Origin of the sequence: Kribbella pittospori, assembly GCF_004331465.1 — a bacterium.
Taxonomy (GTDB): Bacteria; Actinomycetota; Actinomycetes; order Propionibacteriales; family Kribbellaceae; genus Kribbella; species Kribbella pittospori.
In genome coordinates, this window is record NZ_SJKB01000006.1 from 168,272 (window position 1) to 394,910 (window position 226,639).

The following is a 226,639-nucleotide window of genomic DNA, read 5'->3' on the forward strand; positions in this document are numbered from 1 at the left end:
CACCGCCCGGTGTGATCAGCGGCGGCTCGGTCGTCTACCACCCGCCGAACGGTGATGCGTACGACGTGATGGCGCTGACCGACCCCGAACTGCGGGCCTTCCGCTGGGCCGAGACGTCGATCGTGTTCCAGGGCGCGATGAACTCGCTCAACCCGGTGCACAAGGTCTCGACCCAGATGCTCGACGTGATCAAGGCGCACGAGCCCGGCCTGTCGCCGGCCGCGCGGACCAGCCGCGCGCACGAGATGCTGAAGCTGGTCGGCATCTCATCGGACCGGATGGACGCCTACCCGCACCAACTGTCCGGTGGTATGCGGCAGCGCGTGATGATCGGGATGGCGCTCGTCCTCGAACCGCAGATCGTCATCATGGACGAGCCGACCACCGCGCTCGACGTGGTGATGCAGCGGCAGATCCTGGCCCAGTTGGTCGAACTGCGCGAGCGGCTCGGGTTCTCGGTCCTGTTCATCACCCACGACCTGTCGCTGCTGGTCGAGTTCTCCGACCGGATCGCGATCATGTACGGCGGCCGCATCGTCGAGGAGGCCCGCTCCGCCGACCTGTACACCGATTCCTTGCATCCGTACAGCGAGGGACTGCTGAAGTCCTTCCCGGCACTGCGCGGTCCGCGCCGTGACCTGGCCGGGATCCCGGGCTCACCTCCCGACCTGCGCGGGATGCCGTCGGGCTGTTCGTTCCATCCGCGTTGCCCGCACGCGTTCGACCGTTGCTCGGCGGAGATCCCGGTCCTCGGGGTCCCGTCGTCGCGCAACGATCCCAGCCGTTCCGTTGCCTGTTGGCTCCCCGGCCGCGTGCCGGTCGCCTGATCTCTCCGACATCCGAAAGGCCACAATGAGCACAACTTCTGTCTCGGGGGACGCCGACCTGATCGCGGGACTTCCGGCCGGCTTCCGGTGGGGTGTCGCGACGTCGGCGTACCAGATCGAGGGTGCGGTGAACGTCGACGGCCGGACGCCCTCGATCTGGGACACGTACTGCCGGGTGCACGGTGCCATCGACAACGACGACACCGGTGACATCGCCTGCGACCACTACCACCGGATGCCGGCGGACGTTGCCCTGATCAAGGATCTCGGGCTGGACACGTACCGGTTCTCGGTGGCGTGGCCGCGGGTCCAGCCGCGCGGCAAGGGGCCGGTGAACCGGGCCGGGCTCTCCTTCTACGACCGGCTCGTCGATGAGCTGCTGACTCAGGGCATCGATCCGTGGGTGACCTTGTACCACTGGGATCTGCCGCAGGAGCTCGAGGACGCGGGCGGCTGGCCGGTGCGCGACACGGCGTACCGGTTCGCCGACTACGCGATGCTGGTGTTCGAGGCCTTGAGCGACCGGGTGAACACGTGGACCACGCTGAACGAGCCGTGGTGCTCGGCGATGCTGGGCTACGCGTACGGCGCTCATGCACCGGGGCGGCGCGAATACCCGGCCGCGTTGGCTGCTGTGCATCATTTGCTGCTCGCGCATGGCCTGGCTACGGGCCGGATGCGTGAGGCGTCACCACGCAAGCTGGACATCGGCATCACGTTGAACGTGGCGACGGCGTACCCGGCTTCGGACGCCCAGCCCGATGTGGACGCGGCACGACGGGCGGACGGGATGGGTCGGCGGATCTACCTCGATCCTTTGGTGCACGGTCGCTACCCGGCGGACGTGGTGGCTGACCTGGCTGCTGAGGGCGTCGAGCTGCCGGTCGAGGATGGTGACCTCGAGATCATTGCGGCGCCGATCGACGTACTCGGGGTGAACTACTACTTCAGCCAGAAGTTCACCGGGTACGCCGAGGACGGCAGCACGGTCGACTCCAGCGGCATGCCGGTCAGCCGGACGCTTCCTTTGAACAAGCCGCGCACCGCGATGGACTGGGAGATCGTGCCCGAGGGCTTCACCGATCTGCTGGTCGGTATCAGCCGCGACTACCCGGGTCTGCCGATGGTCGTCACCGAGAACGGTTCCGCCTTCGACGACGTACCCGACTCCACGGGCTTCGTCGCCGACGCCGACCGTACGGCGTACTTCACGTCCCACCTGGCCGCCGTCGCTGCCGCGATCAATCAGGGCGCCGACATCCGCGGCTACCTGGCCTGGTCCCTGATGGACAACTTCGAATGGGCCTACGGCTACGCCAAACGCTTCGGCATCGTCCGGGTCGACTACGAAACCCAAGCTCGAACCCCGAAGCAAAGCGCCCTCTACCTGAAGTCCCTCGCCCGGCAGCACCGCGACAGGTAAGTCCCCCGCGCGTCCGGCGGCACCTTGTCAGGTGCCGCCGGATCAGGTCACAGCGCATGCATCTTCTTGTTACGGATGAGTTGACGGGCTCCTCAGCCCTTCTGCGTAACGCGGGTCAGCGGTGCGGGCGTCAACGTCCGGTGGGCCTTGAGGTACGCCGCGAAGGTTTCGTGGTCGGTGTTGTTGCGGACCGGGTCGGTGTAGCTCTTGAACGCTGCGTACCCGTCGGCGCCGATCACGGTGTAGGCGAGTGCGGCCACCCGGTAGGTCTTGGCCGGGTCGAGTGCGGCGCCGTCGATCTTCACGTCGGCGGGTTCGACGCGGTCACCGACCGGCCGGTTCGAGTCGAACGAGTAGCTGACGTTGCCCGACACCGCGAGCGGCGCCAACTTCACCGTGCCGTCGGTCTGCGTCTGCCACTGCTGCTCGAGTACGGCGTCCAGTTGCGTACCGGTGAGGCTCACGGTCAGGACCGGGTTGCCGTACCCGTACGCGTCCCACGACTCACCGAGCATCACCCGGCCGTCGGCATCGCCCGGCTTGTTGCTGTTGGCAACCAGGAGGTCGGCGCGCAACGCCGTACTGCCGATCGCGGGCTTGGCGGCGATGATGCCGAGGTCGGCCGGGCCGTTCTGCCGGGCGGTCCACAGGTGGACGTCGGCGCCCAGGTCGGCCAGGGTGCTCTCGCCGGCAGCGTTGGCGGTGCGGGTGAAGTCGCCGGTGACGGTCGCGACCGGTTCGGCGTACTTGCGATCACCGGCGGCGGCCCAGTAGTCGACGATCTTCTGGATCGTCGGGTCGGGCGTGACATCGCGGGTGACGGCGTGGTTGGTCGACGTGGTCTGGTCGCGGAGTACCTCACCGGTGCGGCCGTCGAGCTGGAGGTTGATCTCGTTGATCAGCCGGCCGTGGTTCGCGGCCTCGACGACCGGGCGCGGGTTGCCGTCCGGGTCCGGGATGCTGCAGTTGAAGCCGGTATGCCAGTGGCCGGTGACGATCGCGTCGATCTGCGGCGTCACCTTGCGCGCGAGGTCGATCGCGGGACCGGTCGGGTTCACACAGTCGTTGTACGTCGCGGACGCGTCGGTACCGCCGTCGTGCATGTTGAGCACGATCGCCTTCACGCCCTTGCGGGTCAGCTCCGCCGCGGCACGGTTCGTCGACTCGACCGGGTCGAGCGCGGTCAGGTCCGGCTGGTACGACGTCGAGCCGACGGGAGTGTCCGGGACAGTCATCCCGATGAAGCCGATCGGGTAGCTGCGGCCGTGGTCGCGCACCCAGCGGATCGTGTACGGCGCGACGATCGTGCGGCCGTTGGCGTCGACGATGTTGTCCGACTGGAACTCGAAGTCCGCCCCGTGGAACCGGCGGCCGGTGGAGTCGGTGAAGCAACTGTCGCCGCCGACCTTCCCGAAGCACTTGCCTTTGGTCATGTGGTCGACCAGGAAGCTCTTCGAGATGTCGAGTTCGTGGTTGCCGACGGCTGAGAACTGGACGCCGAGCGCGTTCAGCATCTCGATCGTCGGCTCGTCCGCGTGCGCGTCCACCTCGAACGGCCAGCCGGAGAAGTTGTCCCCGGTGGCGAAGAAGATCGAGTTCGGGTGACCGGCCCGGATGCTCTTCAGATGCGTGGCCAGGTACGCCGCTCCGCCGACGACCTGAGTGGTCCCGCCGGGGCCGGCGATCGTCCCGCCGTCCGCGGGGGAAGGCGGCCGGAGGTAGCCGTGGAAATCGGTGATCGAGACCAGTTGCACCGGTACCGATGTGGTAACGGCCTCGGCGGCCGGCGGGGCCAGACCGGCGGCCAGCAGGACCGCTAGTCCGGCGGCAAGGGCGCGTGGGCGGCGTACTCTGCGCACAATTGTCTCCTCAAATGTCGAAACGAGCACTTCCCGACAGAAGGAGACTGCCTCACCATGAACAAGATGTCACCATCAAACGGCGAGTCTCCGAACCTCGAAGGAATCCACCCTGCCCGCCGAGACACCCCCTGCACGCCGCCCAGAAGATCTGATCAAATACCAACGTGGTGGCCGGTGGTCCCGCGAAGCCTCCGGCCACCACCTTGCCCGTCAGGAGCCTGATGAATCTCCCGCTGATCCCCGCCCCTGCCGCGACCACCACCTCTGACGGGACGCTCGTCATCGGCGACGGTCTGGGCATCGCCGTACCGCCCGAGCTTGCCGATCTCGCTGCGCGATTCGTCGAGGACGTTCGGATCGACGCCGGCATCGCGCTCTCCGTCGCCGCCTCGCCCGGTGTCACCGTGCTCATCGACAGCGCCGGCATCGACGACGTCGCACCCGCTTCAGGTCTGCGGGCCGACGGCAAGGACCTCGCCGACGAACGGTACGGACTCGAGATCACCAGCGCAGGCGTGCGCGTCTGGGGTCCGACAGCTGAGGGAGTGCACCGCGGGCTCACCTCGCTCCGGCAGCTGATCACGGCGTACGCGCAGGATGGCAGTGCAACGTTGCCGGCGGCCCGTGTCATCGACGGGCCGCGGTTCGCGTGGCGCGGACTCTCCCTCGACGTCGCCCGAACCTTCCACCCGCCGGCGGTGGTCCGCCGCGTGGTCGACATGTGCTCGCTGTACAAGCTCAACGTGCTGCACCTCCACGTGACCGACGACCAGGGCTGGCGGATCGAGGTCCCGTCCCGGCCGGCGCTCACCGAGATCGGCGCCTGCGGCGCGATTGGTGACCGTCCGGGCGGTTACTACACCCAAGCCGAGGTGGCCGAGCTGGTGGCGTACGCCGCCGAACGCTTCGTGACGGTGGTCCCGGAGATCGAGATGCCCGGTCATATCGCGGCAGTGTTCCGCGCGTACCCCGAGCTGGCGCCGGGCGAGATCCGCTCCATCGATCTCGGCAACGGGGCCAGCCTCCAGCTCAGCACCCTCGACCCCGACCGCGCGGAGACCTGGGAGTTCGTCGAGGACGTCCTGGATGCCGTCATTCCGCAGTTCCCACAGAGCGCGTACGTGCACATCGGCGGAGACGAGGCGTTCGGCATGCCCGACGAGGCCCACGCCGCCTTCGTCGAACGTGCCGTCGAACTCGTCCGCGCCCGCGGGAAGCGGGTCGTCGGGTGGCAGGAGATCGCCCGCGCCTCGATCAGCGCCGACGTAGCAGTGCAGTACTGGATGGACGTCCACGAGGTCGAGTCGATGGACTACGACGCCGTGAGCTCGATGGTCCCGGCAGAACTGCTGCCGATCCTGGCCGAGGGCTTGAAGAAGGCAGCGCAGGATGCCCCGAGGGCACTCGCCCAGGGTGCGCGGCTGCTTGTCTCACCAACCAGTTGGCTGTACTTCGACCGACCGCATGCCGATGCATCGTCGGACGCCGCGCAGGAAGAGATGCGTAAGCGCGTCGGACTGCCGGTGTATCCGGCGGCATCCATCCGGGACAGCGTTGAGTGGGACCCGGTCGAGAACACGCCCGGCGTTGAGTCGGACGCACAGGTAGCCGGCGTCGAGGGGGCCGTTTGGTGCGAGACCATCGCGACCGCTGACGAACTGGAGTTCATGCTGCTGCCTCGTCTCAGTGGCGCGGCAGAGAAGGCATGGTCACGCCAGACCTCCACCGACTGGCCCGAGTACGCCGCCCGCCTCAGCCACCAATCCAAAGCCTGGCAACAACGCGAGTGGACCTGGTTCCACTCAGTGGAAGTCGACTGGGCCTAGCGGCTGGTGGTTGGTAGGCCCCACGCGTTCCTTGCGTGCGAGCGCTGGTTGTCCGGGGTGAGATGGGCCAGACTCGCGTTTGTGGGGATGGCCCACCGGACTGTTGGGGGACAGGATGGATCAGCGGGAAGCGTCGGATGCGATCAAGGGACAGCAGGCCGAGCTGCTTGCGCGTCTCCCGTTCGGTGACGAGGGTGACTTCGCTGCGGCGGAGCGAGGGTTCATCGGGACGCTCGACGATCCGGCGATTCGCAACGCCGCGGGCGACGTCGTATGGGATGCGTCCAGCTATGACTTCTTGACCGGCGATGCTCCGGACACGGTGAATCCGAGCCCTGTGGCGACAGAGCAAGCTGGCCGCAAAGCACGGGTTGTTCGAGGTCGTGCCTGGCCTGTATCAGATCCGCGGTCTCGACCTGTCGGTGATGTCGTTCGTCGAGGGCGACACCGGGGTCGTCGTGATCGATCCGCTGATCTCACGGGAGACGGCCGCTGCCGCCATGGCGCTCTACCGCACTCATCGTGGCGACCGGCCGATCACCGCCGTGATCCATACGCACTCGCACATCGATCACTTCGGGGGCGTTCAGGGCATCCTCACGCAGGAGCAGGTCGACGCCGGAGTCGAGATCATCGTGCCCGAGGGGATGGTCGAACACGCAGTCGCCGAGAACGTGTACGCCGGCACCGCCATGGGCCGCCGGGCGGGGTACATGTACGGCGCAGCGCTCGCCCGCGGTTCGCACGGCGCGGTCGGTGCGGGACTCGGCCAGACGACCTCGACCGGTGAAGCCACTCTGCTTCCGCCGACCCGGGAGATCACCACAACCGGGCAGACGCACACCGTCGACGGGCTCGAAATCGAGTTCCAGATGGCCCCCAACACGGAGGCGCCGTCGGAGATGCACTTCTACTTCCCGCGGTACAAGGCGCTGTGCATGGCCGAGAACGCAACGCACACGCTGCACAACCTGCTCACCCTGCGCGGCGCGGTCGTGCGCGACCCGCACGTCTGGTCGCAGTACCTCACCGAGGCGATCGAGCGGTACGGCTCCCAAGCCGAAGTCGTCTTCACGTCGCATCACTGGCCCACGTGGGGCAACGCCGAGATCGTCGAGTTCCTCAGCCTGCAACGCGACCTGTACGGCTACCTGCACGACCAGACGCTGCGGATGCTCAACCAGGGTCTGCAGGGCGCCGAGATCGCCGAGGCGATGCAGCTACCGCCGGCGTTGGAGAACGCGTGGCATGCCCGCGGCTACTACGGATCGGTCAGTCACAACGTGAAGGCGATCTACCAGCGGTACATGGGCTGGTTCGACGGCAACCCGGCCAGGCTCTGGCCACACCCGCCGAAGGAGCAAGCGACCCGCTACGTCGACGCGATCGGCGGCATCGACCGCGTGATCGAACTGGCGCAGGCCGCCTTCGACGCCGGTGACTTCCGCTGGGCCGCGACGCTGCTCGACCACGCGACATTCACAGACCCGACTCACACAGCCGCGAAGGCGCTGTACGCCGACACCCTCGAGCAGCTCGGGTACGGCGCCGAGAACGGCACCTGGCGCAACTTCTACCTCTCCGGCGCGACCGAACTCCGTGAAGGGAACTTCGGCACGCCGACGGTGACGAACGCACCTGCGATCCTCGCGCAACTCACCCCCGAGCAACTGTTCGACGCGGTCGCGATCACGGTGGACGGCCCCAAGGCCTGGGATCTCGAGCTCGCGTTCGACCTCACGATCAGCGACCTCGCCCGCAGCTTCCACCTCACACTCCGCAACGGCGTACTCGTCTACGTCGAACGCGCCCCAGCCCCCGATGCCGACCTGCACCTGACCGTCACCAAGCCCCGGCTCCTCCGCCTCGCCGCCGGCGACCTCAACTCCGACGGCCTCGACGTCCGCGGCGACCTGAACGTCCTCAAGCAACTCCTCGAAGTCCTCAGCCCCGGAGACCACGCCTTCAACATCGTCCTCCCCTGACCGGCGATCACGTCAGGTCCGACCCTCTGTCGACGCCTGCCCACGAGAGGAGCGCCATGCAACGACCGTTGGCCGGGCTGACACGAGGCAATCTCGTCACGGAACTGCTGGCGGGCGTCACGCTGCTGGCGATCGCAATTCCGCTGAACATCGGCTACGCACAGATCGCCGGGCTGCCGGCGACCGCCGGCCTGTACGCGCTCGTCGTACCGACGATCGTCTACGCGCTGGTCGTGTCGTCGCGGCAGGTCGTCGCATCGCCGGATGCCGCGGCCGCGGCGCTGGTCGCATCGTCCATCGGCGGCCTCGCGACCGCCGGCAGCGCCGACTACGCCAGGCTCGCCCTCGCGCAGGCGATCATCTGCGGCATCCTGTTCGCCCTTCTCGCGGTGTTCAAGCTGGGATTTCTCGCGAACTTCCTCTCCAAGCCCATCCTGATCGGGTTCGTCGGCGGCCTGGCGCTGGACATCATGGTCAGCCAGGTCGCCAAGATGCTGGGCGTGAAGATCGACTCGGGCGGGGAGTTCACGGACAAGCTCGTCGACCTGGTGACGAACCTCGGCACTGTGAACGGCTGGGCCGTGCTCATCAGTGCCGTCTCGGTCGCGGCGCTGCTGCTCGGCCGGCGGTTCGCGCACGCCGTGCCCTGGGCATTGATCCTGCTCGTGGCCGCGACCATCGTCGTGGTCGTCGGCCACCTCGACGAGCGGGGAGTGTCGGTGCTCGGCGACGTACCCGCCGGCCCACCGACGCTGACCTGGCCGGTCATCGGCTGGAACAAGTGGCTCCTTCTCGTCCCCTCCGCCATCGCGCTGACGCTGGTCACCACAGCGGAGGGGTTGCTCGTGTCCCGGGCGTACTCCGAGAGGCGCCACTACCCGTTCCACGCGAACCGGGACCTGTTCGCGTTCGGACTCGCGAACGTCGCCGCAGGGACGCAGGGCAGCTTCAGCGTCGGCTCATCCACCTCGCGTACCGCGGCAATGGACCAGGCGGGTTCGCGCACCCAACTGCCGGCCCTCGTGCTCGCCGCGGGCACCCTGCTGCTCCTGCTGTTCGGCACCGCCCTGCTCGAGGACATCCCCTCCCCGGCCATCGGGGCGATCGTCGGAGTCGCGATCGTCCCACTCCTGGGGATCCGGGACTTCACCGAGCTCTGGCACAAGGACCGGTTCGAGTTCGCCGTCGGTGCCGTCTGCTTTCTCGTCACCCTGTTCATCGGCGCGATCCCCGGCATCCTCGTCGCGTTCGCGCTGGCCCTGATCAACCTCGCCAAGCGCGCCGCCAACCCCGCCATCGACGTCCTCGAGGCGACCGGTGACCCCGGCGAGTCGCTCCTCGAAGGCGCGACCGAGGGCCGCATGACGGCGCCCGGCGTGGTCGTCGTACGCATCGCGGCGCCGCTCTTCTTCGCGAACGGATCGGTCTTCGCCGACGCCGTCAAACACGCCGTCACCGCACCAGGCGCGAACGCGGTACACCACGTCGTCATCGACATGGAAGCAGTCAACGACATCGACGTCACAGGCGCCGAGGCCTTCGCATCCCTGCAGGACTGGCTGGTGACACGCGACGTCACCCTCGCGTTCAGCCGTGTCCGAGCACCAATCCTCACCCGCCTCACCGAACTCGAACTACTGACCGACCAGACCGTCTACCCAACGAACCGCGAAGCGATCGCCGAACTCGCCCCGGACCAACCCACGATTCCTTAGGGCGCGTGGGGGAAACACCTGAGGGGCAGACCGCGCACCGGCCCGCCCCTCAAGTAAGGAGAACTCAGCAGGTTGCGGTTGGGGCTGCCCAGTCGGCTCGGTCGTTGTAGCCGCCGTCTCCTGCGTCACCGACGAAGAGGTCGAGAACGCGGACTCCGGTCAGGTCGACGTCGATCGGCTTCGGGTTGTCACGGTCGACTACACCGCTGTCATACAGAACCTTGCCGTCGCCAATCACCTGGAACGTCGCAGTACCACCCTCCGGCCCGACGTTGCGTACCGCGTCATCGATACCAACCGTCGCGGTCAACCGAGAGCACGACTTGCCCAGGTAGTAGCGAACCGTCGACGGCGTCGCCACGCCAATCCCAGTCGGGTACGTCGTACTCACCAGACTGATCGGTGATCCGCCACCAACACTCTCGTCAACGGTCGGCGACATCCACCCGCTGGTCGCGCTGATCCACTCGTGATGCGACAGCGGAACCGTCCCCGTCGGCGGCACCGGAGCAACGACCACCGGCGACACAGTCGACTGCCGCTGTACGCCGTACCCGATCGTGTCGTACGACGTCGACGCCGTGAGACTCGCAGATCCAGGTGCCGCACTCGCAGGTAGCTTCACGGTGAACCGGTACGTCGCTTGCTGACCACCAGCCAACAGAATCGGAGCCTTGGTCAACGACTTCACCGTCCACCCGGTGCCACCGGCAACCGTCACGGCCGGCTTGAGCACCGGCAGCAGGCCGTCGTTGCGGACGGCAACCTGCACCGTCAGCTCGTCGCCGCCGGCAACAACCGGAGCGACTCCGTCGGGCTGTACGTCGGTGCCGACGTTCGTCACCTGCGGAATACCGGCAGTTACATGCGGGATCCCCGGCACACCACTGGCCGGTTCGACCCGGAAGAGCGCCGTACCGTGCGCCGGAACCGCCGCGCTGATCGTGCCCGCGCTCTCGGTGACCTTGTTGGTCCACGCGTTCTTCAGGGTGAACCGCGCACCCTGCAGACCGACCGCCGAAGCCGTCGTCGTGATCGTCTTCGCGCTGTCACCACGGTTCAGCAGCACCACGGCGCGACTGCCGTCAGCGAGTCGCTTGACCCACGTCTCCGCCGTCCCCGCGGCACCGACCCGAACGGCCTGGACCGCGGCCTTGTCCTGGTTGATCGCGAGTACGTCGGGATCGGTCAGCATCGAGATCGTCGTCGGGCTCAGCTTGCGGATGTCGCTGCCGACCACGAGCGGCGCCGCGGCCACGGTCCACAGCGTGAGCTGGCTGCGGAACTCCTCGTCCGTCATGCCGAGTTCGGGCGCGAGGTAGTCGGGGTCGCTGAACGCGCCCGGCTTGACCACCTCAGGGTGCCGCGCGTTCGCGTCGTAGTTGCGCAGTACGTCCTTGAACTTGATGTCGCCCTGGAAGCCGACGTCGGTGTACGTCCGCCACGACTGGGCGATCCCCGGCGCGTACGACCAGGAGAAGATCGACTGCTGCGACTCGGGATAGTTGCCCCAGTCCGGCGAGGTGACCGGGTTGCAGAGGTTGAAGATCATCGGCCGGTGGCTGGCGTTGTTGCGCAGCGCCTGGGCGAACTCGGTGAAAACCGTCTTCGGATCCAGGTTCGCCGCGATACCGCACAGGTAGTCGACCTTGACCGCGTCGAAGCCCCACGCGGCGAACTGATCCGCGTCGCGCTGGTAGTAGCCGCCGCTACCCAGCCCACACTTGCCCGGGATGTAAGGACCGGCGTCGGTGTAGATGCCGGCCTTGAGGCCCTTGCTGTGGATGTAGTCGACGAGCGGCTTCAGTCCGTTCGGGAACTTGGCCGGGTTCGGGACCAGGTCGCCGGCGTCGCTGCGCGACTGGTCGGCCTGCCAACCGCCGTCCAGCCAGACGATGTCGTAGCCGGCCTTCGCCAGCCCGCGACTCACCAGCGAGTCGGCGACCGACTTGATCGTGTCCTCGGTGAAGTCGCCACCGAGTCCGTAGTACGTGTTCCAGCCCATGTACGGCGTCGGGCTGAGCACCGCAGCTGGGGCCTGAGCTGTGGCCTGAGCCGCCACAGCCTGGGTTGTCGTGGTGGTCGCGAACGCGCCGGCCACCAGTGCCGCCGCGATCACCCCACCAAGTAGTCGCTTCATCTGTTGTCCTTTGCTGCCGTTGAGCGGAACGGTCAGTCGAGGGCTTCGACGACCAGGCAGTTCGAGTCGGTCGCGCCGTCCCAGCGGACGCCGACCTGCAGCAGATAGCTGCCCGGGTGAACCTCGTCGCCCACCCGGTAGTTCTTCGCGGGATCCAGGCCGGCCAGCGGCGCTCGCCGCGGCCGGGTCGGCAGGGTGCCGCGCACGTTGCCGTCGCCGGTCTCCCACAGAAACACCACGGACCGCGTCACACCGACGTACTGCACGCCGGCCGACAGTCCGTAGACATTGCTGTCGGCAATCAGATCGCGGATACCCTTGTACTGCTCGATGTGTCGTGCCGCGGTGGACAGTTGCTCGTCGTTCCATCGTGACAGGTCGGCGCCGATCCCGAGTACGCCGGCCATGGCGACGTGGAACCGGAAGTCGAGGGATCGTTCGCGTCCGTCATGGGTGCCGACGGCATCGGTCACCCACGAGCTCATCAGATGCGGCGCGAAGCCGGTGCGGAAGCCTTGCTGGATCCTGAGCCGATCCAGCGGGGCGGTGTTGTCACTCGGCCAGAGCGTGTCGACACGCGCGGCCATCCCGAGGTCGACGCGGGCGCCGCCGCCCGCGCATCCCTCGACGGACACCTCAGGGTGCTCGACGCGCAGGCGGTCGAGGATCGCGTACAGGTTGGTGACGACGCGACCGTCGAGGTCCCGCCGCTGGTCGCCGGAGTCGAGCCGCGGACGGTTGGCGTCCCACTTCAGATATTTGATCTGGTACGTCGACAGCAGCCGGTCGAGCGTGGTCCAGATGAAGTCGGCGACGTCGTCCCGGCTCAGATCGAGGAGAAGTTGATTGCGGATCAGGACCGGGTCGCGGCCGGGGGTGCGGAGGATCCACTCGGGGTGTTTCGCGGCGAGCTCGGACTTCGGACTGACCGATTCGGGCTCGACCCACAAGCCGAAGTCGAGGCCGAGGTCGTTCAGGTCGGTGATGAATCCGTCGAGTCCGTTCGGGAACTTGGCCGGGTCGACCTCCCAGTCGCCGAGGCCGCCGGTGTCGTCGGAGCGGCCGACGAACCAGCCGTCGTCGACCACGAATGTCTCGACGCCGATGCTCTTGGCGCGTCGGGCGAGCTCGAGCTGGTGGTCGGCGCGGATGTCGAACTCGGTCGCGAACCAGGAGTTGTACAGCACCTTCGGGGTGAGCCTTCTCGACAGCGACCGCTCGTAGGCATGGAAGACGCGAGCCAGTCCGTCGGCACCTTCCGCACTACACGCCCCGACCGCCTTTGGCGACACCCACGTCTCCCCCGGCCCCAGCGTGATCCCGAGGCTCGGCGACACTCGTCCGGCCTGGATCCGCAACTGCCCGGTGGTGTCGACGTCGGCACTCATCTCCCACGACCCACTCCACGCGAGCTGGACGCCGTACGCCGTACCTCCGTCCTCGACGGACAGGAACGGCGAGTAGGAGTGCCCGGTGATCCCCTGCGCACTGCCGATCGTGAACCGGCCGCGCTCGAGGGTGACCTCGGCCTGCTGGAACTCGCTGTTCCACTCACCCCACAAGTACTTCACCGTCGCATCACCGGACGTAGGCACGGTGAACCCCGCCGAGTCATGCCGATGCAACCGCAGCTCGCCGGTGCCGTCGTTGCGGATCGAAACCCAGCGCTCAACCAAGTCCCCGACTACGCGGTAGTGCAAGGCGACACTCACCGCCCGTACCTCATCCACGAACTCCAACTCCAGGGTGTTCTCTCCTGTAGTTGCTTGAGTGAAGGCAGGGCGGAGCTCGTCGGAGCCGTCTGGGCCGGAGACCACCAAGTCCACAGGGGATGCGTAGCGGACTCCGCGGACGCCGTACTCGAGGGGTTCTACGTCGGCTCGTGGGAGGAAGTGTTCGGTGCCTTCCGGGGCTACAACCGACGGGCCTTCTGTCACTGCGTGGGGACCCCAGGCAATGAGTTGGGCCCACTGGTTGTGGTCGGGGACGCCGACGACGTACGACGTGGTTGTGCCGCGCAACGTCCACGTTTTCACTTGACGGCTCCGATGGCGAGGCCGCCGACGAAGTGCTTCTGGAAGCGGAGGAACACCGCGACCGTGGGAACCGCGGCGATCACGGTGCCGGCCGCGATCACGTTCCAGGACGAGACGAACAGACCCTGGAGACCGAGCAGCGCCGGCGTGACCGGCATCTTCTCGCCGGACCGGATCACAGTGATCGACCACAGCAGGTCGTTGAAGATCCAGGTGAACGACAGCGCTCCAAGCGCCGCGAGCGCAGGCCGGGTCAGCGGCAGGATCACACTCGCGTAGATCTTCCCCGGCCCGGCCCCGTCGATCGTCGCCGCTTCCTGGATCTCCCGCGGTAGATCCCGCATGAACCCGTGCAGCACGAACGTGTAGAACCCGAGCCCGAACCCGACATGAACGGCGATCAGCGCGATCAGCGTGTCGTAGTACCCGATCAACTCCACGAACCGCGAGATCGGGATCAGCAGGATCTGCGGCGGCAGCAGGTTACCCATCAGCATGAGCAACAGGATCGTCCGCCGGAACGGGATGCTGTACCGCGCCAGCCCGTACGCCGCGATCGACGCCAGCCCGAGACTCAGCAGCACCGCCGGGATCGTCACCAGGAGACTGTTGATCAAGGCCCGGAACTCGTCCGCATCCTCCCACGCCGACTTGTACGTCGAGAACGTGAACGAATGCGGCAGCGACCCCAGCCCGTTCGCCGCCACGTCGTCGAAGCTGCGGAACGAGATCACGATCACCCAGAGAATCGGCGCAACCCACAGGATGGAGACAAGCCCCATCGCCACGTGGTAGCCCGAGGTCTTCAGGCGGTTCATGTCTCCTCCCGGAAGGCACGGATCAGGTAGCCGAGGATGACGGCCAGGGCGAGCAAGAAGATGACCACGGCCAGGGCGGACGCGTAGCCGAGCTGGGTCGACTGGAAGGCGGTCGAGTACATGTACGTGCTGAGCAACTCGGACGAGTGGTACGGGCCGCCCTTGGTCATCGACCAGACGATGTCGAACGATCTCAGTGAGTCGATCACGATCACCGACAACACGACTGAGTTCACGCCCTTGAGCTGTGGGATGGTCACGAATCGGGTCCGCTGCCAGGCCGATGCGCCGTCCACCTTCGCCGCTTCGTACAGCGCCGGGTCGACGGCCTTCAGACCAGCCAGGTACAGCACCATCACGTACCCGATCTGCCGCCACAGCGCCGGCACGATCACGGCGTACAGGGCGGTGTCCGGATCAGCCAGCCACGGCCGGACGAAGTTGCCCAGGCCAACAGACCGGAACACAGTGTCGACCAAGCCATCAGGCTGGTAGAACACTCGCCAGATCAGTGCGGTGACGACCAGCGAGAAGACCACCGGGGTGAACAGCGCGGCGCGGTAGATGCCGACGCCACGACGTTCGCGCTGCAGCAGCAACGCCATCCCGAAGCCACCGATCACACTGAGCCCACCGAACAGCACCAACCAGATCGCGGTGTTCTTCAGCGCGGTCCGGAAGATCGGGTCCGACACCATGTCGCTGAAGTTGCCGAATCCGACGAACGAGGGCGCCGACAACCCGTCCCAGTTGGTCAACGCCAACCAGAACCCTTGCAGCGCGGGCCAGAACACCCACACCGCCTCGATCGCGAACGGCACCAGCACGAACGCCAGGATCAACGGCGACACCCGCCGGGGACCGGAGCGTTTGGTACGTCGTGACGCTCCCCCGCCGGCCCGTGGCGCGGGCCGGCCGGGAGCTGTCTGGGTCAAGGTGGAAGTCACGCCTTGAAGACCTTCTCAGCCGCGGTCTGCCAGGTCTTGAGGATCTGGTCGATCTGATCCGGCTTGTCCAGGAACTTGGTCAGGGCGGCGTCGGCAGTTGGCTGGAGTGCGTCACTAGAGTCGCGGTTGAAGAACTGGGTCAGCTCCGCCGCGCCCTCGATCATCGCCTTGCCCTTCTTCACCAGCGCCGTGTCCGCGGACTTGCCGTCCGGGTTGGCGGGGATCGCCGTACCGGAGGAGCTCTGGACGTAGATCTCCTGCGCCTCGGCCGTCGCCAGCCAGGTCATCAGCTTCTTCACGCCCTCGGGATCCTTCGCCTTCTTCGAGGCGAAGTACCCGTCCGTAGGTGCCTCTTCGGCCACCGGTACGGCGGGATCGATGATCGGGAACTGGAAGAAGTCGATGTCGTCCAGCGCATCCTTCGGCGCTGAGTCCGCGAAGAAGGTGCCGATCAGGAACATCCCGGTCTTGCCGGCCAGCAGCGCCGACGTCGCCTCCTGGAACGGGAACGACTTGCCCTTCGGGTCGAAGTACGGCAGCACCTCGCGCCACTTGGTGAAGACCGCCTTCACCTTCGGGTCGGTGAAGTCGCCCTGGCCGGCCAGCAGCTGGCGGTGGAACGGCGCGCCGTTGATCCGGATGTTCAGGTAGTCGAACCAGGCCGACGCGACCCACGGGGTGTCGCCGAGTCCGATGCCGATCGGCGGGATGCCCTTGCTCTGGATCGTCTTGCAGACCTGGACGAACTCCTCCCAGGTCTTCGGCGGCGTGACGCCCCACTTCGCGAAGTTCGACTTGCGGTAGAACATGCCCCACCAGTAGTAACTGGTCGGCACGAAGATCTTCTGGCCCGCGCTGCTGGTGGACAGCGTCTGCATCGACTTCGGGTAGTTCTTCATGCTGTCCCACACGCTCGACACGTCGAGCAGCAGGTCCTTCTTCGCGTACGAGTCCGCGACCGACCCGGCGTACCAGGTGTAGACGTCCGGCGGGTTGGCCGAGGTCAGGTACGTCGGCAACTGGGTCCGGAAGATCTCCGCCGCGACCGTGTTCAGCTTGACCTGGGACCCACCGGTTTTGTTGTACGCGGCAACGAGCTTCTCCATCGCGGCCTTGGCCTGCTCGCTGGAGAGGTTCGACTGCAGCGAAAGCTCACCAGTGGCCGCGCTGCCGCTACCCGGACTGCTCGTCGAGGTCGCGCACCCGGGCACCAGGGCAGCGGCCCCGAGCAGTCCGAGTCCCTTGAGGAAAGTCCGTCGATCTGCTGCCAGACCCGTCATACCCAAACTCCTGAGATCTGCTCGACCAGCGTGCCAGTCGAGTGAGTGGTGTGTTGCGGACGATCTTGCGGCGGACGGTCGCAGGTGTCAATATTAATTCGTAAATTACGAGCAAATCACTTGACCTGGCATCGGCGTCACGGTCAACTGGTTGTGCCTCGTGGTGGTGAGTCTCCGAGTGATTGCGGTGTTCAGGTGCGTGCATCGCGGTGCTTGGGTAGTGGCCTCGATGCAGAGCATCGTGGGCGCTGGCCAAGTGCCGCGAGGTGCGTGCCTGGGCGCCGCAAGCGCCGGAGAATCACCACCACGAGGTACATAACTCGTTCATCGTTGGAAAGCTCTGCCCGGCATGCTTGGGTGGGGCTGGGGTGTGGAGGAGGCGCACGTGCGGCTGGGTGGGCGGGTGATCGTGGTGACCGGTGCCGCGTCCGGGATCGGTGCGGCCTGCGTGGAGCGATTCCTCGCCGAGGGCGCGTCCGTGGTCCAGGTCGACGTACAACCGTGCAAGGAGGTCCCCGGCCGGGCGATCGCCGTACTCGGTGATGTCTCGTCGCCGGACACCTGGGCGGAGGTTCGATCCCGCGGCCGCGACGAGCTCGGCCCGATCGACGGCCTCGTCAGCAACGCCGTCTTCCTCGACGTGAAGCCGGCCCACGAACTGTCGCCGCTGTCCTGGCAACGACAGCTCGATGTGAACCTGACCGCCACCTTCCTCGGCTTCCAGACCTTGTACGACGACCTCGCGGCCCACCGCGGATCCGTCGTACTGATGTCTTCGGTGCACGCACTCGCCGGGCTCCCCGGCCATCCCGCGTACGCGGCGACGAAAGGGGCCCTGGTTGCACTCGGACGCCAGCTCGCGGTCGAGTACGGCGGTTCGATCCGCGTGAACACCGTGCTTCCCGGCCCGGTCGAGACCGCGATGTGGGACCGTGTCGACGCCGAGAGCCGCGAACGCAGCGCGCAGGCGACGGCGGTCGGCCGGCTCGGGCAACCGGACGAAGTGGCTCAGGCAGTCGCGTTCCTGCTGTCGTCGGAGGCGTCGTACGTGACCGCCACCACGCTGGTGGTCGACGGTGGCTGGTCCGCGGTGAAGGACTCGGCGTGAGGGAGAACGGTGTGACGGGGATTCAGCGCGGCGTGACGCGGGGACTGCACGGCCAGATCGTCGAGGTGATGGCGCAGCGCATCCTGTCCGGGCAGATCCCGGAGGGCTCGACCATCAACGTGCCGGACCTGCAGGCCGATCTCGGGGTCAGCCTGACCGCGGTCCGCGAGGCGCTGAAGGTGCTGACCGCGAAGGGCCTCGTCGACGCGCGGCAGAAGCGCGGCACGTTCGTCCGGCCGCGATCGGACTGGAACCTGCTCGACGCTGACATGATCCGCTGGCACTTCGACGACGACGTACGACCGGAACTGCTGGAAGAACTGCACGAGGTGCGCGGCATCGTCGAACCGGCCGCCGCCCGGCTCGCGGCACTGCGGGCCGACGACTCACACCTGACCGCCCTGGACGCCGCGCTCGAGGAGATGGCGTCGGCGACCGACGACGTCGCCGCGGCGATCGCCGACCTCGCATTCCACCGGGCGCTGCTGGCGGCGACGGGGAACGAACTGCTGACCAAGATGGAAGTGATCATGGAGACCGGCCTGGCTGACCGCGACCGGTTGGTGCACAAGGTGAAACCGTCGGACGATCCGTTGCCGAGCCACCGCCGCGTGGTCGACGCCGTCCGGGCGCATGACCCGGTCGCCGCCGAGCAGGCGATGCGCGAACTGCTGGCGAAGGCGGCCGAGGACCTCACCGAAGTGCGCGGATCTGGGTCGAAGCCGCGTGGGCGGCGCGCGTGAAGATCGAGAGGATCGAGACCTTCCTGGTCCCCCCGCGCTGGCTGTTCTGCCGGATCGAGACGAGCGACGGCGTGGTCGGCTGGGGCGAGCCCGTGGTCGAGGGACGCGCCGAGGTCGTCCGGACCGCGATCGAGACACTGTCGGAGTACCTGATCGGACAGGATCCGCTGCAGATCGAGCGGCACTGGCAGGTGCTGACCAAGGGCGGCTTCTACCGCGGCGGTCCGGTGCTGAGCAGCGCGGTCGCCGGCATCGACCACGCGCTGTGGGACATTGCCGGCAAGGTGTACGGCGCTCCGGTCGCAGCGCTGCTCGGTGGACGGGTGCGCGATCGGGTCCGGGTGTATGCCTGGGTCGGTGGCGACGAGCCGTCCGCGATTGCCGATCAGATCGGCGAGCAGGTCGCGGCCGGCATGACCGCCGTGAAGATGAACGGCAGCGGGCAGATCCAGCCGTCGCCGTCGGTTGCCGAGATCAACGGCATTGTCACTCGGTTGGCTGCTGCCCGGGAGGCGCTGGGCGACTCGCGTGATGTCGCGATCGACCTACACGGTCGCGTCGGCGTGGCCGGGGCCCGGCGGATTCTGCACGCGGTCGAGGGACTACAGCCGATGTTCGTCGAGGAGCCGGTGCTGCCGGAGCACATGGTGCATCTGGCCGAGATCGTCGGCAGTTCGACGGTCCCGGTGGCTCTGGGCGAGCGGCTGTACCACCGGTCCGAATTCGTCGCGCCGCTGAACGCCGGGATCGCGGTCGTACAGCCGGACGTTTCCCATGCGGGTGGGATCTCCGAACTGCGCCGGATCGCGGTGCTGGCCGACGCGCATGGCGCTCTCCTAGCGCCGCACTGTCCGCTCGGGCCGATCTCCCTGGCGGCGAGCCTGCAGGTGTCGTTCGCTACTCCGAACTTCTTGATCCAGGAGCAGAGTCGGGGCATCCATTACAACGTTGCGAGCGATCTCACCTCGTACGTCGTGGACCCTGCACCGTTCACCTGGGTCAACGGTCACGCAGAGTGGAATCCCCTGCCGGGCTTGGGAATCACGGTCGACGAGGCCGCCGTCCGTGCCGCTGATCAGACCGGCCACACCTGGCGCAACCCCGTCTGGACCCACCCAGACGGCTCCTTCGCCGAATGGTGAGCGAGCACCCCGAGTCCGTCGGTCCGGTGTCGGTCGAGCCCGTCGGTCCGGCGTCGGCCGAGCCCGTCGGTCCGGCGTCGGCCGAGCCCGTCGGTCCGGCGTCGGTCGAGTCCGTCGGTTCGGTGTCGGTCGACCCAGCCGACGGCGGCCGCTGGACCTCGCTCCGGCTCGCCGGCCGCGAGTGGCTCTGGTCCGGCCCCGGCCTCCTGACCGGCCCCCGCGAAGGGCACGAGGCCTTCACGGACGCAGGCGGACTCGACGAGTGCTTCCCCACCGTCCGCGGAACCCCTGACCACGGCGGCCTGTGGAATCAGCCCTGGGAATCCTCCGTCACCTACGCCGACACCACCCTGACTCGAACGTTCACGGGTGACGCGGAGACTGTTGCCGTCGACTACAGATTGCAAGCCCCACCTGGCTTCCGCTTCATCTGGGCGGCACACGCACTCCTCGACTGCGCCGTCGGCGCCACCATCTCAGCGCCCTCCGGCACAAACTGTCGCCTCTACCCCGAGGCAGCCGACCTGTTGCCAAACCCCTGGCCGGCCAACGCACCATGGATCACCGAGACCTGGCCGCAGCCGGGTGGGATCGATCTCGGCACCTACGGACCATCGGACGGAACTGCCGTCGGTGCCATCCTCATCGACTGCCCGACCGTCAACGTTGTGGACCGCGACGCCGAGCTCACCTGGACGTTGAGTTGCCCCGGGCAACCAGTCTCGACCGCGTTGTGGCGCAACCTCGCCGGCTTCCCGGACGAAGCGCCGTACCGGAGTCTGGGGGTGGAGCCGATGCTGGGTCGTGTCTTCGACCTGGCCGAGGCCGGCCCCGACGACGCTGCCGTCGTACCCGCGAGTGGTGAACTGGCCTGGCGGTTGACCGCCTCCGCCAGGCCAGTCTGATGTCACCCGAGCGGCAGATCGAGTACGGCGTTCGGCACCGACGTGCTGTTCGTCGTGCGGATGCTGTTGAGCTCGGTCGCGGTGAGAGCACGCTTGTAGATACGAACCTCGTCCAGCGAGCCGTCGAAGTGGTGCGCGCCGTCGAGCCGCTGGCCGACGTACATCTTGAATGGGCGCCCCGGGCTGACCGACCCGGCCGGGGCCGTGACCGACGCGGCCTGGGTTCCGTCGACCCAGATGGACAGCGTGCCGGCCATGCGTTGCAGGGCGACGTGGTGCCAGGCGTTGTCGTTGTAGGACTTGGTCGTCGCGGCGGACGCGGTCTGGCCGCCGGTTGTGATCAAACCGCGGATCCGGCTGTCCGCCGGTTCGGCGCGCAGCCAGAACTGGGAGAACTCGTTGATCCCGTAGCCCCAGAAGATCGCCTGGTTCGCCGTACTGGCGCCGTACTTGATCCATGCCATCGCGGTGAAGTCGCCGGCGCCGACCGCGAGCGATTCGGCGAACGGGAGCTGGATGGCGTCGTCGACGCCGTCGAGGTCACGGGCCTGGCCGAACTTGCCGGCGACCGAGGTGGTGCCGCCGCGCAGGTAGCTGTTGTTGCCGAGACCCGAGACGTCCGCAGTGGTCGTGCCGAGCGGCGCGTCCGGGTGACCGATGTCGTTCTCGGTGAAGCGCGCGAAGCGGATCTGATCACGGGCGTCGACCGTGCCGCCCTCGTACAGCAGGCCGATCTCGCCGGTGTCGAGGATCGCCATGTCGGAGTACCCGGACCAGTCGCTGGTGATCCTGGTGCCATCGGCAACGGACTGCCAGGTCTTGCCCTCGTCGAAGCTGGACCGGATCGTCATGTAGCGACGGCGTTCCGGATCAGCCGGTGCGGCGAACAGGATGCGGTTGTACTTGTCACCGCGATCGACCGCCCGCAACCGTTGCAGCGAACCCTGCACCGTCGGCGTCGTCAGGCCGGGAATCGTCGCGTACGGGGCCGCGTAGGTCTGACCACCGTCGTTGCTGACCGCAAACATCCGGCTGGCTCCGGCGCTACCGGCGTTGTTCCGGGCACCGGCATAGATGCCGCCGTCAACCTTCTCGACGACGCTGATCTCCTGCGGCGTGGCGTCGGTGCGCAGATCGGTTGCACCCTTGTGCCAGGTGTCGCCGTGGTCGTCGCTGTAGACCAACTGACCTGCGTTCTTGCCGGCTCCGTTGTCGTAGTTGGTGCCGGCGACCAGGCGTCCGGCGTGCGCACCACGGGTCAGCTGGATCCCGTGCACCGGCCCGGTCGCGTACCAGCCCCAGGCCGGATCATCGATTTGATCACCGATATTTCTGGCCTTGCTCCACGTTCTCCCGTCGTCGTCACTGAACTGCAGGTACGGCGTCCGCGGGCGGGTCGTCGTACCGGGGTCCATCGTGGTGAGCAGGACGACGCGGCCGGTCTCGTAGTCGACGATCGGCGCCGGGTTGCCGCGGGTGGCGACCGCGTTCGGGTCGGAGTCGGTGCCGGACAGAACGGTCTGTGGCGCCGACCAGGTGTGGCCGTCGTCCTCGGACCGGCGCATCACCAGGTCGATCTCCTGGGAGTCGGCGCAGTACGACCTGCGGGCCTCGGCGAAGGCGAGCAGCGTGCCTGCCTTGGTCTTCACAATCGTGGGGATGCGATAGCAGCCGTAGCCGGCGTCGCCTTTGTCGAAGAGCACGGTCTGGGTGACGGCCGCCTGCGCGGGCGCGGTGGGTACGGTCAACCCGGCGGCGGCGAAGCCGATCGCCGCGGCGGAACTGATCAGGGCTCGGAATCTGGGCATGGGCGGATGCCTCCAGCTGAGCTGCTTGGCATTTCACGGTGCAGTGTTGCGAGGATATAGGACGTCCTATGTCTGGCGTGATCCCCTAGCGTGGACTTTCGAGGAGGAACCATGGATCTGCTGACCGAACTCCGGCACCGCAAGGTGCTGGCCATCATCCGCGCCGACGGACCGGACCGCGCTCTCGACTGCGTCCGCACGCTGATCGACGCCGGGATCACCGCTCTGGAGGTCTCCCTGACCACCCCGGGCGGCGCCGACGCGATCGCCAAGGCGCGCTCGGAGTACGACCCGAGCATCCTGATCGGCGCCGGCACCGTCGTCACGGCCGCACAGGCCGACGAGGTCGCGGCCGCCGGGGCGGGCTTCGTCGTCACCCCCGCGATCACCCGCGGCGCGCATCGCAGCGTGGACCTCGGTCTGCCCCTCCTGTGCGGAGCTCTCACCCCGACCGAGGTTGTCGCCGCACTGGATCTCGGCGCCACCGCGGTCAAGATCTTCCCGGCCAAGGTCTACGGGCCTTCGTACTTCCGCGAGCTCCGCGCACCGTTGCCCGACGCTCCGCTCCTCGCCGTGGGCGGGGTCGATGCGCAGACCGCACCGGAGTACCTGGCTGCCGGGGCGCTGGCCGTCGGTGTCGGGTCGCCACTACTCGGGGACGCGGGCACCGGCGGATCCCTCGCTGCTCTCGGCGACCGCGCCGCCGGATTCCGCGCCGCCCTCGACGTCTGAACCACTCGGAGTTGTGAGATGACCGACCTCCTGACGATCGGCGAGACCATGGTCTCGTTGCGGACCGCTCGCCCGATGCGGCTGGGCGGTGACGCGCACCTGTCGATCGCCGGCTCGGAGAGCAATGTGGCGATCGGAGTGGCCCGGCTCGGGCACCAGGCCGCGTGGGTAGGTGCTGTAGGCAACGATGAACCGGGGCGATTGATCCAGCGGACTCTCCGGGCCGAGGGTGTCGACACGAGCCGGGTGCGATTCTCGGACGAGTCGTTCACCGGGTTCATCGCGTTCGATCAGCCGTCGCACGACATCACCCGGGTCAGCTACCACCGCCGTGGCTCGGCCGGTTCGACGGTCACCGCCGACGAATGCATCGCCGCTCTCGAGGCGACCCGACCACGCCTGCTCCACGTCACCGGCATCACCCCGGCGCTGTCCGCGACCACTCGCGCCGCGACGCTGGCCGTCGTACAGAATGCCTTCGCTGCGGGCGTGCAGGTGTCACTCGACGTCAACTACCGCGCTCGGCTCTGGTCCCGCTCCGACGCGGCGACTGCACTGCGCGAGCTTCTCCCGCACGTCCACACCGTCTTCTCCTCGGATGACGAACTCGACATCCTGACCGATGCACCCGATGCGGTCGCCGACCTCCTCGATGCAGGCAGCGTCGACCAGGTGGTCGTGACCGCCGGCGGCAAGGGCGCCTGGGCTCACACCGCCTCCGGCACCATCCATCGACCAGCCTTCCCGGTCACCGTCGTCGACAGCATCGGCGCGGGCGACGCCTTCGTCTCCGGCTATCTCTCCGCCACCCTCGACAATCTCTCCGCTGACTCCCGTCTCGACCGAGCCACCACCTCCGGCGCCTTCTGCGTCACCGCCACCGGCGACTGGGAATCCCTCCCCACCCGCCCCGACCTGACCCTCCTCACCCACACCCAAGGCACCGCCCTCCGCTGATTTCCGCATCCGAGCATTGCGCGTACGCTCAACCCAGGGGGCGGGATGAGCGACAAGGCAGCTTCTGGATCGCAGCGGTTCTCGGTGGCCGAGTATCCGACGAACAGTGCGCTGTACGCCGACTCTTCGCTGACGGAAGGGGTCGACTACGCGCGTCGGTTCCGCCGGCATCCGGGCTTCGACGACGATCTCGTCGCGAGGCACGCCATACCGCTGACGACGATCCTCGCGCCCCACGGTGGTGGGATCGAAGGCGGTACGTCGGAGTTGTGTCTGGCGATCGCGGGGTACCACCCGGCCGATCTCCAGCCGACACCTGCCGACGGGCCGTTCCACGACTACTGGATGTTCGAAGGACTGCGCGCGACCGGGAACGCCGAGCTGCACGTCACGTCGACCGGCTGCGACGACCACGTAGCCCGGGCGCTGGCCGCCGGATCGCTCAATGCCCTTGGATTGCACGGCTGTACGACGGCTCAGGCCGAACTACCCGACGGAACCCAAGCGGTCCTCGTGGGCGGACTCGGCACCGCACTCAAGGAGCTCATCATCCTGCGCCTGACCGAGACCGGAGTCCGCGCCCTCGACGCCGACACAGTCCCGGATCTCAACGGCGACGAGCCCACCAACATCGCCAACCGCACGCTGCTCGGCGCCGGCGCTCAGCTCGAGCTCACCACTCCGCTGCGCCGGGCCATGTTCCGCATCAACACCCGCGAAGACCGCAAGAACACCACTCTGCCGATCTTCTGGACCTTCTCCACAGCCGTCCGTCTCGCCATCGCCGACATGGAAGCCACCCAGCCCATCCCCTGATGGCTCACCGCTCTTCGACGAGCTCGCCGTTCAGGGCGGAGGACGTGGTGGCCAGCGCCCAAGCAGCGGCGGCTTCGGGCGACTGCGCCATCGGGAAGGCTGCGGCCATGGCCTGCATCGACGACCACTGCCACGTGTCGGAGTAGGTGCCGTCCTCGAGGTGGACCAGACGGGTCGCGACCAGCCCGGGGTGGGCGGCGCGGATCGTGTCGATCACAGTCGCGCGGGCCTTCAGGAACTCCGCGACATTCTCCGGATCGACGCTGTAAACGTGCACTCGTACGACGGCCTGCTCAATGGTTGACATCAGTCTCTCCTTCTCCTTGGGGTACGTCGTTCTGACGTTCCCCGGCAGGGGAATGTGACTGCTCTTCGACCGGGAACAGGATCGGGCTGAGGAGGTAGCGGGCACGGTCCGGCGCCGCCTCGTTGGACAGCACAGGAAGGATCGCGGCGCGCATGCCCTCGATCAACTGCAGCAGTTCCTCGCGGCTCAGCCAGACCGCATGCTGCCGATAACCGGCCAGGTCGGCGATCGGATCGGCGCCGTCACGATCGAGATAGGCGTTGAACTCGGCCACCAAGGCGGCCACCGCCACCCCGAACCCCTGGCGATGATCGTCGACCGTCACCTGCTCGGCCAGCTCCGGCGTGATCGACGCACGATCGAGCCGCAGTCGGTACCGCCGCTCGACCGCCCCGCGCACCCGTCGTTCCTCGGCGACCTCGAGAATCCCGCCGCCGGCCAGCAGGTCGACGTGGCGGTAGAGCGTCGCCTTCGAGATGTCCGGGACGAGCTCGCCGAGCTCCGCCGTGGTCAGCATCCGTCCGCCGCGCAGTGCGTGCACGATGCGCAGCCGGACGGGGTGACCGAGCAATTCCAGCGGGCCCATGTCGAAACGATCTCATGTCATGCTACCTTTCTCAAACTATGAGAAAGGTAAAGCGATGACCGTCTGGACCACTCCGCCGTACGCCGATCCGACGCGCTTCGAAGAGCACGACGTCACCATTGGCACCGGCGACCGCGCCGTCCCCGGGACGCTGACCCGGCTTGCGACCCGCAGCAAGGTCGGCGTCGTCCTGCTGTCCGGCAGCGGTCCGTTCGACCGCGACGAGACCAGCGGACCGAACAAACCGCTCAAGGATCTCGCCTGGGGACTCGCCAGCGCCGGCATCGCCGTACTGCGCTTCGACAAGATCACCCACACCCGCCCGGACGTGATGAACGAACCCGGCTTCACGCCGCACGACGAGTATGGGCCACACACGATCGCCGCCGTACAGATGCTCCGCGAGCATGCGGACCAGGTCTTCTTGGTGGGTCACAGCATGGGCGGCAAGGCCGCGCCGAGGATCGCGGCCGAGGATCCGTCGATCGCCGGCATTGTGATCATGGCCGGGGACGCCCAGCCCATGCACGAAGCCGCCGTACGCGTCATGAACTACCTCGCGACAACGAATCCGGAGGCCATCCCGCCCGGCACCGTCGAGTTGTTCCAACGCCAAGCTGCCACCGTCGCCAGCCCGGACCTGTCAGCGGACACTCCCGCAACCGAACTGCCATTCGGGATGCCCGGCGCCTACTGGCTCGACATCCGCGACTACGATCCGGTCGTCACCGCGGCGAAGCTCGACCTACCCATCCTCGTCTTGCAAGGCGGGCGCGACTACCAGGTCACCGTCACCGACGACCTCCGCGGCTGGCGACAAGGGCTCCCCGACGCCACTATCAAGGTCATCGACGCCGACAACCACCTGTTCTTCCCCGGCACCGGACCCTCCACGCTGAACGACTACGCGACCGCGCAGCACGTGGATCCGGCAGCCATCGCCGCCATCCTCGACTGGTTGCCCTGAGCAAACGTTAGGACAACAGCGAGGCCTCGGTCTCGACTTCCTCCTCGGGATCGAGCGGCAGGATGATCTTGAAGCGGGTGTTGCCGGGCTCGGACTCGACGCGGAGATCGCCGTGGTGCTTCTTCACCACGATGCGCCAGGAGATGTCGAGGCCGAGGCCGGTGCCCTCGCCGATCGGCTTGGTGGTGAAGAACGGCTCGAAGATGCGGCGACGGATCTCCGGCGGGATGCCGGGGCCGGTGTCGCCGATCTCGACGAGCGCGTAGGCGCCGTCCCGCTTGGTCCGGATCGTCAGGGTGCCGTGCCCGCCCATCGCGCTGACCGCGTTGTCGATGATGTTCGTCCACACCTGGTTCAGCTCGGCGGCGTACGCCGGGATCGGCGGCAGGTCCGGGTCGAAGTCCTTGACGACGTCGTACCCCTGCAGCTTGCCCGACATCATCACCAGCGTGCTCTTCAGCAACTCGCGCAGATCAACGGTCTGGTACGGCGCCCTGTCGATCTGGGAGTACTGCTTCGCCGCCCCGACCAGCGTCGAGATGCGGGTCACGGAGTCGTCGATCTCGTTCATCAGCGACTCTGTGTCGATCGTGTACATGAGCCAGCGGACCGCGCCTTCGAGGTACGTCGGGCCGACCGCGGTCAGCACCTCCTCCATCCACGGCACGTCAAGACCGGCCGCGGCCAGCACCGGCGCGACATCCCAGCTTGCCTGCACGCCGTGGTCGTCGAGCCAGTCGGTCAGTGAGTCCTCGGCGTCGGACAGGTCCATCGGCGAGATGTCCTTGTCCTTGTTCTTCTCCAGCCGCTCGACCGCGTCGTCCTGCAAAGCGACGATCTGGTGCAGCTTGGTCGCGTCCAGGGTGCCGTCGGCGAGCATCGCCAGCTTGGATCGCATCCCCGAGACCCGCTGACGCAACGTCGCCGCGGCCCGGACCGCAGCGGCGGCGGGGTTGTTCAGCTCGTGCGTGAGGCCGGCCGACAAGGAGCCGAGGGCAAGCAACCGCTCGCGCTCCCCCAGCGTCTCGTTGGTCCGGCGCATGCCCATCACGAAGCCCTCGATCAGGTGCACCGCCATCGGGAACCAGGTGTTCATCATCGTCGCCATCGTGTCGGCGCCGATGACGTAGAACTCCGACGTCTCGGTCACCCGCATGGTCGCGGTGTAGGCCTTGCGGTCGGGGGCGCCGAAGAACGCGTTGAACGCACCGGCGTAGACCCCGCGCTGCCTGGTCCGGTTGATCTCGACCTCTTCGCCGTGCGACAGCTTGCACAGCCGGATCTCACCGGAGAGCAGGACGTAGCAGCAGGTGGCCGGGTCGCCCTCGTTGAACACGAAGCCCTCGGGGTAGGTCTCGACGTACCCGGCCTCGGACAGCCACTGCAACTGCTCGTCGTTGAGGCTCTCGAACAGGAAGAGCGTGCGCAGTTCGTCCGGGCTCAGCCGGCGCGCCTCGGTCTCGGCAGTCATCAGAGCATCTCCAGGTATCGGTGCACCAGTGTCACGGCCATCGCTCCGTCGCCGACCGCGGAGGCGACCCGCTTCACCGACTCCGCCCGTACGTCGCCGGCGGCGAACACGCCAGGCATGCTCGTCTCCAGGTGGTACGGCTCCCGGTCCAGCGCCCAGCCCGGCGGCTTGCCGCGCAGGTCAGGACCGGTGAGTACGAAACCGCGCTCGTCGCGGAGCAGGTCGCCGGGCAGCCAGTCCGTCCGCGGGGCCGCGCCGATGAACACGAACATCCACTCCGTGTCCACCTCGCGGCTCTCGCCGGTCGCACTGTTCTGCAGGGTGACGCGCTCGAGATGCTCCGAGCCCTTGCAGGACACCACCTGCGTACAGGTGTGGACCTCGATGTTGTCGATGTCGTCGATCTGATTGATCAGGTACGACGACATCGTCGCCGTGAGCGATGGTCCTCTCACCAGCATATGCACGGTCTTGGCGTGTTTCGAGAAATACACCGCGGCCTGCCCGGCAGAGTTCGCCCCGCCGATGATGTAGACCTCCTGGCCGGCGCAGCTCGGGCCCTCGGTGGTCGCGGATCCGTAGTAGATCCCGCGGCCGCAGAGGTCGTCGACGCCCGGCGCGTCCAGGTGCCGGTAGGCCACCCCGGTCGCCAGGATCACCGAGTGGGACGAGATCTCGCTGCCGTCGGAGAACATCAGCTTGCGGGCGGACCCGAGCGTCTCGAGGCCGACCACCTGGCGCGCGGTCAGCAACTCGGCGCCGAACCGGACCGCCTGCCGCCGAGCCCGATCGGTCAACTGTGCCCCGGACACTCCATCCGGGAAGCCCAGGTAGTTCTCGATCCGGCTCGACTGGCCGGCCTGGCCGCCGGTCGCCAACTGCTCGACCAGTACGGTCCGCAGTCCCTCGCTGGCGCCGTACACCGCGGCGCCAAGACCGGCCGGGCCGCCGCCGACCACGACCAGGTCATAGAAGTCCTTCGTCGGTGAGGTGGAGAGCCCGACCTTGTCGGCGAGCTCCGCCTCGCTCGGGGCGACCATCACCGTGCCATCCGGGGTGATCACCACGGGCAGCGTCGACCCGTCGATCCCGGCCGCGTCGAGGAGGCGCTTGCTCTCCTCGTCGTCGACACTCAGCCAGCGGTACGGCACCGCGTTGCGGGCGAGGAAGTCGCGAGCCGTGAACGACGGCGCCGACCAGCGGTGACCGATCACCCGGGTCTCGTCGCTGGACGGCTCCGGGGTCGTCTTCCACAGGTCGAGCATTGCGTCGACCACCGGATAGAGCTTCTCCTCCGGCGGATTCCACGGCTTGAGCAGGTAGTGGTCGAGGTCGACCACGTTGATCGCCTGGATCGCGGCGTCGGTGTCGGCGTACGCCGTCAGCAGGACCCGGCGGGCGAGCGGGAACAGGTCCATCGCGGCCTCGAGGAACTCGATGCCGGACATCTGGGGCATCCGGTAGTCGGCGAGCAGCAGGGCCACCGGTCCGCCGCGCAGCTTGAGCTCGCGCAGGGCCTCCAGCGCCTGGGACGGGTGCTCGGCCCGGACGATGCGATTCTCCTCGCCGTACCGACGGCGAAGGTCACGGGCGATAGACCGGGAAACACCCGGATCGTCGTCCACGGTGAGGATCACCGGGCGGGTCGTCGACGCTGTCATGCCTCCTTCATACCAGCGCGAACCCACAAAGCGGGATCGGTAATCCACAGGCGCTGGCCCGGTTCGCGGGGCTGGTCACGAACCGGGCCGGCCTGGGCGGGCCTCAGGGCAGGGCCGCGAGGTACGGCGCGTGGCTGTTCCGGAACTCCCAGTTGTAGTAGCGGTCCCAGTTGATCGACCACGTCATCAGCCCGCGGAAGGCCGGTGAAGCACCGCCGCGAAGGCTGTATCCGCCGCAGTTCTGGCCCTTCACCAGGCAGTCCAGCGCTTGATGAACGGCTGCCGGGGCGGTGTAGCCGTTGCCTGCGCTGACCGCCGCCGGAAGCCCGAACCCGATCTGGTCCTCCCGCAGTCCGGGGAAGGTCTGACCGGTGCGGCGCCGCCGTAGAACTGGTAGCCCACCTGCACGAAGAACGTCTCCGGCGCCATCGTCAGCACGAAGTTCGCGCCGTACCTCGACTTCAGGGTCTTCAGCGCCGAGATCAGGTTGACAATCACCGGTGTGGTCGGGTTGCGGAAGTCGGTGTCACCGGAGTTGAGGTACAGCGAGTGGCCTTCGAAGTCGATGTCCAGCCCGTCCAGGCCGTACCGGTCGATGATCGCGCTGACCGAACTGACGAACGCGTCCCGGGCCGCTGTGCTGGTGAGCTGCACCTGCCCGTTCGCGCCGCCGATCGAGATCAGCACCTTCTTCCCGGCCGCCTGCTTTGCCCGGATCGCCGCGATGAACTCCGGCTCGCTCTCGACGTTCGGGCACTCACTCGCCGGGCAGCGGTTGAACCGGATGTCCCCGGACGTGACCGACGTCGGTTCACCGAAGGACAGGTTGATGATGTTCCACTCACTCGGTACGTCGGCCATCCGCACGTACCCGGAGCCGTTGGCGAAGCTCGCGTGCAGGTAGCCGATCAGCGCATGCTTCGGTAATCCGGTGCTCGCGCAGCCGCCCGTCGTACCTGTCGTCGCTGCTGACTTGGCCGACTCACCAACGCTGTTGTACGCCGCCACGGCGTACGTGTGACTGCTGCACGTGTACGTCGCACTCGGCTGCACGGACACGGTCTGGCTGCACTGCGCGAAGTCGGAACTCGTCACCGCTCCGTTCAGCGCGTGGCTGCCGCTGCGGACCGGATTGGTGACGACCGATCCGCGCGAGCAGGTCCAGCCGCTCAGCGAACCGGTCTCGAAGCCGGGATTGGACAGGATGTTCGCGGCCTGGGCCGGCGCCGTGATGCCGGCCAGCAGGACCCCGACGACAACCGCAAGCCAAGGTGCACGCATCGGACCTCCTCGAAGGTCCATTTAGTAGAGACGCTCCATAACTAGAGGTCAATGCGTCACCGGATCGGCTTCCCGACGTTGTCGGGAAGCCGCCTGCTGTTTGGCAGGTTTTCGCCAGCGGCCAGTTGAAGCCAAAACAGTGTGGTCAGCGCCGTGGATTGGCAGGCTCTTCCGCGTCCGGGCTCGGGGGCGGGCGGCCGAGGCGACAGCCGCGGTCAGGACATGAGGGACGCACATCCGCCCGTCCCTCCAGCACCTGGAGGAATTGCGTGAACCACCTGTCCCTGCGTCGACGGACCGCGTTGATCGCGGCCGCCGTCCTGAGCACCGCCGCCTTCGCGGCCCCGGCCGGGAACGCCGTCAGCACGGCTGCCGCGCCCGGCTCGCCGCCACCGGACGATCTCGCCACCTCGATGCGACTGCCCCACTTCGCCCCCGGCCGGTACGTCGTGACCCTGGCCGACAAGCCACTGGCGACGTACTCCGGTGGTGTGGCCGGGCTGAAGGCCACCAAGCCGGCCAAGGGACACAAGGTCGACACCGCGAACCCCGACTCGAAGCGCTACAGCAACTGGCTCGACAGCCGCCACAACACGGTGGCCGCCGCGGTCGGTGCGAAGGCGACCCGGCACTACTCGACCGCGATCAACGCGTTCGCCGCCAACCTGAGCAGCCAGCAGGTCAGCGAGCTCAGCAAGACACCGGGCGTCGTCGCGGTCACTCCGGACCAGTTGCACCAGGCGCTGGACGACAAGAAGCCCACCGACTTCCTCAAACTGTCCGGCAAGAACGGCGTCTGGTCCGCACTCGGCGGCAACGCCGAAGCCGGCAAGGGCGTCGTGGTCGGCGTCGTCGACACCGGCATCTGGCCGGAGAGCGCCTCACTGTCCGGACCGAAGCTGGGCACCAAGCCCGCCACCGAGGCCGACCCGTACCGGCCGTACCGCTCCGGCGACACCATCGTCATGCACAAGGCCGACGGCAACGACTTCACCGGCTCCTGCGAGGCCGGCGAGGACTTCACCGCCGACCTGTGCAACACCAAGCTCATCAGCGCCAAGTACTTCGGCGACGCCTGGCTGGGCGCCACTCCGCCCGAGGCCCGGGCCGACTACGCCTCCCCGCGCGACGGTGAAGGCCACGGCACTCACACTGCGACCACTGCGGCCGGCCGCGCCGGTGTGGACGTTGCGGAGAGCGGCATCAACTTCGGCACGATCTCCGGCGTTGCTCCGGCCGCCAAGATCGCCGTGTACAAGGCGTTGTGGACCGGCAAGGGCGGCGTCGGCTCGGGCGGCTACACGTCCGACATCCTCGCCGCGATCGACCAGGCCGTCGCCGACGGCGTCGACGTGATCAACTACTCGGTCGGCTCGATCTTCGAGTCCGCGCACACGGACCCGGTGCAACTCGCTTTCCTGTCCGCGGCGTCCGCCGGCATCTTCGTCTCCGCAGCCGGCGGCAACTCCGGTCCGGTGCCGTCGTCGCTCGACAACACCTCTCCGTGGGTGACCACGGTCGGCGCGAGCACAGTGGCGCCGTACGACGCGACTGTGGTCCTCGGCAACGGCGAGAAGTACTCCGGGCTGAGCACCTCCATCGCTACCGCGGTCGGTCCCCTGTCGCTGGTCACCGGTGCTGCCGCTCGGGTAGAGAGTGCAGCCGAGTACGACGGATCGCAGTGTCTGCCGGGCACGCTCGACTCGGCCAAGGCTGCCGGGAAGATCGTCGTGTGCGACCGGGGCGTCGGAGCCCGGGTCGACAAGTCGGCCGAGGTCAAGCGCGCAGGTGGCGTCGGCATGGTGCTGCTGAACCTGACCGACCAGGACACGGTGGCCGACTCGCACGCAGTACCGACCGTGCACCTCAACACGCCGGGATCGCTGTCTGTGAAGGCGTACGCCGGCACTGCCGGAGCCACTGCACAGCTTGTGCCCGGCAACCTGACCGCACAGACCACGCCGTACCCGCAGATGGCGGACTTCTCCTCGCGTGGCCCGTCGCTGTCGAGCCACGGCGACCTGCTGAAGCCGGACATCGCTGCACCGGGTGTGAACGTCCTGGCCGCGGTGGCTCCGCCCAGCAACGGCGGACACAGCTACGCGTTCCTCTCCGGTACGTCGATGGCCGCGCCGCACATCGCCGGCCTGGCTGCTCTCTACCTGGCGAAGCACCCTGACTGGACTCCGATGATGGTGAAGTCGGCGCTCATGACGACCACCAGCGACGTCAAGACCGCCAGCGGCGCTGTCGACAACGATCCGTTCGCGCGGGGCGCCGGTGAGGTCCAGCCGTCGCGGATGCTCGACCCCGGTCTCGTCTACGACTCCGGTGACGTCGACTGGCTCGGCTATCTGGAGGGCAGCGGTGTCAACACCGGCACCGGCGTACCCGCGATCGACCCCAGCAACTACAACGCACCGTCGATCGCGGTCGGCGAGCTGGTCGGCACGCAGACTGTCACCCGCCGCGTCACCGCGGTGAAGGGCGGTCTGTACCGCGCGACCGTGTCCGTGCCCGGCATGAAGGCCGTCGTCATCCCGTCGATCTTGAGCCTGCAGGCCGGCCAGACGAAATCCTTCACCGTCAAACTCACCCAGGACACGGCCCCGTCGCACGAAACCACCAGCGGCTGGCTGACCTGGCAGGGCGCTGGTACGTCGGTCCGTAGCCCGATCGCGGTCGTCCCGACGTCGGTTATCGCACCGACCAACGTCACCGGCTCCGGTGCGGCCGGCTCGGTCTCCTTCGACGCCACGGTCGGCAAGGCCGGTACGCCGATCCACGCCTACGGCTTCACGTCGGCACCGCAGATCCCGGGTGAGGTTCCGGCGGGAGCCGCTGACGCAGACCTGCCGAACTACCCGGTCACCGTGACCGCCGGCACCAAGGCTGTGCAGTGGAACATCAAGACGGTCGACCCGGCCGGCAGCATCTGGATGGTGCTCTACAAGGTCGTGAACGGCCAGATGCAGCTGCTCTCCTTCGAAGGCACCGGGGCGAACCAGGCCTCCGCGACGGTGGCCGCTCCCTCGCCCGGCGTCTGGGGTGTGCTCGCCATCACCCTGTCGAACCCGCCGGGTGCCGACACCACGAAGTACACGATGCAGACCAACGTCGTGACCGGTGGCAACGCGCTCAAGGTGACGCCGTCGGTGGCACCGGCCGCGGGCAAGCCGTTCCAGGTCACCGCGTCCTGGTCGGGAGTCCGCACTGATCAGCGCTCCACCGGATTCGTCGAGTTCCCGAACCGGGCCGGCACTGTCGTGACCGTCAACTAGATCCAGCGACGCCGGGCGGCTTGAACACCCGCCTGGAACCGGGTCTGCGCGCCGAGGGATTCCATCAGCGCGCGGACCCGGCGCTGGGTCGTCCGGGGACTGATCCGCAACCGCCGACTGATCATGTCGTCGGTCGCACCACCCGCGAGCAACAGCAAGATGTCCCGGTCCGGCGCCCGCAAGGCGGGCGCCTCACCATTCGCCAGCAGCGCCGGCATCGGGATCGCCAAGGCCCACAACATCTCGAACGTCGCGATCAACCCGTCCAGCAGACCCGACGACCGGATCAGCAGGTTGGACTCGGCAGGCGCCCGCTTGGTCAGGCCGATCAGTGCAGTGTGGTCGTCACCGACCGCCATCTTCATCGGAACCTGCGCCAGCACCCGGCCGACCTCGCCCGCCGCCTGTAACTCCGGCAGAACGCCCATGATGTCCTCGGACTCGAACACCTCGGTCCCGTAGATCGCCCGGTACTCGATCCCATCGGCGAGCCGCTCCAGCTCCAGCCTCTGCTGGGTGGACGGCGGCGTCGCGTACGGCGGCCGGTCCAGCACTCGGACCTGGCGGGTGGAGTTCCTCTGCAGATCCTCGTAGGCCCGCAGCAGCGTCGGACCGTCCTCGATCAGCTCGATCTGATTGCCCTCCAGCACCGGAGTCCCTCGGGCACCACGCAGTTCGTCGGCGACACCCCGCAGCCGCGCCAACTGGGCATCCAACTCGTCCAGCGGATCAACAACCTCGTCCGCCACCATCGCCATCCCTCCACCCGACCGAACCCAAACGAACCAACACTAAACCGGATCAGCACGTGGGCACCCCGTCAGGGACCGCAGCTGAGACAAGGCCACAGCTGACCGCAGCGCGAACACAGGCCGTCCAGCCCCGGCGCCGGCAACCACACAGTCTCCACCGAGTCCTCATGCCGGACCGCTCGAGCCGTGGCTGTGGCCGACGTGGCACTGGCCTGTGCCGTGGCCGTGGCCCGGGCCGGCTTGGCCGGGAACCAGTGGACCTGGGTGCGTCCACCGGCACCGTGAACCGCCAGCAGAGCCTCGATCCCACCGTCCCAGGTGGACGTTCCGGGCCAGCGGCCGCGCCACCGGAGGGCGACGGTGCCGTCGGACCACTCCACACCTTCGGCCAGGGTGCCTGTGCCGCGCACGCCGGAGACGTCGGTGTGGCGTACCAACCGGAAGAGGCGAGCCTGCCGCTGCATCGTGTTCACCTCTGCAGCCTCGCCCAGCACGCGCTGCCCACAACAGGTGTGGTCTGTGGGCTGTGAGAACAGCCCACACCCCCTCACAACCGGCCGAACTGCTGGGACTGGTTTGTCGGTGGGGGCTTGTACTTTCTGGACACGCACCGCAACCACCAGGTGTGGCAGTGAGCGGACGGGGGTGATCCTGTGGCTGAGGCAGCGTCTGTATCAGGGTTCGGCCGGGAGTTGCGGCAGTGCAGGCAGGCGGCCGGCTTGAGTCTGCGGCAGCTGGCAGCGCGGGTCGGCTACGACCACAGCTACTTGTCGCAGGTGGAGCGTGGCCGGAGACCAGGCTCTGCCGACCTGGCCCGCCTCTGCGATCGCGAGCTCGGCACCGGCGGCCGGCTGATCGGGACCTATCTGCGGGCGCACCCCAAGCGGCCTGCAGCAGTGCGCCCGGTCGTCTCCGGTCTACCGGCCGCTTCATTGGCGGCGGTGTGGGACGGGCTGACCAGCACCCTCACCGGTGTGGACCGCGTGGAGGCGACTGGCGACGTTCGCACTGTTCCGCCGGCTCGGCTGCTGCCGGAGCTCCTGGCGGACCTTCAGCTACTGCAGGCACAGGGACCGGACGGCTCCGGAGTGCGGGCGGCTGAGCTGAGCGTCCTAGTCGCCGAGACACTGACCGGGCTCGGCGAGCTGCGCGCGGCCAGGCGTTGGTGGTCGGCGGGCCGAGCGTTCGCGGACAGCTCCGGCGAGGTGTCCGTTCGGAGCTTGGTGCGTGCGAGGGAGGCGGTCAGTGGGCTCGCGGAGCGGCGACCGCTGCCGCAGTTGCTGGAGCTGGCGGAGGAGTCATTGGCGCTCGCACAGCAGATCCCGGCCAGCGGCGTACAGGCTCATGCAGTGCGGGCGCGGGTGCTGGCACAGCTGGGCCGACGGCTTGACGCACACCGCGCTCTGCAGGAACTGCTGAGCTGTTCTGACGCGTTGCCCCCGGCAACCACGAGCCCTCTGGGCGACCTCGCGCCGTACGAGGTGCATGCCGCGGAGGGCAGGGTCTGCGCGAGCCTGGGGTACGGGACTGCGGGCTGCCTGATGCTGGGGCGCGCACTGGAGCTGTGCCCCGACCAGAGGGTCGGAGAGCGGGCGCAGTTGGAGATGGCGCTGGCCGAGTGCCTGGCCTTGGAGGATGAGGTCGCGGCTGGTCTGGCGCTGGCCATGCGGCTGCTGATCGAGCTCCCGGCCGAGTGGCACACCTATTACGTGTACGACGAGGCCGGCCGGGTGCTGGCCGCCGCGCGGGACCGGGAGCCGGGGCTGGCAGCCGTGCGGGATCTGGAGGTGCTGGTGGAGCGGCGTACGTACGCGACCGGCCGCAGTGTGGGCAGCGGGTCGTGGTGAGGCATGACCCGGGAGTAGCGTGCTGCGGGTGACGAGTGAAATGCAGAGCACGACGGTGACCAGCGGGTGGGACTTCGCGGTCGAGTTGCGGAGTGATCCGGCGAGTGCGGAAGCGCGCTCGGCGATCCTGGCCAAGCCTGCCTTCGGGCAGTCGTTCACGGACCACATGGTGGTGGCCAACTGGACGGACGACCGGGGCTGGCACGACCCGAAGGTTACGGCGTTCGCACCGCTCAGTGTGAGCCCGGCTGCCGCCGTACTGCATTACACACAGGAGATCTTCGAGGGTCTGAAGGCGTACCGGCACGCCGACGGGTCGGTGTGGGCGTTCCGGCCGGATCGCAACGCGACTCGGTTCCTGCAGAGTGCTGAGCGACTCGCATTGCCGCAGGTGCCGGAGGACGCGTTCATCTCCGCGCTACGTGCGCTGGTGACGGTCGACGAGGCGTGGGTGCCGTCGGCAGAGCACGGCGAGACCAGTCTGTACTTGCGCCCGTACATGATCGCCACGGAGGCGGCGCTGAGCGTGCGACCGGCTCGGGAAGTGCTGTTCGGAGTCATCGCGTCGCCGGCCGGCCCGTACTTCGACACCGGCCCCAAGCCAGTCTCGATCTGGCTGACCACCTCGACCATCCGTGCGACACCCGGTGGCACCGGCGCGGCCAAGTGCGGCGGCAACTACGCAGCCAGCCTAGCCGGTCTGGCCGAGGCTGTCGCCAACGGTTGCGAGCAGGTCGCGTTCGTCGACGCCGCCGAGCACAAGTGGCTCGAGGAGATCGGCAGCATGAACATGTTCTTCGTATACGCCGATGGCCGGATCGCGACGCCCGAGCTGAACGGCTCGATCCTCGAAGGAGTCACCCGCGCCTCAGTGCTCGAGCTGGCTGCCGACCTCGGGCACAAGGTCGAGGAGCGCCGGATCTCCGCCGACGAGTGGAAAGACGGCGTACGCACCGGTGAGATTACCGAGGTCTTCGCCTCCGGCACCGCCGCGGTGATCACCCCGATCGGCCGCCTCGCCTGGCCCGACGGCGACCTCACCATCGGCGACCATTCCATCGACCACGGCGTAGGCCCAGTCACCAAGTCGATCCGCACCACCCTCCTCGACCTCCAGTACGGCCGGACCCCCGACACCCGAGGCTGGCTCACGCGTCTGGCGTGATCTGCCGGCCTAGAGCTTCGGCCACCGCCAGGACGTTCACGTAGTCCTTGAAGTGCACGATCCGGCCGTCCCGGACCGTCAGCACGACGATGTTGGGCAGAGCGAACTCGCGGCCGGTCGTGCTGACCGTACCGGTCGCGTCCTGCTCGACGACGATCACGTTCGGGTCGGCGGTCTCGTGCACGACGACGTTGCAGTAGGCCTGGTAGCGCAGGGGGCTAGCCGTCCAGTTCGCCTCCAGGAATGCGCGGATCTCCGCACGTCCCTCCAGCCGCGACGGCACACCTGGCCGGGTGAACGGGAACTCGTGGACGGCGTCCTCGGCGTACAGGTCGAGCATCTCGTCGATCGACTTGTCGATCGCCGTCTGCTGGTAGCGCTCCAGCACCTGACGTGGGTTGAGCACCTGACATCCTCTCGGTCGGGTTGATGCGGGTTGTCGGCACGGGCAGTTAGGTTGAGGCTATGGCTGAGTCCAAGGGGAAGGCGAAGTCTCCGGCGATCGAGCTGGAGGTGGGTGAGCGGACGGTGCGGATCTCGAATCCGGACCGGGTGTACTTTCCTGCTCGCGGGGAGACGAAGCTCGATCTGGTGAAGTACTACCTGTCCGTGGGTGACGGGATCGTGCGCGCGCTGCGGGAGCGGCCGTGCATGCTGCACCGGTTCCCGGACGGTGTCGCCGGCGAGAAGGTGCACCAGAAGCGGCTGCCGCACGGCGCGCCGCCGTGGATGGAGACCGTTCGGGTGAAGTTCCCGCGGTACAACCGGACCGCCGACGAGCTGTGCGTCACCGAGATCGCGCACGTCGCCTGGGCGGTGCAGATGTCCACCGTCGAGTTCCACCCGTGGAACTCCCGCCGCGCCGACACCGAGAAGCCGGACGAATGGCGGATCGACCTCGACCCGATGCCGGAGTGCCCCTTCGACCGGGTTCGCCGGGTCGCGCACGTCGCGCACGAGGTCCTCGACGACCTCGGTGCCGTTGGCTATCCGAAGACCTCAGGCGGTTCGGGGATCCACATCTACGTCCGGGTCGAGCCGGCGTACGGATTCTCCGACGTACGCCGGGCCGCGCTGGCGTTCGCGCGAGAGGTCGAGCGGCGCGCACCGGACGACGTCACGACGACGTGGTGGCGCAAGGACCGCGACCCGAAGAAGCTGTTCGTCGACTTCAACCAGAACGCGCGGGACCACACGATCGCGGCCGCGTACTCGGTCCGCGGCAACCCTGAGGGCACCGTCTCCACCCCGATCCGCTGGGACGAGGTCGACGACGTCGACCCGAAGGCCTTCACCATCCAGACCGTCCCAGCCCGCTTCGCCGAGCTGGGCGACCTGCACGAAACCATCGACGACAACGTCTACTCCCTGGACACCCTCCTCGAGTGGGCCGCCCGCGACGAACGCGAAGGCGCCGAAGAACCACCTCCCCCGGACGAGTAACCACCAGCACGCCGTCTCCGGGCCGCCGGTGCGCTCGACCGCGAGGATCTGAGCTGCGGCGGCCGGCCGTCTGGTGGAGAGCAGACACCGGTGGTCGCCGCCGCGCCCGCCGGTGTCCGGTGGACAGTCGTCGATCCAGCCCGCCGTGGAGCGGTGGCAGGAGTCCGGAGGCCAGTCGCCGGTTCAGCGCGCCGTGTAGAGCGGTCGCCGGGGCCTGGTCGGCGGTCCAGCGCGCCGTGTGGAGTGGTCGCCGAAGCCGTCGCCAGGATCTTCCGGCCCCGAGCGCGGACCTGCCCCACTCACCAACGTCCTCGGACCGGCCACGTCAGCTCACGGCTGAGCCTCACCGCCGCGGAACGGACGCACTTGGTGAGTGCCACAGGTCCGCCCCGCACCCGACCGCAGCATGTGCTTCGGTCGGAGAGCCGGACCTCCAGGCCATCACAAATCGCGGCTCCCGGACGCGACTCCGCGGAGGTGTCTCGGCTCACGCTCATTGTGATGGCGTGACGGTCCGCAGACGCGAGCGGCTAGGCGGAAGCTGGCGGCTCGGCGGAGCCGGTCAGGCCGTGGTGGAGGAGGTTGGTGAGGGTGTCTATGGCGGTTTCGTCCGGGATGGTTTCGCCGTTGGCGGGGTTGACGACCAGCCAGGTGTAAGCGAAGCCCTCCATCAGCGCGTTCATCGCGGAGATCTGCACGAGCGGTTCGGCCGGTGGGTTCGGCAGGTGGGCGAAGTGCTCGATCATGTGCGCGTCGTCGTCGGCCATGATCTGCTGCAGCCGCCGGCCGAGCTCCGGGTCGACCATCGCGGCCTGTTTCACCGCGATCATCTCCGGCAGGTGCTGCTGGTAGAACCGCCAGAACGCGGCCACGTGCCAGCGGATCGCCGAGATCTTGCTGAAGTCGGCGTCATGGCCGGCGACGTCGACGATCGTCTCGTCGGCCTCCGCGAGCATGTCCCTCAGCAGCGCCTCGAGCAGTTCCTCCTTGCCCGCGAAGTGGTTGTAGAAGGATCCCGTCGCCCGGCCCGCGGCCGCGGTGATGTCGGTGATCTTCGTGTTCAGGTATCCGCGCTCGGCGAACACCTCCCGGGCCGCCTGCTTCAGCGCCGCCCCGGTCCCGGCCGCCCGTTCCCGGCGGCTCACCGTGTCGGTCACGACAACCTCCTTGACACCGAACCCTAGTCAGATTCATAGTGAATCTGAATTCAGTGAACCACAATTCAGTCAAGGAGACCAGATCATGACAGTTCTGATCGCAGGGGCGGGCCCGACCGGATTGACACTGGCGATCGACCTTTCCCGGCGCGGCATCGCCGTCCGGCTGATCGACAAGGCGACCGAGTTCTTCAACGGCTCGCGCGGCGACGGCCTGCAGCCGCGGACCCTCGAGGTGTTCGACGACCTCGGTGTCGTCGACGAAGTACTGCGGCAGGGCCGGTCGATGCCGCTGATGAAGATCTACATGAGTGGTGAACTGGTCGGCGAGCGCCGGATGGCCGAGATCACCGAGCCGACTCCGGACATCCCGTACCCGAACGCCTGGATGCTCGGCCAGTCGCGCACCGAGAAGATCCTGCGCGACAAGCTCGCCGAGTACGGCGTTCAGGTCGAACTGGACACCGCGATCGTCGGATTCACCCAGGACGCCGACTCCGTGATCGCCGAGCTCTCCACCGGCGAGACCCTCGAGGTGGACTACCTGGTCGGCGCGGACGGCGGGCGGAGCTTGGTCCGCAAGCACCTCGGGATCGCGTTCGAGGGAACCACTGACGAGTCGATCCGGACCCTGCTCGGGGACGTCGCGGCCGACGGTCTGGACCACGACTCCGGCTACTGGTTCGCCGGCAAGGACAACCCGATGTCGGGGATCGCCCTGACCCCGCTGGCCGGCGGGGACCAGTTCCAGTTCGGCGCTCCGCTCGACTCCGACGACGCCGACACCTCGCTGGAAGGCCTGCAGGCGCTGGTCGATCGGTACGCCGGTCCCGGCGTCGCGAAGCTCCGGGACCTGACCTGGTCGACCGTGTGGCGGCCGAACGTTCGGCTGGCCGAGCGGTTCCGGGTCGGCCGGGTGTTCATCGCCGGCGACGCCGCGCACGTGCACCCGCCGACCGGTGGTCAGGGCCTCAACACCGGCGTCCAGGACGCGTACAACCTCGGCTGGAAGCTGGCCGACGGCCGCGAAGAGGTGCTGGCGACCTACGAGACCGAGCGCCGGACCAACGCGATGCGGGTGCTCGGCATCAGCGAGGACCTGATGCACGAGCACGTCGAGGGCGACGAGTCGGCGATGGAGCGCGGCGAGAACACACGCCAGCTCGACGTCTCCTACCGCGACCCCTCGGACACTCGCGCCATCACCTCCGGCGACCGCGCGCCGGACGCCCCGCTGGTAGATGCCTCAGGCAACAAGACCAGATTGTTCGATCTGTTCCGCGGACCGCATCAGACCCTGTTGCGCTTCTCCCCCACCACCCCATCGACCGACAATCGCACCGTCGACATCGGTCGCGACGGAAGCGCGGCGTACACCAGCCCGGAGGCTTTCGCCCACTACCACGCCCAGGACGGCGACGAGATCCTGATCCGCTCAGACGGTTACCTCGCCTAGGATCGGCGAATGCGCACCCTGGATCCGGCCGCCGCCTATGACCGCGCCGTCGCGTTGGCGACGCGGGGGCGGCGGCAGATCCTGGGGATCACCGGGCCCCCCGCGGCCGGCAAGTCGACGTACGCCGAGCAGCTCACCGCGAAGCTGGTCGGTGACGGCCACCGGGTCGCACTGGTGCCGATGGACGGCTACCACCTCGCGCAGTCGGTCCTGGACGAGCTTGGGCTGGCCGAGGTGAAGGGTGCGCCGCATACCTTCGACGGGTACGGATTCGTTGCCTTGCTCAAGAGGTTGAAGGAGTCACCGGACGAGCAGATCTGGGCGCCGCGCTTCGACCGCGGGCTGGAGGATTCGATTGCGGCCAGCATCGGAATCGCGCCCGACATCACGCTGATCGTGACCGAAGGCAACTACCTGCTTTTCGACGAACAACCCTGGGGGACCCTCCGCACGCTGCTCGACCAGTGCTGGTACGTCGAGGTGCCCGAACAACTGCGGCACGAACGGCTCGAGGCGCGGCACCGTCGTTACGGCAGGTCGGCCGAGGAAGCGCACGAACGCACGTACGGCACCGACGAACGCAACGCGCGACTGATCGCGGCGACCGCACCGGCGGCCGACGCGGTCATTCACTTGGCCTGACAGACCCGGTCGATGAAGGCCGCCGCACCGTCCAGGTAGAGCTGCAGACCGAAATCGAAGTCCTGCTCGCTCTCGTCCTCGAAATCGCCGACCTCGTCGAAGACGCCGGCATCGACCAACCGGGCGACAGCCGGGTACTGCCGCGGGTCGGCCACCTGCCTGAGAGTGGCGCCGAACTGCTGGAATGCCGCCGGATTCTGGTCATAGCCCGCGGCCAGGTCGAAGGCCATCCGGACCTCGCCCTGGACGTAGGTGATCAGGCCCATCACCACACCGACCTTCGCCTCCTCCGGCAGACCGGTGTCGTTCAGTACGCCGAGCGCGGCGTCGAACCAGGCGAGGTTGTTCGGGCCGGCCGGCGGTCCGGAGATCGGGATCTTCGCGTACCACCGGTGTTTGCGGATTGCGGTCAGCACGTTGTCCGCCCAGAACGTCAGCCCGGTCCGCCAGTCGACCCCCTCGGGCATCGGGTCCGGGCGCTCGATCGCCGCGTCCGACATCAGCACGAGCAGATCGTCCTTGCTCTTCACATGCCGGTAGAGCGCCATCGTCGAGTTGCCCAGCCGCTCGGCGACCCGCGCCATCGAGACCGCGTTCAGATCGTTCTCCGCGTCGGCGACCTCGATCGCCGCCCGGACGATGTCGTCGAGGGACAGCGACGGCTTCGGTCCCCGCCGCGGCGTCTCCCGCAGCCGCCACATCAGCGCCACGTCCGGGGGCAACTCGTTCTTCTCCACCGCCTCAGTTTAGGGCCTGCCGAGCGATATAGCGTATCTGCTACGCTATTTAGCGTATTCGATACGCAGTAAGGAGGGGACGATGATCGTCGAGGCAACCGGGCTGCGGAAGTCCTACGGCGCGACCGAGGTGCTCAGCGGGGTCGACCTGCGGGTGCCGGAGGGGTCCGTGCAGGCGCTGCTCGGGCCGAACGGCGCGGGCAAGACCACGATCGTGCGGATCTTGACCACGCTGACCAGGCCGGACGTCGGCCGGGCGACCATCGCCGGGTACGACGTACTGCGCGAGCCGGCCCAGGTCCGCGGTGTGATCAGCCTGACCGGGCAGTACGCCGCGGTGGACGAGAACCAGACCGGCCGGGAGAACTTCGTCATGGTCGGCCGATTGATGCATCTCGGTCGGCCCGCCGCACGTCGGCGTACCGGTGAACTGCTGGAGCGATTCGGGCTGACCGACGCGATGGACCGGCGGGTGAAGACGTACTCCGGCGGGATGCGGCGGCGACTCGATTTGGCCATGAGCCTGATCGCGCGGCCGCGGGTGATCTTCCTGGACGAGCCGACCACCGGGCTCGACCCGGCCAGCCGGTCGACGATGTGGGACGTGATCGGTGAACTGGTCCGGGACGGGACCACGATCCTGCTCACCACGCAGTACCTCGAGGAGGCGGACCGGCTGGCCGACCGGATCGTGCTGCTCGACCACGGCCGGATCGTTGCCACCGGCACCGCCGACGAGCTCAAGACCCAGATCGGCGGCGAACGCATCGAGCTCCGCTTCTCCGACGAGGTGCAGTTGCTCAAGGCAACCGGATTACTGGACGGCGTCGCCGACGATCTCGTGCTCAATATTCCGTCCGACGGTACGGCGGCGCACCTGCACCACGTGCTCGACGTACTCCGGGACAACGGCCTGCAGCCTGAGCGCGTCTCGTCGCACCGGCCGACCCTCGACGACGTCTTCCTCGCCCTCACCGCCTAGGAGCCCGCCATGTCCCACCACGGAGTCGCCGCCGCGTTCTCGGACACAGTGACGATGATCGACCGCAGTGTCCGACTGTCCCGGCGCAACGTCGAGACGCTGTTCGTCTCGATCCTGCTCCCGCTGCTGATGATGTGCCTGTTCGTGTACGTGTTCGGCGGCGCGATCAGCACCGGCACGGAGTACATCAACTATGTCGTCCCGGGCATCCTGCTGTTGACCACCGGGTACGGCGCTTCGTCGACGGCGATGGTGGTCGCGGACGACATGCACAGCGGGATGATCGATCGCCTGCGCTCGTTGCCGATCCGCAGCTTCGCCGTGCTGACCGGGCACGTTACCGCGAGTGTCGCCCGTAACTCCGTGTCGACGGCGATCGTCGTACTCGCGTCACTGGCGATGGGATTCCGCCCTTCGGCGAACGCCGGCGAATGGCTGGCCGCGATCGGCTTGCTGCTTCTCTACGTACTCGCGTTGTCGTGGCTCGCGGCCGGTCTAGGGGTGATCGCCAAGTCGGTGGAGTCGGCCAGCACACTGAGCTTCTTCATGTTGTTCCTGCCGTACCTGAGCAGTGCGTTCGTCCAGCCGGAGACGATGCCATCATGGTTGCGGCCGATCAGTGAACACCAGCCGATCACACCGGTGATCGAGACCGTGCGCAGCTTTCTGATCGGCGCACCACTGGGGAACAACGGCTGGATCGCACTCGCGTGGTGTTGTGGTCTACTCCTGTTCTCGTTCACGTTGGCGACCTCGTTGTACCGGCGCCGGACGAGCCGCTGATCGCAAGTTACATCCCGTTGACCGAAACGTATTCGAATGGATTCGGACGTGACCCCTCACTCGGGTTACTGTCAAGGTCCCCCCCAACGTGTGGTGGTCCCACTCCCCCCGGGACCCACACGGACAAGCGCCCCGGTCATTGACCGGGGCGCTTCGTTTTGTCAGGAAACGAGGCAGTGTTTTCAGCACATGACTGGCAACTCGAGTAGGCCGCGGGTGCGGATCGAGTCCCGCCAGCGCAGCTCACTCCGCGGTACGCCGAGGTGCAGACCGGGCACGTGATCCAGCAGCGCCTCGAGTGCGATCGCGATCTCCAACCGCGCCAACGGCGCACCGAGGCAGTAGTGAATCCCGTGCCCTAGAGCGAGGTGTCCGCCGACCGCGCGATCGAGGTCGACGCGGTCCGGATCCGGGAAGCGCTCCGGGTCCCGGTTCGCCGAAGAGATCCCGAGCAGGACCGTCTCCCCCGCCGGAATCATCGCGCCATCGATCTCCACGTCCTCGATCGGAAACCGCCTGATCGCCAGCGGCGCCGGGCCGTCGTACCGCATCAACTCCTCGACCGCGCCCGGGAGTTGCGACCGGTCCGACCGCACCCGCTCCCACAAGGCCGGCTCGTCGAGCAGTGCGAGCGTCGCGTTCCCGATCAGGTGGACGACATTCTCGTATCCGGCGAACAGGATCAGGAAGACGAGCGACGTCAGTTCGTCGTCGCTGAGTCGATCGTCGTCGTCCCGCGCCGCGATCAGGTCACTGACCAAGTCATCACCGGGGAGCGACCGCTTGCCCTCGATCAGCCCGGCGAAGAACCGCAGCATCGCCCCGATCGCAGCCCGCGCCTCGTCCGGCCCCGGCGGCGCGAGCATCGTGTCCGTCCACGCGCGGAAGTCGGTCCGTGCCTCCTCCGGTACGCCGAGCAGATCGCAGATCACCGTGATCGGCAGCGGCGCGGCGTACTCCGCGACCAGGTCAGCCCGTCCGCGCCGTACGACGGGAGTCAGAAGTTCGTCCGCAGTACGGCGGATGGCCGCGGCAAGCGACTCGATCCGGCCGGGAGTGAAGGCGCGGGTGACGAGCGAGCGGATCCGGGTGTGGTCCGGCGGGTCCAGGTTGAGCAGGTTGGCGTCGAGGGCGGGCGGCAGGTTGAGACCGCGGTAGTTGCCGGGGACGGCGTTGCGCTTGTCGACGGACAGTCGCGGATCCGCGAGGGCCCGGCGGACGTCGTCGTACCGGGTGACGAGCCAGGAAGGGCTGCCGTCGGGGCCGGCGATGCGGTGGACGGGTCCGGATCGGCGGAGGGCGGAGTAGGCGGCGTACGGATCGCTCGGAGTGATCGTCACCGGCCCAAAAATACCGGCAGAAAAGTTTGTCGAGGTGTGTCGAATCCAGGCCCTCTTCTCCGACGTATCAGTGAGAGCGACCAAAAGGAGAGGGTCAGAATGAACACCACCGCCACCACCACCGACAGCACCGTCCGCACCATGATCGTCACCATGCTGGCCGAGGGGAACCCGGTCTGGTACGTCGCCGGCATGGTCAACATGCGAAGCCACGACGTGTACGTGATCGGCCGCGAGGCCGGCTACCCGGACAAGGCCAAACTCCGCCGGGCCGTGTGGGCCTCGAAGAACCGCACCCGCGTGCCGCAAGCCGCCTGACTCCCGCTCAGGTCGCTCCACAAACACCGTCGGCCGCTGCTGTCCCCGGACAGCAGCGGCCGACGTCTGTTCTCACGCATGGCCAGGCATGTAGCTGGCCGCACGGTTGGGTGGGGCTAGCCCTACTTCCACTCGGATCGGGCCGATTCCACGGTTGCGGTGGTGCACAGTGGCAGGACCAAGCCGTAGTGAGAAAGAGGATTCAGATGTCGTGGGTTGCGAGTGCCTGCGTAGGGTTCGTCCGGTCGTGCATCGTCCTGGTCATCACCATGCTGGTGCCTGCCGTCTGGGCTGCCGGGGTGGCGGTGGCGATCTGGTGGCGGAGCCCCTGGACGTGGATCGTGCCGTTCATCTGGGCGAGCCTAGGCACTCTCCTGCTGATCCGGCCGGTCGCCGGGATGGTCCGGTCGTTGCTGGCCCGGTGGACGGGCACGGTGATCCCGGGCGGATACCGAGAGCTGGGAGCGGTGACGCAGCTGTCCACCGGCTTCTGGTGGAACGGGCACTCGTACGAGAAGACGCGGCGGGATGCCGAGAAGGACCTGCGGATGCGTGTGCGGTGGACCGATCCGGCGAACTGGCGTGATCTGAGGTGCTTGGCGATCCTCGCGGTCACCGCCGCCCTGGCTGCGGCGGTTCCGCCCGCTGGGATCGTGGCAGCTGTCATCGGGTTCGCCCAGTCGATGCCAGTGCTCGGAGTGGCCGGACTGGTCGTGGCGGTCGCCAGTTCGCCGTACGCCTGGCGCCCGTTCGAGCCGATCGCCGTACGCTTCCTGCGCCCGACGCCGTCGATGGCTCTGGCGAACCGGGTCGACGAACTGACCGTGCAGCGCGCCGACGCGACGGTTGCCCAGGCCGCGGAGATCCGCCGGATCGAGCGGGACCTGCATGACGGAGCGCAGGCACGCCTGGTATCGCTCGGGCTGTCGCTGGCGACCGCGGAGAAGCTGATGGAGACCGACCCGCGTGCGGCGAAGGCTCTGCTGAAGGACGCCCGGGTCGGCGCAGCCACATCGCTGTCCGAGCTCCGCGAACTGGTCCGCGGCATCAACCCACCGGTGCTGAACGAGCGCGGACTGGTCGATGCCGTACGCGCCCTGGCGATGGACACCCCGCTGGAAACGACCGTCAGCGCAGGCGGCGAACTGCGGCTGGATCCGCCGATCGAGTCCGCTCTGTACTTCGGGATCGCCGAGCTACTGACCAACGCGGTCAAGCACGCGCAGGCGGATCACGCGGAGATCGCTATCTCCCATGACGGGACCGGCATCGTCGTACTGATCGAGGACGACGGCCGCGGCGGTGCCCGGATCGAGGATGCGGGCGGCCTGGCAGGACTGCGCCGGCGGCTCGCGGCGTTCGACGGCACCCTGGAGCTGACCAGCCCGGACGGCGGCCCGACTCGTGCGAGGATGACGGTGCCATGCGAATCCTTGTAGCCGAAGACCTCTACCTGCTGCGGGACGGGATGGTCCGTCTGCTCGAGGCCTACGGGCACGAGGTGGTGGCGACCGCGACCACCGGACCCGAGACCCTCGATGGTCTGCGGAAGTGGAAGCCGGACGTCTCCGTCATCGACGTACGGATGCCACCAACGCAGACGGACGAGGGCCTGAAGGCCGCACTGGCCGCCCGCCGCGAGGTCGCAGGGCTGCCGGTCCTGATCCTGTCGCAGCATGTCGAGCAGCTCTATGCGCGTGAGCTCCTGACCGACGGCGCCAGCGGTGTCGGGTACCTGCTCAAGGAGAGCGTGTTCGAGGCCGATCAGTTCATCGACGCCCTCGAACGGGTCGCGGCCGGAGGGACGGCCCTGGATCCGGCCGTCGTCGCCAAGCTGCTGTCCAGCGGTACGTCGAGCAAGCGCCTCGACCGGCTCACGGAGCGCGAGCTGTCCGTGCTCGGTCTGATGGCTGAGGGCTCGTCCAACCAGGCGATCTGTCAACGCCTGTTCATCAGCGAGAGCGCCGTCAGCAAGTACACGACCTCGCTGTTCGGCAAGCTGGGCCTCGCCGACGACGACACCAGCAACCGCCGCGTGATGGCCGTCCTCGCCTACCTCGGACTCACCGGCTCCTGAGCCGGGTCTTCAGCTGACCCGCGAAGAAGCGTTCGACGGTGGGCAGGATCTTGCGGCCGGAGTGGGCTGCGCCCTCGACCATGTCGAAGGTGATGTCGAGGCCGTGCGAGCGATAGTTCCGCTCCAGGGTGCGCAGGCGCTCGATCCGGGTGGTGCCGGTCAGTTCGGCGCCGTCCATCCAGTTGGACTCCCCTGGGTTCATGATCTCCCAGCTCTCCACGTCCTCGGAGCCGACGACAAGCTGGATCGGCACCCGGCGGAGCGCGTCGAAGTCGATCGGCTGGCCGAACTTCTCCTCGAACCCCTTCGTCCCGAGCCACCACGGCAGCGTGTCGTCCAGCTGCGTGATCCGGCCGGGCGCACCGATCGACGCGGCGGCCAGGCGCTCCGGGTGCAGGTAGAGGAACCGGTGCGTGAACTGCCCGCCACCGGAGAAGCCGTGCAGGTAGAACTGCTCGGCCGCCACCGGGAACCGGTCCGTCACCTCGTCCACGATCGCCAGCAGCATCCGGTCGAACCGGATCCCCTGGTACTCGATGAACTTGAAGTTGTGCAGGTCGTCCGGGTCGACCAGACCGGCCGGGAAGATCGGTGTCAGCACCACGACGCCCTGCTCTTCGGCGAAGTCCTCGAGCAGGTTGCGGTACGTCGCCGCGGACCGGGCGGTACCGTGCTGGACCACCACCAGCGGTGCGCGGTCGTCGTTGGTCAGCCGCTTCGGCACGTACAGGCAGTAGTGCAGCCGCGGGTCCACCTGGGACGCGAAGATCGGGGTCTTGCCACGCTGGTAGACGGTCGAGGTGTTCGCCATGGACTTCCTTCGGTGAGTCTACGATGTGTTACAGAACTTAGAGTCTTGGATGATTCGTTACAGTCGCTACGGGATCGGATAATACACAGATGGCCGATGAGGTAACAGGGGTTACACGGAATCCGGCGCTGGCCGAGCTGCGCCGCCGGATCCGGGACCACTGGGACGAGTTCACGCCGGCGTCCCGCGCGGTCTGCCGGTCGCTGTCGGAGATCTCGCCGGAACGGCTGCTCTACTTGTCCGCGCAGGAGCTCGGCCAGGCGAGCAAGACCAGCAACGCCACGGTGATCCGCACCCTGCAGTCCCTCGGGTACGCCGGCCTGGCCGAACTCAAGGATCAGGTGGCCACGCCGTTCCGATCGACGACTCGGCGAGAGGAACGCCTGCGGGACCGGATGGAGGCCACCGGCGGCGACCCCAAGCACGTGTGGGACCGGGTCGTCACCGAGTCGCTCGAGCGGATCGAGTTCCTGAACCAGCACATGGCGATGGACAAGTACCAGGAAGCGGTCCGGCTGATGCTGGACGCGCGCGAGTTGGTGATCTACGGGTTCGGCGCGAACTACGTGGCGGCGGAGTACCTGATGCTGAAGCTGCGGCGGTTCGGTCTGCGCAGCCGGTGCATCCGGACAGCCGGGTTCCAGCTCGCCGACGATCTGCTCGGCATCGGGTCCGAGGACGTGGTGATCGTGATCGCGCCGGGCCGGCTCATCGTCGACGGCGAGGTCGTGATCGACCGGGCCCGGGCGGTCGGCGCCGGCATCATCCTGCTCAGCGAGGAGCACGTGGCCGAGCGGCTGGCGAACGACGTGACGGTGGCGATCCACGTGCCGAACACGGTCACCGGGATCACCGCGGAGATGCTGACGACGATCGTGACCGCGGACGCCCTGGCGCAGGCGGTGGCCGCGGCGGACGCGGAACGCACGCTGGAGACGTCACACACGTTGGAGTCCCTGCGGCAGCAACTAGGTTTCTGACGGCGTTTGTTGCTTGAGGCTTGCGACTCTTCGGCGATCTCAGATTGCGACGATCGGACCGGTGCGGTCACCGATAGCATCGACCCGGACCCATTCGACCCTGCGGAGGATTACCTGATGATCTTCATCACCGCCAAGTTCCGGGTGAAGCCGGAGCACGCCGAGAACTGGCCCTCGATCACCGCCGACTTCACCGCCGCGACGCGCGCCGAGCCGGGCTGCCTCTGGTTCGACTGGTCCCGCTCACTGGACGACGCGAACGAGTACGTCCTGGTCGAAGCCTTCGCCGACGACGACGGCGCCACCGCACACGTCACCTCCGACCACTTCAAGGCTGCCCAGCAGCACCTCCCGCCGCACCTGGTCGAGACCCCGCGGATCGTGAACTTCAAGCTCCCGCAGAACGACTGGTCAGAGCTCGGCGAACTCGCCGTCAAATAGTCAGTCCGCCTCGACGACGACGGTGTTCTGGGCGGCGGCGATCTCCCAATCGCTGCCGTCCCTGGCCAGGAAGTACACCGGGCTCCCGTACGAACCCGTCGTACCGCCACGCTCGACGTAGGTCTGATTCACGTTCACGACGGCGATGTCCGGCCGCACGAACAGTAGATGGTCGGGCTCGTACGTCGCGGACGAGTCCTTCATCGCGCCGGGGAGCACCTCCCGGGTGAACGCCTCGATCGTGTCGCGCCCGTAGAGCCGCTTCCCGTGCCCCGTCACCCACACCGCATCTTTGCGGAACAACGAAATGAAACCGTCGACGTCCTCGTTGCCCTGCACCTCCTGCACCTTGGCCACCAGCGCCACGATCGCGTCGACATCGGCCTGACTCGGAACCGCACCCTCGATCCTCATCCAACGATCCTGCAAGCTGAACCAGACTTGAGGTCAAGCAAGCCCGGCATCGCGGGAAATCGTTCGCCGAGTGGGCCGGACTCACCTACCGTGCACCAGTTGGCGAGGCGGAAGGCGGACGCATGGCACCGAGACACGTGACACGGGATCAATTGGCCGGGGCGGCGCGGGCTGCGCTCGGTGGTGGGCGTCGGCTGGAGGTGGTCGAGCGGCTCACCGGCGGCACGACGAAGGGCGTGTACCGGCTGACGATGGACGACGCGACGACAGCGATCGCCTATCTGTGGAACGAGGCCGAGAACTACTGGCCGGCGACCGACTGGGACGGCGACCTCGCCAATCCCTTCTCCCCCGGACGCGGGCTCGACCTGTACGAGACAGTGCACGCGCGACTGGACGCGCTGGGTCTCCGCGTCCCGATCGTCTATCTGACCGACCGCGACCGCACCCACTACCCGGCCGACATCGCCATCGTCGAGGACTTCCCCGGCGACGACCTGGAGGAACGGTTCGTCAAGGACCCTCGTGCTGTGGAGTCGACCATGGACCGACTCCGCGAAGCCCTGGAGACGATGCGGGTCTACCGCGCACCGACGTACGGCAAGATCGCGCACATCGACCGGGGCGGAACGCCGCGCGGCTCGTCGTGCGAGGGAGTCGTCCTCGAGTTCGCCCTGCGCTGCGTCGGACAGGCGGCCGAGCGTGATCCGAGGGTGGCCAAGGCCCGCGACCGTCTGGAGGAAAGGCTCCGGGAGCTCGCCGCGGCGGTGCAGCCGCGGACCGAGTACTCCGTCGTACACGGTGAGCTGGGACTGGGCCACGTGATGGTGGACCGCGACGGCGTACCCGTCCTGATCGACGTCGAGGAGATGATGTACTTCGACGTCGAGTGGGAGCACGCGTTCATGCGCAACATTCTCGGCGACGACTACCCGCAGGTGGCGGTCCCCGACCTGGACGAGGACCGCCTCGCGCTCTACACGCTGGCCGAGCACATCTCGCTGACCGCGGGGCCGCTACGCCTGCTCGACGGGGACTACCCCAACCGCGCCTTCATGCAGCGGATCATCGAGTACAACCTCGGCCAAGCCCTGCTGCTGGCGCAAGCTCAGCCGTAGAGGGTGTTGAAGTTGTCGCGCATGACAAGGTCGGCCAGCTCACCGTCGCCGGCAGCCTCGCGCATACGGGCGACCTCGCCGACGTAGTCGCCCCACGGCTCGTCGCTGGCGAACAGCACCCGGTCCTGGCCGATCCCGCGCCGCTCGATCTCGCGGACCAGCCAGCGCGGCGCGAAGCCGATCGCCCAACTGGTGTCGGTGTAGACCTGCTTGCCGGCCTCGATCCACTTGAAGAACCGCTCGTTGATCAGCTTGATGTGGCCGCTCATGCCACCGCCGAAGTGCACGAGATGGATCTTGACGTCGTCTCCGTAGCGGTCGACCAGCTTGCCGATCTGGTCGATGTCGGACGCCGCACCGGGCGAGGTGTGAACGTGTACGACGAGGCCGCGCTCGCGTGCGGTGCTGAAGATCTGCTCGAGCTGAGGAGCGCACTCCGGATCCTCGACAGCCCCGCCTAGCAGGAAGCTGGTCTTCAACGCGACCACGCCCGGCTCCCCGGCCAGAGCGAGCGCCGCGGTGGTGAGCTCGGCGTCCTGCCGCCGCGGCGAGACCCACAACCCGCAGCGGATCCGATCGTCCTTGGCCGCCGCCTCGATCACCAGCGGGTTGAAACCGAAGGACACCGAGGCGTCCGGCACCCCGTAGTTGGGCAGCACGAGCGCGCGCTCGGCACCCTCCCGGTCGAGATCCTCGATCAGCTCGGCAACCGTGGCCCGGGCCAGAATGTCCGGATTGGCCGGCGGCCCGCCGTAGAACGGGAACGCAGGCATGATGCCCAGGTGGCGATGCGCGTCATTCGTCAGCTTCGCGGTCATCCTCAGACGGTAACCGCAGAACATTTCCTATGCAAGAGTATGCTTCTACTATCCGACACATCCCGGTCCGGTAGCGCCTACAGGCTGAAGGCGATCGAGCGCAGGATCAGCGCCGCGACGAACACCACGGTGAACGCGAGGTCGATCGCCAGCCCGCCGGCCCGCAGCGGCGGCAGCCTCCGCCGTACCGGCGCGATCACCGGCTCCGTCCAGGCGTGAGTCACCGAACGCACCCGGCCGGCCCGCTGACCGCCGCTCGCCAGCAAACCCGTCCAGTCCAGCACCATCCGCACGATCAACAGCAGAATGAACGCCGTCAAGGCGTACCCGACCAGGGCTCCGATGATGCTCATGACCAATCTCCTCCGTGAGGGCCGCACCGGCCATCTCACCAGTATCAACGCCGCCGACCACGTCGAAGTGTCCCCGTGCGCAGGTTCTTAGCTGACTATCAGGCACAAGAAGGCCCGGACCTCATGGTCCGGGCCTTCTTCGGTTCGCTTACTGCTGGGGTTCTGATGGTGCCTTGCGGGGCATCAGGGCGACGATCGGGAGGCTGAGCGCCGTAATGGCCAGAACGACGATCAGCGTGACCTTCATCGCGTGGGCCAGCCCGGACGTTGCGGCGTGGAAGAAGACCGACGTGACCGCGGCCGAGCCGATCGCTGACGCGAGTTGCTGGATCGAGCTGAGCGAGCCGCTGGCGCTGCCGGCTTCGTCAGGCGTCGCGTCGCCGAGAGCAACGGTGGGGATCGTGGTGAAGCTGAGTCCGGTGCCGATGCCGACGACGATGAACGCCGGCGCCAGCGCCGAGATGCTGAGGTTCGTGCCGAAGTGCTCGACGAGGACGAGGACCCAGCCGCAACCAACCAGGGCAACGGCGAGGCCGATGACGACAAGCCTGCGGCCGAACTTGGTGACCAGGCCACCCATGGCGGCGAACGCGGCGGCGATGAGCCCCACGGTGAGCGGCACCAGGCCGAGCGCGGCCTCCCGCGGGCTGGCATGCAGGCCCTCCTGCAGGAACAGCGACAGTACGAAGATCAGTCCGGTGCCGGCGGCGAAGACGGCCAGGCCCACGAGCATCGCGGAAGTGAAACCCCGGTTCTTCAGCAGCGAGGGCATGATCAGCGGGTGGGCCGCGGTGCGTTGGCGGTAGGCGAAGGCGGCGAAGAACAGGACGCCGACGGTGATCGAGGTGACGGGGACGGCGCTCCAGCCGTTGGTCGAGCCCTCGATCAGGCCGTACAGCAGCCCGATCATGGCGACCGCGAGGAGGCCGGAGCCCCAACCGTCGACAACGGTGGAGCGGTCGCCGTCGTCTCGCGGCAGGATCTTGGCGGCCATGACCAGCCCGATGCTGCCGAGGACGAGGTTGATGAGGAAGATCGGGCGCCAGGACAGACCGAACAGGTCGGCGCTGATGATGAATCCGGCCAGGACCGGGCCGGCGACACTGGACAGGCCGAGCACCGGGCCGAACAGCCCGAACGCCTTGGCGAGCATGTCGCGGCTGAACGCCTTCGTCATGATCGCCATGCCTTGCGGGATGAGGAGAGCCCCGAACGCTCCCTGCGCGATCCGGGCGGCGATGAGCAGGGTCGGGTCCGGTGAGAACCCGGCGACCGCCGAGGCCAGGGTGAACCCACCCATGCCGATCAGGAAGAGCCTGCGTTGGCCGAACTTGTCACCCAGCCGTCCGCCGACCAGCAGTAGGACACCCATGGCGAGCATGTACGCCGGTCCCACCCACTTGATCAGACTCACCCCGCCGTGGAGCTCGTCGGCGATGGTGGGAGCCGCGATGTTCGTGACGGTCGCATCGATGACATCAAGGGCGTCGGCAAGCAAAACCAGCCCCAGGATGGCCCACACCCGGCGACTGGACCGCTGTGTGACGACTGTGCGCGGCTCCGTCAAGACAGTCATGAGGAACGTCCTTCCCTACCCAGCGGCGCCCCTCCTGGGCGGCCTCTCACCACCACTACGAACGCCCCTGACGGGATCCGACATCGCCCAGATAATTTGTGCCCGTCACTTACTGGAACGGACGTACCTCGATCTTCCGGTCGCAGACCTTCGACGCCTCGGCGGCGAGCTTGAGCACCACATCCAGATCGGGGGCCTCCCACACCCAGATGCCGGCGAGGTACTCCTTCGACTCGATGAAAGGCCCGTCGCTGAACACCGCCTGCTCGCCCCGGTTGTCGATGACCGTGGCCTCGTCGGTGTCCGCCAGTCCGCCCGCGAAGACCCAGTAGCCCTCGGCGATCAGCCGCTCGTTGAACACGCTGATGGCCGGCCGCCGGTCCGTGCTGCCCGGATTGCTCTTGTCATCGATCACGGAAACCAGATAGCGCATCTGAAGATCCTCCTGTGGTGTCAAGACAACGTGGTTCGGTGGTCTACCCCTACTACGAACACAACCACCCCCATCCGACACCCTTCCCGGGTCCTTCGAACGATCTTGGTGCCTCGGGATCGGTACGACGGCCGGTGGGTGCTCGCAGCAACCACCGGGATGCCAAACAAAACGAAGGCCCGGACCTGATGGTCCGGGCCTTCTTCCGTAGCGGGGGCAGGATTTGAACCTGCGACCTCTGGGTTATGAGCCCAGCGAGCTACCGAGCTGCTCCACCCCGCGTCGTTGTGTCTTTAGTTTAGGGGATCGGGGCTGAGCAACCAAATCGGCTCCCAGTGTGGCTCCTCGCGGCCGAAAATCCGTGTCAGGGGCGGGTGGTGCGGCGTACCGTCCGGGTATGTCCCGACACGTCATCCGCCCGTTCCGGGAGGCGGACCTGCCTGCGGCCGCCGGACTGCTCGCGGAGCGGCACAAAGAGCATCGCAAGCGTCACCCTCTGCTGCCTGCAGACTACGAGAGCGAGCGGCTGGCGTTGGTCGAGGTGACTGCGCTGTGGGAGAGCGAGAGCGCGTCCGGCGCCGTCATCCTCGACGACGGCGAGCTGACCGGCTATCTGCTGGGTGCACCCAAGCAGTCCACCATGTGGGGCCCGAACATCTGGGTCGAGGCCGCCGGCCACGCCGTACGTGAGCCCGAACACATCCGCGACCTGTACGCCGCCGCTGCCACGAAGTGGGTGGACGACGGCCGGATCGCGCAGTATGCACTGGTCCCGGACGATCCGGAGCTGCTCGATGCATGGTTCCGGCTGGCGTTCGGCTCTCAGCACGTGCATGCGATCCGTCCGGCGCCGACGACTCCGCCACCGGAGTACCCGGGCCTCACCGTACGACGTGCTGTTCGTGACGACATCGCCGTACTCGCACAGCTGGACCTGGTGCTGCCGCAGCACCAGGGACTCTCGCCCGTGTTCTCCGCCGGGGAGATGCCCACGATGCAGGAGGCGCTGGACGATTGGGAGGAGTCGATCGACGACCCCGACTATGCGACCTTCGTGGCCGAGTACGACGGGCGCGTGATCGGCTCGTCGATCGGATGTGCCCTGGACAAGTCGAGCTCGCACAGCGGGTTGGCGCGGCCGGACAACGCCGGCTTCCTGGGGTTCGCCGCCGTACTGCCTGAGGCCCGCGGTCGCGGAGCCGGCCGTGCGCTCGGTGAGGCCGTCCTGCAGTGGTCGGCTGACACCGGGTACACGTCGGTGGTGACCGACTGGCGGGTCACGAACCTGCTGTCGTCACGGGCCTGGCCGAAGCTCGGGTTCGAGCAGACGTTCCACCGGCTGCACCGGCTGATCGGGTACTGACCGCCCGTTGTCCACAGGTTCGAAATCGCGCGTCGGGAAGGGCCGCGATCGCTGCATCTTCTTGGGCAGGAACGCCTTGCAGCAAGCGAGGCGTCGAGGTCCAGGAGGTAGTCATGTCGTGTTCGTCCCGTCGTTCCCGATTCGTGCCGTCGACCCGTCGTATCGTGATCGGGAGCGCCGTCATTCTGGCCTCATTCGGCGCCTGGACCACCACGGCCACGGCGAGCAGCTTCGAACCGCGCCCGGGGTATTGCGTGACTCCCCCATCGACCGAGCAGAGGGCGGACATCTTGGACGGCTTCGTGATCGAGAACCTCCCCGACGGTCTCGGGACGCCGAGCGATTTCGAGTACGAGTGGGAGGACGTGCGGTTCCACAGCCGGGTCTGGGAGACCGGCCCGGATCCCGAGGGTGCGTACCGGGTCGACCTGACCGCAAAGACGCTACGCGGTGAGAAGCTCACCGACCTCGAGGCCCTGAAGACCTTCCTGATCGAGTACGAGGAGAAGGATCCGAACAGCTGGGAGCTCCGCGCGATCAAGGTCGGCGAGTACGACGGTCTGGCCGCTGGGGACGAGGTGTTCTACTTCGTCTCGCCGGGTGTCGCGGCCGAGGTGTCGATCGACAACGACCGGTTCACCGAGGACGACCTGCTCAGCACTGCCACCGGCTTCCACCCGGAGACCACGACCTGAGTCAGTGGCCTCGGGCAACGAACCGGGGCGGCGACCCGACGGTTGTCGGTGTCGCCGCCCCGGTAGCAGCCCTGTGGATCAGCCGGTCGGTGACGTCGGTGGACTCGATGGAGTCGGTGTCGACGGTGTCCCACTCGGCGTGGGAGTGGGCGGTGTGACTACTGCACCGGCCGCTACGGCCTTGTCGATCGCCTGCTTCATCTTGTTGACCTGAGCCTGGTAACCGGCCAGATCACCCTTCGTCAGAGCAGCCTGTGCGGCCGTGTACGCGGCCTGCGCGTCGGCGAGCGCTTGCTTGACCGTCTGGTTCTGCGTCGACGCTGGTGGCGGCTTCGAGCCTGGCGGCTCTTCACCGGTATCGACGCTGGTGTTGAAGACCTTGGTCAGCGCCTCCTGCAGCGTCCCGCCGTAGGCGACCCGATCACCGAAGGAGACCAGCACGTACCGGAGCACCGGATAGCTACCTGCTCCACTCGTCCGGACCGAGTAGACCGGCTGGACGTAGAGCAGACCACCACCGAGTGGAAGCGTCAGCAGGTTGCCGAACTGCGCTCTCGCGCCACTGCTCGGTTGGTTGATCGGGAGTAGCGCCTGTCTGATCCCTTCGTCGGTCTGGAACTTGTTGAAGACCTGTCCTGGACCGGGGATCTGCACGTTGCCGGGCAATCGGAGTATTCGGAACTTGCCGTAGTCCGGTGAGGTCGCTTCCGAATCGACAGCCATGAATGCGGTCAGGTTCTCCCGTTCCGCGTTCGGCACGTACACCGACGTCAGGGAGAACTTGGGCTCGGTCTGACCGGGCATCCGCAGCGAGAGATAGAACGGAGGCTGGTTGCTTTGCACCGACGAGTCACTGCCGGACGACACCGCGGTCGGGTCGGCCGGGACGCGCCACAGGTCGCTGTTCTGGTACCAGGTGCCGGAGTCCGTCACGTGGTACTTGGCCAGCAGGTCGCGCTGGACCTTGAACATGTCCTCCGGGTAGCGGAGGTGGGACATCAGCGACGGCGAGATGTCGGAGCGCGGCTTGACCGTGTTCGGGAAGGCCTTCATCCACGTCTTCAGCACCGGGTCGTTCTCGTCCCAGGCGTACAGCTCGACCGAGCCGTCGTACGCGTTGACGACCGCCTTGACCGAGTTGCGGATGTAGTTGATCTCCTCGCTCGGCTGCTGCGCGATGGTGCCGCGACCTGTCGTGGTGTCCCGGGTGCTGTCGTCCAGCGCGACCTTCTCCGCGTACGGGTAGTTCGCCGAGGTCGTGTAGCCGTCGACGATCCAGACCACCTGGTTGTCGACGATGGCCGGGTACGGGTCGCCGTCCGGTGTCAGCCAGGGCGCGGCCTTCTCCACCCGCTCGCGCGGGTTGCGGTCGTAGAGAATCTTCGAGTCGGGGTTCACCCGGCTGGACAGCAGGATGTTCGCGTCCCGGAACTTGGTTGCGTACAGCAATCGGTTGAAGAAGTTCCCGACCTCGACGCCGCCCTTGCCCTGGTAGGTGTTCAGCGTCGGGTCGCCGCCGCTCTTGCCTTCCGGAGTGTCGAGCTCGACCGGCGAGCCACCCTGTGGGCCTCCGACGATCGAGTAGTCCGGGGACTGCTCACCGAAGTAGATCCGGGGCTCGTAGTCGCCGAGCTGACCGGTCGGCGGCAGGTCCTTCTCCGACCACACCGGCGTACCGTCCTGGGCGCGCTGGTTGCCGTTGGCGGCGACCACGCCGTAGCCGTGGGTGTAGACGGTGTGGTCGTTGTTCCAGTTGCGCTGGCCGGCCGGGAGCCGGTCGACCTGCACCTCGCGAACCGCGATGACGGTGTCGCTGACCTTGTCCCCGATCTTGTACCGGTCGACGTCGAGGTCGGTCGGGAACGAGTAGAAGCCACGCACCTGCTGCAACTGCTCGAAGGTCGGGCCGACCACGCTCGGGTCGATCAGCCGGATACCGGGAAGCACCTCGGCGTCCTGCGTCAGCTCCGACGGGGTCGCGGTCTGCTTGGCCTGGTAGTTGATCACCTCGGCGCCCTCGAGGCCGTAGGCCTGGCGCGTCGACTCGATGTTCTTGGTGATGTACGGCGCCTCACGCACCGGCTCACTCGGGCGTACTCGCAACTGCTGCAACGCTGCCGGCCACAACGCGCCGAGCAGGATCGCCGACAGGATCAGTACGACGGTGCCGACACCAGGCAGCAGCCAGGTCCGACGCACTACGTTGGCGAAGAACAGACCGGCACACAGGACGGCGATGACCGCCAGGATCTCCTTGCTGGGCAGGACCGCGTGGTCACCCGTATAGGAGATCCCTGTGAACAGCTTGGCGTCCGACGTCGTCAGGCCGAAACGGTCCAGCCAGTAGCTGAAGGCCTTCAGCAGGACGAGCAGACCCAGCAGTACCGAGAACTGCACCTGCGCGGCCCCGGAAGCCTTCTGTCCCTTCGCGGACGGCCGGAATCCGCCGTACAGATAGTGCGTGATGATCGCCGCGACGAGCGACAGCAGCACGATCGAGTAGCCGAAGCCGAGCAGGACGCGCAGCCACGGGTAGTCGAAGACGAAGAACGCGATGTCCTTGTTGAAGTGCTTGTCGGTGACGCCGAACGGGGTCCGGTTCCGCCAGGCGAGGAAGACCTTCCACTCGCCCGATGCAGCCGAGCCGCCGAAGACCAGCATCAGGGTGGCGACCACACCGATGGCGATCTTGCCGCGCTGCTGGAGCAGATCGCCGTACCGCTCGAAGCCCGGGCTGGGCGCCGGCGCGAGCGCAACCCGCGGCCGGGTGCGGAAGGCGATGACGATGTTCGCGACGACGGCGGCCGCCATCAGCAGACCGACCACGAAGAAGAGCAGTACCCGGGTCCCGAGCACCGTGCCGAACACGGAACCGAGGTCCACCGAGCGGTACCACAACCGCTGAGTCCAGATGTCGGTGAAGACGCTGAAGAGGATCAGCAGCACGATCAGTGTCGCGATCGTCGGCAGCAGGGCCCGGGGCCGACCACCACCTGTTCGCCGCGGCCGCCGCGGCTCCTCCGGCATGTCGTAGACGCCGTCGCTCATGGTCGGTTCTCCTCGTTGTCATTCATGCCATCGACCCCAGGACCTCGGCCAGGCCGGCTGCCGACCGAAGGCTCGAATGTCAATGACAGTACTTCGCACAGCGTGGGGACCAAGTCCGCGCCGGTCAGTACGGCGCTGTCCTCGTCGTGGGAGCGGAGCCGGACCGCACCGAAGCGGCTGCCCTCGCGCAGGACCGCCGCGACCATCCGCACCTCGTGGCGGCGGGGGTCGCTACCGGCCATCCGCGCGACCTCAGCGTCCGAGTCGGCGCTGGACAGGCCGGCTTCGGCCGTGGCCGGCAGGACGATCCGTTCGATCGCGAGCGCGCAGCCGCTGACCCCTTCGGGCCACTCGATCCGGCCTAGCGCATCGGCCAGGTGCTCGTCCTCGAGACTGCCGGGCAGCTCTCCCTGGGCGACCGGGGTCAGCGGCTGGGAGGCGTCGTCGGTACCGAGCTCCGCGGCCAACTGTGGTTCGGCGCGCAGTAGTTCGTCGGTGGGGACCAGCGCGAACAGCTGCGCGGGCTGGTCCCAGCCCGCGCTGCTCACGTGCTTCTCGATCTCGATCACCGCGCGACTGAGCGCGTCGGGAGGCAGAGCGCCTACGGAATCCATGCCGTCAGCTCTCCCTTTCGGCCGGCCGGTACGTCCAGGTGGCTCACGATGCGCACGCCGGGACCTCCCCCTGCCCGCTGACCGCTGCCTTGATGGCGGCGATCGCCTCGGTCAGTGTGGTGATCTTCACCAGTCGGATGCCCTTCACGCCGGCGTGCATTGCCGCCTCGCAGTTGTCGGCGGGCACCAAGAAGATGGTGGCACCGTCGTTCTTGGCACCGGCGATCTTCTGCTGGATGCCGCCGATCGGGCCGACCTGGCCGAGCGCGTCGATCGTGCCGGTGCCTGCGATGTGCTTACCGTCCAGCAGCGGACCCGGTGTCAGTTTGTCGTAGATGGCCAGCGCGAACGCCGTGCCGGCGCTCGGACCGCCGATGTCCTGGCCGAGGTTGACCGTCACCTTGACCGGGGAGTCGACCCCGATGGTGATGCCGACCATCGGCCGGGTCTCGTCGCCAGGTGTGGCGGCGGTCTTCACCTGAATGGTCTGCTCGGCCCCGCCGCGCCGGACGAGGAACGCAACGTTCTCGCCGACCTTGTGCTTGCGGACGTACTCGCCGACCTGCGGGACCTGCGACATCGCGACGCCGTCGACAGCCAGGACGACGTCGCCCGGCTTCAGCTTGCCCTCGGCCGGGGTGTCCTTGGCAACCGTCGAGACCTTGGGGTGGTACGGGACCTGTGCCGCCTGCAGGGCGGCCGCGACCGCGCTGTCCTGCGAGCCGGTCATCTCGGCGGTGTTCTGCTCCTCGACCTGGTCGGCGCTCTGGTCCGGCGGGTAGATGATGTCGCGCGGGAACAGGTCGTTGTGCGGGTCGAGCCAGTTGCGCATCGCCTGCGGGAGCGTGAGTTCACGCCCGGGCGAGGTGACGGACACGGTGGTCAGGTCCAGTTGGCCGCTGGTCGGGAAGGTGTCGTGCCCGGTGATCTCGATGACCGGCTTGTTGTTGCTCGACGTACCGAGGGTGTCCTTGACCGGCCCCGGGCTGAACGAGACGAACGGCACCGAGAAGACGGTGACCAGCCCGAGCGAAACGACCAGCACGATGATCGAAGTGACCAGTGTTGCGGTACGACGTGTCACGAACCCTGCCCTGCGATCTCGGTGGAACCGAACATCTCGGCGGTGCCGAGCTTCCTGATGGCGTGTGGCTTTGCTGAACCCAACGTCCCACCGGCCCGAAGTGTCCCCGCCGGCCCGAGCCGGTCCGCCGTACGCGACTCTCCTGCTGCGTCCTGGCCGTCAGGAGAGGGGTTTCCGACGTGATCGGACTCGTCAGCCTTGCTTACGTCCGTCTTGTCCGAGTCGGTCTTGTGCGCGCGGTTCAGGCCGCGGCGGCGGCGTTCCGGGGTGGCGCGGGGACCGGGAGCGGCGAGTGCGTCGTTGAAGCGACGGAAGTCCTCGACCGAGTCGAAGGCGCCACCGGACCGGCGTGGACCGCGACTCCGCCCGCGCCAAGCCGCCCAGCACATCGCCAGCAGCGTGGCGACCACCGGGAACGCCAGCCACGCCAAAACCTTCATCCGGCCACCTTCATGCGCCCAGAGTACGTGTCAGTGAGCGCCGACCCACTCGCTGGCACCGTCGGTGAAGTGCTGGTGTTTCCAAATCGGGACCTCCGCCTTGAGGTCGTCGATCAGCCGCCGGCAAGCGGCGAAGGCGACATCCCGATGCGCGGCGGCCACCGCCACGATCACGGCGGTGTCCCCGATCTTCAGGTCACCGGTCCGGTGTACGGCGGCCAGCGCGGTCACCGCGGCGTCGGCACAGACACGCTCCGCCACTGTCCGCAGGTGGTCCAGGGCGTCCGGGTGGGCCTCGTAGCTGAGCTGGTCAACCGGCTTCTCGTGATCGTGATTCCGCACGGTGCCGATGAACAGAGCCGTCCCGCCGGCGGTCGGATCAGCCACAGCGGCCAGCACCTCGTCGGTGGACAGGACGTCCTCCCGGATGTCCAGCAGCCTGATCGCGTCGCTCATCCATTCCTCATTCCCGCTGGGAACCACCCCGAACACGTACCACGAACCATCCCCCACACCCCCGATTCTCCCCCACGCAGCCCCCAACTCCCACCACCGCACCCCCGAGACCTTCCGCCGTACGTCGAATCACCGCGCTGAGCCATCTCCTGCGCACGCTCCGCACATGCACCGGTGCAGGTCCCGCGGCGCGTCCAGCCTGGCCGACTGTTGCCTCCGCCCCACAATTCCGGCCCGCTGAGGCGTCGGCACGCTGGGGGCCCGATCTGCCGGCGGCGAACAGGAGCAGTAATGCGTTCGCCGGGGGAGGAACGGGTCGGTGGAACCAGTACGTTGGAGTAGTACGCCCCACCCGCACAGGAAGGCCCACTCCGATGAGCGACGAACCGGACAACCCGTTCAAGGGAACTCCGTTCGAGGCCATGTTCCAGCAGTTCTCCGGTGCGGCCGGCGCGGGCGGCGCTCCCGACCTGAACGCGATCTTCGCGCAGGTCCAGCAGCTGCTCAGCGGTTCCGGCGACGGCAGGCCGGTGAACTGGGATCTGGCCAAGGACATCGCACGCAAGACGGTTTCCGCCGCCGGAGACCGCTCGGTCACCCCCACGGACACCGACCGAGTAGCGGACGCGGTCCGGCTGGCCGAGCACTGGCTGGACGAGGCAACGACGCTGCCCGAAGCATCCACCACGTCCGCGGCCTGGAGCCGGGCGGAGTGGGTCGAGAACACGCTGCCCGTGTGGCAGACCGTGGTCGACCCCGTCGCCGAGCACGTCGCCGGCGCGATGGGTAACGCCCTTCCCGCCGAAGCACAGCAGCTCGCCGGACCGATGGCCGGAATGCTCCGTCAGCTGGGCGGCTCGATCTTCGGCGCCCAGGTCGGGCAGGCACTCGGCGAGCTGGCCGGCGAGGTCGTGAGCTCGTCCGACATCGGACTGCCGCTCGGACCGACCGGCCAGGCTGTATTACTACCGGACAACGTCGCCAAGTTCGCTGAGGGCCTCGGACTGACCGACGAGGACGTCCGGCTGTACCTGGCGCTCCGCGAGGTCGCACACCAGCGGCTGTACGCCGGCGTCCCGTGGCTGCGGCAGCATCTGCTGGCCGCGGTGGCGGATTACGCCGCCGGTATCGAGGTGGACACCGGCAAGATCGAGCGAGCCATGGCGGACATCGACCCGCAGAACCCCGAGGCCATGCAGGAAGCGCTTGCGGGCGGCCTGTTCGAGCCGGAGGACTCCGAGCAGCAGAAGGCCGCGCTCGTCCGGCTCGAGACTGCGCTCGCGCTCGTCGAGGGCTGGGTGGACGACGTCGTACGGCAGGCGACCAAGGAGCGGATGCCGGCTGCGGTGCAGCTCTCGGAGACGGTACGCCGGCGTCGGGCGGCCGGTGGACCGGCGGAGCAGACGTTCGCCACGCTGGTCGGTCTCCAGCTTCGTCCGCGGCGACTTCGCGACGCGGCCAACCTGTGGGCCGCTGTGCGTGACGCCCGCGGCGTCGCCGGCCGTGACGAGCTCTGGTCGCACCCGGACCTCCTCCCGAGTGCCGGCGACCTGGACGACCCGATCGGGTTCGCTCAGCACGCGGGCGAGCTGGCCGACATCGACATCACCGATTTCCTCCCCGATGACGACTCGTCGGACACTCCGAAGCAAGAAGGTGACGACGGCAACGACCCCGGCACCGCCAAGTAGTCCGCACCGACCTGGTACGACAGCACGACCCCGCGGGACGAAGCCACTCGGCAGGCTCCAGCGGGGTCGCGTTGTGTCTGGCCGTCCGCGCAGGGCGCATTGGTGATCTGCAGCAGTGATGGGTTTGGGGGGTGGCGTCGTGGAGACTGACCGGGTGCTTCATGACGATGCAGTGATGACGTTGGACGGGTGGAGTGCGCCCGACGGTGTGCAGGCAGAGCTCCGGGAGCATTACCTGCGCTGGTTGGCAGAGCATCGGGACGCGATGTGGCGCAGTTGCCGGCCGGAGCATCTGACGGCGAGCGCGCTGGTGTTGGACGCGACGGGCAGCCGGGCGCTGCTCACGCTGCACAAGACTGTCGGGCGATGGCTGCAACTCGGCGGACACTGCGAGAACGGCGACGTGACACTTGCCGGAGCCGCTCTGCGCGAGGCTACGGAGGAATCCGGGCTGACGGACCTGTCGATCGATCCGTCACCGCTGCAACTGTCCCGTCACGAGATCCTCGCCGGCGGGTGTGCCGGGACGTTCCACCTGGATGTGCAGTTCCTCGTGACGGTGACCGCTCGTACTGACTACGTGGTCAGCGAGGAGTCTCATGACCTCGCGTGGTTCCCGATCGACGCGCTTCCCGAGAGCGCGGATCACGTGGTCGAAGAGCTCGCAGCGAGAGCGACGCGGCGACTTGCTCAGAGCGCCGGGAGCGTTTCTTCCGGGTGACTTCTCGAAGTGTCTGGGGAGCGCGAATCGGGCGCCTCCGACGGGTGGCGTGAATGGCAGGACGCTGCTGGGCAACTTGATGGCGGACTGTCGGACGCGAGTCGTACGCTCGTTGTCATTCGTCGGATCGCGGCCATCCGGTCGCCCGAGTGTGCCGAAGGATGTCCGTGAGCTTCGACATCGATCACTACGCCCAGACTTCGACCCGCATCCGCTGGGACGACCTCGACATGTCCACGTTCGAGACCCAGCCACTGTCCGATGACGCGCTGCGTTGCCTCAGCTATATGAGCGATGTGGAGACGCACACTGTCTGCTATCTGCGCGATCTGCTCGTCACACCGTCGCACGCCGATCCCGAGGTCACCGTCTTCCTGACGATGTGGAACCTCGAGGAGTACTGGCACGGCGAAGTCCTCGACGAGGTGCTCGAGCGGCACGGCATCCCGACCGGTCCCGATCACACTCGCGCGGTCCGTTCCCGGCTCGGTTGGCGTGACCGGCTCGCGCCGATTCGGCAGTCGTTGCTGGCCAACATCATCGGCGAGGACTTCATCGCCACCCACATGGCGTGGGGCGCGATCAACGAGTGGTGCGCGCACTCGGCGTACACGCGACTGATCCAGTCCGAGGATCACCCGGTCCTGACCGAGATCCTCAAACGGATCGCGAAGCAGGAGACCCGGCACGTAGCGTTCTACAACAGCCAGGCCCGCGACCGCCTGCTCCGCAGCAAGAAAGCGCAGAAGATCGCCCGCTTCGCACTCTCCAAAGGCTGGGGCATCGTCGGCTCGACGATCATGCCGCCGGCCGAGGTGAAGCACATGCTCACCTACCTGTACGGCGGCGAACACGGCCTGGCCGAAGTCCGCAAAATAGACGCCAAAATCGACGCCCTCCCCGGCCAGCATTCCCTCCACCTAGTAGAAAAAGAACTAACCAAATACAACATCCACCCCGGCTAACCCACCCGATCCCGCCCTACCGCGAGTTCCTCGGTGCGATCCGAGGCCCAGTACTGCGATCGACCGGTCACGCGCCCGGAATCTGACGTACGTACTGCGCGACCAATGAACGACAGTTGGTCTGCGTCGATAGCTCGTCAGCCGGGAGCACCCGAGGTACCCGCACGCATCCGGGCTACGCACCTCGTCATTCTGCGAGCCATTGCCCACCTCGGCTGCCTATGGGCCGACTAACTAGCTCAGCCCACCCACACTGAACGAGTTGCCCCCACAGCCCTCGTACTCCACTTTCCCTTGCGATCCCAATTCCTGCCTTCCGCGTACGTCGGTCGCACCCCGCGATCCCCATGGTCCCGTGTGCGTGCAGTTCCCGACGCCGCGCACCCCCCGTGCAGTCCCCCGCCTGCATTCCCTGGGGAAGCCCCGCTCCTGCTGACCCGTGCGATTCCCGTTGCTCTAGCTTGGGTGCAGGTTCCTCGTACAGCGCCTGTTATCGTTGCTTGCCCGTGGGATCCCTCGCTGTTGGGCGCCCTGGTTCGGTCCTGCCCCCGTGTAGGACCTGCGTCCCCCGTGATCCCCCTGCTTCCTGCGTTCATCGGTTGTGCTCACAAGTGGCGCACGTGGGGACCTTCGCGGCTGGGCCGCCTGGTCCCCGGTTCCCCGTGTTGCGATGTGTTGGCCGCATCCCCCGGTGCGGTGTGGTGGTGCGTCACTTGCTGGTGGTCGATTACCGCCCCTGAACGGCATCGGCGGGGCCAGCGGGTGACGGCTGGGCTTCCCCCAGAAGCCCTGCTGCATGGTGAACGAGTCGGGAGCGAGAAGGTGACGGGTCAGGCGTGACGAAGTAGGGAACGAGTTGCATCCCAGCCCTCGAGGCCCGGATCCAGTCGCGCAATGTCAGCACTCGATCGCAGACGGTGCCATCCAGGGCCGATCCCGACAGCGTGCCGACGGGGCTTCACCGCCTCGAGCTCGGACAGAGGGGTGTCGAACGTCGGAGCGGCCGTCGAGACCCAATCGGCGGTTGGCAGACGTACGCCGATCGCCGCGAGCGTGCCGTCCTCGGAGGGAGTGACGGCGATGTCCGCGGTGCTGAGGGATCGGAAGAGCTTGCCGATCAGCAGACCGGGCAGATCGGGTACGTCGTGGCTCACGGCGACAACCGCAGCGGCCGGACCGGCGAGCTCGACCGCATCGAGCACCGGTCGTGCGGCGTCGACGGCGTACACCGGTGTGCCGGGCCAGGTCAGCACACTCACCGACTCCAGAGCGGACTCGTCAGCACCGACGACCGCAACAGCAACGTCGACCCGGTCGAGAGCGGCCAGGACCTCGTAGGTGTCCTCAGCTAACGCCAAGCGCCACGCCTCGGGGTCACGGCCCGGCGGAGCCCAGGTGCCAGTCCCAGGTACGACGAGAACCACCACGCGCCGGTCGGTCATGCGGAGGCGCTCACGTTGTCGTACCGGGATCGGGCGGCGTTGACCTCGGTCATGTGGGTCTCGGCCCATCCCTTGATGGACGCGATGAGCGGCATCAGCGTCTCGCCGAGCGTGGTGAGCTCATAGTCGACGCGGACCGGTACGGACGGAGTCACCGAGCGGCTGAGCAGACCGTCGCGTTCCAGCGAGCGCAGCGTCTGCGTGAGCATCTTCTGGCTGACGCCGGCAATGCGACGGGACAGGTCCGAGTACCGCAGCGGGCCGTCGGCCAGCGCGGACAGGATGAGGGTCACCCACTTGTCGCTGATGCGGTCCAGCAGTTGCCGCGCCGGACAGGTCGCCAGGAACGCGTCGTACTTGCGGGCGGCTTCTTCGCGGAGCTGAGCGGCGGTGCGGGTCGGCATGGCTCTCCTAGTCGTGCGATACGCACTGCGAAGTGCGTACTTCCCGGCAGAGAGTAACTCTCCGAAAGTGGTATTCGCCAACGAAAAACTCAGCACCACAAGGAGAGAGACGATATGCGCGCATTGGTCGCCCGGCGGCTCGACGGGCCGGATGCAGTCGAGCTGATCGAGACCCCGATTCCGGAACCGGGCCACGGTCAGGTTCGGATCAAGGTCGCCGCGGCCGCGGTCAACCCGGTCGATCTCGCGGTCAGCTCTGGAGGAGCCGTGCAGTGGGGCGTCACCGCGGCGCGGGAACGGTTCGGACTCGGCTGGGACGTTGCCGGGACGATCGACGCGGCGGGACCGGGGGTGGATCTGGCTGTCGGAACGCCGGTGATCGGGCTGGCTGATCTGCTTGGGCGGCCGCTCAAGACGCATGCGGAGTACGTCGTACTCAACGCCGACGCGGTCGCACCCGCGCCGAAGGATCTGGACCTGATCGCCGCGTCCACGGTCGGCTTGAACGCGCTGACTGCGTTGCAGGCGTTGAAGGCCATGCAACTCACTCCCGGTAAGTTGGTCCTCGTCACCGGCGCGGCGGGTGGGGTCGGCGGGTATGCCGTTGAGATCGCCAAGCACGTCGGGCTGACAGTTATCGCCAGTGCTGCCGCTGAGGACGAGGAGCTGGTACGACGGCTCGGCGCGGATCACTTTGTGTCGCGGGCGGAGGATCTGACGGCCGCGGTGCAGGCGATCGTTCCGGCCGGGGTTGATGGTCTGGTGGATGCGGCGGTTATTGGCATTGGGGCGCAGGAGGCGGTTCGCAACGGGGGTCAGCATGCGCACGTTCAGGCTGGTCCGACGCCGCCGCATCTCCGCGACATCACCGTGCATCAGATCTTCGTTCACGCGAACCGCGCGGAACTGACGGAGGTCGTCCAACTGGTCGAGGCCGGGGCCATCTCCACCAGGGTCGCCGGCACGTATCCGCTCCAGGACGCGGCTGCGGCGTACCAGCGCTTGGGTAAGGGAGGGGTGCGCGGGCGTCTGATCCTCGTGCCGTGAGCGGCTAGGCGATTGCGGGGAGCTCCGCGGTGATCAGGCCGAGGCGGAGGGCGGTCATGATCGCGTTGGCCCGGTTCGTGGCGCCCAGCTTGTCGTACAGGCGGGAGACGTAGGTCTTGGCAGTCGACAGGCTGACGAACATCGTGCTCGCGATGGCCGGGACCGACTGGCCCTCGGCCAGCAGCGCGAGCACCTCACGCTCCCGAGGGCTGAGTGCCAGCAGGACGGCCTTCTCGGCGGCCTGGCCGCGACGCGACAGGGCCGCCGCGAGTCCGGTCGCGGTGAAGGACGACGCGGCCACAGCGGCGTGGCGGATCGCCCCCAGCAGTTCGCTGTTCGGGGCGGTCTTGCCCACGAACGCCGACGCACCGCTGTCGAGGGCCCGGAACAGTACGTCATCCTGGTTGTCCCACGTGAGCACCACGATCCCCAGCGCCGGGTGGCGCTCACGCAACTCCCGGGCCAGCAGGAGACCGTCCGCATCGGGCAGCACAGCCTCGAGTACGACGACATCCGGACGATGCGACGCGATCACAGCCTCGGCCTCCGAACCCAGACCGCATTCGCCGACGACACTGATCTCCGCATCCGCGCCGACCAGCCCGATCAAGCCGTACCGGGTCAGCGTGTGGCCGTCGACGATGGCGACGGTGATCGAACTTGTCATGCTGGCCCCCGTGAATTCCCCCTCAACACAGAGTGACGAATGCCACCTGCTGTAACTGAAATCGTGAGACTCAGGAGTTCCGTTACGGGATTCAAGCGGGTGCTTTCCACCCAGTTGGTTGAACGCTTGGTTACCTGTTTTCCGGGTCACAAGCGTTGGAAAGCAGGGTCTTCAGTTCGGCAAGACCAGGCGGTACCAGTCGGCGACCGGGGCAGCGGCGAAGACCGCCAGCAGCACCCCCGCGACCATGAACGGCCCGAACGGCAGAGCGCTCTTCCGTTCGGCCCGGCCCCCGGCGATCAGCGCGATCCCGGTCAGTGCACCCAGCACGAAGGCAGCGAAGGCGCCGATCAGCAACGCCGGCCAGGACAGGTAGGCCAGCACGAAGCCGGTCAGGCCGGCGAGCTTGACGTCGCCCCAACCCATCCCAGCCGGGTAGGCCAGCACCAGCAGCAGGTAGAAGCCGAGCAGAGCCGCCGCACCGATGACCGCCCGCCCGAGCGCCCACCAGTCGTGCTCCCACGCCGCAGCGCAGGCCAGCAGCGCCACGAGCACCGGGTACGACGGGAGCACGATCGCGTTCGGCAGTCGTCGTACGTCGAGGTCGATCAGGGCCAGCGCGATCCCCGCACCCGTGAACCACAGGTACGCCGGTAGCGCAGCGCTCGCGCCGAACCGCCAGGCAACCGCGGCGAACAGCAGTGCGGTCGCCAACTCGACGAGTGGATAGCGGATGCTGATCGGCAGCCGACAGTCCGCGCAGCGACCGCGCAGCAACAGCCAGCCCGCCACCGGAACGTTGTGACGTCCCCGCACCGGCCGGCTGCACCGCGGACAGTGCGACGGAGGGCTCACTACCGACTCGCCTCGTGGAACCCGGTACACCACGAGGTTCAGGAACGATCCGACGGCCAGGCCGAGCAGTCCCGCGATCAGCACGAGCGCTGGCGTCATCGTCGTACGCTCCAGCTCAGGACCGTCATCTGGCGGGCGCCGGCCACCGGTGAGCCGGTCGGGTCCGTGATCTGCACCCGCGCGGTCAACTGCAGCCGCTTCGACGCAGCCGACGAACAGGACGACGTGGTGACGCCGGGACAGACATAGACCGTCAGGTCCACGATCGTGCTGGCCGTGCCGTAGCCGAGCGAGTCGTCCGGCAGCGAGATCAGCGGCTCCGTGGTGGCGCTCCCGGTCGTTGTCAGTGTCAGTCGCCGGGTGACGATCCCGAAGTTGAAGTACGGCTGCGCGGTGTTGTTGACCGCGATGTTGATGCTGGCCTTCGGCGCGTAGGCGAAGCCCTCGAAGTAGAAGCTCGGTTTCGTCCCGTTGCCGCCGTCGGAGATCAGGTCGCAGCCGCCGGTCGTGATGACACAGCCGGACTGCCTGCGCACGGTGATGGCGCCGTTGACCACATCCGACTTGAGCCCGTACACCGCGGTCGGGATCGAGTTGGCGTGGTACGTCGCGCAGATCTCGGCCTGCGAGTCCTTCGCAAACGCGAGCTGGGTGTCGCCGCCGAACACGAAGGTCACGCCCACGGCGGAGACGGACTCGATCGGGTTCACACAAGTACCCGGCACGGACGGCGCCGATGCACCGGCAGGCACGCTGCCCGGGGTCAGGCCGGGGACCGTGCCGCCGACCATCGTGCCGTTGACCGTCCAGACGTGCGACGCACCGAGGGTGAAGTCGAAGTAGTAGGTCCCGGGGTCGAACAGCATCCAGGACGCCTGGCAGTTGTTGAAGAGGTCTGCGTTGTTGTAGAAGCCCGGACGGAACTCGGCGACTTTGTTCTTGTTGTTGCAGGCAGGGACGCTCGCCGGCGTGACCGGTGGGTCGGCCGACAACGAGTAGTTCGGGTCGCTGACCGGTGTGGTGATCTTAGTGCAGGAAGGTGTGATCGGGCCGGTACAGCTGCCGACGGCCCGGATTGGAATGCCGCCTGTCGCGGTGAGCTGAGCCTGCGAGCTGTCGATGCCGGCGTTGGAGATCACGCCACCGTGGATAGTGATCTTCTTGTTGCTCTGCCCGTAGACCTGACCGTCGGAGCTGGCCGTCCCCAACGTCAGGATGGCGTTGCCCGGCTTGTTGTCGGAGCTGATCGGCACCGGTGCGCCCTGCTGCCCGGTGCCCGCTTCGCCCTTGCAGACCACAGATGCCGACGACTTCGCGGCTCCGGACTGGCCGTTGGTCGCCGGATAGAAGCCCGGCAACGCCAGCGTGTCCGAGCCGCCGAAGCACTGGCTGCCGACGTCGTTGGCGAAGGTCGAGCGGCGCAGTTGGTTGATCGCAGCCTGTGCGGCACCGTCGGCGTCGTACACCGACCCGGCCTGATCGCGCAGACCGATCGTCGCTCGCTGGCTGGTGTCCGCCTTCGACAGGACGGCACCGGTGGCCAGCCCCACCACGGTGATGATGATCATCACGATCACCAGAGCGGCGCCGCGTTCGTCTCGTGGGCGCTTCATGACTGCCTCCGTTGTCCAGCGAGGGTCAGCGAGTAGGGCTGCCCTTTGCCGGACGGGTCACTGATGTCGAACGTGAGTGTGATCGTCTGCGGTACGGCGCTGCCGCTGCCGGTGCACGACGTACTGCAGGTGACCGCGGGCGCGCCATTGAGGTTGTGGGCGAGCGTCGCCGTCGACGTCAGCGATCCGCCGTCACAGCGCAGTCGCACGAGGTCGGTGCCAGTACGCACGTACGCGACCCGGACCGCGCTCGGGGTGCCGGCGGCGTCCAACTCGTCCCAGCCCAGCGTCACCACGGTGGACGAACCAGCCGGAGTCGAGCAGGGAAAGCTCACGTTGACCGACTGCGCCAGCGGAAACGTCTTTGTACCAAGGTCATACGGCTGACGGATCCCGATACTGGCTACGTCCTGTGCCCAGTACGTCGCGGCGATCTGGGCGTCATGCGATTCGTCGAGCCGAGCGGACGCCGTACCGTCCGTGCGCAGGAAGCCGATCAGCACGTTGCTCAACGGCACCATCACGATGCCGATGATCACGATCGCGACCAGCATCTCGATCAGTGTGAAGCCCTGCTCCTGCTCGGCCCGCTTCATGCGCAGACTCCGTCGGCGGCTCGGCAGGGCTTGCGCAGGATCACGTCCAGGCGCTCGGTCGCCCGGGTGCCGTTCGAGACCGTCAACGTCACCTTCTGCAGCCCGTTGTCGGCGCCACACGCTCCCCAGCTCGACCCGCTCCAGCTCTGTGCGGCTGTCGCTGTGGCCACATACCCGGCCGGTACGGCGAGGCCGATGGCAGCCGGTGAGTACGCCGACGCGCCCGCACACGGCGTGTAGCCCGACCCGGCGACGTAGCTCTCCACCGCCTCGGCGTACGTGCGGACGGTCGCGGCCGCGACCGTCTGCTTGCGGTGAATGTCGGACATCATGATCGAGGTCGTCAGGCCGGCCATGATCGCGACCACCGCGATGCCCATGATCGCGACCGCGATCATGATCTCCAGCAGCGACTCGCCGCGCTCGGACGGCCGCCGGCTCATGACTGGACCTGGCGGAAGATGCCGTACATCGCGGACACCAGGGCGATCGCGACGAATCCGACGATGATGCCCATGACAACGATCACGAGCGGCTCGATCAGGCCGATCAGCTTCTTCAGCTTGTAGTCCAGCTCGCCCTCGTAGTAGCCGGCGGTGACCTCGAGCTGGGTGTCCAGCGTCCCGGTGTCCTCGCCGACCCGCATCATCTGGGCCGCCGTCTTCGGGAACAGCTTGGTGGCCGCGAGCGGCCCGGCCAGACCCTCTCCCTCCAGCAGGGCCTCTCCTGCCCCGGCAAGGGAGCGCCTGAACACCAGGTTCGGCAGCGAACCCGTCGCCACCCGGAGCGCCTCCGGCAGCTGGACGCCAGCGCTCACCATCGACGACAGGATCCGGCAGAACCGTTCGACCAGAGCGAACTGGATCGTGTCGCCGACCACCGGCAACGCCAGGAAGAATCTGTCCCGCAGATAGCGGCCGCCATGGGTCTGCACGACGCCGAAGAACAGCAGGGCCAGTACGGCGACGCCACCACCAACAGCCCACCACCATCCGGTCAGGAAGTCCGTGACGGCGAGCAGCATCCGGGTCGGCAGCGGCAGGGTGGCGTGCAGACCGGCGAAGAAGTCCTTGAACCGCGGCAGCACGAACGCCGACAGCACCACCACGGTGACGACCGACATCACGGCCACGATCGACGGGTAGATCATCGCCTGCTTGATCTTGCGCCGCGCCTCGAGGTCACGCTCCAGGTACTTGGCCAACTGCTCCAGCACCGAGTCCAGCTGTCCGCTGAGCTCGGCGGAGCGGAGGATGCCGCGGTAGAACTCGGGGAAGATCTTCGGGTGCCGGTCGAAGCAATCCGACAACTTCTCGCCGCCGCGCAGGCCGTCCTCGACCCCGGCCATCATCCGCCGCACCGACGCGTTGCCGGACTCCTCGCCCAGCGAGTGCACGGCGTCGATCAGCGGCAGCCCTGCCTTGATGAAGGCACCGAGCTGGCGGGACAGGTGCATGACCTCTTCCCGCTTCACCTTGCGGGCGGTGATCTCGAGTTGCAGGATGCTGCGCTTCTCGGAGACCCGGATGTCGCGCAGTTCCCGTTCGTACAAAGCCAGCTCGGCGTCCTCGCGGCTCTGCGCCCGGGTGGTGCCCTTGGCGACCTGGCCGCCCGGCGCAGTCGCGACGTACGCGTATCTGGTCATCGGTCAGCTCCCGACCATGTAGATGGAACGCATGACCTCGCCGACCGTGGTGATACCCGACTCAGCCAGCCGGACGCCCTCCTCGGTCAGGGTGCGCATGCCGTCGTACCGGGCCGCCTTGCGGATCTCGTCGTGCGAGGCACGGTCGACGATCAGTTCGCGGATCGTGTCCGTCACCGGCATCAGCTCGTACACGCCGGTCCGCTCCAGGAACCCTGTCTGTGCGCAGAAGTTGCAGCCTGCGCCGCGGACGAAGCCGTCCGGCGGCGGCGTGCCGCCGGCACTGGCGAGGAACGCGAGCTCCTCGGTCTTCGGTTGGTAGTACTCGCGGCAGTTCATGCAGATCCGGCGTACCAGCCGCTGTGAGACCACGGCGGTCACGGACGACGCCACCAGGAAGTTCTCGATCCCCATGTCCAGCAGGCGATGCAGAGCGGTGGCGGCGTCGGTCGCGTGCAGCGACGAGAGCACCAGGTGACCGGTCAGTGCGGACTGTACGGCGATCCGCGCGGTGTCCACGTCCCGCACCTCGCCGACCAGGATCACATCCGGGTCCTGCCGCAGGATCGACCGCAGACCGCCGGCGAAGGTGATACCGGCCGCCTCGTTGATCTGGATCTGGTTGATCGAGTCAAAGGTGTACTCCACCGGGTCCTCGATCGTCATGACGTTCCGCTCCGGGCTGTTGATCTCCCCCAGCGATCCGTACAGCGTGGTGGTCTTGCCACTGCCGGTGGGCCCGGCGCAGATGACCATGCCGTACGGCGCCCGCAGCAGCCGCGCGTACGTCGTGGCCAGGTGCTCCGGCATCCCGAGCTGGCCGAGCTCGAACAGCGGTCGGCTCTTGTCCAGCAATCGCAGTACGACCTTCTCGCCGCCGACCACCGCGGTGGTGGCGACGCGGATGTCGACCGGGCGACCCTCGACATCCATGCTGATCTGGCCGTCCTGCGGCCGCCGGCGTTCGACGATGTTGAGGTCGGCCAGGATCTTGATCCGGCTGACCACGGCCGGTCCGATCGAACCGGGCAGCTCGAGTACGTCGTGCAGCGCGCCGTCGATCCGGTACCGCACTCGGACCCGGTCACCGTGCGGCTCGATGTGCACGTCCGACGCACGGTCGCGCAGCGCCTGAGTGATCACCAGTTGCACGACCTGGACCACCGGCGCGTCCTCGCTGGCACCCGGTGCGTCGTCGCGGACATCCTTGCGGACGGCGTCGCGCGCCGCGAAGACCTTCACCCGGTCGTCGATCCCGGTCAGCGCGCGGTACGCGGTGCCGATGGCATGCAGGACATCGGTCGGCGCGGCCAGCATCAGCGCGACCCGCCGGCCGAGCGCGGCCTGCAACTCGTCGCCGACGGTCGGGTCGGCGACCGCGACCACGACGACCTCGTCGCGGAGCTCCAGCGGTACGGCGACCAGGTTGCGCGCTGTGAACTCGTCGAGCAGCGCAGCTGCGGCCGGGTCCGGGCTCACAGTGCGCAGGTCGACCAGTTCCAGGTGATGCTGCTCGGCCAGGTGACTCGCTCGGGTCCGCTCGATCCGCAGGTCCTGCTCGGTGGTGGCCGGACGCACCTCGGGACGCGGAGTGGACGCGGCGTGCCGGGCCTCGGGCCGGCCGCTCCTCCGGAGCTTCATGCCAGCACCCCCGCCCGCAGCCGCGGACGTGCCTCGACGTCCTTCGGGTAGAGGCTGCGCGCGACGGCGTCGTCGTACGAGACGAAGCCGTTCTGGACCAGGGCGGACAGCGACTGCTCCAAGGTGAGCATGCCGTCGCGCTGACCGGTGACGACCGAGTTGCGCAGCTGGTGCGTCTTGCCTTCCTTGATCAGGTTCCGGACCGCGGCATCGGCGACCATCACCTCGTACGCCGCGATCAGGCCGCCCCCGATCCGGGGGATCAACCGCTGGTAGACGACCCCGGTGAGCGCGGCCGCGAGCTGGATCCGAACCTGCGCCTGCTGCTCGGCTGGGAAGACGTCGATGATGCGGGCGAGTGACTGCGCGCTGTCGTTGGTGTGCAGGGTCGCGAAGACCAGGTGCCCGGTCTCCGCGATGGTCAGAGCGAACCGGATCGACTCCAGGTCGCGCATCTCACCGACCAGCAAGACATCGGGATCCTCGCGGAGCGCGGAGCGCAGCGCGTCCGGGAAGCTCGCCGTGTCGCTGCCGACCTCGCGCTGGTTCACGGCCGACAACTTGTGGTCGTGCACGTACTCGATCGGGTCCTCGACGGTGATGATGTGGCACGCGCGGTCGGTATTGATCCGGTCGATCATCGCGGCGAGCGTGGTCGACTTGCCCGACCCGGTCGGGCCGGTGACCAGGACCAGCCCCTGGTGCTTGCGGGTGAACTCGTACAGCACCGGCGGCAGACCGAGTTCGTCCATCGTCGGGATCTGGCGCGGGATCATCCGCAGCGCCACCGCGACGTCACCGCGCTGGGTGAACGCGTTGCCGCGGATCCGGGCCTCGTCGCGCCAGGAGAACGAGAAGTCGTGTTCGTGCTTGGTGTTCCACTCCGCGGACTGCTCGGCGGTGAGCACCTCGTCGAGCAGGCGGCCGGTGTCGTCACGGGTCAGCACCTCGGTGCTGCTGACGGAGTACAGGCTGCCGTGCACGCGGATCTGCGGTGGCATGCCCGCGGTCAGCAGCAGGTCCGTGCCGCCCGCGTTCCAGAGCTCTTCGAGCAGCAGGTCGACCCGGCTGCCACGAGCAAGACTGATCATGGTGATCTCCAGGTGGTGGAAGAAGTCGGTGGAAGCCGGTGGAGAGAGGCATTTCAGGGATGCCCCTCCCCACCGGAACCTCAGACGATCAGCCCGCGGTGCAGCCGGCCGGCGGGGCGGTCAGGGTCAACGAGCCGTCGGTCGTGCTGGCGCCGGTCACGTACTTGGGCGTGCCGGGCCGCAGGAATCCGTTGGTCACCAGACCCGCCAGGTCGGTGTAGGTGCCCTTCTGTGCGTAGTTGGCCTCTTCGGCCACGGCGATGGTCTTGACCTCGGCCTTGCAGGCCGAGAGCGCACCGCGGTCGGTGATGCCGTTGACGGCGAAGACGACGATGCCGGCCAGGACGCCGAGGATGACGATGACCATCAGGAGTTCGATCAGGGTGAAGCCGGACTCGTTGCGGCGGGCTTCGCGAATGCGGTCGAGCATGATGTTTTCTCTTTCTGACAAAGGATTTGATGGATGTGTGCGGTACGGCTACCCGCGCGGCGGATCGCGGCTGCACCTCCCGTGGCCGGTGGCCACCGACTCGGCGAGGCGCTGTACGCCTTGGCTGAGCGGATGGTCGGGATAGCCCAGGGCGAGTGGTTCGCCGCGGTTGATCGAGGCCGGTACGCCGTCCCAGACCGGGAGGTGACCGGCGACCGGGCTTCTGATCAACCGGTCGACGTCGCTCGCGGTCAGCCCGGACCGTTCGTCGGACCGGTTCACCACGACCGAGCGGTCCGCGGCGTAGTAGAGGAGGTCCAGAACGTCCAGCGTGTGCCGGAGGTGCTTCAGTGCGGGGCGTTCGGGCGCCGTCACGACGACCTGATGATGCGCGGCGTCGAGCGCCGTGACCACGATCGCGTTGAACACGGCCGGGCAGTCGATGACGACGTAGTCGTAAAGCATCGGCAGCACGGACAGCACCTCGGCGACCAGCCTGGCGGTGATCTGCGCGGCCGCGCCTGGACCGGTCGGTGCCAGCAGGCAGTCCAGTCCCGGCCGGTACGGCGTCAACAGTTCGACCGTCTGGCCGACCGTCAGCTCGCTCTCGCACTGCACGACGTCGCAGAGACTGTGCTCGGCAGTGAGACCGAGCACGCCGGCGAGGTCACCGAAGTACAGGTCCAGATCGACAAGGCAGACCTGCTGCGTACCACCTGCGTTCAGGGTGACGGCGAGGTTCGTGGCGACGGTCGTCTTGCCGCAGCCGCCTTTGGCCGCGAACACCGTGATGATCTGGCCACCCGACATCCCGATCACCCCCGGCGCCACTCTGTGTCACCGCACTCCGCGCTGACTCCGCCTAAAGAGTGATCGACCGCCAAGATTCGTCACAGCGGGTGAAAGGATGACAAGGGAGATCGTTCGGTTGACACGCGTCAGCCGAACAGCCGACAGACAGGATCAGGCCAGGGCGGACCGCAACCGGAGTGCTACCTGGATGTCGAGGGCGCGCTCCGGGGCTTGCCAACCGTCGCCTAGCAACGCGCCGATCCGGTCGAGCCGCTGCTGGACGGTGTTCGGGTGGATGTGGAGGGCGGTGGCGGCTCGGGTTGGGCTTTGGCCTGAGGCGAAGTACGCCTGGAGCGTGCCGATCAGGTCGGTGCCGCGTTGGGCGTCGTACTCGAGTACGGCGCCGAGGACGTGCTGCACGTGTGCGTGTACGTCGACGTCCGCGGCACCGACCAAGCCGGCGACACCGAGGTCGTCCGGAGTCGCGGACTCACCAGTGCGGCCGAGCCGCAGCATTGTCCCCACCAGACGGACCGCCTGGCGATGTGAGTCGACCAGCGGCTCGCCCCACGCTGCCGGACCGGTCACCCCGATCGTGGCGCCGGTCCGCTTCGCGACCTCAGCCAACTCGCGCGCAGCAGCCGAAGCGTCCGCACGAGCCAACAGCAGCACCAAGTCACCGCCATACGGACCAGACAGCACCAGCTTGTCCTCAAGCGGCGCCGACAGCCGTGCACGTACGGCGGCCTGGTCGCCACGGCAGACTGCCACCACCAGCCGGTCGTGCCGGCGATTCGGTGCGAGCAATCGGAGTCGATCGGTCAGCGTCCTCGGGTCGGCAGCGCCACTGAGCACATCGGCCAGCAGATCGGCCTGAGCACGCTGCGACTGCTCTGCAGCCTGCCGGCGGAAGAGTAGAACGAGAGCAGTGACAACAGCTGCCCGCTCCACGATCCGCTGGTCCGCACCTGACAGCTCATCGACGCCGCCGATCACCAGCGCACCGAGCCGCTCCCCTTTCGCCGTTGCCGCAACAACCCAGCAGTCACCGACGCGAGTGAGCCGCCCGGACTCGGACTCCTGCCACCGCACGACTGCGCCGCGCGTGTCACCGGCCACGGCCAACTCATTGCCCACGGCATCGACCAGGACGACCCACACGTCCAGCAGCTCAGCCAGGGCAGCCGCGATCGCATCCACATCGCCACCAGACAACACGATCCCGGCGAACCGGTCGTGCGCCGCGGCAGCATGCTCAGTGCCGGCGTGCGCGGCAGACAGCTGATCCAGAGCAGCCGCAGTCTCGGCCGCTGCCCGCACCTGCACGATGGTGACGGCCGCCAGCGCCGCGAGCGATCCCAGCAACGACACCTCGTCCTGGCTGAACGGCCGCCGCGTCCGGTTGGAGGCGAACAGCACTCCGACAAACGCTCCGTCGACGATGAGCGGCGTACCGCAGATGGCGACCAGTCCCTCCTCTCCGACCGCGTGGTCGATCGAAGAGGTGTGCCGGAAACGCCGGTCGGACGGGTAGTCGGCAGCCCAGTACGGCTTGTAGGTTTTGGCGACCAGACCGCCGAGTCCCGCGCCCAGAGGAAGCCGGAGCTGTTGGAAGGCCGCCGACACGGATCCGTCGGTCGCCCGCATGTACGTGTCGCCGCGGGCGTCGTCGTACAAGGTCAGATAGGCGACGTCCGTGCCGAGGAGGGTGCGCGCACGGTGCACGATGGTGTCGAGTACGCCGCCCGGGTCGCGGGCCGAGGCTAGTTCGCGGGCGACGTCGACCAGGGCGGACAGTTCGGCCTCACGCTTCTTGCTGGCGTCCATGCCGGCCCGGATGCGCAGGGCGAGGTCACGCGCTACCGCGTCCTCGCCCGCCGCCCGGGCCAACTCACTCCCGGACGCATCCTCGGCCAACAGCCGCAGAAGCTCCTCCATCCTTGCGATCATGCCACCTCCAGCTGCCTGCAGGGTCCTGTCGCGGATGGTCCTGAAGGAGTTAGAGAGCGGTGAGGTCCCGCTTGCGGGTTTCGGAGTACGACGTGACGGCGACGATCGAGATGACCGCGCACACTGCGACGTACACGGCGATCGCGTAGCCGGAGTCGTACGCCTTCAGCAGTGCCACCGCGATGAACGGCGCCAGCCCACCCGCGATGATCGACGCCAACTGATACCCCACCGACACCCCGGAGTACCGGACCCGAGTCCCGAACAGCTCAGTGAAGAAGGATGCCTGCGGCCCATACATCGCCCCGTGCAACACCAGCCCGACAGTCACCGCCAGCGTCGCCAGCGCAAAGTTCTTGGTATCAACCATCGCCACGAACAGGAAGCCCCAGATGCCAACCCCAACCGCACCGACCAGATACACCGGCTTGCGGCCGACACGGTCGGACAGCGCGCCCCACATCGGGATGGCGAAGAAGTGCACCGCGGCACCGATCAGTACGGCGTTCAGCGCGAACGACTTGTCCATCCCCAGGTGTTCCTTGGCGTACGTCGCGATCACGATCGTGAAGATGTAGTAGCTGACGTTCTCCGCCATCCGCGCACCCATCGCGGTCAGCACCTCCCGCGGATAGCGGGTCAGCACCTCGATCAGCGGCAGCTTGTCCTCCGGCTGCTGCTTGGCCCGCGCCTCCTTGAACACCGGCGACTCCTCGATCCGCAGCCGCACCCACAGTCCGACGAGCACCAGTACGGCGGACAGCAGGAACGGAATGCGCCAGCCCCACGAGTCGAACGCCGCGTCCGACTGGAACGCCGCCAGCCCGGCCAGTACGCCGTTCGCGATCAGCTGACCCGCCGGAGCACCCGCCTGCGGCCAGGAGGCCCAGAAGCCACGCCGCGCGGGGTCACCGTGCTCGGACACGATCAGTACGGCGCCGCCCCACTCACCACCGAGTGCGAAGCCCTGGATGAGCCGCAGCACGGTCAGCAGGATCGGAGCGAGCGCACCGACCTGTGCGTAGGTCGGCAGCAGGCCGATGGCGAAGGTGGCCAGGCCCATCATCAGCAGCGACAGCACCAGCAGGTTCTTGCGGCCCAAGCGGTCGCCGTAGTGGCCGAACACCACTCCGCCGATCGGGCGGGCGAAGAACCCGACGGCGAAGGTGGCGAAGCTCAGCAGCGTTCCGGTGAGTTCCTCACCCTTGGGGAAGAACAGATCGCCGAACACCACCGACGCGGCCACGCCGTAGAGGAAGAAGTCGTACCACTCGACGGTGGTGCCGACGAGGCTCGCGCCGACCACCCGGGCGATCGGCGTCCGGGTGCGGACCGGTTCTGTTGCTGTCATGGCGGGCTCCAACACTGCTAGTGGGCGGTCCTGAACACTGCTAGTGGGCGGTCCAGCCGCCGTCGAGTACGAATGAGCTCCCCGTGATGGAGGCGGAGGCCGGACCGCACAGCAGCGCGACCAACTCCGCCACTTCGGCCGGCTCGATCAGCCGCTTCACCGCGACCGGCTCGAGCATGACCTTCTCCAGCACCTCTGCCTCGGACAGTCCGTGGGTGGCCGCCTGGTCCGCGAGCTGCGCGGTGACAAGCGGCGTACGCACATAGGCCGGGTTCACGCAGTTGCTGGTGACTCCGTGCGCCGCACCCTCCAGTGCCACGACCTTGCTGAGTCCTTCCAGTCCGTGCTTGGCGGCGACGTACGCCGCCTTGAACGGGCTGGCCCGGAGTCCGTGCACCGAGCTGATGTTGATGACCCGCCCCCAGCCGGCGCCGTACATGTGCGGAAGGGTCTGGCGGATCAGGCGGAACGGCGACTCGAGCATGAGCCGCAGGATGTAGCTGAACCGCTCCGGTGGGAACTGCTCCACCGGTGCGACCTGCTGGACCCCGGCGTTGTTGACCAGGATGTCCACGTCCGTCGGGAGGTCGGCCAGACGGTCCAGATCGGCCAGATCGGCCACCACCGGCTCCACACCGTCGGCGGCGAGCTTGTCCAGCGCGCTAGCGTCGTAGTCGACAGCCAGCACGTGTACGCCGTCGGCCGCGAGCCGCCGCGCACAGGCGGCGCCGATGCCGGACGCAGCTCCGGTGATCAGGGCTCGACGGGTCTCCATGGCCGATGACTGTAGGAATCCGCCCCCGGCCGCACTATGGGATCGGGTCACACAACGTTGCGGATCGATGTGGATTCAGGCGCCACTTGTCCACAGTCACACCTATCAAACCTGCCGATAGTGATAGATCGAACTATCGTGGAAGGCATGGTCGACATCGAACATCCGAAGAAGAAGGCGGCCGGCGTCCCCGCGGTGCTGTCCTCGTTCAAGTTCGGCTTCCGCGAGATGGGCCCGGCCCGGACCGGCAAGGTCTTCCTGAAGATGAATCAGGACGGCGGCTTCGACTGTCCTTCCTGCGCCTGGCCCGATCCCGACCACAAACGCAAGCACGCGGCCGAGTTCTGCGAGAACGGCGCCAAGGCGGTCGCGTGGGAGGCGACCCGCAAGCGGGTGCCGCGCAGCTTCTTCGCCGAGCACACGATCGAGGCGTTGAACGAGATCTCCGAGTTCGACCTCGGCAAGCTCGGCCGGATCACCGAGCCGATGCTGCTGCGGGCCGGCGCCACGCACTACGAGCCGGTCGGCTGGGACGAGGCGTTCCAGGTCGTCGCGCGGCATCTGAAGGCCCTCGTCGACCCGAACGACGCCGTCTTCTACACCTCCGGCCGGACCAGCAACGAGGCCGCGTTCCTCTACCAACTGCTGGTCCGTGCCTACGGCACCAACAACCTCCCCGACTGCTCGAACATGTGCCACGAGTCCTCCGGTACGGCGCTGTCCCGGGTGATCGGCAGCGGCAAGGGCGCGGTCACGCTCGAGATGCTCGAAGAGGCCGAGCTGATCGTCGTCGTCGGGCAGAACCCGGGCACCAACGCACCGCGGATGCTCAGCCACCTGGAGGTCGCCAAGCGCAACGGCGGGTCGATCGTCTCGGTCAACCCCCTGCCCGAGCCCGGGCTGATGAACTTCAAGAACCCGCAGCGCCCCCGCGGCTGGGTCGGCAAGGGTACGACGCTGGCCGACCAGCACCTGCAGATCCGGCTCGGCGGCGACCAGGCCCTGTTCCTTGCCGTTGGCCACCTTCTCATCGAGGCCGAGGCGGCCAACCCCGGCACGGTGCTGGACAAGTCCTTCATCGAAAGCCACACCAGCGGCTACGAGCTGTACTCCAAGCACAACGCCGAGCTGGACTGGGCCGCGGTCGAGCAGGCCACCGGCCTGCGCCGCGCCGAGATCGAGGAGTTCACCCAGCGCTTCATCGCCTCCAAGGCGACCGTGATCTGCTGGGCGATGGGCCTGACCCAGCAGCGCGAGGCGGTCGCCACGATCAGCGAGATCGTCAACGTCCTGCTCCTGCAGGGAAACATCGGCAAGCCCGGCGCGGGACCGTGCCCGGTTCGCGGTCACTCGAACGTCCAGGGCGACCGCAGCATGGGCATCTGGGAGAAGATGCCGGACGCGTTCCTGGACAAGCTCGACGCCGAGTTCTCGTTCACCTCGCCGCGTGAGCACGGCATCGACGCGGCCGACACGGTGAAACGGCTGCGCGAAGGCACGGTCCGGGTCTTCTTCGCGATGGGCGGCAACTTCGCGTCCGCGACCCCCGACACCGAGGTCGTCCACCGCGGCCTGCGGCAATGCGATCTGACCGTGCACGTGTCCACGAAGCTGAACCGGTCGCACACGATCACGGGCCGTGAGGCGCTGATCCTGCCGACCCTCGGCCGGACCGACCACGACCACACCGCGGCCGGCCCGCAGTCGGTGACCGTGGAGGACTCGCAGGGCGCCGTACACCTGTCCACCGGGAACCTGATCCCACCGGGTCCGGAGCTGAAGTCGGAGATCGGCATCGTCGCCGGGCTGGCGCAGGCCCTGGTTCCTGACGTGGGGGAGATCCCATGGCGGGACTTCGCCGACGACTACAGCCTGATCCGGCAACGGATCGGCCGGGTCGCGGACGGGTACGAGGACTTCGAGGCGCGGTTGCGAGCCAACGAGGGCGGCTTCCTGCTGGCCCACGCGGCGCGCGACCGGCGCGAGTTCCACACCTCCGACGCGAAGGCCCAGTTCACCGCGAACGACCTGAGTTGGTTGCCGACGGCACCGGGTCGGCTGCTGCTGCAGACGCTGCGCAGCCACGACCAGTTCAACACCACGATCTACGGGCTGCAGGACCGCTACCGCGGCGTGGACGGCACCCGCGAGGTGGTCTTCGTGAACCCGGACGACCTGGCCGCGCTGGGCCTGGAGGACGGCGCGTACGTCGACATCGTCAGCGAGTTCCAGGGTGTCGAGCGGCGGGCGAACGGGTTCCGTCTCGTCTCATACCCGACCGCGCGAGGCTGCGTGGCGGCGTACTACCCGGAGACCAACGTGCTGATGGCCGCCGACGACGTGGCCAAGGGCAGCAACACCCCGGTCGCCAAGGGCCTCACGGTGCGACTGGAGCCAACCTCTTCCTGAACCAAGGCTGCAGCGCAGCCAGTACGGCGGCCACCGCGGCGCTGGACAGCCACAGCCCCTCGGGCCCGGCGGACTCGAGAAGCTGGGTCACCGTCAGCGGCGCGATCGCGGTCGCGATGCCCCAGCTCAGACCGAACACGGCCAGATACCGGCCGCGGGCGTGGTCAGGCGCGAGCCCGGACGCCTGCGTGAGGTAGCGGGTCAGGAGGAACAGGTCACCCACGCTCCAGAGCACGGTGGCAAGCAGGAAGACGGCGAGCGTCTGAGCGAAGGCGCAGATGACGAGCCCGACAGCAAGCAGGACGTAGCCGACGGCGATCGACCGGAAGTCGTCGAGCTTCTGCACGCGGAGCAGCCGTTGGGCGACGATCAGGGTGACCGCCGAGACGGCCAGGATGAAGCCGGTGCCAGACTCCGGCAGTCCTTGCTCGAGCAGGGTGAGCGGCACGCCGATGACCAACTGCATGTAGATCGTGGCGAAGACCGTGCCGCTGACCAGCAGCAACACCAGCCGGCGATCCCGCCACACCGCCACCGCAGTCGCCGGCACGTGTTCCCGCCGTACGTCGGCCGGAAGCGCGAGCGCGACGAGTACGGCGCACGCCAGGCAGGTGATCGCGTCAGCGACGAACAGCCAGCGCAGATCCCAGTGACTGACCGCCGCTGCGAGCAGACCGGCCAGGACACCGGCCGCGGCCATCGCCGCGCCGAGCAACCCGTACGCCGCTGGGCGGTCGGACGGATCGGTGACGTCGGCGATCGTCGCCTGACTGGGCGGTTCGTAGATCTCGAAGGCGAGGCCGAGCAGGATCGCGGCAAGTACTGCGGACCAAAGCGTGGTGCTGAGCGCGATCCACAGCTGGGCGACAGCGCAACCGGTCAGGCCGACCACGATCGTGCGGCGGCGGCCGAGGCGGTCGGCCAACTGCCCGCCGAGCAGCCGGGACGGGATGGTGGCGACGCCGAAGACGGCCAGGATCAGGCCGGTCTCGCCCAGCGACGCGCCGAACTCGACCGTGAGCACCACGCCCAGGAACGGGAGCGTGAACGCGCCGATCCGGTTGACCGCCCGAGCCACCACCAAGATCCAGACCACGCGGGACAACCCACGCCAGGGCGCGGTCAGGGTCGCAGCAGCACTCATCGCGCACTCCATGACTATCTAAGTGGATATGATCGGTCACGCAACCCCGAGCCTACGGAGAACTGTCGTGACTGGTCAAGTGTCTTTTGATAGTCATACCCGGAACGTGCTGGCGGCGTCTGTCGAGTACGTGAACCGGCTGACCCCCGGGTTCTCCGGCGGTACGGCGTTCCCCGGGCCGGCCGATGCCGCGCAGGCGGTGAATGACGCGTTGGTCGCGATCGGATACCCGCAGCCTTCCGTCAGGCAGGACGATGCGCGCCGGCTCACAGAGTTGGCCGGACGGATGCGAATCGTCTTCGAGTCGGCGCACAAGGGCGATCTCGACCGGGCTGCCGACGAGGTCAACGCGCTCCTGCTGGACACCAACGCTCGCCCCCAGCTGGACCGCAGGGAGAAGGGCTGGAGCCTGCACTTCCATGGTCCGGACGACGGCCTGGTCAACGGTTGGGCAGCAGGCTGCGCGGCCGGCCTCGCGCTCGCGCTCGGCAGCGACTTGGCCGGCCGCCTCGGAGTCTGCGCGGCGCCTCAGTGCGACCGCGTCTTCGTCGACGTCTCCCGCAACGGCCAACGCCGCTTCTGCTCACCGCAGTGCCAGAGCCGCGTGAAGGCGGCCGCTCACCGAGCCCGGTCCGCCTCGCCTAGTTGACGATCACCCTCGGGTTCGCCGGATCCTCGTTGTCCACGACAACCTGGGCTCGCGAGCGCGGCCGGATCTGCTCGACGTACATACGCTCGCCGGGGATGTACCTGGTCAGGTAGCGATGTTCCGCCGCCGCGGCGGAGTCCATCCACGCCTGGTCGCGCTCGGTACCGCGACGCAGAACCGTGTCGAAGCTGACGTACACGTAGATCCGCAGGTCCCAGCAGCCGTCGAGCGCCGGCACCTGCAGGAATCCGCCGTCGGCCACCAGCACCGCATCCGGCGTGGCGGTCCGAACCGGCATGTCGGGCAAGGCCTGCCCGCCAGGGTCCCTGATCTCAGCGTCGTAGCGGCGATCGCCGCCCGGACCGAGCGGCAGCAGGAGCCGTTCGCGGATCGCGTCGTGGTCCCAGGTGTCGAGGTAGTAGCTCTCCGGTGATTCGATCGGGTACGCCGTACGCAGCTCGGGAGCACGTTTGAAGTAGTCGATCCCCACACGGATGATCTCGCGCTCGGTGCGGTCGGCCAGCACCTGCGCCAGTTCGTCCGCGAGCGTCGTCTTCCCCGCCGCGGAGCAGCCGTCGATCGCGACGCGCACCGGATGCGGACGCTCGACGGCCAGGACGATCTCGGCCAGTTCGGTCAGAGCCTCGGCACGCATTGCGCCATCCTTGCGCACAGACGGACGACGCCCCACCCGATTTCCGGGTGGGGCGTCGTACCGCCTTGATCAGCCGACCGGGGTCAGCTCGCGCTCCTCCTCCGGAGCCGCCGGCGGCTGGATCGCGTGCTTGCCGGGCTTGCGGCGCAGCCACTTCGGCGCCCACCAGTTCGCGTCGCCGAGCAGGATCATCACGCTCGGCAGAACGACCGCCCGGATGATCGTGGCGTCGAGCAGGATCGCGACGGCCAGGCCGACGCCGAGCTGCTTCATGTCCAGCGTGCTCAGCGTCGCGAAGACCGCGAACACCCCGATCATCACGGCCGCCGCGCTGGTGACCACACCCGCCGATCCGGTGATGCCGTCCGCCACGGCCTTCTTGGTCGGTACGCCGCGCAGCACCGCCTCACGGATCCGGCTGACGACGAACACGTGGTAGTCCATCGACAGACCGAACAGCACCACGAAGAGGAACAGCGGCAACCAGGACACGACCGCACCGTTCGAGCGGAAGTCGAGAATCCCCTCGGCCCAGGTGTTCTGGAAGACCGCGGTCACCACGCCGTACGCCGCGGCCGCGCTCAGCAGGTTCAGCCCGATCGCGGTCACCGCGACCACCACGGACCGGAACGTCACCATCATCACGATCATCGTCAGCAGCAGCACGAACCCGATCACCAGCGGCAGTTTGGCCCGGGTGTGTGCCGCGTAGTCGACGTCCGCGGCGACGAACCCACCGACGGCGTACTCCGCTCCTGGCACCTTGCCGACCGTTTCCGGCATCAGTTCCTTGCGCAGCTTGGTCAGCGAGTCACGCGCCTCCTGGCTGCCACCCTCGTACGGCGTGGCGACCTCGAGCGTGGTCACCGTGCCGTCCTTGGAGACCCGCGGCTCCTCGAGACCGTCCTGCGCGAACAGCTTGTCGTCCTGCGTGCGCTTCACCAGGTCGGCCAGTGCGGCCTTGACCGCGGGCGCCTGGTTGGCCGGCGCGCGAACGGCGACCTCGTGGCTCGTCCCGGTGCTCGGGAAGGCCGCGGTGAGCCGGTCGTACGCCTTCATCACCGCGGTGTCGCGCGGCAGATCCTCGGTGCCGGGGAACTTCAGCGTCATCCCCAGCGCCGGCGACGCGACCGCGAGCAGTGCGACGACAGCGATCATCAGCGTGGCCACCGGGTGCTTCAGCGCCGGCTTCAGCACGGTCGGCCAGAAGCGCGGCTTGCCCTTGCTCGCGGTCAACCGCCACACGAACGGGATCCGTGGCCGGTCCACCCAGCGACCGAGCTTCGCCAGTACGGCGGGCAGCACGGTCAGCGAACCGACGACGGCCACCGCGACGACCAGGATCGAGCCGACCGCGAAGGACGAGAACACCGCGTCCCGGGCCAGGAACAGCCCAGCCATCGAGATGATGACCGCCGTACCGGACACGACGACGGCGTGGCCTGACGTCGCTGCCGCGATCTCGACCGCGTCGACATGGCCGCGGCCCTTCGCGCGTTCCTCACGTTCGCGACGCAGGTAGAAGAGCGAGTAGTCGACGCCGACCGCCATACCGATCAGCAGGATGACGCTGTTCACCGCGTCGACGGCCGGGATCAGCTGGGATGCGGCCGCGGACAAGCCGATCGCGGCTGCGACGGCCGACAGCGCCAGCAGGAGCGGGACGGACGCCGCGATCAGTGCGCCGAACGCGATCAACAGGATCGCGAGTGTCACCGGCAGGCTGAACATCTCGGCCCGCTTGAAGTCCTTGCCGAGCGTCTCGTTCAACGCCTTGTCGATCGACAGTCCGCCGACCTCTTCGATCCGCAGCGTCGGGTACTGCTGCTGGATCTGGGCGGTGGTGTCCTGCAGCGGCAGGACCCGGTCGTCCCCGTCGCCGTCCTTCAGGGTCACCTGGACGATCAGCGCGTCCTTCTTCGGCGACGGCATCGGCTGAGCGACCTCCGCGACTCCACCGAGGGCGCGCATCCGCTGGATCACCACGCCGGCGGCCTTGGTGGCCTCCGCCTGGTCGAGCGATCCGGACGGCGAGGTGATCAGCACGCTCTCCACGTCCGGGTCGGCGAAGTTGCCGGACTTGACGATGTTCTCGGCCCGGGTCACCTCGCCGATGTCGCCCTCGTTCTCGGACTCCTTGGTCCCGGTCATCGAGCCGACGGCGAAACAGGCGATCACGACGACCACCCACATCGCCATCGCCCGCCACGGATGGGTGGCGCTCCATCGCGCCGCCCGAACCGTGATCTGTCCCCTGGCCATAGCTTCCCTGCCCCTCTGCGCCCCCTCCGGCGCCCGGCCCCAGCGCTCCCTGGCGTGGGCGCTGGCTACAGGTCAAAAGCCTGGCTGGGACACAGGGGTCACCACTATGGAGGAAGCCACCGAGTGCACCCTGAAGCCAGCCCCACCCCGGCCCCTGAGTGCCCCTTGGGGGGCTGCCGGGGCGTGATCGGACGGGTGCGGGCCGCAGTCAGAATTCGTCGAGATTGAGCGAGGAAGCGGCCGAAACGCCCTCCAGATACCCCTCCGCACGCTCAGCCTTGGGGTAGCGGTGGACCAGCTCCCAGAAGGCCGCGTTGTGGGCCGGTTCGACCAGATGGGCCAGCTCGTGGATGAGGACGTAGTCGACCACCCAGGCGGGCATCGCCTGCAGCCGGGTGGACAAACGGATCGATCTGTCCGCCGGGGTGCAGGAGCCCCACCGTCTGTTTTGGTTCGAAACCCACCTCACAGACGCAGGTTCGGGCACTTCTGGAAGATGCCGACACGCGAGTTCGTGTGCTCTGGACAACAATTTTTCGTCCGACACGCGGGATCGGCTGCGCTGCTTGTCCAGCCGCGCCAGCATGGTCTCGACCCAGCGCGCCTCCTCCGTGGCGGACAGTCGGTCGGGCATCAGCACGACCACCCGCTCCCCGTCCCGGTAGGCGCTGACGGTCCGCTTGCGCCGCTTGCTGCGGCGGATGTCGACGTACGGCGGGATCGGGCCTGGGGTCGAGCGCGGTGGAGAGTCGGCCATGGGTCAAAACGTACCCCCAGAATCCGACAACTTTCTTCCGTCCACATCCTGTGCATCAGCGTTTTCGCAGGTCAGGCGCCAGATCTTGGGCCGGCCGATTCCGGTTGTTCACACCCTGTTCCCCCGCTCGTCCACAGCGCCCGGCGGCGCGTCCCACAGGTTGCGCACAGAGTTATCCACAGGCGTGGACAACCGGGGCTTGCCTGCGCGGCGCCTGCCTCTTAGCGTCATGGTCAACAGGCTCCCGGACCGCATCCGGGGCCGTTCGGAGGGGAAGCCGAGCGGTTCCGGAGGCGGACCACCGGGAGCCTGTTCCGTTGCTGTCAGACGGCTTGGAAAAGGCTTTCCTCGGGGCTTCCAGGCGGCACGCGGGCCGGCAGGTGCGCTTGAGCCTGCTCCCGCCTGCCGTAGGGTGAATCCCGACTGGGCCGAACGGCCTACGGCAGGACGGTCTGCCGTTAGCATCCACGACGGCCTGGGGCGAGAGCCCCGGCTGGTATTCAGAGCAAGGAGAGGGCCCTCATGGCAGAGACCTGGAGCGGCGAGTTCTACTGCGTCAAGTGCAAGGCCAAGCGCACCGCCGACGGCGAGGTCAAGGTCAACGACAAGGGCACGCGCATGGCCAAGGCCAAGTGCCCCGAGTGCGGTACGAACCTGAACCGGATCCTCGGCAAGGCCTGACGCACCAAGTCGTAGGGGCGGTGGACGACACGCAACGTGTCGTCCACCGCCCCTCCGTCGTCCCGGCTTGGGTGACCCGACAGAATGGGTACGTGTCGGACCTCCCCCGCAAGGCGCTGAGCCGGACCGCGAAGCTCGCCAGCCTGCCACTCGGTGCCGCCGGCCGGGCCACGGTCGGACTCGGCAAGCGGATCGGCGGCGCGCCGGCCGAGGCCGTGTACGCCGAGTTCCAGCGCCGGACCGCAGACCAGTTGTTCTCCGTCCTGGGTGAGCTCAAGGGCGGCGCGATGAAGTTCGGGCAGATGCTGAGCCTGATGGAGTCGGCGATGCCGGAGGAGCTCGCAGCGCCGTACCGGGCCACTCTGACCAAGCTGCAGGACTCCGCCCCGCCGATGCCGGCCTCGACCGTGCACACGATCCTGTCGCGGGAGCTGGGCAGGCGCTGGCGGGACCGGTTCGAAGAGTTCGACGACCTGCCCGCGGCGGCCGCGTCGATCGGCCAGGTGCACCGCGGCATCCTCAAAGACGGCCGCGAGGTCGCGGTCAAGCTGCAGTACCCAGGCGCCGCCGAGGCTCTGCGCGCGGACCTGCGCCAGCTCGGCCGGTTCGCCCGCACCTTCGGCACGCTCGTCCCCGGCCTCGACATGAAGCCGCTCGTCACCGAGTTGCAGGAGCGGATCGGCGAGGAGCTCGACTACGACCGCGAGGCCCAGGCCCAGCAGCAGTACGCCGACGCGTTCAAGGACCACGACGAGTTCGTCGTACCCCGGGTCATCAAGCACTCCCCCTCGGTCATCGTGTCCGAGTGGCTCGAGGGCCGGCCGCTGTCGTCGATCATCAGCGACGGCACCAAGAAGGAGCGCAACGCGATCGGGCTGAAGTACGTCCGGTTCATGTTCAGCGGTCCCAAGTACGCCGGTCTGCTGCACTCCGACCCGCATCCGGGGAACTTCCGGGTGATGCCGGACGGTCGGCTCGGCGTGGTCGATTTCGGGCTGTGCGCGCGGCTGCCGGACGGCCTGCCGCCGGCGATCGGGCGCCTGCTGCGGATCTCGCTCGACGGCGACGGGATCGCCGTACGGGACGGGCTGCGGGCCGAGGGGTTCATCAAGCCGCGGATGGAGATCGACCCGGACCTGCTGATGGACTACCTGGCGCCGTTCGCGGAGCCGGCCCGGGAGGAGACGTTCCAGTTCAGCCGGGCGTGGATGCGCGCGCAGGCGAACCGGACCGGGGACTTCCGGTCGCCCAGCGCGTCGCTGGCCCTCAAGCTGAACATGCCGCCGTCGTACCTGCTCATCCACCGGGTCTGGATCGGCGGCATGGCCGTCCTGTCCCAGCTCGAGGCGAAGGCCCCGTTTCGCGCCGTTCTGGAGGAGCTTCTCCCCGGCTTCACCGAGGACTGACTCAGTGGTCGTCGTGGCTCAGGACCGGCACCGACCGCAGCGTGATCGCCAGCGCGGTGGCGACCAGCGTCAGGACGACCGCGGTGATGCCGGCGGCCAGGTGCAGTCCCCCGGTGAACGCGTCCTGCGCCTGGGCCAGTACGTCGCCAGGCACGCCCTGAGCGATCGCCTCGGCCAATGAGTTGCCGCCGCGGCCGTTCATCTGGCTCCGGTACGCCGCGGTGACCACGCTGCCCAGGATCGCGATACCCAGCGCGTAGCCGAACTCGTTACCGGTCTGAGTCAGCGCGCCGGCGGATCCGGCCTTCTCGGGCGGGACGGAGCCGATCACCAGGTTCGTGCCCAGCGTGACCAGCGGCGCGGGACCAACGCACTGGACGGCGAAGGCGATGACCAGGACGGCCGTCGATGTCGCCTGGGTCATGACGGCCATTCCGACCACCGTGAACGCGATGCCGGCCGGGATCAGCACGCCGGGGCGGATCCGCTGCGCCAGCCGCGGCGCCACCTGGAAGGCGACGGTCGTGGTGACCATGCCCGGGACCAGCGCGACCCCGGCGGCCAGCGGCGTCATGCCCTGGACCAGCTGGAAGTACTGCGCGACGAACACCATCACGCCACCGGAGAGCATCGAGAAGCACAGCATGCTGCCGAGCGTCACCGTGAAGGTCTTCCGGGTGAACAGCCGTACGTCGACCAGCGGGTCGGCCAGCCGCTGCTGGCGTCGTACGAAGATCCAGCCGAAGACCCCGCCCGCCACCAGAGAACCGGCTGCCGTCGCGCTCGCACCGTGGGAGGCCAGCTGCTTCAGGCCGTGGATGGCCGGCAGGATCGCGGCCAGCGACAGCAGCACGCTCGGGAGATCGATCCGGCCCGCGTTCTCGTCGCGGTACTCGGGCAGCAGGAACGGCCCGACCGCGACCAGCACCGCCATCGCCGGTACGCCGATCAGGAACGCCGAGCCCCACCAGAAGTGGTTCAGCAGGACACCGCCGACGATCGGGCCGATCACGGCACCGACGGTGAAGCAGCCGGCCCAGATCCCCAGGGCCTTGGCCCGCTGCTGCGCGTTCGGGAACAGGGTGCTGATCAGCGACAGCGTGCACGGAGCGATGGCCGCACCGGCGATGCCGAGCACCGCGCGGGTCACGATCAGCATCTCCGGGCTCGTCGAGTACGCCGCAGCCACCGAGGCGACACCGAACAGCGCGGCGGACGCCAGCAGCAGCCGCCGACGGCCGATCCGGTCACCGATGTTGCCCATCGTGATCATCAGGCCGGCCACCATGAACCCGTACACGTCCAGGATCCACAGCTGCTGGCTGCTGGAGGCGCCGAGCGCCTCAGTCACCGCAGGCACCGCCAGCAGCATCACGAACAGGTCCAGTGACACCAGTAGCGTCGCGAGCGACAGAACTCCCAGGCCGATCCACTGCCGCCGGCTGGTCGTCGCTGGCGCGCTCTCGGTGAGGGTCATGATCCGGTTCCTTCCGCTGGAGTGCTTTCACCCCTGCGTCGGGCGGATCAGGCCGGATTCGACACCCGGTTCAGAACTTTCTCACCAGTAGACGGTGTCCAGCTTCCCCTCGATGCTGCGGACGTTCTCCCGGGCGCACCGGTCGCAGTACACCAGCTTGCGCCCGTCCTCGACCGAGGTCATCCAGGTCAGCGGCACGCCTTCCGACTCTGCCTGCTGACCACACAACGCACAACTCACTCTCACCATGCGCTCAGTCTGCACCTTCCCGCGTCCCGGGCATGGCCGAGGGGCGGCATCCGGTGGATGCCGCCCCTCGGTGATTCAGCTGGTCAGGCTTGGGTGCCTGCCGGCCGGTCCTCCCTTTCGGACCGGCCCGCGGGCGGGTGTGTTCTTTTCTGGTGGTCAGACCAGGCGTGCGAGTGCGAGGCGCGCCCTTGCGCTGGCCCTCTCAGCTCGCCGGCCGGCCCGCTCGGCTCGCTTCTGCGCCCGCTCGATCTTCCGAGCAAGGTGGAAGCGCCGGTTCTGCTCTGCGTCCTTCAATGTAGAACGACAATGAGCACGAGCAAGATCTTCGTTCATTAGATGCATTTCCATTCTCCTGCGTGAAGTCTGTGTCGTCATGGCTCGGTTTCTCGATTCGGATTGGTTCGTCAGGCTGCGGTTACGGTGTCACTCTTGCGGGGACGCCCACGGGGCCGCTTGCGCGGAACCACCACTCCCTGGACGAACAGTTCGCCGCCCCACACTCCCCACGGCTCGGAACGCTCGAGCGCTCCGGCCAGGCACTCGGCCTTCAGCGGGCAGGTGGTGCACAGCGACTTTGCGTACTCGACGTCCGCCGGCGATTCGGCGAAGAAGAGTTCTGGCGCGTAGGACCGACAGGGCAGGTCCTGCGACGTTGCCACCTCGGTGAAGACATCGAGGAAGCTCACGCTCATTCCGGTCACCTCCCAGTGACTTGATGCTGATCTCTTGTCGTCGGTGACGACCTCCGGTCGAAGGCCGCCAAATCTGTGGACAAACACTGGCTGATCAAACAGAAAGGCCGCGGGACCCTATTCGGGTTCCGCGGCCTTGGAGGTGCCGGGCTGACGTCTGTCAGACCGGTGGACTCCATGCTCGAGAACCCGAACCGCCGTACTTCGCATCGCCGACAGCTCCGCCCTGAATCGGGGCAGCGCCGGAAGCCATGACCACAACGGACGCGAGATGCGTGCGCGGGAAGGCACCCAGGATCTGGGCGCACGGCAGCGCTACAGCGTCGCTGAACGGCTTCTTGGCGATGTTGATCGTGATCATTTCCAGGGCACCTCCTCTCGTTGTGGCGAAGCGGGCGGTTAGCTCGATCGCTATGGTTGTTTGAAGTTTTCGGCCAGGCTTCGACCGCAGAAAGAACAGTACGCCGTCCCCGACGGAGCCCGCAAACTATTTATCGCCAGTTCGCGAAGTTGGCCGGAAGTTGCCGCCTCGGCGTCCGAATCTGGCTGCCTCGACGCTCTTCCGGCACGCTCCGGGACGTCATCCGCACGCTCCGGGATCGTTGCCTGTGTCACCTAATTGCCACGTCTGCCAGGAGCAGAACACGGCCTGTCCTCCAGAGTGCGCCCCACTCCCCCTGCCTGGCAACACATTTCCGGCCGGTAGCCATGGATTGCCCGGAAGGGCAAGTCATTGAGCGGACGAGGTCAGCGCGTGCAGAGGGTCAGGATGTGGGCGCCGTACTTGGTGAGTTTGGTGTGGCCGATACCCGGGATCCGGCGGAGGGACTGTTCGTCGGCGGGGCGGGTCTCGGCGATCGCGGTCAGGGTCGCGTCGGTGAGGATGACGAAGGCGGGCATGCTTTCCGATTCCGCCTGCTCGGTGCGCCAGGCGACCAGGGCGTCGTACAGGTCCTGGTCGATGGTGGACGGACAGTCCTCGCAGCGACCGAGCTTGCGGGCGCCGGGATCGAGCAGGCCGCGACCGCAGACGCGGCACTTCGGGATCGGCCGGCCGGACCGGGCCGCACGCTCGGTGCGGTCCGGGGAGGGCTCCCACGCGGTCGGCCGCGACGTACGGACGCCGATGGGGTCGAGGAACCGGGTCGGACCCCGCTGACCGCGACCACCCGGCGAGCGTGACGTCGACCAACTGATGAAGAGCTGGTCCTTAGCCCGCGTGACCCCCACGTAGAACAGCCTCCGCTCCTCCTCCACCTGCGCCGGCGTCTGGGCGTAGCTGATCGGCAGCGTCCCCTCGTGCGCGCCCACGATGAAGACGCACTTCCACTCCAGGCCCTTGGCCGCGTGCAGCGTGGCCAGCGTGGCGCCCTCGGCCAGCGGCGCGTGCTGGATCGAGGCCCGCCGGTCGAGCTCCGCCATCAGATCCAGCAACTTCGCCGACGGATTCTCGGCGGCGAAGTCCGAAGTCATCGTCACCAGCGCGCTCAGCGACTCCCACCGGTCCCGGACCGCGCCGGTCCCGGTCGGCGGCTCCGGCGTCCACCCGGCCCCGCCGAGCACCCCGGTCACCACCTCGACCAGGTCGTCCGACACGTCCCCGGCCTTGGCCTGCCCTCGCAGCAGTACGGCGGCCTGCCGGATCTCGGCGCGCTCGAAGAACCGCTCGGCACCCTTCAGCACCGCCGGGATCTTCCGCTCCGCCAGCGCCTGCTCGAAGTTCTCCGACTGGGCGTTGGTCCGGAACAGTACGGCGATGTCCCGCAGTTGAATCCCCTCGTCGCGGAGCCGGGCGATCGCCCGCGCCACCGCATCGGCCTCGGCGACCTCGTCGGAGTACTCGCGGTAGATCGGCACCGGACCGGCGTCGCGCTGGGACCGCAGCGTCACCCGACCGGGCAGGCCGGACGGTCCGGCCGCGTCGAGGATCTTGTTCGCCACGTCCACGATCTGCGGAGTGGACCGGTAGTCGCGAACCAGCTTGATCACGTTCGCCGACGGGTGCCGCGAGGCGAAGCGCACCAGGTTCTCCGGCTCGGCGCCGGCCCAGGAGTAGATCGTCTGCGCCGGGTCGCCGACCACGCAGACGTCCTCGCGGCCGCCGAGCCACAGGTCGAGCAGGCTCTGCTGCAGCGGGCTGACGTCCTGATACTCGTCGACCACGAACGTCCGGTATTGCCGGCGGATCTCCGCTGCCACCCGCTCGTCCTCCGCGAGCAGCGCGACCGCACAGAGCAGCACGTCCTCCAGATCGATCCGGCCGCGCTCGAGCTTCACGTCCTCGTACGCCGCGAAGATCCGCGCGATCGTCGCCGGGTCGAAGGCGGCCAGCGTCCGGCCCGAGCGGGGCGCCAGCTTCGCGTAGTCGTCCGGCCGGACGTTGCTCACCTTGGCCCACTCGACCTCTCCGGCCAGGTCGCGCAGTGCAGGCGTGTCCACCCGGACCCGGCAGCGCGACGCGGCCTCGGTCAGCAGCGGGAACTTGCGATCCGCGATCATCGGCAGCTCACCGCCGTACACCTTGGGCCAGAACCATCTGGCCTGCCGCAGCGCGGCGGAGTGGAACGTGCGCGCCTGCACACCCTCGACGCCGAGCTGAGCGAGCCGACCGCGCATCTCTCCCGCAGCGCGCTGGGTGAACGTCACCGCGAGCACCCGTAATGGGTCGAACGTCCCGGTCCGCACGCCGTACGCGATCCGGTGGGTGATCGCCCGCGTCTTCCCGGTGCCTGCGCCGGCCATCACCACAACCGGTCCATGCAGCGAGGTCGCGACCGCTCGCTGCTCGGGATCAAGCGCCTCGAGCAGCGAATCCGCGGAACCCACGGCAACGGATTGTGTGAGATCGCTCACGGGCTGGGACATGCGGGAAGAGCACCACCTGCGGCGTCGTTCGGGTAGGACGAGAGCAACCCTAGACGGGCCGCCGGACAGAATCCGCGCCCACTTGCAGAAGGAGACAGCCGATGGCGGCTTTCACGATGTACTCGACTCCCTGGTGTGGCTACTGCCACCGGCTCAAGGGCCAGCTGAAGCGGGCCGGGATCGAGTTCACCGAGGTCGACATCGAGCAGGTCCCGGAGGCCGCGCTGATCGTCGAGAAGGTCAACAACGGCAACCAGACGGTGCCGACCGTGGTGTTCCCGGACGGGACCGCGATGACGAACCCGTCGCTCGCCCAGGTCGCCGAGAAGCTGGCCGCCTGACCCAGCACCACCAGTACGGCGCACGCGGCGCCGATCCTCAGGGGTCGGCGCCGCGAGTCATAGTGCGCGAGTTATGGACTTTACGGTCATGACCGTTATACCGTCGCGGGAACCACGTCGCAGGGAGCCCGCCCATGATTCCGCGCCGTTCGATCCGCCATGCCCTCTCCCGTATCGCACTGGTCCTGGCTGTCGTGCTGGGACTGCTCGTCACCGGCGGTCCACCCGCCACCGCAGATCCCCATCGGCCGCAGCCTGACCTCTTCCCGTCCGAGAACGGCCCGCTCGCCCCGGACCACAACCGGACCGGCAGGGCCGCCGACGTCATCCAGGATCTCGGCGCACCGATCAGCTCCCTCACGATCATGGAGGGCGCCGTCGGCCGCACACCGGACGGCCGCGACGTCGTGTACGCCGTACCTGCCGGTGAGAACGCGCTCCTCAACGTCGTCGACCTGCACTCCCGCCAGCTGCTCAACACCGTGACGCTCAACGGAGCCGCCGGCGCGTGGGCGATCGTGGTGGCATCCGACGGCCGCGTGTACGTCGGCACGTACCCGAACGCGCACCTGTACCGCTATGACCCGGCCGACAGCACGGTCAGCGACCTCGGCCAGCCAATACCCGGCGAGTCACAGATCTACGGCCTCACCGCCGACCAGAATGGCAACGTGTACGCGGGCACCTACCCGACCGCACACGCCTTCAAGTACGACGGCAGCACCGGACAGGTCACCGACTACGGCTCACTCGACCCGGTGCAGCAGTACGCGCGGTCGACGGTGTACGACCCGGACCACAACGCACTGTTCGTCGGCATCTCCACTCCGAACGCGAGACTGCTCCGCATCGACCTGGCGACCAGTGCGGTCGAGGACATCACCCCACCGGGCCTGCTGGCCAAGGACTTCATCGACCTGGACTACGCAGGCGGTCGGGTCTTCGCCAACGCCAGCAGCCGGCTGATCGTGGTCGACGCGGTCACCGGTGAGCAGCTCGAGTTCACCGACTCCGAGACCGGCAGTCAGGTCAAGGACTACGCGATCGCCGCACGCGGTGTGTCCGCAGCCGGTCCAGGCGGCGTGTACTTCACCACCAGCACGCTGAACCTGACCCACTACGACCTCGACACCAACACCATCGGCCCGGTGTCACCCACGGTGCGGCTGACCCGTGGCGCCTCGATCGGCTACGGCTGGGTCACCGAGAACGGCGTACCCGTCCTCTATGGTCTGGCCGGCAACTACTCCGGTGGAACGTTCCGGTACGACCCGCAGGCCGGAACGCTCGCACAGTGGAGCTCACCGTTCCAGTACGTCCCGGTGCCACTCATGCACGCGCTCTCAGACCCGTCCAACGGCAAGGTCTTTGTCAGCGCCTACTTGAACGGCTCCACGTCGGTCTACGACCCACCGACCGGCAAGTCCACCGTCACCACGCGACTGGGCCAGGTCGAAGGCTGGGGCTGGGACACCACCGGCAAGATGTACGTCGGCATCTACCCGTACGGCCGCCTGTCGCTCTGGGACCCGCACGCACCCGAGAGCCCGACGAACCCTCGTGAGCTGTTCAGTCTGGTCGACAGCCACCACCAGAACAGGCCCCTCGCGGTAGTCCCGTCCGGCGACCACGTCTACGTCGGCACCACTCCCGGGTACGGCGAGTACGGCGGAGCCATCACGGTGTACGACGTACCGACCGGTGCGTTCACCGTCTACCGCGACGTGGTGGTGGACCAGACGATCGCCTCCATCCTGCCGATGGGGACAACCCTCTGGGCAGGCTCCGGCATCGAAGGCGGCCAGGGCACCGAACCGCGGGCAACCGAGGCCCACCTGGTCAAGGTCGACCCGGCCACAGGCACCGTCAGCACAGACGTCGTACCCGTGCCCGGCGCGGCCAGCATCAACGAACTCAGCATCGGACCGGACGGCAACCTGTGGGGCCTCGCCGACGGCACAGTCTTCGTCGCCAACCCGACCACAGGCCAGGTACTGCGGACCATCCCGGTGTTCGCCGGCCGGACCGGAGCCAACGACGGAGCGATGTCTTGGCGCGACGGCTACCTGTACGGCGTGACCGGCGGCCGCCTGTTCCTCGTGGACAGCCTCAACGGCCAGGCGACAGTACTGCGCGACCACGGCCTCAACCGGCTCACGCAGACACCGGACGGCACCTACTACACGTTGCTGCGCCCGGACGGCTGGACCAACCCGACCAATCTGGCTTCCTACACCCCACCGGTCGACCCGTGTCCGCAGTCGGACCTCCGGACCAACGTGTGGACCGGGAACGTCAACAGCTACGTGACCAACCGCAACCTGCGCTACGGCTGCACGCTGACCGACGAGCTACCCGACGCATCAGCCGACTGGCCGGATCACGCCGCCTACGTTCGCGCCGTGGACAAGACAGTCAGGCAACTGGAGTCCGACGGCACGGTGGAGCGCTGGGAAGGAGGCCTCATCCGAGTCGCCGCCTCCCGCTCCGACGTGGGCCGGTGATCACCAACTGCCGGTGAGGTCCTCTCCGAACCAGCCCTCGATCAGGCGGCGGGAGATGGAGATGCTGCCGGGGAGGGCCATCGTTCCGGCTTCGACCAGTGCACGGAGGTCCTCCCTGGTGAACCACTTGGCCTCGGCGATCTCGTCGGCGTCCACCTCGATGTCGGTGCTCGCCGCCTTCGCGTAGAACCCGAGCATCAGGCTGGACGGCAGCGGCCACGGCTGACTACCGGCGTACTCGATCTCCGGCCCCACGATCACACCGGTCTCCTCGAGGACCTCACGCCGTACGGCAGCCTCCAGCGACTCACCGGGCTCGACGAAGCCGGCCAGGGTGGAGTACCGGCCCTCGGGCCAAGCGCCGTTGCGGCCGAGCAGTGCGCGGTCCTGGTCGTCGGTGACCAGCACGATGATCGCCGGGTCGCTCCGGGGGAAGTGGTGCGCGCCGCAGGCGGGGCAGTCCCGCACGTGGCCGGCCTCGACCACAACGGTGTGCTCACCGCAGTTCGCGCAGTGCGTGTGGACGGCGTGCCAGTTGGCCAGACCGATCAGGTTCACGGCGATGCCGGCCTCACGGTCGTTCAGGACCGCACCCAGTTCGCGCAGACCGGCGTACGACTCGTCCGCCTCGCCGTCGGCGAGGACGCCGAACACCGCGCGGCCGTCGGCGGTCTGACCGGCACCCGACTCGCGGTCGATGCCGAGGAAGATCCGAGTACCCTCCGGCGCCTCCGCGGGAGAGACCAGCCGCAGGGCGGTCCGGTCGGAGTTCGCCAGCAGCTTGTCGCCGATCGCCACCGCCACCTGCGTGTCCGGAGCGGCCCAGGCCTTGTCCAGCCAGTCGTCGTCACGTCTGCGGTCGGCCGCACGGTCCAACACGGACCGGGACAGGGCTAGGGAACCAGGAGCGATGGAGTAGGCCACATGCCTCAACATATCCCGGCAGCGTGAGAGCATCCCTCGCATGAGTATTCACATCGCCGCCGAGAAGGGGCAGATCGCGCCGCGGGTGCTGTTCCCCGGCGACCCACTGCGGGCCAAGTGGATCGCGGAGACCTACCTGTCCGACGTGACCTGCTACACCGAGATCCGGAACATGTTCGGATTCACCGGCACCTACAAGGGTGAGCGCGTCTCTGTGCAGGGCTCCGGCATGGGCCAGCCGTCGGCGGCCATCTACGCCAACGAGCTGTTCGCGGAGTACGACGTCCAGACCCTCATCCGGGTCGGGACCTGTGGTGCGCTGACCGAGGCGGTCCGGGTCCGGGACGTCATCGTGGCGATGTCCGCCAGCACCGACTCGCAGATGAACCGGCTGCGCTTCCATGGCATCGAGTACGCACCGACCGCGGACTACAAACTGCTCCGCGCGGCCGTGGACGCAGCTGAGGCGGCCGGTCTGAACGTGCACGTCGGCCAGGTGTTCTCCGGCGACCTGTTTTACAACGACCGCCCCGATCTGGTGGCGCGGACAGCGGAGTACGGCGTACTCGGCATCGAGATGGAGGCCGCCGCGCTCTACACGCTGGCGGCGAAGTTCGGCCGCCGGGCGCTCGGCATCATGACGGTGTCGGACCACCTGATCACCAAGGAGGAGACGAGCGCCGAGGAGCGGCAGACCACGTTCTCCGAGATGATCACGATCGCCCTCGACGCGGCGATCGAGGTGCCGGTCTGAACCGCGTCGCCACCGCCCTGGCCGCCCTGCTCCTGCTGACCGCCTGCTCGTCCGGCGCCTCCGGCTCCTCCGAGGACAAGCCCGAAGCAGGCAGCAGCACCGGTGCGACGCCGACCGGAGCGGCGACCGGGGCGGCGACCAGCGCCGCGAACGTGCCCGTGTTGCCGGCTCTCACGGCGACCCAGGTGGTCGCCGGCCTGGCCGGCGCCCGCTACAAGTGCAGCAACGACGCCGCCTACGCGACCTGTACGTCGGGTGCGGTGTCGGTGTGGGTGCTCGCTGGGGACCAGCGTCGCCCGCCGGTGATCTCGCTGTACTCCGCCGGACCTGCGGACGTCGCGTCGGGCGAGATCGACAAGGTCCTGTCGCAGGCACTCGAGATCGCGCATGTCAGCGAGCACGCACAGATCGCGGAGTGGTTCGGGCAGCAGCAGGGCAAGACCTCGGCGAAGCTCACCGCTGGCGACTGGCTGGTGGAGTACTCGGTCGAGGTCGACACCGAGGAACCGGGCGCGCATCTCACGTTCACCGACAAGCTCTGCAAGTCGAACTGCCAAGCAGAGTAGGGACCGGCTACGCCGCGATCAGCTTGGGCAGGACCTGGCGGACCCGGTCGGCCAGCAGGTCCGGGACCTTCTCCGGGTCCGCGGCGTAGCCGACCACCGCCTGCTCGAAGAGTCCGTCGACGAGCGCGTACGCGGTGGGTGAGTCGACGGTCGGGCTGCCACCGACCAGATCGGCGTACCGGGTGAGGATGCGCCAGATCATCTGCTCCAGCAGCTCGTCGATCGCGGTGACGTCCGCGCGCAGCTGCTCCTCGAACATGCTCTGGGCGCGCAGGTCGTACCAGAGCCGGTGCATCGCGGTCTCCTCGACCAGCGTCTGCGTCATCTTGGCGAGGAAGCCGACGGCCAGGTCGTCCGCGGACTCCGCCGTCTCCACGACCTCGTCGTACCGCTGTGCGCACTTGGTCTTGTAGTAGCGCACGCAGTAGCTGATCAGGTCGATCTTGTCGCGGAAGTAGTAGTGCACGACGCCGTGGGTGAACTCGGAGTTGTTCGCGATCTCGCGCAGGCTGGTCCGGGCGTACCCGAGCTCGCCGAGCGTCTTCAGCGCCGACTCCGCCAGCGCGATCCGGCGGCGCTCGACCTTGTCGATCCCGGACACGCGGGCGGACCGGGTCGGCTCCGCGGCATCGGCCGTCACGCTCATCGCCACTCCCATCCGTAGCCGGATCGTCGGCGTCAGAGTACCCCGCCACGGGCCAGGCGCGTCCCGTGGCGGGGAGATTTCTTGACAAGTGTCAAACAAAGTCTTGACGACTGTCAAAAGGCTGGCCAGAGTGTGAACCGACCACGGTGCGCTTCGAGCAAAGGAGCTTCAGATGGGCGGACTCGATCTCTCCGGCCGCAAGGCCCTCGTGACCGGCGGGGCCCAGGGGCTCGGCGAAGGGATGGCGAAGGCCCTGGCGGCGGCCGGCGCCAAGGTCGTGATCAGCGATCTCCAGAAGGACCTCGGCGAGTCCGTCGCCGACGCGCTCGACAGCGAGTACGGCGGCGGCCACGGCTTCGTCGCGCACGACATCACCGACGAGGGCGACTGGGAGAACGCGGTCGTCGCCGCGAACGACATCCTCGGCGGCCTGGACATCCTGGTGAACAACGCGGGGATCGAGATCACCAGCCTGCTCACCGAGGTGACCGCGGATCAGATCCGCAAGATGCTCGAGGTCAACGTGCTCGGCACCACGCTCGGGGTCAAGTGGGGCCTGCGGACGATGCGGCCGGAAGGCCTGGCCGGCAACGGCGGCGCGATCATCAACGTCGCCTCGGTCGCCGCCACCATCGCCTTCCCCGGTATCGCGGTGTACTCCGCGACCAAGTCCGCGGTCGACCGGCTCACCCGGGTCGCCGCGATGGAGTCCGGCAAGCTCGGGTACGGCGTACGCGTCAACTGCATCTACCCCGGACTGGTGCCGACTGCGATGGGTGCGGGCCTGGCCAACGACTGCGCTGAGCTCGGACTGTTCGAGTCCCCCGAGGCTGCGGTCGCCGCAGTGATCGGTCTGACCCCGGCGGGCCGGCTCGGTGAGGTCGCCGACATCGCCGACGCGGTCGTCTTCCTCGCCTCGGACGAGTCACGGTTCATCACCGGCATCGGACTGCCGGTCGACGGCGGCATGGGGATGTGATCGCGGATGACCACGAAGCCCGTCGTCGTGTACGGCGCCTCCGGCTACACCGGCCGGCTGGTGTGTGAGTACCTGCGCCAGTACCACGTCCCGTTCGTGGCCGCGGGCCGTGACGAGGGCAAGCTCAAGAAGTCGATGGACTCGCACGTGGCCGGTATCGAGACCGCCGACTACGAGATCGCCGCCGTCGGGCACGACGTCACCGCACTGACCGAGCTGTTCAAGGGCGCGTCGGTCGTACTCAACACGGTCGGTCCGTTCAGTGAGCTCGGTCCTGCGGCCGTCGAGGCAGCTCTCGCCGCTGGTGCGCACTACACCGACACCACCGGTGAGCAGGACTGGTTGATGACCTGCGACGAGCAGTACGGCAAGAAGTTCGCCGATGCCGGCCTGGTGCTGGCTCCCGGGATTGCCCAGATGTACACCACCAGTGAGATCGCCGCGCAGTTGTGCCTCGAGGAGCCCGGCCTGGACACCTTGGACATCGCGGTGTTCTGGGGCGGCAGTCCGACCATCGCGTCCACCCGGACGATCCTGGTCAACGCGGCCACCTCCAAGGCGCACTACCTGGAGCGAAACGAGTACACCGAGTTCCCCGAACAGGGCCTCGTACCCCTGGTGGTGCCTGGGCAGCACGAGCTGGCGCTCTCGCTGCCGTGGGGTGGTATGTCGCACCCGGTCTGGTTCAAGCGCGATCCGCGGGTTGCGAACTGCAAGTCGCAGGGTGGTGTCTTCAACGTCGCGCTGATGAACGGCGTACCGCAGATCGTTGCCGGCGCACTCGAAGCCACCAAGGACATGGCTCCGGACGAGCGGGACGTGGTGCTGACCGAGACCGCACGCCAGGTGATGAACCAGATGCCACCTCGCGAGAATCCGCGGGTGAACAAGACCCTGGACTCCGTGCACGCCTCCGGGCCGCTCGGCCGGGCGCACTGTGTCATCCACGGCAACAGCAACTACCAGCAAACCGGTCTGTTGCAGGCGTATGCGGCGTACTCGCTGCTGCAGATGCCGCCGAAGCGGGTCGGGTTCGCCAGTGGTTGCCAGGCATTCGGTCACCGCGAGCTGCTCGGCGTACTGCGCAGCTTCGGACTGGTGTCCGAGCCACAACTCACGGTGCTGCGATAGGGGGTTGCAGTGCGACTGGTCGACTACCTCGACAAGGGCGCCTCGCTCGGTCCGGACGCACCCTGCCTGACCACGGACGGCGAGACACTCTCGTACGCCGAGGTCCAGCAGCTGTCCTACCGGATCGCGGCGGGCCTCGCGGCGAGTGGTGTCGAGCCGGGCGGCAAGGTGGCGATCCTGTCGGCGAACGATCCGATCGCGTTCAGTTGCGTGTTCGGGATCAGCCGCGCCGGTGCCGTCTGGTGCCCGATCAACCCGCGCAACGAGGCGGCGGAGAACCGCGAGTTGCTCGACCAGTTCGACTGTGAAGTGCTGATCTACCAGGCCGCGTTCGCGCCGCTGGTAGATCGGATCCGGGACGCGCTGCCGAAGATCCGTACCTTCGTCTGCGTGGACCAGGATCCAGGCTCCGGTCAAGACCCCCACCTCATCGGCCGGAGCCGAACCGTCGGCTGGGACGCGTTCTGCGGGGGCGTGTCCCAGCCGGCACCTGATCTCACCGGTCCCGACGATCTGGCGTTGATCGTCGGTACCGGTGGGACCACAGGTCGCCCGAAGGGGGTGATGCTGACCAACGGCAACCTCGAGACGATGACGGCGCTGACCCTGATGGGCTATCCGTTCGGCGAACGGCCCGTGTACCTCGCGCTCGCGCCGTTGACGCACGCGGCCGGCGTCCTGTGCTTCCCCGTCCTGGCGTCCGGCGGCGAGATCGTCATCATGCGGACGCCCGACGTCCACGCCTTCCTCCGGCTGATCCCGCAGCATCGCGTCACCCACACGTTCCTGCCGCCGACGCTGATCTACATGGTGCTCGCCGCGGAGGAACTCGACACCATGGACCTTTCGTCGCTGCGCTGCTTCTGGTACGGCGCCGCGCCGATGTCGGCCGCACGACTCGAAGAAGCGCTGTGGCGGATCGGCCCGGTGATGGCCCAGCTGTTCGGCCAGACCGAGGCGCCGATGATGATCTCGATCATGCCGCCGTCCGCGCACTTCGATGCCGACGGCAACATCGCACGGCACCGGCTGTCGTCGGCCGGGCAGCCGTCGCCGCTGGTCACCACCGCCATCATGGCCCCGGACGGGACGCTGGTCCCGCGCGGCGAACGTGGCGAGATCGTGGTCCGCGGTTCGCTGGTGATGAAGGGGTACTACCGCAATCCCGAGGCGACCGCGGCCGCGTCGCAGTACGGCTGGCACCACACCGGCGACATCGGCTATCTGGACGAGGACAACTACCTCTACATCGTCGACCGGGCCAAGGACATGATCATCACCGGCGGCTTCAACGTGTACTCGACCGAGGTTGAGCAGGCGCTGATGGCCCACCCCGCGGTCCAGGACTGCGCCGTGATCGGCCGGCCGGATGACAAGTGGGGCGAGCGGGTCGTGGCTGTAGTCCAACTCCAGTCAGGCACCACGATCGATCCCGCCGAACTGATTGCCTTCGCCAAGCAACGCATCGGCAGCGTCAAGGCCCCCAAGGAGATCCTCCTCTGGCCCGACCTCCCCCGCTCCAAGGTCGGCAAGGTCCTCAAACCCGACATCAAGGCCCGCCTCAACGCCGCCGAGGTCAGCTAGCTGGCGGTCGCCGCGGTCGAGGCGACGATGATCGCGGTGGTGACCGCGGCCTGCATCTCGCTGACCGCCTTCTTCACCGCGTCCGAGGCCCAGTCCGACTCGGCCAACTGCTTCGCCCGCTGCTTGAGCGCCTTCTTGTCCACAGCGTCCGTGACGACCTTCGGTACGACGTTCAGCGCGCTCAGCAACGCGATCAGGGCACCGGTCCGCTCGTCGGGCGTCGTACCGACCTTGAGCACGCTCTCCAGGGCGGCACGCACCTGGGCCTCGTGTCTGGCGTCCTTGGCCGGCCAGCGGGTTACCGGGAACAGGCCGAGCACCTTGCCCTCGTCCGCCTCGAGCACGCCGCGGGGCGCAAGCTGCGCGAGCAGCTGATCCCGCAGCTTCTTCGACAGGCGACCGATCTGGTCCTTCGGCCGCTTGCCCGGCTTGTCCGCGATGAATGCGAGCCGCTCGTCGAGAACGGCGTCGCCGGTCGGACTCGAATCCAGCACCTTCAGCCGGCCGGGCTTGTCCCCGTCACCCGCAACGGTGATGTCGATCTTCCCGAGCAGGGTCAGTTCGATCAGCACCGCACCGGCCAGCGAGTAGTCCAGACCGGGTGATCCAGTGATCGGCTTCCCGGTCTCGTCGTCGTACAGCAGCAACAAGAGATCCTCGGCAATCAACATGCCTCCAACCTAGGCACGCCGATCGGCTACCCACATCCGCCGCGCGGGCTACCTGCTGTGTCCGTCTTTAGTAGTGGTGACCATTGAGGACGACCGGCTCGCCCAGTTCGGCGGCGAGCTCCGTGAGGAAGTCGGGCGAGAAGTAGTACCAGTGGATCGAGCGCACCTTGCCGTCCTCGGTGCTGATGCGCATCAGGTCGTTCACCGCGGTGTTGCCGTCCCGGACGATGCGGACGACCACCACGGTCTCGCCCCAGAGCTCCCGGACCTCCGCGGTGTAGCGGTACGGCTTGGACAGATCGAGGGTGTGCTCGATGGACCCGTCGCGCATCTGGTCGGCGCCGTACTCCGTGAGGACGCCCATGATCTCGCTGTGCGCGTCAGCCAGGAGCAGTGCAGTCAGCCGGGGTACGTCGTACGCGTTGAACGCCTCGGCGACAGCGTCGAGCAGCCGGCGGTCCGGCGCCTCACGCACCTTGAGGGACTGCTCCCGCTCCGGTGAGTCCAGTCGGCCGCGTCCACGGTGCAGTGCGGCCTTGACTGCGCCCACGGAGGTCCGCAGTACGTCGGCCACCTCGGCGAGCGTGAAGCCGAACAGGTCCTTCAACGCGAGTGCCGCCCGCTCCTGCGGCGGCAGCAGGGTCACGAGCTCAGCCCATGCGTCCCGGACCTCAGCGGGATCCGCTGCGGTCGGCGCGACCTGCTCCACGGCATCGACCAGGACTGGCTTCTGCCTGCGGTAGCTGTCGACGTACGCGTTGGTCGCGACGCGAAACAGCCAGGCCCGCGGGTTCTCGATCGGGCTGTGCGCCTGCGCAGCCTGGGTGAACGCCCGAGCCAGCGACTCCTGGACCAGGTCTTCGGCGTCGAAGGCGTTGCCGGTCAGCCGGCGGCAGTAGGCGTACAGGTCGGAGCGCAGCGGCTCCAGCCGGTCGAGGAATTCTCGGCGCGCCTGCCGCGCGGCTCGGAGCTCGGGCAGGTCGAGTGCGTCAGTCATGGTCATACCAGTCTGGACGGCTGCGGGCGCCGCCAGGATACGGGCCGGTTTCGATGCACAGTCAGCAATCAAGTAAGGTAAGCCTTAGCTAAGCAGGTTCGCCCACCTCGAAAGCAGATCCGCCATGACCAGAGCACTGCCCGAGCCGACGTACCGGCGCTTCGTCGCCGGGATCGGCACCCTCAGCCTCCGGCCGTTCGACCTGACCGAGGACGTCACCACTCTGCACGGCTGGGTCACGCAGCCGTACGCCCGCTACTGGGGTCTGCTGACCGCGTCGCGCGAGGACGTGCACGCGGAGTACCTCCGGATCGAACAGTCCGGCCATCACCGCGCGTTCCTCGGCGAGCACGACGGCCGGCCCGCGTTCCTGATGGAGCGCTACAGCCGGCGTACGACGTGGTCGGCGGGACGTACAACCTGGCGCCGGGCGACATCGGCATGCATGTACTGGTCGCGCCGCCGGTCGCACGGATCCCGGGCTTCACCGGCGCCGTCTTCGAGACGATCCTGGACAGCCTGTTCAGCGATCCGCTGGTCGACCGGATCGTGGTCGAGCCGGATGTCGGGAACCTCAAGATCCAGGCGCTCAACGAGCGGATGGGGTTCCGCAAGCACAGCATCGTGGACCTGCCGGACAAGCAAGCCTGGCTGAGCTTCTGCAGCCGCGACCAGTACGCCGAGGCGACCCGGATGAACGAGGCGGGCTGACATGACCGATCACCTGAACCCTGAGGTCTGGGCCGTCGTCAACCGTGCGCTGGTGCGTAAGGCTCTGGCAGAGTTCATCCATGAGCGGATTCTCGAACCCGTTGCTACGGACAACGGTTATGCGGTCGGGCGGTATGAGTTCTCGGCTCAGCTTTATCCGTTGAACCACTGGGAGATCGACGCTCTTTCGCTCTCCGATGGGGGTGCGGTTGACGCGCTCGACTTCATCACGGAGTTCCACCAGCAGCTCGGCATCGGCGCCGACATGTTGCCGGTGTATCTCGAGGAGATCAGCAGCACACTCGCGAGTGCGGCGTACAAGCTGTCCAAGCCGGAACTGACCGCGGCCGACCTGGTCACGGCGGACTTCCAGACGGTCGAGGCCGCGATGACCGAGGGGCACCCGTGCTTCGTCGCGAACAACGGGCGGCTCGGGTTCGGCGTCACCGACTATCTGGCGTTCGCTCCGGAGACCGGTGCGGCGGTGCGGCTGACGTGGATCGCCGTACGCAAGGATCGGACGACGGTCTCGCACAGCAGTTCCATCACGTACGACGAGTTGTTGCGCGAGGAGCTCGGGGAGGATCTGCTGGCGGAGTTTGCGGCGCGGATCGTGGCGGCGGGGTGTGCGCCGGAGGACTACGTCTACCTGCCGGTGCATCCGTGGCAGTGGGAGAACAAGACGTCGATCACGTTCGCGGCCGACATCGCGCAGCGGCACATCATCCTGGTCGGGTCGAGTGCGGACGAGTACCAGCCACAGCAGTCGATCCGGACGTTCTTCAACCGGTCGCAGCCGTCGCGGCACTACGTGAAGACGGCATTGTCGGTGCTGAACATGGGCTTCATGCGCGGGCTGTCCCCGACGTACATGGCTGCGACGCCGGCAATCAACGACTGGGTGTTCGACCTGGTCGAGAACGACCTTGTCCTGAAGCGGTACGGCTTCTCGGTGTTGCGCGAGATCGCGGCCGCCGGGTATCACAACCGGTACTACGAGGCCGCGACGCAGCGGACGTCGCCGTACCGGAAGATGCTGTCGGCGCTGTGGCGGGAGAGCCCGGTGCCGGCGCTCGAGCCGGGCGAACGGCCGGCCACGATGGCGAGTCTGCTGCACGTCGACCGGCATGGTTCGTCGCTGGCGGCGGCTCTGATCCGCGCGTCGGGGCTGGCGCCGGCGGACTGGCTGCGGGCGTACGTCGATGCGTACCTGATCCCTTTGGTGCACAGCTTCTACGCGTACGAACTGGTGTTCATGCCGCACGGCGAGAACCTGATCCTGGTACTGCGGGACGCGGTGCCGATCCGGGTCATCATGAAGGACATCGCCGAGGAGATCGCGGTGATGGACCCGGAGACCCCGCTGCCGGCCGACGCCGAACGTGTCCGCGCCGAGGTCCCCGACGACGAGAAGCTCCTGTCGATCTTCACCGACATCTTCGACTGCATCTTCCGGTTCCTGTCCCCGCTCCTGGACCGCGGGGGTCTGCTGACGCCGGCCGAGTTCTGGTCCGTGGTCGGCGACTCCATCCGCGACTACCAGGCCGCGACCCCCGAGTTGGCTGCGGCGTTCGCGAAGTACGACATCTTCGCTCCGACCTTCGCTCTGTCCTGCCTGAACCGGCTCCAACTCCGCAACAACCAGCAAATGGTCGACCTCACCGACGTCGCCGGCTCCCTCCAGTTCGTCGGCACCCTCGACAACCCGATCAGCTGACAGCCGGACCCCAGCCACTCACCAACGGAAGCCATCGGCGCGAGTCCACGCTCACGCGGACGACGCCTACCCGTCCCGGCTCACGTTGGTGAGTGCTGGCGGTCCGCGGGCCTTGCTGTGGATAACTTCCGCGGCGGTACGGCGGAATCCGTCACGCTGGTGGGGTGATCAGCGAACAGCTAACCGAGACGCCTCGGGACGGGAGGCGCTACGAGATCGTCGCTGGGCGCCTGCTGACCACCGGCGCCCAACCGCCCGCCCACCACGCCGCGGTAACCGCCCTGATGGTCCACCTCAAGACGTCGTGCCCACCCGACCTGATGGTCGCCGTCGGCTCCCTCACCTTCCGCCCCACCCCGACCACCACCCTCCGCCCCGACGTCCTCGTGGGTCCCCGCGACTACACCGGCGTACACCCACCCCTCCTAGCCGTCGAAGTCATCTCCCCCTCCACCCGAACCACTGACGTAGTCCTCAAACGCGCCCTCTACGAAACCCACCAAGTCCCGTCCTACTGGCTCCTAGACCCCACCCACCAAGAGCTCACCATCCTCACCCTCACCCCCACCGGCTACACCTGCCAAACAGTCCTCCAATCCGAAGAAACCTTCCACACCACAAACCCGTTCCCCATCACCCTCACCCCAGCCCAACTACTCGGATAACAGGGCATTCCAGGGCAGATGCCCATCTGCCCTTACCCAACCTTCCTCCCGCCGCCGGGCTGTCGTTGCTTCCGGACATTCTCGTGTGTCGTCGCGATGACATCGGTGAGCGGCACGTCGAGCGGCTGTTGCTGGCGGTTGCGATCATGTCGCGCAGCACGCGAGAGCTGGACACCGGCTACAGGCAGGCTCTGTACGACCTGTCGAAGGTGCCGTCGTACTGGATGTTCGACCCGGCCAGGCGTTCGCTGACTGTCCGGGAGTTGGTGGACGGTGAGTACGCCGAGAGAACGGTCGTCGGTGACGACGTGTTCGAGGCGACGGTGCCGTTCTCGGTGCGGGTTGTGCCGGCGGAGTTGGTCAGCCGTTCAGGAGGTTGATCAGTTGTTGTTTGGTGGGGAGGTTCGGGGGGCGGACGACGTCGGCTTGGCGGACGTAGTAGAAGGCGGCGGTGACCTGGTCGAGGGGGATGTTCATGAGTTCGGACCAGGCGATTCGGTAGATGGCGAGTTGGAGGGGGTCGGCGGTCTCGTTGCGGGTGGTCTTCCAGTCGATGACGTCGTACCCGCGGGATCCGTCCGGCCGGACCACCTGGTAGACGGCGTCGATGCGCCCGCGGACGACCCGGCCGCCGATGGCCAGTGCGAACGGCGCCTCGATCTCGTACGGCGTGGTCTCGCCGTACGGCCCGACGCGGAACGCATCCATCAGCTCGGTCAGATCGGTGTCGTCGACGATGTCCTCGTCCGCAGCGCCGGGCAGGTCGTCGGGGTCGAGCAGGAGTTGCTGCCCGAAGTAGCTCTCGACCCACGCATGGAAGCGAGTGCCGAAACGCGCCGCCCGGTTAGGTTTGCGCGGCATCGGCCGAGCCAGCTCCGACGCCAGCCCGTCCGGGTCCTTCGCCAGCCGCATCACCTGCGTCGCCGACAGCGCGGCCGGCAGCTCGACGTCGTACGCCTTCCGGCTCCGGCTCTCCCTTGCCTCTGACAACAATCGCTCGATCTCGGAGTCCCACCGCGCGACGGTCGCCTGCTCGTCCAGCAGCAGCGACTCCTCCGCCTCGACCGACGGTCCCTCCGCACGCGAACGCTGCACCAACTCCACCGCATCCAGACGGCGTTGGTACGACTCCGTGTCGTACGGCGTCGGCCACGGCGCCTGCGTCTGCTCGGCGAGCTCCGGGTTCTCCTCCGTCAGCTCAGGCTGCTCGGCCCACGAAATGACCCGGTCACCCGCGTGCTTCTTCAGAGTCTCCAGGTACGACGAAGGCCCGCGCGGGCGCTTCTGCGTCGGCCCCCACCAGTGCCCGGTGGCGACGAGGATCTCCTTCGCACGGGTGAAGGCGACGTACCCGAGACGCCTCTCCTCCAGCGCGTTCACGCCCTTGCACTCGTCGGTGAACGCCTTCAGACCGGCGTTGGACAGGTCGTGGATGTCGGGCAACGTGTCAGCGTCACCGCGCAACGGCCACGGCAGCACCTTCGCGTTGGTCGTCCACTTGTCCCGGCCGCGGTCCGACGGGAACACCTTCTGCACCAGCGTGGGCACGAACACGATCGGCCACTCGAGGCCCTTCGACCGGTGCGTGGTGAGCAGCTTCACCGAGTCGGCCTCACTCGGTACGGCGAGGTCGAGGCCGGCGGCGTACTCCTCCTCGGCGGCGAGATACGCCAGCAGACCGTCCAGCGAACCGTCCGACTCGGTCGACACGAAGTTGCCGACGGCATCCAAGAACGCGGCGAGGTGATCGCGGCGGCCCGAGTCGACGTGGTCGGGCGTCGCGGTCAGCTCGACGTCGAGGCCGATGGTGCTGATCACGCGACGTACCAAGTCGAGCAGCGGCTCTCCGGCGTGGTTGCGTAGCTCGCGCAACTCGGTGGACAGTTCCTTGAAGCGGACCATCGCCTCCGGCGAGTATCCCCAGGCATCCGGTCCTGGATCGTCGACCGCCTCGGCCAGCGAGATGACCTCGGTCGAGTCCATCCCGGCGACGGCCGCGTCGAGTGCGGCGAGCAGGTCGTCCGCGTCCGGGCGGTCGCCGGTGTCGGCGAGGGCGCGCGAGCGATTCGCCAGCAGGGCAAGGTCGCGGTGACCGATCCGGTAGCGCGGGCCGGTCAGGATCCGGAGCATCGCGGCGTTCGCGGTCAGGTCGTTGACCGCCTGCAGGGTGGCGACGACGTCGACGACCTCGGGCAGCGCGAGGAGTCCGCCGAGACCGACGACCTCGACCGGGACCTTGCGTGCGATCAGCGCTTCGTGCACCGCACTGAGGTCGACGTTCGTCCGCATCAGGATGCCGATGTCCTTCCACCGGCGGTTCGGGGTGCGGTGCGCGGCGACGATCGCGTCGGCGACCCACTCGATCTCCTGCGAGCGCGTCTCGAAGAGGCCGACGGTGATCGCGCCCTCAGGCGCGTTCTCCGGGGCTTCGAGCGGGATGACGCCGGGGTGCTGTTCGTACAGCTCGGTGGCATGCTGGTTCGCGGCGGCGAGGATGCGACTGCCGCAGCGACGGTTGACGCTGAGGACATACCGACGTGCTGGTGTGCCATCGGCCTGAGGGAAGTGCTCGGGGAACTCGTCCAGGTTGGCGACGGACGCGCCGCGCCAGCCGTAGATCGCCTGGCACGGGTCGCCGACCGCGGTGACAGGGTGACCGCGGCCGTGCTCGACATCACGTCCGGCGAACAACGCGGTGAGCATCCGGCGCTGCGACACGGAGGTGTCCTGGTACTCGTCGAGCAGGACGACCTTGTACCGCGAGCGCTCGGCGACCGCGACCTCCGGGCATTCCTCGGCCAGCCGCGCGCCGAGCGCCATCTGATCGGCGAAGTCGACGACGCCGCGCTCACCCTTGTAGGCCTGATACTCCTCGACCAACTGCAGGATCTCGCCACGCTTTAACGCGGTCTCCGCGAGCTTCCGAACCTCGACCGTCTGCTTCCGTGCCGCCGCGACCTCTTGCCGTACTGCCTCGTCATGCTCGCGTACGTCGTCCGCCCGGAGCAGGTGGTCCGCGAGCTCACCGTCGAGCGCGAGCAGGCTGTTGACGAGCGTGGGCACGTGGTGCGACGCGAACCGGATCGGTCCGGCAGACCGTCGTACGACCCGGCCCGCGAGCTGGAACCGGGTCGCGTCGGCGAGGACTCGGGCGTCGGGCTCGAGTCCGAGACGGAGGCCGTGCTCGGCGATGAGCGTGCCGGCGAAGGCGTGGTACGTCGAGACGACCGGCTCGCCGGGCTCCTCGGGCTCCCAGTTCGGGATGTTGCTGCGGAGGTGGGCGGCGAGGATCGGGGGCTGGTCCTTCGGCAGGGTCGATCCGAGCACGCCGGCCTTGGTCAGGTCGTCGCGGATCTTCACGTCGAGCTCGTTCGCCGCCTTCTTGGTGAACGTCAGCCCGAGCACTTCCTCCGGCAGCACCTGCCCGGTGCAGATCAACCACACCACCCGAGCCGCCATCGCCGTCGTCTTCCCGGACCCGGCGCCCGCCACGATCACCCCGGGCGCCAGCGGCGCCGTAATAGCCGCCAACTGCTGATCACTGAACGGAATCCCCAGCAGCTCACACAACTCAGCCGTCGAGTTCAGGTGAGCGCGCATCAGCAGACCCGCTCGTCGGAGCAGGTGGAGTCAGCAGGGTCGGGATGGGCGCGCATCAGACGATCTCTCGGCCTTCGGGTTGGATGGGGCAGAGCGGGCGAGCTTCGCAGCGACTGCAGCCGTCGTTGCGTTTGGCAATGAATTCTTCGGAGCGGACCATGGCTTCGGCGTCTTCGACCGCCTCGTCGAGCCAGGTCTTGCCGTCGTCGTCAGCCTCGAGCGGGCCCTGGTGCTGCACCTTCGGGAAGCCGCTGTCGTCGTGGCGGAGCTGGACGAGCTCGGCGCCGCCCGCGACCGGCTCCTCGCCAAGATCCTTCAGCTGACGGGACGCGATCGCGCGCTGGTAGATCGCCAGCTGCACATGCCGTGCCAGCGCCGGCTTGGTCGGCATCGAGCGGCCGGTCTTCAGGTCGACCACCCGGATCGTCCCCTCACCGTCCTGCTCGATGCGGTCCATCCGGCCCTTCACCCGCACCGCCGGCTTGTCGGTATCCGGCAGCAGTACGTCGAAGTCCACCTCGGTGCCCACCAGCGTGCGATCCGGCCGCCCTTGGTGCCACGCGACGAACCGCCGCAGCGCGTCCTCCGCCTCAACCCGCTCCCGGTCCGAGATCCACGTCGACTCGAAATCGAGCTGCGTCCACACCTTGTCGAGCCAGCCGGTCAGCTCGTCCACCGACGGCGGCAGCGTCCCCGTCGCGACCGCATCCGCGAGCGTGTGCAACACCATGCCGAACCCGATGGCCGACGTACTGGGCGTCTCTCCACCGGCACGCCGCTGCAGGAACCACCGCAGCGGACAATCCACGATCGTCGTCAGCGCACTCCCTGACAACGGCACCGGCAGATCCGGATCCGCGATCGGCCGCTCCGACCGGGTCCGCTCCCGGACCCCCCACCATCGGGACGGATCAGCCGTCGGCACCAGCGAGTACTCCCGGTCGTCCACGGCATCGGCCAGCATCGCCAGGCGATCGGCCGCAACCCGCTTCAACGCCGGCGACGAAGAGGGATCCGACAGTACACAGCGCAGATCGGCGACCAGGCCGTGCAACGACAACGGCCGCCGCGGCCGCCCTGCGACCAGTTTCAAAGGAATGTCGAGCTCGGCAAGAAATCTGGAGGGTTGGTCCCCGTCCGCCTCGGGCGCCTGGACCGCCGTCACGATCAACCGCTCCCGAGCCCGGGTGATCGCGACGTAGAACAGCCGTCTCTCCTCGGCCAGCAACGCACCCGCCGACAACGGATCGATGAGCCCGTCAGGCCCGAGCCGATCCGGCTCCAGCAGTGAACCGCGCCGCCGTAGATCCGGCCATTGCCCTTCCTGCACGCTCGCGACAACGACGAGCCGCCACTGCAGCCCCTTCGACCGGTGCGCCGTCATCAGCTGTACGCCTGCCTCGCGGTACGTCGCGTCGAACCGGTTGTCGCCCGCGATGTCCAACGATTCGAGCTCCGACAGGAACGCCGACACGCCCTTGAACCCGACCTGCTCCTCGGCCCGGCTCGCCGCATCGAACAACGCACACAAGGAATCCAAATCCCGGTTCGCCGCCCGGGCCGGCTCTCCGCCTGAGTTTGCTTGACCGCGCAGGCGTCGCAACCACGGCGACTCCGACCACAGCGACCACATCACCTCGTCCGGAGCGGCGCCGGCGGTCACGATGTTCCTTGCCTTGAGCAACCTCTCCCCCAGCGCGACGAACCGGGCCTCGGCCGGCGACGCCTCCTGGTCGAGGAGCAACGGGTTCATCAGGGCCTCGCGCAGCAGCTCGTCCGACGACCGCGGCAGCCGCTGGCCGCCCGCGGCCTCCCGGTCCCGCCGCCGCAACACCCGCGCCAGCCGCCGCAACTGCCCCGCGTCCATCGCGCCCAACGGTGACAACGCCAACGCCCGTACGACGTCGACCGTCAACGTCGACGGGTCCGCGACCGCACGCAACGCCAGCAGCATCGGACGTACGGCGGGCTCCCGGGACAACGGGAGCTCGTCACCGGCCACGTCGACCGGGATCCCCGCGGCCGCGAGCGCGCGCCGCAACGGTGGGATCGAACGACTGCCGGACCGGACCAGCACCGCCATCTCGTGCCAGCCGACGCCGTCCTGAACATGCGCCCGACGCAGCAGGTCGGCGATGTGCTCGAGCTCGGCGCCGCTGGTGGAGTAGAGGTTTGCCTCGACCTTGCCGGCGCCGTAGACACAGCTGCTCGCATCCGGGTTCCGGAAGCGGTCGAACGTGTCGCGGTCCAGCGTCCCCGGCACACCGAGGCGGCTGACGACATTGCGAGACACGCGCTGCAGCGTCGTGCCGAACCGGCGCGTCGTGCCGAGCGCGATCTGGGCCGCCTCCGCGCCGTCCGCCGCGCGGAACTCGTCGGTGAACCGCAGGAGGCCGCGAACGTCGGCGCCGCGGAACGTGTAGATGGACTGGTCCGGGTCACCGACGACGACCAGGTCGCGGCCGTCGCCGGCGATCGCCTGGAGTAGCTTGGTCTGACCGGGATCGGTGTCCTGGTACTCGTCGACGAAAACGGCCTTGAACTCGGTGCGGAGCTTGGCCTGGACCTGCGGCTGCTGGGCCAGGATCACCGCGCGGTGGATGAGCTCGGAGTAGTCCAGCACCTGCTCGTGGTCGAGGATCTGCAGGTACTCCTCGAAGAAGTCGCCGACCGCGACCCACTCGGCGCGCTCTGCGGACTGCCCGATCGCGGACAGGTCCTCCGGGTCGAGACCGAGCTGCCGCGCCTTGCCGATCACGGCCTGCACCTCGTCGGTGAACCCGCGCGTCTTCAGCGCCGGATGCAGACTGCTCGGCCACTGCACCGCACCGACCTCACGACTGCCGGACAACGCCTCGGTCAGCCGCAGCGACTGCTCCGGTCCGGACGGAAGCCGGAGCGGTACGTCGAACGCGTCGGCCGGGGTGAAGCGTCGCAGCAACGCGTAGCAGAAGGAATGGAACGTCATCGACGGCATGACTCGCGTAGTCCGCCCGAGCCGGCCGGTGATCCGGTCTCTCAGCTCGGTCGCCGCCTTGCGTCCGAACGTGAGCACCAGCACCTCGTCTGGGCTCAGACCGCGGTTGCGGACCCGATCGACGACGGCCTCGACCAGGGTCGTCGTCTTCCCGGTCCCCGGGCCGGCGAGCACCAGCAGAGGTCCTGCGCGGTGATCCACGACTGCTTGCTGATCCGCGTCCAGAACAGGGGATTCAGCGCTCCGCCCCGCGGCCCGGATCAACCGATACCGGGACCCCTGTCTGCTGACCATCGCACCATCCCAGCAGACCCCACCGACAAATCCTCACGCCCACCCCGGCCACTTCCCGAATAGCCGGAAACCGGACGCGCCAAACTTTCCACCCACCCCCGGCATCAACCAAACACCGGCGGCGCGAAGGCTCGGGGCGGAGCAGTCGCGCCGCCGGCATGTACTTGCTCCGGTGCGGGCGATCAACCGTCTATGGCTCGGCGTGCGAAGTCTCGGCGCCGCTGCGGTCGTTCGCGCCGCCGCGTCTAGTGCTCGGTGTGCGAAGGCTCGGGGTCCCAGCGAACGTCGCGCAGGTTCACCCGGCCGTTGGTGACGCGGACGCCGTCGGACCGCAGGTTGTGCAACTGCTCGTCCCCCACCTCATCAGCAGGCACCCCAGAAGCACGAATCACCCGCCACCACGGCACACTCCCGCCGTACTCCCGCATGATCGCCCCAACCTGCCGAGGCCCACCCTGCCCGACGTACTCAGCAATATCCCCGTACGTCGCCACGCTGCCGGCCGGAATCGACTCAACCGCCCGCAACACCGCCTCGATGTACTCCTCCCGATCCACAACCCCAACCTAACCGTCACCACAGACACCCGAGCGCCATCACATCCAACACAGGTGCGAATCGCCGCCAACGCAGTGGTCTCCAACCCCCGGGGGACGCAGGAGCACGGCGCACTCAAGGCTGGGCGGGCGGGAGCGGCCGCGAGCACGCGACGGCAGGAGCGCGCGTAGCGGCGCGTTGGGGGTATCAGGCGAGTGGGGCTAGCGCCTTGGCTAGGGGTTCTAGGACTGAGGGTGGGGCGTCGAGCGGGAGGTTTACCACGACCAGGTCGACGCCGGCTTCGGCGTACGCGGCGGAGGCGGCTACCACGTTGTCGAGGGGTTGGTCGGGGTCGACTCGGACGTTGACCGAGCAGGTGATTTCGTTGACGTCGCGGCCGACGTCCTCGCAGTGCTTGACGAGGATGTCCTTGAGGGGCTTCCACTCCTCCGGGTTCGCCACTATGACGTTCCAGTGCTGGGCCCAGCGGGCGACCGCGCGCAGGGTGCGCTTCGGGCCCTTGCCACCGATGGCGATCGGCGGGTGTGGGGTCTGCACGCCCTTCGGCTCGCAGTACGCGTCGGTGAGCTTGATGTACTTGCCGTCGAAGTTCGCGACCTTCTCGGTGAGCAGCGCGACGATCGCCTGCATGCCTTCGTCGAACCGGTCGAAGCGCTCCTTCAACCCGTACAGCTCGATGCCGTACGCCGTGGTCTCCATCTCGTTCCAGCCCGCGCCGAGGCCGAGTTCGAGCCGGCCGCCGGAGATGATGTCGGTGGTCGCGGCCATGTTCGCCGTGACGGCGGGGTGCCGGTAGATCATGCCGTTGACCTGGCAACCGATCCGGATCCGCTTGGTCGCCTGCGCCAGTGCGGCGAGCGTGGTCCAGGCCTCGAGGTTCGGGCCGGCCATGTCACCGCTGAGCGGGTAGAAGTGGTCCCAGTGCCAGGCCGACTCGAAGATCTCGAACTCGTCCGCGGCGATCCACACGTCCCGCAGCTGCTGCCACGTGGTGTGCTCCGGCCTGGTCTTGATCGCAAACCGCATGTGCGTCCTCCCTAGGCGACCGTTTCCCAGGTGGGACATTACCCGCGATCCCGGCACTCAGCCGCAGCTGGGCTAACCCTCGCACATCGGATAGACCGGGCGACCCTCCTGGAACGCGGTGACGAGCACGAGGATCTCGAAGATGACGGCGGCTGACGCTGTCACCAGCAGAACGACGGCGAGTGGTTCACGGCGGAACCAGCGAATCAGCAGCACCAGCGCGATCGCACCGGCCAGCAATCCGCCGAAGGCCAGCAGATACGCGCCGACAGGGAGCGGGAGCGATCCGTCGCACGACTCGCCGCGCCGGTGCACCAACTCGGTCTGCGCATTGGTGTTCGCCAGCGAGAGCAGCACGCCGACAACCAGGAGCGCGTAGACCAGCACCTGCCGACGGCGGTCGGCCAGGACCTCTTTGTCGCAAGACAGGCTTAGTCGAGGCCGAGTCTGGCGCGCACCTCAGGACGGCGCAGTGGCGGGACGGTCTGTGGTGGGTTGCGGCGCTCGGGCATCTCCGCCAGCAACTGCAGGGTGATCTTGGCGACCTCGGTCGCGGCCCGCTCGATCGGGCCGCGGGTGGTCGAGCTCAGCGAGCCGACGCCGGACACCTTGCGCGCGTACTGCAGTGCGGCCGCGTAGATCTCCTCAGAGGTCGCGGCCGGCTCGAGTCCCCGGAGGACGGTGATGTTTCTGCACATGCCACGACAGTAGTCGGCGACAGGGACAAACCAACGGAATTCCTATGGGGTATTGACTTCCCTAATGGTCTTAGGTTTTCCTCAGCATATGAGCACAGCTGGTCTGGATCGCCGTACCCGCCGTCGTCAGGCGACCATCGAGGAGATCCTCGACGTCGCCATCGAACTGATGGAGGCCGAGGGTGTCGCGGCGCTCAGCCTGTCCGCGGTGGCCCGCCGGCTCGGCATGCAACCGCCGTCGCTCTACCAGTACTTCCCGTCCAAGATGGCCATCTACGACGCACTGTTCCAGCGCGGGGCCGAGCTCTTCCTGGCCGCTCAGCGCGATGCCATCGCCGCGGCGACCACCGACGATGTCGTCGAGCTCCATCTGATCGGCTCGACTGCGTGGGCCCGGTGGTGCCTGGAGCACCGGGTCTACTCACAGTTGCTGTTCTGGCGGACGATCCCCGGGTTCGAGCCGAGCCCGGAGGCTTACGCGCCGGCCCAGGAGGCGCTGCTGGAGGTCCGTCGGCATCTGCAGGCAGGTGTCGATGCCGGCCGGCTGCACCCGGACGCGGCCGGCGAGGACGGGATCGCGTTGTTCACGTCGATCACAGCCGGGTTGCTCTCGCAGCAGATCGCCAACGAGCCGGACGCTTCGTTGGAGGAAGGGCGGTTCAGCCGGCTGCTGCCCGTCGTACTCGAGATGTTCTACCAGCACTACGCACCGACCAGGGGGAAGTGATGACTGCAGTACTCGCGGAACAGATCGGACGAGCCGACCGAGCGCAATGCCGGCTCCACCGGGATGCGGAGATCCAGGCGTGGCACGAGCTGCTCGCGTCGATCGAGGGGACCGAGTGGAAGCGCCGTACGGTGTGCGACGAGTGGGATGTCGCGGACATCGCCGGGCATCTGATCGGCCAGGCGGAGGACGTGATCACGCCGTGGTCGTTCCCGCGGCGCTTCCGGAAAGGGAAGCGGGTCTACCCGGGAATACCCCGGTTCGACGCGCACATGATGGTGCAGGCCGACGAGCACCGCGGTACGCCGCCGGCCGAACTCCGGGCGTTGTTCGACACCCGGTGGGGCAAGGCGACCCGCAAGATCTCACGCAATCCGGAGCTGTTCCGGCGGATCACGATGCAGGCGGACGGCTTCCCGCGGATGTCCCTCGGCTACGTCCACGACGTTCTGCTGGCGCGGGACCTGTGGATGCATCGGGACGACATCTGCCAGGCGCTCGGGCGGTCCTTCGACGCCGGACCGTACGCCGAGGAGATCGTCGGACAGGTGATGTACGACGTGGTCGACGGACCGTACTGGGATGACCGGCCGACCGTCGTACTGGAACTCACAGGCCAGGGCGGCGGGACGTACCGGCTCGGGAGGGATGAGCCGGTCGGTCGCGCCGCCGTGGACGCGGTCGGCTACATGCGAACGCTGTCGGGTCGCGACGACGCACCTGTGGTGTCAGGTGACGCCGCCGCGGTCGACGCGGTCAGTTCGTGCCGGATGCCGTTCTAGTACGACGGCTGGCTGGGGTCTCTAGTACGCCGGCTGGCTCGGGTCGATCTGGTCGACCCAGGCAACCACTCCGCCACCGACGTGGACGGCGTCGGAGAAGCCGGCGCCCTTCGCGATCGCGAGCACCTCGGCAGACCGGACGCCGGACTTGCAGTGGAACACCAACTGCTTGTCCTGCGGCAGCTTCTCCAGCGCCACACCCGTCTGGAAGTCCGCCTTCGGGATCAGCACCGAGCCCGGGATCTTGTTGATCTCGTACTCGTTCGGCTCGCGGACGTCGATCAGGACGAAGTCCTTCTCGCCGTTGTCCTTGAGCTTGATCCACTCGCTCAACTGCTTCACCGAGATGGTCGAGCCGACGGCCGCGTCGGCCGCCTCCTCGGTCAGCGCGCCGCAGAAGCTCTCGTAGTCGATCAGCTCGGTGACGGTCGGGTTCTCACCGCAGATGGCGCAGTTCGGGTCCTTGCGGACCTTCAGCGAACGCCAGTTGAGGTCGAGCGCCTCGTAGATGTTCAGCCGGCCGAGCGACGGGTCGCCGATACCGGTGAGCAGCTTGATCGCCTCGGTGACCTGGGCTGCGCCGACGGACGCGCAGAGCACGCCGAGTACGCCGCCTTCCGCACAGGACGGAACCATGCCGGGGGGCGGCGGCTCCGGGTAGAGGCAGCGGTAGCACGGGCCGTGCTCGGCCCAGAACACGCTGATCTGGCCGTCGAAGCGGAAGATCGAGCCCCAGACGTACGGCTTGCCGAGCAGCACCGCGGCGTCGTTCACCAGGTACCGGGTGGCGAAGTTGTCGGTGCCGTCGACGATCAGGTCGTACTGCTCGAAGATCTCGAAGACGTTGTCGTTGTCCAGCCGGGTCTCGTGCAGGACGACGTTCGTGTTCGGGTTGGTCTCGAGAATCGACTCCTTGGCCGACTGGGCCTTGGACTTGCCGACGTCGGACTGGCCGTGGATGATCTGGCGCTGCAGGTTCGACTCGTCGACGGTGTCGAACTCGACGATGCCGAGGGTGCCGACGCCGGCCGCGGCCAGATAGAGCAGCGCCGGGCTGCCCAGGCCGCCGGCGCCGATCACCAGCACCTTGGAGTTCTTCAGCCGCTTCTGTCCGGCCATCCCGACCTCGGGGATGATCAGGTGCCGCGAATACCGGCGCACCTCGTCGATGGTCAGCTCGTCGGCTGGTTCGACCAGCGGTGGCAGTGACACGTGTCGGCTCCTCGTGAAGATGTCGGACGGGATCTCCGGTTTTCAACCATCCGTCCCACCTCCATGTTCCCGCACAACCAAACCCACCCCCGCCCAAGTCCGCATCCCGGACCCCGCGTCTCACCCCCACCACACCCCGTGAGCATCCGCCCCGCCCATCCACCGACCTTGAGCACCGGTCAACCATCCCCAGCCCGCTCAGGTGGATGACCCGTGCACAAAGTCGCATCAGCAGGGGGTCTGGTCGCGGCGGACCGCCGCTCCGGCGACCACCTGACGGGGCTGAGTGAAGTTCGCCGGTCCGGGCGCCCCCAGGGCGCCCGGACCGGCTGCTCTTCTAGTCGTTGTCGGTGATCGTGGCCCGCAGCGTCTTCGGGAGCTTGACCTCCGCGCCGTCGACCGCCCCGACGACAACGGAGAACGTCTCGCCCGGCTCCTTCACTGTGTCGTCGACAAGGGTCACCGTGACCTCCCCGGCCGCCTTCCCCGGCTCCACATACCCGTCCACCGAGCGGTTCGCCGGGTCGGACCCGTCGTCGTACGCCCCCTTGTAGTCCTTCCGGAGTACCGCGGTCCCGTCCTTCAATTCGCCGGAGATGGTGACGATCTTGTCGCTCGGCGCGGACAGCTTGACCGGGAACTTCACCTCTCCGGCCTTCTCCGACGCCTGCGCGTTCCCAAGCGTGAGCGTCGGCGTCGGGTCGTCGTCGATCACCAGACCGTGCCCGAACGACTGATCCAGCAGCCCATCCCGCGGCACCGACAGCACCAGGTCGAACGGAAGGTCGTAGCTGTCCCAGGTGTTCGAGTGGATCGACACGCTCACCTTCTGCCGCACCTGCCCCGGCTTGAACACGAGCTTCCGCGTGACATCCCCCACGGTCTCGCCCAGCTCGCCGCTCGTCTCGGCGTACACAGTCACGGGCCGGATGCTCGGCCGCGCCATCGTCACCCAGAAGTCCGCCGAGTTGATGCCCTTGTCACCCTCCTTGACCTTCACGTTCGACGCAGACAGCTTCGGCAGCAGGACAGCCGGCGCAGACGACCCCACTCCAGGCGACGAGAACGCCAGATCGCTCACGTACGCCGACCCACCCGCCACCCGGTCCGTCCGCAACTCCACGGCCCGTACGTCGCGCAGGTCCACACCCTTGAGCGACCCGACCGGGATGCGCACGGTCCGCAGCAAGTTCTTCGGCAGCCCGTTCGCGTTGCTCCCCGGCATCCGCACCAGCGCGTCGCTCACAGTGGACACCGGTACGACGGCTGCCCGTCCGTGCCCATCGACGACCCGCACACTCAGATCGGTCTTCGGCGTACCAGCCGGGTCCGGCGCTGCCCGGAACGACAGTGCGGCAAAGCGCCGTACGTCGCGCTGCCAGGCAGGCAGGTTGAGCCGCAGTACGCCGTCCGTCCCGGTCCACGTCAGTTTGGTGACCGCAGTGGTCGGTGTCCTGGCCGCAAACCACGCAGTACTCCAGTGCGGCGTGTTGCCGAAGTCAGCCGTCGACATACAGGTCGGAGTCGCGGCACGAGCCAGACGGGAGTTCAACTCCTCAACTCCCGCACACACTGTCGCGGTTGCCTTCCCACTGACCGCTCCGGCGGGGAGCGGCTGGTCCAGATGATTCACATCCCGTCGCGATGCCAACGGCGCCTGAGCCACCACCCGTACGACGGCCCGCCCAGCCGAAGCAGCCCGACTGTCAGATCCGTCCAGCAGCGGCAGGAACTTCGTCTCATGCCCCAACTGCACCCGGAAGAACCCCGCGATGTACGCCGTACCGACGGCCTGCTGCTCCTTCGCCGTCAGCCGGCCCGCGTACTTCGCTCCGCACGGCGACTCCTTCTCCTCACCGAACCAGTCGTCGCCCGACGGCGCCTCGGACTGCCCCGGAGTCCACTCGGTGTTGAAGAAGTTGTGGTTCGCACCGAGCACGGTGATCGTCGACCGCGGCGCGGTGTCGCCGGTGACCGAGTAGCGGGTGTCGTCGTAGAACTTCTGCCCTTGCAGGTCGGACACATCGCCATCGCAGTACGGCAGCACCACACTCATCGCGACACCCGGCACGGTCGTCCGGGCGAAGTCGGTCGGTGCGAGCGGCAGGACCGCGCGGATCCCGAACTGCCCACCGCGGTCGGCGTTCAGCACCGCGGCCCGCGCGACGCCGTCGCCGCCACGGGAGTGCCCCATCAGGCCGACGTTGCGCAGATCGATCTTGCCGACGAACTTGCGGCCGAACGGGCCGCCACCGAGCGTCGACCATTTCTTCCACAGCGCCAGATGATCAAGTGTCAACTCGGCCCGCGCCTGCGCACCGGCGTCGTACACATCACCGTCGTAGGCGTTGACCGCGTTCGCGCTGATCGACACGACCTGGTACCCGTTGCTGGCCAGCGCTGTCGCGGGACCGTCGTACCCGCGGAAGCTCCGCACCGGCTTCATCGTGCCGGAGCACGGCCACGGCTTGTCGGTCGGTTGATCGTCGCCCTCGCCGTAGCAGTACTGGTGGCGACCATGCAGGAAGACCACCAGCGGCCGCGGCCCAACGGCACCGCGCGGCGTGTACACCTTGCCGCGGATCTCCGACCGTTGCCCGAGGCCCGGAAGGAAGACCGCCTCGTCACCGAGGTTGTACTCCGACGTCTCGACCTGATACTGGCCGACGGCACCGGGATCGTCGTTCAGCTCCGGTCCACGCCGGGCCTTCAGCCAGTCCGCGTCGGTCGGCCCGGCACCCTGGCTCCGTTCCTGGCCCTTGCCGGCCTCCTTGCCGAGATCACCCGACCAGATCAGCCGTACGTCGCGCGCCTTCAGCACAGCCGGATTCGTGGTGATCAACGTCAGAGTGCGCTGATCTGGCGACTGCTTCGCCACTCCCAGCGGCACGCCATTGACGGCCAGTAACGGCAGCGACGCGCGCATCGGCGCCGGCGCGTCCAGCCGGAGGGTGAGCTGATAGCCGGAGGCGACCGGCTCGACTTCCCAGTTGTTGCCTTGAGCAAGCGATGGCGGTGCTTGCGGTGTGGCGGTTGCCGGCAGTGCCGGCAGGACCCCCACTCCCAGTAGTGCGACCATCCCCAGCGACAGGCTCTTTCTGAATCTGCCGATTACCCGCACAGTGGTCCTCTCGTTCGACGAACCTTCGACATCGGTCCGACTTCGTGGGCGAGAGGAAAGTTGATCTGACCGGCTGCTCAGCCGTGTCTCAGTCCTGCGACAGCTTCGACTCGATCAGCCGCGGCTCGTCCAGGCGCGGCGGCCAAGAATCAGGCGATCAGCTGACGGAACGCCCGGGCGACCTGGTCCGGGTGCTCCATCTGCGCGACATGGCCGGACTTCGGCAGGTAGAGCAGACGCGCGTTGCGGAAGGCACGCTGGGCCTTGGTCCGGATCCGCGCGTCGACCAGCTTGTCCTTCCCGCCGTAGATCAACAGGACCGGACACTCCAGCTTCGCCGCGTCCGCCCACAGCGACCGCCGCGGCATCGCCAGCGACGACCGCAGGATGCTCCGGGCGCCGTCGACCGTTGCCTGCCGCACCCACGGGTCGCCGTCGCGCCGCCGCAGTTCCGCCTCGTACGCCGCCCGCACCTCGGGTGCCAGCGATCGCGGATCGCCGAACACCATGGCCAGCGACGCCTCGAACCGCCGGTCGAACGGCAACCGACGCGTCCGCTCCAGTACGGCGGGACCCAGCCGGGGCGTCGCGATCGCGGTGAACCAGAGCGCACTGGCCGACACCCGCGGATGAGGGAGCGCGGGCGAGATCAGGGTGAGTGACGCGACCAAGTCGGGACGCTTCCCGGCGATGGCCACCGCGGTCGCACCGCCCATCGAGTTCCCGAACAGGTGCAGCGGCCGGTCGAACTCACGCTCCACCAGTTCGATCAGGAGGTCGGCCTGCTCGTAGATCCCGGCAGCGCCGGACAGCGGCGTACGTCCGAAGCCTGGGAGGTCGGGGGCGATGCCACGGACGGTGTCGTTGAGCATCAGGCCCAGAGCGGTCCAGTTCAGCGAGGAGCCGTTCAGACCGTGCACGAACAGCGCGGGCGGCAGCTCCGGCGCCGCATCCGGCACGTCCCGCACCAGCAGATCCGCGCTTCCGACCGACACCTGCCGCGTCGGCCACTCCCGTACTTCCAGCGGGCCCTCAGCCCCGGTTACTCCCGCGTAACTCTCCACCTGACCCATGGTAGGACGCTCTCGTGCTGCTGCCGGCAAACCACCGTTAGAGACTCGGCTGGGTGGAGACTGGGAGGCATGGCAGCGCCGCAGCAACTGACGACCGAGGTCGATGGGCAGACGATGAAGCTCACGAACCTCGGCAAGGTGCTCTACCCGCAGACCGGCTTCACCAAGGCCGAGGTGATCGACTACTACCACCAGGTCGCCGAACTGCTGCTCCCGCACCTGTCCGACCGTCCACTCACCCGCAAGCGCTGGCCCGATGGCACAGGGGCGCAGTACTTCTTCGAGAAGAACGCACCGCGCGGTACGCCGGCCTGGGTGCGGACCGTGACCCTGCCAACGCCCGGGAGCTCGACCGGACGAGACGAGGCCGACTTCGTGGTCGCAGACGACATCCAGACCGTGGTGTGGCTGGCGAACCTCGCCGCACTTGAGCTGCACATCCCGCAATGGCGGATCGGTCTGTCGGACACGGGCAAGGACCCGCAGGCCGACCTGATCGTGTTCGACCTCGACCCAGGACCAGGAGCGAGCATCGTCGAGTGCTGCGACGTTGCTCTGGCGCTACGCGAGCTGCTGGGGCACTACGGACTGGAGGGGTGGCCGAAGACGTCCGGCAACAAGGGCATGCATCTGTACGTCCCGATCGAGCCGGCGTCGTCCCGGAGTACCAGCGCCTTCGCCAAGCTCCTGGCCGAGCAACTGGCCGAGGCGCTGCCGGAGAACGTGACCGCGAACATGACCAAGGCACTGCGTCCCGGCAAGGTCTTCATCGACTGGAGCCAGAACGCCAGCGCCAAGACCACACTGGCGCCGTACTCCCTGCGCGGAGCCGAAGAACCACGGGTCTCCACCCCGATCGACTGGGACGAGGTGGCCTCGGCAACCGACGCCGAGGAGCTCCGCTTCCTGCCCCACGAGGTGCTGGCCCGGATCGAGGAGTACGGCGACGTCCTCGAGGGGCTGTACGACGACCCGCAGCCGCTACCGTCGATACCGTCGTAACTGTCCGTCGCCGAGCGAAGGAGCAGTCGCATGACCAGTGAGACCGACTACGAGGGTCCCGGCTTCGACAGCGTCCCCGACGACGCACCGGAGGCCGACGTGATCGAGCAGCGGGAGGACTCCACCGAGGTGGACGACTTCACCCCGGACGACGGCGTACCCAGCGAGGCCGACCCCGCCGACGTGGAGGAGCAGCGCCGCGTGGTGGGCGACTCCGGCGAGGACGACTATCGCTGACCGCTACCACGATGGAACGCCGACCGGCGGGGAAGCTACTGGCCGGGAGGACTGCTGGGTAGGATTCGGGGAACGACCCGGCGGTCGAGCCCGAGCTGCCGGTGCCGCACCATCGAAGGAGCCGACGTGTCGACGACACCCGAGACCGCGCCCAAGCGTGGCAGCCGCCTGCCGCGGCTGGCCCGCCGCGCGCAACTGCTCGAGGCGGCGCAGGAGGTCTTCGTCGCGAACGGGTACCACGCCGCCGCGATGGACGACATCGCGGACCGCGCCGGCGTCTCCAAGCCGGTCCTCTACCAGCACTTCCCCGGCAAGCTCGAGCTGTATCTGGCACTGCTGGACAGCTCCTGCGACGCGATCATCGCCTCGGTCCGGGACGCGCTGAAGTCGACCGAGGACAACAAGCTACGAGTCGCCGCCACCATGCACGCGTTCTACGACTACGTGGCGAACGCGCAGGGTGCCTTCCGGCTGGTGTTCGAGTCGGACCTCACCAACGAGACGGCGGTCCGGGAGCGGGTCGACCGGGTCACGCACACCTGCGCCGAGGCGGTGTCGGAGGTGATCAGTGCGGACGCCGGGCTGAACCGTGAGCAGTCCATGGTGCTGGCTGTCAGCCTGGTCGGCATGGCCCAGGTCAGTGCCCGCTACTGGCTGGCCTCCGACGACCCGACGCTGGCTCAGCAGCAGGCGGCCGACCTGGTCGCCTCGCTGGCCTGGCGCGGCATCCGCGGTTTCCCCCGCACCGACTCCTGACCAGCGCCACCACGGTACGACGTACCTCCCACCCGCCCCTTTCCAACGCGAGGGGGGCGTGGCTCGCGGGGCAGGCACCGGCGTACCCGGGGGTTCTGCTCTGGGCGGACGGGTGAGAGCTGGGGGTCGGTAGCGGATAGGCTCGAACCGTCACCGGCGAGAGCCGCCGGTCGGAACGTGCCCGGAGGGTTTCGTGGAGGTCAAGATCGGCGTACAGCACGCCAATCGTGAGTTGGTGCTCGAGAGCGAGCAGAGCCCGGACGAGGTCCAGGAGGCGGTCGCGGCGGCGCTCAGCGGCAAGTCCAACCTGCTGCAGCTCACCGACGACAAGGGCCGCCGGGTGATCATTCCGGCCGACCGGCTGGCGTACGTCGAGATCGGCGAGGTGTCGATTCGCAAGGTCGGGTTCGGCGCGATCTGATCGCGGTCCGGACACAGTCGCGCGTGTCCTGGTTGCGGAGTGCCACCCAGGGGGCACGATGGCGGTAAGACCTGCGTTGCGGTGGTCTGGTAGCACGGGGCGCCAGGCCGGGGCGCGGGTCAGCCATCCCTCATAAGGAGGAACCGTGTACTGGGTCTGGATGCTCATCGTCAGTCTCATCGCGGGCATCATCTTCGGGCCGCTGGCCCGGCTGGTGCTCCCCGGCAAGCAGAACATCAGCCTCGGCTGGACCATCCTGGGAGGCGGCATCGGCGCCTTCATCGGCGGTCTGATCGCGAAAGCCTTCGGAGTCAAGGACACCCCCGGCCTGGACTGGACGCAGTACCTGATCCAGATCATCTGCGCCGTGATCGTCGTCGGCGTCATCGCCGGCTACCAGAGCAGATCGAAAGCCTCAGCCTGACTACCTCACCTCAGCGGCCGCCACCCCGATCCGGGGCAGGCGGCCGCTCTGCTTCTAGGGGGTCAGGCCTGCAGGCCGAGCGCGGTCATCCGGGCGGTGTGCGCCTCGGTCAGACGGGTGAACATCCGGCCGATCGCGGCCAGGTCCAGTCCGGGCCGGTCGACGCTGCCGGCCAGCAGCGCGGCCAGCGAGTCCCGGTCGGCGGCGATCCGCTGCGCCTGGCTGAGCGCCTCACCGACCAGCCGACGGCCCCACAGCGCCAGCCGGCCGCCCAGCTTCGGGTCCTCCTCGATCGCGGCCCGGACCCGGTCCACCACGAACTCGGCCTGACCGGAGTCGGCGAACACCTCGAGCACCAGGGCCCGCGTCTCCGCGTCCACGAACGACGCGATCTCGCGGTAGAAGTCGTTGGCCAGACCGTCCCCGACGTACGCCTTGACCAGGCCCTCCAGCCAGTCCGACGGCGCGGTGTGGTCGTGGAACGCGTCCAGCGGCGTCACGAACGGCCGCATCGCTTCCATCGGGTCCACGCCGAGCGCGACCAGCCGGTCCCGCAGCTGCCGGAAGTGCCCGAACTCGGTGGTCGCCAGCGCCGCCAGCTCCGCCTTGTCGTTCAGGGTCGGTGCCAGTTTCGCGTCCTCGGCGATCCGCTCGAACGCGGTCAGCTCGCCGTACGCGAGAACTCCCAGCAGATCCACCGCCGCGGCCCGGTAGGCGGGATCATCAAAGGCCGTCTGCTCCATGCCCGGCACCCTATCTGTCCACCGGCGGGAGTGGCGCAAACCACACGAAGCGGCGTTGACAGCTCATGCGGTTACACTGGTGGGCGATTCGCCGGTGACGCGCCCAGATGGGCAAGCTGGTGCGAGGTGCTTGCACAGTGTCCCCGCGCCTCACAGACGAGGCTGACAAGCCTCTGGCGCCCGGCCACAGAGCACCTGTCCGTATCAAGCATGTTGAGAGGCGATCAGCCTGACCACCTTCCGAGAGCTCGGGGTGTTACCCGAGATCTGTGACGCGCTCGATCGCGTCAACATCGTCGAGCCGTTTCCGATCCAGGAAATGACGCTCCCGGTCGCCCTGATGGGCACTGACCTGATCGGTCAGGCCCGCACCGGCACCGGTAAGACGCTGGGCTTCGGCATTCCGTTGCTGCAGCGCACCATCTCCCCCGGCGAGGCCGACTACGAGGAACTGGCCGCGCCCGGCAAGCCGCAGGCGCTGGTCGTCACCCCGACCCGTGAGCTGACCATCCAGGTCGCCAAGGACCTCGAGACCGCGTCCACCGTTCGCACCGTCCGGATCCTCACCGTGTACGGCGGGGTCGCCTACGAGCCGCAACTGGACGCGCTGAAGAAGGGCGTCGACGTCGTCGTCGGTACGCCGGGACGCCTGCTGGACCTGGCGAACCGGGGCGTGCTCGACCTCAGCCACATCAAGGTTCTGGTGCTGGACGAGGCCGACGAGATGCTCGACCTGGGCTTCCTGCCCGACGTGGAACGCATTCTGCGCAAGACTCCCGAGCTGCGGCAGACGATGTTGTTCTCGGCAACGATGCCGTCGGCCGTGATCGCGCTGGCCCGGACCCACATGCGGCACCCGCTGAACATCCGCGCCGAGTCGCACGAAGACACCGAGATGGTGCCGACGACCGCGCAGTTCGTCTACCGGGCGCACGACCTCGACAAGCCCGAGGTGGTTGCGCGGATCCTGCAGGCCGAGGACCGCGGCCGGGTGATGATCTTCTGCCGGACCAAGCGGGAGGCGTCCCGCCTCACCGACGACCTGCAGGACCGCGGGTTCAAGGCCGCCGCGATCCACGGCGACCTGAACCAGCAGGCTCGCGAGCGGGCGCTGACCCGGTTCCGCGGCGACAAGATCGACGTACTGATCTGCACCGACGTCGCTGCCCGCGGCATCGATGTCGAGGGTGTCACGCACGTCATCAACAACACCTGCCCCGAGGACGAGAAGGCCTACATCCACCGGATCGGCCGGACCGGCCGGGCGGGTGCGAGCGGGATCGCGGTGACGTTCGTCGACTGGCCGGACGTGACGCGGTGGAAGACCATCAACAAGGCGCTCGACCTGCCGTACGACGAGCCGCAGGAGATCTACTCGACGTCGCCGGAGCTGTACCACGACCTCGGCATCCCGACCGATGCGAAGGGCCGGATCAAGCCGGCTCGGGAGCAGCGCGAGGAGAAGCCGGCCCGGGAGCCGCGGCGCAGCGAGGACCGCGCCGAGGACGGCGAGCGTCCGGCCCGGAAGCGGAACCGGACCCGCAAGCGCACGCGCTCGGGGCAGCCGCTCGAGGAGAACGCCGACGTCACGACCAAGACCGAGGTCCCGCCCTCCACGGAGTCCGCGACGGAGGCCGCCGAGGCTCCGGCCGAGCGGAAGCCGCGCAAGCGGGCCCGCACTCGCAAGAGCGCGCAGAAGCCTGTCGACAAGGCCGTTGAGACGGCCGCCGCCGAGCCTGCCAACGCAGAGCCTGTCGCTGCCGAGCCTGCTCAGAAGGCCGCGCCGGAGCCGGGCACGAGCCCGACCGTCCCGCTGTTCACCGCTCCGGAGTGACCTGCCCGTCGCCCGACCGTGGCTGAACAGTGACCTCAGCCTGCAACACCCAGCCTCTCGTGGGCCGTCCTAGGACGGAAACCACGAGAGAGGGGCTGGGTGATGAGGCGGATCAGGGGTGCCGTGGTTGGAATGGCGGCGCTGGGGATCGTGTTGCTGGCGGGTTGCGGGGGCAGCAGCAACGACAGTAGTGCCGAAGGCATGTCCGCTCCCGCGCAACGGCAGGACGGCGGCAGCGGCGCCGGCGACAGTGCGAAAGAGGCCGAGGGTACGTCGGGGAGCGGCGCACCGAAGGCGGCGGGGAAGCCGCAAGAGCAGCCGAGCGTGACCCGCGCGATCATCAAGACCGGCTCGCTCACGGTCGAGGCCGATGACGTGAACGGCCAACGACAGAAGGCGATCACAGTCGTCACCTCGCTCCGCGGCCAGGTCGCGTCCGAGGACACCGGCAATAATGCCGACGGCAAGATCACTCAGGCGAACCTGGTGCTCAAGGTCCCGACCGCGTCGTACGAGACCGCTATCCAGCGCCTGTCCGAGCTCGGCAAGCGGACCCAGATCCACCAGGAGTCCGCCGACGTCACCGAGCAGGTGGTCGACGTGGAGAGCCGGATCAACTCCCAGCGCGCGAGCCTGGAGCGGATGCGCACCCTGCTCGCGAAGGCGAACACGATCGGCGAGATCGTCTCGGTCGAGACCGAACTGACCCGGCGTGAGGCGGACCTTGAGTCCCTGCTGGCCAAGCAGAAGAACCTCTCCCTCCAGACCGAACTCGCCACGCTGACGCTGACCCTGACCGAGACGGGCAAGCCTCCCGTCGCGGAGGACCCGGATCGTGGCTTCCTGGCCGGGCTGAAGGGTGGCTGGAGCGCATTCGTCGCGACGTTCTCCGCACTGGCGACCGCACTCGGCGCGGTTCTCCCGTTCCTGGTGCTGATCGCGCTGATCGGCTTACCGCTGTGGCGTAACCGGCACCGTCTGCGCCGTCAGCCTGCCCTTCCGCAGACTCCGGACGGCGGGCAGTAGGTCAGAGCAGCGCGCCGGCCAGAGCCCGGTAGGCCTTCGCACCGGGCGAGGCCGGCGCGGTGCTGAGCACGGTCTCCCCGATCGCGGGCGCCTCCGCGAACCGGATCGACTTCGGGATCGACGGCTCCAGCACCTCCAGGGAGTACGTGTCAGCGATCGTCTCCAGCACCGCCCGAGCGTGCGTCGTACGGCCGTCGTACAGCGTCGGCAGGACGCCGAGCACGTGCAGGCCCGGATTGCTCAGCCGCTGTACGTCGTGAATCGTGTCAAGTAGTTGCCCTACGCCACGATGCGCGAGAGTCTCGCACTGCAAGGGAATCAGGACCTCGGACGCCGCCGACAGCCCGTTCACGGTCAGCAGCCCGAGGGTCGGCGGGCAGTCGACGATGATCCAGTCGTACGACGCCCGCAGCGGGCGCAGGGCGGTCCGCAGCATCTGCTCCGGGCTGGTCTCCTGCGCGATCCGCACCTCCGCGGTGGCCAGCTCGATCGTGGCCGGAAGCAGGTCCGCTCCGTCCTCGAGCTTGACCAGCACGTCCCGCGCCTTCACGCCGCCGAGCAGCACCTGGTAGATCGACGTCTCCAGATCCTCGGGGTCGATGCCGACCGAGAATGTCAGGCACGCCTGCGGGTCCAGATCCACAAGCAGCACGCGCTGGCCCAACTCCGTCAGGGCAGCGCCGAGCGTCGCGACGGTGGTCGTCTTGGCCACCCCGCCTTTCTGGTTGGCAACTGCCATGGTGCGAGGCACCCGGCCATTGTGCCGTACCGGCGACTACCCTCTTGACTTGTGAGTACGCCGCGCACGTTGACGCTGCCCGACGGGGTCCACCCCGCGACCCTCGACACCGATCGGGGCTCCTTCGCCACGCTCATGGCGGTGCCGAAGTACGGTACGCCGCTCGGCACCGTGCTGCTCGTGCCCGGGTGGACCGGCAGCAAGGAGGACTTCACTCCGCTGGTCGACCACCTGTGCCGGTACGGATGGCGCACGGTGGCGGTCGACCAACGCGGTCAGTACGAGACCCCCGGGCCCACCGAGCGGTCGGCGTACACGCTGGAGGAGTTCGGCGCCGATGTGGTGGCGATGAGCAAGGCGCTCGGCGGGTACAGCCAGTTGGTCGGGCATTCGTTCGGTGGACTGGTCGCGCGGGAGGCCGTGCTGACCGATCCGTCGGTGTTCTCGACGATCACGCTGCTGTGCACGGGTCCGGCGGCGTTCACGGACGAGCAGAAGGTGCAGGGGCTGCAGATGCTCGCGTTCGGGCTGGACAACCTGCCGATCGAGCAGGTGTACGACCTGAAGCTGGAGCACGACAGCAAGGTGCCCGGGTACGTGACGCCGCCGGACGAGATCGCGGCGTTCCTGCGCAAGCGGTTCACCAGCAACAACCCGGCCGGCCTCGCCGAGATCACCCGCCGCCTGATGGACTCCGAGGACAAGACCGACCGGCTGGCCAAGTCCGGCGTTCGCACGCAGGTCGCGTACGGCGCCTCCGACGACGGCTGGCCGATCACGGTCCAGGCCGACGTCGCGGAACGCCTCGGCATTCAGGCCGAGATCATCCCTGACGCCGGCCACTCCCCTGCGATCGAACAGCCCGCCGCGACCGCACGGCTCCTGGTCGACTTCTTCCATGACCGGACCTTCATCGACTGACGCCGGTCAGGCTATTGGTTGGACCGCCGGCTTGACCGTCAGCAGGTTGAGGCCGACGGGGGTCAGCGCGGCCTTCACTGCCTCGGTGTAGACGACGACCTCGACCTCAGCGCGACCTCCGCCCGGAGTCGACGCCGACGTCATCTGGATGCCGAGCTCCTGGCCGGCCGTCAGGTTGGTCAGGGTCTGGTAGATGCGGTTGACATCGCCGCGGCTGAGCAGCGCCCGGGAGATGCAGAGGTTGCCGTCGAACACCTTGTCCAGGGAGCTCCGGAACACGGCGAGGTCACCGTGGGCGACACCGACCTGTACGACGATCGGCTTGCCCCGGCCGTGGCCGTCCGGATACTGGACCAGTGGTTCCGCGATCTGGGCGCTGTGCGCGTCGAGGAAGGCCAGGACCGCGGGTGCGTTGAGGTTGTTCGGCTTCGACACCCAGCCGCCCTGCGGCGCCTTGCACGGCAATGGCGGGATCTGGGTGGCGGGCGGCACGACGTACGCCTTCTGCTCCTGGACGTCGATGGATCGGTTGCCCCAGATCCCGATCAGCGTCGCGGTCCCCCGGCGTACGTTCTTGATCGTCTTCGCGTCGCCGAGCCGGTCGAGGTCGACGCCCTTGAGCTTGACGGCGATGTTGGCCGGGCAGCTGGGCGCGGGCTCCTGACCGGGCGGATAACCGATCAGGTCCGTCGGGTGCGACGGGCAGAACACAGGCTCCTGACCTGGTACGGCGATGACCTCGCCGCTGGCCTGGACCTTGTCACCGGCGCCGACCAGTAGCTTGTCGTTCACCGGATCCGGTTGGGTGACGCCGGCCATCGGCGTCTGTTGGTTGCCCTGGGCAAAGGATTGCTGGGTGTCACTGGTCGCCGGCGGGACGGCTGCCGGGTCCTGGCCGCCGTCCGGGAGGACGGTGAGCGCGGCGGCGGCGATCGCGGCGACGCTGGCGGCGGCCAGCGCCGGCACCCAGCGACGGGGACGGCGGCGACCGCCGAGAATATGGTCCAAGTCTGGCTCGGGCGCCGACGGCTGGTCCGCGCGCCACCGCGCGCCGGCCCGCGTCAGCAGGTCGTCGACCTCGTCGGTCGGGTTCATTCGCTGACCTCCAGCAGGGTGCGCAGGCGGGACCGCGCATCGGACAGGGTGGACTTGACGGTGCCTTCGGAGCAGCCCATCACCGCGGCCGTGTCGGCGATCGACAAGTCGGCGAAGTAATAGCAGTCGACTGCGAGGCGCTGTCGTGCCGACAACGAGGTGAGCGCGTGGTCCACATCCATCCGGGCATCCAGATCCGGCCGCGACACCGGCCGGTCGTGCTCGTCGAACTCCCCGGCCGGCCGCAACCGCCGCGCCGCCTTCCGGGCCTGGTCCGCGGTGATCGCGAGCAGCCACGCGGACGGCGTACCGCGGCTCGCGTCGTACTGACTCCGCTTGGACCACGCCCGCGCCAGTGAATCCTGCACGATGTCGTCCCGGTCGGCCCCCACCGCGAGCCGCCCCGCCAGCCGGGCCATCGCGGGCAGATGCGGGCGCACCCACTCGACGAACCCAGCCCCGTCCGCCGGCGGACCCACCACCACAGCAGGCTCATCCGTCATCGTCGGCATACCCTGTCTACCCCCGAATCCCACTTCCGGTTGGGTCCCTACCCGCAGTTCAACGACCCCACCACCCCCAAGTCACCCTCCCACCCCACTTCGTAACCTGCCCGAGTTATCCACAATTCGCTCGAACCCGCCCCACAGCCCCTCCCTCGGTCACTACCGTCGAAGAACCACGACCTGGGGAGATCAGATGCCATCCGAGCCGTCCGAGTTGCACCGAGCCTTCGCTGCGCACGGCGAGCTCGATTGGGGCCAGAGCCTGGTGTCAGTGGCCGACATGGCCAGGATGCACGGCCGGCCCGCGGCGGAGAAGAGCATGCGGCTGCTCGCCGAGGTGACGGCGATCGAGCCTCAGGTGACCGCGGACTTCCTCGACTCGCTGCCCGCGTCGGCAGCGCCGTACCAGCTGAGCCGGCGCGTCAAGTCGCCGGAGTCCCTCGCCCGAAAGATCCAACTCTGGGAGGAGCTCGACCGTCGGTTCCCGATCGACGACGTGCTGCGATACACCGCGCTGACTCGGACACCCGACGAGCTGGTCCGTGCGGCTCGACAGACTGTTGACGAGCTCAACCGCCGCGGTTGGCAGGTCACCTACGCCATGCACTCGTACAGCGAAGGCTCCCGGTACAAAGGCATCCACGCATACCTCGCACCACCGCACGGTCCGCGTGTCGAGGTGCAGTTCCATTCGGCTGCGTCGGCGAAGGTCAAGGAGGCAACGACACGCTGGTACGAGATCGATCGCAGCGACACCGCCACGCTCGCAGAGCGGACCGCCGCGCGACAGCGGTGCGTCGACCTGTCAGCCACACTCCAGCCTCCGACGGGGATCGACGGGCTGACACGGCTCGGCGGACGAAAGGTCGCAGTCAATAACTACAGTGACTCCCGGCAACCTCCGCGGTATCAGGCTGGTCCGGCGCCGGACCACGAGCTACCTGTGGCGCAATCCAGGACACTAGACAGGAACGACGGGATCACGCGATGAAGCTCTATCTGGTGAAGGAAGAGGGGCGGCGGGTGTGGGTTGCCGCGTTGGCGCACGAGATGATGTATTCGTACGTCGCCAATACGGGCAAGTTCCATGCGAACAATGCCCTGCGCAACGACTTCTACGCGGAGCGGTGGTTCACGTACGAGGACATCGGCCCGGCTGAAGCCCGCCGGCTGATTCAGGCAGGCGTCGGCACCCTCGACGAGACGGACCATGCCACTGCGCTGCAGAAGTGGCGCTCCGACCCGGACCCCCAGGACCCCTCGGACGTTCTCTCGATGGCTGCGGGGCATAACCCCTGATCAGTGGCGGGTGGGGGTGTAGAGCTGGGTTATGACGGATTCGATGGTGGGTTCGGCTACGGAGAGGTCTACGAGGGGGTAGTTGGCGGCTATTTGGGAGAGGAGGGGCGCGGCGCTCGTGGTGGTGGGGAAGGTGAGGTGCTGGCGGGGGCCGTCGACCTTTACGACGGTGGCGCCTTGGATTTCGATGGGTGGGAGGGACGTGGCCAGGTCGACGACGAGGGTGCGAGGCGCGGACTGGCTGGCGCGGAGGCCGGTGAGGGTGCCGTCGTAGATCTGGTGGCCGTGGTCGATCACCATGACGCGGCTGCACAGGGCTTCGATGTCGTCGAGGTCGTGGGTGGTGAGGATGACGGTGGTACGCCGTTCTGCGTTGACCTGGGCAAGGAACTCGCGCAGCCGCGCCTTGCTGATCACGTCCAGCCCGATCGTCGGCTCGTCGAGGTACACGATCTCCGGGTCGTGCAGCAACGCGGCTGCGATATCACCGCGCATCCGCTGACCCAATGACAGTTGACGAACCGGTACGTCGAGCAGTTCGCCGAGGTCCAGCAGTTCGACGAACGTCGCGAGGTTCTCCCGGTGCCGCGCCATCGGAACGTCGTACATCTTCTGCAGTACGGCGAACGAGTCCTTCAACGGCAGGTCCCACCACAGCGTCGTACGCTGCCCGAACACGACCCCGATCCGCTTGGCCAGCTTCAGCCGGTGGCGGGACGGGTCCACCCCGGCGACGCGGATCGTGCCGCTGCTCGGGACCAGGATGCCGGTCAGCATCTTGATCGTCGTGGACTTCCCGGCGCCGTTCGGCCCGATGTAGCCCATCACCTCCCCCGGCTCGACGCTGAACGACATCCCGTCGACGGCCCGCACTTCCCGGCGAGTACGACGGAATCCGGACCGCGATGTCACGGTGAAGGCGCGGGACACGTTCGACAACTCGATGACTGCCACTGCTCAGCTCCCTGTACTGCGGTAACGACGGAGACCGCCCCGCCACGCCAGTGACGCCAGCGCGACCATCGCGACGGCGACCAGCGGGGACAGCAGGCCGATCCAGGACGGCAGGCCCAGCGGGGCCGGCTTACCCAGCACGTACAGCACCGGGTAGTAGTTGACGAAGGCAAGCGGTATGACGAACGTGACGGCCCGGACGATCTCCTTGCCGAAGACCGACAACGGGTACTGCGTCAGCGTCTGACCGCCGTACGTGAACGAGTTGGCCAGTTCGGCGGAGTCGATCGCAAGAAACTGGAACGCGGCGCCGAGCACGAAGATCGCCGCGAAGATGATCGACCCGGTGATCACCGACAGCACCAGCACGACGACCTTGGCCGCCGTCCAGTCGAGCTGAAGGTTGCTGAGGGCAAACGCCAGTACGACGCCGGCCTGCAGCGGCCGCCCGATCCGGCGCAGCGCGAACCCGTCCGAGGCGGTCTGCAGGAACGCCGGCACGGGCCGGATCAGGTAGACGTCGAGCGTGCCCGTGCGGATCCGCTCGCCGACGCGCTCGATCGACCCGGTGAACAGGTCCGCCACCCCGAGCGTCATCGAGGCCGTTGCGTAGAGCAACGCCATCTCCCCGAGGGTGAATCCGCCGAACGCCTCGATGTGGCTGAACATCAAGACGATCGCGACGAAGTCCATCACCGTGATCAGCATCGAACTGACCAGCATCAGCACGAACGACGCCGGATAGGCCAGCGACGATCGGATCCACATCAGGACCAGCATCCAGTACTGCGCAGGAGCCCGGCGGAGCCGCTCAACCACCTTGGATCACCACCTTCCGGGTTGCCAACGACGTGGTGAGCTGGCCGGCCAGCATCAGCACGAGGAGCCAGCCGAGCTGGAACAGCAGTGCCGAGCCGATGCCGTCGGGACTGCGGCCGAGCCAGATGTCGATCGGCACCTGCAGGGTCGCGGCCCACGGCGTCGCCCGGGCGAACTCGCCGATCCAGCCGGGGAACACGACCAGCGGCAGGATCGTCCCCGAGAAGAAGCAGGACAGCACCAACGCGAGCTGTTCCATGCCGCGCGTGTCGGTGATCCAGAACCCGGACAGCGCGACCAGATAGCGGATCGTGAAGCTCACCAGAATCCCCAGCACCAGCCCCACCGCGACGGCCAGCCAGGTGATCGGGTTGCTCGGAAACTTCAGGTCGAACACCAGCGCACCGACCAGCAACGGCGCACCGCCGCGGACGACCAACTGGAACATCGCGCGACCGAGATCGACCGACAGCCACCACAGCAGCAGATGCGTCGGCCGGTACAGGTCGACCGCGATCTCACCGCTGCGAACCCGCTCGCCCAGCTCGACCGTGGTGGTCGCGCCGAAGATCCCGATCGGCATCAGCAGCCCCTGCTGCAACCACACGAACGTCAGCGCATCGGACACGTCGTACCCGCCGAGCCCGGGCCGCTCGTGCCACAGGGTCAGGTAGATACCGCACAGGATGAACCCGAACACGGTATTGGTGAACGCGCCGGACGCGGTCGCGATCCGGTACGTCGAGAAGCGCCGGAACGACCGTACGCCGATCGCCCAGTAGACGCCCACGGCAACCTCCTCTCCAACTTCGAGGTGGTATCCGGACCCAGCGGCACGCAGAACTACCCCGAATCCGACAGGACCGGGGGGTTCGGACACCACTGTGACGGCATGGCTGAACCACACCATTTTCAAGGCAAGGATCGGACAGTACGCCGGACTTCGGGCAACCGTCAACCGGATTCTTCGGGTGGTGTTCCCGCAGGCGCGTGTGTCCCCCACGCGCCGCTACGCGTGCTCCTGCGTCGAGCGCTTCGCTGGCCCTCCTACCCGCCCGACCTTCCTACGGGTGCTGCCGCCCCCTTCACGTGCGCGGCTGCCGCCGCTCCTGCTGCGCGCTGCCGCACGGTTAGGCGGTGGGCGTTGATCGGGCGCGGAGATGCGGCTGCAGGTGGTCGGTCGGGACAGGGCGCAAGCCGTGGCGGTAGCACGCGGACTCGAACGGACGGCGGTAGTAGGCGCGACCGCGCGGCAGCAGCACACGGCACCACACCACGCGGCGGGCGGCAGCACACACGACCACGCGGTAGCCGCGAGGTGGGAGGCGGCGGCAGCCGCGCACGGAAAGCAGGAGGCGGCGGCAGCCGCGCACGCAAAGCAGGAAGCGGCGGCAGCCGCGCAATTGAAGGGGGCGGTAGCACGCGTGGGCTGGGCAGGAGCGCCGGGGTAGCGGGCGACGGAGGAGCTCGCCAGCGGTGCGTGGGGAACAAACCTACCGGTCCGGGCGGGGACCCCTCAGACCTCGCCCGGACCGGGATTGGGGGTTAGCTGATTTCGGCTTCGAGGACTCGGTTCAGGAGGGAGGCGAACGGGGCCGGGTGGCTCGAGTAGCCGGCGTGGCCGCCGGGGAAGGTTACTACGGGCCAGCCGAGGCGTTCTGCGATGAGTTGGATGGGGCGGCCGGGGAGGAGTTCGAGCGAGTGTAGGCCGGCGGCGGGGACGATTCGGTCGGCGACGGTTTTCAGGGCGTCCAGGTCTGGCTGGTAGCGGGTGAACGGCAGGAGTTTGTGCTGGTAGAAGTTGCTCGCGTTGGCTTGCATCCGTTCGGCCAGTTCGCGGTACTCCGGCAGCAGGTCTTCCAGCGGCGGCATTGCGTCGTCGTCCATCCCGGTGCCCATCATGAACAGCACATCGGCCGCCGCGACCCCGTCGGATTTGTGGGTGTCGTGCACGTCCTCGAAGAACGCGCGCGCGTCCTCGGCGTCTGGCAGCACCTCGACGCACGGCGGTTCGTGGGCGACCAGCATCCGTACCCGGTCCGGGTGGCGGGCGATCAGCTCAAGTCCGGTGATCGCGCCGGAACTGCTGCCGAAGACGAACGCCGGTTCGTCGCCGGAGACCGCGTCGATCAACGCCAGCGCGTCCTCGGCCGACTGGTCGACGCACTCGTCGGCCGGCTGACCGTCGTACGGGCTCCGCGAGTTGCCACGCGGGTCGTACGCCACCACGGTGTAGTCGGCGGCGAGTTGCCCGACCATCCCGTCGAACACCCCCGCGTCCGTCGGGCCACCGGCGATCAGCAGCAGCACCGGCCCGGTCCCCGTGACCTCGTAGTGCAGCGTCGCCCCCGGTACCGCCAGCTTGTTCACAGTCTTCGCACCCATCAGGCACCCCTCTCTCGTGCCTCCACCCTCGCCTCCCCCGCTGGCACCCCACGCACACGCCGCTGACACGGCCCCCTCAGCCAACCTCAGGCGACGTCAGGCGCGGGTCAGCCGAGGGATTCGTCTGTGGAGGGGATCGGAGAGGTGTCGTCGAGGCCGGACCACGAGTCGCGGGGTGGGGCGGCTCGGCGGCCTTGGGGGCAGATTCGGACGAAGTCGCACCAGGCGCAGAGGGGTGAGGGCTCGGGTGGGAAGGCCTCGTCGGCTTCGGCGGGGGTGAGTCCTTCGCGCCAGCGGGCCTCGGCGGCGGCCGCGTCGTCGGCGATCGACTCGGCGCGGCGCTGGTGGCGGGCGAGCGACGCGTCGTCGTGGTCGGCGCCGGCGACAGTGTTCGTCGGCAGGTGGTGGAGCTCGACCCGCGTGCACGGCTTGTGCATGACTCGGCGCGCGCCCAGGACATACAGCGCGAGAGCGAGCGACGACCGAGCGTCCACCGGAGTCAGCGGGCGCCGGCCGGTCTTGTAGTCGACGATCGCGACCTCGGTCCCGCCGCTGCCGTCCCGCGCCGGGCGCTCGTCGATCCGGTCGACGCGTCCGCGCAGCGACGCCCGCTCGGTGGTGAACGCGACGGTGCGCTCCACCCCGCGCGGCTCGTAGTACGGATCCGAGTCGCGCAGGTACCCGAGCACCATCTCCGTCGACCGTTCACGCCAGTCCAGCGACTGCTGGTCGTCCCGGAAGCCCTCGCTCCGCCAACTCGACCGCATCTTCGCGACCACTTCGTCCGGCGTACGGCGGGCAGCCGGCCACCGACCGAAGAAGTCGGCGAGCACCTCGTGCACGATCGCCCCGACCGTGTTGTGCGCCCACGGCGGCCCCTTCGGCGGCCGCGGCGTCTCCAGATACGTGTACCGGTATTTCCGTTTGCAGTCCGCGAACGTGAGCAGCTTGGTCGGCGTCGCGACGAACAGCCGCGTCGGCATCCCGGGCAGCATGTCGCTCATGTCAGCCCGCCTTGATGAAGTCGGTGACGGCATCGGCCACCAGTTGTACGGCGATCGCACTCAGCAGCAGACCGGCGATCCGCGTGACGAGGAGTACGCCGTTCTCCCCCAGCAGCCGCATGATGATCCCGGAGAACCGCAGCGTCAGCCACATCACCATGTGGATCAGGATGATGCCGACCGAGATCGCCACCACGTCCGGGAGTGCGCCGTTCGCCCGCTGCACGAACACCATGGTTGCAACGATCGCACCCGGCCCGGCCAGCAACGGCGTACCCAGCGGAACGAAAGCGATGTTGACGTTCTTGGTCTGGACCGGGTCCTCGGCGGTGTCGGTCAGCAACTGCAGCGCGATCAGCAGAAGCAGCAGACCGCCCGCAGCCTGCAACGCCGGCAGCGTGATCCCGAGGTGGTGCAGGATCTGCTGCCCGAACGCCGCGAACACCACGATCACGCCGAACGCGACCAGCACCGCCTGCCAGGCGGCCTTCTTCCGGACTGCGCGGGACTGACCGGCCGTCAGCGAGATGAAAACGGGCACGGTGCCGGGCGGATCCATGATCACGAACAGCGTGACCACGACCTCGCTCAGCAGCCCGAGGTTGATGACACTGTTCACGGCAGGTAGGCCTCGGGGACCTGGGCGTCGGTGGCGGCCGCGTTCGCCTTGGCGACCTCGAGCAGCCGCTCGAACTGCTCGGGCTCGGTCGAGTTCACCCCCAGCTCATGATCGATCTTGCCCGCGCCGTGGTGGTCACTGGAGCCGGTGGCGATGATGCCGAGCTCGTCGGCGATCCGGTGCAGCGTCGTCCGGGACTCTGCCGAGTGGTCCTGGTGGTCGACCTCGATCCCGGCCAGCCCGTGGTCTGCGACCAACGCTGCAATGGTGTCCTGCGTCATCACCTTGTAGCTGGACCGGCCCCACGGGTGCGCGATCACCGGTACGCCGCCGGCCGCGCGAACCAGGTCGATCGCGCGACCGGGCTCGATCGCGTAGTGCGAGACGTGGCCGGCCCGGCCGTCGGCGAGGTACCGGTCGAAGGCCTCGCCACGGTTCGCGACCGTGCCGTTGGCGACCAGCGCGTCGGCCACGTGCGGCCGCCCGACGGACGGCGTACCGGTGGCTTGGGCCAGAACCTCGTCTACGGTGAGTGACACGCCGATGCTGTTCAGCCGGGCGACGATCGACGGGATCCGGTCGGTGCGGCCGTCGCGGACGATCCGCAGCTCCTCGGCCAGCTCCGGCTGCGACGGGTCGAGGAGGTAGCCGAGCAGGTGCACGCTGATGCCCCGGAGCTTGCAAGAGATCTCGATCCCCGGCACGAACCCGATCTCCAGCTGCTCGGCGGCCCGGCGACCGTCGGTCCACCCGTCCGCGGTGTCGTGATCGGTGAGCGCGATCACATCGAGGCCGGCCTGCTGCGCGTGCGCGATCAGGACGTCCACCGGATCGGTGCCGTCCGAGCGGTTCGAATGGGTGTGCAGATCGATGCGCACGAGCGGTGAGGATCCCTTCGGTGTCCGTGACCATGTCCGTGATCAGGACATCTGTCACCGCAGATGCTAGCCGCGTTCACTCGCCGGACCTGTCAGTTGTCCCCAGGCGAGCACTATCCTGCCGTCGCATGGATGCCGAGCGGGTCGACTGTGTGGGTGCTCTCGTGTACGACGAGCAGCGCCGGCTGCTCGTGGTGCGCCGGGCCAATGAACCCGGCCGCGGGCTGTGGTCCCTCCCTGGCGGACGGGTCGAGCCGGGTGAGAACGATCCGGCCGCGGTGGCGCGCGAGGTCGCCGAGGAAACCGGTCTGACCGTGCAGGTCGGGGCCATGGTCGGTGAGGTCGAACGCGACGGGCCGAAGGGCCAGCTGTACGTGATCCGCGACTACGAGGCGACCGCGGTCGGCGGCACACTCACTCCCGGTGACGACGCGACCGACGCGAAGTTCGTCACCCGCACCGAGTTCCTCGCCCTGTCGACCACAACTCTGCTCGTTTCCACGTTGGAGCAGTGGAACGCGCTCCCCGGCTGATCAGCAGTTGGTGACCGGGACCCGGCCGGTGGCGAACGCAGCCGGAGTGACCCGCATCAGCGCGCGGAAATCGGCGATCAGATGGGACTGATCGGCGTACCCCGCCCCCGTGGCCGCGGTCGACCAGGAGCGGCGGTCCTGGCTGATGAGGCCACGCACGCGGGCGATCCGGGCGAAATGCTTCGGTGACAGCCCAACGGCCTGCCGGAAGATCCGGCGCAGATACCGATCACTCACACCGAGGCGGCTTGCGGTCTCCCCCACGCTCCGGGGCGACGAGAGTTCCTCCACCGCCTCGCCGATCAACTCGAACCGCTCGGGCAGCCGGCGTGGGAGCCGCTCGAGCAGATGGCTCCCGATGACCGCAACCGCTTGCTCAGGGTGATCGCGATCCAGCCGCTCCGAAAGCCCTGCAGCCGTCGCACACACGTCGCTCAGCGGCACGATCCGGTCGACCAACTCATCGGCGGCAGTCCCCAGCAGCGGCATCGCCCGCCCGGGCCGGATCCGCAGCCGCAGGCAGACGGGCAGTTCCTTGCCCGAGTGGTACGACGCCCTGGTCCGCGGACCCGCGATCAGTACGTCGCTCTCCCCGGCGGCGTTGATCCGCCACACCACCGTGGTCGCGGGGTCCGGTGGGAGCACGATCATCGACGCGTCGCAGCGTTGCAGGGTGATCTCCTCGACCCAGGGCTCCAGTGCGCGCACGGTTCGAGCCTAGCCAGTCGTCGGCCCAGTCCGTAGTACCGAAAGTTCCTATCCAGCGGTACGGCGTACTCCGCAGAGTGATCCCATGATCCTGGTCACCGGTGCCACCGGCACCATCGGAAGCGAGCTCGTCCGTCAACTGGTTGCCCGCGGCATCCCCGTCCGCGCGATGACGCGCGAACCGGGCCGCATGCAACCATCTGCCGGCATCGCCATCACACAAGGGGATTTCGAGGATCCCGCATCGTTGCGGCAAGCAACTGAGGATGTGCGCGAGGTCTTCCTGCTCAGCGCACCGGGGCCACGGGTGCCGGTACACGATCGGGCGATGGTGGAGGCCGCGGCCGAGGCCGGCGTACGGAAGATCGTCAAGTTGTCGGCGATCGGCAGCACTGATGAGGGTATGGCAGGCAACTGGCATGCGGCCGGTGAGCAGGCAGTCCGCGAGAGCGGGCTGGCCTGGACGATCCTGCGACCGGCCGGCTTTGCGTCGAACGCCCTGCGTTGGGTGCCGGCGATCCGCACCGGACAACCGATCCCCAATCTGACCGGCTCGGGCGTGCACGCGTTCGTGGATCCGCGTGATGTCGCCGCCGTCGCGGCCGAGGCACTGCTGTCGGCGGATTGCGACGGGCAGATCTACACGCTGACCGGGCCGGAACTGTTGAGTGTGCCTGATCAGGTAACGCAGGTGTCGGAGGTGCTCGGCCGGGATCTCGCGGTGAGCGACGTACCGCTGGAGGTCGCGGCGGAGCAGATGCGGGCCGCGGGGATGGACGAGGCGGTGGTGTCGGTCGCGATCCGGGGTGCCGAGCTGATCAGGAGCGGTGGCGAGAAGACGCTGACCGCCGATGTCGAGCGGGTGCTCGGGCGCCCGGCCCGCAGCTTCCGCGGCTGGGTGGAAAGCAATCGCGCTGCGTTCGGGTGATCGGCCAGACTGACCCGATGGAGAACGTCGTGCAGGCGATCGAGGAGAACGCGGCCGAACTGCTGATGGCGATGGGGGCCGCCGGAGGTGGTGTGCAGCGGGACGACGCGGCAGCGCGATGGACGATCGGAGGTTCGCCGATCGATTATCACAACGCGGTGGTCGGGGCGACCGGCAAGCAGGTGATCGCGGAATCCCTTGCTGAGCTGAGGAATCACGGCGTACCAGGGACCTGGCACGTCGGTCCGTCGATGCAATCGGGCGACCTGGCCGAGCGATTGGCCGCCGGCGGCTTCGCGTTCGGTGGCAGTGAGCCCGGGATGGCGGTGCGGCTGGACGAGCTGCGTACGCCGGCCGACGTACCAGGGCTGGAGATCACGCGGGTGCGGGACGACGAGGAGCTCGCGACGTGGGAGGCGACGCTCGGGCGCGGGTTCGGCGAGGGCGTGAAGGAGGCTCGGTGGGTCGCCGAGGTCTACCGCAAGCTCGGGTACGGCGATCCGTGGCGCCACTACCTCGGACGGCTCGACGGTGAGCCGGTCGCGACGACCACGATCTTCCTCGGCGCCGGCGTGGCCGGGGTGTACTTCGTGATGACGGTCCCCGAGGCGCGGCGGCGCGGGATCGGCGCGGCGATCACGTACGCCGCCCTCCGCGAGGCCGCCGGCGTCGCGGAGTACGGCGTACTGGGATCGTCTCCGGCCGGGCGGTCGGTGTACGCCGGGCTCGGGTTCCGCGAGTACTGCACGATCGACCTCTACGAGTGGGCGCCAACCGGCTGAGCAACGGCCGCAACTGCGGAGCGTTCGCGGAGCAACAGCCAGGCGTCGAAGAGGACCACCACGGCGGTGAGGCCGTGGACGCCGAGCGCGGTGGCGACCGGCCCGTCGTGGGTCAGGACGACGATCATGTCCGTGACCGGGATGAGTGTGGCGAGCGCCATCACGATGCCGGTGGCACGACGTTCACCAAGTGCGAACAGGACCAGGATGATCAGGCCGTAGACGGTGTCGCGGATCCCCTTCACGGGGAAGTACCCGGCTGCGGTGCCGGTCGGCCAGGGATCGATGCCGAACCCGGCTGCGGCGCTGTGCCCGTCGAACAGGAACCACAGGCCGAACGAGATCGGGAACAGGCCGAGCAGGACGGTGAGCACGGTGACGAAACGACGCATGACTGACTCCTTGATCTAGCGCTGCTAACTTCCCTAGCGACGCTAACACTGCCGTTGCTAGATTGTCTAGCGGTGCTAAGATCCGGTCTATGCCGAGTCAGACACGCAGGGAACGGGCGCGGGAGGAGCGGCGGGAGCTGATCGTCCGGACCGCCCGCGACCTCGCCGAGGCCGAAGGGTGGGAGGCCGTCACCACCCGCCGCCTGGCCGAAGCCGTCGACTACAGCCAGCCCGTCCTCTACGGCCACTTCAAGAACATGGACGCCATCTCCACCGCCGTGGCACTCGAGGGCTTCGACGAACTGGCCGCCGGACTCCGCGCGGGTCGGGAACGCGACGGCCTACGCGGCCTGGCCGAGGCCTACCTGCGGTACGCCGAGGAGCACCCGGCCGTCTACGACGCGATGTTCGTACGACACACAGACCTGCTGTTCGGACACGCCGAGACTCCCGAGATCCTGCGGACGACGTTCGGCGAAATCCTGGCCGTCGTCACCCCCTTCGCCCCCGACGACCCCGAGACCCTCACCGAGGTCTTCTGGAGCTCCCTCCACGGCCTGGCCACCCTCGCCAACAACTCCCGCCTCCGCCCCACCCACCACCAGCAACGCCTCGACCACCTGATCGCCGCGATCAGCCACAGCTGAACCCCTTCGCGGAAACTAATCGCCGCCCAGCGGCGAATTGTTTCCGGACAGCGACGGTACGAAGCGGTTGTCCACAGCCGCCTCGGCGAGGGCCGGCGAAATCCGTCACGCTTGAGCGGATGGACTGGTGGTGGCGGCGACAGCTCGCGGACGAGGGCATCGATGCGCTGATCCACGACCAGCAGCGGATCGTGTCGCGCGTCCAGCTGTCCGCCGCCGGCTGGTCCAAGGCGCGGATCCGGCAGCCGTTGCGGGCTCGACGCTGGCAGACCGTTCATCGTATACGCCACCCACACCGGACCGATCGGGTACGACGAGCAGTTGCTGGCGGCCCTGCTCTACTCCGGCCCCGAGGCGGCGTGGAGCCATTACACCGCGGCGGAGCAGCTCGGTCTGATCACCCCGGACAGCAACCGCCCGGTGTACGTGACGATCCCGGAACACCGCCGAGTCAGGCGGCAGCCGAATCTCGTCGTACATCGCGACCAGAAGTGGGCGGCTCGCCTCGCCGCCGTCGTACCGCCCCGACGGACTCCGGCGCACGCCGTCCTCGACATCGAGGACATCACACGATCGCTTGACCGGGCGGCGGCGGTGATCGCCGAGGCCTGTCAGAGCGGCCGAGTCGCTCCCGCGGAGATCGTACGGGCGCTGGCCGGCCGTCCGCGGTTGCGGCATCGCCGGTCGCTACGGCCGATCATCGAAGATGTCGCTGCCGGGTCGCACTCCCTGCTCGAGCTGCGCTACCTGCGCGATGTCGAGCGCCGGCATGCCTTGCCGACCGGGCAGCGGCAACGCGCGCTGGACCACGAGTTCACGGACGTGTTCTACGCCGGGTTCGAGCTCGTGGTTGAGCTTGACGGGCGTCTCCACCTGCTCCCACGGCAGCGGTGGCGTGACCTCGATCGGGACAACCGTGCCACGCTGCGGACCGAGTCGACGCTGCGTTACGGGTGGTTCGACGTCACCGGCCGGCCGTGCGAGGCCGCCGTTCAGGTGCTGCAGGTCCTGCGTCGGCGGGCGCCGGCCTTGGCGGCGAAGCGGTGCGGGTCGTCCTGCCCGGTCCGTTGACGGTCTTCGGAAAGAAAGCGTCGCTCAGCGGCGAATTGTTTCCGGGAAGAGCCTTTAGTTGTTCCAGTGGTGGACGGCTGGGGAGCCTCGTTCCCAGCCCAGGACTGAGATGGTGGCGGTGTTGAGGACGAAGTGACGGCCTTCGGTGACGTCCAGTTCCAGCCAGCGGGCGGTGAGGGCGCGGAGGGCGTGGGAGTGGCCGAAGACGAGGACGTCGCCGGAGACAGCGGCGATGCGGGCGTTGACGCGGTCGAGGCGGGCCGCCACCTGCGCCGGGGTTTCGCCGTTGGGTACGGGATCGTCCCAGACCGTCCAGCCGGGCACGGTCTCGCGGATCTCCGCGGTGGTGATGCCTTCGTAGTCCCCGTAGTCCCACTCGACCAGGTCGTCGTCGACCTCGGCGTCCGGATAGCCGGCCAACTCCGCCGTACGCCGGGCCCGTTGTCGCGGTGAGGTGAGGACCAGGTCGAAGTTCTCGGCCGCCAGGCGTTGCTTCAGCGACGCCGCGACCTGCTCGCCGTCCGCGGTCAGCGGAAGGTCGGTGACGGACGTGTGCCGGCCGGACCGGCTCCACTCGGTCTCGCCGTGCCGGACCAGGAAGAGCTGGTCGGTTCGTTCCGGTGTGGTCACGCTTTCATCGTCGCAGATCCGGGCCGAGGTCTTGACCGATGCACCTGGAGCAGGGCAGGGTCTGAAACTGTAAGCGCTTCCACTCCGACCCTCAGGAGCGAGCACGTGGCATCCGGAACCAGCGGGAGGCCGGCGACGATCTACGACGTCGCGGCCCGCGCGAAGCTGTCGATCGCGACGGTTTCGCGTGTCCTGCAAGGGACCGGACCGGTGTCGGAGAAGGCGCGGGCCCGGGTCGACCAGGCGGCGCAGGAGCTCAACTACGTACCGCTGCGCGCCGCCCGAAGCCTCGCGGTACAACGGCATGAGGCGCATGGGCTCGTTCTGCCCGACCTGGCCGGCCCGTTCTACGGCGACCTGCTGATGGGCTACGAACGCTGGGCCGGCGAGCACGGCCAGAGCGTGGTGATCACGGTGACCCACGGCCACCCGGATCCCCGCCGCAGCGTGCGTGACCTGGCCGGCCGGGTCGACGGGATAGTTGTCCATGGCAACGCTCTGGATCTGCCGACGATCCAGGACCTCCGCAAGACGGGCGCCCCGCTGGTGCTGGTCGCCCATCCCCCGATGACCGGTTGCGACTCGGTCCGCAGCGAGAGTGCGGCCAGCGCCGAGCAGCTGACGAACAGGTTGCTCGATCACGGGCAGACGAACCTGTTGTTCGTCGGCGATCCGGCCAGTTCGTACGACGTCTCCGAGCGGTACGCCGGGTTCGCCCGGGCCCACGCCCGTCGCGGGCTGGAACCGCCGGAGCCCGAGCGCGTCCCGCTCACCGAGGAAGCGGGCACGCAACTCACCGAAAAGGTGCTCAAGGCAACACAATGGCCGGATGGGCTGGTGTGTGCGAACGACGAGCTCGCGCTGGCCGCACTGACCACGTTGCGTACGGCGGGCATCGGCGTACCGGACGAGATCGTGGTGACCGGATGGGACGACGTGATGGCCGCGCGGTACGTGTCGCCGGGGCTCACCACGGTGCGGCAGCCGATGATCGAGCTCGGCCGGCTCGCGGCACAACGACTGCACGAACGCGTGACCGGGGAACGGACCCGGGCGCGGAACGACGTACTGGCGACGCAACTCGTGCTACGGGACAGCTGTGGCACGGCGCAACCGGGGGATGCAGCAGGAACCGAGTGAGGAGACAACACATGTTCACCCACAGCATCCGCCGCCGATTGGTGATCGGCAGCGCTGCGCTCACCGCCACAGCTCTCGCACTTGCGGGATGTGGCCGGTCCGAGGACACCCCGAGCGGGGGTTCACAGGCGACGACGACGGTCAGCGAAGGACCCGCCACCGGCAATCTGACCGTGTGGGCGATGGGGACCGAGGGCGAGAACCTGCCCAAGCTGATGCAGCAGTTCCAGGCGGCGAACCCAGGCGTGAAGGTGACCGTCACGCCGATCCCGTGGGACGCCGCGCACAGCAAGTTCACCACCGCGATCACGGCGCAGTCGCTGCCGGACGCTGCGATGGTGGGCACCACCTGGATGGGCGAGTTCGCCGACCTCGGCGCGCTCGACCCGACCCCGCAGGGCTTCGACAACGGCGGCTTCTACCCCGGCGCGCTGGACACCACCAAGGTGGGCGACACCCAGTACGGCGTTCCGTGGTACGTCGAGACGCGGTTGGTCTACTACCGCAAGGACCTGGCCGCGAAGGCCGGGATCACCACGCCGCCGACCGACTGGGACGGCCTGAAGGCGATGGCCAAGGCGATGAAGGAGAAGGCCGGCGCGAAGTACGGGATCAACCTGCAGCCGGGCGGTACCGGCTCCTGGCAGACCGTGATGCCGTTCGCCTGGTCCGCCGGCGCGAACCTCACCACGGACGACGAGAAGGAGTTCACCTTCGACACCCCGGAGATGCAGGAGGGGCTGAAGTACTACCAGAGCTTCTTCACCGAGAAGCTGGCCGGGACCGACCTGCCGCCGAACCAGACCGAGGCGCAGTTCGTCAGCGGCCAGGTGCCGATGTTCATCTCCGGGCCGTGGATGGCCGGGTCGGTGGCCAAGCTCGGCGGGGACGCGATCAAGCCAAACATCGGCGTGTTCGAGATCCCGAAGAACAAGACCTCGACGTCATTCGTTGGTGGGTCCAACTTCGTCGTGTTCAAGACGTCGAAGAACAAGGACAGCGCCTGGAAGCTGGTCAAGTTCCTGTCCGATGCGAAGACGCAGGCGGCGTGGTTCAAGATGTCGTCCGACCTGCCGGCGGTGAAGAGCGCGTGGCAGGACCCGAGCATCGCCTCCGACCCGCTGCTGCCGGTGTTCGGCAAGCAGTTGGAGAGCGCGAAGGCGCCGCCCGCGGTGGTGAACTGGGAGCAGGTCGCGAACGCGTTCGACACCGAGATCGAGAAGATGGCGAAGTCGGGCCAGTCCCCCGCCGACACCGCCAAAGCCACCCAGACCAAGGCATCGTCGATCGGCACCGGTAGCTGATCCCGATGGTTCATGACACAGCTCCCGACGAGGCGCTGCGGACCTCGTCGGGAGGACCGCCATCGGGTGGAGGCGCGAGCACGGTCCGTTCGCGTCCTCGCACCAGGCGGCTGGATCGCCAGACCTTTGCGGCGTGGGTGCTCGTCCTTCCGTTCGTGCTGCTGTTCCTCGCGTTCACGGCCGGGCCGGTGCTCGGGTCGTTGGGGATGAGCTTCACCGACATGCGGCAGCGGGATCTGCGGACGCCGTTCGCGGTGAACGGGGTCGGGTTCGACAACTACGTGAAGGCGTTGTCGGACGAGACCTTCCGCAAGGCCGCGTTCAACACGGCGTACTTCGTGATCCTCGGCGTACCGCTGACACTGGTCGTCGCACTGGCGGCCGCAGTGTTGCTGGACCGCGGGGTGAAGCGGTTCCAGAGTCTGTTCAAGGTCGGCTACTACCTGCCGGTGGTCACGTCGATCGTCGCGATCGCGGTGATCTGGCGGTTCGTGCTGGCGCCCGACTCCGGCCTGGTGAACACCGTGCTCGGCTGGTTCGGCATCGACGGGCCGAACTGGCTGGCATCGAAGACTTTGGCGATGCCGTCGCTGATCGCGATGGCGGTCTGGCGCAACTTCGGCTCCGCGATGATCATCTTCCTGGCCGGTCTGCAAGGCATCCCGCAGACCGTCGAGGAGGCCGGCCAGATCGACGGTGCGAGCTCCTGGCAACGATTCCGGTACCTGATCCTGCCGTTGCTGCGCCCGACCGTGTTGTTCACCAGCGTGACCACCGGGATCGGCTACCTGCAGTTCTTCGAGGAGCCGCTGGTGATGACCCAGGGCGGTCCGCTGAACAGCACGCTGTCGGTGTCGATGTACACGTACCAGCAGTTCGGGTTCGGCAACTACGGCCTGGCCACGTCGATGGCCTACATCCTGTTCGTCGTCATCGCCGTCGTCACGTTCATCCAGTTCCGGTTGCTGAGGGAGAAGTGATGCGCCGTACCTGGTGGGTCTACCTGATCGGGGTGCTCGGCCTGGTGGCCGTCGCGGCGCCGTTCCTGTGGATGGTGCTCGGTAGCTTCAAGACGCAGGGCGAACTGCTCCGCGTCCCGCCGACCTGGTGGCCGGACAATCCGACCACACAGAACTACGGCGACCTGTTCAACAAGGCAAGCTTCCCGCGATACTTCCTCAACTCGACCGTGGTCGCGCTGATCGTGACGGCCGGGAACCTGACGTTCTGCTCGATGATCGGCTACGCGCTGGCCAAGCTGCGGTTCAAGGGCCGCGACGCGCTCTTCGTGCTGGTGCTGGCGACCCTGATGATCCCCGGCATGGTCACGTTCGTCCCGCTGTTCGTGCTCGTCACCAACGCCGGGCTGGCGAACAGCTACCCCGGCCTGATCCTGCCGTTCCTGGTGTCGCCCTTCGGTGTCTTCCTGATGCGGCAGTTCTTCTCCGGCCTGCCGGACGACCTGATGGACGCCGGCCGGGTGGACGGCACCAGCGAGCTGGGCATCTTCGGCCGGATCATGCTGCCGTTGACACGGCCGGCCCTGGCCACGCTCGGCATCCTGACCTTCCTCGGTTCCTGGAACAACTTCCTCTGGCCGCTGGTGATCGCCCAGACCGAGGACAAGTACACCCTTCCCGTCGCCCTGGCGCTGTACTCGACCGGCCAGAACGCGCAGAACTACGGCCTGCTGATGGCCGGCGCGGTCGTGGTCGTCCTGCCGGTGCTGGTGATGTTCCTCGCCTTCCAGCGGCACGTCACCAAGGGCATAGCCATCACCGGACTGAAATAGACGCAGCACCGGACTCAAATAACCCTCTGGAGACTTGGATGACCGCCAACATCAGTCGCCGTACCCTGCTCGCCGCCGGCGGCGCCGCCGCGCTGATCGGCACCACCGCAAGCACGACGTACGCCGGGACGCCTGACCCGGCCGCCCTCCTCAAGGGCAACTGGAAGCCGGGCCGTGAGGACAAGGCCCTGGTCGGGCGCTGGGCACGAGACACCTGGCGCAGCCTGGTCGCGATGACCGACGAGACGACCGGCCTGCCCGCCGACAACATCGGCTCCTCGGTGACGAACCCGGTCCGCAGTCAGTACACCTCCCCCACCAACATCGGCGGCTACCTGTGGAGCACGGTCGTCGCCCGTCACCTCGGCATCATCTCGCCGAAGGAATCGCTGCGCCGGATCACCCAGACCCTGACCACGATGTCGAGGGTCGACCACCACGAGCCGAGCGGCATGTTCTTCAACTGGTACGACGAATCGACCGGTGAGGTGCGCTTCGTCGACCCGGACGGGACGAAGCCGATCACTCCGTTCGTCTCGAGTGTCGACAACGGCTGGCTCGCCTGCGCGCTGATGGTGGTCCGCAACGCCGAGCCGGGAGCCCGCGCGCTGGCCGATTCGCTGCTCAGCAAGATGAACTTCGCCTACTACTACAACCCCGCGGCCCGGCCCGGCGGACTCATGCGCGGCGGCTTCTTCGAGACGCCGCCGCCGGACGAGGAGACCGACAAGGGAAACCACGCCGGCACCGGCCCGGACGTGTACTACCGCAAGTTCCACTACGACACCTGCAACACCGAGGCCCGGATCGCCGGCTACATGGGATTCGCGCTCGGCCAGGTCCCGCACACGCAGTACTTCGCGACGTACCGGACGTTCCCGGACTCGTGCGACTGGTCCTGGGTCGAGCAGAAGCCGAAGGGCGTGCACCGGACGTACCTCGGCCTCGACGTGTTCGAGGGCACCTACTCGTACCGCGGGATGCGGCTCGTGCCGTCCTGGGGTGGCGACATGTTCGAGTCGCTGATGCCCGATCTGTTCATCCCCGAGGCGACCTGGGCACCGCGCAGCTGGGGCATCAACCACCCGCTGACGGTGCGCGCGCAGATCGAGCACGGCCTGGACGATGCGAAGTACGGCTACTGGGGCTTCTCGCCGGCGTCGAACCCGAAGGGCGGGTACTCCGTCTACGGTGTCGAGGCGATTGGGATGGACCCGGGCGGCTACCCGTCCGACCTGGAGGCGACGAACTTCGACGCCGGGTTCGAGGGCTGCCGCGAGGGCGTCAACCCGAATCCGACCTTCGGCGACGGCGTGGTCACCCCGCACGCCGCGTTCCTGGCGATGCAGTACGCACCGGCGCAGGCGATCGAGAACCTTCGCCGGATCGAGACGAACCTGCACGCATACGGCGCCGGCGGCTTCTACGACTCGGTCGCGGTCCGGTCCGGGCTGATCGCCCAGCGGTACCTCGCGCTCGACCAGGCGATGGTGATGGGTGCCATCGGCAACGTCTTCGCCAACGACGTGGTCCGGCGGAACTTCAGCACCAAGACGGTCGAGCGCCGGATCCGGCCGCTGATCGCGATGGAGCAGTTCGAGTCCGGGCTCGAGTCAGAGGGCGTCTGAGACGAACGGGAGAGCTGGTTGATGCAGAACGAGGCCAAGACCGACTGGGACGCGCGGATCGCGCTCCGCTCCGACGAGGAGCGCGCGTTCGCCTTCCCGGACCTGGATCCGCCGAAGGAGGTCACCACGACCGGCGGCGCCGGTCAGGTGACGATCGACTGGACGCCGGTGGACGGAGCCGCGGGGTACCTGATCCTGCGGGCCACCGGCGACCACGGGCCACTCGAGCCGGTCGATCACCACAGCGGAGACATCCTGTCGGTCCCGGCAGCGCCGTACGTCGACACCACGTGCACTCCGGGGACGCCGTACCGGTATGCGGTGGCGAGCGTCCCCGAGGTGACCGCGAGCGGCCGTCCGAGCAGCACAGTCAGCGCCGCGCCACTGGTTGCCGATGGCACCGTCCCGGTGGTCTCGGTGACCGTCGACACGGTTGCCGAGGGCACTGAGCTGGCGAAGCCCTGGGTTCCGATGGTCGGTAGCGAACGACTCAGCCAGCTGCTCTGCACGGACTTCACCGGTGGTCACGAGATCGGTGTGGAGCTGGAGCAGGCACTGCGCCGGATGCACGACGAGATCGGGGTACGAACGGTCCGCGCGCATGCGATCTTCCATGACGACACCCGCGTGTACGCCGAGGTCGACGGCGAACCGGCGTACGACTTCTCGGTCGTGGACGCGATCTACGACAAGCTGCTCGCGATCGGGCTGCGGCCGGTGGTCGAGCTCGGGTTCATGCCGCGGGATCTGGCCAGTGATCCGGACAGGACCGTGTTCGCGTACGGCGCGATCATCTCGCCGCCGAAGTCGTACGAGCGCTGGCACGACCTGGTCCGCGCGCTGGTGCAGCACCTCGTGGACAGGTACGGCCTCGACGAGGTACTCACCTGGGACTTCGAGGTGTGGAACGAGGCCAACCTGGAGGTCTTCTGGTCCGGCACGAAGGCGGAGTACCTGCACCTGTACGACGTGACCGCGGCGGCCGTGAAATCGGTGGACCAGCGACTCGCGATCGGTGGGCCGTCGTCGGCCGCGGCGGGCTGGGTGGACGACCTGCTCGCCCACGCGGCGGCCGAAGGGACGCCGGTGGACTTCGTGTCGACGCACACCTACGGCAGTCCGCCTCTCGATGTGCAGGCGTCGCTGGATCGGCACGGGTTCAGTGACGCGCGGATCCTGTGGACCGAGTGGGGCGTGACTCCGACGCACTTCAACCCGATCAACGACTCGGTGTTCTCCGGGGTGTTCCTGCTGCGCGGGATGAAGTCGGCGGCCGGGCGGGTCGACGCGCTCGCGTACTGGGTCGCGTCCGATCACTTCGAGGAGCTCGGCCGTCCGCCGCGATTCCTGCACGGCGGTTTCGGCCTGCAGACCGTTGGTGGACTGGCGAAACCCCGGTACCACGCGATGAGCCTGCTGAGCCGGCTCGGGCCGGTCGAGCTGCCGGTGACGTGGAGCGGTGACGGCGGCGGCAGTCTGGTGGAGGCGTGGGCCTCCCGCGATGACGACCGGATCGCCGTACTGCTGTGGAATCTGACCCTCGACCAGACCAAGTCGGCGGGGGCACCGGAACTGTCCAGGACGGTCCACGTGCAGCTGCCCGACGTGGATCCGTCCTGGCAGGCCACTGTCACCACACTCGGCACCGGTGTCGGCGATCTCGTCGCAGCCGCCGCCGACCTCGGGATCGGCGACTGGCCTTCCGACGAGGAACTGGCCGAGCTGGCCGACCGGAGCCGGATGGTCAGTACTCCGCTGGAGTGGAACGGCTCAGCACTCGAGCTGACCCTCCCGATGCCGTCCGCTGTCCTGGTGGAGCTCCGTCAGCGTCAAGATTGACCGCGTCCTGGATCCATCGCTCGACACCGGCGATGTGGACCGTCGCCCAGGCCCGCGCGACCTCGGGTTCGCGGGCGGCGATGGCGTCGAGGATGGAGCGGTGTTCGGCCACTGACCGGGCGACGGCACCGGTCTGGGTCAGGCCGCGCCAGATCCGGGCCCGGTACGTCGGCTGACGCAGGCTCTCGATGATCGAGGCCAGCGCCCGGTTGCCGCTGCCGATCGCGAGCAGCCGGTGGAACTCCACGTCACAGGCGAGCTGATCGTCCGCGGACGGTTCCTCGCCGAGGTCATCGAGCAGCTTGCGCAGCGCGATGACGTCCTCGTCCGGCATCCGGAGCGCGGCCCGCGCGGCCGCGGCCGGCTCGAGGATCCGGCGTACCTCGAAGAACTCCAGCACCGACGCGTCCTGGTGCAGGTCGAGGACGAACCCCATCGTCTCCATCAGCAGGGACGGGTCGAGGCTGGTCACGAACGTCCCGTCGCCCTGGCGGACCTCGAGGATCCGGATCAGCGCCAGCGCCTTGACCGCCTCGCGCAGCGAGTTCCGGGACAGGCCGAGGCGCGCGGCCAGGTCGGCTTCGCGCGGCAGCCGGTCGCCGGGCTGCAGTTCGCCGGACACGATCATCTGCTTGATCCGGTCGATCGCCTCGTCGGTGACCCGCATGCCAGCCTCCCTGCTCGGCCCGGAAACCTCCGATGTCTTGCGACAATACATCGGAGGTCTGCCCGGCGCATCCACGCTCGGCGCTGAGTTTCTTCCCTGAAATAAGGCCACGAACTGTTGACTCTCGTCAAGACTTCGGCATATTGATCGGATGAATCACAGCTCTCCTTGGAGGTCAGGATGAGAGGAACACCAGCGCGGGCTCGCCGCTGGGCCACCGCCGCCCTGTCGGTACTGGCTCTGACGGCGGTGGCGGCCTGTGGCGGCGGCAACGACGGCAGTGGCAGCGGCGGCTCCGGTTCGGCCGACAAGGCAGATCTGACCTGGCAGTTCTGGATCGGCGGTACCGAGGACCAGGCCGCGTGGCAGAAGGTCGCGGACCAGGCCCACACCGACCACGCCGGCATCACGGTCAAGCTCCAGGGCACGGACTGGAACAACTACTGGGCCAAGATCGGCACCCTGCTGGCGAGCGGGAAGGCGCCGTGCATCATCGGCATGCAGAGCCTGCGGACCGCGTCGTACGCGAGCGCGATGATGCCGCTGGACGACCTGATGAAGAAGTACGGCCTGAAGGCCGAGGACTTCGACAAGCCGATCATGGACGGCCTCAAGGTGGACGGGAAGCAGATCGCGATCCCCTACGACTCCGGCCCGATGGTGATCTTCTACAACAAGGACATGTTCAAGGCCGCGGGCATCCCCGACCCGAAGCCGGGCTGGACGATGGACGAGTTCAAGGCAGCCGCGAAGAAGCTCACCGCGGCCGGCAAGACCGGGCTGGTGACATCCCCCGGTGACCTCGGCGTCACGTCCTGGGTGCGGACCCAGACCGGCGCGGAGCCGCTGACCGACGGCAAGCTGAACCTCACCGACCCGAAGTTCGAGGAGGGTTTCCAGGGCTACGCGGACTTCGTGAAGACCGACAAGATCGCGCCGCAGGTGCCGGCCGGTAACGCCGACTTCGAGACCACCCAGTTCGTCTCCGGCAAGTCGGCGATGCAGCTGAACGGTCCGTGGTCGCTGATCGACACCATGGGCAAGGTGAAGTTCAATCTCGGGATCGCGCCGATCCCGGCCGGTCCGGACGGCTCGAAGACCTACACCGCCGGTTCGGGCTTCGGCATCTCCCGCTCCTGCAAGACGCCGGACGCCGCGTTCCAGGCGATCCAGTCGATGACGAGCGAGAAGCCGCTGACCACGCTGGCCGCCGCCGGCCGCGCGTACCCGGCGCGGACCGCCGCGCACCCGGCCTGGTTCACCGCCGCGAAGATCCCGGAGGCCAAGGAGGTCATCGACTACGCGTCCGAGAACTCGGTCGCGCTGGTCACCTCGAAGAACTGGGTCCAGGTGGCCGACCTGCTCAGCCGGTTCGGGACCCAGGCCCTGAACGGTGAGATCCCGCCGGAGCAGGCCCTGAAGACCATCCAGGACCAGGCGGGCGCAGGGTCCTGATGGCCACGAACACCACGACCGTCGCCCCGCCCGGTGCGCCGCCTTCGGGCGCCGTCCGGGCGGGGCGGCGGCCCGCGCTGCGAAGGGACGGCCGGTACGCCGGGATCTTCCTGGGGCCGAGCCTGGCCGGGCTGGCCGTGTTCACGCTGTTCCCGACCCTGATGGCACTGGGGATCAGCCTGTTCGACTGGCCGGTCTTCGGCGAGCGCACGTTCCTCGGCATCGACAACTACACCCACCTGCTGCACGACCCGGTGTTCCGGCGGGTGGTGCTGAACACGGTCCTGTTCGTGGTGCTGTACGTGCCGCTGAACGTGGTCGTGTCACTCGGGCTCGCGGTCTGGGTCGGGCCGAAGATCAGAGGCCGGCAGGCGTTCCGGGTGCTGTTCTTCATTCCGGTGATGACGCCGATGGTGGCCAACGCGATGGTCTGGAAGCTGCTGTTCCAGCCCGGTGGCCTGATCGACAGCGGGATGCAGAGCTGGTTCGGCATCGACGCGCCGAACTTCCTCGGCTCGTCCACCTGGGCGATGCCGGCGATCGTGGCGATGTCGGTCTGGCAGGGCTTCGGCTACAACTTCCTGGTCTTCTCCGCCGCGCTCGACCAGGTGCCGCAGTCGCAGCTCGAGTCGGCACAGATCGACGGCGCCGGTCCGCTGCAACGGTTCCGGTACGTCACCTGGCCGATGATCACGCCGGCGATCTTCTTCGCCACCACGATGACGCTGATCACCTCGTTCCAGGTGTTCGCGCAGCCGTTCATCCTGACCCAGGGCGGTCCGGGCGTGTCCACCCAGACGATCGTGATGTACGTGTACAACCAGGGCTGGCAGTTCCTCACCATGGGCCTGGCGTCCGCGGCCGGCTGGGTGCTGTTCGTGATCATCATGGTCATCACCGCGATCCAGTTCGTCGGGCAGCGCAAGTGGGTGAACTATGACGTCTGAAACCGCAGTCACAGTGACCGGCCGCCGGATCCGCAGCAGTGTGTCCCACATCCTGCTGATCCTCGTCGCGCTCGCCTTCCTCGGGCCGTTGGTGTACGCCCTGTCCACCTCGCTGAAGCCCGCGGACGAGGTGTTCACCCCGACCCCGCATCTGTTCGGCTCCGAGATCCGCTGGCAGAACTACGCCGACGCGTTCACGTTCGCGCCGTTCGGGCGGTACTTCCTGAACAGCCTGTTCGTCGCGATCGCCGGGACGCTGGTCGTCGTGGTCGCCTCGAGCCTGTCGGCGTACGCGTTCGCCCGGCTGAGGTTCAGGGGCCGAGAGCAACTGTTCGTGCTGTTCCTGGGCACCTTGATGGTGCCGCAGGAGGTCCTGATCGTGCCGATGTACTGGCTGATGCAGTCGCTCGGCTGGGTGGACAGCTACTGGGCATTGATCCTGCCCTGGGCGTTCACCGCGTTCGGCACCTTCCTGCTCCGGCAGTTCTTCCTGACCGTCCCGGCCGAGCTGGAGGAAGCGGCCCGGGTGGACGGGTGCGGACCGTTCGGCACCTTCCTGCGGATCATGCTGCCGCTGGCGCGGCCGGCGATCGCCGTACTGACCGTCTTCACCTTCATCAGCTTCTGGGGCAGCTTCCTGTGGCCGCTGATCATCGTGAACAGCGTCGAGACCAAGGGCACCGTGCCGCTCGGCCTGGCGCAGTTCAGCGGGCAGCAGGGCACTCAGTGGAACCTGATGATGGCGGCGTCGATCATGGCGATGATCCCGACCGTGCTGCTCGTCATCCTGCTGCAGAAGCATCTCGTCCGCGGTCTGCTCGTCACCGGCCTGGGCGGCCGTTAACCCTGAAGGAGAGTTGAGATGACCGACGCGCCTCCCGCGCACTCCGTCGAGAAGTTCCGTGACTGGCGGTTCGGCCTGTTCGTCCACTGGGGGCTGTACTCGCTGCCGGCCCGGCACGAGTGGGTGAAGAACCTCGAACGGCTGACCGACGAGGACTACCAGCCGTACTTCGACCACTTCGAGCCCGATCTGTACGACCCCAGCAAGTGGGCCCGGGCCGCGCGTGAGGCCGGCATGAAGTACGCCGTACTCACGACCAAGCACCACGAAGGCTTCTGCCTGTGGGACTCGGAGGTCTCCGACTACACGGTCGCGAAGACCGCGTGGGGCAAGGACCTGGTCGGCCCGTTCGTCGAGGCCTGCCGGGCCGAGGGACTCGGCGTCGGCTTCTACCACTCGCTGATCGACTGGCATCACCCCGAGTTCCCGATCGACCTGGTGCACCCGCAGCGGGACGATGAGGAGGCGATCGCGAAGGCGGCCGGCCGCGACATCCAGGTGTACACCGACTACCTGCACGCGCAGACGCGCGAACTGCTGACGAACTACGGCCCGATCGACATCATGTGGTTCGACTTCTCCTACCCGGGCCGGAACTATCCCGACGGCCGCGACGGGCACGGCAAGGGCCGCGACGACTGGCGGTCCGAGGAACTGATGGCGATGGTGCGGGAGTTGCAGCCCGACATCCTGATCAACGACCGGCTCGACATCCCGGGCGACTTCGTCACGCCGGAGCAGTACCAGCCGGACGGCCCGATGCAACGCGACGGGCAGCCGGTGCTGTGGGAGGCCTGTCAGACGCTGAACGGCAGCTGGGGCTACGACCGGGACAACCTGGACTGGAAGTCACCGGAGATGCTGGTGAGGATGTTGGTCGACTCGGTCTCCAAGGACGGCAACCTGCTGCTGAACGTCGGCCCGACCGGGCGGGGCGAGTTCGACCCGCGGGCGCTGGCCACGTTGGCGTCGATCGGCGAATGGATGCGCCTGCACGAGCGGTCGGTGCGTGGGGCACGGCCGGCGGAGTACTCCGCTCCCGCGGACTGCCGCTTCACCCAGAAGGGCAACCGCCTCTACCTGCACCTGTTCTCCTGGCCGATGGGCCACGTCCACCTGCCCGGGCTGGCCGGCAAGGTGAAGTACGCCCAACTCCTGAACGACGCGTCCGAGATCAAGCGCATCGTCAACGATCCGCACCAAACCGCCCAGAACACCACCATGGGCGGCACTTCCGCCGACACCCTCACCCTCAAGCTACCGATCCAGAAGCCGAACGTCCTGGTCCCGGTGATCGAGCTGTTCTTGAGCTGACGTCCTAGGAAGCCGGGGTGGGGCGGCCGGGCTGTTCTCCGCCCCGGGCTTCCAGGTAGGTGTTCTTGGGGACCATGACCTTGCGGCGGAAGAGGCAGACGACGGTGCCGTCCTGCTTGTAGCCCTTGGTCTCGACATACACCACGCCGCGGTCGTCCTTCGACTTCGACTCCCACTTGTCCAGTACGACGGTCTCGCCGTAGATCGTGTCGCCGTGGAAGGTCGGGGCGACGTGCCGCAGCGACTCGACCTCCAGGTTCGCGATCGCCTTGCCGCTGACGTCCGGCACCGACATGCCGAGCAGGATCGAATAGATGTAATTGCCCACCACAACGTTCTTGCCGAACTGGGTGGTCTCGCCGGCGTAGTGGGCGTCCAGGTGCAGCGGGTGGTGGTTCATCGTCAGCAGGCAGAACAGGTGGTCGTCGTACTCCGTCACCGTCTTGCCCGGCCAGTGTTTGTAGACAGCCCCGACCTCGAACTCCTCGTAGCTACGCCCGAACTGCATGCCGGCTCCTCCTGAAAGGGATGGACTCCCCATGCTGCCGAATCCGGGCGTCCCCGGTCCGTGGTGTGGCTCTCACCGGCAGGAGAGATAGGTCACCTCCCACCGCGGAGCCTCAGTCGTGCGGCCGCTGCATTGGCTGCTCGACCGGCTGCTGCGTGGCCGGGTGCTCCGGCAGGCGCGGGTTGACCTCGCCCTTCAGCGCCAGCTTGGCCAGGTGGTTCCGCGCCTCTTCAGCGAACTTGAAGTCGCACAGTACGTCGTACGTCGTCGCGACCACTGCGGTCCGCGAGGTGAAGTCGCGGCGGCCGGCGGACTGGGCGTAGCTGAGGCCACCGAACACCAGACCGAAGAAGGCACCCAGCACCACACCGGTGAGCAGTGCGGCGAGCCAGTTGCCCGTCGTGAACAGGCCCAGCAGCAGGCCGACGAACAGACCGAACCAGGCACCACTGGCCAGTCCTGCGGTGAGCGCCCGGCCCCAGGTGAGCCGGCCGGTGATCTTCTCCACCTGACGGAGGTTGTTGCCGACGATGGTCGTGTGCTCGACCGGGAACTTCTCGTCCGAGAGGTAGTCGACAGCTCGCTGCGCCTCCCGGTAGGTGTCGTACGTCCCGATCGTCAGGCCACTCGGCCGGGGGTCCATCGAGGGCATGCCCTGCGGGGTCATCGTCGTTCCTCTCCACGTTCGTCACCCCCATCATTGCCGACGGCTGGTTACGACGCCTTGATAGCCTCGCCGGTGATGGCCGGGCAACGGTGGGACACAGGCGCGACACGCCGGATGGGACGAGTCTTCGCCCGGCGTTCGGGCGGTGACGGCCCGGGACCGGTGGACCTGGTCGCCAGCGGGAAGCTGGACGGCGCACTGGTCGATTGGGCGTTCTACCGCGACGGCCGGCGCGACGCCAAGATCAACTCCTATACGGAGGCACTGAGTCGCGCCAAGCGGGGTCAGGGATTCGTCTGGATCGGTCTGTTCCAGCCCGACGACCGCCAGTTGGCCATCATCGGTGCGGAGTTCGGACTGCATGCGCTGGCCATCGAGGACGCCACCGAGGCTCATCAGCGCCCGAAACTCGAGCGGTACGACGACACGTTGTTCGCCGTACTGAAGACAGTCAGGTACGTCCCGCACGGGGACCTGACCGCCACCAGTGAGGTGGTCGAGTCGGGTGAGGTGATGGTGTTCTGCGGACCCGGGTTCGTGGTGACGGTCCGGCATGGAGAACACAGTGAGCTGACCGGACTCCGGCAGTCGTTGGAGGCGGACCCGGATCGCCTCGCGCTCGGCCCAGGCGCCGTACTGCATGCCATCGCGGACCTTGTCGTCGACAGGTACCTCGAGGTGACGGACGCCGTACAGGCGGACATCGACATGATCGAGACGGAGATGTTCAGCCCGCGCGGGTGGCGGAACATCGACCGGGTCTACCAGCTCAAGCGCGAGGTGCTGGAGCTGAAGCGGGCGGTGGCTCCGCTGACCGGTCCGATGCGGGCGCTGTCGACGCTGCGCCACCCGCTGATCGCCGACGAGACCCGGAACTACTTCCGCGACGTCGACGACCACCTGCTCCGGGTGAAGGAGCAGGTGATCTCGTTCGACGAGCTGCTCAGCTCGATCCTGCAGGCCGGGCTGGCCCAGGTGCAGGTCGCCGAGAACGAGGACATGCGCCGGATCTCTTCATGGGTGGCGATCCTCGCCGTCCCGACGATGATCGCCGGCATCTACGGGATGAACTTCGACAACATGCCCGAACTGCACCTGAAGTACGCGTACTTCGTGGTGCTCGGCCTCATGTTCGCCGCGTGCACGGTCCTTTACCGGTTGTTCAAGCGAAACCACTGGCTCTGAGGCCGGAGTTCCAATACCGCGTCACGCACGAGTTGGCAACCTTCTGCCATGGCCACGAGTACCACTCGTTTGGAATGTTCCAACAGTTGTGGACGCCTCGGCGCCCTTGATTGAATGCGGCCATCGCGTTCGGTCAGCAGGCCGCCACATTCTGCGACCGACGGCATCGGGGAATGGCGTGATGGGTTCGGCGTCTCGGGAGGCAGGGAGGGCTGTGCGGTGCTTCGTATTCATTTCACACCGCGTGATCTGACCCGGGTCACGGTCGCCACCAACCCCGCTCCGCTGTGGGAGATGCTGCTGAGCCTGCACATGCTGCAGCACTCCGACGGGCGGCTGATCTTCGAGGACTGGCGCCGGCAGGTGCGGGCGAAGGTCGCTCCGGAGCAGATGCGGCTGCTGCTCGAGCTGGCCCCGCTGCGCGGCTACTCCCCCGACTTCCTCACCCCGGCCGAGCCCGCACCGGACTTCGAGACCGCGCTGGAGCTGACGCTGGCCACGCCGCGGCAGCAGATCCGCAGCCAGCTCGACCTGCTCAGCAAGTACCGTCCGGTCTCCCCGTGGACGCGGGAGCTGGCCCAGGGCGAACGTTCGTCGCTGCAGAAGCTCGGCCGGGCGATCCGCACGTATCACGCGGCCGCCATCGCGCCGTACTGGAAGTCGATCGGGACACATGTGTCGGCCGATCACGCACACCGCGGGGAGGCACTGGCCCGGCACGGGGTGGACCGGCTGCTCTCGTCGCTGCACCCGCGGGTCCGGTGGGTGGCGCCGGTCCTGCAGGTGCTGGACATGAACGACCGCGACCTCTACCTGGACGGGCGCGGCATCGAGTTGCAGCCGTCGGCGTTCTGCTGGCAGGTGCCGACCAAGCTGCGCGACCCGGAGCTGAAGCCGATCCTGGTGTACCCGATCCAGCACGCGCCGGGCATCCTGCGGCAGGGCCCCGCGGAGCTGGATCCGTCGACCGACGCGCTGGGCTCACTGCTCGGCTCGACCCGTGCCGCCGCACTGGAGGCCGCCGTCGCCGGCTGTACGACGACGGAGCTGGCCAAGCGCTGCAAGATCTCCCCGGCCGCGGCCAGCCACCAGGCCACGGTCCTGCGGGAGGCGGGTCTGATCACCACTCGCCGGGACGGCGCCTCGGTGCGTCACGAGATCACGCAGCTGGGGATCTGGCTGCTGTCCGGCCACGGCTCGGGTAAGACCCGGCAGCCGCCCTCGGAGCTTCGGGTGACCGTCTAGCCACCCCTCCGCGGCACGCTGGACGCCGACCGGCACCGCCCCGCCTGTCGGCCCAGCGTGCCGGCCTTCCCGGCCTGAGCCTGCTCAGAGCTTGTAGTCCTCCAGCAGCCGGCGGCCGATGATCATCCGCTGGATGTCCGCCGTACCCTCGCCGATCAGCAGCATCGGGGCCTCACGGTAGAGCCGCTCGATCTCGTACTCCTTGGAGAAGCCGTAGCCGCCGTGGATGCGGAACGAGTCCTCCACGACCTGTGCGCAGTACTCGCTCGCCAGGTACTTCGCCACGCCGGCCTCGAAGTCGTTGCGCGAACCACTGTCCTTCTTCCGCGCCGCCTTCACCATCAGCTCGTGCGCGGCCTCGACCTTCACCGCCATGTCGGCCAGCCGGAACAGCACCGCCTGGTGCTCGGCGATCTTCTTGCCGAAGGTCTCCCGCTGCTGCGCGTACGAGATGCCGAGCTCGAACGCCCGCCGCGCCACCCCGCAACCGCGGGCAGCGACGTTCACCCGGCCGACCTCGACGCCGTCCATCATCTGGTAGAAACCCTTGCCCGGTACGCCGCCGAGGATCTGGCCGGCGTCGATCCGGTAGCCGTCGAAGATCAGCTCAGTGGTGTCGACCCCCTTGTAGCCCATCTTCTCGATCTTGCCCGGCACGCTGAGGCCCTTGTCCACCTCGCCGAACCCGGGCTCCTTCTCGACCAGGAACGTCGTCATGTTCTTGTAGACCGAGTCCTGGCCCTCGTCGGTCTTCACGAGTACGGCGACCAGGTTCGACGAGCCGCCGTTCGTCAGCCACATCTTCTGGCCGTTGATCGTGTAGGCGTCGCCGTCCTTGACCGCTTTCGTCTTGATCGCGGAGACGTCGGAACCACAGCCCGGCTCGGACATCGAGAACGCGCCGCCGACCTCGCCGGTCGCCATCCGGGGCAGGTACTTCTGCTTCTGCTCGTCGGTGCCGTGCTGGAGCAGCATGTACGCCACGATGAAGTGCGTGTTGATGATGCCGGACACGCTCATCCAGCCGCGGGCGATCTCCTCGACACAGAGTGCGTAGGTAAGCAGCGATTCGCCGAGGCCGCCGTACTCCTCCGGAATCATCAGGCCGAACAGGCCGAGTTCCTTGAGGCCCTCGACGATCTCGGTCGGGTACTCGTCGCGGTGCTCCAGTTCGGTCGCGACCGGGAGGATCTCCGACTCGACGAACGCGCGGACCGTCTTGAGGATCTCCTCCTGGATGTCGGTCAGCCCGTCGGTCTGCTGCAACCTGCTCATCGTCGGCTCCTTCGGGAGTTGGCCTTACCCGCGAGTATCGCGGTTCGGTGCCCCGTGGTGGGGATCACTCGAGCGATGGCGGTGTCCAGGTGCGTGCATCGGGGTGCTTGAGGAGCGTCCTCGATGCGGAGCATCGTGGATGATCCTCAAGTGCCGCGAGGTGCGTGCCTGGGCGCCGCCAGCGCCGAGTGATCCCCGCCACGGGGCACTAGCATCCCGGTACGAGGTCGACACCCGCTGTGACACCGGCCACGCGCTCGCCGTCGCGTGGCTCACTCGTTGCGTGAACCGGCTGAATCGGGGTTGGGCAGGGCCCGGCCGATCGTCGCGAACAACGCCGCGATCTGCGGAGTCGCCCGCCAGCGGTGTTGCTGCTGCGCCTCGAACAGCCGTTTCCTGGCGTCGTAGAAGTGCTCCGCGGCCGACTCGGTGTCGCCGTGGTCCAGCGCCTCCGCGGCCCGGTCCAGGTCGTGCGCCGCCTCCCGCGGAGCCTTGCTCCGGCTTCCTTGCTGGGTAGCGCGAACCTGAGCGGCCAGGGTCCGCACGCTCTGCACCAGCGCCGCCCGCGGATTCTGCGTTTCCTTCGGAGTCGGCTTCGGCTTCTTCGACGCCGTCTTCGAGGGGGTCGGAGTCGGCTTCGAAGTGGTCTTGGGTGCGACCGAGACCTTCTGCACCGGTGCGGACGGTGTCCCACCTGCCTGCGCCGGCGGCTCGTTCGTCACACTCTCGCGAAGCAGCAGGCCACCAGTGATGGCAGCCAGCACGACCGCGGCGGCCACACCCACCTTCGCGAGCGGGAACGCCTTGCGGGGTGCCCGGTGAGTGCCCGTTTCGGCGGCCTCGTCCTCCCAGTGGCCGACGCCGACGACATCCTCGCCCGCGTCTGTGTGCTCACCTGGCTCGTCCGTCGCCGGTGCGGGGAGAGACAGCACCTGCGTCGCGTTATGCGCTGGAGCTGGCGTCAGCAGGGCAGCGACCTGAGCAGCCGACATCGGTCGGTCAGCGGGGTCCTTTGCCAGCAGGTGGGTGACGAGGCCGGCCAGCTCGACCGGTACGTCGGTCCGCAGGATCGGCGGCGGCGGTGTCTCGAGGTGCTGGCGCATGACCACGTCGACGGTCTCGCCGGTGAAGGGCGGCGTACCGCTGAGGAGTTCGTAGAGGACGCAGCCGAAGGAGTACCAGTCGCTGGCGGGGGTGGCCGACTTGCCGCGGACCTGCTCCGGCGAAACGTACGACGCCGTACCGAGAAGGACACCCAGACCGGTCGTCTCGTTGCCGGCCCGCTTGGCGATGCCGAAGTCGGTGATCTTGAGCGTGCCGTCGGCCGCCAGCATCAGGTTGGCCGGCTTCACGTCACGGTGCACGATCCCGGCCGCGTGGGCCGCATCCAGAGCACGTGCACCCTGAGTCGCGATGTCGGCGACCAGCTCCCCGCTCGGCAGGCCCGCCGTACGCATCAGCTGGGCCAGATCGGGGCCGGAAACGAGTTCCATCACCAGGAACACGTGTTCACCCTCGGTGCCGACGTCGTACGTCGCGACGACGTTCGGATGCGTCAGGCGGGCGGCGGCCTGAGCCTCCGCCCGGAACCGCTCGGCGGCGTCCATCGGGTCGCCCTCGAGCCGGCGGAGCAGCTTGACTGCCACCTGGCGGGCCAGGACGGTGTCCTCGGCCTTCCACACCTCACCCGCGCCACCCCTGCCCAGCAGGGTGAGCAACCGGTAACGCCCTGCCAGTACCTCGCCGTTCACACACAACACCTTCCGCAGCGGACCGCAACACCTTAGGCGGCCAACGCGGCAAGTGCGAGCGCACAGCGAATTCTTCAGCACCCGTTGAGGTTCGTCACACCTTCTCCAGCAGGATGTTCGCAAGAGCCGCCGGCGCGGTGACCATGGCGTCGTGGCCGACAGCCAGTTCGGTGGCCTCCCAGCCGAAGTCCTTGGCGAGCTGCGGGAACGGCATGGGCCCGTCAGGTGTGCAGAGCACCGCTCGGCACGGGATCGTGTCGACGGCGCCGGACAGCTTGGTGGGATCGGAGAAGGTCCGGCGCGGATGCGGCGTCAGCCGCGGTTCGAGCCACGCGACCTGCTCCGGTTCCGTCACACCGACCGTGGCGGCTGGAGTGGCCGGGATCACCCCGTCCTCGGTCACCGAATCGAGCCACTGCAGGAAGAACTCCGGGGCCAGATCCTCCAGCGACTCCCCGTCCTGGCCTGCCCAGGCGTCGATCATGACGATCCGTCCGATGCGTTCGGGGACCCGGTCGGCCACCTCGCGCACAACGAAGCCGGCATAGCTGTGCCCGACGAGTACGACGTTCCGCAGGTCCTCGTATCGCAGTACGCCCAGGATGTCGTCCACGTGAGTCTGCAGTCCGATCGCAGGGGTGAGCAGGTGGCCTCGCTCTCCCAGCCCGGTCAGCGTCGGGGTGAACACCTCATGCCCGGCCTCCCGCAGCAATCGGGCTACCGGCTGCCAGCACCACCCGCCATGCCAGGCTCCATGAACCAATACGTACGTCATTCGCTCGTCAGGCATGCTGCGATTTTTACATACCGACAGTCTGTATGTAAAAGGTTTTCGGGAACCCGCGATGGGTTGTTGGCGCTAGTCGCGGTGGGCGCAGCCTGGGGTCTGACGGCCGGCCACACCGTTCAACAGCAGTTCGAGCTGGGTCAGGGTGTCCCGCAGTGTGGCGCGCTCGTCCTCTGCGTGGGCGATGTCCAGGACGCTCTCGACGATGGCGCCGTGCAGCAGTGAGGTGAGCGGGTCCAGCGGCCGGGCCGGGATGCACCCCGCCTCGACGGCGATGGTCAGCCCGGCCCTCAGCTGCTCCTTGCACCCGGCTTGGATGCCGCGCATCGCGTCCCACTCGAGCGCAACCGGCGCTTCGACCAGGGTGATCTTGCGTACGGCGGGCTCGAGAGACGCCTCGAGGAGGGTCCTGCACCCCGCAAGCACCCCGTCCCACGGGTCCTCCTGCGCGTGGAACGCCCGCCGTACGACGGTCGCCAGCGCCTCCTGCTCCGCGGTGTACACCTCGCGGAAGATCTGCTCCTTGTTGCTGAAGTGGTGGTAGAACGCACCCCGCGTCACGCCGGCCCGCTCGCAGATCACCCCCAGCGAGGTGCCCGCGAACCCCTGCTCGACAAAGAGCCGGCGAGCGGTCGAGACCAGAGCATCCGTCGTCGCCTTCGTCCGATCCTGCTGCCTCCGCCGTTCCTTGGTGGTCACCCGTCGCCCTCTCACTCTGCTCCAACAAGAAACATACAGACAGCATGCATCTCAGCCGCTGTGGGTGCGTGCGCAACTGCGGACACACGTCGCGGTGACAGTAGTGACGGAGCGCACTAGGTTGCTGACATGGTGCGCAAACTGTCCCTCCTGGTCGCCGCCGGCCTCGTCGCGACGACCCTGACCACCACGACCGCGTCGGCCACGCCTGCGCACCACCCCAAGCCGGTGGTGAAGTGCGAGTTCACGCCGACGCCGGAGAATCCGGCGGCGAAACCGGTACGGATCCCGTCGCCCACCGCGAAGGCGAAGGGCACGGTCGACGTGTACTTCGTGACGAACTACGGACCGTTCGTCGTACGGATGGACCGGGCCAACGCGCCGTGCGGGGTGCACAACTTCGTGCACCTGGTGAAGAGCCGCTTCTACGACTTCACCCAGTGCTTCCGACTGACCAACTCGGCCCGGCTCGGAGTCCTGCAGTGCGGCGACATCTACCGGCAGGAAGAGGGTGGCCCGGGGTACAAGTTCCCCGACGAGGTCACCGGCAACGAGACCTACCCGCGCGGCACCGTTGCCTACGGCAACCAGGGTCCCGGGACGAACGGCAGTGAGTTCTTCGTGGTCCACTCGTTCGCCAACATCGACCCGAACTACACCGTCCTCGGCCACGTGATCGCCGGCATGTCCACCTTCGACCGCATGGTCGCCGCCGGCATCGCCGACCCCGACCAGGACGGCCCGCCGGTCAAGCCCATCCGCATCTACAAGGTCTGGTCCTTCTAGGGGTACGTCGGCTGGAGGTTGCTGGCGGGGGGTACGTCGGCTGGAGCTGGCTGGCGGGTTGTTTGCTGGATGGCGGTTTGTAAGCCGTCAGGGGTGACATAACCGGCCGGCCAGGTGAGGCGTTGGGGTGCTGCGATGGGGAGGGTAATTCGGGTGGTCTGCGGGCTACCTTGAGCTCGTGGGCACTCGCGGACGACCGAGGCATCCCGACGTACTGACGCCGGCCGAATGGCATGTAGTACACGCGGTCCGGCACGGCATGTCGAACCGAGAGATCGCCCGGCGCCGCGGGGTGAGCCTCGACGCGGTGAAGTTCCACGTCGCGAACGCCCTGCTGAAGCTCGGCCTGGAACGCCGGGCCGAGCTTCGCACCTGGCGCGGCGTGCCCGCCGACAGCGCTCTGCACGGACAAGGAGGCTCGGACATGGTTCTGCAGTTGGGCACGATCGGACAGATCGCACGACCGGTCAGCAACATCCAGACCGCGGTCGACTTCTACGGCGGGACGCTGGGGCTGCCACATCTCTACACCTTCGGAGACCTGGCGTTCTTCGACTGCGGCGGGACGAGGTTGTTCCTCAGCGCGAACGACGGTCCGGTGGGTGAGCCGTCGGTGCTGTACTTCCGCGTCGGCAACATCCAGTCCGCGTACGACGAGTTGCGGGCGCGCGGTGTGGAGTTCGAGAACGCGCCGCACTTGATCCATAAGCACGACAACGGTGTGGAGGAATGGATGGCGTTCTTCCCTGACCCTGATGGGCATCTGCTGGCGATCATGGCGCAGGTTGGTGGGTGAAGTCCCCCACGCGTCCGCTACGCGCGGGTGCGTGGGACTCCCCCAACCACAGTCGTCCCAGGCAACCACGCCCCCACAACACCACGGTCTAGTCACCAAGCCGGGCGACGAAGGAGTCCGGCGCACTCAAGGCCGGGCGGCCGAGAGCGCCCGCGACGGCAGGAGCGCGCGTAGCGGACGCGTGGGAAACTACTCAGCCGGTTGCCAAATATCAGTCCGAGTCATCCCAGCAGCACGACCTTTGGCCGACACCACAAGCGCCATTTTCCGCGACGCTTCATCGATCATCTCGTCGCCGAGCATGACGGCCCCGCGCGCCCCGCCGGCCGCAGATGTGTAGTGGTCGTAGGCGTCGAGGATGTTCTCGGCGTGGTCGTAGTCCTCCTGCCGCGGCGAATACACCTCATTGGCCGCAGCGATCTGATCCGGATGCAACACCCACTTCCCATCGAAGCCGAGCGCCGCGGACCGACCGGCGACGCGGCGGAAGCCGTCTACATCCTTGATTTGAAGGTACGGACCGTCGATCGCCTGCTTCCCGTGGGCCCGCGCGGCCATCAGGATCTGCATGAGGATGTAGTGGTACGCGTCGCCGACGTCGTACCCGGGCGGCTGCTCACCCACGACCAGCGACTTCATGTTGATCGACGCCATGAAGTCGGCCGGGCCGAAGATGATCGTCTCGACGCGGGGTGATGCGGTGGCGATCGCGTTCACGTTGGTGAGGCCGAGGGCGTTCTCGATCTGCGCCTCGATGCCGATCCGGCCGGGCTCGTAGCCGTGCACCTTCTCGAGTTGGGTGAGCAGCAGGTCGAGCGCGACGACCTGCTCGGCGGTCTGCACCTTCGGCAGCATGATGCAGTCCAGGTTCGCGCCGGCGCCGGCGACGACCTCGATGACGTCGGCGTACGTCCATTCGGTGGTCCAGTCGTTCACCCGGACGACGCGGATCTTGGTGCCCCAGCCGCCTTCGTTCAGTGCGGCGACGATGTTCTTGCGGGCGTCCACCTTGGCGATCGGCGCGACCGAGTCCTCCAGGTCGAGGAACACCTGGTCGGCGTCCAGGCCCTTCGCCTTGGCCAGGAACCGCGGGTTCGACCCCGGCGTGGCCAGGCAGGACCGCCTGCTGCGCAAGGTAGTTGTCTGATCAGCCATCGCCGTCGTCCTCCAACTCGGGTTACCCGCCGGTCACGGGCAGCGTACGGCGAACCCGCGGCGAGGTCCGGTGATCGGGCTCACTTCCCCGCCCAGTGTGTCCGGTTTCACCGCCGCCCGAAGGACGGCTCGGTGTGACAACCTGGGTGCGTGACCATCGAGGACGCTGCCGCCGAGATCGCCGGCGTCATGAAGAAGGCCGGCCTGGTCTGGCTGTCCTGGAACGGCGGACGCCCCGCACCGGCCTGGTTCGCCACAGTCGACGGCCAGTACGTCGTACTCGCGGATGCAGCCGAGAGCGCAGAGCAGCCGCTGCCCGGACTGGCCACGGCCGGCTCGGCGGACGTCGTCGTGCCGGCCAAGCCCGCTACCAATCGTCTGGCGAGCTGGAAGGCGACAGTACGACGACTGGAGCCGGGTAGCGACGAGTGGACAACAGCAGCCCAGGTACTGCGCACCGAGCGGCTCAACGCTGCCGGACTGGACACACAACTCGAGCGCTGGAAGACCGAAGCGGACCTGCTCGTGCTCGAGCCCACCGGTGAAATCACCGAGGCCGCTGGGCGGTATGACGCCACTCCGCGGGCCGAAGCGCCGGTCGGTACCAAGGCGACCACCCGAGGCAAGCCACCCGTCACCCTGCACCGCCCCATCCGCCGCCGCCCGCGCCTGAGCTGAGACTCCTCTCTGGCGGGTTAGCCTTCGAGCATGAACGAGCGGAGCGAGTTCATCAAAAAGCACAGCGCGCTCATCCGCTCATCCACGCCCGCAGCGGAGCGAGGACGCGGATGAGCGGATCACCGTCGCGCGTGTATGTGGCTCGGCTGGCCGGTCTCCCTGTGTACGACCCGAACGGGGACCAGGTCGGCAAGGTCCGCGACGTCGTGGCGATGATGCGGCAGGGCACGCAGCCGCCACGGGTGCTCGGTCTGGTCGTGGAGGTGTTCACCCGGCGGCGCATCTTCCTGCCGATGACCCGGGTGACGAACGTCGACGTCGGACACGTCACCACCACCGGACTGGTGAACATGCGCCGGTTCGAGCAGCGCCCGACCGAGGTGCTGGTACTCGGCGAGATGCTGGACCGCACTGTCACCGTTCTCGAGACCGGCGCGACCGCAGTGGTGTTCGACATGGCCATGGAGCAGTGGCGGACGCGGGACTGGGTGCTGTCGAAGGTGGCGGTGCGCGAGGGCGGCAAGCGGTTCCGGCGGCGCGGGCAGTCGCATGTGTTCGACTGGGCCGATGTGAGCGGCTTCGCCCAGGTCGAGGAGGGGCAGGGCGCAACCCACATTCTGGCTGCGTTCGAGTCGATGAAGGCCGCGGACCTGGCCGCCGTACTGCATGATCTGTCGCCCAAGCGGCGTAAGGAGATCGCGGCCGCGCTGGAAGACGAGCGGCTGGCCGACGTACTGGAGGAGCTGCCCGAGGACGACCAGGTGGAGATTCTGGCCGCCCTGGACACCGAGCGCGCGGCGGACGTGCTCGAGGAGATGTCACCGGACGATGCGGCTGACCTGATTGCCGAACTGCCCACCGAGACCGCCGAGGCCCTGCTCACCTTGATGGAGCCGGACGAGGCCGAGGATGTACGTCGTCTGCTCACCTACGAGGAGCGCACGGCCGGTGGACTGATGACGTCCGAGCCGGTGATCCTGCCGGCGGACGCGACCGTCGCAGACGCGCTGGCCCACGTCCGCAACGCCGATCTGAGTCCCGCACTGGCCGCCATGATCTACGTCTGCCGGCCGCCGCTGGAGACTCCGACCGGGCGGTTCATCGGCATCGGCCACATCCAGCGGCTGCTCCGCGAACCACCCTCCGAGCTGGTGTCCGCCGTACTGGACACCGATCTGGACGGACTGCGGCCGGACGACAGCCTGACCACGGTCAGCAAGTACCTGGCGACCTACAACCTGGTCGCGGCGCCGGTGCTCAACGACGAAGGACGGCTGCTCGGTGCGGTCACGGTCGACGACGTACTCGACCATCTACTCCCCGACGACTGGCGTGAATCCGATCAGCCCGGCGACAACGACTCGCAGGAGGTGGACCACGATGCCTCGTGACGACCGCAGCACCGACGACCGCCGCCTGCGCGGTACGGCGCGGCTCGACGTACCGCGGGACTGGCGGCGGACGTTCGTACCGCGGCCGTCGTACGACGCCGACGCGTTCGGGCGGCTGTCGGAACGGATCGCCCGCTTCCTCGGGACCGGGCAGTTCCTGGTCTACATGACCGCGACGATCCTGTTCTGGGTCGCCTGGAACATCTTCGCGCCGGAGAGCCTGCGGTTCGACCAGTACCCGTTCATCTTCCTGACGCTGGCGCTCAGCCTGCAGGCGTCGTACGCCGCTCCGCTCATCCTGCTGGCGCAGAACCGGCAGGAGGCACGCGACCGGGTGCAGTACGAACGCGACCGCGACGTCGACGCCCGGACCCGTGCGGACATGGAGTTCCTGGCCCGCGAGATGGCCTCGCTGCGGATGGCCGTCGGCGAGGTCGCGACCCGCGACTTCCTCCGCTCCGAGCTGCGCGCGCTGCTCGCCGATCTGGACCTCAAGAGCCGCGAAGACGATCGCGTTTGACCTCTTTGGAGCCGAGATACTCTCGCTATCAGGTGAGGAAGGACGTGGAATGAAGACTCGATTCGCGCCTGATCGCGGCCTCAGCCGCCGGATGGTGATGACCAGTTTCCTGCTCGGTCTGCTGTACGTCGCGTTCGTCGCGCTGCTGATCGCGCTGACCGGGAGCGCCGTACTGGCCGTCGTGATCGCGGCCGGGGCGTTGTTCGTGCAGTACTGGTTCTCGGACCGGATCGCGTTGTACGCGATGCGCGGGCGGATCGTCAACCCGAAGGAGGCGCCGCAATTGCACGGCGCGATCGACCGGCTGTGCGCCCTGGCCGACATGCCGAAGCCGCGGGTCGCCGTCGCCGACGTCGACCTGCCGAACGCCTTCGCCACCGGGCGCAACCCGAAGAACGCGGTCGTCTGCGTGACCACCGGGATGATGCGCCGGCTGGACGCGGACGAGCTCGAGGGCGTCCTGTCGCACGAGCTGTCCCACGTCGCCCACCGCGACGTCGCGGTGATGACCATCGCGTCGTTCCTCGGCGTACTCGCCGGCCTCATCACCCGCTTCGGCCTGTACGGCGGACTGAGCCGGAACCGCGACCAGAACGCGGCGGTGATCGTGCTGACCGTGATCCTGGTATCCGTCGTCGTCTACGCCATCTCGTTCCTGCTGACGCGGGCGCTGTCGCGCTACCGCGAGCTCGCGGCCGACCGGGCCGGCGCCATGCTGACCGGCAGACCATCGGCGCTGGCCTCGGCGCTGACCAAGATCAGTGGGGACATCGCCCGGATACCGTCGCGCGACCTGCGCCAGGCGGAGGCGTTCAACGCGTTCTTCTTCGCCCCGGCGATCTCGGGCCAGGGCAAGAGCCTGTCCTCGCTGCTCTCCACGCACCCGCCGCTGGAGACACGCCTCGACCGCCTCGGTGTGCTGTCGCGCGAGCTGGGCGAGCAAGCTTAGGTCATGGGCCTTCTCGACATCCTGCTCGGCCGGAGCAAAGCCGTCCCGCCGAACCTCGACCAGCTGTTCGCGCTTCCGTCGGCCGCGATCACGCTCGATACGGCAGCTGGTTACCGGCCGACCGGGAGTGGTTCGGTCTGCTTCAAGGCGGCCGAGGGCGGTGGCTTCTCGACGCTGCGCGAGGAGGTGGACAACCTGCTTGCGCTCGACAACGGGAAGTTCACCAGCCACACGGATTCGTACGGCTTCACCTGGCTGGTCCGGCAGACCACTCCGGACGACATTGAAGGCCTGGTCACCGATCTGCACGCGGTGAACACGTCGCTGGTCGACGCCGGCTTCGGATCGGCGCTGCTGTGCACGCTGGTCGCCTTCACCAACGGCAGCAAGTCGCTAGGGCTGGTCTACCTCTACAAGCGCGGTTCCTGGTACCCGTTCGTCCCCGCCGGCCAGGACCGCCGCGACAACGCCACCGAACTCCAGATCAAGTCGGTCATCGGCACCGACCTCCGCTTCGAACAAGACCTCTCCCGCTGGTTCCCCATCTACGGCGCCCCGGGACTGTGAGGTAAGGGTTGCCTTGCCGGACCTACGTCACATGGACTGTGGTCGGGGTGGTTCGGGGGAGCACGTAGCCTGGGGGTATGGCTCCCACTGCTGATCAGGTGACCACGGCGCTCGGCGGTGTACTGGATCCGGAGATCAAAAAGCCGATCACGGACCTGGGCATGGTCGAGTCGGTCGTCGTCCGCGACGACGGTGTCGTCGCGGTCCGGATTCTGCTGACCGTCGCAGGCTGTCCGATGAAGGACACCCTGCGCCGCGACACGACCGCCGCGGTCAGCAAACTCGACGGCGTCACCGGGGTCGAGATCGACCTGGGCGTGATGTCGGCCGAGCAGCGGGCTGCTCTGCAGACCCAGCTGCGCGGTGGCGTGGCCGAGAAGGAGATCCCGTTCTCCCGGCCGGACTCGCTGACCAAGGTGTTCGCGATCGCGTCCGGCAAGGGCGGCGTGGGCAAGTCCTCGGTGACGGTCAACCTCGCGGCCGCGATGGCGCGACAGGGGCTGCAGGTCGGCGTACTCGACGCGGACATCTACGGGCACTCGGTGCCGGCGATGTTCGGTGTCGCGGACGAGCGGCCGACCGCCGTGGACGACATGATCATGCCGGTGCCCGCGCACGGCGTGAAGGTGATCTCGATCGGCATGCTGAAGCCGAAGCGCGACCAGGTGGTCGCCTGGCGCGGCCCGATCCTGGACCGCGCGCTGGTGCAGATGCTGGCCGACGTGTACTGGGGCGACCTCGACGTACTCCTGCTCGACCTGCCGCCCGGCACCGGTGACATCGCGATCTCGGTCGGCCAGCGGCTGACCAGCGCCGAGGTCATCGTGGTGACGACCCCGCAGGAGGCCGCCGCCGAGGTGGCCGAGCGGGCCGGCACGATGGCGCAGATGGTGCACCAGCGCGTCGCCGGCGTGGTCGAGAACATGTCCTTCCTGCCCTGCCCGCACTGCGGCCCCGAGCACCGGATCGAGATCTTCGGCACCGGCGGCGGTACGCGGGTCGCGGAGACCCTGTCCGCACGCCTCGGCTACAAGATCCCGCTCCTCGGCGAGATCCCGCTGGACGAGCGTCTGCGCAGCGGCGGCGACCTGGGCAAGCCCCTGGCCATCACCGACCCGGAAACTCCCGCAGCGCAGGTCCTGACGCAGATCGCGGCCACCCTGGGCGGCCGCCCCCGAGGCCTGGCCGGCCGCCAGCTCGGCCTCTCCCCCGCGGGCCGCTGACGGTCGCGCAGGACCCGTCCGCGTTGTTGACTAGGCCGGGTGCCGATTCCTTCTGAACATCCGGTCCTGACCGACGGCGTGGTGATCCTCCGCGGACCGCGACCGGACGACGTCCGCGGTCAGGCCGACCGTCAGCGCGAGGATCCTGCCCGTGGCTTCGACGAGGAGGACGCGCGGCGGTGGATCAGTTTCGGGATGACTGACGCGTGGGCCGCCGGCGAGCGCCTCGTGTTCGTTGTCGAACACCAGGGCCGGTACGCCGGTACCGCCGCACTGAAGCCTGATTCGGACGGCAACGCGCGACTGCACTACGGATTGTCGGAGTGGGCGCGTGGCTCCGGGGTGGCGAGTCGCGCCGTACGCCTGTTGCTGGAGTTCGGGTTCAGCACCTGTGAGTTCCGCGTGGTCCACTGGTGGGCGCGGGTCGGCAACTGGCCGTCGCGCCGGGTCGCGTGGGCGACCGGGTTCCGGCTGGGCGAAGCCATCCCCGGCCTGGTCAGGCAGAACGGCCGTCCGATCGACGCCTGGACCGGCTGGATCGGCAGAGACGATCCCCGCTCGCCGCGCCGGCCGTGGTTCGACCATCCGGTGCTGGAGACGCCACGGCTGCGCCTGCGGACGTGGCGCGACGACGAGATCGCCCGTATCACCGCGGCCCGGACGAACGCGGCCACAGCACACTTCCTGCCCTTCATCCCCCAGCCCTTCACCGCGGACGATGCCCGGCTCTGGCTCCGGAGCCTGGCCGAACAAGCCGCCGCGGGCATCCGCTACAACTGGTGCATCGCCGACGCCGGCACCGACGTCGGCCTGGGCAATCTCACCCTGTTCAACATCTACCGTGACGCGGTCGGAGACGGTGAGATCGGGTACTGGACCCATCGCGACGCCCAGGGCCGCGGGGTTATGACAGAGGCCATCGAGCGGATGGCGCGCTGGTACTTCGCCACTGAGGAGGAGGGCGGGCTGGGTGGCCGCAAGCTCGTGATCCGAACTGCGGCCAGCAACCAGGCCGCTCGCAGAGTGGCAGAGAAGTCAGGCTTCCACCTGGCCGGGACCGAACGCGACGCGTTCCCGCTGGCCACCGGTTTGGACGGGCGGGTCACCTACGACCGGCTGGCTGCGGACCCTTCGCCACACTGAAGGTCAGGTCGACTCGGGGTCGAAGGGTGCCTTCTGGCCGGCCGGCAGGCGGTCTGGCGTGGAGTCCATGAAGTCCGGAGTGCTGGTCGGCTTCTCGTCGTCGAAGTCGTCGGAGCCTTCGAGCAGGTGCTTGCGGACGAAGTTCTTGGGGTTCAGATCCTGCAGCTCGAGGTCGGCGAACTCCGGGCCGAGCTCGTTGCGCAGATCGTTCTGGGCGTTGCTGACCATCTGGCGGACCTGACGCAGCAACCGGCCCGCGGTGCGGGCGAACTCCGGCAGCCGATCCGGACCGAAGACGAGCACGGCGACGATCGCAATCACCACCAGCTCGAGTGGCCCGATGCCGAACATGTCCCCACCTCTCTGTACGTCGTTTCCGACGGCGTCCAGGGTAGCCGCCGTCCGGTGATACCGCCTGCCGGGTCAGCCGATCTGGCCGGCCAACGCGACGGTCGCCTGCCGCTCCCGCCCGCTGCGCTCGTACGCCAGCTTCACGCTCTCACCGGGCTGGTGGGTGCGAATCGCGACAATCAGTGCTTCGGCGGTGTCCACGACCTGGTTGTTGATCGAGGTGATCACGTCACCGACCCGTAAGCCGGCTCGCGCGGCCGGCGACCCCGGATTGACCATGCTCACCCGTGCGCCACCCTCGAACTGCATGTCCACCTGCGCACCGATCACCGGGTACGACGCCTGGCCGTTGGCGATCAACTGCTGCGCGGTTCGCCGGGCCTGATCGATCGGGATCGCGAACCCGAGCCCGATGTTGCCGCTCTGACCCTCCTGCGAGCCGCGGACGGTGGCGATCGCGGAGTTCACGCCGATCACCTTCGCGTTCATGTCGACCAGCGGCCCACCCGAGTTGCCCGGGTTGATCGCCGCGTCGGTCTGCAGCGCGTTGATGTACGACTCCGGGTCGGCGGCCTCGCCAGAGGTGGTCACCGGGCGGTTCTTGGCCGAGATGATGCCTGAGGTAACCGTGCCGGCCAGCCCGAGCGGCGAGCCGATCGCGACCACGTCCTGGCCGACGATGGCCAGATCCGAGCGGCCGAACTGCACCGACGGCGCCTTCAGGCCGGCCACCTGGACGATGGCGAGGTCGTACGCCGGGGAGCGGCCGACCAGCCGTGCGGTCGCAGGTTTCCCGCCCTCGGCGACGACTTGGATCGAGCCGCCCTTGGCCGCGGCGGCGACGACGTGGTTGTTGGTCAGGATGTGGCCGACGTTGTCGATCACGAAGCCGGAGCCGGTCGCGTTCGAGTCGTCCGCGCCCTCGACCCGCAACTGCACAACACTCGGCAGCAGCGTCGAGGCGACGGCGGAAACCGAGCCGGCGCGGATCTTCGGGTCCGCACCCGTGCCGACCGGCGGGGTTGGCTGCTCGGCGACCGGAGAGGTGTTGCCATCCAGAGAGACGACGGTCACCGCGGCGCCGGCACCGGCGATCACGCCGATGACCAGGGCGACGGCCGCGGCGATCGCGACGACGCGGTTGGTCTTGGGCGGCGGCGCCGGCGTGTACGCACGGGCCTGCTGCTGGTGCCAGTCGATCGGCGGCGGCGGCGTGTACGTCGGCTGGTACCCCGGACGCTGGGTCGGCCAGGCCTGCCCTTGGTACACCGGACGGAAGTTGGGCTCCTCGGAGGCGGGCCGCCCGAAGCTGCGTTGTGTCACCGAACGACCACCGTTCTGCCGGTACGACGCATCGCTCCCGGGAGGCGGCAACGGCATGCTGCCCGACCCGGTCGCCGGCGGCACCAGCGCCGACAACGGCGGACCATCGGCGGTCGGCTCTGCCGCAGCAGGCGCCCCCGTCGGGATGATCCGGGTGGGTTCCGGCGCCGCTGGATCGCGGGGAGTCGGAACTGTCGGTTCGGCGTCGTCGCTGGTCACGGTGGCCGCCTCACGTGTCGTGGTCGTCGGTCGGAGGCCCTCTCCCGGAGTTGCCGGAAGAGCCTTCCAGATTCGATTATCCCAGTTTCGGCGAAAGCGCACCCATCGGAGTGAGCCAGGTAGCAATTTTCGCCAGCCCGGCACCCATCCGCTGGATCGCGGTCAGCTTCACCGGGACGTCGTGCGGGAACGCCCGGACCACCTGGCCGAGCATGTCCGGCGGCAGGTCGCCGATCAGCGTGTAGACGATCCCGCCGGACGACCAGACGACGTACGACGGCATCCCGTAGCGCTGGTAGACGCCGGGGGTGTCAGTGGTACCGAAGCCGGCCACAGCTGCCGGGTCGAGTGCACCGCGTTGCTCGAAGAGCGAGAGGTTGAAGAGCCCGTCGGAGTACGAGAATTGCAGTGACCCGTTGCTGATGTCCTGGTGGACGTCGTACAGCTTGAGCGAGGCGGGCAGCTCGGGCGCGCAGACCCAGCCCTCGGAGCGCAGGTTGTCCACCGTGCCGAGGCCCATCGACTCGACTCCGCTGGGCGCCATCGGCGGCAGGTGCCCGAGGAACTCCGAGTCCTCGATCTCCAACTCGGTGAACACCGTCGCCCGGACCATCGTCTTGCCGTCCACGCTGAACAGTTGGCGCTGCAGCAGCAGTCCGGTCGCCTTGTCGATCCAGAACCGCGCGGCGAGCGTCTCGTCGTCACGCAGCGCCTCGACCAGGACGGCGGCCCGGCCGATCGTGTCCGTGCAGCACTTGTAGACGAGCGCGTACGTCGCCTGCAGCAAGGCCAGCGGTCCACCGTCGACCGCACCGGCATTCGTGGTGCGTTGGACGAAGGCCTTGGCGCCAGGAGACGCCTCGGAGCCGACCACAGTGATCTCGGAGCCCTGCGAGGCCGCGTGCACGATGTCGAGCATCGCGGAGCTGGCGCCCTGCGGTCCCCAGGAGGTGATGATCTGCGTGCCGTGGAACGAGACCCGGTTCGGCGCCGCGGCGGCACGGGCGAGCCAGCTGACGGCCGTCGGTGAGTCCTCACGGGACGCGACAGTCACCGCAGCAGCGGGCATGGGCAGGCCGAAGCCGATCAGTGCGGTGCTGACCAGTACGGCGAGCCGGGAGAGGCTCACAGGTCAGCGTCCTGCCAGGGCCACCGGCTGCAGCGTCGGGCTCAGCCCCGCGTACCCAGCCCCGTTGTAGGAGTTCAGCAGCGCGACCGGGTCCGCGAACGGCGCTCCGCTCGTCGTGCTGGCGTGGTCGGACGAGAAGCTCGCGACCGGCGGCTGCAGCGCGGGCGGCTGCTCCGACCGGGCCGGGTCTCCGACGACGAACGCCGTACCGAGTAGTGAAGCCACTGCGGCGGCAGAGCTTGCAGCAGTCAGTACGCCGGTACGCCGCCGGGAGCGCGTGGTCCGTGGCGCCGGGCCGGTGGAGCCTCCGCGACCGGCCGGAAACGCGGACCGCTGCGGGAACAGCGACACCGCCGGTGTGAGGACCGGGCGGACCTCCTCACGCGGCTCCATCGAGAACGACGAGACGCCCATCAGTCGCTGCATCAGATCGGTGGACGGCTCCGGCAGTTCCTGGGCCGCCATCCGGGCCTTGAGCCGGCGCTGGGCGTCCACCTCGGCACGGCAGGTGTCACAGCCGACCAGGTGGCTCAGCACCTTGTCGCGGGAGTCGTGGTCGAGTTCACCGTCGACGACGGCACTCAGCTTGTCCATCGGGTGCTGCAGCGTCACCGGTGCTCACCTCCGGTGCTGAACGGTCCGTCTGCGGGCGGACCACCGATCCGGGACTGACCGGAACGCGGGGCGCGGTGCTCCAAGTGCTTCCGCAGCATCGAACGGCCGCGGTGGATCCGGCTGCGGACCGTCCCGAGCTTCACATCCAGGACGTCGGCGATCTCGTCGTACGTCATGCCCTCGATGTCGCACAGCACCACGGCGGCGCGGAAGTCCTCCGGCAGCGCGTCCAGTGCGTCCTGCACGTCGTGGTCGAACAGGTCCGAGTCGAGCTTCTCGGCCGGGCCCTCGCCCTTGGCCGGGAGCCGGTCGTGCGCGTCCTCCGGCAGGCCGTCGAAGCGGATCCGCTGCTTGCGGCGGGCGCCGTCCAGGAACAGGTTCGTGGTGATCCGGTACAGCCAGCCCTCGAAGGTGCCCGGCGTGTACGACGACAGCGAGCGGAACACCCGGACGAAGACCTCCTGGGTCAGGTCCTCGGCGTCGTGCTTGTTGCCGGTCAGCCGGTACGCGAGCCGGTAGACCCGGGCCGAATGCGCGCGGACGATCTCGTCCCACGACGGCAGGACGTCCGGAACCGCCTCCGGGACAGGCACCACCGAGGTGTCAGCCGGCTTCACCGCAACGCCTCCCAGGGTCGGTTCGGCAATAAGCGTGAAGGCCATGGTGCCGCGTTCACCGTCCTCTGCGCACGTGGGGAAGACCCGGGTCGGACCCTGAGTTGCTCGTACGACGGCTCAACGCGGTGCCCCGGCCGGAAGTTCCCGGCCGTTGCCCTCACCACAGAAGACGTATCAGCGGCCATTTCGGTTGAATCAGTTCTCCTCGATCACAGCGATCGGGTCCCCGTCGCGGACGACTTCGCCCTCGGCGACCTTCAGCTCGACGATGGTCCCGGCCACCTCGGCCAGCACCGGGATCTCCATCTTCATCGACTCCAGGATGACGAGGGTGTCCTCCGGCCCCACCGTGTCCCCGGCCCGGGCGGTGACTTTCAGCACATTGGCCACCAGCTCCGCCACCACGGTATGACTCAACTCGCACTCCTCCGGTCCGGATCCCTGCCTCGATCCTAGTGCGCAGGCTTCTGGGCTTCCTCGGCTCCGGCCTTGCGGGCCCGGTACGACGCGACGCGGGTGCGGCTGGAGCAGGTCGGGGAGCAGAACCGGCGCGGTCGGCGCTCGGCGGGGTTCACGAAGACGCGCTCACAGTCCGGGGCCGCACACGAGTCGATCGCGGCAAAGCCATGCCCGGCCGCGAAGCCGGCCAACCCCAGAGCCGTCGAAGCGGCGAGCCACTCGGCCCACGTCGCCTCCGGCTTGGCCACATGCAGGTGCCACGGCGACCCGTCATGGTCGGACAGATACGGGCGTACGGCGTACTCCGCGAGCAGCTCGTTGAGGACTCGGGCCGCTTCGGCCGGGTCGGCGTGGAACACCGGCCGGATCCGCTCGCGGACAGTCCGGACCGCCTGAAGATCGCCGCCATCGAGCGTGATCGGGTCCGACTCGCCGTGCTCGAGCAGGAAGCCGCGGACATCGTCGGGCTCATTGAGCTGCTCCGGGTCGCGGGTGCGCGTGTTGACCAGATCGACCGCGAGCCGGATCAGCCGGTCCGGCGTCTGAATCTCCACCACTTCTCCTTCCCGTAACGTATTTGCTAGCGTAACGCGTAACTACAGATATAGCGTTACAGGAGGTCGGCGTGCCCAGCTACTACCTCGCCGCGACCCTCGCCCGGCTCGCTGACGAGATGGTCGCCTTCACGCTGGTGCTGCTCGTGCTGGAGCGCACGGACAGTCCTGCGCTCGCAGGTCTCACCGGGGCTGCGTACGCCTTGCCGGCCGTTGTCACCGGCCCGCTGCTCGGTGCCTGGCTCGACCGAACGCCGTACCGTCGCTCCGCGCTGGCGCTCAACCAGGCCGTGCTCGGTGTGGTCATGCTGAGCCTGCTCGGGGTGGTCGGCCACAGCGCGCATTGGCTCACGCCGGTGCTGGCGGCTGTCGCCGGGGCGACTCTGCCGATGGTGAGTGGTGGGTTCACGAGCATGCTGCCGAGCCTTGTCCCGCAGGATCGGTTGGCTCGCGCCAACTCGTTGGAGGCAGCGAGCTTCGGAGCGGCCACGATCGCCGGCCCGGCGACCGCAGCGACCATCTCGGCGATGTTCTCCGTGGAGACCGCCGTACTGGTCATCGCGCTGGCTGCGACGCTGAGCATCGTCGCGATCACGCGGCTGCCCGCACTCCCCCGCGCAGTGACCGATGGCGAACCGTTCATGGCTTCGGTCATTGGCGGATTGGCGCATCTGGCACGCACACCGCGGCTGCGGGCGTCCACAGTCACCACCACGTTGCTTCTCGGGGCGATGGGCATCCTGCTGATCACACTGCCGCTGCACATGGAGTCGCTGGGCATGCCGACGTCCGCTGCAGGCTATCTGTGGACTGCGCTGGAGGTCGGCAGCGTCACCACGGCTCTGCTACTCGGACGACTTCAGACCCGCTGGCGTCCGGAGTACGTCGTGATGGTGTCCGTTGCGGCGTACGGGCTGGCCATGCTGACGTGGCCGCTGGTTGGGTCCTTCGCCGTACTCCTGCTGCTGGCGGCTGTCGCCGGCCTGCTGCAGGGGCCGACCATGCCGGCCATGTTCGCGGCGCGGCAGCAGTACAGCCCGGAGTCGCTGCAGGGCCGGGTCAGCACGACCGCAGCCAGCCTGCGCGTGGGCACTGCCGCGCTCGGACAGGCTGCGGGTGGCCTGCTGGTACCGATCATCGGCACGCACAAGGCCCTGCTTGTTGTAGCCATCGGACTGGTCGCCGCCGCGGTGCTCGGTCGCGTGGCAGGCGTCCAGACCAGGGAGTCTGTGCTCAGTCGAGGATGACGGAACGGGTCAGGCTGCGCGGCTGGTCCGGGTTGAGGCCCAGAGCCAGTGCCTTGGCGACCGCGACGCGCTGCGCCACAACCAGCGACGCCATCGGGTCCAGGTCCGCGTGGTGTACGACGGTCGCACCGGTGGCGGTGACGTCGTCGAGCAGACCGGCCGGCGAGTCACCGAAGATCCAGACGCCGCGCCCCGGCTGCGCGATCGCGATCGGACCGTGCCGGTAGTCCATCGCGGGGTACGCCTCGGTCCACGCGGACGCGGCCTCACGCTGCTTCAACGCCGCCTCGTGTGCTAGCCCGACGGTCCACCGCGTGCCGACGTACGTGAGCTGCTCCAGCTTGGCCAGCTCGTCCACGTTGACGGTCAGCGCCGTCTCTGCGTCCGCCGCCGCCTGCTCGAGGTCCTGGCCCAGCGACGCCCGCAGCAGCGCCAGTGTGGTGGTCGCGAAGCGGGTCTGGACAACGGACTGCTCGTCGGCGAAGTCCAGCATGATGGTGTGATCGGCCAGCTCGACGATCGGCGAGTCCGGAGTGGCGGTGATCGCGATCGTGGGGAGGTCCGTCGCCCGGATCAGGTCGAGCACCTCGGTCGTCGTACCGGACCGGCTGATCACGACCACGGCGTCGTACGTCCGGCCGGCCGGGAACTCCGATCCGGCGAACGCGTCGGTCTCGCCCTGGCCGAGGTCCTCGCGCAGGGCGGCGTACGCCATGGCCATGAACCAGGACGTCCCGCAGCCGACCGCGGCGACCCGCTGACCGGCCTTCGGCAACGCGCCGCCGTACTGCGCGAAACCGGTCGAAACCTGACGCCAGAGGTCAGGTTGAGTGGCGATCTCAGTGCTCACAAATGGCGTCTGGGTCATGTCGTCTCCGCACTTGTCATGGTCGAAACTGCTCGAACGTGATCGAATGGTGCCAACCAGCCGCCACCCGGCTGACCGATTGTGTGAAGGAGGAGCCCCGGGTGAAGCGTTATGAACGCCTCAACACCTTGCTCGAGTCGCTCGCCGAGAAGGGCGCCATCGACGTCGACGAGCTCGCCGAGCAGTTGCACGTCTCGGCAGCCACGATCCGGCGCGATTTGGACCACCTCGGCAAGCAGCAGCTCCTCACCCGGACCCGCGGTGGCGCGGTGGCCAACGCGGTGTCGTACGACCTCCCGCTGCGCTACAAGACTGCGCGTTTCGCGTCCGAGAAGCAGCGGATCGCGCAAGCCGCGGCCACTTTGGTCCGCCGCGGCATGGTGATCGGGATGAACGGCGGCACCACGATCTCCGAGGTCGCCCGCACGCTGGCGACCCGGCCGGAGCTGTCCGCCGAGCACGGCGAGCCCGCGTTCACCCTCGTCACCAACGCGCTGAACATCGCCAACGAGCTGATCGTCCGGCCGCACGTGAAGATGGTGCTGACCGGTGGCGTGGCCCGGCCGCAGTCGTACGAGATGATCGGGCCGCTGTCGCACCGGATCCTGGCCGACCTGTCCCTGGACATCGCCTTCATCGGCGTCGACGGGATCGACGAGACCGGCGCCACCGCCCACCACGAGGGCGAGGCGAACATCAACCAGCTGATCGTCAGCCGGGCCGCCAAGGTCGTCGTGGTCGCCGACTCCTCCAAGCTCGGTCAGCGCGCGTTCGCGCGGATCTGCGAGCTGAGCGAGATCGACACCCTCGTCACCGACGCCCAGGCCGACGAGAGCCAGCTGGCCGTGTTCAAGGAAGCCGGCATCGACGTCATCCGCTCGTAGGACCTGCATCGCGCCGTACCTCCCTCCTGGGTGGCTGATGTCTGCTGGGGACGATCATATCTGACTCAAGTGGCAAAGTTATGAGCAAGAGTGCGCAGCCCCAGCGCGGGAGACACCGAATGCGGCCCTCGTGCCGCTAGGCTTCTGACTCAGCATGAGTAGCGCAGCGGCAGAACCTTGGGAGGGCATCATCGCCACCGGCATCGACCCGACGTCCTGGGCATACGCCGAGGACTACACCGGTGAGGACGAAGTCGTCACCGGTGCGCGGGCGAGTGCCCAGGACAGCGGCATCGCCGCGATCGGTCCCGGGGCCGCGGCCGCGCTCAGCATGCTCGCGGCCGGCGTGAGCGCCAAGGCGGTGGTCGAGATCGGCACCGGCACCGGCGTCTCCGGGCTGGCACTGCTGCGCGGGATGCGCGCGGACGGCACGCTCACCACGGTCGACATCGACGCCGAGAACCAGCGGCTCGCGCGCAAGACGTTCCTGGATGCCGGCGTCCCTTCGAACCGGTTCCGCCTGATCGCGGGCTCCGGGCTCGACGTCGTCACCCGGCTCACCGACGGGCACTACGACCTGGTCTTCTGCGATGCGGACCGGCGCGAGAACACGGCGTACCTGCACGAGGCACTGCGCCTGCTCCGCCCCGGCGGCCTGGTCGTCTTCGCCGGCATCCTCACCGGCGGCCGAGTCGCCGACCCCGCTCACCGCGACCCCGACACCAACGCCCTCCGCGACCTGATCCGAGCAGTCCGCGACGACGACGACCTCGTCTCAGCCCTCCTCCCCACCTCCGAAGGCCTCCTCACCGCCGCCAAGCGCCTGAGCTGAGGTCAGGCGCGGCCGTCTCCGGGCGGAGTGGTGGCGGATGGCGGGCGGGCCTGGCGACGCCGGAGGATGTAGCCGGCGATCACGATCACGACGAGGGTTCCGATCACGGCGCCGATCAGACCGCCCCAGTCGAAGATGTCGGTGTCGCCGATGCCCAACCCCAGCGTGAAAATCACGTAGCCGACCACCGCACCAGCGAGCCCCAGACCGAGCGACACCGCCCAGGACACCGGTCCGCTCATCCCACGGAACGCATCTCGCGGCATCAGCACCCTGGCGATCACGCCGCAAACAAACCCGAGCAGCAATGCTCCGACCATGACAACCTCCCCCTTCTCACACCCACTGTGGCCCCCAGTCGCCACCGGCGAAAGGGCTCTCGCCGAGCACGCGACGTGGGTATGTTGGACGTCATCGAAGCCGTCCGTACACAGGAAAACCGGCGCGAGGTCTGAGTCAGCCGGGGTTGTGCCAGGGGCGGGGGTCGTCTCTGAGGAGGGCGTAGATGAGCACGTCTACGTTATGGCCGTTGTTGAAGAAGGCGCCTCGGGCGGTGCCTTCGAGCTGGAAGCCGCATTTCTCGGCGATGCGGCGGCTGGGGGTGTTGCCGGGGACGATGACGAGGGAGAGGCGGTTCACCTTCTTCGCCCCGAAGAGGTACTCGACCAGAAGACGGACGGCCTCGGTGGTGTACCCGCGGCCGGCGTACTCCGAACTGTAGAGCTGGTACGAGAGCTCGTAGGCGTCCCAGTAGTTGACGGACTTGAAGAACTCGATGTGGCCGACCATGACGTCGTCGGAGTTCCAGATCAGCAGGGTGCCCTCTTCCCGCTCCCAGAAGCCGGTGTCGGCGTACTGGCGCCGCAGTACCGGCTCCGACCGGACGCCGAGCGGGAAGAACTCGCCGCGGTTCGACAGATCGGTGTGGGCGGTGATGAACGCATCGAGATCGCGCTCTCGCACCGGACGCAGGACTACCTCTTCACCGATGAGCATGAGCTAGCCGGTGAGGCGGGTTAGTTCTGTGGTGAGTTCGTGCCAGTGGGGGCTTTCGGGGTCTATCAGGTCGTAGTGGTCGGCGCCTTCGACGCGGTTGAGGCGGGCGGTGGGGTGGGCGGTGAAGTAGGACTCGGTGATGGTGAGTGGGACGCGGGTGTCGGCCGCGCCGTGAATGATGCTGATCGGGGCGATCGCGGCGGGCAGGTGCACCGGGTCGAGGTCGTTGCGTACGCCGTCGCCGATGAAGTCCTGTACGGCGCCCTTGTCCAGGCCGAGCCGGTCGGCCATCACGAGATCGGCGACCGGGGCCAGCGCGACCACACCGCGGAGCCGGACCGGGTTCAGCGTCGAGGCTGCCCACAGCGCGAGCTGTCCACCCGCCGAGTGCCCGACCAGCACGTAGCCGGCATGGACGTCGACCAGGTCCGGCAGCGACTCGATCGCCGTACGGACGTCCGACGTACTCGCATCGGGGTCACCGGGCTCACGGCGGTACTCCAGGGACAGCACCGGCCAGCCGAGGTCGGACAGCGCCTCGCCGAGCGGGCGGGCGTGTTTGCGGTCGTACTCCGGCCGCCAGAAGCCACCGTGCACGAACACGACCAGCGGCCGGTACTCCTTGGCATGCCAGTAGTCGATCACCTGGTCCGCGTGGTCGCCGTACCGGAGCTCCTCGTCGGGCTCACGGGCCGCGCGGGTCAGAACCGATCGGTCTTCACTCATCAGACCTCCCGAGGCTGCTCTGACCTCCCGAGAAAGTGCAGAGCGTTCGTGGACAGCAGCTTGTGCCGCTGGTCCGCGGACAGGAAACCGGCTTTCCGTACCACCTCCCCGACCGGCCGCTCGCCCAGTGGATACGGATAGTCACTGCCGACCAGTACCCGATCTTCCCCCAAGGTATCGACAAGTAGCCGCAAAGGCGCTGATTCGAACACCACCGTGTCGACCACGAACCGATCCAGGTAGTGAGAGGGTGGGTGCTCGGAGCAACCACGCACGATGTCGCCGCGCCGGTGCCAGGCGTTCTCCAGCCGCCCCAGCCAGAACGCGAAACTCCCACCGCCGTGGGCGAAACAGATCCGCAGCGACGGCGGCAACGCGTCGAAGCCGCCGCCGAGGACGAGAGCCAGCAGCGACAGATGCGTCTCCGCCGGCATCCCGGTCAGCCAGCGGGCCATCCAGCGATCCAGCCGTGGACCGCCCGGCATGTCCCACGGATGCACCAGCACCGGCATCCCCGTCTCCGCACAGTGCTTGAGGAAGGCAACGATCCCGGCGTCGTCGAGGTCCTTGTCGCCGACATGGTTGCCGATCTCGACACCGGCGTGACCGGCTGCCCGGCACCGGTCGACCTCGGCGCAAGCGGCGTCCGGATCCTGCAACGGCACCTGGCAGAACGGAACGAATCGGCTGTCCCCGGCGAGCGTCTCCAGCGTCAGGTCGTTGAAGATCCGGGCCAGCCTGACCGCCTGCTCGGCAGGCCGGTCGTACCCGAAGAACACCGGCGTCGGCGACACCACCTGCAGATCGATGCCGTCGGCATCCATATCGGTACGGCGTACGGCGGGATCCCACGCCTGCGGGCCGATCGGGCGGAACTCCGTCGAGCCGACCATGATCATCGCCGCCCGCTCGGAGTCGATCCGCAGCCAGGGCCAGCCGTCGCCGCCGCACGCTACCGAGAGATCCGGCCAGCCCTTCGGCACCAGATGCGTGTGGACATCAACAGTCATCAGGCCTTACCCGGGTGCAGCGTGCCGCAGTCCGGGCAGGTGCGCGCGTCCTCGCTGTCGTAGAAGGCCTTGAACACCGGTGGCAGGTCGGCCACGATGTCGGTCACCTGGAGCTCGACCTCGTGCACGATCGCGTTGCAGTTGGCGCAGTACCAGCGGAACTTCTCCAACGTGCCCGGCTCCCGGACCCGCTCGATCACGAGTCCGATCGAGTCCGGCCCGCGCTGCGGCGAATGCGGCATGTTCCGCGGCAGCACCCACATCTCTCCCGCGTTCACCGCAACAGTCGCGGGCCCGTCGTCGGTGACGACGTTGACCCGGAGCTCGCCCTTGATCTGGTAGAAGAACTCCTCGTACGGGTCGACGTGGAAGTCGGTGCGCTGGTTCGGCCCGCCGACCACCATCGTGATGAAGTCGTCCCCGGTCGGGAACATCTGCTTGTTGCCGACCGGCGGCTTCAGCAGGTGCTTGTTCTCCTCGATCCACTGCGGGAAGTTCGTCGACTCCAGATTCGCCATGCCCTACTCCTTTGCACCTTGCGGGATCGCCGCTACGGCCTGGATCTCGATCAGCAGCTGGGGATGCGGCAGCTGATGGACTGCGACGGTCGTCCGGGCCGGCCCGGACTCGTCGAAGAATTCGCCATACACCTCGTTGTAGCCCCCGAAGTCGTTCATCGACACCAGGTACGTCGTCACGCTGACCAGGTCGTCGAGTCCGGCGCCCACCGCCACCAGGATGTCCCGGATGTTCTCCAGCACCGCCCGGGTCTGCACCTTGATGTCCAGTGACACCGTGCCGAGTTCGTCGACCGAGGCACCCGCGATGGTGTTGTCCGGCAACCGGCTGGAAGTCCCCGACACGAACGCGAACCCACCGCTCAACTTCACGTGCGGGAACCGTCCCCGCGGCACTGCCTTCCCCGCCACCACCGTCGCGTCGGCCATGTCAGCATCCTTGCCCACCACCCACCATCCGCCAAGTACCTGCCGCACCGGCGTCGCGTGGCCAGTCACCCCGCCCTCCACTACGATCGAACGAGTGACCGACGAGGACTTCTGGCTGCAAGACATCCTGGAGTCCCGGGACGCCGGCACGTTCGTCGGCCGCACCGAGCCACTCCAGCTGTTCGAGCAGAACCTGGCACTGCGGCCCAACGATCCCCGCCGCCGCTTCATCGTCAGCCTGTACGGCGACGCCGGCGTCGGCAAGACGTCGCTGGTCCAGCGCTGGCGGGCGACCGCGACCAAGAAGAAATGCGCCACGGCGTACGTCGACGAGGCGTTCGACGTATTGTCCGCGATCGAGCAGCTCGCCCACGGTCTGGCCGACTCCGGGTCCGCCTGCCGCGGTTTCGACAGCAGGCTGAGGCAGTACCGCACACTGCGGCACAGCGTCGACTCCGATCCTGGCGCACCGGCCGGGATCTCGTCGGTGCTGACCCGGGCGGCGGTCCGGCTCGGGCTCCGTGCGGCCGGCGAGATCCCGATCGCCGGTGTGCTGGTCGGTGCGATCGACGAGAACGAGGCTGCGTCGCGGGTCGACCAGTACCGTGCCTACCTGGTCGGCAAGATCACCCGGCACGACGATCTCGCGCTGCTGCTGTCACCGGTCGAAGCGCTCAGTACGGCGTTCGTCGCCGACCTCCGCAAGATCGGCCAGCGCCGGCAGATCGCTCTGTTCATCGACACCTTCGAGCAGACCGGCCGCGCCCTCAACGGCTGGTTGCTGGACCTTCTGCGCGGCACCTGCGGCAAGTTGCCGGCCGACATCGTGGTGGCGGTGTCCGGTCAGCATCCACTCGACCCGAACCAGTGGGCCGGCCTGCGGAATCTCCGCGTCGACATCGAGCTGCAGGTGTTCACGGAGGCGGAAGCGCGCCAGCTCCTCGCCACTCAGCGGATCGTCGATCCCGGCACCGTGGACGTGATCCTCCGGCTCTCCGGCTGTCTGCCGATTCTCGTCGCCCTGCTGGCGGAATCGGCGGCTCGCGGCACCGCCGACTCGACGGATCACGCCGAGACCGCCGTGGATCGCTTCCTCCGGGAGGAGTCCGATCCGGAGCGGCAGAAGGCCATCCTGGCCGGCGCGATCCCCCGCCGGCTCGACCGCGACATCCTCGAGGTCGCCGCCGGAACGACCGTCGACCTCGATGCGCTCCGCCGCCTGCCCTTCGTCTCAGCTCACGCCGATGGCTATGGCTACCGCTACCACCCCGTCGTCCGTACGCCGATGCTCCGCTCACTGCGGCGCGTGTCCCTCGCCGACTGGACCGAACGCCAGCGGGCTCTGGTCGACCACTACCGCGAGCGCCTGACAGAGCTCGGTCTGCGCCCCAGCGAGCGCTGGCGGAACGCCCGCTGGCGGGAGTTGGAGCTCGAAGCGACGTACCACGAGCTGTGCGCAGGCGGCGTACCCGAGCTGCCGAACGCACTGGAACGCATGACCGACGCCTACGGCCGGACCAGCGACAGCGCGGCCAAGTGGGCCCAGATGATCGCCCAGGCGGGACACGACTCCGACACCGACGAGATCCGCTCCCGCGGCGAGCAGCTGACCGCCCTTCTCCAGGGCTCGACGAGCGACGAACTGCTCCTCCTCGACGGTCTCGCCCTGGATCCGCGGCTGAGCACCTTCCACCGAGCGGCCGCCCTCACCGAACGCAGCCGGCTGCACGAACGCCTGAAGAAGTACGACGCTGCCCTCGGCGACCTCGACCGGGCGGACGCCCTGCTGCCCGGCCGGAGCTGGATCGTCGGCCCGCGCGGACGGATCCACGCCGATCTCGGCGACTACGACAAGGCGTTCGAGGACCTCGCCGAGGCGATCCGGATCGCCCCCGACTACGCGGGTGCCTACTCCTCCCGGAGCTCGATCAGCCGGCGTCTTCGCAAGTACGAGGCCGCCCTCGACGACATCGATCGCGTGATCGAACTGCGCCCGGGCGATGCCTACTACCTCACGGTCCGAGGCTCGATCTTCCGGGATCTGCGCCGCTTCGCCGAGGCGAAGACGGACCTGGATCATGCGCACGCGCTGGCACCGACGGACACCTGGGTCCTGCTGTCCCGGGCAGGGCTCTGGCGCGATCAGCGGATGGAGCGCGAGGCGCTGGCCGACCTCGACAAGGCCGTCGAACTCGACCCGCGGTACGCCGCGGCGCTCGCCGACCGAGCCAATGTCCGGATGTCCTTGGGGCAGTACGCCGAGGCACTGGCAGATCTCGACCGAGCGATCGCGGCGGATCCGGGCGACCGGTGGTCGTTCACGATCAGAGCCCGGGTCTACGACCGCTCCGGCGAGCTGTCGCGAGGGGTGGCCGACTTCACCGCGCGAATCCGCACCGATCCGGACAACCCGATCCTGCTGCGGGCACGCGCAGACCTGCATCTCAGCGCGCGCCGGTACGACGATGCGCTGCGGGATCTCGACCGCGCTCTCGAACTGAGCCCCGACGATCTGTCCGCGCTCACGACGCGGGCGCTGGTGTACGACCGGTCGGGCCGCCGATCCCGGGGACTCGCCGACCTCGACCGGGTGCTCGAGCTCGATCCGACCCATGGTCCGACGTTCGGGATCCGGGCCGGGATGAGAGCCTCCGCGGGCCAGTACGACGGCGCGATCGCGGACGCCGAGCGCTCCCTCGAACTCGACCCGTTGTCGGCCCTGGCGTTCGACCGGCGTGGGTCGATCCGGCTGGATCACGGTGATCTCGACGGGGCGCTCGACGACCTCGATCGAGCCATCCAGCTCGATCCCACTCTCGGTTCGGCACTGGTGTCCCGGGCGCAGATCATGGAACTGAAGGGTCAGTACACGCAGGCACTGGCCGACCTGGATCGTGCTGTCGACGTCGCCCGGCGGAAGGCCGCGGCGCTCTCGCATCGCGCCAGAGTGCACGAGCGGCTGGGAAACCTCGACGCGGCCCGCGCCGACCACGACCGCAGCGTCGCGATCCTCCGCAACCAAGGCTGGGCCCTGATCTACCGCGGCCAGTACTTCCTCCGTCTGACCGGCGACCACTCGGCGGCCTTGCACGACTTCGCCCGGGCGATCGACCGGCTCCCGCGGACAGCGACCGCCTGGATCGGGCGGGGCGAGACCTATCAGGCGATGGGCAAGACGGCCGCCGCGCTGGCGGACTTCGAGCATGCTGCCGAGCTCAATCCGAAGAACGGCTGGGGGCTGTACCGGCAGGCCCTGATCCGTCTCGGTGAAGGCCGCGACGACGACGCGGCCGCGTTGCTCAGGTCGGCGCTCTCGACCTTGGACTACGAGGCAGACCTGCCGCGCCCGGATCCGCGCCGGCTGGTCCACCGGCCCACCTTCCTGACCGCGCTCGGCGAGCAGAGTGAGGCGATCAACTACGTGGAAACACAGCGACTCCCGGCGGATCTGCTCCGGCAGATCGGCGAGGAGTTGACCGAGTTGGGGGAGTTCATCGGGGCGGACAAGGTCGCGCCTGTGCTCGACGTACTGCGGTCAGGTCAGCTCGATGCAGACGTTGGTGGGCTCGGAGTAGAAGGACAGTGAGTGCGTGCCGCCCTCGCGGCCGACGCCGGACAGCTTCATGCCGCCGAACGGCGTGCGGAGGTCGCGGAGGAACCAGGTGTTGATCCAGACGATGCCGACGTCCAAGGCTGGGCCGGCACGGTGGGCGCGGCCGACGTCGCGGGTCCAGACGGTGGCGGCCAGGCCGTACTCGCTGTCGTTGGCCAGGGCGTAGGCCTCGTCCTCGGTGTCGAACGGCGCGATGTGGCAGATCGGGCCGAAGATCTCCTCGGTGGTGGCGCGGGCGTCCTGCGGCAGACCGGTCACCACTGTCGGTTGCACGTAGCAACCACCGTCGCGGGCGTCGCCGAACGACGGTACGCCGCCGCCGGTCAGCACCTCAGCACCTTCGGATCGGGCCAGGTCGTAGTACGAGAGGACCTTGTCGCGGTGCTGTTTCGAGATCAGCGGCATGTTCATGGTGGCCTCGTCGGCCGGCCAGCCGTAGGTCAGTTCGGAGGCTCGTTGGGCCAGCCGTTCAGCGAATTCGGTGAAGATCGGCCGCTCGACGTACAGCCGCTCGGTGCACAGGCAGACCTGGCCGCCGTTGGTGAACACGGACCGCACCGATCCCTCGACCGCGGCGTCCAGGTCGGCGTCGGCGAAGATCAGGCCGGCGTTCTTGCCGCCGAGCTCGAAGGACACCGACTTGACCCGGTCCGCTGCCACCTTCGCGATCGCCGTACCGGTCGCAGATTCACCGGTGAAGGTGATCGCGTCCACGCTGGGATGCCGGGTCAGGTACTCCCCTGCCGACGACGGGCCGAAGCCGTGCACGAGGTTGAAGACCCCAGCCGGTACGCCGGCCTCCGCCATCACCTCGGCCAGTACGGTCGCCGAGGCCGGTGTCTCCTCGGACGGCTTGACCACCACAGCGTTGCCGCAGGCAAGCGCCGGCGCGACCTTCCAGGTGAGCAGGAGCAGCGGCAGGTTCCACGGTACGACGATCGCCACCACACCGACGGGTTTACGGACCGCGTAGTTCAGCGCCCGCCGGCCGTCCGGCAGCACGGTGGTGTACGACTCGGTGGCAGCCGTCGTCGCGAAGTCGGCGAAGGCGCGGAAGTTCGCCGCGCCGCGCGGGATGTCGAGCGTGCGGGCCTGACTGATCGACTTCCCGGTGTCGCCCACTTCCGCCGCGACGAGGTCCTCGAAGCGCCGCTCCAGTCCGTCGGCGACGCGGCGCAGGACCACCGCCCGCTCCTGCTCACTGAGCCGTCCCCACGGCCCCTTCAGCGCCGCCTGGGCCGCCTGCACCGCCGCGTCCACGGCCGACTCGTCCGCCTCGCAGACGTCGAAGATCTGCTCACCCGTCACCGGGCTCACCTTCGCGAACGTCGAGCCGCTCTCCACGAACTCGCCACCGACGAAGTTCCGGAGCAGGCCCACCGACTTGGGCTGCCCGGTCAGCAACTCCGGCGTCCACAAACTCATCGCCGTCTCCTCCTCCGTGCGATTCCGAGCAGTACGCCGGCCGCGGCCACAGCGCCCAGGCCGAGCACCTTGTGCTGGCGATGGACGCGGTCCCGGACTTCGGCGTACGGCGTGGTGGAGAACGACACCAGTTCGTAGCGGGAGACGTACGTGCCGGGGAGCAGGCGTTCCAGGGCGTGCTCGATGCGCTTGGTGAGGCGGAAGACCGGCGACGCGACCTTGTCCCGCATCTCGACGAAGTTGCCGAGCGCCATCTCCGCGATCGCCTCGGTGTTCTCCCGGCGCCGCGCCTCGAACAGCGGCAGCGCCCGGGCCCACGACCCGGCAGTGTCGTCGAGGCAGCGGTCCAGCTCGACCACGTCCTCGAACGCACAGTTCGCGCCCTGGCCGTAGAACGGCACGATCGCGTGCGCCGCGTCGCCGATCAGCGCCGTCCGCCCGTGCGCCTGCCAGGGCAGCGTGTGCACGGTCCCGAGTACGCCGACCGGGTTGTGCAGGTAGTCGTCCACCAGGGATGGTGCCAACGGCAACAGATCCGGGTACGACGTCCTGAAGTGGTCCTCGATGTCCACCTCGGAGGTCAGCGCGTCGAACGCCCCGGCCGGCCAGAACAGCGTGCAGGTGAAGGAGCGATCCGGATTCGGCAGCGCGATCATCATCGACGTACCGCGCGGCCAGATGTGCAGCGCACCGGGATCCAGCGCGAACTCACCGTCGGCCGCCGGGATCGACAGCTCCTTGTACCCGTAGTCGAGGAAGTCGACGTCCTCGGCAACGATGCCCTCGGCAAGCAACTGCTCGCGCACCGCGGACCCGGCACCGTCCGCGCCGAGCACCACGTCGGCCTCGGCCGAGACCTTCCCCGACGGGGTCGCGAACACCATCCGCCCGGCCTGCGACTCCAGTTCGACCAGCCGATGCTCGAACTCGACCGAGACGCCCGGAGCCTCCGACGCCGCCGTCAGCAGCGCGTTGTTCAGCGCACCACGGCTGATCGAGTTGATCGCCCGGTTGCCGCCGGCCGAGTACGCCTGGAAGTCCAGCGGTCCGGAGACCGGGTGGATCATCCGGCCCTTCATCGGCAGCGCGTCGGCCATCACCTGGTCGTCCAGCCCGATCCGCCGCAGCGCGTCCAGCCCGCGTTCGGAGATCGCCAGGTTGATCGACCGGCCGCGCTCGGCCTGACCGACGCGCGGATCCGGCCGCCGCTCGTACAGCGTCACCGACAACCCACGCCGGGCGAGGAAACAGGCCATCAGACTCCCGGTCAGCCCGGCCCCGACGATCGCGACCTTCATGCCGGCACCGCCTCAGCCAGAGCCGTCGCCGCCCGCCAGCAGTCGTGGTACGTCGAGTACAACGGCACCGGCGCCAACCGCAGTACGTCGGGCTCCCGCGAGTCGGCGATCACGCCGTACTCGAACCGCAACCGCTTCGCCAGCGCACCCGCCCCCTGCGCACCACCGATCCGCACCGACAGTTGCGCCCCGCGCCGCTGCGGATCCGTCGGAGTGATGACCTGCAACGGCCGCTCGATCATGACCTCGCTCAATTGCCTCTCCAGGTACGACGTCAACCGCAGACTGCGTTCGCGCAACACACCGATACCGATCTTGTCGAAGATCTCCAGCGACGTACGCACCGGGCTCATCGAGAAGATCGGCGGATTCGACACCTGCCACGCATCCGCTGACGCGGGTGGCCTCGACTCCGGCCTCATCTCGAACCGGGTCGAGGCCTCAGTGCTCCACCAGCCCTCGAACCGCGGCCGGTCGCCGCCCAGGTGCCGCTCGTGCACGAACGCACCGGCCAGCGCACCCGGCCCGGAGTTCAGGTACTTGTACGAGCACCAGGCGGCGAAGTCCACGCCCCACTCGTGCAGTGCCAGCGGCACGTTCCCGGCCGCGTGGGCCAGGTCCCAGCCGACGATCGCACCGGCCGCATGTCCGGCCTTGGTGATCGTCGGGATGTCCATCAGCTCGCCGGTCAGGTAATTCACCCCGCCCAGCAGGACCAGGGCCACGTCACCGCCCAGCTGCTCGACGACGTCCGACGTACGCAGGCACTCCTCGCCCGGCCGGGGCCGGAGGCGGATGACCGCGTCGTCGGCGTCGTACCCGTGGAATCGCGCTTGGGAGCGTACGGCGTAGCTGTCGGAGGGAAAGGCGGAGTCCTCGATCACGATGCGGTGCCGGGACCGGTTCGGGCGGTAGAACGAGACCATCAGCAGGTGCAGGTTGACCGTGAGGGAGTTCATCACGACGGTCTCGTTCGGCAGTGCACCTACCAGCCGTGACGCCGGTCCGGTCAGAAGCCGGTGGTACGGCAACCACGGCCTGTCGGCGTCGAGGTGTCCCTCCACGCCCAGCCTCGCCCACGCGTCGAGGTCCTCGAGTAACTCGGTCCGGGTCGCGCGCGGCCGCAGCCCGAGCGAGTTCCCGGCGAAGTACGCCACGTCCGGGTAGTCGCCACCCTGCGCCGGCGGTACGTCGAACAGATCGCGGTGCCCGGGGTCCGCGGCATCGAGTTCCAGCGCCTCAGCCTCCGCGCTCACGCCTCGGCGACCTCATCCGCCGCGTCGTCCACCTTGTCGTCCACCTTGGCGGGCTTGTCGGCCGGCGGGTCGATCACCTGGCCCTTGCCGAGCACGGTGATGCCGCCCTTGGAGACGGTGAAGCCGCGTTCGCGGTCGTGGTCGGGGTCGACGCCGATCTCGACGCCTTCCGGGACGACCACGTTCTTGTCCAGGATCACGTTGATCAGCCGGGCCCCGGCGCCGATCTTGCAGTTGTCCATGATCACCGCGCGCTCGATGTAGGCACCGGCACTGACGATCACGTTGGAGCCGAGCACCGAGGTCTCCACGGTCGCACCGGTCACGATCGAGCCCTGGCAGACGATCGACTCGCCGACGGTCGCGTCGTCGGTGAACTTCGCGCCCGGCAGTTGCGGGTGCGAGGTGAAGATCGGCCAGTCCGAGTTGTAGAGGTTGAACACCGGCTGGATCGAGACCAGATCCATGTGGGCCTCATGGTACGAGTCCAGCGAACCGACGTCACGCCAGTACGAGCGGTCCCGGTCGAGTGCGCCGGGTACGTCGTTGTCACGGAAGTCGTAGACCCCGGCCTTGCCCTCGGCAACCATCATCGGGACGATGTCGCCGCCCATGTCGTGCCGCGAGGCGGGGTTCGCGGCGTCCTTGCGGAGCGCCTCGACCAGGACGTCGGCGCTGAACACGTAGTTGCCCATCGAGGCGAACGTCTCGTCCGGCGAGTCGGGCAGTCCCGGCGGGTCGGCCGGCTTCTCCAGGAACTCCTCGATGGTCTGCCCGTCCGCGCCGGTCTTGATCACGCCGAACTCGCTCGCCCCGGCCCGGGGCACCCGGATCCCGGCCACGGTCACGCCGTTCCCACGCTCCAGGTGCGCGGCGACCATCTGGGCCGCATCCATCCGGTACACGTGGTCGGCGCCGAACACCACGATGACGTCGGGCTTGAAGTCGTCGATCAGATTCATCGACTGGTAGATCGCGTCCGCGCTGCCCTGGTACCACTGCGGACCGAGCCGCTGCTGGGCGGGCACGCAGCTGACGAAGTTCCCCAGCAGGGTGGACATCCGCCAGGTCACGGTCACATGCCGGTCCAGCGAGTGCGACTTGTACTGCGTCAGCACGAACAGGTTCCGGATTCCGGCGTTGACCAGGTTGGACAGCACGAAGTCGATCAAGCGATAACTGCCCCCGAACGGCACGGCCGGTTTGGCCCGGTCCGCCGTCAGCGGCATCAACCGCTTGCCCTCGCCACCGGCCAGCACGATTCCGAGAACTCTGGGCGCCTTTGCCATGTCCGCACCTTAGCTCCGAGAGCCCCCAGGCATAAGCGCTTGCGAGTGTCGCGACACTGGGGGGATGCCAACGCTCATCGAACCTACTGTCGCCGTTCACCGCTCGTTCCTCGCCGCCTGGGACGAGTTCGGCCCGGAGGACGAGCGGTGGATGGGTGCACGGGCGATCACCGGCGACGAGGAGGAGTGGAGCCGCGAGCAGGCCGCGGACCCGGACGAGTTCGCCCGGATGGTCGAGCTGATCCGGAGCGAGGCGGATCCGGCCACCGAACTGCGGCCGGATCTGGTCCATCAGACCGTGCTCTGGTTCGTCGACGGCGAGGAGTGGCTCGGCCGGCTGTCGATCCGCCACGACCTGACCCCGGTCCTGATCGAGCTCGGCGGTCACATCACCTACGGCGTACGGCCGTCGGCGCGGCGTCACGGCCACGGCACCCGGATGCTGACCCAGTCCCTGCCGATCGCGGCCGGTCTCGGCATCGACCCGGTGCTGGTCACCTGCGACCCGGACAACGTCGGTTCACGCAAGGTGATCCAGGCGGCCGGTGGCGAATTGGAAGACGAACGACACGGAAAGCTGAGGTTCTGGGTACCGACACACGTCGCGTGATGACCTAGCCTCGGACGCATGAAGGTCGCCATCCTGACGCGTGAGTATCCTCCGGATGTGTACGGCGGGGCGGGGGTGCACGTGGACTTCCTGGTCCGCGAGCTGCGCCGGCTGCTCGACGTGGACGTGCACTGCATGGGCGAGCCACGCCTCGGCGCGACCGCGCACTCCGAGGACGACCCACGCATCCCGAAGGCGAACGCGGCGCTGCGGATCCTGTCCACCGACCTGACCATGACGGCCGCGGTCGGCGACTCCCAGCTCGTCCACTCCCACACCTGGTACGCGAACATGGCCGGCCACTGGGCCAAGCTCCTGTACGGCGTACCGCACGTGGTGACCGCTCACTCGCTGGAGCCGCGCCGCCCGTGGAAGGCCGAGCAGCTCGGCGGCGGCTACCGCCTGTCCAGCTGGGCCGAGCGGACGGCCTACGAGGCGGCCGACGCTGTGGTCGCGGTGAGCAACGGCATGCGGGACGACGTACTGGACTGCTACCCGGCGATCGACCCGGCCAAGGTGCACGTGATCTCGAACGGGATCGACGCCGACTTCTACCGGCCGGATCCGGCGACGAACGTGCTGGAGCGGCTCGGCGTCGACCTGAGCCGCCCGTACGTGACGTTCGTCGGCCGGATCACCCGGCAGAAGGGTGTCCCACACCTCCTCCGGGCCGGGCTGCGGCTGGACCCGTCGGTGCAGCTGGTGCTGCTCGCCGGTGCGGCCGACACGGTCGAGCTCAAGGTCGAGACGGATGCCCTGATCGACGACCTCAAGGCGGCCCGGGACGGCGTGTTCGTGGTCTCCGAGATGCTGCCGCGCGAGGAGGTCCGGCAGGTGCTGACGCACGCGCTCGCGTTCTGCTGCCCGTCGATCTACGAGCCGCTCGGCATCGTCAACCTCGAGGCGATGGCATGTGAGACCGCCGTCGTCGCCAGCGCGGTCGGCGGCATCCCCGAGGTGGTCGACGACGGCGTCACCGGCACACTGGTCCGGTACGACGAGGACGACATCGACGCGTTCGAGCGCGACCTGGCCGCGGGGATCAACGACCTGGTCGACAACCCGGCCAAGGCGGCCACGATGGGCAAGGCGGGCCGCGAGCGGGCCGTCTCGCAGTTCGGTTGGGACGCCGTCGCGGACCGGACCGTGCAGCTGTACACCAGCCTCCTCGGGTAGACGAAAGTCCACCTCCGCCCCGGGGCCGAGCACCCTCGTCGCACGCTCGGCCCGGCGGTTGGCTGGAGGCATGACTTCACGGATTACCAGGACCGTTGCCGCCACTCTCGCCACGGCCGCGCTGCTCGCGGCCCCGATCTCGGCGTACGCCGCTGTCACCCAGCCGACGCTGTCGGAAGCCGCCGTCACCAGCGTCCACGCCCCACGTGGCGCGCTCGTCTCGGCCGTCCCGGTCGCCCGGCTGACTGCGGCTCAGTTGGACGGAGCCGCGGCTGGGACGGGCTTCGTCGGTACACCGGCGGCCAAGGACGACGTCACGGCGTACCGGTTGATCTATCGGACCGTCGACCCCAACGGCCGGCCCACCACCGCGAGCGGTCTCGTCGTCCTGCCCGACGGCCGCCACGGTGCGCTGACCGTCGCGGAGTACCTGCACGGCACGACCGCGACGAAGGCCTACGCGGCCTCCGTGTCTGAAGACTCGACCGACCGGCTCGTCACCGCTCTCTTCGCCGGCCAGGGGCTGGTCGGGGTCGCGCCCGACTACCTCGGTCTCGGGCTCGGGCCGGGCGAGCATCCGTACATCGACACCAAGACCGAGACCAGCGCGTCCGCGGACATGCTGTTGGCGGCTCGCACGTTCGCGTTGAGGCACGGAGTCGTCCTCAAACGCGACGTGCTCGTCACCGGCTTCTCCCAGGGCGGCCGGGCCTCTGTTGCCCTTGGACGGGCACTCAGCCGGGGTGAGGTCTCGACGTTCCGCCTCGGCGCTCTGCAGGGCGTGGCCGGGCCGTACGACCTTCTAGGGACCGAGTTGCCGGCCGCCTTCAACGGTGGGGTGGCGCCGGCGACCGCGGCGTTCTATCTCGCCTACTTCACGACCGCGTGGAACCGGACCGTCGGCCTGTACGACGACCCGCGGGAGGCGTTCCAGGAGCCGTACGCGAGCACGGTCGAGGGCCTCTTCGACGGGACACACCCCGACGAGGACATCGTTGCCGGACTCCCCGATTCCCCGGAGAAGCTGTTCACGCCGGCGTTCATCGAGCGGCTGAAGCACCCGACCGGTCGCTACCTGCGCGCACTGCAGACGGCCGACCAGATCTGCCATGACTGGACCCCCCGCGTGCCCGTCCACTTCTACAACGGCACGAAGGACACCGACGTGGTGGCCGCCAATGCGGACGTCTGTGCCACCGCGCTGCGGGCTCGCGGCGCGCAGGTCACCGTGCACTCGATGGGCGCCGTCGACCACGTGGGTACGGCGTTGGCGGCGTACCCGCAGATCGTCCGCGCCTTCAGTCGCTGGGCCTAGGCGCTCGATCGTGCTGCTCGGTGGTCTGATCGTTGGACGCGACCAGGCTGCCGAGCAGGGCGAGTGACTCGACGCTCCGGCTTCCGGGTACGGCGTGGAAGACGACCAGCGTCATGTTGTCGGTCCCGCCGATGGTCAGCTTGTCGGACTTCAGATCGAGGTCGCCGACGTCCGGATGGGTCAGCAGACTCAGCCGGCCGCGGCGCGGGCGGACGTCGTGCCGCGCCCACAGCTGGCGGAACCGCTCGCTGCGCACCGACAGTTCCCCGACGAGCTCGACCAGCCGCGGATCGTCGACCGCCGACCCGAGCTCGGACCGCAGGACGGCGACACCCTCCTCGGTGAGCTCGTCCCAGTCTCGCCGCAGTGCCTGCTCCGCGGGGTCGAGCAGGACTGCGGTGAGCAGGTTGACCCCGACCGCGTAGTTCGGCGTCAGCGCGGCGCCCAGGGCGTTGACCGCGAGGACGTCGGTGTACTTGTTCTGCACGTACGCCGGGTTGTTCGGCCAGCCGTCGATCAGCTCACGGATGCTCTCCGGCACAGGCTCGGCCCTGGGTCGTTGCCGCTTCGGGACAGCCCGCGGGTGCTCCTGCACGAGCCCGACCAGGTAGGCCGTGGCGTCGGCGTCCAAGCGCAGTACGTCGGCCAAGGCCTCGAGAACCTGCACCGACGGATGCCGGTCGCGACCCTGCTCGAGCCGCAGGTAGTAGTCCGAGCTGATGCCGGCCAACATCGCGACCTCCTCGCGCCGCAACCCCGGGACCCGCCGAAGGCCGACCCGCCGGAGTCCGACGTCCTCCGGCCGGACCTGTTCGCGCCGGGCTCGGAGATACTCACCCAGCGCGTTCGTACTGTCCATGTCGTCCACGGTAGTCGGGGCGGACGTCCGGTGACTGGGTCCTGTCACTCCCAGGAACAGCGGGGCACTCCCTCCTCGACCGACCCCGAGGAACAGTGGAAGACATGACGAACTCAACCATCACCCTCGCCGAGGACCTCACCATCACCCGGATGGGGTACGGCGCCATGCAGCTCGCCGGTCCCGGGGTCTTCGGGCCGCCGCAGGACCGCGACCAGGCGATCGCCGTACTGCGGGAGGCCGTCGACCTGGGCGTCACGCATATCGACACCAGCGACTTCTACGGCCCGGTCGTGGTCAACGAGATCATCAAGGCAGCCCTGCACCCGTACCCGGCCGACCTGCACCTCGTCACCAAGGTGGGCGCCCGCCGCGGCGACGACGGCAGCTGGAACCCCGCCCTGGAGCCGGAGGACCTGAAGGCCGCGGTCCACGAGAACCTCGAGCACCTCGGCCTGGACGTCCTCGACGTGGTCAACCTGCGCACCGCCGCCCACGACGGCGGCAGCGAGGAGTCGATCGCCGCGGAGTTCACCGCTCTGGCCGAGTTGCAGCAGGAAGGCCTGATCCGGCACCTCGGGCTGAGCGGCGTCACGATCACGCAGATCCGCGAGGCGCAGACCATCGCCCCGGTCGTCACCGTGCAGAACCTCTACAACCTGGTCCGGCGCGATGACGACGACGTGGTCGACTTCTGCGCCGACGAGAACATCGCGTTCGCGTCGTTCTTCCCGCTCGGCGGCTTCAACCCACTGCAGTCCGAGACCCTCGCCAAGGTCGCCGCTCGCCTGAACGCCTCACCTCAGCAGGTCGCCCTGGCCTGGCTCCTGCAGCGCTCCACCACCAGCATCGTCATCCCCGGCACGTCCTCGCTCACCCACCTCCGCGAAAACATCGCCGCCGCTGACCTCGTCCTCCCCACCGATGCGGTGGCCGAGCTCAACGCGATCGGGGCCTAACAGCGGTCACCACGCTCTGCCGCCACCCCCACCCCACGCCACCCCCACCCCGGCGCCACCCCTCACCCCGCGCCACCTCCACCCCACCACCCCAGCCACCGCGCGACCCGACCCCACCGCCGCGCCATCTGATGGGCTCACCCACCTGAGGGTGGGTTACCACGCCGGATTCCGGTTGGCCAACCCACCATGTGATGGGTCAGCCTGTGAGGACGGTACGACGGGATCGGGCGAAGCCGCTGCGGATGCGCATCGCCGTTCGGTGTGGATGCGCGAGATCGGACCACGTCGTACGAACGATCTCCAGCCCCAAGGCGCGAAGACGGTCCTCCCTGGCCTTCTCCCGGATCAGTGCATCTCGCGATTCATCGGCGTACTTCACCATGCCGTCGAACTCGACCACCGTGTCGTGATCGGGGAAGAAGAAGTCGACTCTGCCGATGAAACCACCGTCGTCAGCGAACTCCACCTGAAGGTCCGGAGACGGCAAGCCCTGGTTGCGCATCAGCACCCGAAGACGTGACTCACCGACCGACTCGGCCAGGGGATCGGCGAACGCGAGCACCGAGCGAATCGTCGGACCACCCGGCCAACACTCGGTCGTCGCCCGCAGGCGCTGCAGGTCACGGGGGTTCAGGTCGTAATGTCGCAGTGCCGCGTCCGCACTCACGACGGCAGCCTCGAACGACGTACGGGCCGCCGACTCGACCACGGCGCGGGCGAGCGAAGTCGTCGCGAGCCCTTCGATCTGCGTGACGTCCGACGTCTCGAGCAGCCCGCGATGATGCCGGACTCCAGCGAGCAGACCGCTGCGGCCAGTTGTCCGTGTCAACTGGACCTCGGTGAGATCAGCGCGCCATACCGGTACGCCGTACATGACGAGCGCGGAGTGGTGACTGACCACGGCAGAGCCCCGTCGCATCGAGTTCATCGCTGCGTGCACAAGTTGCCGGTGGCGCACAACATGTCGATCCCACGGAGCCAGACCCGTCAGATCGAGACGCTCGGCGTACTGCCCGTACCGCACTCGCTCCCAGCGGCCGTCGCCAAGCCGTTCGCGAATCTGCTCGCGGGTATAGCCAGTGTCGGCGGCCTGCCTGCTGCTGACAACGCCGCCCTGTTCGGCCGCGATCTGCTTCAACTCCGGGTTCACCAAGCCAGCATGAGCCCGACCAGCCCCTCCCGCTGCGCCCTTCCCAACCCCTGTGGACAACTCCTGAGGGGTCAGCCCACGCCGCGGTGGGTTGGCCAACGGGAATCCGGTGGGCCAACCCCCCATCTGGTGGGTTAACCCATCAGACGGGGGGTTGGAAGGCGGGACCGGGATGGTGGTCGCTGGTCGGGCGCGGTCAGCCGATGCCGGAGGTTGGGGTTTCGGAGGTCAGCCAGGTGGTGAGGAGGCGGGCGCCGGCGCCGGTCGCGCCAATGGAGTACTCGAAGCGGTCGGCCGGGGACTCCGCGATCGACGACAGGTCCAGGTGGGCCCACGGAATGTCGCCCGCGAACGCCTTCAGGAACAGGGCCGCGGTGATCGACCCCGGGCCCTTCGAGCTGTTGACCGAGTCGGCGATCGGTGTCGAGATGAGCTCCTGGTACTGCTCGGCCAGCGGCATCCGCCACAGCTCCTCACCCGACACCCGGCCGGCGTCGGCGAGGTTGTCCGCGAGCGCATCGTCGGTCGAGAACAGGCCGCCGTACAGCATCGAGCCGAGCGACACCTTGATCGCGCCGGTCAGCGTGGCGATGTCGACGATCGCGTCCGGCTTCAGTTCCTTGACCGCGTAGGCGAGTCCGTCGGCCATCACCAGCCGGCCCTCGGCGTCGGTGTTCTTCACCTCGGTGGTGCGGCCGCCGTAGTGCCGGATCACGTCGTCCGGGCGGTACGCCGTACCGGACGGCATGTTCTCCGCGGAGCAGATCAGGCCGGTGACCCGGACGTTCGCGCCGAGCTCACGCAGTGCCGACATTGTCGCCATCACCGAGCCGCCGCCGGTCATGTCCCGCTTCATCGACACCATGCCCTCGCGCGGCTTCAGCGACAGGCCGCCGGTGTCGTAGGTGATGCCCTTGCCGACCAGGACGACGTACGGCGTCTTCTTGGTCGCGCCGGCCGGCACGTAGTCGAGCCGGATGAACCGCGGCGGACGGGTCGACCCCTTGCCGACCGCGAGGATGCCGCCGAACCCGTCAGCGGCCAGCTGCTTCTCGTCCCAGACGGTGACCTCGAGACCGGACGACGCGGCCAGCTCGGTCGCGCGGGCGGCCATCCAGGCCGGGTCCTTCTCGTTCGACGGGGTGATCGCGAACTGCCGCGCCACCCACCCGGTCCGCCCGAGCACGATGCCGCGGTCGAGCACGGCCTGCCGCTCCGACGCGGACCCGTCGGTCAGCGTCACCCGGCCGACCACCGGCTTGCCCGTGTCGACCGTCTTCTGGGTGTAGCCGAACGATCCGAGTACGACGCCCTCCGTCACCGCCTGCAGCGTCGCGTCGTCGATGCCCTCGGCAACGACCGCGGTGAGCTCGTCCTTGCCGCGGCCGAATCTCGCGATCGCGGCACCGGCGTGTCGCAGGTCCTTGGCGCTGCCGTCACCGGCGCCGACCAGCAGCACCTCGGTCACCTCGCCGGACAGCAGCGGGTAGCTCGCGGTGGCCCCGGCGGTCGGGCTGAAGCCGGTCGCCTGCTGCACCTCGTACAGGCGGTCGAGATCGACGCCGAGCCGCTCGCCCGCCTCCTTGGCGGCCGCGGGCAGACCGTCCTCGCCGACCACGATCACCCAGGTCGGGGCGCCGTGCACGGGCAGACCGGGCTGCCAGGACACGGCCGGAAGAGTCGGGAAGGTGAACGTGCTGCTGCGGCGAGCCACTAGGAGGACCTCACTGGTTTGATCAAATGTGGGGACTGCATTGTCCGGGGCCAACCGTAACGACCCCGGCCGGTGCCCGAAAAGGCACCCACCGGGGTCGATGAATTGGCAGAGGTGCGGAAGGCACCTCGAGGGATCCGCTCAGCCGACGACGGCCTTGAGCGCGTTGCCGAGTTCGGTCGCTTCGTCGGCGTTCAGCTCGACGACCAGCCGGCCGCCGCCCTCGAGCGGAACCCGCATCACGATCCCGCGGCCCTCCTTGGTGACCTCGAGCGGACCATCGCCCGTCCGCGGCTTCATCGCCGCCATGCGCGCACCCCTTCCCAGTGTCGGTGTTGAGCGACGACACCGCGCGGGGAACCGTCGCCGGCGCCGTTGCGGTGATGCGCCGTCGGCGCGTATCGCAGTATGTATCGCAACCATTATCCCCGATCACAGGCCAGAGCCGTGCACCATACGGCAGACTCAAGTCTTGTGCACGCCCGTTCAGCCCTTTTCGACCTGTACGGCGACCATCTGCGCGCCCGCGGCGCGCGAGCCCCGGTCGCCGCGCTGGTCCGGCTGCTCGCGCCGCTCGGGGTCCATCCGCCGGCGGTACGCACCGCCGTGTCCCGGATGGTCCGGCAGGGCTGGCTGGAGCCGGTCCGGATCGACGGACAACCTGGCTACGCACTGACCTCCCGGGCGCGTCGCCGCCTCGACGACGCCGCCGCCCGGATCTACCGGACCAGCCCGGACGGCACCGGTCCGGCCGGTACGAACGGCTCCTCCGGCTGGGATCAGCACTGGCATCTCGGCATCCTCCGCGAGGTCCCGAACGCACGCCGCCGCGACCAGCTCGCGAGCCAACTCGCCTTCCTGGGTTGGGCTCCGCTGTCCGACGGCGCCTGGGTCGGGCTGCGCAACGACGCCGAGGTGGACCAGATCCTCGGTGTGGAAGGGATCGCCGCGGATCGGTTCCGCGCCCCCGTCGACGCCGGTGCCGTCGAGTTCGCCCGCCGGGTCTGGAAACTCGACGAGCTCGGCGCGTCGTACGACGCCTGGCTGATCGAGGCCAAGGTCCTGGTGGACAGTGCCGGCGACGACACCACCGACGAGCAGGCGTTCGCCGTACGGTCGGAACTGGTGCACGAATGGCGCAAGTTCCTGTTCCTCGACCCGGGGCTGCCGAGCGAGCTGTTGCCCGACGACTGGGCCGGAACGCGCGCCGCAGCATACTTCGATTTCCACGCCGAACGACTGAGCCCCGCGGCCGGGCGTTTCGTCGACGACTGCCTGACACTGCACTGAAATTCCTCACCGATTGTCAAGGAGCTGACCACGATGAGTGACTCCGTCACCTACACCGTCACCGACGGCGTAGCCACCATCACCCTGAACCGGCCCGACGCGATGAACTCGCTCGACACGCCGACCAAGGTCCTGCTCCGCGACACCGTCCAGGCCGCCGCCGAGGACACCGCCGTACGCGTCGTCGTACTCACCGGGACCGGACGAGCGTTCTGCGTCGGCCAGGACCTGAAGGAACACATCGGCCTCCTGGAGGCGAACGACACCGCCGCCCTCTGGAGCACGGTCCCCGACCACTACGCCCCCATCGCCCTCGCCCTCGCCGATATGCCGAAGCCGGTGATCGCGGCCGTGAACGGCGTCGCGGCCGGGGCCGGCGCGTCGATGGCGTTCGCGTGCGACTTCCGGGTGGTTGCTGACACCGCCGGCTTCAACCTCGCCTTCACCGGCATCGCGCTGTCCTGCGACACCGGCATCTCGTGGACCCTCCCCCGTCTCATCGGGCACGCGAAGGCTGTGGAACTGCTCTACTTCCCCCGGACGATCCCCGCCGCTGAAGCCCTCGACCTCGGGTTGGCCACATCGGTCGTGCCCGCCGCCGACCTCTCGTCCGTGACTGCCGAGCTGGCCACCAAGCTCGCTCATGGCCCGACGGTCGCGTACGGCGCCGTGCGGCAGTCGCTCGGGTATTCGGCGACGCACACGCTGGCCGAGTCCTTGGTGTACGAAGCGGGCAAAATGCAACAGACCGGCGACACCGAAGACCACCACAACGCGGTCGCCTCCTTCGTCGCCAAAGAAAAACCCACCTTCAACGGCCGCTGAGGTTGGTTCTGCCCCACGCGACCGCTACGCGCGCTCCTACCGTCGCGTGCTCGCAGCCGCTCCCACCCGCCCCTTCCTTGCCTGCGCCGGGACTCCTTCGTCGCCCGGCTTACTGACTGCATCGGCGTACTGCTGCACCAGCGCATCACCCGAAACAACTCGAGTGAGGGGGTTGGACTGCAGATCGGACACAGCCTTCGGCGGCGACTGTTTCTGGCCGCCTCCGGCGGGTCGCCAACTGCTGACACGGGAGCTGCATTCGGCGAGACGCACGATTTGTTGGTCGACCCAACGCGACCGCTACGCGCGCTCCTGTCGTCGCGTGCTCGCACCGCTCCCACTTCTTGCTTCGGCACCGGCACTATGCCCATCACGCCGGCACGGACCACCACCATCCACGGTGTGCCGAGAATCCACGTGCTGGCGACACCACAGTGCAGTCACAAGCCGGGCGACGAAGGAGTCCCGGCGCAAGCAAGGAACGGGCGGGTGGGAGCACGCGACGACAGGAGCGCGCGTAGCTGTCGCGTGGGGAACTCCCCCATCCACAGTCGTCACAGGTGAACCACCGACTCGACAATGGCAGTGCAGTCAAGAAGCCGGGCGACGAAAGGAGCTCGGCGCGAGCAAGAATTGGGGCGGGTGGGAGCGGCCGCGAGCACGCGACGACAGGAGCGCGTGTAGCTGTCGCGTGGGGGACTCCCGATCCACAGTTGCTCCGGGGTGAACCACCCGCTCGACATCACCTCACGCAGTCAGTAAGCCGGGCGACGCAGGAGCTCGGCGCGAGCGAGGAACGGGTGGGTGGGAGCGGTTGCGGGTGCGCGATGGAGGGAGTGTGCGTGGGGCTGAAAAGTTTGGTGGGCTCCCCGGCCGCGTTCCGGCCGGGCGAGTCACGGCCGGACAACCACCTGACAGTCGGGGAGCCCGGAATCACCTCATCACGTTCGGTGCCCGGAGCACAACTCGTTCAGCCGTTTGTGTTCCAAATTGGCCCAGATCCCTTCCACCACAGGCGTTTCCGGCCAATCGTGCCATTGCACGCGCCAGCTGCATGCCGCAAAGTACCCATGCAGCTGCACGTGCATCGGGCGTGCGCGCGCCAGTCAGAACCCACCACAATCCAACCAGTCAACGCCCATGCAAACCGCCACACCCCTGCCTCGTTCAGCGTCCACGCAAGCTGCAGCGTCCGTCTGCTCCAGCATCCACACAAACTCCGAGTCCTGCTCGGTTCAGCGGCCACACAAGTTGCTACGTCCGTTGGGTTCGGCGCGCACAGAAGCAGTTGTGTCCGCCTGGTTCTGGGCCACACAAGCCGGAGCGTCCGCCTCCTTCAGCGCCCACACAAGTTGCTACGTCCGTTGGGTTCGGCGTACGCAGGAGCTGCTGCGTCTGCTTGGTTCAGCGGCCACACAGGCTGCAGAAGGCCTGCTGGATTCAACGCCCACGAGCTACGACGTCCTGCCTCGTTCAACGCCCACACAGGCAGCTGCATCTGCCTGGTTGGCGTGCGCAGCAAACAGTTGCGGTCGATCTGGTTTCGGGGTGTTGTGCTAGGGGAGGATCAACGGGCGATGCAGGTTGAGAGGTGGTCGTTGACGATGCCGCTGGCTTGCATCAGGGCGTATGCGGTGGTCGGGCCAACGAATACGAAGCCCTTTTTCTTCAGGGCTTTTGACATCGCGACGGACTCCGGTGTGGTGGCCGGCACATCGCCTAGCGTCTTCGGTGCTTTCCGGTTGGCGGGTTGGAACGACCACAGCAGGTCGGTGAACTCGCCGTCGTCCAGCTCTAGCAACGCACGTGCGTTGGAGATTGTCGCGTTGATCTTCAGGCGATTCCGGACTATCCCGGGATCGGCCATCAAGCGGTCGTAGTCGTCGGTGCCGTACTTCGCGATCACCTCTGGATCGAAGTGGGCGAACGCGGCCCGGAAGTTCTCCCGCTTGCGCAGGATCGTGATCCACGACAGGCCGGACTGGAACCCTTCCAGCGTCATCCTCTCGAACAGTCCGCGGTCGTCGCGGATCTCCTTGCCCCACTCGTTGTCGTGGTACTCGATGTACTCCGGCGCGGAGGTCGCCCACCCGCATCGTGGTTGGCCGTCCGGCCCGATCACCGTCATCGCGCGACCTCCCGCACCAACCGCCGCAACGAGATCCGCATCAGCACCTCGAACGCCGGCCGCACCACGGGCCACCCCATCCGACCGACCTTCCCCAAGGGCGGTACGACGTCCTCCGCCCAGGTGAACGTGCTGCCGACGCCGGTCGGAACGATCGAGAAGGTCCCGGTGCCGGCGACGACCGTACCGAGGTGTTTCACCGTGCACTCGCGCGGCGGATCCCAGTGTGTGATGACCATGTCGTCAGTGAACCCGATGCCACCGACAGAAGTGCGCGCCGCGATCCCACCGCCGACACCGACGCCGTCGTGCTCGGTCGCCCAGACGCGGGTAAGCAGCATCCATCGCGACTGCCGCTCCCAGTCGATCGCAGCATCCCAGGCTGCCTGCGGACTCAACGACAGATAGACCGACGCTTCCGCGTGACAGTTCCCGTCGGGGTTCATCAGCTCGGCCGCTGGTAAGCACCCTGCTCAGGCGGAGCCGGCTCCTCGTGCTGAGGCGCTGGGTCAGGCAGCACCCAGTGTGGCGTCGGCGCGGGCTGCGGTCCGGCTGCCGACCCCGACCGCTGTTGGCCCGGTTGTGAGCTGTCAGCCGCGGGCGGCTGCTCGGGAGCGGGCCGCTGGTACCACGGCTCCCCGTCCGGCTCGTACGACGCAGACTCGGGCTGCTGCGGAGCCGGCGGCGGATCCGACTGCCGGGGCGGTGTCGACTGCTGAGGAGCAGGCTGACGCTCGGCCGGAGTACGCCGGGGTGGTCCTGGCTGGGACTGGGCTTCCAGGAGGGCGCGGGCCTCGGCCTGGAGACGCTCGTACTCATCCGCCGCAGCCGCGTGGGAAGCGGCGGACCGTTCAGCAGCCGTCTGCTCCGTCACGACAGGGTGCTCGGCAGTCACAGGGTCATCGTCAGCGACAGGCTGCTGCAGAGTCAGGCGGGGCGGGGCAGCAGCAGCTGCCGGCGACACGTCCTGTGCCGCCGCAGGCTGCACCCCAGCGGAAGGCTGCACTCCAGCGCCAGGACCAGCGGAGGGATCCACCCCAGCGCCAGCACCAGCACCAGCACCAGCGGAGGGCTGCACACCGCCCGCGGCCTGAGCGCCGCCGGCCATAGGCGACGCGGGCCCGGGCTGCTGGCCTCCCGCGGTCGCCTGCTCCGGCAACACGCCCGGCACTCCGGGCTGCCCGGGCGACGCCGCAGCCTGCTCGGATGTCACGACAGGCTGCTCAGCCGTCACCGCGGGCTGCTCCGAGGTGTCCGACTCCGGGAAATCGCCCCCGACCATGATCGGCTTCTGCGTCCCGGTGTCGTCGAAGTCAGTCGCGCTGTACCGGGACCGGGACGTGAATCCCGCCCCTTCCGGTGCCTCCACGATCGGCGCGACCGCACGCTCGAGGTCGGCGATCCGGCGGTCGCGCTCGGCGACCTCCTTCGCGACGCGCTCGAGCAGCGTGTCCACCTCGTCCATCCGGTAGCCGCGCAGTCCGACCGCGAACCGGGCCGACTCGATATCCGCCGAGTTCAGCGCCTGCCGCGCCGGCACGGTCATGTCGGGCCGGTCGTCGTACGCCGTACTCATGGCACCCCAACGACCCGACGCCACCACTGCGACAGCCCCGATCAACAGCACCACAATCAGCCCGAAGAACCACATCACGGGTCCGATCGTGCCATGCCGATCCAGTCACCCGCACAATCGGCCACGTTTCGTCCGCGGCTCACGGGCCGGTTCAGCTCCCGTCCGAGCCGAGCCGGTGCGCTTCGCGACGCTCGCGGGCCTCCGGATTGTCCGCCTCAGCCACGTCCCGCGCAGCGGCGGCCGCGGCCTCCTCAGCGGCGGCGTCGGCCCCCTCACCGGCCTTGATGATGTAGCTGATCGCCTCGTCCACGTCGTCGGTGATGGTGAACATCTCCAGGTCGGCCGCGGAGATCTTCCCGTCCTCGAGCATCGTCTCCCGCAGCCAGTCCGCCAGCCCACCCCAGTACGACGTACCGAACAACACGACCGGGAACGACGTGACCTTCCGGGTCTGGGCCAGCGTGAGCGCCTCGAACAGCTCGTCGAGCGTGCCGAACCCGCCCGGCATCACCACGAACCCCTGCGCGTACTTCACGAACATGGTCTTGCGGGTGAAGAAGTAGCGGAAGTTCATCCCGATGTCGACCCACTCGTTCAGGCCGTTCTCGAAGGGCAGCTCGATACCGAGCCCGACCGACACGCCGCCGGCCTCGGAGGCACCCTTGTTCGCCGCCTCCATCACGCCCGGTCCACCGCCGGTGATCACCGCGTAACCGGCGCCGACCAACTTCCGCCCGAACTCCTCGGCGGCGGCGTACATCGGGTCGTGCGGCTTGGTCCGAGCGGAGCCGAACACGCTGATCGCGGCGCCGAGCTCGGCGAGCATGCCGAAGCCCTCGATGAACTCCGACTGGATCCGCAGCACCCGCCACGGGTCGGTGTGCACCCAGTCGGTCGGGCCGCGGCTGTCCAGCAGGCGCTGCTCCGAGGTCGATTGCTGCACCTGGTTGCGGCGCATCACCACCGGCCCGCGCTGCTGGTGGCCGAGCGGGCGGTCGGGGTGGATCGAGGGTTCTGCCATACCCCCAGGTTAGGTCGTCAGGTATTTACCAGCCTGGCGACGCGGGCTCCGTCAACCAAGTCCTCAACCTTTGTTCACACAGCTCGATCTCGGCCTCGGGCACGAACTCGTCCTGCTTGTGCGCGTACAGCGGGTCGCCGGGCCCGTAGTTCACCGCCGGTACGCCGAGCAGCGTGAACCGGGCCACGTCGGTCCACCCGAACTTCGGCTTCGGCTCACCGCCGACCACCTGCAGGAACGCCGCCGCGGCCGGCCGCTCCAGCCCAGGCAGCCCGCCCGGCGCAGAGTCGGTGACTGCGAGCTCGAACCCGTCGAACACCTCCTGGAGGTGCGCCGACGCCTCGGCCTCCGACCGGCTCGGCGCGAACCGGTAGTTGATCTCCACCGTGCACAGATCCGGTACGACGTTGCCCGCGACGCCACCGCGGATCGCGACCGCGTTCAGGCCCTCGCGGTACTCCAGGCCGTCGATCGGCACCCGCCGCGGCTCGTACGCCGCCAGCCGCGCGAGGATCCCGCCCGCGGCGTGGATCGCGTTCGTCCCCATCCAGGACCGGGCCGAGTGCGCCCGCTCGCCGCGGGTGGTGACCTCGATCCGCATCGTGCCCTGGCAGCCCGCCTCGACGACCGCGTTCGACGGCTCCATCACCACCGCGAACACGCCCTCGAGGAGCTCCGGGTTCGACCGGGTCAGCTTGAACAGGCCGTTCCGGTCGGCCTCGACCTCTTCACAGTCGTAGAAGACGTAGGTGACGTCGCGGTTCGGTTCGGCGAGCGTCGCGGCGAGCCGGAGCCCGACCGCGACTCCGCCCTTCATGTCGCAGGCGCCGAGCCCGTGGATCAGGCCGTCGGCGCGCCTGGCCGGGAGGTTGTCGTTCAGCGGCACGGTGTCGAGGTGCCCGGCGATGACGATCCGCTCGTCCCGGCCGAGATCGGTGCGCGCGACCACGGTGTTGCCGTGCCGGAACACCTTCAGATGGCCGTACGCCGACAACGCCGCCTCGACCTCGTCCGCAAGCGCTTCCTCGGTCCCGCTGACCGACGAGATGTTGACCAGCGCCTCGGTCAGGTCCGGGCCGGGCATGGTCAGGTCGAGCTTGTTCATCAAGCGTCCTCCGCCGGGGGTACGAACACGCAGAACTCGTTGCCCTCGGGGTCGGCGCAAACGTTCCAGCCGATCTCGCCGTCCCTGGGCCGCAGCAGTGTCGCACCCGCGTCGAGCACCGGCTGCAGCGCGGGCGCGGTGACGTCCCAGTGCACCCGGTTCTTCACCGTCTTCGGCTCCGGCACCGGCACGAAGACCCAGTACGGGAACGGCAGACCCGGCACGTTCTCCAGCCAGTTGTACGGCGTACCCGGCCGACTGCCGAAGTCACCACCGACCACTCCATGCCACCAGCGCGCCTGCGCCTCGGGCTCGGCTGCGTCGACGATGAGCTCCAGCACCTTGTACGCCGGGACGGTGGTGCGGACGAATCCGCAGAACTCGCCGCCCTCCGGGTCCTCCATCACGGTCCACATCTGCTCGTCACTGGCCGGCACCTGGATCGTCGCGCCCTGCCGCTCGAGGTCCGCGATCGCCCCGGCGGCGACGTCCAGGTGGACGCGCTGCTTCACCGTCCGCGGCTCGTCCACCTTGTTGATCCAGATGGTCTTCTCCGGTACGTCGCCGACCAGCACGTTCGGGTTGTCAGCCGGCGAGGTCAGCCCCAGGACGTTCCCCCAGAACGCCGTCATCGCGCTCGGACACGTCACGTCGATACACAGGTCCTTGAAACGTGCGACGGTCATAGCCCACAGGCTATCGGCCGTGCTGCCGACGGTAATGGCGGTTCACGCGCTCGCGATTCCCGCAGGCCGGGGAGCACCAGGTCTGGCGCGGATCGTCCTGGAGGAAGTACTTGACGCAGCGAGCAGCCGGGCAGGCGCGGAGCCGGTCGCGATCCGGACCGGCCAGGAAGTCGATCGCCGATCGGCCGATCGCGCCAACCAGTAGCGCAGTCTCGTTGCCGGTGCGTCCGGACCAGCGTGCCGCCGGCGGGCCGTCGACAGGCCAGTCCAGGTGGGCGGTTCCGAGCCGGTCAGCGGCCCGATTCACCATCCGCAGCGCGGCCTCGGCGTCCATCAACCGATCCGAGTCGGCCTTGCTCGGCGGTTCCGGCGCCACAGCCCGGGCAAACAGCGCCCGCACGGCACCCCGAATCCGCACGAGCTCCCCACGCAGCTCGCCCGGATCGGTGATCTCCAGGTGGCGGTCGAGGACGGTCGCGATCTGGTCGTGCTGCTGCTCGACCCAGGCGCCGGCGTCGGCGGGCGTCGCGAGAAGGTCGGCGACACCGCCGTTGCCGTCGTGCCGAATCGTCGCCGCGAGAGCGAAAGCCAGCGTGCTCACGGTCGCAGTCTAATGGAATATCTGGTTGCTGCCATGTGAGTTGCTGCTCTAAGGTCACTAACGCGCCAGGCCGTACCTACCGTTAGGCACTCGATGACCGACCTCCGCACCAGATTGCGCGCAGTCCCGACGTTGACCGGTACTCCGCCGGCGTTCGATCCGGCTCGTACGCCGGACGCCCCGCATCCACTGTTCGTCGAATGGCTGCTGGGCGCCGTCGACCAGCAGATCCCGGAGCCGTGTGCCGCGACGCTGTCGACGGTGCGCGCCGACGGGCGGCCGAACGCGCGGGTCCTGATCCTGAAGGACGTCACCGACGACGGGTGGCAGTTCGCCTCGTCCTCGAGCAGCCGGAAGGGCGAGGAGTTGGCCGGCTCCCCGTACGCCGCTCTGACGTTCTACTGGATCCCGCTCGGCCGACAGGTCCGCGTGCTGGGGACGGTCGAGGCCGCTGATCCGGAGGACTCGGCGCGGGACTTCCTGGCTCGTCCGATTCCTGCCCGGGCCGAGACGTTGGCTGGACGGCAGAGCGACGTACTGGATGATCCGGCGGACGTTGAGGCGGCAGTCGCGGAGCAAGCCGAGCGGTTGAACGCCGAGCCTGGTGTGGTCGCTCCGAACTGGACTCTCTACACGCTGCGGGCCGATGAGGTGGAGTTCTGGCAGGCGGATCCCGATCGCCGCCACCTTCGCCTTCGCTATCGGCTCGACGACCCGACTCTTCCCTGGACCAAGGAGCGCTTGTGGCCCTGAACGACGTCAAGACAGCAGCCGCCGCGCTCACCGCGTTGGTGGCGGACCTGGACGAGGAAACCGCCCGCGGTGCGTCGGTCCTGCCCGGGTGGTCCCGCGGTCACGTCATTACCCACATCGCGAACTTCTCCGAGGCGATGACGCGGCAGGTGGACGAAGCCCTCCTGGGCCGTCTCGTCGAGTTCTACGACGGCGGCCGCCCGGCCCGGGACGCCGCCATCGAGGCCGGCGCTCACCGCCCCGCCGCCGAACTCAAGTCGCACCTCGCTGCCGCAACAACCGCCCTACTCGCCACCTGGGACAAAGTCGGCCCGGACGACTGGCAACGCCCCATCACCCACCGCGAGAGCAACATCGCCGCCGCCGTCAACACCACCTGGCGCGAACTGACCATCCACACCACCGACCTCAACCTGGGCCCCACCCCCGCCACCTGGCCGCCCGCCTTCTGCCTCCACCTCCTGAACTTCCTCCGCCCTCGCACCCCCGAAGGCATCCACCTAACCCTCCAACCCACCGACGCCCCCACCTGGGAGAACGGCACCGGCACCCCCATCACCCTCACCGGCACCCTCCCCGCCCTAACAGCCTGGTACGCCGGCCGCACTCCGCCCACCCCGATCCACGGCACACTCCCCGACCTCCTCCCGTGGCCCTGACGTGACCCGGACCTGCAGCACTCATCAACTGCCGGGCCGTCGGCACGGCACGCGGGAAATGAGCGTGCCGACGGCGACATTCGGCAATTGATGAGTGCTGGGCGTCCGCCTACCCCACCGTGAAGTCGTCTACCTGGATGAAGGTGTCTACTCCAGGCGCGTTGAAGCCCGCGTAGACGGTTAGTTCGTGGACTCCTTCGGGGACCTTCACCGTGACCTCGTGGTGTACGTAGCCGGTGGAGGCTCCGAAAGTGGTGGAGGCCAGGTCTGTGGTGCCGTTGCGGACGCCGAAGCGGCCCTGGTCAGCGGGCAGATTGGCTGAGGCGTTGATCCACGAGCCGAAGGTGTAGGTGACTCCTGGGGTGACGGGGATGGTTTGGTAGAGAGCGCTCCAACCGGTGCAGGTGCAGCGGATCCAGCCGTTGTTGGCGCCGGAGTGGGCGAAGCCGAGTCCCCGGTCGACACCGTTGGCCGCCGTACCCTCGAACAACCACGCCGGCTTCCCACCACCAGTGCCTTCAAAGCCACCATCGGCGAGTTGAGCGACGTATCTGACTGCCAACTCCGACACGGACGTGAAGCTCCGCGTCCCGCCCGGCAGGCCGATCACCCGCACACCATCCGTCTCCTGCGCAGGGAACGTGATCGTGTACGTCGTGTTGGCGCCGGCCGAGACATCACCCGGGTACGCCGGCGACACGGTCTGCGCGCCAACCTCGACCCATGCACCGTCCCGACGAACCTGCACCCGCGGCCGACCCGTGAAGAACCCACCCTGCGCCGACACCGCGCCCGAAGTGAACGACACGTTGTTGACCTTGTGGCGAGACGGCCACTGATAACCCCACCACGACGCACCCTTCACCTCGTCGTCGAAGTCGGACTCGCTCCCGGTCGTCGCACCGTCGTTCATCAGCGCCAAACTGCCCGACTGCGTCGACTTGGAGATCGCGACAGCACCGGATGACGGCGCCGCGAGGTTCTCAGGCCCGGGCAGATTGTCAGCCGGCGCATCAGACGAAGGCGTCAGCACCAGCTTGCGCAGGTTGAAGTTGTAGACCGACGTCCCGATCCCGCCACCACCGCACGGGCAGACGTTCGCCTGGATGTACATCGTCTTGCCGTCCGGCTGCACGAACTTCGACGGGATCGTCACGCCGTACCCGCCGTACTTCGAGGTCGACCACGGATACCCGCCGAAGTCCTTGCTCATGAAGTGCTTCCACGGACCCCACGGCGTCGGCGACTCGTAGAACTCGAAGGTGTACTCCGTCCAGGACGTGTACACGTACCGCTTCTGCTGAGCCAGGTACGTGACCCCGCCCTGACTGATCACACTCAGGTTCGACGCGTTCGTCCCGTACGTCTGCGCGTACAGCCGCCGCTGATCCGTCAGCACCGGCTTGCGATCCGCGATCTTCGCCGACCATCCGGACCCGGTGTAGAACTTCCACGCCCCGCGATCCTGGACCTTCCCGCGCGGAACCCGCGCCAGGAACACACTCTGCGGATCCGCAACCGTGTCGTCGAACGAGTCCCGCCAGTTCCCGTCCAGCCCATAGGCGTAGACGTACCCGTCCGGCGCGAGCGCACCGCCCTTGCCGAAGTCCGCGAACCAGATCGTCGTGAACACATGGTCGTCGAACATCGGCTTGCTCTTGTCCCACGTCCACGTCCGCCCATGGTCGGTGGACTTCAGGATCGTCGCGGCCGGTACGTCGTTGAAGTCCAGCGCGAGGTCCTGGACAGCCAGGTACATCGTGTCCCCGACGCACACCATCCCGGTGGGCTTGCGGTTGTACCCGGCCCCGCTCCAGATCGATCCGACCTGGTCGCCCTTCGAGATCGTTGCCCCGGACAAGTTCCCCGGCGTCCCGCTGGTCTCGCTGACCGCGATGTCGGCGAAGTCCTGGTCCAGGCTGAAGCCCTTGCCGTCGCCGTTGGCGGCGTACAGCTTGTCGTTGCCGGCCCAGCAGGACGGCCACAGGTCGCCGTCGCTCGCGCTGGGTGTCCCCTTCGACTCCACCTGTGCCGTGCCGATGGCGGTCGACGTGGCGGTGGCCGGCGGGGAGTCGGAGGATTGGGTGAGCAGTGTCGCCGTTCCGAAGACCAGCGGCAGGACAGCAAGCAGAGCCCCACGCTTCATGAGCGTTCCTTTACTTGAGGCCGGTCGTCTTCATCGCGTCGACCAGACGTTTCTGGCCCGCCACGAACACCACGACCGTCGGGATGGCCGCGATCACCGCGGCCGCGAGAATGAGGTTCCAGGCCGAGGCGTACTGCCCCTGCATCCCGGACACACCGAGCTGGATCACCCGCAGGTCCGGGTTCCTGGTGATGGTCAGCGGCCACAGGAACGCGTTCCAGTTGGCCAGGAAGAACAGCACCGACAGCGACGCGAGCACGGGCCGGCTGAGCGGCAGGATGACGCTCCAGTACCGCCGCCAGTAGCCGCAGCCGTCCAGGTCGGCCGCCTCCTCCAGCTCCCGCGGGATGTTCAGGTAGTACTGCCGGAGCAGGAAGATGCCGAAGGCATGGAAGATGCTGGGCACGATCAGGCCGGCGTAGCTGTCCAGCAGGCCGAGTTGCTTGGCCACCAGGAACAGCGGCACCAGGATCACCGGCAGCGACACCAGCAGCGTCGACATGATGCCGGAGAAGATGATCCCGCGCCCCGGGAACCGCAGCCGGGCCAACGCGTACGCCGCCATCGAGTGGAAGAACAACGCGACCACTGTGACGACCACCGACACGATCGCACTGTTCAGCATGAACCGCGGCATCGGGATCTTCAGCAGCACGTACTGGAGGTTGTCCAGCGTCCAGGTGGTCGGCCAGCCGAAGTTGAAGACGTCCTCGGCCGGCTTCAGCGCGCTGATCGCGATCCACAGCAGCGGCAGTACGGCGATGATCGCCAGTACGTGCGCCAGGATCGGCAGGAATCTAATCCTCATCGAAGCGGCCTCCTCGGGTGAAGGCGAACATCAGGCCGGTGCAGATCACCAGGATCGCGACGACCACGGTGGTCAGCGCGGCGGCGTACCCCATGTTGTTGAAGGTGAACGCCTGCTCGTAGATGTAGAGCACGACCGTGCTGGTGGCGCGAGCCGGTCCGCCCTTGGTGAGCACGAAGACCAGGTCGAACGCCTGTAGACCGGTCACCGCGCCGATCGTCGAGTTGACCACGACGAAGAAACTGGTCGGGCGGAGCAGCGGCCAGATCACGTAGCGGAATCGTTGCCACGAGCTCGCACCGTCGATCTCCGCGGCGTCCTCGAGCTCTTTCGGTACGTCTTTCAACCCGGCCAGGAAGACCAGCATCTGATACCCCATCAGGAACCAGACACTGATCACCACATAGGTGCCGAGCGCAAGGGACGGCGTACCGAGGAACGACACGTCGCCGAGACCGAACGGCGCGAGGAGCTTGGACAGCGCGCCGCGCTTGTCGACCAGCAGGAACTGCCAGATCAGGCCGACCACGACCAGGCTGACCACGTTCGGCAGGAAGAACGCCGAGCGGACCCAGCCGATGCCCTTGAAGTGGTTGCGCACCAGCATGGCCAGCGCGAAGCTCACCACGAACGCGATCGGTACGAACGTGACGACGTAGATCGCGGTGACCTTCAACGACGCCCAGAGCTGGTCGTCGCCGGCCATCAGCTTGTAGTTGGCCAGACCGACGTACTGGTAGTTGCCGAAGCCGTCGACCTTGAAGAACGCGACGCCGAAGGCGAGCACCATCGGCAGTGCGACGAAGATCAGCAGACCGATGGTGTCCGGCGCGAGGAAGGCG

At 68.1% G+C, this 226,639-nt stretch carries 218 protein-coding genes, 1 tRNA gene and 1 pseudogene (2 of these 220 cut by a window edge); 98 read left to right on the forward strand and 122 right to left on the reverse strand.

Features of this window, described 5'->3' with window-relative positions; genetic code table 11:
• Positions 1-827 carry the 3' portion of an ABC transporter ATP-binding protein gene (locus tag E0H73_RS20250; RefSeq protein ID WP_131358636.1) on the forward strand. 178 nt of this gene lie to the left of the window's left edge, so the window shows 827 of its 1,005 coding nt (coding positions 179-1,005); the start codon falls outside the window, past its left edge; the stop codon is at positions 825-827.
• 25 nt (positions 828-852) lie between these two features.
• Positions 853-2,250, forward strand: a complete 1,398-nt coding sequence (locus E0H73_RS20255; RefSeq protein ID WP_131358639.1) for a GH1 family beta-glucosidase — start codon at positions 853-855, stop codon at positions 2,248-2,250.
• 92 nt (positions 2,251-2,342) lie between these two features.
• Here E0H73_RS20255 and E0H73_RS20260 read toward each other — a convergent pair whose 3' ends face one another.
• Positions 2,343-4,109, reverse strand: coding sequence for a bifunctional metallophosphatase/5'-nucleotidase (locus E0H73_RS20260; RefSeq protein ID WP_131358642.1), 1,767 nt, complete (start codon positions 4,107-4,109; stop codon positions 2,343-2,345).
• A 224-nt stretch (positions 4,110-4,333) separates the two neighbouring features.
• On the opposite strand from E0H73_RS20260, the gene E0H73_RS20265 reads away from it, so the two are divergent.
• The 3 genes from E0H73_RS20265 to E0H73_RS20275 all read left to right on the forward strand — a co-directional run bounded on the left by E0H73_RS20265 (position 4,334) and on the right by E0H73_RS20275 (position 9,638).
• Positions 4,334-5,938 carry a beta-N-acetylhexosaminidase gene (locus E0H73_RS20265; protein ID WP_131358645.1) on the forward strand — a complete coding sequence of 535 codons (1,605 nt, stop codon included), beginning with the start codon at positions 4,334-4,336 and terminating at the stop codon, positions 5,936-5,938.
• Positions 5,939-6,321: 383 nt separating this feature from the next.
• A complete protein-coding gene (locus E0H73_RS20270; RefSeq protein ID WP_238164118.1) occupies positions 6,322-7,923 on the forward strand; it encodes an alkyl/aryl-sulfatase in 1,602 nt (533 codons plus the stop codon).
• 56 nt (positions 7,924-7,979) lie between these two features.
• On the forward strand, positions 7,980-9,638 hold the full coding sequence (locus E0H73_RS20275; RefSeq protein ID WP_131358648.1) for a SulP family inorganic anion transporter: 1,659 nt from the start codon (positions 7,980-7,982) through the stop codon (positions 9,636-9,638).
• 64 nt (positions 9,639-9,702) lie between these two features.
• On the opposite strand, the gene E0H73_RS20280 is transcribed toward E0H73_RS20275, so the two are convergent.
• From E0H73_RS20280 to E0H73_RS20300, 5 genes are read right to left on the reverse strand one after another with little or no spacing between them, the layout of a single operon-like run.
• Positions 9,703-11,778, reverse strand: a complete 2,076-nt coding sequence (locus E0H73_RS20280; protein WP_131358651.1) for an NPCBM/NEW2 domain-containing protein — start codon at positions 11,776-11,778, stop codon at positions 9,703-9,705.
• A gap of 32 nt (positions 11,779-11,810) precedes the next feature.
• Positions 11,811-13,814, reverse strand: a complete 2,004-nt coding sequence (locus E0H73_RS20285; RefSeq protein ID WP_131358654.1) for an alpha-galactosidase — start codon at positions 13,812-13,814, stop codon at positions 11,811-11,813.
• Positions 13,811-14,632: a carbohydrate ABC transporter permease gene (locus E0H73_RS20290; RefSeq protein WP_131358657.1), complete on the reverse strand. Its 822-nt coding sequence runs from the start codon at positions 14,630-14,632 to the stop codon at positions 13,811-13,813. The genes E0H73_RS20285 and E0H73_RS20290 overlap by 4 nt, the downstream gene beginning before the upstream one ends.
• Positions 14,629-15,579, reverse strand: coding sequence for a carbohydrate ABC transporter permease (locus tag E0H73_RS20295; protein ID WP_238164119.1), 951 nt, complete (start codon positions 15,577-15,579; stop codon positions 14,629-14,631). The genes E0H73_RS20290 and E0H73_RS20295 overlap by 4 nt, the downstream gene beginning before the upstream one ends.
• Positions 15,576-16,859 (reverse strand): ABC transporter substrate-binding protein, encoded by a 1,284-nt coding sequence (locus E0H73_RS20300; protein WP_131358660.1) that lies wholly within the window; start codon positions 16,857-16,859, stop codon positions 15,576-15,578. Before E0H73_RS20300 ends, E0H73_RS20295 begins: the two co-directional genes overlap by 4 nt.
• A 385-nt stretch (positions 16,860-17,244) precedes the next feature.
• Here E0H73_RS20300 and E0H73_RS20305 point away from each other — a divergent pair, with 385 nt between their 5' ends.
• From E0H73_RS20305 to E0H73_RS20320, 4 genes are read left to right on the forward strand one after another with little or no spacing between them, the layout of a single operon-like run.
• Positions 17,245-17,967 carry an SDR family NAD(P)-dependent oxidoreductase gene (locus E0H73_RS20305; RefSeq protein ID WP_202867478.1) on the forward strand — a complete coding sequence of 241 codons (723 nt, stop codon included), beginning with the start codon at positions 17,245-17,247 and terminating at the stop codon, positions 17,965-17,967.
• An 11-nt stretch (positions 17,968-17,978) separates the two neighbouring features.
• Positions 17,979-18,710, forward strand: a complete 732-nt coding sequence (locus E0H73_RS20310) for a FadR/GntR family transcriptional regulator (protein WP_238164120.1) — start codon at positions 17,979-17,981, stop codon at positions 18,708-18,710.
• Positions 18,707-19,852 (forward strand): galactonate dehydratase, encoded by a 1,146-nt coding sequence (gene dgoD, locus E0H73_RS20315; RefSeq protein WP_131358666.1) that lies wholly within the window; start codon positions 18,707-18,709, stop codon positions 19,850-19,852. Before E0H73_RS20310 ends, dgoD begins: the two co-directional genes overlap by 4 nt.
• Positions 19,846-20,757 (forward strand): hypothetical protein, encoded by a 912-nt coding sequence (locus tag E0H73_RS20320; protein WP_202867479.1) that lies wholly within the window; start codon positions 19,846-19,848, stop codon positions 20,755-20,757. The genes dgoD and E0H73_RS20320 overlap by 7 nt, the downstream gene beginning before the upstream one ends.
• Before the next feature lie 2 nt (positions 20,758-20,759).
• Here the strand turns inward: E0H73_RS20320 and E0H73_RS20325 are convergent, their stop codons facing one another.
• Positions 20,760-22,565, reverse strand: coding sequence for a sialidase family protein (locus E0H73_RS20325; RefSeq protein WP_131358669.1), 1,806 nt, complete (start codon positions 22,563-22,565; stop codon positions 20,760-20,762).
• Positions 22,566-22,676: 111 nt separating this feature from the next.
• Here E0H73_RS20325 and E0H73_RS20330 point away from each other — a divergent pair, with 111 nt between their 5' ends.
• From E0H73_RS20330 to E0H73_RS20340, 3 genes are read left to right on the forward strand one after another with little or no spacing between them, the layout of a single operon-like run.
• Positions 22,677-23,297, forward strand: coding sequence for a bifunctional 4-hydroxy-2-oxoglutarate aldolase/2-dehydro-3-deoxy-phosphogluconate aldolase (locus E0H73_RS20330; protein WP_131358672.1), 621 nt, complete (start codon positions 22,677-22,679; stop codon positions 23,295-23,297).
• Between the two features lie 18 nt (positions 23,298-23,315).
• Positions 23,316-24,254, forward strand: coding sequence for a sugar kinase (locus E0H73_RS20335; protein ID WP_131358674.1), 939 nt, complete (start codon positions 23,316-23,318; stop codon positions 24,252-24,254).
• Between the two features lie 45 nt (positions 24,255-24,299).
• On the forward strand, positions 24,300-25,070 hold the full coding sequence (locus E0H73_RS20340; protein WP_131358677.1) for a poly-gamma-glutamate hydrolase family protein: 771 nt from the start codon (positions 24,300-24,302) through the stop codon (positions 25,068-25,070).
• A 4-nt stretch (positions 25,071-25,074) separates the two neighbouring features.
• On the opposite strand, the gene E0H73_RS20345 is transcribed toward E0H73_RS20340, so the two are convergent.
• Positions 25,075-25,377 (reverse strand): antibiotic biosynthesis monooxygenase, encoded by a 303-nt coding sequence (locus E0H73_RS20345; RefSeq protein WP_131358688.1) that lies wholly within the window; start codon positions 25,375-25,377, stop codon positions 25,075-25,077.
• Positions 25,364-25,963, reverse strand: a complete 600-nt coding sequence (locus E0H73_RS20350; RefSeq protein WP_131358691.1) for a helix-turn-helix domain-containing protein — start codon at positions 25,961-25,963, stop codon at positions 25,364-25,366. Before E0H73_RS20350 ends, E0H73_RS20345 begins: the two co-directional genes overlap by 14 nt.
• Before the next feature lie 55 nt (positions 25,964-26,018).
• Between E0H73_RS20350 and E0H73_RS20355 the strand changes: the two genes are divergently transcribed.
• Positions 26,019-26,930: an alpha/beta hydrolase gene (locus E0H73_RS20355; RefSeq protein ID WP_202867480.1), complete on the forward strand. Its 912-nt coding sequence runs from the start codon at positions 26,019-26,021 to the stop codon at positions 26,928-26,930.
• Positions 26,931-26,937: 7 nt separating this feature from the next.
• On the opposite strand, the gene E0H73_RS20360 is transcribed toward E0H73_RS20355, so the two are convergent.
• The 4 genes from E0H73_RS20360 to E0H73_RS20370 form a co-directional block, all read right to left on the reverse strand.
• Positions 26,938-28,401, reverse strand: coding sequence for an ATP-binding protein (locus tag E0H73_RS20360; protein ID WP_131358697.1), 1,464 nt, complete (start codon positions 28,399-28,401; stop codon positions 26,938-26,940).
• Positions 28,401-30,062 carry an NAD(P)/FAD-dependent oxidoreductase gene (locus tag E0H73_RS20365; protein ID WP_131358700.1) on the reverse strand — a complete coding sequence of 554 codons (1,662 nt, stop codon included), beginning with the start codon at positions 30,060-30,062 and terminating at the stop codon, positions 28,401-28,403. The genes E0H73_RS20360 and E0H73_RS20365 overlap by 1 nt, the downstream gene beginning before the upstream one ends.
• 103 nt (positions 30,063-30,165) lie before the next feature.
• Positions 30,166-30,315, reverse strand: coding sequence for a hypothetical protein (locus tag E0H73_RS47260; protein ID WP_238164121.1), 150 nt, complete (start codon positions 30,313-30,315; stop codon positions 30,166-30,168).
• Entirely contained in the window at positions 30,312-31,343 is a 1,032-nt protein-coding gene (locus E0H73_RS20370; protein WP_238164122.1) for a glycosyl hydrolase family 18 protein, read from the reverse strand. Before E0H73_RS20370 ends, E0H73_RS47260 begins: the two co-directional genes overlap by 4 nt.
• A gap of 269 nt (positions 31,344-31,612) precedes the next feature.
• On the opposite strand from E0H73_RS20370, the gene E0H73_RS20375 reads away from it, so the two are divergent.
• Positions 31,613-34,624: a S8 family serine peptidase gene (locus E0H73_RS20375; RefSeq protein WP_202867481.1), complete on the forward strand. Its 3,012-nt coding sequence runs from the start codon at positions 31,613-31,615 to the stop codon at positions 34,622-34,624.
• Here the strand turns inward: E0H73_RS20375 and E0H73_RS20380 are convergent.
• Positions 34,621-35,382 (reverse strand): helix-turn-helix transcriptional regulator, encoded by a 762-nt coding sequence (locus tag E0H73_RS20380; RefSeq protein WP_131358703.1) that lies wholly within the window; start codon positions 35,380-35,382, stop codon positions 34,621-34,623. The two genes, E0H73_RS20375 and E0H73_RS20380, sit on opposite strands and share 4 nt — an antisense overlap.
• Positions 35,383-35,444: 62 nt before the next feature.
• The gene (locus E0H73_RS46615; RefSeq protein WP_202867482.1) at positions 35,445-35,840 is read right to left on the reverse strand and encodes a hypothetical protein; all 396 of its coding nucleotides are present in this window, start codon (positions 35,838-35,840) and stop codon (positions 35,445-35,447) included.
• Between the two features lie 189 nt (positions 35,841-36,029).
• Between E0H73_RS46615 and E0H73_RS20390 the strand changes: the two genes are divergently transcribed.
• Both E0H73_RS20390 and E0H73_RS20395 read left to right on the forward strand, forming a co-directional pair.
• On the forward strand, positions 36,030-37,223 hold the full coding sequence (locus E0H73_RS20390) for a helix-turn-helix domain-containing protein (protein ID WP_131358705.1): 1,194 nt from the start codon (positions 36,030-36,032) through the stop codon (positions 37,221-37,223).
• Positions 37,224-37,242: 19 nt separating this feature from the next.
• On the forward strand, positions 37,243-38,388 hold the full coding sequence (locus tag E0H73_RS20395; protein ID WP_238164123.1) for a branched-chain amino acid aminotransferase: 1,146 nt from the start codon (positions 37,243-37,245) through the stop codon (positions 38,386-38,388).
• Here the strand turns inward: E0H73_RS20395 and E0H73_RS20400 are convergent.
• Positions 38,372-38,794 carry a nuclear transport factor 2 family protein gene (locus E0H73_RS20400; protein WP_165555752.1) on the reverse strand — a complete coding sequence of 141 codons (423 nt, stop codon included), beginning with the start codon at positions 38,792-38,794 and terminating at the stop codon, positions 38,372-38,374. The two genes, E0H73_RS20395 and E0H73_RS20400, sit on opposite strands and share 17 nt — an antisense overlap.
• A 59-nt stretch (positions 38,795-38,853) precedes the next feature.
• Here E0H73_RS20400 and ligD (E0H73_RS20405) point away from each other — a divergent pair, with 59 nt between their 5' ends.
• Complete coding sequence (gene ligD / locus E0H73_RS20405) at positions 38,854-39,831, forward strand: non-homologous end-joining DNA ligase (protein ID WP_131358708.1); 978 nt, start codon at positions 38,854-38,856, stop codon at positions 39,829-39,831.
• 530 nt (positions 39,832-40,361) lie between these two features.
• Here the strand turns inward: ligD (E0H73_RS20405) and E0H73_RS20410 are convergent.
• On the reverse strand, positions 40,362-40,988 hold the full coding sequence (locus tag E0H73_RS20410) for a TetR/AcrR family transcriptional regulator (RefSeq protein ID WP_202867483.1): 627 nt from the start codon (positions 40,986-40,988) through the stop codon (positions 40,362-40,364).
• 85 nt (positions 40,989-41,073) lie between these two features.
• Here E0H73_RS20410 and E0H73_RS20415 point away from each other — a divergent pair, with 85 nt between their 5' ends.
• Together E0H73_RS20415 and E0H73_RS20420 are read left to right on the forward strand one after the other, a co-directional pair.
• Positions 41,074-42,444: an FAD-dependent monooxygenase gene (locus tag E0H73_RS20415; RefSeq protein WP_131358710.1), complete on the forward strand. Its 1,371-nt coding sequence runs from the start codon at positions 41,074-41,076 to the stop codon at positions 42,442-42,444.
• A 9-nt stretch (positions 42,445-42,453) separates the two neighbouring features.
• Positions 42,454-43,086, forward strand: coding sequence for a nucleoside/nucleotide kinase family protein (locus tag E0H73_RS20420; protein ID WP_131358713.1), 633 nt, complete (start codon positions 42,454-42,456; stop codon positions 43,084-43,086).
• On the opposite strand, the gene E0H73_RS20425 is transcribed toward E0H73_RS20420, so the two are convergent.
• A complete protein-coding gene (locus tag E0H73_RS20425; RefSeq protein ID WP_238164124.1) occupies positions 43,074-43,823 on the reverse strand; it encodes a TetR/AcrR family transcriptional regulator in 750 nt (249 codons plus the stop codon). The genes E0H73_RS20420 and E0H73_RS20425 overlap by 13 nt on opposite strands.
• 82 nt (positions 43,824-43,905) lie before the next feature.
• On the opposite strand from E0H73_RS20425, the gene E0H73_RS20430 reads away from it, so the two are divergent.
• Both E0H73_RS20430 and E0H73_RS20435 read left to right on the forward strand, forming a co-directional pair.
• Positions 43,906-44,805: an ATP-binding cassette domain-containing protein gene (locus E0H73_RS20430; RefSeq protein ID WP_131358716.1), complete on the forward strand. Its 900-nt coding sequence runs from the start codon at positions 43,906-43,908 to the stop codon at positions 44,803-44,805.
• Positions 44,806-44,814: 9 nt separating this feature from the next.
• Entirely contained in the window at positions 44,815-45,588 is a 774-nt protein-coding gene (locus E0H73_RS20435) for an ABC transporter permease (RefSeq protein ID WP_131358719.1), read from the forward strand.
• Between the two features lie 182 nt (positions 45,589-45,770).
• Here E0H73_RS20435 and E0H73_RS20440 read toward each other — a convergent pair whose 3' ends face one another.
• Positions 45,771-46,928 (reverse strand): cytochrome P450 family protein, encoded by a 1,158-nt coding sequence (locus E0H73_RS20440; RefSeq protein WP_202867484.1) that lies wholly within the window; start codon positions 46,926-46,928, stop codon positions 45,771-45,773.
• A 99-nt stretch (positions 46,929-47,027) separates the two neighbouring features.
• On the opposite strand from E0H73_RS20440, the gene E0H73_RS20445 reads away from it, so the two are divergent.
• From E0H73_RS20445 to E0H73_RS20455, 3 genes are all read left to right on the forward strand, one after another.
• Positions 47,028-47,246: a hypothetical protein gene (locus E0H73_RS20445; RefSeq protein ID WP_131358722.1), complete on the forward strand. Its 219-nt coding sequence runs from the start codon at positions 47,028-47,030 to the stop codon at positions 47,244-47,246.
• 206 nt (positions 47,247-47,452) lie between these two features.
• Complete coding sequence (locus E0H73_RS20450) at positions 47,453-48,685, forward strand: sensor histidine kinase (protein ID WP_131358725.1); 1,233 nt, start codon at positions 47,453-47,455, stop codon at positions 48,683-48,685.
• Positions 48,670-49,323 carry a response regulator transcription factor gene (locus E0H73_RS20455; RefSeq protein WP_131358728.1) on the forward strand — a complete coding sequence of 218 codons (654 nt, stop codon included), beginning with the start codon at positions 48,670-48,672 and terminating at the stop codon, positions 49,321-49,323. Before E0H73_RS20450 ends, E0H73_RS20455 begins: the two co-directional genes overlap by 16 nt.
• Here the strand turns inward: E0H73_RS20455 and E0H73_RS20460 are convergent.
• Entirely contained in the window at positions 49,310-50,134 is an 825-nt protein-coding gene (locus E0H73_RS20460) for an alpha/beta hydrolase family protein (protein ID WP_131358731.1), read from the reverse strand. The two genes, E0H73_RS20455 and E0H73_RS20460, sit on opposite strands and share 14 nt — an antisense overlap.
• 89 nt (positions 50,135-50,223) lie before the next feature.
• Here E0H73_RS20460 and E0H73_RS20465 point away from each other — a divergent pair, with 89 nt between their 5' ends.
• On the forward strand, positions 50,224-51,114 hold the full coding sequence (locus E0H73_RS20465) for a MurR/RpiR family transcriptional regulator (protein ID WP_131358734.1): 891 nt from the start codon (positions 50,224-50,226) through the stop codon (positions 51,112-51,114).
• Between the two features lie 117 nt (positions 51,115-51,231).
• Positions 51,232-51,555 (forward strand): putative quinol monooxygenase, encoded by a 324-nt coding sequence (locus E0H73_RS20470; RefSeq protein ID WP_131358737.1) that lies wholly within the window; start codon positions 51,232-51,234, stop codon positions 51,553-51,555.
• Here the strand turns inward: E0H73_RS20470 and E0H73_RS20475 are convergent, their stop codons facing one another.
• Positions 51,556-51,969: an SgcJ/EcaC family oxidoreductase gene (locus E0H73_RS20475; RefSeq protein WP_131358740.1), complete on the reverse strand. Its 414-nt coding sequence runs from the start codon at positions 51,967-51,969 to the stop codon at positions 51,556-51,558.
• Positions 51,970-52,091: 122 nt separating this feature from the next.
• Between E0H73_RS20475 and E0H73_RS20480 the strand changes: the two genes are divergently transcribed.
• A complete protein-coding gene (locus E0H73_RS20480) occupies positions 52,092-53,087 on the forward strand; it encodes a phosphotransferase (RefSeq protein WP_202867485.1) in 996 nt (331 codons plus the stop codon).
• On the opposite strand, the gene E0H73_RS20485 is transcribed toward E0H73_RS20480, so the two are convergent.
• The 5 genes from E0H73_RS20485 to E0H73_RS20505 form a co-directional block, all read right to left on the reverse strand.
• Positions 53,078-53,905 carry an amidohydrolase family protein gene (locus E0H73_RS20485; protein ID WP_131358743.1) on the reverse strand — a complete coding sequence of 276 codons (828 nt, stop codon included), beginning with the start codon at positions 53,903-53,905 and terminating at the stop codon, positions 53,078-53,080. The genes E0H73_RS20480 and E0H73_RS20485 overlap by 10 nt on opposite strands.
• Before the next feature lie 77 nt (positions 53,906-53,982).
• Positions 53,983-54,258 (reverse strand): YggT family protein, encoded by a 276-nt coding sequence (locus tag E0H73_RS20490; protein WP_131358745.1) that lies wholly within the window; start codon positions 54,256-54,258, stop codon positions 53,983-53,985.
• A 148-nt stretch (positions 54,259-54,406) separates the two neighbouring features.
• The gene (locus E0H73_RS20495) at positions 54,407-55,834 is read right to left on the reverse strand and encodes an MFS transporter (RefSeq protein ID WP_131358748.1); all 1,428 of its coding nucleotides are present in this window, start codon (positions 55,832-55,834) and stop codon (positions 54,407-54,409) included.
• Positions 55,835-55,943: 109 nt separating this feature from the next.
• Positions 55,944-56,267 carry a YciI family protein gene (locus tag E0H73_RS20500; RefSeq protein ID WP_131358751.1) on the reverse strand — a complete coding sequence of 108 codons (324 nt, stop codon included), beginning with the start codon at positions 56,265-56,267 and terminating at the stop codon, positions 55,944-55,946.
• A gap of 208 nt (positions 56,268-56,475) precedes the next feature.
• Positions 56,476-56,549: transfer RNA gene (locus tag E0H73_RS20505), tRNA-Met, on the reverse strand.
• Positions 56,550-56,664: 115 nt separating this feature from the next.
• On the opposite strand from E0H73_RS20505, the gene E0H73_RS20510 reads away from it, so the two are divergent.
• Positions 56,665-57,630: a GNAT family N-acetyltransferase gene (locus E0H73_RS20510; RefSeq protein ID WP_131358754.1), complete on the forward strand. Its 966-nt coding sequence runs from the start codon at positions 56,665-56,667 to the stop codon at positions 57,628-57,630.
• 290 nt (positions 57,631-57,920) lie between these two features.
• Positions 57,921-58,325, forward strand: a complete 405-nt coding sequence (locus tag E0H73_RS20515; RefSeq protein ID WP_238164125.1) for a hypothetical protein — start codon at positions 57,921-57,923, stop codon at positions 58,323-58,325.
• Positions 58,326-58,403: 78 nt separating this feature from the next.
• Here the strand turns inward: E0H73_RS20515 and E0H73_RS20520 are convergent, their stop codons facing one another.
• From E0H73_RS20520 to E0H73_RS20540, 5 genes are read right to left on the reverse strand one after another with little or no spacing between them, the layout of a single operon-like run.
• The gene (locus E0H73_RS20520) at positions 58,404-61,373 is read right to left on the reverse strand and encodes a UPF0182 family membrane protein (RefSeq protein ID WP_131358761.1); all 2,970 of its coding nucleotides are present in this window, start codon (positions 61,371-61,373) and stop codon (positions 58,404-58,406) included.
• Positions 61,370-61,987, reverse strand: a complete 618-nt coding sequence (locus E0H73_RS20525; protein WP_202867486.1) for a PPA1309 family protein — start codon at positions 61,985-61,987, stop codon at positions 61,370-61,372. Before E0H73_RS20525 ends, E0H73_RS20520 begins: the two co-directional genes overlap by 4 nt.
• A gap of 43 nt (positions 61,988-62,030) precedes the next feature.
• On the reverse strand, positions 62,031-63,071 hold the full coding sequence (locus tag E0H73_RS20530; protein ID WP_131358764.1) for a YlbL family protein: 1,041 nt from the start codon (positions 63,069-63,071) through the stop codon (positions 62,031-62,033).
• Positions 63,068-63,511, reverse strand: a complete 444-nt coding sequence (locus E0H73_RS47265) for a hypothetical protein (protein ID WP_238164126.1) — start codon at positions 63,509-63,511, stop codon at positions 63,068-63,070. Before E0H73_RS47265 ends, E0H73_RS20530 begins: the two co-directional genes overlap by 4 nt.
• 30 nt (positions 63,512-63,541) lie before the next feature.
• Complete coding sequence (locus E0H73_RS20540) at positions 63,542-63,967, reverse strand: molybdenum cofactor biosynthesis protein MoaE (protein ID WP_131358767.1); 426 nt, start codon at positions 63,965-63,967, stop codon at positions 63,542-63,544.
• Positions 63,968-64,341: 374 nt separating this feature from the next.
• Between E0H73_RS20540 and E0H73_RS20545 the strand changes: the two genes are divergently transcribed.
• From E0H73_RS20545 to E0H73_RS20555, 3 genes are all read left to right on the forward strand, one after another.
• On the forward strand, positions 64,342-65,658 hold the full coding sequence (locus E0H73_RS20545) for a zinc-dependent metalloprotease (RefSeq protein WP_238164127.1): 1,317 nt from the start codon (positions 64,342-64,344) through the stop codon (positions 65,656-65,658).
• Between the two features lie 175 nt (positions 65,659-65,833).
• The gene (locus tag E0H73_RS20550; RefSeq protein ID WP_131358770.1) at positions 65,834-66,379 is read left to right on the forward strand and encodes an NUDIX hydrolase; all 546 of its coding nucleotides are present in this window, start codon (positions 65,834-65,836) and stop codon (positions 66,377-66,379) included.
• 167 nt (positions 66,380-66,546) lie between these two features.
• Entirely contained in the window at positions 66,547-67,344 is a 798-nt protein-coding gene (locus E0H73_RS20555) for a ferritin-like domain-containing protein (RefSeq protein WP_131358773.1), read from the forward strand.
• Positions 67,345-68,174: 830 nt separating this feature from the next.
• Here E0H73_RS20555 and E0H73_RS20560 read toward each other — a convergent pair.
• Positions 68,175-68,786, reverse strand: a complete 612-nt coding sequence (locus E0H73_RS20560) for a hypothetical protein (RefSeq protein ID WP_131358775.1) — start codon at positions 68,784-68,786, stop codon at positions 68,175-68,177.
• Positions 68,783-69,190 carry a winged helix-turn-helix transcriptional regulator gene (locus E0H73_RS20565; RefSeq protein WP_131358778.1) on the reverse strand — a complete coding sequence of 136 codons (408 nt, stop codon included), beginning with the start codon at positions 69,188-69,190 and terminating at the stop codon, positions 68,783-68,785. The genes E0H73_RS20560 and E0H73_RS20565 overlap by 4 nt, the downstream gene beginning before the upstream one ends.
• 114 nt (positions 69,191-69,304) lie before the next feature.
• On the opposite strand from E0H73_RS20565, the gene E0H73_RS20570 reads away from it, so the two are divergent.
• Positions 69,305-70,237 carry an NADP-dependent oxidoreductase gene (locus E0H73_RS20570; RefSeq protein WP_131358781.1) on the forward strand — a complete coding sequence of 311 codons (933 nt, stop codon included), beginning with the start codon at positions 69,305-69,307 and terminating at the stop codon, positions 70,235-70,237.
• A gap of 4 nt (positions 70,238-70,241) precedes the next feature.
• Here the strand turns inward: E0H73_RS20570 and E0H73_RS20575 are convergent, their stop codons facing one another.
• The 13 genes from E0H73_RS20575 to E0H73_RS20635 all read right to left on the reverse strand — a co-directional run bounded on the left by E0H73_RS20575 (position 70,242) and on the right by E0H73_RS20635 (position 83,643).
• Complete coding sequence (locus tag E0H73_RS20575; protein ID WP_131358784.1) at positions 70,242-70,904, reverse strand: response regulator; 663 nt, start codon at positions 70,902-70,904, stop codon at positions 70,242-70,244.
• 171 nt (positions 70,905-71,075) lie between these two features.
• Entirely contained in the window at positions 71,076-71,858 is a 783-nt protein-coding gene (locus tag E0H73_RS20580) for a prepilin peptidase (RefSeq protein WP_131358787.1), read from the reverse strand.
• Positions 71,855-73,372: a hypothetical protein gene (locus E0H73_RS20585; protein WP_131358790.1), complete on the reverse strand. Its 1,518-nt coding sequence runs from the start codon at positions 73,370-73,372 to the stop codon at positions 71,855-71,857. Before E0H73_RS20585 ends, E0H73_RS20580 begins: the two co-directional genes overlap by 4 nt.
• Entirely contained in the window at positions 73,369-73,968 is a 600-nt protein-coding gene (locus E0H73_RS20590; protein WP_131358793.1) for a prepilin-type N-terminal cleavage/methylation domain-containing protein, read from the reverse strand. Before E0H73_RS20590 ends, E0H73_RS20585 begins: the two co-directional genes overlap by 4 nt.
• Entirely contained in the window at positions 73,965-74,411 is a 447-nt protein-coding gene (locus tag E0H73_RS20595) for a type II secretion system protein (RefSeq protein ID WP_131358796.1), read from the reverse strand. The genes E0H73_RS20590 and E0H73_RS20595 overlap by 4 nt, the downstream gene beginning before the upstream one ends.
• Positions 74,408-75,613 carry a type II secretion system F family protein gene (locus tag E0H73_RS20600; protein WP_131358799.1) on the reverse strand — a complete coding sequence of 402 codons (1,206 nt, stop codon included), beginning with the start codon at positions 75,611-75,613 and terminating at the stop codon, positions 74,408-74,410. Before E0H73_RS20600 ends, E0H73_RS20595 begins: the two co-directional genes overlap by 4 nt.
• Before the next feature lie 3 nt (positions 75,614-75,616).
• Complete coding sequence (locus tag E0H73_RS20605; protein ID WP_131358802.1) at positions 75,617-77,254, reverse strand: GspE/PulE family protein; 1,638 nt, start codon at positions 77,252-77,254, stop codon at positions 75,617-75,619.
• A complete protein-coding gene (locus tag E0H73_RS20610) occupies positions 77,251-78,345 on the reverse strand; it encodes a type IV pilus twitching motility protein PilT (protein ID WP_131358806.1) in 1,095 nt (364 codons plus the stop codon). The genes E0H73_RS20605 and E0H73_RS20610 overlap by 4 nt, the downstream gene beginning before the upstream one ends.
• Positions 78,346-78,433: 88 nt before the next feature.
• Positions 78,434-78,775 carry a type IV pilin protein gene (locus E0H73_RS20615; protein WP_131358809.1) on the reverse strand — a complete coding sequence of 114 codons (342 nt, stop codon included), beginning with the start codon at positions 78,773-78,775 and terminating at the stop codon, positions 78,434-78,436.
• Positions 78,776-78,823: 48 nt separating this feature from the next.
• Positions 78,824-79,585 carry a CpaE/TadZ family protein gene (locus E0H73_RS20620; protein ID WP_131358812.1) on the reverse strand — a complete coding sequence of 254 codons (762 nt, stop codon included), beginning with the start codon at positions 79,583-79,585 and terminating at the stop codon, positions 78,824-78,826.
• A 153-nt stretch (positions 79,586-79,738) separates the two neighbouring features.
• Positions 79,739-81,505: a helix-turn-helix domain-containing protein gene (locus E0H73_RS20625; RefSeq protein ID WP_131358815.1), complete on the reverse strand. Its 1,767-nt coding sequence runs from the start codon at positions 81,503-81,505 to the stop codon at positions 79,739-79,741.
• Positions 81,506-81,566: 61 nt separating this feature from the next.
• Positions 81,567-82,868, reverse strand: coding sequence for an MFS transporter (locus tag E0H73_RS20630; protein WP_131358819.1), 1,302 nt, complete (start codon positions 82,866-82,868; stop codon positions 81,567-81,569).
• Positions 82,869-82,908: 40 nt separating this feature from the next.
• Complete coding sequence (locus tag E0H73_RS20635; protein WP_131358823.1) at positions 82,909-83,643, reverse strand: 3-hydroxybutyrate dehydrogenase; 735 nt, start codon at positions 83,641-83,643, stop codon at positions 82,909-82,911.
• A 147-nt stretch (positions 83,644-83,790) separates the two neighbouring features.
• On the opposite strand from E0H73_RS20635, the gene E0H73_RS20640 reads away from it, so the two are divergent.
• Positions 83,791-86,052: an FdhF/YdeP family oxidoreductase gene (locus E0H73_RS20640; RefSeq protein WP_131358826.1), complete on the forward strand. Its 2,262-nt coding sequence runs from the start codon at positions 83,791-83,793 to the stop codon at positions 86,050-86,052.
• Here the strand turns inward: E0H73_RS20640 and E0H73_RS20645 are convergent.
• Positions 86,021-87,196, reverse strand: a complete 1,176-nt coding sequence (locus E0H73_RS20645; protein WP_131358829.1) for an MFS transporter — start codon at positions 87,194-87,196, stop codon at positions 86,021-86,023. The two genes, E0H73_RS20640 and E0H73_RS20645, sit on opposite strands and share 32 nt — an antisense overlap.
• A 67-nt stretch (positions 87,197-87,263) precedes the next feature.
• On the opposite strand from E0H73_RS20645, the gene E0H73_RS20650 reads away from it, so the two are divergent.
• Positions 87,264-87,845 carry a CGNR zinc finger domain-containing protein gene (locus E0H73_RS20650; protein WP_131358832.1) on the forward strand — a complete coding sequence of 194 codons (582 nt, stop codon included), beginning with the start codon at positions 87,264-87,266 and terminating at the stop codon, positions 87,843-87,845.
• Here E0H73_RS20650 and E0H73_RS20655 read toward each other — a convergent pair.
• From E0H73_RS20655 to E0H73_RS20665, 3 genes are all read right to left on the reverse strand, one after another.
• Positions 87,838-88,500, reverse strand: coding sequence for a nucleoside/nucleotide kinase family protein (locus E0H73_RS20655; RefSeq protein ID WP_238164128.1), 663 nt, complete (start codon positions 88,498-88,500; stop codon positions 87,838-87,840). The two genes, E0H73_RS20650 and E0H73_RS20655, sit on opposite strands and share 8 nt — an antisense overlap.
• A 69-nt stretch (positions 88,501-88,569) precedes the next feature.
• Complete coding sequence (locus E0H73_RS20660; RefSeq protein WP_131358834.1) at positions 88,570-90,762, reverse strand: MMPL family transporter; 2,193 nt, start codon at positions 90,760-90,762, stop codon at positions 88,570-88,572.
• A 208-nt stretch (positions 90,763-90,970) separates the two neighbouring features.
• Positions 90,971-91,519, reverse strand: coding sequence for a M48 family metallopeptidase (locus E0H73_RS20665; RefSeq protein ID WP_131358837.1), 549 nt, complete (start codon positions 91,517-91,519; stop codon positions 90,971-90,973).
• A 522-nt stretch (positions 91,520-92,041) separates the two neighbouring features.
• On the opposite strand from E0H73_RS20665, the gene E0H73_RS45900 reads away from it, so the two are divergent.
• Both E0H73_RS45900 and E0H73_RS20670 read left to right on the forward strand, forming a co-directional pair.
• Positions 92,042-92,200 carry a DUF5679 domain-containing protein gene (locus tag E0H73_RS45900; RefSeq protein WP_012922897.1) on the forward strand — a complete coding sequence of 53 codons (159 nt, stop codon included), beginning with the start codon at positions 92,042-92,044 and terminating at the stop codon, positions 92,198-92,200.
• A gap of 92 nt (positions 92,201-92,292) precedes the next feature.
• Positions 92,293-93,606 (forward strand): ABC1 kinase family protein, encoded by a 1,314-nt coding sequence (locus E0H73_RS20670; protein ID WP_131358841.1) that lies wholly within the window; start codon positions 92,293-92,295, stop codon positions 93,604-93,606.
• 1 nt (position 93,607) lies between these two features.
• Here the strand turns inward: E0H73_RS20670 and E0H73_RS20675 are convergent, their stop codons facing one another.
• The 5 genes from E0H73_RS20675 to E0H73_RS20695 form a co-directional block, all read right to left on the reverse strand.
• The gene (locus tag E0H73_RS20675) at positions 93,608-95,083 is read right to left on the reverse strand and encodes an MFS transporter (protein ID WP_131358844.1); all 1,476 of its coding nucleotides are present in this window, start codon (positions 95,081-95,083) and stop codon (positions 93,608-93,610) included.
• An 81-nt stretch (positions 95,084-95,164) separates the two neighbouring features.
• Positions 95,165-95,332: a hypothetical protein gene (locus E0H73_RS45905; RefSeq protein WP_165555753.1), complete on the reverse strand. Its 168-nt coding sequence runs from the start codon at positions 95,330-95,332 to the stop codon at positions 95,165-95,167.
• Positions 95,333-95,736: 404 nt separating this feature from the next.
• Positions 95,737-96,024 (reverse strand): WhiB family transcriptional regulator, encoded by a 288-nt coding sequence (locus E0H73_RS20685; protein ID WP_131285495.1) that lies wholly within the window; start codon positions 96,022-96,024, stop codon positions 95,737-95,739.
• Between the two features lie 160 nt (positions 96,025-96,184).
• Positions 96,185-96,385, reverse strand: a complete 201-nt coding sequence (locus tag E0H73_RS20690) for a hypothetical protein (RefSeq protein WP_131358847.1) — start codon at positions 96,383-96,385, stop codon at positions 96,185-96,187.
• Between the two features lie 386 nt (positions 96,386-96,771).
• Positions 96,772-98,889 carry an ATP-dependent DNA helicase UvrD2 gene (locus E0H73_RS20695; protein ID WP_131358850.1) on the reverse strand — a complete coding sequence of 706 codons (2,118 nt, stop codon included), beginning with the start codon at positions 98,887-98,889 and terminating at the stop codon, positions 96,772-96,774.
• Positions 98,890-98,990: 101 nt separating this feature from the next.
• Here E0H73_RS20695 and E0H73_RS20700 point away from each other — a divergent pair, with 101 nt between their 5' ends.
• Together E0H73_RS20700 and E0H73_RS20705 are read left to right on the forward strand one after the other, a co-directional pair.
• Entirely contained in the window at positions 98,991-99,230 is a 240-nt protein-coding gene (locus E0H73_RS20700) for a mycoredoxin (RefSeq protein ID WP_131358853.1), read from the forward strand.
• A 134-nt stretch (positions 99,231-99,364) separates the two neighbouring features.
• Positions 99,365-101,734: a PQQ-binding-like beta-propeller repeat protein gene (locus E0H73_RS20705; protein ID WP_131358856.1), complete on the forward strand. Its 2,370-nt coding sequence runs from the start codon at positions 99,365-99,367 to the stop codon at positions 101,732-101,734.
• On the opposite strand, the gene nudC is transcribed toward E0H73_RS20705, so the two are convergent.
• The gene (gene nudC, locus E0H73_RS20710; RefSeq protein ID WP_238164129.1) at positions 101,735-102,658 is read right to left on the reverse strand and encodes an NAD(+) diphosphatase; all 924 of its coding nucleotides are present in this window, start codon (positions 102,656-102,658) and stop codon (positions 101,735-101,737) included.
• A 40-nt stretch (positions 102,659-102,698) separates the two neighbouring features.
• Here nudC and deoD point away from each other — a divergent pair, with 40 nt between their 5' ends.
• On the forward strand, positions 102,699-103,412 hold the full coding sequence (gene deoD, locus E0H73_RS20715) for a purine-nucleoside phosphorylase (RefSeq protein WP_131358862.1): 714 nt from the start codon (positions 102,699-102,701) through the stop codon (positions 103,410-103,412).
• A 161-nt stretch (positions 103,413-103,573) separates the two neighbouring features.
• On the forward strand, positions 103,574-103,978 hold the full coding sequence (locus tag E0H73_RS20720) for a hypothetical protein (RefSeq protein ID WP_238164130.1): 405 nt from the start codon (positions 103,574-103,576) through the stop codon (positions 103,976-103,978).
• 7 nt (positions 103,979-103,985) lie between these two features.
• Here E0H73_RS20720 and E0H73_RS20725 read toward each other — a convergent pair whose 3' ends face one another.
• Positions 103,986-104,624: a TetR/AcrR family transcriptional regulator gene (locus E0H73_RS20725; RefSeq protein ID WP_131358868.1), complete on the reverse strand. Its 639-nt coding sequence runs from the start codon at positions 104,622-104,624 to the stop codon at positions 103,986-103,988.
• Positions 104,625-104,796: 172 nt separating this feature from the next.
• Here E0H73_RS20725 and E0H73_RS20730 point away from each other — a divergent pair, with 172 nt between their 5' ends.
• The 3 genes from E0H73_RS20730 to E0H73_RS20740 are packed head-to-tail and all read left to right on the forward strand — an operon-like array spanning position 104,797 to position 108,318.
• Positions 104,797-105,603, forward strand: a complete 807-nt coding sequence (locus E0H73_RS20730) for an SDR family NAD(P)-dependent oxidoreductase (RefSeq protein ID WP_131358871.1) — start codon at positions 104,797-104,799, stop codon at positions 105,601-105,603.
• A 6-nt stretch (positions 105,604-105,609) separates the two neighbouring features.
• Positions 105,610-106,734, forward strand: a complete 1,125-nt coding sequence (locus E0H73_RS20735; RefSeq protein WP_131358874.1) for a DUF5938 domain-containing protein — start codon at positions 105,610-105,612, stop codon at positions 106,732-106,734.
• Positions 106,735-106,743: 9 nt separating this feature from the next.
• Positions 106,744-108,318, forward strand: coding sequence for an acyl-CoA synthetase (locus E0H73_RS20740; protein ID WP_131358877.1), 1,575 nt, complete (start codon positions 106,744-106,746; stop codon positions 108,316-108,318).
• Here the strand turns inward: E0H73_RS20740 and E0H73_RS20745 are convergent.
• Together E0H73_RS20745 and E0H73_RS20750 are read right to left on the reverse strand one after the other, a co-directional pair.
• Positions 108,315-108,989, reverse strand: coding sequence for a GOLPH3/VPS74 family protein (locus E0H73_RS20745; RefSeq protein WP_131358880.1), 675 nt, complete (start codon positions 108,987-108,989; stop codon positions 108,315-108,317). The two genes, E0H73_RS20740 and E0H73_RS20745, sit on opposite strands and share 4 nt — an antisense overlap.
• A gap of 67 nt (positions 108,990-109,056) precedes the next feature.
• Positions 109,057-109,986 (reverse strand): sigma-70 family RNA polymerase sigma factor, encoded by a 930-nt coding sequence (locus E0H73_RS20750; RefSeq protein WP_165555754.1) that lies wholly within the window; start codon positions 109,984-109,986, stop codon positions 109,057-109,059.
• A 124-nt stretch (positions 109,987-110,110) separates the two neighbouring features.
• Here E0H73_RS20750 and E0H73_RS20755 point away from each other — a divergent pair.
• From E0H73_RS20755 to E0H73_RS45910, 4 genes and pseudogenes are all read left to right on the forward strand, one after another.
• A pseudogene (locus tag E0H73_RS20755) lies at positions 110,111-110,697 on the forward strand (GNAT family N-acetyltransferase).
• Between the two features lies 1 nt (position 110,698).
• Entirely contained in the window at positions 110,699-112,414 is a 1,716-nt protein-coding gene (locus E0H73_RS20760; RefSeq protein ID WP_131358886.1) for an IucA/IucC family protein, read from the forward strand.
• Between the two features lie 164 nt (positions 112,415-112,578).
• Positions 112,579-113,079, forward strand: coding sequence for a Uma2 family endonuclease (locus E0H73_RS20765; protein ID WP_238164131.1), 501 nt, complete (start codon positions 112,579-112,581; stop codon positions 113,077-113,079).
• Between the two features lie 65 nt (positions 113,080-113,144).
• Positions 113,145-113,459, forward strand: coding sequence for a Uma2 family endonuclease (locus tag E0H73_RS45910; protein ID WP_272949139.1), 315 nt, complete (start codon positions 113,145-113,147; stop codon positions 113,457-113,459).
• Here the strand turns inward: E0H73_RS45910 and E0H73_RS20775 are convergent.
• From E0H73_RS20775 to E0H73_RS20800, 6 genes are all read right to left on the reverse strand, one after another.
• Entirely contained in the window at positions 113,440-116,679 is a 3,240-nt protein-coding gene (locus tag E0H73_RS20775) for an ATP-dependent DNA helicase (RefSeq protein WP_131358891.1), read from the reverse strand. The two genes, E0H73_RS45910 and E0H73_RS20775, sit on opposite strands and share 20 nt — an antisense overlap.
• 55 nt (positions 116,680-116,734) lie before the next feature.
• Complete coding sequence (locus E0H73_RS20780; RefSeq protein ID WP_238164132.1) at positions 116,735-119,857, reverse strand: ATP-dependent helicase; 3,123 nt, start codon at positions 119,855-119,857, stop codon at positions 116,735-116,737.
• Between the two features lie 338 nt (positions 119,858-120,195).
• Positions 120,196-120,507 carry an MGMT family protein gene (locus tag E0H73_RS20785; protein WP_131358897.1) on the reverse strand — a complete coding sequence of 104 codons (312 nt, stop codon included), beginning with the start codon at positions 120,505-120,507 and terminating at the stop codon, positions 120,196-120,198.
• Between the two features lie 187 nt (positions 120,508-120,694).
• A complete protein-coding gene (locus tag E0H73_RS20790; protein ID WP_131358900.1) occupies positions 120,695-121,534 on the reverse strand; it encodes a TIGR03560 family F420-dependent LLM class oxidoreductase in 840 nt (279 codons plus the stop codon).
• Between the two features lie 72 nt (positions 121,535-121,606).
• Positions 121,607-121,921: a hypothetical protein gene (locus tag E0H73_RS20795; protein WP_131358903.1), complete on the reverse strand. Its 315-nt coding sequence runs from the start codon at positions 121,919-121,921 to the stop codon at positions 121,607-121,609.
• A 44-nt stretch (positions 121,922-121,965) separates the two neighbouring features.
• Positions 121,966-122,232 carry a DUF2277 domain-containing protein gene (locus E0H73_RS20800; protein ID WP_131358906.1) on the reverse strand — a complete coding sequence of 89 codons (267 nt, stop codon included), beginning with the start codon at positions 122,230-122,232 and terminating at the stop codon, positions 121,966-121,968.
• An 88-nt stretch (positions 122,233-122,320) separates the two neighbouring features.
• On the opposite strand from E0H73_RS20800, the gene E0H73_RS20805 reads away from it, so the two are divergent.
• Both E0H73_RS20805 and E0H73_RS20810 read left to right on the forward strand, forming a co-directional pair.
• A complete protein-coding gene (locus E0H73_RS20805) occupies positions 122,321-122,959 on the forward strand; it encodes a TetR/AcrR family transcriptional regulator (RefSeq protein WP_165555756.1) in 639 nt (212 codons plus the stop codon).
• Positions 122,959-123,741 carry a maleylpyruvate isomerase family mycothiol-dependent enzyme gene (locus E0H73_RS20810; protein ID WP_131358913.1) on the forward strand — a complete coding sequence of 261 codons (783 nt, stop codon included), beginning with the start codon at positions 122,959-122,961 and terminating at the stop codon, positions 123,739-123,741. The genes E0H73_RS20805 and E0H73_RS20810 overlap by 1 nt, the downstream gene beginning before the upstream one ends.
• A 21-nt stretch (positions 123,742-123,762) precedes the next feature.
• On the opposite strand, the gene moeZ is transcribed toward E0H73_RS20810, so the two are convergent.
• The 3 genes from moeZ to E0H73_RS20825 all read right to left on the reverse strand — a co-directional run bounded on the left by moeZ (position 123,763) and on the right by E0H73_RS20825 (position 129,138).
• The gene (moeZ, locus tag E0H73_RS20815; RefSeq protein WP_131358916.1) at positions 123,763-124,953 is read right to left on the reverse strand and encodes an adenylyltransferase/sulfurtransferase MoeZ; all 1,191 of its coding nucleotides are present in this window, start codon (positions 124,951-124,953) and stop codon (positions 123,763-123,765) included.
• Positions 124,954-125,290: 337 nt separating this feature from the next.
• Positions 125,291-128,032 (reverse strand): Calx-beta domain-containing protein, encoded by a 2,742-nt coding sequence (locus E0H73_RS20820; RefSeq protein ID WP_238164133.1) that lies wholly within the window; start codon positions 128,030-128,032, stop codon positions 125,291-125,293.
• Between the two features lie 191 nt (positions 128,033-128,223).
• Positions 128,224-129,138, reverse strand: coding sequence for an alpha/beta fold hydrolase (locus E0H73_RS20825; protein WP_131358924.1), 915 nt, complete (start codon positions 129,136-129,138; stop codon positions 128,224-128,226).
• Positions 129,139-129,216: 78 nt separating this feature from the next.
• On the opposite strand from E0H73_RS20825, the gene ligD (E0H73_RS20830) reads away from it, so the two are divergent.
• The 5 genes from ligD (E0H73_RS20830) to E0H73_RS20850 all read left to right on the forward strand — a co-directional run bounded on the left by ligD (E0H73_RS20830) (position 129,217) and on the right by E0H73_RS20850 (position 131,987).
• The gene (gene ligD / locus E0H73_RS20830; protein ID WP_131358927.1) at positions 129,217-130,149 is read left to right on the forward strand and encodes a non-homologous end-joining DNA ligase; all 933 of its coding nucleotides are present in this window, start codon (positions 129,217-129,219) and stop codon (positions 130,147-130,149) included.
• A 30-nt stretch (positions 130,150-130,179) separates the two neighbouring features.
• Positions 130,180-130,386 (forward strand): hypothetical protein, encoded by a 207-nt coding sequence (locus E0H73_RS20835; protein WP_131358930.1) that lies wholly within the window; start codon positions 130,180-130,182, stop codon positions 130,384-130,386.
• A gap of 126 nt (positions 130,387-130,512) precedes the next feature.
• Positions 130,513-131,142 carry a TetR/AcrR family transcriptional regulator gene (locus tag E0H73_RS20840; protein WP_131358933.1) on the forward strand — a complete coding sequence of 210 codons (630 nt, stop codon included), beginning with the start codon at positions 130,513-130,515 and terminating at the stop codon, positions 131,140-131,142.
• A 193-nt stretch (positions 131,143-131,335) separates the two neighbouring features.
• Positions 131,336-131,563, forward strand: coding sequence for a DUF3107 domain-containing protein (locus E0H73_RS20845; RefSeq protein ID WP_131358936.1), 228 nt, complete (start codon positions 131,336-131,338; stop codon positions 131,561-131,563).
• Between the two features lie 145 nt (positions 131,564-131,708).
• Positions 131,709-131,987, forward strand: coding sequence for a GlsB/YeaQ/YmgE family stress response membrane protein (locus tag E0H73_RS20850; protein WP_131358939.1), 279 nt, complete (start codon positions 131,709-131,711; stop codon positions 131,985-131,987).
• A 62-nt stretch (positions 131,988-132,049) separates the two neighbouring features.
• On the opposite strand, the gene E0H73_RS20855 is transcribed toward E0H73_RS20850, so the two are convergent.
• Positions 132,050-132,730 (reverse strand): ferritin-like fold-containing protein, encoded by a 681-nt coding sequence (locus E0H73_RS20855; RefSeq protein ID WP_131358941.1) that lies wholly within the window; start codon positions 132,728-132,730, stop codon positions 132,050-132,052.
• A gap of 319 nt (positions 132,731-133,049) precedes the next feature.
• Here E0H73_RS20855 and E0H73_RS20860 point away from each other — a divergent pair, with 319 nt between their 5' ends.
• Together E0H73_RS20860 and E0H73_RS20865 are read left to right on the forward strand one after the other, a co-directional pair.
• A complete protein-coding gene (locus tag E0H73_RS20860; RefSeq protein WP_131358944.1) occupies positions 133,050-134,564 on the forward strand; it encodes a DEAD/DEAH box helicase in 1,515 nt (504 codons plus the stop codon).
• 102 nt (positions 134,565-134,666) lie between these two features.
• Positions 134,667-135,590: a DUF4349 domain-containing protein gene (locus E0H73_RS20865; protein WP_131358947.1), complete on the forward strand. Its 924-nt coding sequence runs from the start codon at positions 134,667-134,669 to the stop codon at positions 135,588-135,590.
• 1 nt (position 135,591) lies between these two features.
• On the opposite strand, the gene E0H73_RS20870 is transcribed toward E0H73_RS20865, so the two are convergent.
• Positions 135,592-136,341 (reverse strand): ParA family protein, encoded by a 750-nt coding sequence (locus E0H73_RS20870; RefSeq protein ID WP_202867488.1) that lies wholly within the window; start codon positions 136,339-136,341, stop codon positions 135,592-135,594.
• A 39-nt stretch (positions 136,342-136,380) separates the two neighbouring features.
• On the opposite strand from E0H73_RS20870, the gene E0H73_RS20875 reads away from it, so the two are divergent.
• A complete protein-coding gene (locus E0H73_RS20875) occupies positions 136,381-137,250 on the forward strand; it encodes an alpha/beta fold hydrolase (RefSeq protein WP_131358950.1) in 870 nt (289 codons plus the stop codon).
• 6 nt (positions 137,251-137,256) lie between these two features.
• Here E0H73_RS20875 and E0H73_RS20880 read toward each other — a convergent pair whose 3' ends face one another.
• The gene (locus E0H73_RS20880; RefSeq protein WP_131358953.1) at positions 137,257-138,345 is read right to left on the reverse strand and encodes a hypothetical protein; all 1,089 of its coding nucleotides are present in this window, start codon (positions 138,343-138,345) and stop codon (positions 137,257-137,259) included.
• Positions 138,342-138,848: an RNA polymerase sigma factor gene (locus E0H73_RS20885; protein ID WP_238164134.1), complete on the reverse strand. Its 507-nt coding sequence runs from the start codon at positions 138,846-138,848 to the stop codon at positions 138,342-138,344. Before E0H73_RS20885 ends, E0H73_RS20880 begins: the two co-directional genes overlap by 4 nt.
• A gap of 196 nt (positions 138,849-139,044) precedes the next feature.
• Between E0H73_RS20885 and E0H73_RS20890 the strand changes: the two genes are divergently transcribed.
• Both E0H73_RS20890 and E0H73_RS20895 read left to right on the forward strand, forming a co-directional pair.
• Positions 139,045-139,842 (forward strand): hypothetical protein, encoded by a 798-nt coding sequence (locus E0H73_RS20890; protein WP_131358958.1) that lies wholly within the window; start codon positions 139,045-139,047, stop codon positions 139,840-139,842.
• Positions 139,839-140,150, forward strand: a complete 312-nt coding sequence (locus E0H73_RS20895; protein ID WP_131358961.1) for a hypothetical protein — start codon at positions 139,839-139,841, stop codon at positions 140,148-140,150. Before E0H73_RS20890 ends, E0H73_RS20895 begins: the two co-directional genes overlap by 4 nt.
• Here E0H73_RS20895 and E0H73_RS20900 read toward each other — a convergent pair whose 3' ends face one another.
• The 7 genes from E0H73_RS20900 to E0H73_RS20935 all read right to left on the reverse strand — a co-directional run bounded on the left by E0H73_RS20900 (position 140,151) and on the right by E0H73_RS20935 (position 146,809).
• The gene (locus E0H73_RS20900) at positions 140,151-141,104 is read right to left on the reverse strand and encodes an ABC transporter ATP-binding protein (protein WP_131358964.1); all 954 of its coding nucleotides are present in this window, start codon (positions 141,102-141,104) and stop codon (positions 140,151-140,153) included.
• Positions 141,105-141,107: 3 nt separating this feature from the next.
• On the reverse strand, positions 141,108-141,923 hold the full coding sequence (locus tag E0H73_RS20905) for an ABC transporter permease (protein ID WP_238164135.1): 816 nt from the start codon (positions 141,921-141,923) through the stop codon (positions 141,108-141,110).
• Positions 141,916-142,713 carry an ABC transporter permease gene (locus tag E0H73_RS20910; RefSeq protein ID WP_131358967.1) on the reverse strand — a complete coding sequence of 266 codons (798 nt, stop codon included), beginning with the start codon at positions 142,711-142,713 and terminating at the stop codon, positions 141,916-141,918. Before E0H73_RS20910 ends, E0H73_RS20905 begins: the two co-directional genes overlap by 8 nt.
• Before the next feature lie 755 nt (positions 142,714-143,468).
• On the reverse strand, positions 143,469-144,308 hold the full coding sequence (locus E0H73_RS20920; protein WP_131358972.1) for an alpha/beta fold hydrolase: 840 nt from the start codon (positions 144,306-144,308) through the stop codon (positions 143,469-143,471).
• 107 nt (positions 144,309-144,415) lie between these two features.
• On the reverse strand, positions 144,416-145,312 hold the full coding sequence (locus E0H73_RS20925) for a RecB family exonuclease (protein WP_131358975.1): 897 nt from the start codon (positions 145,310-145,312) through the stop codon (positions 144,416-144,418).
• Between the two features lies 1 nt (position 145,313).
• Positions 145,314-145,931 carry a MarC family protein gene (locus E0H73_RS20930; protein ID WP_131358978.1) on the reverse strand — a complete coding sequence of 206 codons (618 nt, stop codon included), beginning with the start codon at positions 145,929-145,931 and terminating at the stop codon, positions 145,314-145,316.
• Positions 145,928-146,809, reverse strand: a complete 882-nt coding sequence (locus E0H73_RS20935; RefSeq protein WP_131358981.1) for a PHP domain-containing protein — start codon at positions 146,807-146,809, stop codon at positions 145,928-145,930. The genes E0H73_RS20930 and E0H73_RS20935 overlap by 4 nt, the downstream gene beginning before the upstream one ends.
• A 128-nt stretch (positions 146,810-146,937) precedes the next feature.
• Between E0H73_RS20935 and E0H73_RS20940 the strand changes: the two genes are divergently transcribed.
• The gene (locus E0H73_RS20940) at positions 146,938-147,342 is read left to right on the forward strand and encodes an NUDIX hydrolase (RefSeq protein WP_131358984.1); all 405 of its coding nucleotides are present in this window, start codon (positions 146,938-146,940) and stop codon (positions 147,340-147,342) included.
• Here the strand turns inward: E0H73_RS20940 and E0H73_RS20945 are convergent, their stop codons facing one another.
• On the reverse strand, positions 147,343-148,050 hold the full coding sequence (locus tag E0H73_RS20945; RefSeq protein ID WP_131358986.1) for a helix-turn-helix domain-containing protein: 708 nt from the start codon (positions 148,048-148,050) through the stop codon (positions 147,343-147,345).
• An 85-nt stretch (positions 148,051-148,135) separates the two neighbouring features.
• Between E0H73_RS20945 and E0H73_RS20950 the strand changes: the two genes are divergently transcribed.
• Both E0H73_RS20950 and E0H73_RS20955 read left to right on the forward strand, forming a co-directional pair.
• A complete protein-coding gene (locus E0H73_RS20950; RefSeq protein WP_131358989.1) occupies positions 148,136-148,978 on the forward strand; it encodes an NAD(P)H-binding protein in 843 nt (280 codons plus the stop codon).
• 17 nt (positions 148,979-148,995) lie between these two features.
• Entirely contained in the window at positions 148,996-149,760 is a 765-nt protein-coding gene (locus E0H73_RS20955; protein WP_131358992.1) for a GNAT family N-acetyltransferase, read from the forward strand.
• Here the strand turns inward: E0H73_RS20955 and E0H73_RS20960 are convergent.
• Positions 149,736-150,152, reverse strand: coding sequence for a DUF4267 domain-containing protein (locus tag E0H73_RS20960; RefSeq protein ID WP_131358995.1), 417 nt, complete (start codon positions 150,150-150,152; stop codon positions 149,736-149,738). The two genes, E0H73_RS20955 and E0H73_RS20960, sit on opposite strands and share 25 nt — an antisense overlap.
• An 89-nt stretch (positions 150,153-150,241) precedes the next feature.
• Between E0H73_RS20960 and E0H73_RS20965 the strand changes: the two genes are divergently transcribed.
• Both E0H73_RS20965 and E0H73_RS20970 read left to right on the forward strand, forming a co-directional pair.
• Entirely contained in the window at positions 150,242-150,799 is a 558-nt protein-coding gene (locus tag E0H73_RS20965; RefSeq protein WP_131358998.1) for a TetR/AcrR family transcriptional regulator, read from the forward strand.
• 321 nt (positions 150,800-151,120) lie between these two features.
• Entirely contained in the window at positions 151,121-151,870 is a 750-nt protein-coding gene (locus tag E0H73_RS20970) for a hypothetical protein (protein ID WP_131359000.1), read from the forward strand.
• Between the two features lie 54 nt (positions 151,871-151,924).
• On the opposite strand, the gene E0H73_RS20975 is transcribed toward E0H73_RS20970, so the two are convergent.
• Positions 151,925-152,500: a histidine phosphatase family protein gene (locus E0H73_RS20975; RefSeq protein WP_131359003.1), complete on the reverse strand. Its 576-nt coding sequence runs from the start codon at positions 152,498-152,500 to the stop codon at positions 151,925-151,927.
• A gap of 105 nt (positions 152,501-152,605) precedes the next feature.
• Here E0H73_RS20975 and E0H73_RS20980 point away from each other — a divergent pair, with 105 nt between their 5' ends.
• Genes E0H73_RS20980 through E0H73_RS21005 form a run of 6 tightly spaced genes read left to right on the forward strand, consistent with a single transcriptional unit; the run spans position 152,606 to position 160,203 of the window.
• Positions 152,606-153,640, forward strand: a complete 1,035-nt coding sequence (locus E0H73_RS20980) for a LacI family DNA-binding transcriptional regulator (RefSeq protein WP_131359006.1) — start codon at positions 152,606-152,608, stop codon at positions 153,638-153,640.
• A gap of 11 nt (positions 153,641-153,651) precedes the next feature.
• Positions 153,652-154,944 carry a sugar ABC transporter substrate-binding protein gene (locus E0H73_RS20985; RefSeq protein ID WP_131359009.1) on the forward strand — a complete coding sequence of 431 codons (1,293 nt, stop codon included), beginning with the start codon at positions 153,652-153,654 and terminating at the stop codon, positions 154,942-154,944.
• Positions 154,945-154,949: 5 nt separating this feature from the next.
• Entirely contained in the window at positions 154,950-155,924 is a 975-nt protein-coding gene (locus E0H73_RS20990) for a carbohydrate ABC transporter permease (RefSeq protein WP_238164136.1), read from the forward strand.
• On the forward strand, positions 155,924-156,736 hold the full coding sequence (locus tag E0H73_RS20995) for a carbohydrate ABC transporter permease (RefSeq protein ID WP_131359012.1): 813 nt from the start codon (positions 155,924-155,926) through the stop codon (positions 156,734-156,736). Before E0H73_RS20990 ends, E0H73_RS20995 begins: the two co-directional genes overlap by 1 nt.
• Before the next feature lie 38 nt (positions 156,737-156,774).
• On the forward strand, positions 156,775-158,364 hold the full coding sequence (locus tag E0H73_RS21000; protein ID WP_131359015.1) for a glucoamylase family protein: 1,590 nt from the start codon (positions 156,775-156,777) through the stop codon (positions 158,362-158,364).
• A 21-nt stretch (positions 158,365-158,385) separates the two neighbouring features.
• Entirely contained in the window at positions 158,386-160,203 is a 1,818-nt protein-coding gene (locus E0H73_RS21005; RefSeq protein WP_131359018.1) for a GH39 family glycosyl hydrolase, read from the forward strand.
• Here the strand turns inward: E0H73_RS21005 and E0H73_RS21010 are convergent.
• Positions 160,109-160,870, reverse strand: a complete 762-nt coding sequence (locus tag E0H73_RS21010) for a FadR/GntR family transcriptional regulator (protein WP_131359020.1) — start codon at positions 160,868-160,870, stop codon at positions 160,109-160,111. The two genes, E0H73_RS21005 and E0H73_RS21010, sit on opposite strands and share 95 nt — an antisense overlap.
• Positions 160,871-161,050: 180 nt before the next feature.
• Here E0H73_RS21010 and E0H73_RS21015 point away from each other — a divergent pair, with 180 nt between their 5' ends.
• Genes E0H73_RS21015 through E0H73_RS21030 form a run of 4 tightly spaced genes read left to right on the forward strand, consistent with a single transcriptional unit; the run spans position 161,051 to position 165,430 of the window.
• Entirely contained in the window at positions 161,051-162,325 is a 1,275-nt protein-coding gene (locus E0H73_RS21015; RefSeq protein ID WP_131359023.1) for an ABC transporter substrate-binding protein, read from the forward strand.
• A complete protein-coding gene (locus E0H73_RS21020) occupies positions 162,325-163,272 on the forward strand; it encodes a carbohydrate ABC transporter permease (RefSeq protein WP_131359025.1) in 948 nt (315 codons plus the stop codon). Before E0H73_RS21015 ends, E0H73_RS21020 begins: the two co-directional genes overlap by 1 nt.
• Positions 163,262-164,116: a carbohydrate ABC transporter permease gene (locus E0H73_RS21025; RefSeq protein ID WP_131359027.1), complete on the forward strand. Its 855-nt coding sequence runs from the start codon at positions 163,262-163,264 to the stop codon at positions 164,114-164,116. The genes E0H73_RS21020 and E0H73_RS21025 overlap by 11 nt, the downstream gene beginning before the upstream one ends.
• A gap of 18 nt (positions 164,117-164,134) precedes the next feature.
• Positions 164,135-165,430: an alpha-L-fucosidase gene (locus E0H73_RS21030; protein ID WP_131359030.1), complete on the forward strand. Its 1,296-nt coding sequence runs from the start codon at positions 164,135-164,137 to the stop codon at positions 165,428-165,430.
• 4 nt (positions 165,431-165,434) lie between these two features.
• On the opposite strand, the gene E0H73_RS21035 is transcribed toward E0H73_RS21030, so the two are convergent.
• Both E0H73_RS21035 and E0H73_RS21040 read right to left on the reverse strand, forming a co-directional pair.
• Entirely contained in the window at positions 165,435-165,938 is a 504-nt protein-coding gene (locus tag E0H73_RS21035; protein ID WP_131359032.1) for a MaoC family dehydratase, read from the reverse strand.
• 112 nt (positions 165,939-166,050) lie between these two features.
• Positions 166,051-166,605 (reverse strand): YflT domain-containing protein, encoded by a 555-nt coding sequence (locus tag E0H73_RS21040; RefSeq protein ID WP_131359034.1) that lies wholly within the window; start codon positions 166,603-166,605, stop codon positions 166,051-166,053.
• 75 nt (positions 166,606-166,680) lie between these two features.
• Between E0H73_RS21040 and E0H73_RS21045 the strand changes: the two genes are divergently transcribed.
• Together E0H73_RS21045 and E0H73_RS47975 are read left to right on the forward strand one after the other, a co-directional pair.
• Positions 166,681-167,790 (forward strand): magnesium and cobalt transport protein CorA, encoded by a 1,110-nt coding sequence (locus tag E0H73_RS21045; protein WP_131359036.1) that lies wholly within the window; start codon positions 166,681-166,683, stop codon positions 167,788-167,790.
• A gap of 219 nt (positions 167,791-168,009) precedes the next feature.
• A complete protein-coding gene (locus E0H73_RS47975; RefSeq protein WP_131359038.1) occupies positions 168,010-169,035 on the forward strand; it encodes a helix-turn-helix domain-containing protein in 1,026 nt (341 codons plus the stop codon).
• An 84-nt stretch (positions 169,036-169,119) separates the two neighbouring features.
• Here E0H73_RS47975 and E0H73_RS21055 read toward each other — a convergent pair whose 3' ends face one another.
• The 4 genes from E0H73_RS21055 to E0H73_RS21070 form a co-directional block, all read right to left on the reverse strand.
• Positions 169,120-170,310 carry an acyl-CoA dehydrogenase family protein gene (locus E0H73_RS21055; protein ID WP_131359041.1) on the reverse strand — a complete coding sequence of 397 codons (1,191 nt, stop codon included), beginning with the start codon at positions 170,308-170,310 and terminating at the stop codon, positions 169,120-169,122.
• Between the two features lie 272 nt (positions 170,311-170,582).
• Entirely contained in the window at positions 170,583-172,061 is a 1,479-nt protein-coding gene (locus tag E0H73_RS21060) for a serine/threonine-protein kinase (protein ID WP_131359043.1), read from the reverse strand.
• Positions 172,062-172,155: 94 nt separating this feature from the next.
• The gene (locus tag E0H73_RS21065; RefSeq protein ID WP_202867489.1) at positions 172,156-172,851 is read right to left on the reverse strand and encodes an alpha/beta fold hydrolase; all 696 of its coding nucleotides are present in this window, start codon (positions 172,849-172,851) and stop codon (positions 172,156-172,158) included.
• Positions 172,852-172,920: 69 nt separating this feature from the next.
• Positions 172,921-173,547 carry a TetR/AcrR family transcriptional regulator gene (locus E0H73_RS21070; protein WP_131359046.1) on the reverse strand — a complete coding sequence of 209 codons (627 nt, stop codon included), beginning with the start codon at positions 173,545-173,547 and terminating at the stop codon, positions 172,921-172,923.
• Positions 173,548-173,676: 129 nt separating this feature from the next.
• Here E0H73_RS21070 and E0H73_RS21075 point away from each other — a divergent pair, with 129 nt between their 5' ends.
• Positions 173,677-174,333 carry a peptidylprolyl isomerase gene (locus tag E0H73_RS21075; protein ID WP_131359049.1) on the forward strand — a complete coding sequence of 219 codons (657 nt, stop codon included), beginning with the start codon at positions 173,677-173,679 and terminating at the stop codon, positions 174,331-174,333.
• 178 nt (positions 174,334-174,511) lie between these two features.
• The gene (locus E0H73_RS21080) at positions 174,512-175,129 is read left to right on the forward strand and encodes a VOC family protein (RefSeq protein ID WP_131359052.1); all 618 of its coding nucleotides are present in this window, start codon (positions 174,512-174,514) and stop codon (positions 175,127-175,129) included.
• Between the two features lie 189 nt (positions 175,130-175,318).
• Here the strand turns inward: E0H73_RS21080 and E0H73_RS21085 are convergent, their stop codons facing one another.
• Entirely contained in the window at positions 175,319-176,284 is a 966-nt protein-coding gene (locus tag E0H73_RS21085) for an HpcH/HpaI aldolase/citrate lyase family protein (RefSeq protein ID WP_131359055.1), read from the reverse strand.
• Positions 176,285-176,434: 150 nt separating this feature from the next.
• On the opposite strand from E0H73_RS21085, the gene E0H73_RS21090 reads away from it, so the two are divergent.
• The 7 genes from E0H73_RS21090 (at position 176,435) to E0H73_RS21120 (ending at position 182,755) form a co-directional block, all read left to right on the forward strand.
• A complete protein-coding gene (locus E0H73_RS21090; RefSeq protein WP_131359058.1) occupies positions 176,435-176,962 on the forward strand; it encodes a hypothetical protein in 528 nt (175 codons plus the stop codon).
• A 110-nt stretch (positions 176,963-177,072) separates the two neighbouring features.
• Positions 177,073-178,353 (forward strand): magnesium transporter MgtE N-terminal domain-containing protein, encoded by a 1,281-nt coding sequence (locus E0H73_RS21095; protein WP_131359061.1) that lies wholly within the window; start codon positions 177,073-177,075, stop codon positions 178,351-178,353.
• Positions 178,343-178,873, forward strand: a complete 531-nt coding sequence (locus tag E0H73_RS21100; protein WP_131359065.1) for a DUF1003 domain-containing protein — start codon at positions 178,343-178,345, stop codon at positions 178,871-178,873. Before E0H73_RS21095 ends, E0H73_RS21100 begins: the two co-directional genes overlap by 11 nt.
• A gap of 49 nt (positions 178,874-178,922) precedes the next feature.
• Entirely contained in the window at positions 178,923-179,822 is a 900-nt protein-coding gene (gene htpX, locus E0H73_RS21105; RefSeq protein WP_131359067.1) for a zinc metalloprotease HtpX, read from the forward strand.
• A gap of 3 nt (positions 179,823-179,825) precedes the next feature.
• Positions 179,826-180,389 (forward strand): PspA-associated protein PspAB, encoded by a 564-nt coding sequence (gene pspAB, locus E0H73_RS21110; protein WP_131359069.1) that lies wholly within the window; start codon positions 179,826-179,828, stop codon positions 180,387-180,389.
• A gap of 77 nt (positions 180,390-180,466) precedes the next feature.
• Positions 180,467-181,612: an Mrp/NBP35 family ATP-binding protein gene (locus tag E0H73_RS21115; protein ID WP_131359072.1), complete on the forward strand. Its 1,146-nt coding sequence runs from the start codon at positions 180,467-180,469 to the stop codon at positions 181,610-181,612.
• Between the two features lie 39 nt (positions 181,613-181,651).
• Positions 181,652-182,755: a GNAT family N-acetyltransferase gene (locus tag E0H73_RS21120; RefSeq protein ID WP_238164137.1), complete on the forward strand. Its 1,104-nt coding sequence runs from the start codon at positions 181,652-181,654 to the stop codon at positions 182,753-182,755.
• A gap of 3 nt (positions 182,756-182,758) precedes the next feature.
• Here E0H73_RS21120 and E0H73_RS21125 read toward each other — a convergent pair whose 3' ends face one another.
• The 7 genes from E0H73_RS21125 to E0H73_RS21155 all read right to left on the reverse strand — a co-directional run bounded on the left by E0H73_RS21125 (position 182,759) and on the right by E0H73_RS21155 (position 188,022).
• Positions 182,759-183,106 (reverse strand): sec-independent translocase, encoded by a 348-nt coding sequence (locus tag E0H73_RS21125; protein ID WP_131359075.1) that lies wholly within the window; start codon positions 183,104-183,106, stop codon positions 182,759-182,761.
• A 72-nt stretch (positions 183,107-183,178) separates the two neighbouring features.
• Complete coding sequence (locus tag E0H73_RS21130) at positions 183,179-184,648, reverse strand: S1C family serine protease (protein WP_131359078.1); 1,470 nt, start codon at positions 184,646-184,648, stop codon at positions 183,179-183,181.
• Positions 184,649-184,724: 76 nt separating this feature from the next.
• Positions 184,725-185,777 (reverse strand): LolA-like protein, encoded by a 1,053-nt coding sequence (locus E0H73_RS21135; protein WP_131359080.1) that lies wholly within the window; start codon positions 185,775-185,777, stop codon positions 184,725-184,727.
• A gap of 3 nt (positions 185,778-185,780) precedes the next feature.
• A complete protein-coding gene (locus E0H73_RS21140) occupies positions 185,781-186,389 on the reverse strand; it encodes an anti-sigma factor family protein (protein WP_131359083.1) in 609 nt (202 codons plus the stop codon).
• Complete coding sequence (gene sigE, locus E0H73_RS21145) at positions 186,386-187,054, reverse strand: RNA polymerase sigma factor SigE (protein WP_131359086.1); 669 nt, start codon at positions 187,052-187,054, stop codon at positions 186,386-186,388. The genes E0H73_RS21140 and sigE overlap by 4 nt, the downstream gene beginning before the upstream one ends.
• A gap of 150 nt (positions 187,055-187,204) precedes the next feature.
• Positions 187,205-187,426 (reverse strand): biotin/lipoyl-binding carrier protein, encoded by a 222-nt coding sequence (locus E0H73_RS21150; RefSeq protein ID WP_131359088.1) that lies wholly within the window; start codon positions 187,424-187,426, stop codon positions 187,205-187,207.
• Between the two features lie 35 nt (positions 187,427-187,461).
• On the reverse strand, positions 187,462-188,022 hold the full coding sequence (locus tag E0H73_RS21155; RefSeq protein ID WP_238164138.1) for a CGNR zinc finger domain-containing protein: 561 nt from the start codon (positions 188,020-188,022) through the stop codon (positions 187,462-187,464).
• 71 nt (positions 188,023-188,093) lie between these two features.
• On the opposite strand from E0H73_RS21155, the gene E0H73_RS21160 reads away from it, so the two are divergent.
• Positions 188,094-189,269 (forward strand): MFS transporter, encoded by a 1,176-nt coding sequence (locus tag E0H73_RS21160; protein WP_131359094.1) that lies wholly within the window; start codon positions 188,094-188,096, stop codon positions 189,267-189,269.
• On the opposite strand, the gene E0H73_RS21165 is transcribed toward E0H73_RS21160, so the two are convergent.
• Positions 189,256-190,119 (reverse strand): SIS domain-containing protein, encoded by an 864-nt coding sequence (locus E0H73_RS21165; RefSeq protein ID WP_238164139.1) that lies wholly within the window; start codon positions 190,117-190,119, stop codon positions 189,256-189,258. The genes E0H73_RS21160 and E0H73_RS21165 overlap by 14 nt on opposite strands.
• 119 nt (positions 190,120-190,238) lie before the next feature.
• Here E0H73_RS21165 and E0H73_RS21170 point away from each other — a divergent pair, with 119 nt between their 5' ends.
• Positions 190,239-191,021: a DeoR/GlpR family DNA-binding transcription regulator gene (locus E0H73_RS21170; protein ID WP_112244167.1), complete on the forward strand. Its 783-nt coding sequence runs from the start codon at positions 190,239-190,241 to the stop codon at positions 191,019-191,021.
• 154 nt (positions 191,022-191,175) lie between these two features.
• On the forward strand, positions 191,176-191,853 hold the full coding sequence (locus E0H73_RS21175) for an O-methyltransferase (RefSeq protein WP_131359101.1): 678 nt from the start codon (positions 191,176-191,178) through the stop codon (positions 191,851-191,853).
• 2 nt (positions 191,854-191,855) lie between these two features.
• Here the strand turns inward: E0H73_RS21175 and E0H73_RS21180 are convergent, their stop codons facing one another.
• The 6 genes from E0H73_RS21180 to E0H73_RS21205 form a co-directional block, all read right to left on the reverse strand.
• Entirely contained in the window at positions 191,856-192,173 is a 318-nt protein-coding gene (locus tag E0H73_RS21180) for a GlsB/YeaQ/YmgE family stress response membrane protein (protein ID WP_131359104.1), read from the reverse strand.
• 136 nt (positions 192,174-192,309) lie between these two features.
• Positions 192,310-192,849 carry a GNAT family N-acetyltransferase gene (locus tag E0H73_RS21185; RefSeq protein WP_131359107.1) on the reverse strand — a complete coding sequence of 180 codons (540 nt, stop codon included), beginning with the start codon at positions 192,847-192,849 and terminating at the stop codon, positions 192,310-192,312.
• A 3-nt stretch (positions 192,850-192,852) separates the two neighbouring features.
• Positions 192,853-193,575 carry an alpha/beta hydrolase family protein gene (locus E0H73_RS21190; protein ID WP_131359110.1) on the reverse strand — a complete coding sequence of 241 codons (723 nt, stop codon included), beginning with the start codon at positions 193,573-193,575 and terminating at the stop codon, positions 192,853-192,855.
• Positions 193,575-194,585, reverse strand: coding sequence for an amidohydrolase family protein (locus tag E0H73_RS21195; RefSeq protein WP_131359113.1), 1,011 nt, complete (start codon positions 194,583-194,585; stop codon positions 193,575-193,577). The genes E0H73_RS21190 and E0H73_RS21195 overlap by 1 nt, the downstream gene beginning before the upstream one ends.
• On the reverse strand, positions 194,585-195,103 hold the full coding sequence (locus tag E0H73_RS21200) for a 3-hydroxyanthranilate 3,4-dioxygenase (RefSeq protein WP_131359116.1): 519 nt from the start codon (positions 195,101-195,103) through the stop codon (positions 194,585-194,587). Before E0H73_RS21200 ends, E0H73_RS21195 begins: the two co-directional genes overlap by 1 nt.
• Positions 195,104-195,106: 3 nt before the next feature.
• On the reverse strand, positions 195,107-195,532 hold the full coding sequence (locus tag E0H73_RS21205; protein ID WP_131359119.1) for a RidA family protein: 426 nt from the start codon (positions 195,530-195,532) through the stop codon (positions 195,107-195,109).
• A gap of 94 nt (positions 195,533-195,626) precedes the next feature.
• On the opposite strand from E0H73_RS21205, the gene E0H73_RS21210 reads away from it, so the two are divergent.
• Positions 195,627-199,118 (forward strand): tetratricopeptide repeat protein, encoded by a 3,492-nt coding sequence (locus tag E0H73_RS21210; RefSeq protein WP_165555758.1) that lies wholly within the window; start codon positions 195,627-195,629, stop codon positions 199,116-199,118.
• Here E0H73_RS21210 and E0H73_RS21215 read toward each other — a convergent pair.
• From E0H73_RS21215 to glgC, 4 genes are read right to left on the reverse strand one after another with little or no spacing between them, the layout of a single operon-like run.
• Entirely contained in the window at positions 199,068-200,570 is a 1,503-nt protein-coding gene (locus tag E0H73_RS21215; protein WP_131359124.1) for a 2-hydroxymuconic semialdehyde dehydrogenase, read from the reverse strand. The two genes, E0H73_RS21210 and E0H73_RS21215, sit on opposite strands and share 51 nt — an antisense overlap.
• Complete coding sequence (locus tag E0H73_RS21220) at positions 200,567-201,868, reverse strand: FAD-dependent oxidoreductase (protein ID WP_131359127.1); 1,302 nt, start codon at positions 201,866-201,868, stop codon at positions 200,567-200,569. The genes E0H73_RS21215 and E0H73_RS21220 overlap by 4 nt, the downstream gene beginning before the upstream one ends.
• Positions 201,865-203,124, reverse strand: coding sequence for a kynureninase (gene kynU, locus E0H73_RS21225; protein ID WP_131359130.1), 1,260 nt, complete (start codon positions 203,122-203,124; stop codon positions 201,865-201,867). Before kynU ends, E0H73_RS21220 begins: the two co-directional genes overlap by 4 nt.
• A complete protein-coding gene (gene glgC, locus E0H73_RS21230; protein WP_475009303.1) occupies positions 203,121-204,413 on the reverse strand; it encodes a glucose-1-phosphate adenylyltransferase in 1,293 nt (430 codons plus the stop codon). The genes kynU and glgC overlap by 4 nt, the downstream gene beginning before the upstream one ends.
• 64 nt (positions 204,414-204,477) lie before the next feature.
• Here glgC and E0H73_RS21235 point away from each other — a divergent pair, with 64 nt between their 5' ends.
• The 3 genes from E0H73_RS21235 to E0H73_RS21245 all read left to right on the forward strand — a co-directional run bounded on the left by E0H73_RS21235 (position 204,478) and on the right by E0H73_RS21245 (position 207,514).
• Positions 204,478-205,023 (forward strand): GNAT family N-acetyltransferase, encoded by a 546-nt coding sequence (locus E0H73_RS21235; protein WP_131359132.1) that lies wholly within the window; start codon positions 204,478-204,480, stop codon positions 205,021-205,023.
• A gap of 18 nt (positions 205,024-205,041) precedes the next feature.
• Entirely contained in the window at positions 205,042-206,199 is a 1,158-nt protein-coding gene (gene glgA, locus E0H73_RS21240; RefSeq protein ID WP_131359135.1) for a glycogen synthase, read from the forward strand.
• Between the two features lie 70 nt (positions 206,200-206,269).
• Complete coding sequence (locus E0H73_RS21245) at positions 206,270-207,514, forward strand: alpha/beta hydrolase (RefSeq protein ID WP_131359138.1); 1,245 nt, start codon at positions 206,270-206,272, stop codon at positions 207,512-207,514.
• On the opposite strand, the gene E0H73_RS21250 is transcribed toward E0H73_RS21245, so the two are convergent.
• Positions 207,498-208,373 (reverse strand): helix-turn-helix transcriptional regulator, encoded by an 876-nt coding sequence (locus tag E0H73_RS21250; RefSeq protein WP_131359141.1) that lies wholly within the window; start codon positions 208,371-208,373, stop codon positions 207,498-207,500. The genes E0H73_RS21245 and E0H73_RS21250 overlap by 17 nt on opposite strands.
• A gap of 104 nt (positions 208,374-208,477) precedes the next feature.
• On the opposite strand from E0H73_RS21250, the gene E0H73_RS21255 reads away from it, so the two are divergent.
• On the forward strand, positions 208,478-209,332 hold the full coding sequence (locus tag E0H73_RS21255) for an oxidoreductase (protein ID WP_131359144.1): 855 nt from the start codon (positions 208,478-208,480) through the stop codon (positions 209,330-209,332).
• A 199-nt stretch (positions 209,333-209,531) separates the two neighbouring features.
• Here the strand turns inward: E0H73_RS21255 and E0H73_RS21260 are convergent, their stop codons facing one another.
• The 3 genes from E0H73_RS21260 to E0H73_RS21270 all read right to left on the reverse strand — a co-directional run bounded on the left by E0H73_RS21260 (position 209,532) and on the right by E0H73_RS21270 (position 212,508).
• Complete coding sequence (locus E0H73_RS21260) at positions 209,532-210,485, reverse strand: type IV toxin-antitoxin system AbiEi family antitoxin domain-containing protein (protein ID WP_165555759.1); 954 nt, start codon at positions 210,483-210,485, stop codon at positions 209,532-209,534.
• 196 nt (positions 210,486-210,681) lie between these two features.
• Positions 210,682-212,199 (reverse strand): leucyl aminopeptidase family protein, encoded by a 1,518-nt coding sequence (locus E0H73_RS21265; RefSeq protein WP_131359151.1) that lies wholly within the window; start codon positions 212,197-212,199, stop codon positions 210,682-210,684.
• A 141-nt stretch (positions 212,200-212,340) separates the two neighbouring features.
• Positions 212,341-212,508: a DUF3117 domain-containing protein gene (locus tag E0H73_RS21270; RefSeq protein WP_012923066.1), complete on the reverse strand. Its 168-nt coding sequence runs from the start codon at positions 212,506-212,508 to the stop codon at positions 212,341-212,343.
• A gap of 165 nt (positions 212,509-212,673) precedes the next feature.
• On the opposite strand from E0H73_RS21270, the gene E0H73_RS21275 reads away from it, so the two are divergent.
• Entirely contained in the window at positions 212,674-213,489 is an 816-nt protein-coding gene (locus E0H73_RS21275) for a PaaX family transcriptional regulator (RefSeq protein ID WP_131359154.1), read from the forward strand.
• 33 nt (positions 213,490-213,522) lie between these two features.
• Positions 213,523-214,314 carry an enoyl-CoA hydratase/isomerase family protein gene (locus E0H73_RS21280; protein ID WP_131359157.1) on the forward strand — a complete coding sequence of 264 codons (792 nt, stop codon included), beginning with the start codon at positions 213,523-213,525 and terminating at the stop codon, positions 214,312-214,314.
• A 1,567-nt stretch (positions 214,315-215,881) separates the two neighbouring features.
• On the opposite strand, the gene E0H73_RS21285 is transcribed toward E0H73_RS21280, so the two are convergent.
• The 7 genes from E0H73_RS21285 to E0H73_RS21315 form a co-directional block, all read right to left on the reverse strand.
• The gene (locus E0H73_RS21285) at positions 215,882-216,442 is read right to left on the reverse strand and encodes a DNA-3-methyladenine glycosylase I (protein ID WP_131359160.1); all 561 of its coding nucleotides are present in this window, start codon (positions 216,440-216,442) and stop codon (positions 215,882-215,884) included.
• Positions 216,439-216,888 carry an SRPBCC family protein gene (locus E0H73_RS21290; RefSeq protein ID WP_131359163.1) on the reverse strand — a complete coding sequence of 150 codons (450 nt, stop codon included), beginning with the start codon at positions 216,886-216,888 and terminating at the stop codon, positions 216,439-216,441. The genes E0H73_RS21285 and E0H73_RS21290 overlap by 4 nt, the downstream gene beginning before the upstream one ends.
• Entirely contained in the window at positions 216,888-218,093 is a 1,206-nt protein-coding gene (locus tag E0H73_RS21295; protein ID WP_272949143.1) for a DivIVA domain-containing protein, read from the reverse strand. The genes E0H73_RS21290 and E0H73_RS21295 overlap by 1 nt, the downstream gene beginning before the upstream one ends.
• A gap of 76 nt (positions 218,094-218,169) precedes the next feature.
• Positions 218,170-219,039, reverse strand: a complete 870-nt coding sequence (locus E0H73_RS21300) for an LOG family protein (protein ID WP_131359169.1) — start codon at positions 219,037-219,039, stop codon at positions 218,170-218,172.
• A 25-nt stretch (positions 219,040-219,064) separates the two neighbouring features.
• Entirely contained in the window at positions 219,065-220,144 is a 1,080-nt protein-coding gene (dapE, locus tag E0H73_RS21305; RefSeq protein ID WP_131359172.1) for a succinyl-diaminopimelate desuccinylase, read from the reverse strand.
• On the reverse strand, positions 220,144-220,830 hold the full coding sequence (locus E0H73_RS21310) for a VOC family protein (protein WP_131359175.1): 687 nt from the start codon (positions 220,828-220,830) through the stop codon (positions 220,144-220,146). The genes dapE and E0H73_RS21310 overlap by 1 nt, the downstream gene beginning before the upstream one ends.
• Positions 220,831-220,840: 10 nt before the next feature.
• Positions 220,841-221,431 (reverse strand): CGNR zinc finger domain-containing protein, encoded by a 591-nt coding sequence (locus tag E0H73_RS21315; protein WP_131359178.1) that lies wholly within the window; start codon positions 221,429-221,431, stop codon positions 220,841-220,843.
• A gap of 93 nt (positions 221,432-221,524) precedes the next feature.
• Between E0H73_RS21315 and E0H73_RS21320 the strand changes: the two genes are divergently transcribed.
• A complete protein-coding gene (locus E0H73_RS21320; protein WP_131359181.1) occupies positions 221,525-222,184 on the forward strand; it encodes a pyridoxine/pyridoxamine 5'-phosphate oxidase in 660 nt (219 codons plus the stop codon).
• On the forward strand, positions 222,175-222,843 hold the full coding sequence (locus tag E0H73_RS21325) for a maleylpyruvate isomerase family mycothiol-dependent enzyme (protein ID WP_131359184.1): 669 nt from the start codon (positions 222,175-222,177) through the stop codon (positions 222,841-222,843). The genes E0H73_RS21320 and E0H73_RS21325 overlap by 10 nt, the downstream gene beginning before the upstream one ends.
• A gap of 109 nt (positions 222,844-222,952) precedes the next feature.
• On the opposite strand, the gene E0H73_RS21330 is transcribed toward E0H73_RS21325, so the two are convergent.
• The 3 genes in view from E0H73_RS21330 to E0H73_RS21340 are tightly spaced (at most 10 nt apart) and all read right to left on the reverse strand, a layout consistent with a single transcriptional unit that may run on beyond the window.
• Positions 222,953-224,989: a DUF4185 domain-containing protein gene (locus tag E0H73_RS21330; protein ID WP_131359187.1), complete on the reverse strand. Its 2,037-nt coding sequence runs from the start codon at positions 224,987-224,989 to the stop codon at positions 222,953-222,955.
• A gap of 10 nt (positions 224,990-224,999) precedes the next feature.
• The gene (locus E0H73_RS21335) at positions 225,000-225,797 is read right to left on the reverse strand and encodes a carbohydrate ABC transporter permease (RefSeq protein WP_131359222.1); all 798 of its coding nucleotides are present in this window, start codon (positions 225,795-225,797) and stop codon (positions 225,000-225,002) included.
• Positions 225,787-226,639 carry the 3' portion of a carbohydrate ABC transporter permease gene (locus E0H73_RS21340; RefSeq protein ID WP_202867490.1) on the reverse strand. 35 nt of this gene lie beyond the right edge of the window, so only the last 853 of its 888 coding nucleotides appear in the window; its start codon lies beyond the right edge, outside the window; its stop codon occupies positions 225,787-225,789. Before E0H73_RS21340 ends, E0H73_RS21335 begins: the two co-directional genes overlap by 11 nt.

What these genes read in the sequence shown, in the direction of transcription:
- E0H73_RS21285 (WP_131359160.1), bottom strand. Translation starts at nt 216,442, where the DNA reads ATGACGGTGATCGGGCCGGACGGCCAACCACGATGCGGGTGGGCGACC.
- glgA (WP_131359135.1), top strand. Translation starts at nt 205,042, where the DNA reads ATGAAGGTCGCCATCCTGACGCGTGAGTATCCTCCGGATGTGTACGGC.
- E0H73_RS20365 (WP_131358700.1), bottom strand. Translation starts at nt 30,062, where the DNA reads ATGACAGCGTCGACGACCCGCCCGGTGATCCTCACCGTGGACGACGAT.
- E0H73_RS20345 (WP_131358688.1), bottom strand. Translation starts at nt 25,377, where the DNA reads ATGTCAACCATTGAGCAGGCCGTCGTACGAGTGCACGTTTACAGCGTC.
- E0H73_RS20985 (WP_131359009.1), top strand. Translation starts at nt 153,652, where the DNA reads ATGTTCACCCACAGCATCCGCCGCCGATTGGTGATCGGCAGCGCTGCG.
- E0H73_RS21015 (WP_131359023.1), top strand. Translation starts at nt 161,051, where the DNA reads ATGAGAGGAACACCAGCGCGGGCTCGCCGCTGGGCCACCGCCGCCCTG.
- E0H73_RS20880 (WP_131358953.1), bottom strand. Translation starts at nt 138,345, where the DNA reads ATGAACCCGACCGACGAGGTCGACGACCTGCTGACGCGGGCCGGCGCG.
- E0H73_RS21195 (WP_131359113.1), bottom strand. Translation starts at nt 194,585, where the DNA reads ATGACTGTTGATGTCCACACGCATCTGGTGCCGAAGGGCTGGCCGGAT.
- E0H73_RS21255 (WP_131359144.1), top strand. Translation starts at nt 208,478, where the DNA reads ATGACGAACTCAACCATCACCCTCGCCGAGGACCTCACCATCACCCGG.
- E0H73_RS20760 (WP_131358886.1), top strand. Translation starts at nt 110,699, where the DNA reads ATGACCGATCACCTGAACCCTGAGGTCTGGGCCGTCGTCAACCGTGCG.
- E0H73_RS20580 (WP_131358787.1), bottom strand. Translation starts at nt 71,858, where the DNA reads ATGACGCCAGCGCTCGTGCTGATCGCGGGACTGCTCGGCCTGGCCGTC.
- E0H73_RS21300 (WP_131359169.1), bottom strand. Translation starts at nt 219,039, where the DNA reads ATGGCAGAACCCTCGATCCACCCCGACCGCCCGCTCGGCCACCAGCAG.
- E0H73_RS47265 (WP_238164126.1), bottom strand. Translation starts at nt 63,511, where the DNA reads ATGAAGGTTTTGGCGTGGCTGGCGTTCCCGGTGGTCGCCACGCTGCTG.
- E0H73_RS20550 (WP_131358770.1), top strand. Translation starts at nt 65,834, where the DNA reads ATGACGTTGGACGGGTGGAGTGCGCCCGACGGTGTGCAGGCAGAGCTC.
- E0H73_RS20340 (WP_131358677.1), top strand. Translation starts at nt 24,300, where the DNA reads ATGAGCGACAAGGCAGCTTCTGGATCGCAGCGGTTCTCGGTGGCCGAG.
- E0H73_RS21075 (WP_131359049.1), top strand. Translation starts at nt 173,677, where the DNA reads ATGGTGCGCAAACTGTCCCTCCTGGTCGCCGCCGGCCTCGTCGCGACG.
- E0H73_RS20500 (WP_131358751.1), bottom strand. Translation starts at nt 56,267, where the DNA reads ATGCGCTATCTGGTTTCCGTGATCGATGACAAGAGCAATCCGGGCAGC.
- E0H73_RS20480 (WP_202867485.1), top strand. Translation starts at nt 52,092, where the DNA reads ATGGCACCGAGACACGTGACACGGGATCAATTGGCCGGGGCGGCGCGG.
- E0H73_RS20750 (WP_165555754.1), bottom strand. Translation starts at nt 109,986, where the DNA reads ATGACTGACGCACTCGACCTGCCCGAGCTCCGAGCCGCGCGGCAGGCG.
- E0H73_RS20645 (WP_131358829.1), bottom strand. Translation starts at nt 87,196, where the DNA reads ATGAGTGCTGCTGCGACCCTGACCGCGCCCTGGCGTGGGTTGTCCCGC.
- E0H73_RS21030 (WP_131359030.1), top strand. Translation starts at nt 164,135, where the DNA reads ATGACCGACGCGCCTCCCGCGCACTCCGTCGAGAAGTTCCGTGACTGG.
- E0H73_RS20370 (WP_238164122.1), bottom strand. Translation starts at nt 31,343, where the DNA reads ATGCGTGCACCTTGGCTTGCGGTTGTCGTCGGGGTCCTGCTGGCCGGC.
- E0H73_RS20355 (WP_202867480.1), top strand. Translation starts at nt 26,019, where the DNA reads ATGACCGTCTGGACCACTCCGCCGTACGCCGATCCGACGCGCTTCGAA.
- E0H73_RS20520 (WP_131358761.1), bottom strand. Translation starts at nt 61,373, where the DNA reads ATGAGCGACGGCGTCTACGACATGCCGGAGGAGCCGCGGCGGCCGCGG.
- E0H73_RS20835 (WP_131358930.1), top strand. Translation starts at nt 130,180, where the DNA reads ATGACCAGTGAGACCGACTACGAGGGTCCCGGCTTCGACAGCGTCCCC.
- E0H73_RS20725 (WP_131358868.1), bottom strand. Translation starts at nt 104,624, where the DNA reads ATGAGCGTGACGGCCGATGCCGCGGAGCCGACCCGGTCCGCCCGCGTG.
- E0H73_RS21190 (WP_131359110.1), bottom strand. Translation starts at nt 193,575, where the DNA reads ATGAGTGAAGACCGATCGGTTCTGACCCGCGCGGCCCGTGAGCCCGAC.
- E0H73_RS20620 (WP_131358812.1), bottom strand. Translation starts at nt 79,585, where the DNA reads ATGTCGGGTGGCCAGATCATCACGGTGTTCGCGGCCAAAGGCGGCTGC.
- E0H73_RS20605 (WP_131358802.1), bottom strand. Translation starts at nt 77,254, where the DNA reads ATGAAGCTCCGGAGGAGCGGCCGGCCCGAGGCCCGGCACGCCGCGTCC.
- E0H73_RS21125 (WP_131359075.1), bottom strand. Translation starts at nt 183,106, where the DNA reads ATGTTCGGCATCGGGCCACTCGAGCTGGTGGTGATTGCGATCGTCGCC.
- E0H73_RS45900 (WP_012922897.1), top strand. Translation starts at nt 92,042, where the DNA reads ATGGCAGAGACCTGGAGCGGCGAGTTCTACTGCGTCAAGTGCAAGGCC.
- E0H73_RS20320 (WP_202867479.1), top strand. Translation starts at nt 19,846, where the DNA reads ATGGTGAGCGAGCACCCCGAGTCCGTCGGTCCGGTGTCGGTCGAGCCC.
- E0H73_RS20430 (WP_131358716.1), top strand. Translation starts at nt 43,906, where the DNA reads ATGATCGTCGAGGCAACCGGGCTGCGGAAGTCCTACGGCGCGACCGAG.
- E0H73_RS21065 (WP_202867489.1), bottom strand. Translation starts at nt 172,851, where the DNA reads ATGCCTGACGAGCGAATGACGTACGTATTGGTTCATGGAGCCTGGCAT.
- E0H73_RS20745 (WP_131358880.1), bottom strand. Translation starts at nt 108,989, where the DNA reads ATGTTGATTGCCGAGGATCTCTTGTTGCTGCTGTACGACGACGAGACC.
- E0H73_RS20940 (WP_131358984.1), top strand. Translation starts at nt 146,938, where the DNA reads ATGGATGCCGAGCGGGTCGACTGTGTGGGTGCTCTCGTGTACGACGAG.
- E0H73_RS20700 (WP_131358853.1), top strand. Translation starts at nt 98,991, where the DNA reads ATGGCGGCTTTCACGATGTACTCGACTCCCTGGTGTGGCTACTGCCAC.
- E0H73_RS20380 (WP_131358703.1), bottom strand. Translation starts at nt 35,382, where the DNA reads ATGGCGATGGTGGCGGACGAGGTTGTTGATCCGCTGGACGAGTTGGAT.
- E0H73_RS20565 (WP_131358778.1), bottom strand. Translation starts at nt 69,190, where the DNA reads ATGCCGACCCGCACCGCCGCTCAGCTCCGCGAAGAAGCCGCCCGCAAG.
- ligD (WP_131358927.1), top strand. Translation starts at nt 129,217, where the DNA reads ATGGCAGCGCCGCAGCAACTGACGACCGAGGTCGATGGGCAGACGATG.
- E0H73_RS20820 (WP_238164133.1), bottom strand. Translation starts at nt 128,032, where the DNA reads ATGGTCGCACTACTGGGAGTGGGGGTCCTGCCGGCACTGCCGGCAACC.
- E0H73_RS20470 (WP_131358737.1), top strand. Translation starts at nt 51,232, where the DNA reads ATGATCTTCATCACCGCCAAGTTCCGGGTGAAGCCGGAGCACGCCGAG.
- E0H73_RS21200 (WP_131359116.1), bottom strand. Translation starts at nt 195,103, where the DNA reads ATGGCGAATCTGGAGTCGACGAACTTCCCGCAGTGGATCGAGGAGAAC.
- E0H73_RS20625 (WP_131358815.1), bottom strand. Translation starts at nt 81,505, where the DNA reads ATGGAGGAGCTTCTGCGGCTGTTGGCCGAGGATGCGTCCGGGAGTGAG.
- E0H73_RS20925 (WP_131358975.1), bottom strand. Translation starts at nt 145,312, where the DNA reads ATGAGCGACATGCTGCCCGGGATGCCGACGCGGCTGTTCGTCGCGACG.
- sigE (WP_131359086.1), bottom strand. Translation starts at nt 187,054, where the DNA reads ATGGCCTTCACGCTTATTGCCGAACCGACCCTGGGAGGCGTTGCGGTG.
- E0H73_RS20415 (WP_131358710.1), top strand. Translation starts at nt 41,074, where the DNA reads ATGACAGTTCTGATCGCAGGGGCGGGCCCGACCGGATTGACACTGGCG.
- E0H73_RS21295 (WP_272949143.1), bottom strand. Translation starts at nt 218,093, where the DNA reads ATGTGGTTCTTCGGGCTGATTGTGGTGCTGTTGATCGGGGCTGTCGCA.
- E0H73_RS20495 (WP_131358748.1), bottom strand. Translation starts at nt 55,834, where the DNA reads ATGACTGTCTTGACGGAGCCGCGCACAGTCGTCACACAGCGGTCCAGT.
- E0H73_RS20585 (WP_131358790.1), bottom strand. Translation starts at nt 73,372, where the DNA reads ATGAAGCGCCCACGAGACGAACGCGGCGCCGCTCTGGTGATCGTGATG.
- E0H73_RS20895 (WP_131358961.1), top strand. Translation starts at nt 139,839, where the DNA reads ATGAAGCTCTATCTGGTGAAGGAAGAGGGGCGGCGGGTGTGGGTTGCC.
- E0H73_RS20705 (WP_131358856.1), top strand. Translation starts at nt 99,365, where the DNA reads ATGATTCCGCGCCGTTCGATCCGCCATGCCCTCTCCCGTATCGCACTG.
- E0H73_RS21000 (WP_131359015.1), top strand. Translation starts at nt 156,775, where the DNA reads ATGACCGCCAACATCAGTCGCCGTACCCTGCTCGCCGCCGGCGGCGCC.
- E0H73_RS21175 (WP_131359101.1), top strand. Translation starts at nt 191,176, where the DNA reads ATGAGTAGCGCAGCGGCAGAACCTTGGGAGGGCATCATCGCCACCGGC.
- E0H73_RS20805 (WP_165555756.1), top strand. Translation starts at nt 122,321, where the DNA reads ATGAGCACAGCTGGTCTGGATCGCCGTACCCGCCGTCGTCAGGCGACC.
- E0H73_RS21045 (WP_131359036.1), top strand. Translation starts at nt 166,681, where the DNA reads ATGGCCGGGCAACGGTGGGACACAGGCGCGACACGCCGGATGGGACGA.
- E0H73_RS20635 (WP_131358823.1), bottom strand. Translation starts at nt 83,643, where the DNA reads ATGGAGACCCGTCGAGCCCTGATCACCGGAGCTGCGTCCGGCATCGGC.
- E0H73_RS20595 (WP_131358796.1), bottom strand. Translation starts at nt 74,411, where the DNA reads ATGAGCCGGCGGCCGTCCGAGCGCGGCGAGTCGCTGCTGGAGATCATG.
- E0H73_RS20330 (WP_131358672.1), top strand. Translation starts at nt 22,677, where the DNA reads ATGGATCTGCTGACCGAACTCCGGCACCGCAAGGTGCTGGCCATCATC.
- E0H73_RS20450 (WP_131358725.1), top strand. Translation starts at nt 47,453, where the DNA reads ATGTCGTGGGTTGCGAGTGCCTGCGTAGGGTTCGTCCGGTCGTGCATC.
- E0H73_RS21115 (WP_131359072.1), top strand. Translation starts at nt 180,467, where the DNA reads ATGGCTCCCACTGCTGATCAGGTGACCACGGCGCTCGGCGGTGTACTG.
- E0H73_RS20570 (WP_131358781.1), top strand. Translation starts at nt 69,305, where the DNA reads ATGCGCGCATTGGTCGCCCGGCGGCTCGACGGGCCGGATGCAGTCGAG.
- E0H73_RS20960 (WP_131358995.1), bottom strand. Translation starts at nt 150,152, where the DNA reads ATGCGTCGTTTCGTCACCGTGCTCACCGTCCTGCTCGGCCTGTTCCCG.
- deoD (WP_131358862.1), top strand. Translation starts at nt 102,699, where the DNA reads ATGAGTATTCACATCGCCGCCGAGAAGGGGCAGATCGCGCCGCGGGTG.
- E0H73_RS20360 (WP_131358697.1), bottom strand. Translation starts at nt 28,401, where the DNA reads ATGACTGCCGAGACCGAGGCGCGCCGGCTGAGCCCGGACGAACTGCGC.
- E0H73_RS21020 (WP_131359025.1), top strand. Translation starts at nt 162,325, where the DNA reads ATGGCCACGAACACCACGACCGTCGCCCCGCCCGGTGCGCCGCCTTCG.
- E0H73_RS20640 (WP_131358826.1), top strand. Translation starts at nt 83,791, where the DNA reads ATGGTCGACATCGAACATCCGAAGAAGAAGGCGGCCGGCGTCCCCGCG.
- E0H73_RS21095 (WP_131359061.1), top strand. Translation starts at nt 177,073, where the DNA reads ATGAGCGGATCACCGTCGCGCGTGTATGTGGCTCGGCTGGCCGGTCTC.
- E0H73_RS20615 (WP_131358809.1), bottom strand. Translation starts at nt 78,775, where the DNA reads ATGCTCGACCGCATTCGCGAAGCCCGCCGCAACGAGTCCGGCTTCACC.
- E0H73_RS21180 (WP_131359104.1), bottom strand. Translation starts at nt 192,173, where the DNA reads ATGGTCGGAGCATTGCTGCTCGGGTTTGTTTGCGGCGTGATCGCCAGG.
- E0H73_RS21185 (WP_131359107.1), bottom strand. Translation starts at nt 192,849, where the DNA reads ATGCTCATCGGTGAAGAGGTAGTCCTGCGTCCGGTGCGAGAGCGCGAT.
- E0H73_RS20350 (WP_131358691.1), bottom strand. Translation starts at nt 25,963, where the DNA reads ATGGGCCCGCTGGAATTGCTCGGTCACCCCGTCCGGCTGCGCATCGTG.
- E0H73_RS20255 (WP_131358639.1), top strand. Translation starts at nt 853, where the DNA reads ATGAGCACAACTTCTGTCTCGGGGGACGCCGACCTGATCGCGGGACTT.
- E0H73_RS20920 (WP_131358972.1), bottom strand. Translation starts at nt 144,308, where the DNA reads ATGGGTGCGAAGACTGTGAACAAGCTGGCGGTACCGGGGGCGACGCTG.
- E0H73_RS21005 (WP_131359018.1), top strand. Translation starts at nt 158,386, where the DNA reads ATGCAGAACGAGGCCAAGACCGACTGGGACGCGCGGATCGCGCTCCGC.
- E0H73_RS20435 (WP_131358719.1), top strand. Translation starts at nt 44,815, where the DNA reads ATGTCCCACCACGGAGTCGCCGCCGCGTTCTCGGACACAGTGACGATG.
- E0H73_RS20675 (WP_131358844.1), bottom strand. Translation starts at nt 95,083, where the DNA reads ATGACCCTCACCGAGAGCGCGCCAGCGACGACCAGCCGGCGGCAGTGG.
- E0H73_RS20490 (WP_131358745.1), bottom strand. Translation starts at nt 54,258, where the DNA reads ATGAGCATCATCGGAGCCCTGGTCGGGTACGCCTTGACGGCGTTCATT.
- E0H73_RS20965 (WP_131358998.1), top strand. Translation starts at nt 150,242, where the DNA reads ATGCCGAGTCAGACACGCAGGGAACGGGCGCGGGAGGAGCGGCGGGAG.
- E0H73_RS20660 (WP_131358834.1), bottom strand. Translation starts at nt 90,762, where the DNA reads ATGGCCAGGGGACAGATCACGGTTCGGGCGGCGCGATGGAGCGCCACC.
- E0H73_RS20335 (WP_131358674.1), top strand. Translation starts at nt 23,316, where the DNA reads ATGACCGACCTCCTGACGATCGGCGAGACCATGGTCTCGTTGCGGACC.
- E0H73_RS20300 (WP_131358660.1), bottom strand. Translation starts at nt 16,859, where the DNA reads ATGACGGGTCTGGCAGCAGATCGACGGACTTTCCTCAAGGGACTCGGA.
- E0H73_RS20545 (WP_238164127.1), top strand. Translation starts at nt 64,342, where the DNA reads ATGAGCGACGAACCGGACAACCCGTTCAAGGGAACTCCGTTCGAGGCC.
- E0H73_RS20950 (WP_131358989.1), top strand. Translation starts at nt 148,136, where the DNA reads ATGATCCTGGTCACCGGTGCCACCGGCACCATCGGAAGCGAGCTCGTC.
- E0H73_RS20855 (WP_131358941.1), bottom strand. Translation starts at nt 132,730, where the DNA reads ATGGAGCAGACGGCCTTTGATGATCCCGCCTACCGGGCCGCGGCGGTG.
- E0H73_RS21040 (WP_131359034.1), bottom strand. Translation starts at nt 166,605, where the DNA reads ATGACCCCGCAGGGCATGCCCTCGATGGACCCCCGGCCGAGTGGCCTG.
- E0H73_RS20485 (WP_131358743.1), bottom strand. Translation starts at nt 53,905, where the DNA reads ATGACCGCGAAGCTGACGAATGACGCGCATCGCCACCTGGGCATCATG.
- E0H73_RS20455 (WP_131358728.1), top strand. Translation starts at nt 48,670, where the DNA reads ATGCGAATCCTTGTAGCCGAAGACCTCTACCTGCTGCGGGACGGGATG.
- E0H73_RS21310 (WP_131359175.1), bottom strand. Translation starts at nt 220,830, where the DNA reads ATGACCGTCGCACGTTTCAAGGACCTGTGTATCGACGTGACGTGTCCG.
- E0H73_RS46615 (WP_202867482.1), bottom strand. Translation starts at nt 35,840, where the DNA reads ATGCAGCGGCAGGCTCGCCTCTTCCGGTTGGTACGCCACACCGACGTC.
- E0H73_RS20800 (WP_131358906.1), bottom strand. Translation starts at nt 122,232, where the DNA reads ATGTGCAGAAACATCACCGTCCTCCGGGGACTCGAGCCGGCCGCGACC.
- E0H73_RS20885 (WP_238164134.1), bottom strand. Translation starts at nt 138,848, where the DNA reads ATGACGGATGAGCCTGCTGTGGTGGTGGGTCCGCCGGCGGACGGGGCT.
- E0H73_RS20665 (WP_131358837.1), bottom strand. Translation starts at nt 91,519, where the DNA reads ATGGCCGACTCTCCACCGCGCTCGACCCCAGGCCCGATCCCGCCGTAC.
- E0H73_RS20690 (WP_131358847.1), bottom strand. Translation starts at nt 96,385, where the DNA reads ATGATCACGATCAACATCGCCAAGAAGCCGTTCAGCGACGCTGTAGCG.
- E0H73_RS21270 (WP_012923066.1), bottom strand. Translation starts at nt 212,508, where the DNA reads ATGGCGGCGATGAAGCCGCGGACGGGCGATGGTCCGCTCGAGGTCACC.
- E0H73_RS21320 (WP_131359181.1), top strand. Translation starts at nt 221,525, where the DNA reads ATGACCGACCTCCGCACCAGATTGCGCGCAGTCCCGACGTTGACCGGT.
- E0H73_RS20955 (WP_131358992.1), top strand. Translation starts at nt 148,996, where the DNA reads ATGGAGAACGTCGTGCAGGCGATCGAGGAGAACGCGGCCGAACTGCTG.
- E0H73_RS20475 (WP_131358740.1), bottom strand. Translation starts at nt 51,969, where the DNA reads ATGAGGATCGAGGGTGCGGTTCCGAGTCAGGCCGATGTCGACGCGATC.
- E0H73_RS20325 (WP_131358669.1), bottom strand. Translation starts at nt 22,565, where the DNA reads ATGCCCAGATTCCGAGCCCTGATCAGTTCCGCCGCGGCGATCGGCTTC.
- E0H73_RS20685 (WP_131285495.1), bottom strand. Translation starts at nt 96,024, where the DNA reads ATGAGCGTGAGCTTCCTCGATGTCTTCACCGAGGTGGCAACGTCGCAG.
- E0H73_RS21235 (WP_131359132.1), top strand. Translation starts at nt 204,478, where the DNA reads ATGCCAACGCTCATCGAACCTACTGTCGCCGTTCACCGCTCGTTCCTC.
- E0H73_RS20610 (WP_131358806.1), bottom strand. Translation starts at nt 78,345, where the DNA reads ATGATCAGTCTTGCTCGTGGCAGCCGGGTCGACCTGCTGCTCGAAGAG.
- E0H73_RS20810 (WP_131358913.1), top strand. Translation starts at nt 122,959, where the DNA reads ATGACTGCAGTACTCGCGGAACAGATCGGACGAGCCGACCGAGCGCAA.
- E0H73_RS20290 (WP_131358657.1), bottom strand. Translation starts at nt 14,632, where the DNA reads ATGAACCGCCTGAAGACCTCGGGCTACCACGTGGCGATGGGGCTTGTC.
- E0H73_RS21035 (WP_131359032.1), bottom strand. Translation starts at nt 165,938, where the DNA reads ATGCAGTTCGGGCGTAGCTACGAGGAGTTCGAGGTCGGGGCTGTCTAC.
- E0H73_RS20280 (WP_131358651.1), bottom strand. Translation starts at nt 11,778, where the DNA reads ATGAAGCGACTACTTGGTGGGGTGATCGCGGCGGCACTGGTGGCCGGC.
- E0H73_RS20510 (WP_131358754.1), top strand. Translation starts at nt 56,665, where the DNA reads ATGTCCCGACACGTCATCCGCCCGTTCCGGGAGGCGGACCTGCCTGCG.
- E0H73_RS21205 (WP_131359119.1), bottom strand. Translation starts at nt 195,532, where the DNA reads ATGGCCGACGCGACGGTGGTGGCGGGGAAGGCAGTGCCGCGGGGACGG.
- E0H73_RS21220 (WP_131359127.1), bottom strand. Translation starts at nt 201,868, where the DNA reads ATGAAGGTCGCGATCGTCGGGGCCGGGCTGACCGGGAGTCTGATGGCC.
- E0H73_RS20275 (WP_131358648.1), top strand. Translation starts at nt 7,980, where the DNA reads ATGCAACGACCGTTGGCCGGGCTGACACGAGGCAATCTCGTCACGGAA.
- E0H73_RS20865 (WP_131358947.1), top strand. Translation starts at nt 134,667, where the DNA reads ATGAGGCGGATCAGGGGTGCCGTGGTTGGAATGGCGGCGCTGGGGATC.
- E0H73_RS20525 (WP_202867486.1), bottom strand. Translation starts at nt 61,987, where the DNA reads ATGGATTCCGTAGGCGCTCTGCCTCCCGACGCGCTCAGTCGCGCGGTG.
- E0H73_RS20890 (WP_131358958.1), top strand. Translation starts at nt 139,045, where the DNA reads ATGCCATCCGAGCCGTCCGAGTTGCACCGAGCCTTCGCTGCGCACGGC.
- E0H73_RS21100 (WP_131359065.1), top strand. Translation starts at nt 178,343, where the DNA reads ATGCCTCGTGACGACCGCAGCACCGACGACCGCCGCCTGCGCGGTACG.
- E0H73_RS20420 (WP_131358713.1), top strand. Translation starts at nt 42,454, where the DNA reads ATGCGCACCCTGGATCCGGCCGCCGCCTATGACCGCGCCGTCGCGTTG.
- E0H73_RS20860 (WP_131358944.1), top strand. Translation starts at nt 133,050, where the DNA reads ATGACGCTCCCGGTCGCCCTGATGGGCACTGACCTGATCGGTCAGGCC.
- E0H73_RS45905 (WP_165555753.1), bottom strand. Translation starts at nt 95,332, where the DNA reads ATGGTGAGAGTGAGTTGTGCGTTGTGTGGTCAGCAGGCAGAGTCGGAA.
- E0H73_RS20695 (WP_131358850.1), bottom strand. Translation starts at nt 98,889, where the DNA reads ATGTCCCAGCCCGTGAGCGATCTCACACAATCCGTTGCCGTGGGTTCC.
- E0H73_RS21280 (WP_131359157.1), top strand. Translation starts at nt 213,523, where the DNA reads ATGAGTGACTCCGTCACCTACACCGTCACCGACGGCGTAGCCACCATC.
- E0H73_RS21085 (WP_131359055.1), bottom strand. Translation starts at nt 176,284, where the DNA reads ATGGCTGATCAGACAACTACCTTGCGCAGCAGGCGGTCCTGCCTGGCC.
- E0H73_RS20540 (WP_131358767.1), bottom strand. Translation starts at nt 63,967, where the DNA reads ATGAGCGACGCGATCAGGCTGCTGGACATCCGGGAGGACGTCCTGTCC.
- E0H73_RS20590 (WP_131358793.1), bottom strand. Translation starts at nt 73,968, where the DNA reads ATGAAGCGGGCCGAGCAGGAGCAGGGCTTCACACTGATCGAGATGCTG.
- E0H73_RS20465 (WP_131358734.1), top strand. Translation starts at nt 50,224, where the DNA reads ATGGCCGATGAGGTAACAGGGGTTACACGGAATCCGGCGCTGGCCGAG.
- E0H73_RS21025 (WP_131359027.1), top strand. Translation starts at nt 163,262, where the DNA reads ATGACGTCTGAAACCGCAGTCACAGTGACCGGCCGCCGGATCCGCAGC.
- E0H73_RS21250 (WP_131359141.1), bottom strand. Translation starts at nt 208,373, where the DNA reads ATGGACAGTACGAACGCGCTGGGTGAGTATCTCCGAGCCCGGCGCGAA.
- E0H73_RS20630 (WP_131358819.1), bottom strand. Translation starts at nt 82,868, where the DNA reads ATGACAGCAACAGAACCGGTCCGCACCCGGACGCCGATCGCCCGGGTG.
- E0H73_RS20600 (WP_131358799.1), bottom strand. Translation starts at nt 75,613, where the DNA reads ATGACCAGATACGCGTACGTCGCGACTGCGCCGGGCGGCCAGGTCGCC.
- E0H73_RS21010 (WP_131359020.1), bottom strand. Translation starts at nt 160,870, where the DNA reads ATGCGGGTCACCGACGAGGCGATCGACCGGATCAAGCAGATGATCGTG.
- glgC (WP_475009303.1), bottom strand. Translation starts at nt 204,413, where the DNA reads ATGGCAAAGGCGCCCAGAGTTCTCGGAATCGTGCTGGCCGGTGGCGAG.
- E0H73_RS21335 (WP_131359222.1), bottom strand. Translation starts at nt 225,797, where the DNA reads ATGAGGATTAGATTCCTGCCGATCCTGGCGCACGTACTGGCGATCATC.
- dapE (WP_131359172.1), bottom strand. Translation starts at nt 220,144, where the DNA reads ATGAACAAGCTCGACCTGACCATGCCCGGCCCGGACCTGACCGAGGCG.
- E0H73_RS21290 (WP_131359163.1), bottom strand. Translation starts at nt 216,888, where the DNA reads ATGAACCCCGACGGGAACTGTCACGCGGAAGCGTCGGTCTATCTGTCG.
- E0H73_RS20560 (WP_131358775.1), bottom strand. Translation starts at nt 68,786, where the DNA reads ATGACCGACCGGCGCGTGGTGGTTCTCGTCGTACCTGGGACTGGCACC.
- E0H73_RS20730 (WP_131358871.1), top strand. Translation starts at nt 104,797, where the DNA reads ATGGGCGGACTCGATCTCTCCGGCCGCAAGGCCCTCGTGACCGGCGGG.
- E0H73_RS20575 (WP_131358784.1), bottom strand. Translation starts at nt 70,904, where the DNA reads ATGACAAGTTCGATCACCGTCGCCATCGTCGACGGCCACACGCTGACC.
- pspAB (WP_131359069.1), top strand. Translation starts at nt 179,826, where the DNA reads ATGGGCCTTCTCGACATCCTGCTCGGCCGGAGCAAAGCCGTCCCGCCG.
- E0H73_RS21215 (WP_131359124.1), bottom strand. Translation starts at nt 200,570, where the DNA reads ATGAGTTTGTGGACGCCGGAGTTGCTGACCGGGCAGCCCAAGTCGGTG.
- E0H73_RS20790 (WP_131358900.1), bottom strand. Translation starts at nt 121,534, where the DNA reads ATGCGGTTTGCGATCAAGACCAGGCCGGAGCACACCACGTGGCAGCAG.
- htpX (WP_131359067.1), top strand. Translation starts at nt 178,923, where the DNA reads ATGAAGACTCGATTCGCGCCTGATCGCGGCCTCAGCCGCCGGATGGTG.
- ligD (WP_131358708.1), top strand. Translation starts at nt 38,854, where the DNA reads ATGGCTGAGTCCAAGGGGAAGGCGAAGTCTCCGGCGATCGAGCTGGAG.
- E0H73_RS20655 (WP_238164128.1), bottom strand. Translation starts at nt 88,500, where the DNA reads ATGCGTGCCGAGGCTCTGACCGAACTGGCCGAGATCGTCCTGGCCGTC.
- E0H73_RS20990 (WP_238164136.1), top strand. Translation starts at nt 154,950, where the DNA reads ATGGTTCATGACACAGCTCCCGACGAGGCGCTGCGGACCTCGTCGGGA.
- E0H73_RS20735 (WP_131358874.1), top strand. Translation starts at nt 105,610, where the DNA reads ATGACCACGAAGCCCGTCGTCGTGTACGGCGCCTCCGGCTACACCGGC.
- E0H73_RS21330 (WP_131359187.1), bottom strand. Translation starts at nt 224,989, where the DNA reads ATGAAGCGTGGGGCTCTGCTTGCTGTCCTGCCGCTGGTCTTCGGAACG.
- E0H73_RS20995 (WP_131359012.1), top strand. Translation starts at nt 155,924, where the DNA reads ATGCGCCGTACCTGGTGGGTCTACCTGATCGGGGTGCTCGGCCTGGTG.
- E0H73_RS20445 (WP_131358722.1), top strand. Translation starts at nt 47,028, where the DNA reads ATGAACACCACCGCCACCACCACCGACAGCACCGTCCGCACCATGATC.
- E0H73_RS20265 (WP_131358645.1), top strand. Translation starts at nt 4,334, where the DNA reads ATGAATCTCCCGCTGATCCCCGCCCCTGCCGCGACCACCACCTCTGAC.
- E0H73_RS20460 (WP_131358731.1), bottom strand. Translation starts at nt 50,134, where the DNA reads ATGGCGAACACCTCGACCGTCTACCAGCGTGGCAAGACCCCGATCTTC.
- E0H73_RS21055 (WP_131359041.1), bottom strand. Translation starts at nt 170,310, where the DNA reads ATGAGCAGGTTGCAGCAGACCGACGGGCTGACCGACATCCAGGAGGAG.
- E0H73_RS20775 (WP_131358891.1), bottom strand. Translation starts at nt 116,679, where the DNA reads ATGCGCGCTCACCTGAACTCGACGGCTGAGTTGTGTGAGCTGCTGGGG.
- E0H73_RS21245 (WP_131359138.1), top strand. Translation starts at nt 206,270, where the DNA reads ATGACTTCACGGATTACCAGGACCGTTGCCGCCACTCTCGCCACGGCC.